Source organism: Sphingomonas horti, assembly GCF_009753715.1.
Taxonomy (GTDB): domain Bacteria; phylum Pseudomonadota; class Alphaproteobacteria; order Sphingomonadales; family Sphingomonadaceae; genus Sphingomonas_B; species Sphingomonas_B horti.
In genome coordinates this window covers 10,001-230,744 of the sequence record NZ_WQMS01000007.1, presented here as the reverse complement: position 1 = coordinate 230,744, position 220,744 = coordinate 10,001, and the positions used below count along the sequence as shown (strand labels likewise).

Genomic DNA, 220,744 nt, shown 5'->3' with positions numbered 1-220,744 from the left:
CCTCGACCGCTTCCCGCCAGCCGAATGCGCAAACTATCTCCGCAACTGTGGCTATGCCGCTACCTAAGCTGAAAACGCTCTAGCCCAGCCGCGCTTCCACGATCGTCTTGATGTCGGCCTGCGGGCGCGGGCCGACATGGCTGATCACTTCGGCCGCGCAGATCGCGCCGATGGTCAGGCTGTCCTTCAGCGAGCGGCCGCGCGCCTGGCCGGCGAGGAAGCCGGCCGCGAACAGATCGCCGGCGCCGGTCGTGTCGACCACGGCTTCCACCGGCTCGGCGCCGACTTCAGCCCGCTCGCCGCCCTTGACCGCGATCGCGCCATGCTCGCTGCGCGTGACCACCAGCAGCGGCACGCGGGCCGAGACTGAGGCGACGGCGGCTTCGAAATCGTCGCTTTCCTCCAGCGACAGCAGCTCATTCTCGTTCGCGAACAGGATATCGATCGCGCCGTCGGCAATCAGCTTCAGGAAATCGGTGCGGTGCCGCTCGATGCAGAACACGTCGGACAACGTGAAGGCGACGCGCCGCCCGGCCTGCTTCGCCGCCGCGATCGCGCGCCGCATCGCCGCTCGCGGCTCCTCGGGGTCCCACAGATATCCTTCCAGATACAGGATTGCCGCGTCCGCGATCAGGTCGAGGCTGAGGGCGTCCGCGGGCAGGAACTGCGAGGCGCCCAGGAAGGTGTTCATCGTACGCTGCCCATCGGGCGTGACGACGATCAGGCAGCGCGCCGTCGGCGGCTCGCCCGGGCGCGGCGCGGTGTCGAACCGGACGCCCTGCGACCGCATGTCGTGCGTGAAGACGGTGCCGAGCTGGTCGTCGGCGACCTGGCCGATGAAGCCGCAGTTCAGCCCCAGCGCGGCCAGGCCTGCAAGCGTGTTCGCGGCCGACCCGCCGCTGGTTTCGATACCCGGCCCCATCCGCTCGTACAGCGCTTCGGCTTCTTCGGTCGAGAACAGCAGCTGCATCGATCCCTTGCGCAGGGAGTTTTCGGCAATGAAGGAATCCTCGGCGCGGGCAATCACGTCGACGATGGCATTGCCGATCGCGACGACGTCGTAGGTGGCGGCGGTCACTCGGGTCTCCGGGACAAATGGTCGGGCGTGCGCATAGTGCAGATTGGCGGCGCGTCAAACCGCTTGACCCTTCAAGCCCTTGCGCAAGCGGCCGTGGCGTGGTGAGCGGGGGGCGATGCGTATCGGGATCGTCCTTGCAACGTCGGCGCTGCTGCTCGCGGGCTGCGTCGGCCCGCCGGCCGCGCGCGAGCTGCCGTCGACGCCGCCGGTCATCTCGACCGCCGGGCTGGAGCGCGTGCTGGGCCACGACGCCCATGGCCTCGTCGCCCTGTTCGGGGAGCCGGAGCTCGACGTTCGCGAGGGCGAGGGGCGCAAGCTGCAATTCGCCGGCCCGATCTGCGTGCTGGACGCCTATCTATACCCCAAAGGCCGGCACGAGCCGATCGTCACCTATGTCGACGCTCGCCAGCCCGACGGCCGCGACATCGATCGTGCCAGCTGCGTGGCGGCCCTGATCGCGAACAGGAAGCGCTAAGTCCTAGCCGGACGCGTGTCGCTTCAGCTCGTCGCCGACGATCCGCGCGACGTGGAGCACGTTGGTCGAGCCCGGCACCCCGAACGGCACGCCGGCCATCACGATCACCCGGTCGCCGGCCTTCGCCATGTTGTGGCGCAGCGCCATGCGCTTCGACTTGGCAATCATGTCCTCGAAGGAGACGACGTCCTTGGTGCGGACCGCGTGCACGCCCCAGAGGATGCCGAGCCGCCGCGCCGTCTCCAGCTTGGGGGTCAGCACCAGCAGCGGCACCGACGGCCGCTCGCGCGCCACCCGCCGTGCGGTCGAGCCCGATGAAGTGAAGCAGATGATCGCTGCGGCGGATACGGTTTTCGCGATCGCGCCGGCCGCCTCCGCCAGCGCATCGGCGGTCGTGGGGTCGGGCCGCGTCTCGGTGAAGTGGACGCGCGCGAAATAACCGGGGTCGCGCTCGACGGCATTGGCGATGGAGTCCATCATCGCGACCGATTCCTCGGGCCAGTCGCCCGCCGCGCTTTCCGCCGACAGCATCACGGCATCGGCGCCGTCATAGATGGCCGTAGCCACGTCCGACACTTCGGCGCGCGTCGGCGTCGGCGACTTGATCATCGATTCGAGCATCTGAGTCGCGACCACTACCGGCCGACCCATCCGCCGGGCGCATTCCACGATCCGCTTCTGCATCGGCGGCACGTCCTGCGGCGGCAGCTCCACGCCCAGGTCGCCGCGTGCGACCATGACCGCGTCGGCGAGCTCCAGGATCGGCTCCAGCCGCTCCAGCGCCGCCGGCTTCTCGATCTTGGCGAGCAGGGCCGCGCGGCCCTGGATCATCCGCCGCGCCTCCGCCACATCCTCGGGCCGCTGGACGAAGCTCAGCGCCACCCAGTCGATGTCGTGGTCCAGCGCGAAGGCGAGGTCGGACCGGTCCTTCTCTGTCAGCGCCGCCAGCGGCACCACCACATCCGGCACGTTCAGCCCCTTGTTGTTGCTGAGCGCGCCGCCGACCTCCACGATCGTCTCGATCCGGTCGTGCGAGGCGCTGGTAACGCGCAGCACCAGCTTGCCATCGTCGAGCAGCAGCCGCGATCCTTCCTCCAGCGCGATGAACAGCTCGCGATGCGGCAGGCAGACGCGGTTCGCATCGCCGGGCGCGGTGTCGCGGTCGAGCACGAAGGGCGCGCCGGTTTTCAGCATCGCCATGCCGTCGGCAAAGGTCCCGACCCGCAGCTTCGGCCCCTGCAGGTCGACCAGGATCGTCGTCGGGCGGCCGACCGTCTTTTCCAGCGCGCGGATGTTGGCAATTGTCTGCGCGTGATCGGCCTGCGCGCCGTGGCTCATATTGACCCGGAACGCGTCGGCTCCGGCGCGGAACAGCCGCTCGATCATCTCCGGGCTTCGGCTGGCCGGCCCCAGCGTCGCGAGGATGCGGACCTTGCGGGACCGGGGTTCGACGCTTGTCGCCATGTGTTTTCGCTTCCCGTTGGACAGCGGCGTCCTACCGGCTATCCGGTCAGGATCAACCCATAGGGAGGATCGGATGGCCGAATATAGCGACGCGGCGGCGGCCGCCGCCTTCCGCCGGCTGGTTCATCACATGCAGCAGCGCAGCGACGCGCAGAATGTCGACCTGATGGGCCTGGCCGGCTTCTGCCGCAATTGCCTGGGCGACTGGCTCGCCGAAGCAAGCGGTGGGGCACTGACGAAGGATCAAGGCCGCGAGGCGGTGTACGGCATGCCCTATTCCGACTGGAAAGCGGCGCACCAGCAGCCCGCGACGCCGGAGCAGCTGGCGCGGATGGAATCGAGCGTCGCGCGAAATCGGGAGCTGGGCCTTTAGAAGCGGTTGAGGCGGCCGCGCGCTTCGCCTAGAGCCGCGCCTTCACCTTAACCCCAAGGATTCGTAGATGAGTGACAACGTCGCCGCCGATCAATTGCGCCTGTTCATCGAGCGCATCGAGCGGCTGGAGGAAGAGAAGAAAGGCATCGCCGACGACGTGAAGGACGTCTATCTGGAGGCGAAGGCCAACGGCTACGACGTGAAAACGATGCGGGCGATCGTCCGGTTGCGGCGCATGGAGAAGAATGCGCGGCAGGAGGCCGAGGCCCTGCTTGACACCTACAAGGCCGCCCTGGGCCTCGACTGAGGGGGAGCGACATGAAGGTCTATGGCTCGGTCGCATCGCCGTTCGTCCAGCGCGTGCTGATGGCGGCGCGCATCAAGGGCCATGACTTGGCCGTCGAGCCGCCGCCGGGCGGATCAATGCAGTCGCCGGAATTCCGTGCGATCAGCCCGATGGGCCGTATCCCGGTGCTGGAGGACGACGGCTGGACGCTCGCTGAATCGTCGGCGATCGTCGGCTATCTGGACGAGGTGCTGGACGGGCCCTCGCTGTTGCCGGGCAATCCACGCGAGCGCGCCCACGCCCGGCTTGTCGAGACGCTCGCGAGCCACGAGCTCGCCGGCCTGCGCCCGATCATGGTGTGCAAGGTCTTCGGGATGCGCGACGAGCCGGTGCTGGTCGATGAGGCCCGGACGACGATCGTCGCCGGCCTCGAGGCGCTGGAAAAGGGGCGCAACCCCGGCCATGTCTGGGCTGCCGGCGACAGCCCGAGCGTTGCGGACTGCATCCTGGTCCCGCTCTTCTCGCTGATGGAGGTCATCGATCCCATCGCCGGGACCAGTGCGCTCGTTGCCGAGCAGCCGGGACTCGCCGCCTATCGCGACCGCGCCTTCGCCAGCGAGCTGGGCGGCCGCACGGTGCGCGAGATGAAACAGTCGTTCGCCGCAATCCTGGAACGTCGCCAGCAGGCGCAGCAATCAACCTAGAGGAACCGACAGGCCATGGCCGGCCATTCCAAATTCAAGAACATCATGCACCGCAAAGGTGCGCAGGATAAAAAGCGGTCCGCCGCCTTCTCGAAGCTCAGCCGCGAAATCACCGTAGCGGCGAAAATGGGCACGCCCGATCCTGACATGAACCCGCGCCTGCGCGCCGCCGTCAACGCGGCCAAGGCTGCGTCCATGCCCAAGGACAATATCCAGCGCTCGATCGACAAGGCGAGCCGGGGCGATGCCGAGAACTACGAGGAAGTCCGCTATGAGGCGTTCGGCCCCGGCGGCACCTCGCTGATCATCGAGGCGCTGACGGACAACCGCAACCGTACGGCCACCAACGTCCGCACCGCCGTCACCAAGAACGGCGGCAACATGGCGACGGTAGCGCACGGTTTCGACCGGCTGGGGCTGATCACCTATCCCGCCAAGGCGGGCGACGCCGAAAAAGTGTTCGAGGCGGCGCTGGAAGCGGGCGCGGAGGATGTGGAGTCCGACGAGGAGGAACACCGCATCTGGACCGCGATCGATTCGCTTCACGAAGTCGCGCGCGCGCTGGAACCGGCGCTGGGCGAGGCCGAAGGCGCGAAGCTCGCCTGGCGTCCGCACATGCAGGTCGGCGTGGCTGAGGACGATGCGCGCCTGTTGCTCAAGATGATCGATACCCTCGACGACGACGACGACGTGCAGCAGGTCTGGGGCAATTACGACGTGCCCGACGAGGTTGCGGAGAAGATCGCCTGATCCTCCCCTGCTCTGCAGGGGAGGGGGACCGCTCGGCGAAGCCGAGTGGTGGAGGGGCTGAGCGCCTAGCGCGAAGGCAGACCCTCCGCTTCGCTCCGGGCCCCTCCACCACGCTTCGCGTGGTCCCCCTCCCCTCGCAAAGCGAGGGGAGGATCTGATGATCATCCTCGGCCTCGACCCCGGGCTCGGCACGACTGGCTGGGGCGTGATCCGGGCGGGGGGCAACCGGCTGGCGCATGTGGCCAACGGCCGGATCGCGACCGACGCGAAGACGGAGCTCGGCGCACGCCTGGTGGCGTTGGATGACGCCCTGACGTCACTCTTGGCCCAATACCGCCCCGAGGCGGCGGCGGTCGAGGAAGTGTTCGTCAACAAGAACCCGCAATCGACGCTGAAGCTGGGTCAGGCGCGCGGCGTGGTGCTGCTCGGCGCGGCAAAAGCGGGGCTGATCGTCGGCGAGTACGCGCCGACTCTGGTCAAGAAGGCGGTGGTCGGCACCGGGACGGCCGAGAAGGCGCAGGTGCACGCGATGGTCGCGCGCCTGCTGCCGGGGGCGAAGATCGATGGCCCGGATGCGGCGGACGCGCTGGCGGTGGCGATCTGCCATGCGCATCATCTCGGCTCCGCTCGGCGTATCCCCTAACCCGTTCGCTTCGATCGAAGTCGAGAAGCGTATCTCGACTTCGCTCGATACGAACGGATATAGAACGAGCGATGATTGCGCGATTGAGCGGAGCATTGGCGGAAGCGGGGGCGGATCACGCGGTGATCGACGTCGCCGGCATCGGCTATCTGGTGCAGGCCTCCAGCCGCACGCTCTCTGCGATCGGTCCGATCGGCGGGCAGGTGATGCTGTTCACCGAAATGCAGGTCCGCGAGGATTCGATGACCCTGTTCGCCTTCGGCTCGGCGGCGGAGCGGGACTGGTTCCGGCTGTTGACCGGCGTGCAGGGCGTCGGCGGCCGCGTCGCGCTCGCGATCCTGTCGGCGCTGTCGGCCGACGAGCTGCAGCGCAGCGTCGCGAGCGGCGACAAGGCGATGGTCGCCCGCGCGCAGGGAGTCGGCCCCAAGCTTGCCGAACGTATTGTCCGCGAGCTGAAGGACAAGGTCGGCGGCATTGCGCTGGGCCCCGGCGCCCCCGCCGCGATGCCGGCCAGCGGCGCGGCCAACGACGCCGTCTCCGCTCTTACGAACCTCGGCTTCCGCCCGGCAGAAGCGAATGCGGCCGTCGCAGCGGCGAATGACGAGCTTGGGGACAGTGCGACGCTTGACGCGCTAGTGCGTCTCGCGCTGAAAAAGGCCGCGCGGTGAAACAGGATTTTCCCAACTTTCGTCGCGCGCAAAAGGAACGGGGGCCCTATTTCCGAGGACCCGCGCAGATCGTCCGTTTCAAGAGGCAAGTGGGTTTTGGTTTGCTTCTGGTCAGCGCCATTCTGATCGGCCTTTGTATTGGGTTTAGCATCTGACGTGAGCGACACCGATCGCCTTCTCGCCGCCGCGCGCAAGCCGGAAGATATCGACGCGGCACTTCGTCCGAAGCGGCTCGACGAATTTGTCGGGCAGAAGGCGGCGCGTGAGAATCTGCGGGTGTTCATCGAGGCGGCGAAAACCCGCGGCGACGCGCTCGACCATGTCCTGTTCTTCGGGCCGCCGGGGCTGGGCAAAACGACGCTGGCACAGATTGTCGCGCGGGAGATGGGCGTCGGCTTTCGAGCCACGTCCGGGCCGGTCATCGCCAAGTCGGGCGATCTTGCCGCTTTGCTCACCAATCTGGAGGACGGCGACGTCCTGTTCATCGACGAGATTCACCGCCTCGCCCCCGCGGTCGAGGAAGTGCTGTATCCGGCGATGGAGGACCGCGCACTCGACCTGATGATCGGCGAGGGGCCGTCGGCCCGCTCGGTCCGGATCGAGCTGCCGCGCTTCACTTTGGTCGGCGCAACGACACGGCAGGGGCTGCTGACCACCCCCTTGCGCGACCGGTTCGGCATTCCGATCCGCCTCAATTTCTACACGGTCGACGAGCTGGAGAAGGTGGTGCGCCGGGCGGCGAGCCTGCTCGACCTCGGCATTGCCGAAGACGGCGCGCATGAGATTGCCAAGCGCTCGCGTGGCACGCCGCGGATCGCCGGGCGGCTGCTGCGACGCGTGCGCGACTTTGCCAATGTCGCGGGCGAAGCGGTCGTTCACGCCGATGTCGCGGACAAGGCGCTCAACCGGCTGGAGGTCGATCATCTCGGCCTCGACGCGATGGATCGGCGTTACCTCCATATGATCGCCGACATCTACAAGGGCGGTCCGGTCGGCGTGGAGACGCTTGCCGCTGGCCTCAGCGAGCCGCGCGACACGATCGAGGAAGTGATCGAGCCTTATCTGATCCAGCTGGGCCTGATCGCCCGCACCGCGCGCGGCCGATGCCTGAACGGGCGCGGATGGAAGCATCTGGGCCTCAACCCGCCCTCAAATGGGCAGGACGGGTTGTTCGATTAGCCGGTCCAAACGAGTTGGAGCCCATGTCTCCATCCGTTAGGGCCGTTCATATGACGCTGGACCTGCCCCAGCGCGGCCGGCTGGTCGGCCGCGAGCATCGGTTCCCGGTGCGAGTGTTCTTCGAGGACACCGACCTGTCGGGCGTCGTCTATCACGCCAATTACCTGCGCTACATGGAGCGGGCGCGGTCGGACATGCTGAGCGTCGCCGGCATCGACCAGCGCGCCGCCTTTGATGCGGGCGAGGGCTATTATGTCGTGGCCGATCTTCGCATCCGCTATCGCCGGGCCGCCAGGCTCGACGACGCCCTGGTGGTGGTCACCACGATCAAGGCTTTCACCGCCGCCAGTGCAACCATTCATCAGCGAGTCATGTTGGAGCGGGAAGTTCTGACCGAGGCGGAGGTGCTCGCGGCGTTCGTGGCGCCGGGCAGCGGCAAGCCGCGCCGCCAGCCCCGCGCCTGGCTGACCATTTTCGAACGATTGTTGGAGGACGTTTAGACTTGGATCAGCTTTTCGTGAATGCGGACGCGACGACGCTGTCGCCGATCGGCCTGTTCCTCCAGGCCGACTGGGTGGTGAAGGCGGTGATGCTGGGCCTGCTGCTCGCCAGCATCTGGACCTGGGCGATCATCATCGGCTTCGGCTTCCGCCTGAAGCGCCAGGTCACGCAGTCCGAGGCGTTCGAGCGCGACTTCTGGACCGCGCAGGACATCGACCGCTTTCATGACAAGCGCGGCAACGAGGACGTGCCCGCCGCGCGCATCCTCGATGCCGGGCTGAAGGAATGGCGCCGCTCGACATCGGCCAAGAAAGTCGACGCCGAGGGCGTGCGCTCCCGCCTCGCGACACTGATGGCGAGCGCCAGCGCGGCCGAGATCGACGCGCTCTCCGGCCGGATCAACGTCTTGGCGACGATCGGCAGCGTCGCCCCCTTTGTCGGACTGTTCGGCACGGTTTGGGGCATCATGCGCAGCTTCACCTCGATCGCCGCGGAGCAGAATTCGTCGCTGGCGGTGGTCGCACCGGGCATCGCCGAGGCGTTGTTCGCGACGGCGATCGGCCTGTTCGCAGCAATCCCGGCGGTGATCGCGTACAACCGCTTCAGCCATGGCCTGAACAGGCTGGAGGCACGGCTGCTGCGCTTCGCCGATAAGTTCCACGCGACCTTGTCGCGCGAGCTGGATGCCGAGGCCTGATGGCAGTCAAGCTCCCTTCCGCCAGCCGCGGTCGCAGCCGCGCGCCGATGGCCGACATCAACGTGACGCCGCTGGTGGACGTCATGCTGGTGCTGCTGATCATCTTCATGGTCACGGCGCCGCTGTTGACCGCCGGTGTGCCGGTGAACCTGCCGCAGTCGAAAGCGGGCGCGCTGAAGCAGGACAAGGAGCCCGTCACCGTCTCGATCGAGCGGTCAGGTCAGATATTCATCGGCGAAGATGAAGTGAGCGAGGATGCGCTCGGCGATCGCTTCGCGACGCTCGCCGCTGGCGAGCCGCCGCAGGTCTATCTGCGCGCCGACCGCTCGCTCGATTACGGCGCGGTGATGCGCGTGCTGGGCGAGCTTAACCGGGCCGGCCTGAACAAGGTCGCGCTGGTGAGCGTTGGCGACAAGGACTGAGATGGACCGGGCGGAGAAATTCGGGCTGGGGGCTGCGACCGCAGGGCATGTCGTCCTGTTCGGGCTGCTCTCGGTCGGCTTTCTCGCCACGCCCAATCCGCTGCGAATCGAGCGGCCGCCGGTCGAAGTCACCTTTGCCGACGATGTCGGCCTGGAAGCGACGGCGGCGCGTAGTGCCGAGCAGCCGCCCGCGACCAGCGTCGCGCCCGAACTCGGTCGGCCGGAAGAGGCTGCGCCGGCCTACGCCCAGAATCAGCCGGAGCCCGCGCCGGCACCCGCCGAGCCGGCTCCCGCGCCCGTGCCCACCCCGACGCCGAAGCCGAACAAGCCGCCGGTGCGCGAACGGGCGGAGGCATCGAAGGCAGCGCCCGCCAAGCCCGCCCAATCCAAGGCGCGCGGCGCGCGGCTCGGCCCCGATTTCCTGAAGGGTATCACCGAAGCGGCGAGCGTCAGCCGCGCGGCGGAGGCGTCGGCCGCCAATGTCGGGCCGCGCGTGCAGGCGTCGCTCGCGTCTGAGTTGAAGCGCCAGCTGAAGCCCCACTGGCGCCCGCCCAGCGGCGCCGATGTCGAGAAACTGCGCGTCACGATCGTCGCCAATCTCGCGCTCGACGGCACCATTGTCGGCCAGCCGCGCGTGATCGGGCCGACCGGCGTCACGCCCAGCAACCGTGCCCAGGCGAACCTGTTCGTCGAACGCGCGCTCGCGGCGGTGAGGCTTGCCGCGCCCTATCATTTCCCGAAGGAATATTACGCGGTCTGGAAACGCATCGAACCGCAGCTTTACGAGGGTCTTTGATGAAGTATCTCGCGCTCCCCCTCACTGCCATCGCCTCTGCCGCCCTGGCGCAGGCGCCCGCCGTCGCGCCGCCGCTGGTGGGGCAACCTTCCGGCCTCAGTGTCGACGTGACTGCCGAAGCGGGCGACGATCTCCGCATCGCGGTGCCGAAGCTTGCGACCGATGATGTGCGCGAGACAGTCGCCGGAACCACCGACGCGCTCGGCCGCCAGATCGCCGACGTGATCGCGGCGGACCTGCGCGGCAGCGGGCTATTCCGGCCGCTCGGGCCATCGGGAATTCCGACGGTCAGCTTCGCCGAGGCGAACGCGCCCAATTTCGCCATCTGGCCGCAGACAGGGGCCGAAGCGCTGGTCAGCGGCTTCGTCCGCGCGGGCGGCGACGGCAACCTGACCGTCGGCTGCTATCTCTACGACGTGAACCTGAAGTCGGAGTTGAAGCGCACCGGCTTCGTCGTCGCTCCGCGCGATTGGCGGCGCGCGGCGCACAAATGTGCGGACATGATCTATTCGCGCCTGTCCGGCGAAAGCCCGTTCTTCGACAGCCGCATCGCCTATATCGCCGAGACCGGGCCCAAGGATCACCGCGTCAAGCGGCTCGCGATCATGGATTCGGACGGCGCCAACCACCGCTTCCTGACCAACGGCCAGAATCTGGTGCTGACGCCGCGCTTCTCGCCCGACTACAAGTCGATCGTCTATGTGAGTTACCAGCAGCGCCGGCCGCACGTGTTCGTGTACGATGTCGGCACCGGCCGGCAGCGGCTGGTGCTCTCGACGCCGAACCAGGTGATCGCGCCGCGCTTCTCACCGGACGGGCGCACGCTGCTCTTCTCGATGAGCCAGGGGGGGAACACCGACATCTACAAGATGCCGGCGGCGGGCGGCACGCCGGTGCGGCTGACCAACTCGCCTGGCATCGACGTCGGCGGCAGCTTCTCGCCCGATGGCAGCAGGATAGTGTTTGAGAGCGACCGCTCGGGCAAGCAGCAACTCTATGTGATGAACGCCGACGGCTCGAACCAGCAGCGGATCAGCTTTGGCGGCGGTTCCTACGCAACGCCCGAATGGAGCCCGCGCGGCGACCTGATCGCCTATACGCGCCTCGGCAGCTTCAGCATTGGCGTGATGTCGCCGTCGGGAGGCGGCGAGCGCATCCTGACCCATGGCTGGCAGGACGAAAGCCCGACCTGGTCGCCCAATGGCCGCGTGATCCAATTCTTCCGCTCCACGCCCGGCCGTTCCGGAACGTCCAGCGTCTGGCAGGTCGACCTGACCGGCCGCAACCTTCGCAAGATTCCAACGCCGGTCGATGGATCGGATCCGACCTGGGGACCGTTGCTCCCCTGAAACGACGATAAAGGAGAATGAGATGAAATTTGGCCATACGCTGATGGTTGCCACCGCAATGATCGCCGTCGCGGGCTGCTCCAAGAAGCCGCCGGCGGAACTGCCGCCCGCGCCGCAGGAGACGCCGACGCCGGAAGCGCCGCCGCCGGCCGAAATGGGTCCGGTCCCCGGCAGCCAGGCGCATTTCATCGCAAATGTCGCGTCCGACCGCGTCTTCTTCGACACCGACGAATATAATATCGATGCCGCGGACCAGGCGACGCTACAGAGCCAGGCCGCCTATTTGAAACAATATCCGAACGTCCGCGTCACGATCGAAGGCCATGCCGACGAGCGCGGCACGCGCGAATATAACCTCGCGCTGGGCGAACGCCGCGCCAATGCGGCGAAGAACTATCTCGCCTCGCTGGGCATCGATCCGAGCCGGATCAGCACGATCAGCTATGGCAAGGAACGCCCCGAAGCGCTCGGCTCCGACGAAGCCAGCTGGGCGAAGAACCGGCGCGCTGTCACCGTGACGGTGCAGTAGGGATCGGCAACGCGTCCGTACGGGGAGGTTCATTCCTCCCCGTACAGCGCCACCACCGGCTCATGGTCGCTAGAGACCTTGCCTCGGTACATGCCCTTCGAATTGAACGCCCAGCCGCCGCGGCCGTCGGGGCCGACGACAATCACACCGCCGGTGCCGCCGAGCGCGCCCATGTCGGCGATCGTCGCGCGGGCAGCGCTCAGCACGTCCTGTCCCGCCAGTCGCGCCCGCGCGCAGATTTCGTGCGCCACGACCGCGCGGATGAAGAATTCGCCCGACCCCGTGGCAGAGACGGCGCCGGCCCGGTCGTCGGCATAGGTGCCGGCGCCGATCAGCGGTGAATCGCCGATCCGGCCCCAGCGCTTGCCGGTGATGCCGCCGGTCGAGGTCGCCGCGGCGACGTGCCCCGCCTTGTCGCGGGCGACCGCGCCGACCGTGCCATACTTCATGTCTATATCGAAATGGTCGGCACCGCGTGCCTTCAGCTCCTCGAGCTGGCGCCGGCGCTCGGCGACTTCGAACCAGTCGGCCCCGGCCTGCTCGATCCCCTGTTCCCGTGAAAAACCGTCGGCGCCCTCGCGAGAGAGCAGCACGTGCGGGCTGTCCTCCATCACTCGCCGTGCCAGGCTGACCGGGTTGCGCGTCGCGGTCACGCCGGTGACGGCGCCGGCGTCGCGATTGCGGCCGTCCATTACCGCCGCATCCATCTCGATCCGGCCTTCATAGGTGAAGACCGACCCTCGGCCGGCGTTGAAATGCTCGTCATCCTCCAGCACGCGCACGGCGGCTTCCGCCGCGTCGAGCGCTTGCCCGCCGGCGCGCAGGATCGCGCCGCCCGCATCCAGCGCGCGCAAAAGAGCGTCGCGGATCGCGGCTTCCTGCTCCGGCGTCAGAATCCCCTGCTCGATGATCCCGGCGCCGCCATGGACGACCAGGGTCCAGTCCGCACTGCTCACCATGGGAGCTCCTGCCCGTCATGGTTCAGGAAGCTGCCGCTGCGGTCGCGGCTCAGGCCGGCGATCGTCTTTCGCATGCCGGAAACGCTGGTTTCCGGCTCGATCGTCGCGCCGGGCCCGCCCATGTCGGTCTGCACCCAACCGGGGTGCAGCATCGCGAGCGTGACGTCGTCGCCGCGCCAGTCGATCGAAAGCGACCGCCACGCCGCGTTCAACGCGGCCTTGGTCGAGCGGTAGGCGATCGCGCCGCCCGAATCATTGTCGGCGATGCTGCCCATCCGGCTGGTGATCGCGATCATCTTCCCGCCTGCCGCCATGTTCGCCTTCAGCCCCTTGGCGAGCAGCGTCGGGCCGATGCAGTTGGTCGCAAAGCCGTTCAGCCACCCTTGGGCATTCAACCCGCGCGGCAGCACGCCGGCATTGGCGATCAGCACGTCGATCGTGCGGCCGCAAAGGCGTCCCGCCAGTGCGCCGATGCTGGCCGGATCGGCGGCGTCGAGCGGCAGGATCTCAACGCCGAGCCGCTTCAACTCGTCGGCAGCATCGGGATTGCGCGCGGCGGCGATCACGGTCCAGCCGTCCGCCGCATATTGGCGGGCGAACTCCAGGCCGATGCCGCGGTTCGCGCCGGTGATCAGGACTGTGGGCATTGTTCCTCCTCAAGCTCGCGCGCGGCTTAGCTGTTCCGATTCAGGGCCGCCATCGCTATATGGACGCAAGCACCAACGCAGAGATCCCACATGTCGGTTCGTCCCTGGCGCGATATCGTGCGCCGAAAGTCACGTCAGATCATGGTCGGCAACGTGCCCGTCGGCGGCGATGCGCCGGTGACGGTGCAGACGATGACCAACACGCCGACCGCGGACGCGAAAGCGACGATCGACCAGATCCGCCGCTGCGAGGAGGCCGGCGCCGATATCATCCGCGTTTCCTGCCCCGACGTGGAAAGCACCGCGGCGTTCCGCCAGATCGCCCGCGCCGCGCGCGTACCGCTCGTCGCCGACATCCATTTCCACTACAAGCGCGCGCTGGAAGCTGCCGATGCCGGTGCGGCCTGCCTGCGTATCAACCCGGGCAATATCGGCTCGTCCGAGCGGGTGGCGGAGGTCGTGCGCGCGGCCAAGGCGAATGGCTGCGCGATCCGCATCGGCGTCAATGCCGGCAGCCTCGAAAAGGACCTGCTCGAAAAATATGGCGAGCCCTGCCCCGAGGCGCTGGTCGAGAGCGCGCTCGATCATATCAAGCTGCTGCAGGATCATAATTTCCACGATTATAAGGTCGCGGTGAAGGCGTCGGACGTGTTTCTGGCGGTGGCGGCGTACCAGCAGCTGGCGGATGCCGTCGATTGCCCGCTGCACCTGGGCATCACCGAGGCCGGCGGGCTGATCGGCGGCACGGTCAAGAGCGCGATCGGCATCGGCTCGCTGCTCTGGTACGGCATCGGCGACACCATTCGCGTCAGCCTCTCGGCCGAACCGGAGGAGGAAGTGCGCGTCGGCTTCGAGATTCTGAAGGCACTGGGCATCCGCAACCGCGGCGTGCGCATCGTTTCCTGTCCATCCTGCGCGCGCCAGGGCTTCGACGTGATCCGCACCGTCGAGAAGCTTGAGGAGCGGCTGCAGCATATCCGCACGCCGATGTCGCTGTCCGTGCTCGGCTGCGTCGTCAACGGCCCCGGCGAAGCGCGCGAGACCGATATCGGCCTGACCGGCGGCGGCGCCGGCAAGCACATGGTCTATCTGTCCGGCGTCACCGACCATCATGTGAATGACGCTGATATGATCGACCACATCGTGAAGCTGGTCGAAGCAAAGGCGGCGGAGATCGAAGCCGCCGAACAGGCACAGGCCGCCTAAACCAGCGCCTCGACGCTCTCCACGAACCGCATCACGGAAATGGGCTTCGACACATAGGCCTCCGCGCCTGCCGCGCGGATGCGTTCCTCGTCGCCCTTTGCCGCATAGGCAGTGACGGCCATGATCGGGATCGGCTTCAGCTGCTCGTCGGCCTTCAGCGTCTCGATCAGCTCGATGCCGCTGACGTTGGGCAGCTGGATGTCCATGATCACCAGGTCGGGTTCGAAGGCGCGCGCGCGTTCGACCGCCTCGCGCCCGTCGCGCACCGGCTCGGCGACATAGTCGTGCGCGCGCAGCAGGTCGCAGAAGAGCTTGAGGTTGAGTTCGTTGTCCTCGACAACGAGCACTTTCTTACTCACAAGCGACACATCCTCGCTGCCCCCAGGCTTATCCACAATAGAACATGCACGGTCCCGAAACAAATCACGACGCTCCCACCCTGGCGCTGCTTGCGCTCGCCTGGTCTCTGGAAGACTCGCGGCGCGCCGAGAGGTTGCTTGCGCTGACCGGGTTAACCACCAATGACCTCCGCGCGCGTGCGACGGACCCGGCCCTGCAGGCGGCCGTGCTCTCCTTTCTGGAAGCGCACGAACTCGACCTCGTCGCTTGCGCCGATCACCTTGGGGTCAAGCCAGAGCTTCTGATCAGGGCGCGCACGGAGCTGGACGCGTGACGCGCCCGCTCCTGATCACAGACTGCGACGAAGTTCTGCTGCACATGGTCAGCCATTTTCGCGACTGGCTGGGCGAGGCGCACGGCGTCGACTTCGACCTGTCCGAAGGCGATTATTCGCGCGCCGTCCGGCATCGGGAGACCGGCGAGCCGCTGCCGCGCGAGGAGACCTGGCCACTGCTGAACGGCTTTTTCGAAACCGAGATGTACCGCCAGACCTTGGTCCCGCACGCCCGCGAGGCGCTGACGGAACTGGCCGGGATCGCGGACGTGGTCGTGCTCACCAACCTGCTCGACACGCATCAGGAGCGACGGATCGCGCAGCTGGAGGCGGTCGGCATCCAGCACCGCGTGCTCTGCAACCAGGGCGGCAAGGGCACTCCGGTCGCGCAGCTGCTCGACGAATATGGCCCAAGCGCGGCGGTGTTCGTCGACGACTTGGCGCTGCATCACCTCTCGGTTGAAAAGGCGGCGCCGCAGGTCTTCCGGCTCCACATGGTCGCCGAGCCCGAATTGGCGGCGATGATGCCGCCCGCACCGTGCGCCCATGCCCGGATCGACGATTGGGCGGAGGCGACGGGCTGGATCCGCGATCGGCTGACCTCCGGGCTTGACGCGCGGACCATGCCGATGATTGGAGAAATCTCATGAGCATCGAACAACGCCTCGCCGAGCTCGGCATCGAGCTGCCCGCCCCCGCCGCTCCCGTCGCTGCCTATGTCCCGGCGGTCGAAGCCGGCGGGCTGCTCTTTATCTCGGGGCAGGTCAGCCAGAAGGACGGCCAGCGCATCACCGGCCGGCTAGGCGAGGACATGGACCTGGAGGCCGGACGCGATGCCGCGCGCAGCTGCGGCATCATGCTGCTCGCCCAGATGAAGGCAGCGTTGGGCTCGCTGGACCGGGTGGCCCGGATCGTGAAGCTGGGCGCGTTCGTGAACTCGACCGCTGACTTCACCGACCAGCCCAAGGTCGCCGACGGCTGCTCGACGCTGATGGCCGAGGTGTTCGGCAACGCCGGCAAGCACGCGCGGAGCGCGGTGGGCGTGCCGTCGCTCCCGCTCGGCGTCGCGGTCGAGGTGGATGCCGTGGTGGCAATCAAAGCCTAGCCGCATCCCGGGCCTCACCCGGGTCATGCCCGGGATGACGAGGTTACTTCTTCGCCTTCCACTTCTTCACGGCATCGAGCGTGCCGGCGACGTGGCCTTCCGGCTTCATCGCAGTGTAGGCGAAGACGATCTTGCCGTTGGGCGCGATCACATAGGAAGTGCGGTTGGATCGGCTCGCCATCACCGGCAGCGTCACGTCATAGGCCTTGATCACTTCCGGGCTGGCGGCGGCGACCGCGAATTTGTCGCGGCACTCCTCGGTCGAGAAGCGCTTCAGCGTGTCGATATCGTCGCCTGACATGCCGATCACCGTCGCACCGAGCTTGTTGAACTCGGGCGTCGCCTCGGCGAACTCGTGCGCCTCGATCGTGCAGCCGGTCGTGAAGGACTTCGGATAGAAATAAAGGACTACCGGTCCCTTTTTCAGCGCCTGTTTCAGCGAAAAGCTGAACGCCTTGCCGGCGAGGGCGCCCTGGGTCGCGAAATCGGGCGCGGTGGCGCCGGGTGCGAGGGCGGCAAAAGCGGGAGCGGGGGAAAGCAGCAGCGACAGGGCGAGGGCAGTGCGGATCATCGAAAGGCCTCCTGAGCTTCGGGGCGCCACTGTCTTAAGCGCCCCTTGCTCGGTGTGCCAGCGTCAGTTCGCGGCCCAGGCCGTGACGAAATAGCCGAGGATCATCACCGGTCCCAGCATCAGCGTCAGGACGAACAGCGCGATGCGGATCAGCAGCGGGTCGATACCGGTTGCATTGCCCACTCCCGCGCACACGCCCATCAGCTTGGCGTTGCCGCGATCGAGACGGAATGCAGACATTGGACTTATTCCTGGATGCGGGATGCGGTTACGCGAACGGCAGCGCGGCGGGGCCGACGGCGGCAACCACGAACATCGTGGCGACGGCAACAGCGGCGACGACCGAAGCAACGGTGTCGAACATCGAAGTGAAGCGGGTCATTTCTCATCTCCCTGACTGGCCGGCCGGACCATCCGTCGGCGTCATCAGGGGCAATGCATCGCTCGTGCCAACTCGCGCCCAAGGAGGGATGCGGGCCAAATGATTTGCCACATGTGGTAATCCGCGCCAAGAGGCGCGCATTTGCGCCAAGGTCAGGCGACGTTTGCTACCATCGCTAGCGGATAGAGTTCGGCTTCCTCCGCGTCCATGCGGGCGCGCAACACCGCGATCAGACTCTTGGCGGAGCGGCAATAGCCCGGCCAGTCGTCGGTGATCGCGCTGACTGTCCATTCCCGGACATGGGCCTGAAGGCGCGCGCCCAACCCGGTCATCTCGGCGGCCATCTTGCGGCCCGTCTCCATCGGCCGGCCGCCGGTGCGGGCCAGGGCAGGGTAAAGATGGGCGCCTTCATAGGCGAGATGCGCGCTGATCAGCCGCGCCAGCGTCCAGCGACACTTGGACAGCGCCATCGTGTCGGGCTGCGCACGGCTCAGCTCTTTCTCGTAATCGTCCGCCAGCGCCCGCAATTCCTCATGCTGGCGGCAGAGCGTCTCGACATGCTGTTTCATTGGAGCGACCTCTTTGCCGTCCTCGATGGCGGCAAAGAGTCAGCAAAGCCTTAAGATGCGGCCACGCGGTCGATCGCTTCCGCCATCCGCACGTCGCGCGCCGAAAGGCCGCCGGCATCGTGCGTGGTGAGCAGGATATCGACACGGTTCCACACGTTCGACCATTCGGGATGATGGTCCGCCTTCTCGGCGAGCAGCGCGACTCGCGTCATGAACGCGAACGCCTCCGGGAAGTCGGCGAACAGGAAGCTGCGGGTCAGCGCGTCGCGCGCCTCGTCATAGTCCCACTCGCCCAGCCGATCGAGCGCGGCCGCGCGCTCGCCCTCGTTCAACTGTTCGACCATTGTCCGCCTCCTCGACTTGGTCCTATGTCATCGCCATGGCCGACCAGGCAACCTATGCTCCGGACCTGGAGACGATCGAGCGGCTCGCACGCGCGGCGCTGGAGCGGCTGCCGAGCGAATTCCGCGCGCATCTGGGCGACGTGGTGTTGCGCATCGAGGATTTCGCCGACGACGCGACTCTCGACCAGATGGGCATCCAAGACCCGTTCGAGTTGACCGGCCTCTATTCCGGGCGCCCGGTCGGCGACAAATCCTCGACGGACAGCGGCGCCCTGCCCGACATGATCCATCTCTATCGCCGGCCGATCCTCGACGAATGGGCCGAGACCGGTGTGTCGCTGGAAGCGCTCGTCACCCATGTGCTGGTGCACGAGGTGGGGCATCATTTCGGGCTGTCCGACGACGACATGCACGCGCTCGAAGACCTCGCCGGGTGACGACGTTGCGATTCGACGACGTCGCCTGCGTGCGCGGCGGCCGGCTGCTGTTCGAGGGTGTCTCGCTTGCGCTTGGCGCCAGGGAAGCGGCGATCGTCACCGGCCCCAACGGCGCCGGCAAGTCGAGCCTGCTCCGCATCGCGGCAGGACTGCTGGAGGCCGCTGCCGGCCGGGTGACGCGCAATGGCGCGGCCGCGCTCGCCGACGAGAATGCGGCGCTGGACCGCGAGCTGCCGCTGGGGAGCGCGCTGCGCTTCTGGGCACGGCTGGACGGGCGAGAAGACGCGCTGCCCGAGGCGATGGCTGCCATGGGTCTAGTCCACCTGGCGCCGGTGCCGGTGCGGATGCTCTCGACCGGCCAGCGCAAGCGTGCTGCCCTTGCGCGCGTGATCGCTAGCGATGCCCCAGTCTGGCTGCTCGACGAGCCGACCAACGGCCTAGACAGCGAGGCGATCGGCCGGCTGGAACGGGCCTGCGCCACGCATCAGGCAGCCGGCGGGATCGTGCTGGCCGCGACCCACCAGGGCCTGCGTTTGAGCAAGGTTCAAATCCTTCCGCTTGCCCCGACCCGAGATGCCGGTGCTTAGCCTGATCCGCCGCGATGTTGCTCAGGCCTGGCGCGCGGGCGGGGCGATGCTGCCGGTCATGTTCTTCCTGCTGGTCGCGACTCTGTTCGCCTTCGCGGTGGGGCCCGACGCGCAATTGCTCGCCCGCACCGGCGGCGGCGTGCTGTGGATGGCAGCCCTGCTCGCGGCGCTGCTGCCGGTGGACCGGCTGATCGAGCCGGACCGGCTGAACGGCGTGCTCGACCAGCTCGCGGTGCGCGGGCATTCGGACGAGAGCGTCGCCGCTGCCAAGCTGGTCGCGCACTGGCTCAGCTTCGGGCCGACGCTGATGCTGTCGGCATTGCCTGCCGCCGCGCTGCTGCGGATCGATGCCGGCACGCTCGTCCGGATCGAAGCAGGGCTGGCGATCGGTTCCCCCGCGCTCGCGGCTTTGGGGGTGACGGTCAGCGCGCTGACGGCGGGCCTGCGTGGTGCCGGCGCGCTCGGCGGGCTGCTGATGCTCCCGATCGCGGTGCCGGTGTTGATCTTCGGCGCCGGAGCGCTGGGCGACGGCAGCGGCTCCGCGCTGAAGCTGCTCGGCGCCGTGTCGCTGCTACTGGTCGCCGGCGCCCCGTTCGCCGCGGGCGCGGCGCTCCGGGCGGCACGCACCTAGTCGTTGCGCCAGCGCGCCCAGATCGCGGTCGGCAGCAGCAGCCCCCGTGCTTCCTCGCGCACGGCGAGTTCGCCCATCTCGACGCGGCCGGGCAAGTCGGCAAAGGCCTGCGCGATCAACTCGCCGATGGCCAGCGCCGACATCCGCACCGCATAAACGGTCAGGAACAGGAAGCGGCCGTCGCGGTCGAGCAGCTTGCGGCAGTCGGCGACCAGCGGCGCGAGGCCTTCCTCGAGCTTCCACACCTCGCCTTCGGGCCCGCGGCCGTATTTGGGCGGATCGAGGATGATCCCGTCATAGCGTCGCCCGCGACGGACTTCGCGCGCAACGAACTTGGCGGCGTCGTCGACGATCCAGCGCACCGGCCGGTCGGCCATGCCCGACAGGGCAGCATTGGCGCGCGCGGCATCGACAGACTTCTTGGAGGCGTCGACATGCACCATCTCCGCGCCGGCGGCCGATAGGGCGAGCGTGCCGACGCCGGTATAGCCGAACAGATTCAGCGCCGATTTCGGCCGCATGCCGCGCATCCAGCTCCACACCGGCGCCATGTCCGGAAAGAAGCCGAGGTGACGGAAAGGCGTGCACGAGGCGGTGAAGCGGAGCTCTTCCCACCCGAGCGGCCAGCCCTCGCGCGGCACCTGCCCGCCGAAGCGCCAACGGCCGCCGCCTTCCTCGTCCGATCCGGGCATGAACTCCGCGTCCGCGCGCCAGTCGCCCGCGGCCGGCGCCCACATCGCCTGCGGCTCGGGGCGCACGAAGCGGAACCGGCCGTAGCGCTCCAGCTTGCGGCCGTGGCCCGAATCGAGCAGCCCGTAATCGGCCCAAGGCTCGGCGATCAATGTTTCGAGATTTCGCTCCATAAACTCCGTTCGGCCTGAGCCTGTCGAAGGCCTCCCTTCCTTCTTTCAACGGGCAAAGAAAAGGGAGGGTTTCGAGAAGCTCAGCCCGAACGGGCGGAGGTGGCCCGGGCGGAGATAAAGTCTTTGATGGCTTCCAGCTCCGCCGGCAGCACGTCGTACCGCTCCTCGCGCTCGAACAGCGCGCCGACGCGGGACGGCAGGCCGGGCCTGACGCCGGTCGCGCGTTCGACCGCGTCGCGGAATTTGCCCGGATGCGCGGTCGCCAGCGTCACCACCGGCACGTTGGCCGGCAGCTCGGTCGCCCGCGCGGCGGCGAGCCCGATCGATGTGTGCGGGTCCAGCACCTGGCCCGATCCCTCGCAGGCCCAGCGCATCGCCAGCGCCATCTCGTCCGCGTCGATGCGGACTCCGGTGAACAGCGCCGCCGCGCCGGCGCGCTGGCGCGCCGTCAGCCGCATCGCCCGCTCGTTCGCAAATGCCGCCATCTGCCCCGGCACCGCGTCCGCGTCGAGGTCGAACAGCAGACGCTCGAAATTGGAGCTGACCTGGATGTCCATCGATGGCGCGGCCGTGGGCGTGACTTCGCCCGCCGAATAGTCGCCGTCGCGCAGCGCGCGCGCGACGATATCATTGACATTGGTCGCGACGATTAGCCGTGCGATCGGCAGCCCCATCTTCGCCGCCGCGTAGCCCGCGAACACGTCGCCGAAATTGCCGGTCGGGACTGAGAAGGCGACCGGCCGCTGCGGCGCCCCCAGCCGCACCGCTGCGTAGAAATAATAGACGATCTGGGCCATCAGCCGCGCCCAGTTGATCGAGTTGACCGCGGACAGGCTGAACCGCCGGGCAAAGGCCGGCTCCGCGAACATCGCCTTCACCAGCGCCTGGGCGTCGTCGAACGTCCCTTCGACTGCGATATTGTGGACATTGGGTGCCTTGACGGTCGTCATCTGCCGCCGCTGGACGTCCGACACGCGGCCCTGCGGGTGGAGCATGAAAATGTCGACCTTGGCGCGCCCGGCGAGCGCGTCGATCGCCGCGGATCCGGTATCCCCGGACGTCGCGCCGATCACCGTCAGGTGGGTGTCGCGGTCGCTGAGGAAGCGCTCGAAGAACAGCCCCAGCAGCTGCAGCGCCACGTCCTTGAAGGCGAGGGTCGGCCCATGGAACAGCTCCAGCACCCAGTGCCGCTCGTCGAGCTGCGCCAGCGGCGTCACGGCCCGATGGGCGAAGCGGCCATAGGCCTGGGTACAGAGAGCGCGGAGCTCGTCGTCCGAAAGCGCGTCGCCGACGAACGGCCGCATCACGCGGACCGCTGTCTCGGCATAGGACAGGCCGGCGAGCGCCGCGATCGCGTCATGCGAGAAGTGCGGCCATTCCTCCGGCACGTAAAGGCCGCCGTCCGGCGCCAATCCGGCCAGCGTCACCTGTTCGAAGTCGAGCGTCGCGCCCGTTCCCCGCGTGCTCCGATAGCGCATCGCGGGCGGCCTTAGCGGCTGCGCTTGCGAAGGGCCAGCCAGTAGATCAGGGCCGCCGCGGCGGCAAAGAAGAACCACTGGATCGCGTAGAACAGGTGGTTGTTGGGCACGTCATCGATCGACGGCGGCTTGGCCGGAAGCAGCCCGGCCGCCGGCCGGTCTGCGACCAGCCTGATGACGTGCGTGCGGTCGGAACCGATCACGCCGGTGACGGGGCCGCCTGTCCAGGCCGGATTGCCGGGCTCGGCCGACCAGCCCACGACTGCCTGGAAGCCGGGCCCCTCCGCGCCGCTGCGGCAGGCGGCGATATGCACCCAGCCGGGCTCGCTCTTCAGATTGCGGCCGCTCTCGGCGCGCCAGCCGGTCACGGTCTCGCACATCGCCGAAGCGCGGCGGAACAGCGGCGGGTTCCTGGGATCCGGCGCGGCGGGAAAGGCGATCGGCGGCAAGCCCTGCGCCGCCGCGTAGCGCGCGAGCAGCGCTTGCTTCCAGTGCAGCCGCTCGATCTGCCAGACGCCAAGGGCGATCATCACCGCGACCGCGGCGGCGACGAGCAAGGTGGGGACGAGCGGGATTTTCCTCACGCGCGCCCCCTTGCGGCGATCGTCCTCAGCCGTGGACCGGCGCCCCCCAGCTTCCCCACACATAGATGGAGATGAACAGGAACAGCCACACCACGTCGACGAAGTGCCAGTACCAGGCGGCGGCCTCGAAGCCGAAATGCTGGCGCGGGGTGAAATCGCCGCGATAGGCGCGGATCAGGCACACGATCAGGAAGATCGTGCCGATGATCACGTGGAAGCCGTGAAAGCCGGTCGCCATGAAGAAGGCGGCGCCATAGTTCAGGCCTTTGAACGGGAACGGCGCGTGGACGTATTCGTATGCCTGGATCGATGTGAACACCAGGCCCAGGATCACGGTCAGCCACAGGCCCTTCTTCAGCCCGTCGCGATCGCCGTGGATCAGCGAATGGTGCGCCCAGGTGACGGTCGTGCCCGAGCAGAGCAGGATCATCGTGTTCAGCAGCGGCAAGGCGAAGGGGTCGATGACCTCCAGCCCCTTGGGGGGCCATTGCGCCACGCCCTCGGTAATCGTGGCGACGCCGTCCTGCACCACCATCGGCACCGGGAACAGCGAGAAATCGAACCAGGCCCAGAACCAGCCCACGAAGAACATCACTTCGGACGCGATGAACAGGATCATGCCGTAGCGCAGATGCAGCGACACCACCGGGGTGTGATCGCCGGCATGCGCTTCGCGGATCACGTTCGACCACCATTGGTACATGGTGAAGAGGACGCAGGCGACGCCCAGGAAGAACACCCAGCCGCCATAGGCATAGCTGTGCATCCACATGATGCCGCCGGCGGCCATGATCAGCGCCGAAAAGGCGCCGATGATCGGCATCGGATCGGGCGGAAGGATATGATAGTCGTGGTTCTTGGCGCCGGCCATGAATCTGTCCCTGATTGGTCCCTGTGGTGCGCTCTAGCCGCCCTTCGCCGGCGAATCCACCGGGTAGAAGGTGTAGCTGAGCGTGATCTGCTGAATGTCCTTGGCGTCCGCGTCCTCGCGCATGCCCGGCTCGACGAAGAAGATCACCGGCATCCGCACTTCCTCGCCCGGCTGCAGCGTCTGCTCGGTGAAGCAGAAGCACTGGATCTTCTTGAACCAGCTGCCTGCCTGGTCGGGCTGGACGTTGAAGGTCGCGCGGCCGGTGATCGGGCGGCTGCTCAGGTTCTTGGCGACGAAGAACGCCATGTTGCGCTCGCCGATATGGACCTGCTGCAGCGGCTTTTCGGGCCGGAACGACCAAGGCAGGTCGGGATGAACATTGGCGTCGAAGCGCACCATCACCGTTGCCGCGGAAGCCAGTTTGGGCACGTCCGCCTCGCTCACCCGGCTGGTGGTGCCGTTCAGCCCGGTCGCCTGGCAGAAGATGCGGTAGAGCGGCACCGACGCGAACCCGAGCGCCACCATGCCCAGCGCGATCAGCACCGCGATGGCCGCGGCGCGGCGGTTGCGGACGGCAAGCTCGGTCATGCTCCGTGCATCCCCTTGATCCTGGCGATGGTGATGAAGAAGAACAGGACGGCCAGCGCGGCCAGGATGAGCGCCATGATCCGCGCACGCGCGCGCTGGCGGGACCGGATCAGCTCCTGTTCCTCGGGGTCGATCATGCGATCAACAGGCGGTCGGCGACCAGCGCGCCGAACAAGATGAAAAGATAGAGGATCGAAAAGGCGAACAGCCGCTTTTCGGGGCGCATGTGCGCGGGCTCGGTCGCCCGGTTCCGCCACACGCGCGCGGCGAGCACGATGAAGGCGCCATTGAGCACGACCGCCGCCAGCCCGTAGATCGCTCCGGTCAGGCCGAGCGCCCAGGGCGCGACGGCCGCAGCCGCGAGCGCCAGGCTGTAGCCCATGATCTGCGCCCGGGTCGCCCGCAGCCCGGCGGTGACCGGCAGCATCGGGATGCCCGCGGCCGCATAGTCGGTGCGCACGAACATGGCGAGCGCCCAGAAATGCGGCGGCGTCCACAGGAAGATGATGGCGAACAGCAGCGCCGGCAGGGTGCTGACGTCGCCGCTCGCCGCCGCCCAGCCGAGCAGCGGCGGAAAGGCACCGGCCGCGCCGCCGATCACGATATTCTGCGGCGTGTTCGGCTTCAGCCAGATCGTATAGACGACGGCGTAGAAGAAGATCGAGAAGGCGAGGATCGCCGCGGCCAGCCAGTTGGTGGCAAGCCCCAGCATCAGAACCGAGAACACGGCGAGGCCGACGCCGAAATGCAGTGCCGCCTGCCGGTCGACGCGGCCCGACGGAAGCGGGCGCTTGGCGGTGCGCTTCATCTTCGCGTCGAGGTCCGCCTCGTACCATTGATTGAGCGCGCCCGATGCCCCCGCGCCCAGCGCGATGCACAGGATTGCGGTGAAGCCCAGCACGGGATCGATATGTGCTGGCGATGCAAGCAGGCCGCATAGCGCCGTGAAGACGACGAGCGACATCACTCGCGGCTTGGTCAGCGCGAACAGGTCCCGCCAATCGGCGGGCAGCGGAACGGAAGTCTCGGCCACGATCATGGAGTTGGGGGCCGTATAGGCCGGCTCGCGGCGAAGGGGAAGCTCTCCCGCGATTCAGTGGGTCGCGCGGGCCTGTGGATTCAACGGCCGGTAGGTGAAATCATAGTTGGGCTGCCAGCTCTTGCCCGCATCGCTGGTTTTCCAGCCCAGCTGGCGCACGGTTCCGTCGCTCTGCGGGGCGATCGACATGCGGCTGCCGAGCGCGCCGGCGCGCGCGGTGAGCATCAGCGCCGGGCCCTCGAAGCCGCCGTCATAGGCGAAGGCGGCGCCCGACGTATCGACATAGAGCTGCCGCCAGCGCTGGTCCCCGCTGTTGAAGGCGGTGAAGCTTTGGCCGTGATAGTCGATCGGCTTGGCGCCCGGCCCGACCGTCTGCCGGTAATCCTCCGTGATCGAGCAGCCGCCGGGCCCGCGCGCGATCCGGCTCCGCGCTACGTCGGCGCCGGAGGCCGTGTCGATGACGGCCCATTCGCCGACCCAGAAGTCGAGCGCCCGATGGTCGGCGTCATTACAGTCGATTCGTGGCGGGGGCGCGGCGGCTGCGGTCTGGGCGAGAAGCAGCAGGGGCAAGATCGACATGGCCTCAGGCTGGCGCCGCGCCGTCGAACGGCAAGCGGGCTTCTGCGACTGGCGGCCATGGGCCGGCGAATGGCTGCTTCGAACAAAAAAGCGCCCCGGCCGCGGCCGGGGCGCTCATTCTCTCGCTTCAGGATGTGATCAGTGGCGTGAGCCGCTGTCGATCACGGGCAGCGTCTCGAACTGGTGGAACGGCGGCGGGCTGCTGAGCGTCCATTCCAGCGTCGTCGCGCCTTCGCCCCACGGATTGGCTTCCGCCTTCCTGCCGGCGAACAGCGACCAGAACAGGTTCACGAAGAACACCGCCATGCTGAATGCCATGATCGCGTAGCCGATCGAGGCCAGGTGGTTGTAGTAGGTGTACGCGTCCGGATAGTCCGGATAGCGGCGCGGCATGCCCTGCATCCCCAGGAAATGCATCGGGAAGAACAGGATGTTCACGCCGACGAAGAAGATCCAGAAATGGAGCTGGCCGAGCAGCTCGTTGTAGGTGCGGCCGCTCATCTTCGGGAACCAGTAGTAGAAGCCGGCGAACAGGCTGAACACGGCGCCCAGCGACAGCACATAATGGAAGTGGGCGACGACGTAATAGGTGTCGTGCATATAGTCGTCGACGCCGCCGTTCGCGAGCAGCACGCCGGTGACGCCGCCGATCGTGAACATGAAGATGAAGCCCAGGGCCCACAGCATCGGCGTCTTGAAGGTAATCGAGCCGCCCCACATTGTCGCGATCCAGGAGAAGATCTTGATGCCGGTCGGCACCGCGATCACCATCGTCGCCGCGGTGAAGTACATCTTCACGTTGACGCTGAGGCCGGTCGTGAACATGTGGTGCGCCCACACGATGAAGCCGATCACGCCGATCGCGACCATCGCATAGGCCATGCCCAGGTAGCCGAACACCGGCTTGCGGCTGAACGTCGCGATCACCTGGCTGACGATGCCGAAACCCGGCAGGATCATGATGTACACTTCGGGGTGACCGAAGAACCAGAACAGGTGCTGGTAGAGCACCGGATCGCCGCCGCCCGACGCATCGTAGAAGGCGGTGCCGAAGTTGCGGTCCGTCAGCAGCATCGTGATCGCCGCGGCGAGCACCGGCAACGCGAGCAGCAGCAGGAAAGCGGTCACCAGCACTGACCAGACGAACAGCGGCATCTTGTGCAGCGTCATGCCCGGTGCGCGCATGTTGAAGATGGTGGTGATGAAGTTGATCGCGCCCAGGATCGAGCTCGCGCCGGCAAGATGCATCGACAGGATGGTCATGTCGACCGCCGGGCCCTGGCTGCCGGTCGTCGACAGCGTCGGGTACATCGTCCAGCCGGTGCCGGCGCCGTTGCCGGTGCCGCCCGGGACGAAGGACGAGCCGAGGAGCAGGATGAAGGCCGGGACCAGCAGCCAGAACGAGATGTTGTTCATCCGCGGGAAGGCCATGTCCGGCGCGCCGATCATGATCGGCACGAACCAGTTGCCGAACCCGCCGATCATCGCCGGCATCACCATGAAGAAGATCATGATCAGGCCGTGCGAGGTGATCAGCACGTTCCACAGGTGATAGGCCTGGTCCATGGTCGCGTTGGTCTCGCCCATGAACTGAGCCCAGCCCTGCAGATACTGGACGCCCGGCTCGGCGAGCTCGAGCCGCATCAGGCCGGAAATCGAGCCGCCGATGATCCCCGCGAAGATCGCGAAGATCAGGTAGAGCGTGCCGATGTCCTTGTGGTTCGTCGACATGAACCAGCGGGCGAAGAAGCCCGGCTTGTGATCCGCGTCGTGATGATGCGCATGCGCATCATGAAACTCGGACGGGGTGGCTGCGATATCGGTCATTATCAGTTGTTCCCGTTGGGCTGACCGCCCTGGCTGGTCACTGGAGGCGTGGCGGTGCCGGGCGTCGGCTGGTCGGTGCCGGTCGTCGCATCGACCGGCTTCTCCGGGGCCGGCGTGGCGAGCGGCTGCGACGGCGTCCCCGGCATCGTGCCGCCTTTGGACTTGATCCAGGCGACGAACTTCTCGGGCGAAACCGCTTCGACGGCGATCGGCATGAAGCCGTGGCGCGCGCCGCAGAGCTCAGAGCACTGGCCGTAATACACGCCTTCCTTTTCGACCGTGAAGCTGATCTCGTTGATCCGGCCGGGCACCGCGTCGATCTTCGCCCAGAAGGCGGGGACGGCGAAGCTGTGGATCACGTCATTGGACGTGGTCAGCAGCCGGATCTGGCGACCCACGGGGATTACCATGCGGTTGTCGACCGCCAGCAGCCGGGGCCCGTCGGCCGCCTGCCGCGTGCGCTTGCCCGGCTCCGGCTTGTCCTGCAGCATGTTCGAGATGACCTCGAACCCGCCATTGTCCGGATAGCTGTACACCCAGTACCACTGGTTCCCGGTCGCCTTGACCGTCAGCGCGTCCTTGCCGGCGGGCTTGAATTGGGCCGCGAGCAGGCTGATCGACGGGACCGCGATCGCGATCAGGATCAGCACCGGAACCAGCGTCCAGATCACCTCGATCACCGTGTTGTGAGAGGTGCGCGACGGCACCGGATTGGCGGCGCGGCGGAAGCGGACGATCACGTACATCAGCAACAGCATGACGAGCACGGAAATGCCGACCATCATCGGCACCAGCACGTAATCGTGCATCCACTCCGCCTTGCGGCCATTGGGCGTGTACTGGTCCTGAAGCACGATATGTTTGTTGGTCGGCATGCCGACGCCGAGGACCGGAGCGGTTTCCGGCAGGGCCGCGGCCTCGGCGGCGGGCGCGGCGGGTGCCTGCGTGGCGCTGTCCGCGGCCGGCGCCGCCGCCTGGGTGGTCGTGTCCTGCTTGGGCGCGTCCTGCGCGTGCGCGGCTGCCGGCGCGAGCGCCAGCCCCACAGCAAGCAAGAGGGTTTTCGCGAGCTTCATAGGCGTCCTGTTCTTTCCCCGGGTGCAGGCTGCGCGCGTTCCCGAACGGGCGCGCGAGTGCGAGTTTGGCGCGGCTTATAGGCCGGGATTGCCGGTCCCTCAAGCGGGTCGGGAGAGATTCGGGCGCGGCGAATGGAGAGGCGCAGCGGCGGCGCCGGCGGTTGCCATATCGCCGTCCGCCGCCTATCGCACGCGGCCATGACCGACGATGAGGTTCTGGCGGAGTTCCGGGCCGCGGAAGCCCTGCTGGAAGGCCATTTCATCCTCTCCTCCGGCCTCAGAAGCCCCCGTTACCTGCAATGCGCGCGCGTGCTGATGAATCCCGCGCGCGGGGCGCGGCTGGCCGAGGCCTTGGCCGCCAGGCTGCCTGTCGAGGTCCGGACGCGGATCGACGTCGTCGTCTCGCCGGCGATGGGCGGCGTGATCGCCGGCCAGGAAGTCGCGCGCGCGCTCGGCGTCGACGCGATGTTCCTGGAGCGGCCGACGGGCACCTTCGAGCTGCGGCGCGGCTTCCGGCTCTCGGCCGGCCAGAACGTGCTGATGATGGAGGATGTCGTCACCACCGGTCTTTCCTCGCGCGAGGCAATCGCCGCGATTCGTGCGGCCGGTGGCGAGGTGATCGCGGCGGCGGCGTTGGTCGATCGCTCCAACGGATCGGTCGATCTGGGCGTGCCATTCTACCCGCTGATCCGCATCGACGTGCCCAGCTATGAACCCAACGCCCTGCCGCCCGAGCTGGCGGCGATCCCTCCGATGAAGCCCGGGAGCCGCGCCGCCTGATGCTTCGCCTGGGCGTCAACATCGATCACGTGGCCACGATTCGCAACGCCCGCGGTGGCACGCATCCCGATCCGGTCGCGGCGGCGATGCTGGCGGCCAAGGCCGGCGCGGACGGGATCACGGCGCATCTGCGCGAGGATCGGCGGCACATCAACGACGCCGATATCGACCGCTTGATGGCGTCGATCGCGCTGCCGCTGAACCTGGAAATGGCGGCGACACCCGAAATGCTCGACATCGCGCTGCGCCACCGCCCGCACGCGGCCTGCATCGTGCCGGAAAAGCGCGAGGAGCGGACGACCGAGGGCGGGCTCGACGCCGACGGGCATCGCGAGACGCTCGGGCCGATGATCGCGCGGCTGACCGAGGCGGGCGTGCGCGTCAGCCTCTTCATCGAGCCCGACCCGCGCCAGGTCGATGCCGCGATCCGGCTGAAGGCGCCGGTGGTCGAGTTCCATACCGGCCGCTATGCCGACCGCGAGGGCTCCGCGCGCGCCGAGGAGTTGAAGCGTATCGCCGATTCCGCGGCGCTGGCGGCCAAGAACGGGATCGAGCCGCATGCTGGCCACGGCCTCACCTTCGACAATGTCGTGCCGGTAGCGGCGATCCCGCAGATCGCCGAACTCAACATCGGCCATTTTCTGATCGGCGAGGCGATCTTCATCGGGCTGGAGGAGTCGGTACGCCGGATGAAGGCGCTGATGGAAAGCGCGCGGTGATCGTCGGCCTCGGTTCCGACCTGTGTTCGATCGAGCGCATCCAGTCCTCGCTGGACCGGTTCGGCGAGCGGTTCGAGAAGCGCGTGTTCACCGCAGTCGAGCGCGCCAAGGCGGCACGCCGCCCGTTCACCCGCGCCGGCACCTACGCCAAGCGATTCGCTGCCAAGGAAGCCTTTTCCAAGGCGGTCGGCACCGGGTTCAAGCGCGGCGTGTTCATGAAGGACATCGGGGTCGTCAACGCGCCGTCGGGGGCGCCGACGCTGAGGCTGGAGGGCGGCGCGCAGGCGGCGCTCGACGCGCTTGTGCCGCCGGGGCACAAGGCCCAGATACATTTGACATTGACCGACGATCATCCCTGGGCACAGGCGTTCGTCATCATCGAGGCGGTGCCGCTGTGAGAGGGATCGAAGTGAACGAAAGCGACAAGGTCGAGAGCGCGGCGCCCGCGACTCCGCCGGCGGCGAAGAAGAAAGGCACCGACTGGGCCGCCGAGGCCAAGGGTATCTTCTGGCTGATCCTCGCCGTGCTCGGCTTCCACAGCTTCATCGCCAAGCCCTTCTACATCCCGTCCGAATCTATGATGCCGGGCCTGCTCGTCGGCGACCGGCTGGTCGTCACCAAATATCCCTATGGCTGGTCCTTCGTCTCGCCGACCTTCCACCTGCTGCCCTATATTCATGGCCGGCTGTTCGGCCGCCTGCCGGAGCGGGGTGATGTCGTGATCGTCTCGCCTCCGGGCGAGAAGCAGGATTATATCAAGCGCGTGATCGGCCTGCCCGGCGACCGGATCGAGATGCGCAACGGCACCGTTATCCTGAACGGCGTGCCGGTGAAGCGCTCGCAGCCGATGCCGCGGCTGATCCCGGTCGACGAGAACGCGCCGTGCAGCGATCTCCAATTTCCGGGCCGGCTGGTGACGGGCCCCGACGGCAAGCCCTATTGCGAGCTGCCGATCGTGCACGAGACGCTGCCGAACGGTCGCAGCTACGACACCATCGAGCTGGGCGCGAGCCGGGCCGACGACTTCCCGCCGCTGACGATCCCGGCCAACCAGGTGTTCCTGATGGGCGATAATCGCGACCGCTCGGCCGACAGCCGCGTGCCGCTGATCGAAGGCGGGCTGGGCGGGCCGGTGCCGTGGGAGAATATCGGCGGCCGGGCCGAGTTCATCACTTTCTCGCTGGACGGCAGCGCCGAGTGGTACAACCCGATCAGCTGGATCGAGGCGCTGCGTCCGGGCCGCGCCGGAACCTCGCTGCATCCGCAGGAAGCGGACGCCAAATGAGCGCGGAGCCGGCGACTGTCAGGGCCGCCGCTCCCAACGAGATGCGTGACCCGCTGGTCCGCGCGGAGCTGAAGCGGGCGAGCGTGTGGTTCGGGCTCGCGATCGGACTGGCGCTGCTCGTGCTGCTGATCCAGCCGCTGACGCTGATCTTCGCCGGCCTGGTCTTCGCGGCGATGCTCGATGGCGGGGCGCGGCTGCTCGGGCGGGTGCTGTCGATTCCGCGCGGCTTGCGGGTGACCATCGTGCTGCTGAGCGCGATCGCGTTCGTGGCCGGCGTCTTCTACATGACCGGCGTCCAGATTTCGGCGCAGTGGTCGCAGCTGCAGGTGACCTTGGAGGCGCAAGGCACGCGCTTCGTCCATTGGCTGTCGGGCATGGGCTTCATGCCGGCCCAGGCCGATCTGATGAGCTTCGGGCGGCAGCTGGTCGGCTCGGTCGGAAAGCTGACCGGCTATGTCGGCACGGTCTTCGGGGTGGTCTCGAGCGTGGTGCTGGTGGTCGCATTCGGCCTGTTCATCGCGCTGGAGCCGCGGCTGTATCAGCGTGGACTCGCCTGGCTGGTGCCGAGCCGCAACCGCGGGCAGGCGGAGATCACGCTCGACCGGATGGCGCACACGCTGCGGCGGCTGATGGCCGGCCGTCTCGCCGGCATGTTGTTCGAAGGCGTGCTGACCTGGATCGCGCTCAGCATCGGCAACGTGCCGATGGCGCTGCTGCTCGGCATCCTGACCGGCCTGCTCGCCTTCATTCCCAATATCGGCGCGTTCGTCAGCGGCGTGCTGATGGTTGCGGTCGGCTTCAGCGCGGGCGTCGACACCGGCCTCTGGGCGATCGGCACCTATTTCGCCGTCCAGACCTTCGACGGCTATGTGATGCTCCCCTATGTGGCGCGAAAGACGGTCGACATGCCGCCAGCGATCACGCTCGGCGCCCAGATCCTGCTCGGGACGCTGCTCGGCTTCATGGGACTGCTGCTCGCCGATTCGATCACCGCGATGATCAAGGTCGCGCTGGAGCGTGGCTCGGAGCGCGAGGAGGAGAAAGCGGCGGAAGCGGGGTAGGGACCGGAGCTGGGAAGCCCGTTCGGGCGGAGCTTGGCGAAGCCCTCCCTTTTCTTTCCCCGAGTCGCCGAAGAAGAAGGAAGGCTTTCGACAAGCGCAGGCCGAACGGTGTTTAGAGCATCGGCTGGAAGGTGTTACCGCCCGCCCGGCGCTCCCGGGGCGCCCTGGCCGCGCATCATCTGCTGCATCTGCATCTGCTGCAGCACGGCCATCGGGATGAATTCGAGCAGCTCGACGTCGAACGTCAGCACGGAATTGGGCGGGATCGTGCCGCCGGTGTCGCGGTCGCCATAGCCGAGCTCGGGCTTGATCCAGAGGCGGTATTTGCCGCCCTTCTGCATCAGCTTCAGGCCTTCCGAAAAGCCGGGGACGACCTGCGCGACCGGCAGCGGCGCGCGCTCATTCTCGTCGAACACGGTGCCGTCGCGCAAGCTGCCCTTGTACTTGATCAGCGCGACATCGGCGTCGGTCGGGTGCGCGCCTTCGCCGGCCTTCAGCACCTTGTACTGCAGCCCGGAGGCGGTGGTCTGCACGCCCGGCTGACGGGCGTTCCAGGCGAGGAATTGCTCGTTGGTGCCGGTCTGCGCGACCGCGGCCGAGGTGCCGAACCAGGCCAGCGCGATCGCCGCGGCGAGCACGACGGCAACGCCCGCCCATAATATGCCGAGCACGCGGCGCGAGGTCGGCGGAATCAGCACGGCGGTCACGGACATGGGCGGGTTCCCCTAGATTGAGGCCGCCCCTTTACGTCATTCCCGCGAAAGCGGGAATCCCGCTTCTTCAAGGCAGCAAGGCAGGTGGGTCCCGGGTCGAGCCCGGGATGACGGCCGGCTTACTTGACGCCGTCGCGCTCGGCGCGCTTGCGCTCGAGCTTGCGCGCGCGACGGATCGCGGCGGCGCGCTCGCGGGCGCGCTTCTCGGACGGCTTCTCGTAATGACGGCGCAGCTTCATCTCGCGATAGACGCCTTCGCGCTGCAGCTTCTTCTTGAGCGCGCGCAGCGCCTGGTCGACATTGTTGTCGCGGACGAGAATTTGCATAAGGCCGTCAGTCTCCGTGTCTTCAAGCAGCGCTTGTCGGGCGATGCATCAACCCGGAAACGCCGAACAATAGCTAATGGTTCGTCGCAGACAGGGCCTGCGCCGTTGCGCGCCCTCTACACTTCGTCTGCCGAGTCGACAAGCAAAAAGCCCCGCCGGTGGGGCGGGGCTGTTTGGCTGATGCCCGCTTTCGCGGGGGCGGCGCGCCCGTCAATATTTCTGCTGGCGCTCGTACAGCGATTTATAGTGCTGGATGCGGGTGACCCGCAGGCCCGGCATCCCCGAACGATCGACCGCGCGCTGCCAGGCGGCGAATTCCTCGACCGTCAGGTTGTAGCGCTCGCACACCTCGTCGACGGTCAGCAATCCGCCATTGACCGCGGCGACCACTTCCGCCTTGCGGCGCACCACCCAGCGGCTGGTGTTCGGCGGCGGCAGTGTGTCCAGCGTCAGCAGCTCGCCGAGCGGGCCGATCACCTGGGCGGGGCGGATTTTCTGGTTTTCGATCATTCTTTCCTCAAGCAACAACGGCTCCTCGGGAGAGCCTCGATACGCGACACCGGTGCTAGCGATTCCTGGTTCAGAAACCCTGAACCCGATCGGTAAACATCCGCCTCATGTTCCCTTCTCCGGCGTTAGCAGGGCCGCCACGCCGCTGTTGAAGCTGGCTCCGGAGACGCCGCCCTTGCGGCGTCGTTCCCCGAACAGCTCGACAAGAGATACGGCCGAAATCGGCCCGGCTTCAGCGCCGGCGATCACCTGGGCCGTCTGGCTGGCGGCCTGGCGAGCGACCGCAACCGCGACCAGGGTCGCGAAATTGGGGCGCACCGGCTGCGCGCTCGGCGTCCAGTCTGCCAGTTGACGGTCGTGGTACAAAGCCTTCCCCCGGAATGTCTTGCACCTCGTCTAGCGGCAGGTGTTGAACCGCCGGTAAAGGCGGGTGCGGTATTTTCGCCACAGGGAGGCAAAGGCTTGCCGCCCGTGACGCGGCGGCCCGCGGCCCCTATATGGCCGCGCAATGCACGCGGATTTCCAGCTCGGGGCCGACCTTTGGGGCAAGCGGATCGTCGTCGCCATGTCGGGCGGCGTCGACTCGTCCGTCGTGGCTGCATTGGCCGCCCGCTCGGGCGCGGAGACGATCGGAGTCACGCTGCAGCTTTACGATCACGGCGCCGCCGTCGGGCGGACGGGAAGCTGCTGCGCCGGGCAGGACATTCGCGACGCCCGCGCCGTCTGCGACAAGCTCGGCATCGCCCATTACGTTTTCGACCACGAAAGCCGGTTCCGCGACAGCGTCATCGCCCAGTTCGCCGACGAGTATCTGGCCGGCCGCACGCCGATCCCGTGCGTGCGCTGCAACATGGGCGTGAAGTTCACCGATCTGTTCGCGCTCGCGAGGGATTTGGGCGCCGATGCGCTGGCGACCGGCCATTATGTCCGTCGCATGGAAGGGCCGGAAGGGCCGGAGCTCCACCGCGCCGCCGATCCCGCGCGCGACCAGAGCTATTTCCTGTTCGCGACCACGCGCGATCAGCTCGACTTCCTGCGTTTCCCGCTGGGGGGCATGCCGAAGCCCGAGGTGCGGGCGATCGCGGCAGAGCTGGGATTGGGCGTCGCTGCCAAGCCGGACAGCCAGGACATCTGCTTCGTGCCCGATGGAGACTATGCCCGACTGGTGAAAAAGCTGCGGCCGGAAGCGGAGACGGAAGGCGAGATCGTCGACCTCACCGGCCGTGTGCTCGGGCGGCATAAGGGGCTGATCCACTTCACCGTCGGCCAGCGGAAAGGCCTGGAGCTGGGCGGCCAGCCCGAGCCGCTGTACGTGATCCGTCTGGACGCGGCCGCGCAGCGCGTGATCGTCGGCCCCAGACGCGCCCTCGCCGTCGGGGCGGCGCGCCTGAGCGAGATCAACTGGATCGGCGGCAGCTATGCAGGGCCGATCGCCGCCAAGGTACGCTCCCTCGCCAAGCCCATCCCCGCCGTGCTCGACGGCGACCGCTTGGCCTTCCCGCAGGGCGAATACGGCGTCAGCCCTGGCCAGGCGGCCGTGCTCTACGCGGGCGACCGCGTGCTCGGCGGCGGCTGGATCGAGGAAACGGAGGCGGCGGACGTCGCGGTGGCGGCCTGATCAGCAGAATTTTCGAGCGTCCGAATGCGACCCGTTGCGGACGTTCAGAGTCGAGCTAGTCTTCAGCGCATGACTCATCAGCTGGACGAGGGAGATGAATGGCAGACGCAGCTATACGAAGCTGCCTACCGCTTCAGCGTGTCGCTGCGCGAGTTGAACGACACGAACCCATGGCCCGAAAATCCCGTCCTTGGACAAGCAATCAACACCTTGGCGACGGAGCTATGGGATCGGCGCTTCGGCCTTACGGAAATCAGAACGGCATTGGCCGAAGCGGCCACGGATTTGCCCCGCTACGCTGCGGGCGAAGAGTATCGACCTTAAGTCCAGTTTCCAGCCCTTGCGGACATAGCCGTGCCGCGCCAACCTGCTCGTATGAATGATGTTGATGCCAATCTGCTGCGGAGCATCCCACTATCCGACATTCAGCAGGTCACCTTCTACAAACGTGACGAACTCACTACTGATCTGATCTGCTGCGACGTGGAAGCTAGCGGGCAGGTTTGGACCTTCAATGAGGAAATGATGGGCTGGGACGCCCTCCTTTCCCATCTGGAGCAACTCTCCGGCTTCCAGGCTGATTGGTTCTCCCGCGTCGGACAGCCGCCTTTCGAGGCTAGCGAAACCATCGCGTTCAGCCGCTTATAAATGTCCGCAACCCACCCGCACGTGACGATCGGCCTGGGGCCGCTGGGAATGCCGGCTTCTTACTCGCAAAGCGGACATCGTTAAGGCGCCGGCGCCGAGGTCAGATCGCGACCCATAGCGGCCCCTCTCCCATGGGGAGAGGGCGACTCGCGGCATCGCCGCGAGCGGGGTGAGGGGATCAGGACTTCGTGGAGAGGTCCAACCCCTCACCCGGTCAGCGCAAGCGCTGACTCGACCTCTCCCTAGGGGAGAGGTGATTGGTCCGCAAACCACCCTCAGCCGACATCCGGTCAGCGCCTGATCTGATACTCCCGCCCTTGAAGCGGCTCCGGTTGGCAGCCCAGCAGCGGATCGAAGCGCGCGGTGCGGCGGGCGAGCAGCGGGACGTTGGCGGTGACGCTCTTCTTCGCCGGGTCTTCGCTCAGGCGGATCATCTCCATGCCGGGTTCGAAATCCTTGTAGCATTGGGCAAGCGGCCGGTTGCCGATATAGCGGCACGCGCAGGCGACGCGGGCAGCATAGCCGGTGCCGAGCTCCAGCTGCGGACGCATCGCGCCGGCGTAGAGTGCGGCAGCGATGAACAGGGCGGCGAGGATGATGGTGGCCGACCACACCATTCGTCGTTTGCCGCTACGCATCGGTCACCCCCCGCTCCATTCGGGCTGAGCCTGTCGAAGCCCTCCCTTCCTTCCCGTTGGCTTTTAGTGAACAGAAAGGGAGGACTTCGACAAGCTCAACCCGAACGGTTTTTGGGGTTTCGGCTCCGCTGTGCTGCGATAGGCTGGCGGGTATGAAAATCTACCCGCTTCTTGCTTCCGCCCTGGCACTCGCCGTGCCGGGCTCGGCGGCCGCGCCGCCAGACCCGATCGCGCCGCTGTTCGCGCCCGACATGGGAGACACGCGCGCGGTGCTGCTGCTCGTGGACGGACGGCCCGTCGCGAAGCGTTATGCGGCCGGCTATTCCGACGCGAACCGGTTCATCAGCTGGTCGATGGCGAAGAGCGTCACGGCCCTGCTGGTCGGTGCGCTGGTCGCCGACGGCAAGCTGCAGCTCGACGCGCCTGCGCCGATCGCGGAATGGCGGAACGACGGGCGGGCGCGGATCACGCTCAGGCAGCTGCTGCGCATGTCCTCGGGCCTCAGGCACATCGAGGTCGGGCAGCCGATCGAGAACAGCGACACCAACCAGGTGCTGTTCGTGTCCGGCACGGGCGGCATGGCGGCCCGGGCGATCGCGCGGCCGCTGGCGTTCAAGCCCGGCACGCATTTCAATTATGATTCGCTGACCAGCATCATCCTGGCCGAGATCGTCACCCGCACCCTGACCGACAGCCGCGATCCGCGCATACGCGCGCGAGCCTATCGCGATTTTGCCGAGGAACGGCTGTTCCGGCCCGCGGGCGTCGCGTCAGCCTTTCTGGAGTTCGACGGATCGGGCACGCAGATCGGCGGCTCGATCATCCATATGAGCCTCGACGATTGGGGACGGCTGGGGCGGCTGCTGGTCGACGGCAAGGGCCCGAACGGCAAGCAGATCGTCGCGCCGGACTGGCTCGCCTTTCTGAAGACGCCCGCGCCGACCAACCCGCGCTATGGCGGCCATGTCTGGCTGTCGCCGAACGGCCTGGTCTCGATGCGCGGGCATCTGGGACAGTTCGTGTTCACCGGTGCCAAGGACGGCCATTCGGTCGTGCTCGTCCGCCTCGGCAACACACGCGAGGACCGGCTGGAGGCGATCACGCCCAGCTTCGAGCGGATCGCCCAGGCGGCATTGACGGCAGGCTAGCGCACGGTCAGCCGCCCTTCGCCGGCTCGGCAGGGCATTCGCCGATCCGCGTGCCGTTCGCCTGCATCGTCATCTTCATGCTCTGGCCCGCAGTCGGCATCTGCATGTCCATCGTCGCGAGCACGTTATAGGATTGCGGCGTGTAGGCGCCGTCCAGCGTCATCCCCATCTCGCCGCCCGACTGGCCGGGGCAGTGCATCGTCGCCTTGATCTTGCCGCCCTTCATGTCGAACTCGTCATACTTACAGCGGCTGTTCTCGCGGCCCGCGAAGACGTTCGGCTTCTGCAAGTCCTCCGGGGTCAGGCATTTCAGGTTGGTCGCGGTGCGGGCGAGCGCGCCCTTCATCTGCGCCGCGGCGGCTTCGGGAACGCCTTCGACCTCCAGCAGCTTCATCGTCGTCACGACTTTCCACTGGCCCGGCTCCGGCCGCATCTCGCCTGCGCCCGCTGCCTTTGCCTTGGCGGCGACTTCTTCCGCCGTCGCGTTCTTGAGCTTCAGCTCCGGCTCCTTGTTGCACGCGGCGAGCGCCAGCAGCGCGAGCGCGATCGTCATCCTCATCAGGCAATCCCCCTTGTCCCGCCTGTCGTTGCGATGGCGGCTCGCCGGGACCATATCGACAAGCCATGGCGATTCAAATCCGCACCACGCTCGCCGAGCCGGAGACGGGCGAAACCTTTGTTCCCCACAAGCCCAACCGTCCGGACAAGTCCGAAGGCGGAAAGCGGTTCAAATTGGTCTCCGACTACGAGCCTGCGGGCGATCAGCCCGGCGCGATCGCAGAACTGGTCGAGGCGGCGCAGCAGGGGGAACGCGACCAGGTGCTGCTGGGCGTCACCGGCTCCGGCAAGACCTTCACGATGGCGAAAGTGGTCGAGACGCTGCAGCGCCCCGCCCTTGTGCTGGCGCCGAACAAGATCCTCGCGGCGCAGCTGTACGGTGAGTTCAAGAGCTTCTTTCCCGACAACGCGGTCGAGTATTTCGTCAGCTACTACGACTATTATCAGCCCGAGGCCTACGTGCCCCGGTCCGACACCTACATCGAGAAGGAAAGCTCGGTGAACGAGGCGATCGACCGGATGCGCCATTCGGCCACCCGCGCGCTCCTCGAACGCGACGACGTGCTGATCGTCGCCTCGGTTTCGTGCCTCTACGGCATCGGCTCGGTCGAAACCTATTCGGCGATGATCTTCGACCTGAAGAAGGGGCAGGCGGTCGACCAGTCGGAGATCGTGCGCAAGCTCGTCGCGCTGCAATACAAGCGCAACGATGCTGCCTTCGCGCGCGGTAATTTCCGGGTGCGCGGCGACAATTTGGAGATTTTCCCGTCGCATTATGAGGACAGCGCCTGGCGGGTCAGCTTCTTCGGCGACGAGATCGAGGAGATCGTCGAGTTCGATCCGCTGACCGGCAAGAAGGCGGCGAGCCTCGACTATGTCCGCGTTTATGCGAACTCGCACTATGTGACGCCGGGCCCAACCTTGAAGCAGGCGACGGAGGCGATCCGCCACGAGCTCGCCGAGCGGCTGAAGGAATTGGTCGCGGAAGGCAGGCTGCTCGAGGCGCAGCGGCTGGAGCAGCGCACAAATTTCGACCTGGAGATGATCGCCGCGACCGGCTCCTGCGCCGGCATCGAGAATTACTCACGCTTCCTGACCGGCCGCCTTCCCGGCGAGCCGCCGCCCACGCTGTTCGAATATCTGCCCGAAAACGCATTGCTGTTCGTCGACGAGAGCCATGTCACGATCGGGCAGGTGAACGGAATGAGCCGCGGCGACCATCGGCGTAAGCTGACGCTGGCCGAATACGGCTTCCGCCTGCCGAGCGCGATCGACAACCGGCCGTTGCGCTTCAACGAATGGGACGTGATGCGGCCGCAGACCGTCTATGTCTCGGCGACGCCTGGCGGCTGGGAAATGGAACAGACCGGCGGCGTCTTCTCCGAACAGGTGATCCGTCCGACCGGCCTGATCGACCCGCCGGTCGAGGTGCGGCCGATCGAGGATCAGGTCGACGATCTCGTCAACGAATGCCGGATCACGGCGAAGAACGGCTACCGCACGCTCGTCACGACGCTCACCAAGCGGATGGCGGAGGATCTGACCGAGTATCTGCATGAGGCCGGGCTGAAGGTCCGCTACATGCATTCGGATACCGAGACGCTGGAGCGGATCGAGTTGATCCGCGACCTCAGGCTCGGCGTCTATGACGTGCTGGTCGGCATCAACCTGCTGCGCGAAGGCCTCGACATTCCCGAATGCGGGCTGGTCGCGATCCTGGACGCCGACAAGGAAGGCTTCCTGCGCTCCGAGACTTCGCTGATCCAGACGATCGGCCGCGCCGCGCGCAACGTGGAGGGGCGGGTCATCCTCTACGCCGACACCATCACCGGCTCGATGGAGCGGGCGATGCGCGAGACAGAGCGCCGGCGCGAGAAGCAGCGAGCCTATAACGAGGCGCATGGCATCACGCCGACCACGATCAAGCGCAATATCGGTGACATCATCCAGCACGTCGCGTCGAAGGACCAGGTCACGGTCGAGATCGACGAAGACCGGCCGCACATGGTCGGCCACAATCTGCGCACCTACATCGAGGACCTCGAAAAGAAGATGCGCGACGCCGCCGCCAACCTGGAGTTCGAGGAAGCCGCCCGCATCCGCGACGAAATCCGCACGCTGGAGCAGCAGGAACTCGGCCTGCCGGTCGAGGAGCACAAGGCCCCGCTGATGGGCCGCAGCAACGAAGGCAAGCCCGGCACCCGCAAGACGCGCTACGGCAAGACCCAGCGGAAGTTCGGAGGGCGGCGCTCCTGAGCAGCTATCTAGCGCAATGCTCAGAGCTTGCGCCGGCGTCGCCCGCGTGCTGATCTGCCGCCCAAGGAAAGATGCTCGATCTGAACGGCTTCCTCGCGCGCCACGAGCTGGACGAGTGGCGTGACGAGCAGGCTCTGATCGCCACGCGAAGTCCAGGCAAATAGAAGGCGTGCCCCAATCTTGCGACCAAATTTGTCGCTCGCCTCGTCTACCACGTCGCGATAAGACATCGCCCGGGAGGCAAACACATGAGACGGCGGGGCTTTTTGGCGTCCATCCGCTTGCGGACGCGTATTCGGCGAGGCCTGCGATGAGTAGCGCCTTCTTCGACTCGCCGATCCTCAACTCGCCTTACGAGGAGCCGACGCAGCATTGGGAGCTGGACGCAAGCGGGCAGCCAACCGCGGTCGTCAAGCCGAACCGTCGTCCCAGCGCGCTTGTGTCGCCCATTCCGAAGCCGAAGAAGATCAAGGGCAAGGCGGCGGCGCAACCGGACTTCCTCGCCGACGAGCTGGGTCAGGAATATAACCCGACCGAAGTCATCAACGGCATCCGCTCCGCGGTCGAGAGCTGGCGACACCTGCCTGAGAGCCAGTGGCAGGTGACGCCCTCCACCGCTCGGTTGTTGCGCCACTGGCGCAATCATCCCTTCGCGAACCAACGCCCGTTCTTCTGCCAGGTGGAGGCGGTCGAGACGGTCATCTGGCTGACCGAAGTCGCGCCCAAATCCTCGGCCCAAGGCCGGCGCTTCTGGACACACCTGGAAGCAGCCAACGCCGCCTCGAACCTGGAGCTGCTGCGCATGGCGCTGAAGCTCGCGACGGGCGCGGGCAAGACGACCGTCATGGCGATGCTGATCGCGTGGCAGACGGTTAATGCGGTCCGCCATCCGAACGCGAAGCGGTTCTCGCGCGGGTTCCTGATCGTGACCCCCGGCATTACGATCAGTGGGCAATGACCGGACAGCCAGGCTGTTCACGTGACGCCAACCCGGCCGGGTACAGACGCGGGAACCAGCGCTCGACCACGTCGATCGGAAAGCCGAGCCGGACGGCCGACTTGTGGCTGGCGTCGGTTGCGACGAGCAGGCCGTGCTTGAGGAGTGTGGACACCACTTCGCGACCTTTGCGCTCCTGATAACCGCTGAGCCGGCCCGCTTCGCCACGCGACAGCTCGCCTGCCAGCAGGGCTTCGCGCAGGATCGGATACGCGCCCTTGGGCAGGCGTCCGGCCCGCGCTTCGTCCTCGGTGTAGATCTCGATGCGGCGCAGGAGCTGCTGCGGCTCCAACACCGACGTCATGTAACGAACCTGGTCAAGGCAGGCCTCGAGGAAGAAGCCGCAGAATGCGACCAGCCCGGCCTGGGTCAGGTTACCGCGGCCGTCGCGGTCGCCCCGCCTCGGCCCATCGGCCGCTTGCAGCAGCGCCTTGTAGCGTTCGGCATTGCGCGCGAGGCCGCGCGAGACCGACCACAGGCTGGAGCCGATCCCGACACGCTTGAACAAGGCGTGGCTCATCAGCCGGGCGACGCGGCCATTGCCGTCGAGGAACGGATGAATCCACAGCAGCCGATGGTGAACCGCCCCCACCGATTGGACCTGCCGGACCTGGTTGAGCCGTTTCGGATCATAGGCTTGATCAAAGCGGGCCATGAAGCGCGGCAGCTCGTCCGCGTCGGGCGGGATGTGACGGCCGACAGCGACACCGCGCCTGCGGAGTTCGCCCGGCACGACCCGAAGCCGCTCCGCGGTGTCGGGGTTCTCGACCCATAGCAATTCTTCGGGAAGCCGCGCGCAGAAGCTGCGGTGCAGCCATTGCGCATAGGCGCCGCTCGCCGGCCAGTCAGGCGGGTCGCCCCCCTCGTCGATCCGGCGCTGCACCTCGATATGCGCGACGGCCTCGAGCTGTAGCGCGCGCTTCGTCGGCTCGGCCGAAAAATCCTGCGCCAGCGCCCGGTCGATATCGCGCGGATGCGTGTCATGGCCTTCGATCAGGTTCGAATAATAGCAGTTCATCGACCGCACGAGCGCGCCTATACCGCCTTGAACGGTCGGGTTGAGGCGACCCGCAAGCATGCTCGCTTCCCGGATCAGCTCGAACGTCAGATCATCCAGGCTGCGCTCCGCCTCCTCGGGCAGCATCGGCTCCATCGCGCTGACATCCATGCCGGTTCTTGTGCCGGTTTCCGTGCCGGTTGAAAAGGACGGATTTTCAGGCCCTATAGCACGTAGCGAGATTTGCGCATGCCGGTTAGTTCGGCCAGTTTTAGTAGCACAAACGAAGACTTTGCGGCCACGCAAAAGCCCCCACCGGTCTCCCGATGGGGGCCTATGAACAGAGAAACCTCTGTATCAGTGGACTTCTTTTCAGGAATCTCCCGTAAGGGATTCAGGCCCGAAGGCATCCTTCTCAGCGAAGTCAAACTGTTACCGTGGCTTCCCTACCGATTTGCCACAGCCACGCTCGCCGATTGACGTACGCCGGTCAAGGCGCTTTTTTGCACGCAAGGGGGAAACGATGAGCGGGCTCGTCTTTGGTATCGATCTTGGCATCGCGTCTTGCGGATGGGCGGTGCTGCGCCATCCCCTGCGCGAAGGTGACGCCGGAGAAGTCGTCGCGTTGGGCAGTTGGATGTTCGATGTTCCGGAGACGGACAAGGAACGCACGCCAACCAACCAGATTCGACGCGGCAACCGCCTGCTGCGTCGCGTCATCCGACGCCGCGCCAAGCGAATGGCCGACGTGCGCCGCCTATTCCACCAGCATGGATTGTTGGCTGGGCACGAGCCCGACGCACTGAAACGGGCCGGTCTCGATCCCTGGGATCTCCGCGCGCGCGGGCTCGACAAGCTTTTGGTCCCTGCGGAGTTCGCCGTCGCCCTCGGCCATATCGCAAAGCGCCGCGGCTTCAAATCCGGGGCTACGCCCAGCTCTACCGCGTCGACCGGCTGATGCTGCTCTACCCGCATCACCGTGCCCTTGCCGCCCCGGGCTCGCTCGGGCTGCATCGTATCGCCGTACCCAGCGGCGCGCGGCTGGAGGTGGCGACGGTGGACATCAGCGCTTCCCGCAGAGACTGCACAGCGGCGCTTGGCAATCTCCTCCGCCCGCTCTGTCCGGCGATGACCGCGAGCGCGGCGTGAGCAGCTGAAAGGAGACGGCATGCAGATCTGGCAAATGACCATCGCTAAGACCGATCTGATCGAAGCGATCGATGGCGCGCGCAAAATCTCCACCTGGCGAAAGCGACGCAGTGACCTGAAGGCATTTCCGCTGATCATCACGGCCGGTCCGGATGGCCTGGCGTTCCGTTCCGCCGATGCCGCCTACGACGTGTCGGCCAGAGGGAGCTGGCCATCCCCGATCCGCGTTCCCGGCGCCGTGCTGCACGCATTGGCGCCCCGGCTCGACGGCCCGGAAGTGACGATGGTGTACGCGGACGGCAAGCTCGTCCTCGGACGGACAGTGCTAGACGCGGTGGAGGTGTGAAGCCCGGCCCCAACTTGACTCGACACCGTGAAAGATATACATTGATCATGTATATCAGGAGCCGTTTCATGCAGGTCGCGCGATGGGGAAACAGCCTTGCGATCCGCCTTCCCGCCGCTGTCGTTGAGGCACTAGCGCTGAAGGAAGGCGACGACATACAGGTGCGCGTCGCCGGCGATGGTTCGTTCGTGGTTGATCGCGACCAGGTGCGGCTGCGCGCGCTGGAGACGATCCGGAAGCTGCGGCGGCCGCTCCCTCCCGGGTGGAGCTTCGATCGCGACGAGGCGAACGAGCGCCGCTGAATGGCGCGGGCGTTCCTCGATACCAACGTCCTCGTTTATGCGTTCGCCGACGATCCGCGCGCCACGGTTGCCGAACGGCTGCTGGCCGAGGGCAACGACGTCAGCGTGCAGGTCCTGAACGAGTTTGCCAATGTGGCGCGGCGCAAGCTCGGCTTCGACTGGCGGCAGGTCAGGGATGGGCTGGCCTCCATCCGCGCTCTGGCGCGCGCGATCCACCCGGTCGACCTGAAAACCCACACACATGCGCTGTGGCTGGCGGAGCGGTACGGCCTTTCCGTCTATGACGCCTTGATCGTCGCCGCGGCGCTGCAAGCGCGGTGCGACCTGCTCTATTCAGAAGATATGCAGAACGGGATGGAGATTGAGGGTGGGCTCTGCATCCGAAACCCCTTCACAAACCAGGCCTGATTGTCCGACTAAGCGGCAAGGGGGATTGCCGCATGACGCGAATGGCCAAGCTGGATCGGCTGCTGTCGCTGGTGCACGCGCTCAGCGAGAGCGCGGAGGGGCTGACGCTTGACGACATGGCTGAGGCAGTCGGCGTCAATCGCCGCACGGCCGAGCGGATGCGCGACGTGATCGCGCTGCATTTTGACCTCGATGAGCAGGCGGACGGGGCACGCAAGCGCTTCCGGATCCTGGGTTCCCTGCGCCGCGTTTATACCCGACCGACGCCCGAGGAGCTGGCCGCTCTGCAGGCCGAGGCGGATGCGCGGCTGATCGAGGACTCGCCTCGCGCGGCCTTGCTCGCCAGCCTGCTCGCCAAAGTGAAGGGCGCGCTGGATGACCGCGAGAAGCGGCGGCTCGACCCGGACCTGGAGTTGCTGGCACGCGCCAACCGCAAGATGGTGGCCGCCGGCCCTGCCGCGGAAGCCGATCCGGCGACGCTCACCACCATCCAGCACGCAATTCTGGCGGGCGCCTGCGTCGAGTTCGACTATGCGCGCGAGGACGGCGAGCCGCAGTGGCGGCGCGTTATCCCGTACGGCGTCGCCTTCGGCCCCCTGACCTATCTGGTCGGCAAGCTGCCGCCGCGCGACGGCAAGCCAGAGCTGGACCCAGTGCTGTTCCGCCTTGACCGGATGCTGGACGTGCGGCTGAGCGACACGCCCGGCTGCGCGCCCGATGACTTCGACCTGGACGCGTGGCTGTCGCAGAGTTTCGGCGTCTGGCGCGACGGCACCCACGAGGTCACGCTGCGCATCCTCCCCCACGCCACGCCGCGCGCCCGCGCCTGGCGCTTCCATCGGAGCCAGACGGTCGAGCCGCTCGAGGACGGCTCCCTGCGCATCCGCTTCGCCGCCGGCGGACTGCGCGAAATGGCCGAGCACCTCTTCACCTGGGCGGGCGATCTGGTGATCGAGGAACCCGGAGCGCTGAAGGCGGCGATGCGGGAACGGCTGGAACTGGCAAACGGGCTCGTCGCGGCGCGGCGCTAGGCTGAACCGACGGCAGCAGCGACTGGCGGTGCGATCAACGCATGGCCGTTATAATTCATCGCCGGCTGGCGGCGCCTCGCGCTTCGCCCCGTCGAGAAACGGCAGCATGTCCGCAGCGCCTGCCTTGCCCGCGCGCCGCTTCAGGAAATCGGATGCCGTTTCGACCACGCCGATCTTCTGGGCGATGGCAACCGCAATCCACTGATTTAGGGACACGCCGTCTTCCTTGGCCAGCCGCGCGGCCGCTTGCTTGACCGATGCCGGCAGCTTGAGCGGATAGGAGGCCTTGCTCATGACGGTAACTCCTTCAACAATTCACCCGGTTTCAGCACTCTCAGACCGAACCGCTCCGCGCCTCTGGCGAAATCGCGCACATTGTGCGTGATCAGAGCATCGGCCCGGCCATTGACCGCCGCTTCCAGGACCATCTCATCATTCGGGTCCGAGAGCTGCGGCCGCCATTGAAAACTCACCTCCACCGGCTCGCAGGCGCTCGCCAAGGCGGCCAGGAACCGATCTATTTCCGTCAGTCCCAGTGCATGGGCGAGCCGCTGTTCGGGCCGCTTCAGCACCGCCTCATATTCGAGGAACAATGCCGGGGTAACCAGCGGCGTCACGCGTCCAAGCGCCGCCTCACGCAGGACAGCGTTGCTGCCGCCGGTCGCGCTCCTGAGCGCCGTGACAATGATATCCGTATCAAGGACGATCTTCAGCATATCCCATAAGATATCACTTCCTAAGGGATATTCAATCTACACGTCGTCATGATGCACGACCATTCCTGTCGCAAGCGTCGATCATGGCGGGTGCATGCCAATATTCGTCCTGCTCGGCCTCTTCCTCCTCTACTGCATGGCTGTCGCTGGTCCGGCCGACATCGAGCAGGGACGGCGCTTCTGGAAGCGTTGGGAGAAGGTGCTGCTGATCCTCAGCGTCGCGCTCTGGGGCGCGATCATCTTCCTGTGAGTGCCAACCGATCTTGCGCCGGCGTTGCCCGCGTGCTGATATGCCGCCCAAGGGGGAAAGATGCTCAATCTGAACGGCTTCCTCGCGCGCCACGAGCTGGACGAGTGGCGTGACGAGCAGGTTCTGATCGCCGCGCGGGTACTTAACCAGGCCGCGGCCGACCTGATCGCCGGCCTTGCCGACACGCTGAAGGGTGCGTCCTGGAAGGACGGGCTGATCGGGCAAGGATCGTACATCCGACGCGTGGTTGAGCCGAAGGTCATCGAGGTCGCGGAGCCGATCGCGAACCAGCTGGTCGAGGAAGCGAACCGCGCACTTGCAGACATCGTCGATCATCAGGCGATCTGGAGTCGCGATCCAGGCGCGTCTGCGGGCGCGGCGGACGGCTTCGAAGGTTGGCAGGACGTGGCGAGCGGCGTGGCACCGATCGTCGGCGGGGCGGCGATTGCAGCCGCCATCCCATCTTTCGCGGTGACTACCACAGGCGGACTGCTCGGCACCGGCTTGTTCGCGACCACAGTGGTCCATTGGCCGGTGATCGTGGTCGGTGGAACCGCCGCCGCCGTCGCCGTCTCCACCGGCCTGATCAACTCGGCGCGGATCTGGGATAAGACCGAGGCGCGGCTGTGGCGCAAGGTCGCGGATCACGTTGGCGTGATGCTGATCCGCGGCACGCCCAAGCACCCGTCGATCCTCGACCAACTCGCCGCCCGCTACACCGAAGCCGCGGACAATGCGCGGAGGCTCTGGTGATCACGACCCTGTTTTTGCGCCAAATACCCGAGTTGCTGACCGCTGGCGTCGGTTCCGGCGAGTACAAAGTCTATGGCTCGATCATCCGCTCGGTCGCGAAGGGCGGATCGTTGGGCATCTCCAGGAGACTTCCGGGCTGGCCAACCTGGCCGGCAAAGTCCTGTCCGGCGGTGCCCCGGGCTTCGGCACCGCCGTCGACCTGGTCGGCCACACGGTCAGCTATGTGCAGAACGAGCAGATCAAGGCGGCGGTGAACGTCGTCCAGAACCTGCAGATCGCCAATCTGGCGGTCTACGCCGCCGGGATCGGCGTGTCGGTGGCCGGCTTCGCCGTGCTGGCGGCGAAGATCGGCAGGGTGGAGGCCAAGGTCGATGCGCTGGGCGATCGGCTCGACGCGATCGCGCGCGGCGTTGAATTCCTGAAGCGCGACCGCATCGCCGAGGATTTCACGCGACTGCGGACTACCGCGCAGATGCTGGACGAAGCCTGGCTGCTCACCGACCCGCTCCCGCAGTGGCGACATGTGGCAGAGGAGGCGATCTTCCTATCCAACCAGTTCGAGCGGCGCGCGCTCGAGCTGCTGGACGGCAATCCCGACCCGATCGCGGCCGAGCCGTTTCTGGAGGCCCTCGCCTTTGCTTCGTCGGCGCGGGTGCAGGCGCGGCTCGCCAGTGGCGAAGACGCGGTCGCGCGCAAGGCGGCCGAGGACGGCGCTCTGGCGTTGGTGCGTGCCGGGGACCGGCTGCGTCTCGGACAGGCAGCCGTGGCGGACGCTTTGCAGGCTGACGCGCCTGTCGGCACGCAGGACTGGTCCAATGCACTCGATGCACGGGCCAAGGCGCTTCGGGACAGCGTTGCCGGGACGCGAGCACGGGAAGCCGCCGCGGTTGGGTCCGCGCTCACGCTCGAAGAGCTAGGACGGCAGGGAATCAGCGGCCGCGCCTGGCTCGAAGAGGTGCGGGCCGAGACGGAGGCTCCGCTGCTCTTTTTGCCGACATCGGCGGTCGCGCCGGTTTGAAGGCAAGTCACGGGACGTTCGGTTGCACCTGGAGTTCTACTCGCCAGCAATGGATGCGACCGGACCTTCTCTGGAAACCGAACTGAACGCGCAGGGCTGCGCGGTTCTGCCGGAGCTTCTTTCGCGCGAAGCCTGTGCCGAAGCGCGGAAATGGTGGACCGAAGAGAGCCTGTTCCGCAGCCGCGTCGACATGGCGCGGCATGGCTTCGGGCAGGGGGAGTATCGCTACTTCGCCTATCCATTGCCCGATCGGGTCGCCAAGCTGCGTGAGCAGCTTTATCCCTCGCTGGCCGCGATCGCGAACCGCTGGGCGGAGCGGCTGGGGCAGGACCGGCGGTTTCCGGAGTCGCATGCCGCGTTTCTGACGGAATGCCATGCGGCGGGGCAGGGGCGGCCGACGCCGTTGATCCTGCGCTACCAGGCAGGCGACTGGAACGCGCTCCACCAGGATGTTTACGGCGACCATGTGTTTCCGCTGCAGGTCGCGGTGCTGTTGTCGGCCCCGGGACGAGATTTCGAGGGCGGGGAGTTCGTGCTGACCGAGCAGCGGCCGCGGATGCAGTCGCGTGCCGAGGTGGTGCCGCTCGCCCATGGCGACGCGGTCGTGTTTCCCGTCCGCGAACGGCCGGTCCGAGGAAGCCGCGGCGACTATCGCGTGCAGATGCGGCACGGCGTCAGCCGCGTCCGCAGCGGATTGCGCTTCACGCTGGGCATCATTTTCCACGACGCGACATGAGGTCGCTTCCATGCTATCGGCCGCGCACGGCTTCGCTATGAAGGCCGCACGGGTCGCCTGATCTCATTCCTTCAGCGGGAGCGAGTCGATGGCCACGATTGTCGCGCCTGTCCGCCCGGCCTGGACTGCCGATCGGATCTTCTTCGGATCGATCGCGGTGGCGCTTGGCCTCGCCACCTTCATCGGCTTCGCGCCCACTTATTACCTCCACGATTATTTCGCCCGTCCCGCCGTGCCGCCGATCCTGCACGTCCACGGCCTCGTCTTCACGGCCTGGGTGTTGACCTATATCGGCCAGACCGCGCTGATCGGCGCCGGCCAGATCAGGCTGCACCGCACGGTCGGCGGCTTCGCGGTCGTGTTGGCACTGGTCGTCTTCCTGCTGGGCGTGGTGGTCGCGATCGAGCGCGGCCGCAACGGCACGCCTCCGCCGGGTCGCGACCCGGCCGCGTTCCTGATCTTCCCGTTCGTCAGCATCGGCATGTTCGCCTGGTTGTTCAGTCTCGCGCTTTTGCGGCGGAACATGGCGCAGCATCACAAGAGACTGATGCTGCTCGCGACCCTGTCGCTGTGCGTGACGCCGATGGCCCGGCTTTCCAGGATGCTGCACTGGCCGGTGATCCCGCCGGTCGGCGGCATGCTGATCGCCAACCTGTTCCTGATCGCGCTGGTCGCGTTCGACCTGAGACGGCGGGGCAGGCTGCATCCGGCCACGATGCTGGGCGGCGGCCTGTTCCTGGCATCGGAGCCGCTGCGCGTGCTCGTCAGCCAGAGCGCCGCCTGGCAGCACTTCGCGCACATGCTCATCGGCTGAGCCGCTCGCACCGTCGTGCCGGCGGGTTGCAACGCGCGGCCGCTCCGGCCATGCGCTGATCCAGGCAACGGCAGGAGAGCGCATGCGGCGGGCGATCGGCTTTTCACTTCTGATGCTTTCCGCGTGCGTGGCGCCGAACCGTCCGGCGCCACCGCCCGAGCCGGTTCCGACGCCTCCGCGCACGCCCGCTCCGGCGCCGCCGCCCGTTCCGCAGGGCGATGCCTGGCGCGACGCGCCGCTGACGCCGGGTGACTGGAGCTATCGCCGGGCGGGCACCCACACCGAAGCGGCTTATGGCGAGGCCGGCATGAAGCCGGTGCTGGTCATGCGTTGCGACCATGCGGCGCAGCGCGTGCGCCTGATCTGGGCGACCGCCGCCGCCGGGCCGCTCACGATCCGCACCACCGATGCCGCCACGCCGCGCGCGGCGGGGCGCAGCGAGGCGGGGCTGGAGGTCGATTTCGCGACGCGCGACCCGCTGCTCGACCAGATGGCCTTCAGCCGCGGGCGCTTCATGCTGGTGGCGGGCGGGCAGTGGGCGATCGTGCCGGCCTGGCCCGAAGTCTCGCGCGTGATCGAGGATTGCCGTTGATGCTTCGGCGGCGAAGCAGCGCAACCCAACCAGACTCGCGCAATTAATTTTTCTTTTCAAGTCTTGATCGGCGATTCGCCGCGATTCACATTCCTCTCGTGCACCAGCCGGTGCACATTGGCTTCAACAGCGAAAGGAGGTGATCCGATGTCTCATGGTTCAGCAGAGAGGTCGGTCAAGTCCGTTCGGGAGCTGCGCGCCTGAAGGGCTGCAGCCTATAGGCTTCCGGGCGGCCTTCCGGCCGCTGACCATGTAAGGGGTTGCCGGGTCTTTCAGGCCCGGCAACCTTTTTCATTTGGGGTGCGTGCGCCGCCAGTTCCGTTCCTCGCGCTCCAGCAGCTCTTCGCGGACGTAGAGGTAGCTGAGCGCCAGATTGATCTCGATCAGGAACAGCACCAACCCGGCGACCAGCAGCACCATGCCGAGCACGAACGCGACCGCCACCGCCACGCGGAAGGCGAGGCCGGCGAGCTGGGTGATGAACAGCAAGGCGACCAGCGAGCAGACGACGATCGCGCTCGCGACGATCAGTGCGATCGCGGCATTGGCGAGGCGCATGCGCCGGTCGACGATCCGGAGCTCGCGCACATAGCGCTGATGCTCCTCGCCTTCGCTGTTCGCGTGCAATTGCTCCAGCACGCGCGAGCGGTCGACCACTCGCGACAGCCGGCCGGCGAGCACGTTCAGGATCGCCCCGATCCCCGCCAGCAGGAAGACCGGCGCGATCGCCAGCTGGATTGTCTGCGCGATCGTGGAGACGGCGGGCAGGTCGAACATGCGGACCGGATTGGCGCGAGGACGCCGATCCGGTCAAGCGTGCAGGGTCAGGCCGCCGGTTTCTTGAACCGCATTACAAAGCGGTCGGTCTTCCCACGCACGGCCGGATCGAACACGTTCTTGGTATGATCGTCCGTGCTGACGCGCAGCATGTCGCTCTGGCCGTCGAGCACGAAGCCGGCGCGCTGGAAATCGGCCTTGACCGTGTCCGGATCGATCCGGTGAAGCTTGTCGACGATCGCGCGCGTGTCGCCCGCGGGACCGACATGATCGACGACGGCGACTATGCCACCCGGCTTCATCGCCGCATAGAGCGCGGCGAGCACCTGGTTGGGATCGGTGCGGGGCACCTTGTACTTCTCGCTCTCCCAATAGAAATCGTGATAATTCAGGTGGATCATCGCGAAGTCATAGGTGTTGGGCGTCATCGCGGCGCGGAAGCCGGTGACCAGCTTCACATTGGGCTCGCGCGCGGTCATCGCGTCGATCTTGGCCTTGCCCATTTCATAGAAATTGGCCGGCTCGAACGCGACCACGCTGCCGTTCGGCCCGACGGCCTGCGCCATGATCTCGGCATAATAGCCGGTGCCGGTCAGCACATCGATCGTGGCCATGCCTTTTTTCAGGCCCATGAAGTCGAGCACTTCGGCGGGGTGCCGTCCGGCATCCATCGCGCGGGCGTCGGCGGGGCGGCCGCTGAAGTCGATGGCGGGCTGGTAGTCGGCGGGCTTGGCGCTCGCGGCCGAAGCGGCAGCAAGCGCGATCGAGGCGAGGAGAAGAGGCAGGCGCATGGGTTCGTCCCCCAAGATGTGGAGCGCGGACATTCTGCCTGTTTCGGATTCGGCTCAAGTCCGGTCTATCGACACGGATCGGCCGTTCGTCGATGCCTTTCAGAGCACCAGTTTCGCGCCGACCAAAGCCAGCGTGACCGCCAGCATCGGCGTCAGCACGCGGTCCGGCATGCGGCTCGCGATCAGGCTGCCGACAACGATGCCGGGGATGGAGCCGATCAGCAGCGACAATAGCAGCCCGACATCGACCGATCCCATCGCGAAATGGCCAAGCCCCGCGATCAGCGTCAGCGGCACCGCGTGCGCGATGTCCGATCCGATCAGCCGCGCGACCGGGGCACGGGGATAGAGCACCAGCAGCGCGGTCATGCCGAGCGCGCCGGCGCCGACCGACGTCAGCGTCACCAGCGAGCCGAGCAGGGCGCCGAGGCCGATCGTCAGCCACATGATGCGCCGGTCCTCCAGCCGCCCGAAGGCACCGCTCAGGCGCTCGACGATGCGCTTGCGATAGAGCGTCGCGATGCCGGTCAGGATCAGCGCGACGCCCAGAATGTCGGTGATAACGCGCCCGGTGTCCTCGGCGCGCATCCGGGCGATGCTCAAGGCGGCGAGCGTCAGCAGCGTCGCGGGCACGCTGCCGGTCGCCAGCCGCCGTACGACCCGCCAGTCGACCGTGCCGCGCAGGCCGTGCACGCCAGTGCCGGCCAGCTTGGTCGCAGAGGCATAGAGCAGGTCGGTGCCGACCGCGGTCGCCGGATGGAAAGCGAACACCAGCACCAGGATCGGCGTCATCAGCGACCCGCCGCCGACACCGGTCATGCCGACCAGCAGCCCGACCAGCACGCCCGCGACCGAATAGAGCGGCTCGATCATGGGCGCGCCGCCGCCCGTTGCTCAGGCGGTGGTCTGCGCGGGCGTGTTCACGCCCATGCTGGCAAGGTATCGCTTCACGTTGCGCGCCGCCTGGCGGATGCGTTGCTCATTCTCCACCATGGCGATGCGGACGAACCCTTCCCCTTCCTCGCCATAGCCGACGCCGGGCGCGACGGCGACACCGGCATGGGTCAGCAATTGCTTGGAGAACTCAAGGCTGCCCAGGTGCGCGAGCGCCGACGGCAGCGGCGCCCAGGCGAACATCGACGCGCGCGGCGGCGGAATGTCCCAGCCGGCGCGGCCGAAGCTTTCGACCAGCACGTCGCGCCGGCGCTTGTAGAGCTGGCGGTTGGACTCGACGATGTCCTGCGGCCCGTTGATCGCGGCGCAGGCGGCCGCCTGGATCGGCGTGAACGCGCCATAGTCGAGATAGGATTTCACGCGCGTCAGCGCCGCGATCAGCACCGGGTTGCCGACTGCGAAGCCCATCCGCCAGCCGGCCATCGAATAGGTCTTCGACATCGACGTGAACTCGACCGCCACGTCCTTGGCTCCGGGGGCCTGCAGGATCGAGGGCGTCGGGCAATCGTCGAAGTAGATCTCGGAATAGGCGAGGTCCGACAGGATCCAGAGCCCATGCTCCTTCGCGAAGGCAACGACACGCTCGTAGAAGGCGAGGTCGACCACTTCGGCGGTGGGGTTGGACGGATAGCCCATCACCAGCACCGAGGGCTTGGGCACGGTGAATTTTACCGCGCGCTCCAGGCTCTCGAAATAGCGCTCGTTGGGCGTGGTCGGGACGGACCGGATCGTCGCGCCGGCGATGATGAACCCGAACGTATGGATCGGATAGGACGGGTTCGGCGCCAGCACCACGTCGCCGGGCGCGGTGATCGCCTGGGCGAGGTTCGCCAGCCCTTCCTTGGAACCCAACGTCACCACGACCTCGCGCTCGGGATCGAGCTCGACGCCGAAGCGGCGGGCATAATAGCCGGCCTGGGCCTTGCGCAGGCCAGGAATTCCTTTCGAGGCGGAATAGCCGTGCGCATCGGGCTTCTTCGCGACCTCGCAGAGTTTCTCGATCACGTGCGGCGGCGGCGGCAGGTCCGGGTTGCCCATGCCCAGGTCGATAATGTCTTCGCCCGCCGCGCGTGCTGCCGCGCGCATCGCATTCACTTCGGCGATGACATAGGGCGGCAGCCGGCGGATGCGGTAGAAGTCGGTATCCATGCGCCTGCTTTATCCGTTGCAGCGCCGATCAGAAAGGCTCGATCCGAATGGCCCGTCCGCGGCGGCGTGCCAGCTCGGCGGTCCAGTCCGGGCGCGAGGCGATCAGGCGAGCAACGGCGGCCGGCGCGGTCACGCGGTCCGGGCCGGGAAGCGGCTCGCGTTCCAGCCGGCGCAGCAGGGCCAGCGCGGACGCCCGGACGGGATCCGATTGCAGCAATTCCATCAGCGACGGCCGCACCCGGCGGCGGACGATCTGGAGAAGGCCGAAGCCATTGACCGCCGTCCGCTCGAACGGCTGGGGCAACGCGGCATCGAGGGCCTCGGCTGCGGCCTGCCGCGCGCGTTTGTCGGGAAGGGTCGGCAGGTCGATACCGATCGAGCCGCCGATATCGCACCGCCGGATCGCCTGCGCTGCCGCCGCCGCGCCGCGCAGCGCCAGCTCGGGCGGCGCCACCTCCCCGTCGACGTCGATCACCGTCATCGCCGGCGTCAGCGCGATTCGCAGCAGCCCGCCCGGAAACGGCACGAGTCCTGTTTCAGCCTGCTCCAGCAGCTCCGACCAGCCGGCCTCCTCGAGCAGGTCGGGGCCTTGCGGCGGCACGGCCCGGATCGGGATGCCGCTCTCCTCAAGTACGTCCAGCAGCGTCGGCGCGGCCTGGGGCGGCGCATCCGTCGGGCGGGCGAGCGGAAGCTTGGGGTTGCGGCGCTCCGGGATCGCTTCGCGCACGATCTCGACCGTGAGCGGCGCGCCTTCGGTGAGCCCGGGCGGGATCGGCGCCAGCAGCGCAACCGTGCCGCTCGCCAGCTCGACTTCGCCGCGACCGGCAGGCCCGGCCTTGCGCTTCAGTCTTGCCGCGAGAACATCGCCGGCTCTGGGCCGGTGGTCGGCGCGGTCGATCCGCGCTTCGATGATCACGCCGCCCTCGACCAGCACGGCCCGGTCCTCGCCGATGCCGGCCTCGTAAAGCCATTCAGCCAAGCGAGTGTCCCGCCGCCACCAGCAGCGCGCGCGTCTCGAACAGGGGGAGACCGACGACACCGGAATGGCTGCCGGACAGGAAGCGCACGAATGCCTCGGCATGCCCCTGGATCGCATAGCCCCCGGCCTTGCCGTGCCATTCGCCGCTGGCGAGGTAGGCATCGATCTCGTCGCGGGTCAGCCGCTTGAATGTGACGATGCTGGTCGAAAGCCGGTGCCGCGCCTTGCCCTCGGCATCGACCAGCGTGACGGCGCTGTGCACGCGGTGACGGCGGCCGGACAGGAGCTCAAGGCAGCGGCGCGCGGTCGACTCGTCCTCGACCTTGGGCAGGATACGCCGGCCCGCGGCCACAACGGTATCCGCGGCCAGCACCAGCGCGCCCGGCTTCGCGACCGCCGCCGCTTTCTCCGCGGCCAGCCGCGCGGCATGATGCGCGGGCAGCTCGCCTTTCAGCACCGATTCGTCGATATCGGCCGGCATCACCGCGTCCGGCACCACGCCGATGCGCACCAGCAGGTCGAGCCGCCTGGGGCTTGCGGACGCCAGGATCAGCGGCACGCGCGCGCCGCCTGCGGTCAGGACGGCCCGGGGCCGCCGCGGCCGGGCATGAAGCGATAGGTGATGCGGCCCTTGGTCAGGTCGTAGGGCGTCAGTTCGACGAGCACTTCGTCGCCGACCAGCACGCGGATGCGGTTCTTGCGCATCTTGCCGGCGGTGTGGCCGAGAATCTCGTGGTCATTCTCCAGGCGCACGCGGAACATTGCGTTGGGGAGCAGTTCGACGACCTGCCCCCGCATTTCGAGAAGTTCTTCCTTGGCCAAGCAGCTGCCTTCGGTTCGGGGTGAAAAAATCGCGCCGCCATAACGAACGGCGGGCAAAAAGGGAAGCGACCGGTTGGAAGCGGCTAACGGGCTGGCAACCATTGGCGGCTAGCCTGGCGCGCTCAAGGGAGCCCATCGATGATCAAGGCCATACCCGTGCAGGACAGCAGGCGCGCGTTCAAGCGCCAGAATTTCATGATCCGCGCCACCATCGGTCCGGAGTCCGGCGCAAGCCATGCGGGCCGGCTGCGTGACCTTTCGGCCGAAGGCATGAAGATCGAGCTGGATGCGGTGCCGCAGCCGCCGATGCGGCGCGGCGATATCGTCTATGCGGAGCTGCGTGGCGTCGGGCGGGTGAAGGGTGAGGTCGTCTGGCGCCGAACCCATTGGTACGGCATCCACTTCGCGCGGCCGATCAGGCCGGAACAGGCGATCAAGCCGGTCGGAACGGGCGAGACGACGCCCGACTATGTGAAGCCGGTGCTGGTCCCCGGCCGGTCGCTCAAATACGTCGAAGGTCTCTGACGAAAAAGGCCCGCCCGGATCAGCTCCGGGCGGGCCATTTGCATTCAAGATGGCCGAAGATCAGCCGGCCATGTGTCCGGCTAGCGCCGCGAGCAGCAGCAACGCGACGATGTTTGTGATCTTGATCATCGGGTTCACGGCCGGGCCGGCGGTGTCCTTGTAGGGATCGCCGACCGTGTCGCCGGTCACCGCGGCCTTGTGGGCTTCGGAACCCTTGCCGCCGTAATTGCCGTCCTCGATATATTTTTTCGCATTGTCCCAGGCGCCGCCGCCCGAGGTCATCGAGATGGCGACGAACAGGCCCGACACGATCACGCCGAGCAGCAGGGCACCGAGCGCGGCAAAGCCGTTCTCGCGGCCGGCCACCCAGCTGATCACGAAATAGACGACGATCGGCGCCAGCACCGGCAACAGGCTGGGGACGATCATCTCCTTGATCGCCGCCTTGGTGACTAGGTCGACGGTGCGGGCGTAATTCGGCCGGCTGGTGCCTTCCATGATGCCCTTGTTGTCGCGGAACTGGCTGCGCACTTCCTCGACCACCGATCCGGCAGCCCTGCCGACCGCGGTCATGCCCATCGCGCCGAACAGATAGGGAAGCAGCGCCCCCAGCAGCAGGCCGACGATCACATACGGGTTGGACAGCGAGAAATCGACGGTCAGGCCGCCGAAGAACTCCTTCAGGTCGGTCGTATAGGCGCCGAACAGCACCAGCGCCGCAAGCCCCGCCGATCCGATCGCATAGCCTTTGGTGACAGCCTTGGTGGTGTTGCCGACCGCATCGAGCGCATCGGTGCGGTTGCGGACTTCGCCCTCAAGGCCGGCCATCTCGGCGATGCCGCCGGCATTGTCGGTGACCGGGCCATAGGCGTCGAGCGCGACGACCATGCCAGCCAGCGCCAGCATCGAGGTCGCCCCGAACGCGATCCCGATCACGCCCGCCAGCTGGTAGGCAAGGATGACGGCGATGACGATCACAAGAGTGGGGAGCGCCGTCGATTCAAGACTGATCGCGAGGCCCTGGATCACGTTGGTGCCGTGCCCTGTCTCCGATGCGCGCGCGATTGACTTCACCGGACGGTAGTTGGTGCCCGTATAATATTCGGTGATCCAGACCAGCAGCCCGGTGACGGCGAGGCCGATCATCATGCACCAGAACAAGTCCATGCCGGTAAAGCTTTGGCCCATCGCAGAATCGACCGGCAAGGCGCCCATCGGGTCGGTAGAAGCATCGAACATGCCCGCGGCGCCGATCGTCGCGTGCATGTCGCCGAGCGTCCACGCGGTCACGCCGTAGATCGCCGGTATCGACAGTATGACCGTGGCCCAGAAGCCCTTGTAGAGCGCGCCCATGATCGACTGTTTCGCCCCGAGCCGAACGAAATAGGTGCCGATGATGGAGGTGATGATGCAAACGCCGCCGACGATCAGCGGCAACGACATCAATTTGACCAGTTCTTCGGTCGACGCCTGGATGAGCAGCGCGACCGACACCATCGTCACGCCCAAGGTCACGACATAGGTTTCGAACAGGTCGGCGGCCATGCCCGCGCAGTCGCCGACATTGTCGCCCACATTGTCGGCGATCACGGCCGGGTTGCGGGGATCGTCTTCCGGGATTCCCGCCTCGACCTTGCCGACCAGGTCGGCGCCGACGTCGGCAGCCTTGGTGAAGATGCCGCCGCCCAAGCGCGCAAAGATCGAGATCAGCGACGCGCCGAACGCAAGCGCGGTCAAGGCCGTGATGATGGTACGGTCTTCACCCTTGGGGGTATAGTCGCCGGGTCCCGTCAGGTACCAGAACAGCACCGCCAACGAGAGCAGCCCCAGGCCGGCCACGAGCATGCCCGTGATCGCGCCGGAGCGGAAAGCGGTCGTCAAGCCACCCTGCAGACTGTGGCGTGCCGCCTCCGCAGTGCGCACATTCGCCCGTACCGAGATGTTCATGCCGATATAGCCGGCAACGCCCGACAGCACTGCGCCGATAACGAAGGAGACCGCGGGGATCAGCCCCAGGAATACCGCGACCAGCACGGCGACCACGACGCCGACGATCGCGATCGTCGTGTATTGGCGGCCGAGATAGGCTTGCGCCCCTTCCTGGATCGCGCCGGCGATTTCCTGCATGCGCGCGTTGCCGGCCGATTGCTTCAGCACCTGCGCGCTCGTGAAAAAGCCATAGACCACGGCCAGAAGGCCGCAGGCGATGGCGATCAGAACAACGTTCATCGAAACCCTTTCCCCATCTGTTTGCGGCTCTTGTCACCCCGGCCGCTCGTTCGCGGCGGAGGTATGAAGCGGGATTGGGGGGAGAGCAAGCGAAACAGCTAGCCGTGCAGCCAGCCCAGCGAGGGGGGCAGCGGGACGGCAATCCCCGCCTTTGTGAGGCTCAGTCCCAGCCCCTCCTCGAAATGACCGATCCGGGTGGAGGGCACCGGCAGCGTCGCATCCGTGGGTACCGCGAAAAGCAGCTCATAGTCGTCGCCCGCGACGACGGCATCGAGCGGATCGCCGGAAACCGGAACCGCGGCAAGGTCGATGCTGACCGCGAGCCCGCTCGCATCGGCCATGCGCTTCGCATCGATCAGCAACCCGTCGGAGACGTCCATCATCGCGTGGACGAGCGGCGCCAGCGCACGGCCCTCGGCCAGCCGCGGCTGCGGGCGGCGATAGGCGTCGATCTCGGGCCCGGCGTTCCCGTCCTTCAAAAGCTGCAGGCCGATGCCGGCACGACCGATGGTGCCGGTGACGTAGAGCGCATCGCCGGCGCGCGCGCCGTCACGCGATGGCGCGCGGGCGGCGCGGCCGATCGCGGTCAGGCCAAAGCTGCGCGGGCCGTTCGCTCGCACCGTGTCGCCGCCGAGCAGCGGCATCGCATGGCGCGCCAGCACCTCCCTCAGGCCGGCGACGAAGCGCGCATTCCACGCCGCCGCGCCCAGCGTGTAGCCGAGCAGGCAGCCGACCGGTTCCGCGCCCTTCGCGGCAAGGTCCGACAGGTTCACGGCGGCCAGCTTCCAGGCCACGTCCTCGGGCGGATCGTCCGGCAGGAAATGCACGCCCTCGACAATCATGTCGTGAGTGAGCACGAGATCGCCCAGCACCGCCGCATCGTCTGCGAACCCGCGCGCCGCCGGGTCGGTCGCGAGGCACCGGATCGCGGCGAGGAACTCGGTCTCGTTCAATCGTCCTCGTCCTCATAGCCGGTGAGGTCGAGCGCGCGGGCCTTGATCTGGCGGGTCATGCACCAATGCACCAGCGCGTCCTCGCGGCCGTGCGTCACCCACACTTCCTTCGGCGCGATCTCCAGGATCGTCTCGGTCAGCTCGTCCCAGTCGGCATGGTCGGAGAGGATCAGCGGCAGCTCGACGTTGCGCTGCACCGCGCGCTGGCGGATGCGCATCCAGCCGGAGGCCATCGCGGTGATCGGGTCGGGCAGGCGCCGGCTCCAGCGGTCGTTGAGCGCGCCGGGCGGGGCAAGGACGATGCGGCCGGCGATCTCGGCCTTGGGCACGCCGGTCGCGAGGCGGAGCTCGCCAAGCGTCACGCCATGCTCGACATAGAGGTCGCAGAGGCGCTGCATCGCGCCGTGGAGATAGATCGGGTCGTCATGGCCGCGCTGCCTGAGCTCGGCGATCACCCGCTGCGCCTTGCCCAGCGGATAGGCGCCGACAAGCACGCAGCGATCGGGATTGGCGTGCAGCGCCGCCAGCAATTTGTCGATCTCGTCCCCCGTCTTCGGATGGCGGAACACCGGCAGGCCGAACGTCGCCTCGGTGATGAAGATGTCGCACGCCTGCGGCTCGAACGGCGGGCAGGTCGGGTCCGGCCGGCGCTTATAGTCGCCGGAGACGACGCCCCGCTCGCCCGCATGCTCCAGCACGATCTGCGCGGAGCCGAGCACATGGCCGGCGGGCACGAACGTCACCTGCACCTCGCCCATCCGCAACGTCTCGCCATAGGCGACGGGATGCGCCGCCTGCGCGCCGTAGCGCGCGTCCATGATCGCCAGCGTCTCCGGCGTCGCCCAGACGGCGCCGTGTCCGCCCCGCGCATGGTCGCTATGGCCGTGGGTGACGAGCGCGCGCGGCTTTGGCTGCGATGGGTCGATCCAGGCATCGGCGGCGGGCACATAGATGCCTTCGGGGTACGGCTCGATCCAGGCGCCGAGCGGCGTCATTCCGGGTCGAGCGGAACCGGATCGGGCGCCGCCGGCCCGCCCGCCAGCCACCCGCCGGCCAGCGCGGCCACGATCTTCACGGTAAAGGAGATCAGCGTCGGCTGCCAGTCGATCGCGACCAGGCCTGAGCGAAGCACGGCGATCGCCACTTCGACGGCGATATAGCCGAGGCCGACGGCCAGGCCGGCACGGAGGGCCAGCGGGCGGGCGAAGGGCCGCCCGGCCCACCACCCGCACGCAAGCAGGACGAGCCCGCCGATGATCAGATCGACTTGCGGCGTAAACGGCGCCGCGCGCATCTGGAACGTGGCAAGCTTCGCGGGATCGCTCGGAAAGCCGACGAGCGCGACGATGACGACAAGGCTCATGATCGAGACGCCCAACAGGGCCAGCAGAATGGCGACGAGGGCGCGTGGAAGAAGCTGGGTCATGGTGCGTGGCTAGCGCAACTGCTCCGGATCGCAAACCGTTCCGCTTCGTTGGCCAACGGCACGGTCGGAGGAGTGACATATGAACATCGCTTCGATGATCCTTCTGCTGCTCGGCATCATCGCGTTCGTGGCTGTCCTGCTCGACAACCCGCCGGAGAACCGGGTGCAGCGGTAAATCCTCGTCATCGCGGCCGTGAGCCGGGACCGATCTTGCCTTTTCAGTGCCCGACGCAAGAAGAAGGTGGGCCCCGGATCAAGTCCGGGGTGACGAGGTGCTGTTGAATCCCATTCCCGCCCAACTTGCCGACTGGTTCGCCGCGAAAGGCTGGCAGCCCCGCCGGCACCAGCTGGAGATGCTGGGCGCCGCCCGGCGCGGGGAGCATGCGCTGCTGGTCGCACCGACCGGGTCGGGAAAGACACTGGCCGGCTTCCTCCCCAGCCTTGTCGAACTGATCGAGAAGCCGACCGGCACGCTCCACACGCTGTACGTCTCGCCGCTGAAGGCGCTCGCGGTCGACGTGCAGCGCAACCTGCTCGGGCCGATCGCGGAAATGGGCCTCGATATCCGGGTCGAGACGCGCAGCGGCGACACGCCCTCGGACCGCAAGGCGCGGCAGCGGATGCGCCCGCCGCAGATGCTGCTGACCACGCCTGAGTCGCTCAGCCTGCTTTTGTCATACCCTGAGAGTTTCACGCTGTTCGCGGAGCTGAAGACGATCGTCGTCGATGAGGTGCACGCCTTCGCCACAGGCAAGCGCGGCGACCTGCTCGCGCTGTCGATGGCGCGGCTGCAACGGATCGCGCCGCAGCTCCGCCGCGTCTCTCTTTCGGCGACCATCGCCGATCCCGACGGCTATCGCGCCTGGCTAGCGCCCGATGGCGACATCGATACGGTCACGCTGGTGCGCGGCGATCCGGGCGCGGAGCCCCAAATCTCGATCCTGATCCCGGAGGGCGTCATCCCCTGGGCGGGCCATTCGGGGCGCTATGCGGCGCCGCAGGTGATGGCGGAGATCGAGACGCACCGCACGACGATTGTCTTCTGCAACACGCGCAGCCTGGCCGAACTGATCTTCCAGGATCTGTGGGCGGTCAATGAGCTGAAGCTACCGATCGGCATCCATCACGGCAGCCTCAGCCGGGAAGCGCGGCGCAAGGTGGAGCTGGCCATGGCGGAGGGACGGCTGCGCGCGCTGGTCGCGACCGCATCGCTCGATCTGGGCGTCGACTGGGGCGATGTCGATTGCGTGATCCAGATGGGCGCGCCGAAGGGCGCGTCGCGGCTGCTGCAACGGGTCGGTCGCGCCAATCACCGGCTCGACGAACCATCCGAGGCGATCCTCGTCCCCGGCAACCGTTTCGAATATCTGGAGGCCCGGGCCGCCCTCGACGCAGTGACCGACGGCGAGTTGGACGCCGACATGTTCCGGCGGGGCGGGCTCGACGTGCTCGCGCAGCACATCATGGCCTGCGCCTGCGCGGCACCGTTCGACGAAGCGGACATGCTCGACGAGGTGCGCGGCGCGCTCCCTTATTCGGCGCTGGCCGACGCGCTGTTCGCGCAGGTGCTGAGCTACATCGAATCGGGCGGCTATGCCTTGAAGGCCTATGACCGGTTCAAGCGGCTGACGCGCGATCCCGATGGCCGCTGGCGCGTCAGCCATCCGAATTTCGTCACCCAGCACCGCCTCAACGCCGGCATCATCGTCGAGGCGACGATGCTCAACGTCAGGTTCAGGAACGGCCGCTCGATCGGCCGGATCGAAGAAAGCTTCGCCGCCACCCTCAGCCCCCGTGACACTTTCTTCTTTGCCGGCTTGGTGCTGGAAGTGGAGCGGATCGACATCGAGGACGTGATCGTTCGCGCGACGTCGAAACCGGCGCGCATCCCGACCTATGGCGGTGCGCGGATGCCGATCTCGACCCATCTGGCCGACCGGGTGCGCGCGTTCCTCGCCTCGCCCGGGGAATGGCCGCGCTTTCCCGATGACGTGCGCGACTGGCTGGCCATGCAGGCGCGGCGATCGGCCTTGCCCGGCCCCGAGCAATTACTGGTCGAGACGTTCCCGCGCGAAGGCCGGCACTATATGGTCGTGTACAGCTTCGAAGGCTGGAACGCGCACCAGTCTCTGGGGATGCTGGTCACCCGGCGGATGGAGACGCTGGGGCTGAAACCCCTGGGGTTCGTCGCTAGCGACTATGCGATCGCGACCTACAGCCTGGAGCCGGTCGCGGACCCGCGGCCGCTGTTTTCGCCGGACATACTGGAGCACGAGTTCGTCGACTGGGTGCAGCAATCCAGCCTGCTGAAGCGCGCCTTTCGTGAAGTCGCCGTGATCGGCGGTCTGGTCGAGCGCCAGCATCCCGGCAAGCGCAAGACCGGCAAGCAGGTCAGCTTTTCGACCGACCTGATCTACGACGTGCTGCGCCGCTACGAGCCCGATCATCTGCTGCTCCGCGCCGCCTGGGACGATGCGCGGGCGAAGATGACCGATGTCGGGCGACTCGCGCATCTGCTCGACCGCGCGAACGACACGATGCTGCACGTCGACCTGCCGCGCGTCAGCCCGCTCGCGGTCCCGGTGCTGGTGCTGATCGGCCGCGAGCGGGTGGCGCAGGGCACGGTGGATGACTTGCTGTTGATCGAAGCGGAAGCGCTCGTCGCCGAAGCGATGGCGACCGACTGACCGATTACGTCCACAGGCCTGAAAGCGACGTTCGCCCGCGCGAGCGTTCCCGAACGTGCGTTCAGGGTGTAGGCTCGCTTCGGTGGTTGGGAGAATGACATGGTTGCGATGCTGCTCGTCCTCGCCACGGTTCCGGCAACCGACGCGCCGGCGCCGCCCGAAATCGCCTCTGTCGCGCTGGGGGCGGATCGCTCGGATCGGATGACCGTGCCGGTCCGGATCGGCGAATCGGAAGCAATGCCGTTCGTGATCGACACCGGCGCCGAGCGCACGGTGATTTCGCGGCAGCTTGCGACGCGGCTGAATCTCGAGGCCGGCCCAACGCTGAACCTGATCACCGTGACCGGTTCCGGCCTGGTCAAGACGGTCCTGGTCCCGTCGCTCGAGCTGTCGGGCACCAGAGTCAAGGACATCGAGGCGCCCGCCCTCGATCAGGCACATATCGGCGCGCAGGGCATGCTGGGCCTCGACAGCCTGCAAAGCCGGCGGGTCACGCTCGATTTCAAGAAGAACGAGATGAAGGTCACGGCCGCGCGCCACGTCGAGGACACCGATCCCGACACGATCGTCGTCACCGCGCGCAATCGCTACGGCCAGTTGATCCTCGTCAACTCGCGGCTGCTCGGCGAACGCGTGCAGGTGATCGTCGATACCGGCGCGGAAACCAGCATCGGCAATCTCGCGCTGCTCAGGAAGCTTGAGCGGCACAAGAAGCTGCCGTCGCTCGTCCCGGTCATGATCACCAGCGTGACCGGCGGGCAGATGCCGGCCCAATTCGCGCAGATCGACCGGATGCAGATCGGCGGCGTCGACATGAACAACATCCCGGTCGCGTTCGCCGATGCCGAGCCGTTCAAGCGGTTCGGCCTCGCCAACAAGCCCGCGCTGCTGCTGGGCATGGATGCGCTCAGGCTGTTCGACCGCGTGTCGGTGGACTTCGCCAACAAGCAGGTCCGCTTCATCCTGCCCGACCAGTCCGCCGTCGAACGGCGGATGCTGGTGGCGCTTCGCTGAGCTGATTTCGTCATCCCGGGCTTGACCCGGGACCCACCTTCCATTTTGAACCAAGTTAAAGAAGAATGTGGGCCCCGGCCTTTGCCGGGGTGAGGGGAGAGCGAGACTTGATCAAATCATTCCTGAGCGCCGCAAGCGCTGCGGTCTTGCTCGCCCAGCCCTTGGCCGCGCAGACCCTGAGGCCGGACCAGGCCAAGTTCCGGGAACTCTATCAGGAGCTGGTCGAGACCAACACCACCCTGTCCGCCGGCAGCTGCACCGCGGCCGCGGAGAAGATGGCGGCGCGGCTGAAGGCGGCCGGCTATTCCGACCAGGAACTGACCCTGTTCTCGGTGCCGGAGCATCCGAAGGAAGGCGGGCTCGTCGCGGTGCTGAAAGGCAGCGACGCGAAGGCGAAGCCGATGCTGCTGCTCGCCCATCTCGATGTGGTCGAGGCGAAGCCCGAGGATTGGAGCCGCGATCCATTCAAGCTGGTCGAGGAGAACGGCTTTTTCTACGCGCGCGGCTCGGCCGACGACAAGTCGATGGCGGCGATCTGGACCGATTCGCTGATCCGCTACAACCAGGAAGGCTTCCGGCCGAAGCGCACGATCAAGATGGCGCTGACCTGCGGCGAGGAGACCACCTACGCGTTCAACGGCGCCGACTGGCTGGCGAAGAACAGGCCGGAGCTGGTGGCAGCCGAGTTCGCGCTGAATGAAGGCGGCGGAGGCCGGCTTGATGCGCAGGGCAATCGCCAGGTGCTTGCGATCCAGGTCGGCGAAAAGGCCGCGCAGAATTACACGCTGGAGACGACCAACCCCGGCGGCCACAGCTCGCAGCCGGTTCCCGACAATGCGATCTACGAGCTTGCGGACGCGATCGAGGCGATCCGCGGCTACGAATTCCCGGTCCGGTTCAACGAGACGACGCGCGCTTTCTTCACCGGAACCTCGGCTGCGGTCGGCGGCGAAATGGGCGCGGCGATCAAAGCCCTGCTCGCCGATCCGGGGGATAAAGCTGCCGACGCGATCGTGTCGAGGGACAAGACCTTCCATTCGACGCTTCGTACCACCTGCGTGGCGACGCTGCTCAAGGCCGGCCATGCGGAGAACGCGTTGCCGCAGCGGGCAACCGCGAACGTCAATTGCCGCATCTTCCCCGGCGAGACCGTGCAAGGAACGCTGGCGCAGCTAAGGACGCTTGCCGGCCCGAAAGTGAAGGTCAGCGCCAACGCGCCGATCCGGCCGACCGCCATCTCGCCGGCGCTCGACCCGAAAATCCTGGGCCCGATCAAGACGGTCGCGGCAAAGCACTTCCCGGGCGTGCCGTTGCTGCCGATCATGTCCACTGGCGCGACCGACGGCATCTTCCTGGAGGCGATCGGCATCCCGGTCTATGGCGTGCCCGGCATCTTCTTCGAATCCGACCTGAACGGCGCGCATGGCTTGAACGAGCGGATGCGGGTGCGGTCGCTCTATGAGGGGCGCGACTATCTGTACGACCTGGTCAAGGTTTACGCGAACCAGGGCTGAGGCGGCTCGTCGGCATTGCGACTCGGCTGCCGGCCGCCTAAGCGGCCCGCATGGTTCCCTTTTCGTTCGCCGGGCATGAGCTGGCCGCGCTGCCGCAGGGTGCGCTGTACTGGCCGGCGCGCCGGGCGCTGATCGTCGCCGACCTGCATCTGGAAAAGGCGAGCTGGTTCGCGAAGGGCGGCCAGATGCTGCCGCCTTATGATTCTCAGGCGACGCTGGCCGATCTGGCGGCGCTCGTCCGCAGCACCGGCGCCGGCGAGCTCTGGTGCCTGGGCGACAGCTTCCATGACAGCGCGGGCTGCGAACGATTGCCTGACGAAGCGCGGCGACTGCTGATGGCGCTAACGGGGTCGCTGCGCTGGGTCTGGATCACCGGCAATCACGATTCCGCGCTGATCGATCACTGCGGCGGCACGATCATGCTCGAGGCAGAGGTGGACGGGCTGGTGCTGCGCCACGAAGCCGAAGCGGGCGAGACGCGGCCCGAACTCTCCGGCCATTTTCATCCCAAGCTGCGGATCACGCAGCGCGGGCGCAATGTCGCGCGGCGCTGTTTCGTGGTGACGGGGAGCAAGCTGATCCTGCCCGCCTTCGGCGCACTGACCGGCGGGCTCGACGCCCGTCATCCGGAGATCGCCCGCGCCGTTGGCCCGCGCGCCGAGGCGCTGGTGCCGCTGGCGGACCGGCTGTTGCGCTTTCCGCTGGTCGCCTGAGGCCTATTCGGCGGGCGCGAGCCGTGGCGTGTCGGACGCGTCCGCCGGTTCCGGCCGAGCCTGGACCGCGGCGCGCCTGGGCAGGCCGACCAGCCGCGCGTAAACGGCGATGGCGGTTCCCCAGACCATGAAGATCAGCGGGAGATTGTCTCCCTGGCTCAGCACCATGCGGACGATGAACAGCACCGCGATCGCGCACGCGATCGGCAGCGCGATGTCGGTCTCCTCGCTGTCCGACGACAGATAGGCCGTTCCCATCAGGTAGAAGGTGTACAGGAACATGCCGAAGAAGCAGATCAGGCCGATCACGCCGTAATCGATGCCGGTGGTGATGAAATAGCTGTCGACCGACAGCTTTCCGCCCGGCTGGTGATAGTCGAGGATGACGCCGCTCTGGCCGCTGCCATGGCCGATCGGGTTACTTATGAATTTAGGCCAGAACAGCTCGAATTGGTCCCGTCGGGCCATGTCGCTTAGTCCGGTCGAGCCGCCGGCGATCGTGCGGTTGCGGACGGCCGGCACGGTGAACATCGCCACCAGCAAGGCGCTTGCCCCAAGCGGGAAAGCGAGGCTGACCGCGGGTCCGACCAGGTCGCGCGCCTTGCCCGACCACCGCTTCCAGCCCCACAGCAGGACGAACACGGCGTGGCTGACCAGCCAGCCGATGATGCCGAGCCGGGACCGGGTCAGCGCGATCGCCCCCAGCAGGATCAGGTCGACGGCGATCCAGAGCGCGATCGAGGCGAGGCGGTTCGTCGCAAGCGCGCGCCCGAGCGCGAAGGGCGCGGCGACGGACAGGAACTCGGCCAGGCACAACGAGACGGTGAAGACCGAGGCGGCCCGGTATTTGCCGTCGCGCACATTGCCTGCCAAAATCCCCTGAAGCGTCTCCGCGTCCACGGACAGGAAGCTCGGGATGTGATTGGCCCAGGGCACCTCTCCGTTGCGGACCTCGATCGCTGCGATGAGGCAATTGCCGAGCGCGGCGAGCAGGATCAGAATCTCCCATCGCCGCAGGGATTTGGCACTATCGCACAGATAGGTCGCCGCCAGCAGCGGAATGCCGCACACGAAAAACAGGTTCAGCGAGATATTGATCGACGCGAACGGCGCGGTGCTGAACGGCACCGTGAGCCACTGCCCGGCGAAATACAGCCCTGCCATGATCCAGAACGGCCGGGTCACCGCCATCCGGTCGCGCAGCCGGTTGCGCACCGCGCTCGACATGGAAAGGCACAGGAGCAGGCATGCCGCCAGCTCCCAGGACCAGAGCCGCCGGAACGAAATTCGAGCGAAGTCCGGCACCTGCATCGCCACATAGTCCGGCCACAGCAGAACCGTGAGGCTGAAGCCGAAAAAGCCCAACGTCACCAGCGCCAACGGGCCCTCGCCGCTGTCCGGCATCGCCCACAGGATCAGGGCGATCAGCAGCAGGACCGGAAAGCTGATGTAGAGCAGCAGGATCGGAGGGAGCACAACCACGCTGAGGCCGTAGAACAGCCCGACGGCAACGACAAAGACGTAGAACATCGCCTTGGTAACGAACCGCCTCAGCGGCGACGGGTCCTGGCGATAGCTTGGCAGCGCGGCCGCAGGCGTAGCGATCCTCGTGGCCCAGGTAGCCAAATCCATTAACTCACACTCCCGATCCAAAGGGGCCGAGTGTGCAACTCGCCGCGCTCATGCCGTATTTATTGCACGTGGTTCGCCTGTGTCCACTCAGCGATGACCGCGTTGATGCGCTGTGCTGATAGGGGGCCGAGCGTGCGGTTGCCGTGGTTGCGAACCGATTGCGCAATCTTGAACTCGCTCGCTTCATTGTCCTCAAGAATGACTTCGCGACCAGCCGCAGTGATACGATTCCCACGCACATCCCGGCCGGATTGTCTGATCGCTCGATTTCCGACTATAGTTAAGCTGTCGACGGGCGCAGCCGTAATGCCATGCCATACGGCTCCGACAATTATATTTCTGCGAATTGCTATCCTTTTGTATCCACGTCCCGAGGATTGGAGACTATTTTGGTCAGCCAGGAAGATTCCTTGAGATTGGTCGGCAGCAATAATCAGATTGCCGGAAATGAGAACATCATGGGAGGCCAAGTCGGTTGGATTCGTTAAGCCTGCTGTGAAAAATTGGATCGCGTCCGGGTGGTCGCCTAAAAATGGCTGAAAATTATCGAATCGGTTGCTCTCAATTAGAATATTGCCTCCGCCCTTAAATTGAACGCCCTCCCGAACCCTCGTCATTCTGTTTGCAATAAATTGTACGCCATTAGAGAGAATGAAGCTGTTTGAGCCTGCCATGATTTCAAACGTAGAATGGCGAACCGATATGTTCAGCCCACCTCGTATCAGAAGCCCTCTCGTTCGAAGCTCTCCCCCCTCCCCCTCGTACCCGACAAAATAGCAGTTACTAAGTTCCAGATTTTGGGGTTGGAACGCGTCGACAAGAGCCTGATGAGCGGGGGCGCCAACAGGCGCTTTGAACCTAGACCCCTCAAATGTGACATTCGACCATTGGTCCAAGATGATCGGACCAAACACCCCGCCTCGAATGACAACGTGACCCGCCGGCCGAAACTTGTGCCTCACGAAAGCGACCGGCCTCTTATCAAGCTCGATTACTCCACCCGCATTTGCGGCGGCGAGCATTGAGAGCCATTCCGATTGCGAAACAGGCAGTGGTTTGGTGGCAGCGACAGACGAGCTAGAAAGGACCAGACCCAATAAGCATAGGGCTGCAGACAATCTGGTTGATATGGACACGGCTTGAGCTTCTAGCCCGACGGATTGATAACCGCGTTGGCCCAGCCTAACGCGACCATCCGTGTGCCGAAATCATCGAGGTGGCACCCTCGAACCCGGTGTTCAGGACCAACCAAGTCCATGTCTGGGCCTGCAAATGTGCCCGTCTCCAAGCGAGCGCTTTCTTGCGCGAATCTGATCCGATTGTTCTGAGCTCCGCTGCACTGTCCGGTGGTGGCAAAATAGACTTCCGCCCCCGTCGCTCTGAGCGCGAGCAAGAGCCTGACCGCATGCTGCTTGTACACGACGCCATCCTCGCCGCTATTAGCCTCTCGTTCGCCCTGTCCTATAAGGAAGTGGGTTACCTTTAGGCCAGCTCGCCGCAAACCTGATATCCGGCTTACGACTCGGTCCCAATATATGCCCCCCGGAGCCCAACTGACCAACGGAGTGCCGCCTATAGCTGCCGGGACTAACACGACTTGGTCAAATTTTCCGGATTTCACTATTGTTTTGGCGAACGTAGGCCAAACGGATCCTCGAAAGCCGGTAGCTCCTAGCAGCGGGTCGCGAGCCTCGTAGCACTTGCCATGGTAGAAGACCGAGATTCGCGGATCAACCGCAGCGGACCTGTGTTCGGCATAGTTCGCTGCGTTCGATTGACCGAGGAGGGCCACGACCATCGTCCGGGACGTCTGATTCGGGCACGGGACAACGCGAGCGGAATCTTGAAAATCATCGCGAGCCGCGGCTCGCTCGTCCTTCGCGATTTCTGCGAACTCGCCAATAGGAAGGCGGGCCATCGCCTTCTGCGCGATATGGTACCGATCTCCCGCGAAGGCCGCCGCCGTAGTGGCAAGTATGAACGTCAATGATTTCGAAAGGGTTGCGCGCCAGCCCGCGCCGCCCCCAACTTTGAATCTCATCTGTCCCCCCGTTACGGGGACTCCTTAGCTTGTGTTAATTCAAAATTGCAATCTGCGTTTAGATTTTACGAACCCCGCTGACATTTGGCGCAGGCTCTGCATAAGAAGGGAACTCTAGGGGGTGCGGGTGATCGATCGTGTTGTCTTTATCGTCCGGGAACGCGACGCCGCGTGCGCGGTGGCTGTGGTGAAGGCCGGCCATGGCAATGGCGCGGAAGGGCGGGCCCGGTGAACCGGCTCGAACGGGCGATCCGGCTGCGCCTGTCCCGGCTGCGCGGCACCGAGCCGCCGCTCAACTACACCGCCGAGGCCTATCCGGACTATGAGATCGGCCGCGGCACCTACGGCGTGCCCCGCATCTTCCGCTATCCGCACGATGCGCGGCTGAAGATCGGCGCGTTCACCTCGATCGCGTCCGACGTCGGCATCTTCCTGGGCGGCAACCATCACCCGGAATGGGTGTCGACCTATCCGTTCGGCGCGATGTGGCGCGAGCACGACCATCCCGAGCAGCCGGCCAGCCGCGGCGACGTGGTGATCGGCAACGACGTATGGATCGGCCGCGGCGCGATGATCATGTCGGGCGTGACGATCGGAGACGGCGCCGTGATCGGCGCCGGCTCCGTGATCGCGCGCGACGTGCCCGCCTATACGATCGCGGTCGGCAATCCGGCACGCAACGTCCGCCAGCGCTTCGCGCCGGAAATCGTCGGCAAGCTGCTTGCGATCCGCTGGTGGGACTGGCCGGACGAGCGCATCCGGCGCGCCGCGGGCCTGATGCAGAGCCCCGACATCGAGCGCTTCATCGCGGCGGTCGAAGCCGGCGAGATCTGATGCTGCTGACGGTTGCGATCCCGACCTTCCGGCGGCCGGAGATGCTGGCCGAATGCCTCGATTCGCTGCTGCCGCAGCTGGAGGACAGCGTCGAGCTGCTGGTGATCGACAACGATCCGGCAGCGAGCGCGCGGGCGTTGGTCGAGGGCTACGCCGACCCGCGCCTGCGTTATGCCCACGAATCACGGCCGGGCGTCGTTCAGGCGCGCAACCGCGCGGTGGCGGATTCGGCCGGACGCTATCTGGGCTTCATCGACGACGACGAAGTCGCGCGGCCGGGCTGGATCGCGGCGCTGGTGCGCCATGCCGGACTGGGGCTGCCGGCGAGCTTCGGCATGGTCGTGCCGCGCTATCTGGGGCCGGTGGCGCCGGGGCTGCGCGCGCTGCTCGACGACCTCTACACGCGGGACCTGGCGCGGCCCGCGGACGCCGACGTTTCGGACAAGTGGATTCATGTCGGCACCGGCAATTCGCTGTTCGACAAGCAGGCCTGCTTCACCGGTCCGGACCCCTTCTCGGCGCATCTGAACGGCACCGGCGGCGAGGATGTGTGGCTGGTCCGCTCGCTGGTCGAGCGCGGCATCCCCATTCACTGGAACCCGGCGGCCGTGGTCGAGGAGCAGATCCCGCCCGACCGTTCGACGCTCGACTATGTCCGCGAGCGCAAATTCCGCCATGGCCAGCAGCGGATCGTGATGATGCGCGGCGCCGGCGGCGCCAGGGGCTGGGCCAAGGCGGGGCTCTGGATGGGCGTCGGCGCCGCGCAGGTGGCGCTGCATGGCGGCAAGGCGCTGGCGCTGAGGGCGATCGGCAAGCCGGGCTGGCGCGGTGCTGCTGTGCGCGCGAGCGGCGGCTTGGGCAAATTGCTCTGGTGGAGGCTCTGGCAGCACCGGCCGTACGGCGGATGAGGCGGGCCGGATAGATTTCGGGCGAAGCCGGAAGCTCGGTCCGGCTTCGCCCGAAAGAAACGGTGCCCCTACTTCTCGACCGGGGCCGCGGGCTTCTTGGCCGGCCCGAAGCCGGCCTGATATTTCACTTCGCTCTCGGCCTTCTTCACCTTGGGCTCGAGATCCCGCTTCAGCAGGTCCTGGAACTTGCGCTGCTGAAGCATCGCCGTCGCCAGCTGATTGGCCTGGTCGCCGGTCAGCGGCTGGACCTCGGTGCCGGTGATCTTGTTGGCGACCATCACGCGGCCGGCCGGGATCAGGAAGATGTCGTCCTTCGGCATCTTCAGCACCTGCTCGACCAGCTGCGGGTTGGCGGTCGCAACGTCGAGCTTGCTGGGCGCGCGCTTATATTCCAGCCCGTCCTGCTTCAGCATGGCCTCGACCTGGTCCATCGTGGTCAGCGGCTGGTATTTGCGCAGCACGGCCGGGTCGCGCGGCGCCTGGAACTGGATCTGGTCGATCGTGAAGATCTTCCGCTCGGCGAACAGGTCCGGATTCTGCGCGATGAAGGTGTCGATCTCGGTCTGGGTCGGCTGCTTGATCGCGCCGCTCATCTGGCGCTGCAGCATCTGGACGAGGATATTCTCTTCCGCGCGGCGCTCCTGGAGCAGGAACATCGGGGTCTTGTCGAGACCGCGCTCGCGCGCGATGTCGGAGAGGATGCGGCGGTTGACGACCTGCTGCAGCGCCGCCTGCTCGAGCTGCTTCTTCTGCTCGGGCGAAATGTTCGGCGGAATCTGCGCGCCCTGAAGCTCCGCGTTCAGCTCGTGGATGGTGATGTCCTTGCCGTCGACGGTCGCGACGACCTGGCCCTTCTCCAGCTCCCCCTCGCCCTTTTTGCCGCATCCGGCAAGCAGCAGCGCGGTCCCCAGCAGCAACGCCGCCGAAACTTTCCTCGTCATAATTCACTCCCACGCGCCGCCCCCGGGCGGTCGTTCCGTTGCGGTGCGTTCTTAGCAGGCAATTGGGCGCGCGGAACCGAAAATGTCGCTAGGACGGGGCCGGTAACTAGTTTTCGGAGGCGGCGTGACGCGGAAACGACTGAAATTGTGCCTGGCGGCATCGGGGGGCGGTCATATCCGTCAGTTGTTGGACTTGCAGCCGCTCTGGGAATCCGAGGACTATTTCTTCGTTACCGAAGACACCGCGCTCGGCCGCAGCCTGGCCAGGGACCATCCCGTCCGGTTTGTTTCCCATTATGCGCTGGGGCAGGCGCGGCTGGGACGCACGGCCGCGATGCTGAAGGGCGCGGCCGCCAATCTCGTCCAGTCGTTGCGGATCGTGCGGCAGGAGCGGCCGGACGTCGTGATCACCACCGGGGCGGGCGCGGTCTATTGGACCGCGATGAGCGCGCGGGCGCTGGGCGCCAAGGTGGTGCTGATCGATTCCTTCGCCCGCTTCGATGCGCCGTCCAAATTCGCGCGCGGCCTGAAGCCGTTCGCGACCGAAACGATCGTGCAGTCGGCCGCGCTGAAGCAGCATTGGCCGGAAGCGAAGCTGTTCGATCCGCTCAAAATCATTGACGGCACGCCGCCGCCCAAGAAGCCGTTGTTCTTCGCGACGGTCGGCGCCACGCTGGGTTTTCCGCGGCTCGTCGACACCGTCCTCGAGCTGAAGGCAAGCGGCCGGCTTCCCGAGCGCGTGATCCTGCAGATCGGCGATGTCGGTCCGCCGCGCGACGTGCCCGAAGGCGTCGAGGTGCGACAGGCGATTCCGTTCGACGAGGTGCAGGCAATCCTGCGCGATGCCGCCTTCGTCGTCTGCCACGGCGGCACCGGATCGCTGATCACCGCGCTCCGCGCCGGCTGCCGCACGGTGGCGATGCCGCGACGGTTCTCGCTCGGCGAGCATTATGACGACCATCAGGAGGAGATCACCGCCGCATTCGCCGCGCGCGGACTGGTCGAGGTTGCGCTGGAGACCGACGACCTGGGCGCCTGCATCGAGCGCGCCCGCGCGCGCGCTCCGGTGATGGCGACCACCGACCCGCAGGCGCTGATCGACTATCTCAGGACGCGACTGAGCGACTGGTCGCGCTGATCGGGCTGGCGTCGAGCCGGTCGCGTGCCACCCGCATCCACAGATAGGTCGGCAGCGGTTCCTCGCGAAACCGGTAGCGTGCGGCTTCGCCGTCGGCGGCACGCTCCAGCACGCCGGCCAGGGTCAGCTCGTTCAGGTCCTTGATCATGCGGTCAGGCGGGCAATTCTCGCACAGCGAGATCGCATCCTCGGGCGTGAACCAGCCGTCCGGCGTGCTCGCCGCGCGTGCCGCCGCATAGACCATCGGCCCGTGCTGGAGATCCAGATAGGGCTCGACGGCCGCGATCAGGCGCGGATCGATCCGGCCCGCCGCTTCCTCGACGACCTTGTCGAGCGCGCCCCAGACGTCGCCCAACTCGATGCGCAGCCGCTCCGCGTCGAGCGCGATCATCGAGCTGTGATGGCTGACCAGCCGCACCAGATAGGGCGAGCCGTTGGAGAGCTGCTCGATCGCCTTTGCCGCATCTTCGTCGAACTCGACGCCGGCTGTCTTCTCGCCGATGCGGATCAGCGCACGCACTTCGTCGCTCGACAGGCGCGGCATCGGCAAGCCGATGATGTTGCGCCGGATCGAGGGAATATAGCCGATCAGCTGCTGCAGGTTGGACGCGACGCCGGCCAGCACCAACTGCACACGCGCGGCGCGGTCCGACAGGTTCTTGATCAGCTCGGCCACGCTCTGCCGGAACTGGTCGCTTTCGGCGCGGTCATATTCGTCGAGCACGATGATGACGCGGGTGCCCGTCACCTGCGCCAGCAGCTCGCCCAGCTGGCGCGCGTCGAAGCTGTCGGGCAGCCGGTCGGCGAGCGTGCCCTGGTGCTCGCCGACCGCGGTCGGATCGATGTCGCGCAGGTAGAGCTGCGGGATGTCGCGAAGCACCGCTCGGAAGATGTCCTCGAAATTGGAGAAGGCGCCGCAGGAGGCATAGACGACATTGTAGCGTGACTCGCGGGCGATGTCGGCGAGGATGTGGACCAGCGAGGTCTTGCCGATGCCGCGTTCGCCATAGATGACGACATGGCTGCGCTGTTCCTCGAGGATTTCGATCAGGCGCGCGAGCACGCCCAGGCGGCCGGCGAATTTGCTGCGCTCCGTCACCGGCTGCGCCGGCGTGAAGACGTCGCGCAGCGTCATGCGCGCCTTGGTCAGGCGCGATGCTTCGCCTCTGGCGGCGGTACGGTCGATCGCGGAGGAGCGGAACGCGGGAAAGTCAGAACGCGCGGCCGGTGCTTCCTCAGCCTCGCGCGTGGCGTCGAGCGCCGCCTGGCGCGCGCGCCGCCGCTCAAGCAGGTCTGCCCGGCTCGGACGGCTCTGCTCCGCCGCGGATGGCCTGCCGCGGAACCAGCCGAAAATCCTGTTCCAAAACGCCACTGTCCAACCTCACAACTTTTCCGAACGGCGCCGCGCCGCCCTCACCCGTGCTTCTGGAACGGCTTGATGACGTAGTAGGTGTAGGCCAGCACGGCCAGGATGCCCAACGCCGCAATGGCCTGATAGACCATGTCGCCTTCTTCGACCCCCTTGTTGCCGAACCAGTTCGAGACCGCGCACCCGATCGCCGGCGGCAGATAGCTCAGGATCGAATCCTGCGGCTCGCCTTCTCCGACCGAGCGTTGCAGGAAAACGACGATCAGCCCGGCAAAAATCGCGACCGTCACCCAATCATAAATCGTCTGCATGCCACCACCCGTGCGAACAAGCCGCTCCGCTAACATCGAACGGCGCCGATGACAAAGCGTCCGCTGTCCGTCTTTTCGGCGCAGACACCTGCGCCCGACAAGGTTTAGATGATATAAACGGCTTCGTACTTAGCAGAACAGTGTCGCTGAATCGCCACAGGCACCGATAATCCGCTCGTGCGTTCAGGGGGAAACATTGCGGCTGCGCCAGCCGGGGGATAGCCGAGAGCTCCAAACCGAGTCTCGAAGCGCAGAACGAGAGGGAAAAGGGTTTGAACAAGAACGGCTGGGCGACGCTGCTCCTGATCGGGTGCGCAGAAGCAGCAATCGCGCAAACCACGGCTCCCAGGCCGCCGGTCGTGGGCTCCGCGGGGCGACCTGCGACCCCGACGCGGCACATCACCATCCGCGCTGCCATGGACGCAAGCTATGACAGCAACGTGTTCGGCCTCAGCGATCCGCTGATCGAGCGCGGCGCCTTGGGCAACCGGTCAAAGGACGATTTCTCGCTCTCGCCGTCGCTCAGCACGGACCTGTTCCTGCCGTTCGGGCGCCAATCCGTCTATGCGCGCGGAACGGTCGCGTACGACCTCTACGCCAGCAACAGCCGGCTGAACCGCCTCAATATCAGCCTCGGCATGGGTGGCAATGTCCAGGTGACGAACAGCTGCACGGCCGGAACGGACCTCAACTACACGCGGTCGCGATCCAATGCCGGGGACGTTTTCGCGGTCTTGGACGGCGCGCTTGTCCGTCTTGGCAACACCGTGGAATTCAGGTCGGTTGGCGTGCGGGGGCAATGCGCCGGTGCGATCGGCATCTCGCCAAGCATTGGCTACACCCATTCCGAAACCCGCAACAGCTCTGCCTTCTACGCGTTCAACGATTCCAACCAGGACACGGTCGACGCCAGCATCGGCTACCAGCGCCCGTCGCTCGGCCGGGTGTCCATCTACGGCAATTACAGCAAGGGCGAATATCCGAACCGCAATGTGCTGGGCCTGCCTGCGACGATCCCGGGCATCCCTGCCGATGGCGTGACCAGCTATTCGGCAGGGGCTCGGTTCGAGCGCAGCATCGGTACGCGGCTCTCAGGCTCGGCCTCGTTCGGTTTCAGCTGGGTCGATCCCAAGAACATCTTCTCGCAGAAATTCCGCGGCACGACCTATTCTCTCCAGGTCAATATCATCCCGACAAATCGGATGAGCCTCGACCTGGTCGCTTCGCGTTCCGCTCAGCTTTCGAATACCGTCTTCGCATCCTATTCAGTGACGAATCTTTACGCGCTGAACGGCACCTACAAAGTCAACGACCGGCTGAGCGCGAATTTCGGCGTGTCGCAGCAGAAGCGCAATTATCGCCAAAGCGCCTCCACCGTGGACCAGGCTGCATTCCTGACCGAAGACAAGTTTACCCGCGCCTATGGCGGCTTCGCCTATAATCTTAATCGACGGATAAGGCTGAACGGGTTAGTCAGTCAGCAAAGGCGGCAGGCGGACAACCCGCTGTTCCGCTATAACAATACCACGGCGACGCTGGGCGTGAGCCTGTCGCTGGGCCGCTGAGCGGGATGAGGTGATATGAAGTTCGTGAAGACTTTGCTTGGCTCGATTCTTGTCCTTGCCGCTGCCGCGGCGGGTGCGCAGCCGCCGGCCGGCGCTCCGCCCGCTGCAACAGCGGCGCAGACGCAGGCGCAGCCGACCCGTCCGGCGGCCGGCCAGACCCAGGCTGAAAAGGATCTGGCCGCGGGCTATGTCCTGGGCCCCGACGACGTCGTCGAAGTCACCGTGCTCGGCCAGCCCGAGTTCGCGACCCGCGCCCGGATCAAGGCGAACGGAACGATCCAGTTGCCGTTCATCGGCGAGCAGAAGGTCGAGGGCGAGACCGCCCTCACCCTCGCCGCCAAGCTGTCCGAGTTGCTGCGCGCCGGCGGCTATTACGCGAAGCCGGTCGTCAACGTCGAGATATCGAGCTTCGCCAGCCGCTACGTGACCCTGCTCGGCGCGGTTGGCCAGACCGGCCTTCAGCCGGTCGATCGCGACTATCACCTTTCGGAAGTGATCGCCCGCGCCGGCGGCATCCGCGCCGATGGCGCCGACTATGTGACGCTGACCCGTGCCAATGGCGAGCAGCACGACTATGATTTCGAAAAGCTCGCCGCGGGCGGCCCCGAGGACGATCCGCTCGTCCACCCGGGCGACAAGATCTACGTGCCGGAGGCCGACCTTTATTATATCTACGGCGCGATCAACCAGCCGGGCCAGTTCCCGATCAAGGGCGAGATGACCGTGCGCAACGTGATCGCCCGCAGCGGCGGCGTGTCGCCATCGGGTTCGATCAAGCGCATCAAGCTGTATCGCAACGGGCAGGAACAGAAGGTCGATCTCGACATGAAGGTGCAGGCCGGCGACGTGTTCACGGTCGGCGAGCGGTTCTTCTAGGAAGGCGCGACATGAGTCTCGTTCAGTTTCTTCGCATTCTCGCGGCGCGCAAGGCGATCATCCTCGTCACCCTGCTTGCCTGCTTCTTCGCGGCGACGGTCACGGTTTTCCTGCTGCCGCCGCGCTATGAAGCTCACAACCGCGTTCGGGTGGACATCACCAAGCCCGATCCCCTGACCGGCCAGATGTCGCAGCAGATGATGAATGCCTATCTGGGCACTCAGATGAATCTGATCACCGACGTCCAGACCGCCGGTCTGGTCGTCGACGATCTGGGCTGGGCGGTCGATCCGGCCAACCAGGCCGCCTTCGAGGCGGCGGGCCGGCCCGGCGGCGATATCCGCGACTGGCTGGCCCAGCGCATCGTCGACAATACAAAGGCGCGGTTCGCCGATTCGCCGAACATCATGGAGATCAGCTATCGCGGCACCGATCCGGCGCAGGCGCAGGGCCTTGCCCAGGCGATCCGCGAAGCATTCCTGAAGCTCAATCGTGAACAGCGCATCACCACGGCGCAGCGCAGCTTCGCGATGTTTCAGGAGCAGGCGCAGCGCGCGCAGGCGACGCTTTCGACCGCCGAGGAGCAGCGCACCCAGTTCGCGAAGGAAAACGGCATCGTCTATCAGCCGGGCGCGGTCGACCTGGAAAGCGCAAAGCTGAGCGCATTGTCGAGCGCCTCCACCGTTCCGACCCCGGGGCAAGTGGTCGGGGCGCAGGGCAACTCGCCGGTGGCGATGCTGAAGCAGCAGATCGCGCAGGCCCAGGAGACGCTTGGCCCCAATCACCCGACGATGCAGGCGCTCAAGCGGCAGCTCGCGGCGATGGAGGCCCAGGGCGGCAGCCGCGGCAGCACCGTGATCGGCGGCACGTCCCGCGCCGAGATCGAAAGCGCGTACCAGGCGCAGAAGGCGCGCGTCATGGCGCAGGCCGACAAGATGGACCGGCTGAACCAGATGGAGGCAGACATCGCCGTCAAGCGCGACCAGTATCAGAAGCTGGCGGCCAAGGCGGCAGAGATGAAATCGATCGCGCAGGCGAGCGACACCAACATGGAGCCGCTGGGCAACACCAACCTGCCGGACGAGCCGGTCTGGCCGAACAAGCCGATGATCATCGCCGCCTCGATCGCGCTCGGGCTCGTGCTCGGCGTGCTGCTGGCGCTGCTGGTCGAGCTGTTCGCACGGCGGGTCAGGAGCGAGGACGATCTCGAGTTCGCGACCGGCGCGCCGGTGCTGGCCGTTGTCGGCCAGCCGCGACCCGAAACCGGCCTGACGTCGCGCATTTTGCGACTGATCGACCGCAGGGGCGCGCGCCCCGACGGTTCTTTGGCGGAGGCCTGAGAGCAATGAGCATGAAGTCGGCGCTCCAGGAAATGGAGCAGCAGGATGCCGGGCCAGCCCTGGCGCGCAACCGCCACGAACTGAGCACGATCGAGCCGACGCCGATCGAATCGGTGATGGTCAACGATCCCCATTCGATCGAGGCGGAGGCGATCCGCGCGCTCAGGACCCGACTGGCGGCGCAGCATCTGCGCGAAGGCCGCCGCTCGATTGCGGTCTGCGCGGCCGCCGCGGAATCGGGTTGCACCTATATCGCCCTTAACCTGGCGGTCGCGATGGCCCAGGCGGGAGTCAGGACCGCGCTGGTGGACGCCAATCTGCGCGACCCGATGATCGCCGATCTATGCGGGCTGCCGCTGTCGATGCCGGGCCTGTCGGAATATCTGGCCGGCGATTCGATCGCGATGGCGGACGTCGTCGATACCGAGCTGATGCCGAACCTGGCCGTGATCGGCGGCGGAGAGGCGCCGCCCAATCCTCAGGAGCTCCTCTCGGGCGCGCGGTTCCGCGGCCTGGTCGACCAGTTGCTGCGCGAATATGACCTGACGATCTTCGATACGGCGCCGGCCAAGATCTGTTCCGACGGCCTGCGCGTCGCGACGATGGCCGGCTTCAGCCTGATCGTGTCGCGCAAGCACCAGACCTATTTCGAGGACATGAAGACGCTTGCCAAGCAACTGCGCGCCGACCGCTCCGTGGTCGTCGGCTCGATCTTGAACAGCTTCTAGGATGAACATGGCCACTCGCCCGGTTCGGGCGCACCCGCCCGCGTCCCAGCTGCTCGCCCGGCACTGGCCGCTGCTGCTGGGCCTTGCGGTCCTGGCCTTTCCGACGCTGTACGCGGTCGCGACCGGATCCTGGACCGGAGAGGCCGGCGTGCACGGGCCGATCGTGCTGGCCACGGGCATCTGGCTGTTCGCGCGTCGGTGGAAGGAATTGCTGGGTATCCAGCATCCCGGCCGGACCGGCATCATGCTGGCGGTCCTGGTTCCGTCGCTGCTGCTTTACATCTTCGGGCGCGCCTTCGATTTCCTGGTTTTCCAGGCGCTCGCGTTCCTGGGCGTATGCATCGCGGTCTTCTACGCGTCGTTCGGCGCGGAGGCCCTGCGGCGCATGTGGTTCCCGATCCTCTATCTGGGCTTCGTCGTACCGCTGCCCAATTGGGTGATCACCACGCTGACTGCGCCGATGAAGGAATATGTCTCCTACACGGCGACCTGGCTGCTGTCGCACGCCGGCTATCCGATCGTGCGCGAAGGCGTGACTCTCTATGTCGCGCAATATCAGCTGCTGGTGGAGGACGCCTGCGCGGGCCTCAACTCACTGATCAGCCTGACCGCGATCAGCCTGTTCTACATCTACATCCTCCACAATGCCTCGTGGCGCTACGCGCTGTTCCTGATGCTGTGGATCGTGCCCGTCGCGCTGCTCGCCAACCTGGTCCGCGTGATCATCCTCGTGCTGATCACCTATCATTTCGGGAATGCGGCGGCGCAGGGCTTCCTTCATTCCACCGCGGGACTGGTGATGTTCGCAACGGCGCTGCTGGGCATCTTCCTGGTCGACGGGCTGATGAGCCCGATCCGCCGGATGCTGACAAGGACTGCGGCATGATCAATCGACGCGACCTGCTGATCGGCGGCGCATGCCTCGCCACCGCCGCCGCCGCCGAGGGGCTGCGGCCGCATCGGCGTGTGACGCTCCTCGGCGACCGGCAGCTCGAGACGCTGATCCCGAAATCCTTCGGCCGCTGGCAGGCGCGCGAGGCGGACGGAATCGTCACGCCGGAGAGCGAGGACAGCCTGGCCGCCCGCCTCTACAATCAGTCGGTGGGCCGCATTTATGCGGGGCCGGACAACGGCCTGGTGATGCTGTTGATCGCCTATGGGAACACCCAGAGCGACACGCTTCAGCTGCATCGGCCGGAAGTATGCTACCCCGCCTTCGGCTTCACGATCGCGGAAAACCGGCCGGCCGAGTTCGATCTCGGGCACGGAGCGGTCGTGCCCGGACGGAATCTGGTCGCAACTTCGCCGGGCCGCGAGGAACGGATCAGCTACTGGACGCGAATCGGTGAGTATCTGCCGACCAGCAACAGCGAGCAGCGCCAAATGAAATTCCGGATCGCCTTGTCCGGAGTCATTCCGGATGGAGTGCTCGTGCGAATCTCGAACATGCGCACCGAGGATGCGGAAGGCTTCGGCTTGAACGAGCGTTTCGCGGCGGACCTGCTCAAGGCGGTCACGCCGGCGGTGCGACCGGCGCTGATCACGAGCGATCTCGCGCGGCGGATGTCGGCCACGGCGGTCTGATGGACGTCGCGGCGAGAGACGATCGGCCGGGCACCGGATCCGGCGGTTCCGACAGGAACGCGCTGCTGCAGGAAACCACCGCCAGGGCCGACACGCCGGTCAGCGCACACGCCGCCGCCGCGCATGGGGGAGCCTCACGCTCGCCCGTCCTGCTTGACGTGGGCATCCTGCTGCTGCGCGGGCTGGAGATGATCAGCGTCGCCGTGACCGCCTGGATATCGGCCGCGGTGGCGCTCGACTACATGCCCGCCGGCCTTGCCCGCGCGTACAGCAATGCAGCTCTGATCGCCTGCCTGTTCTACGCCGCGCTGGCCGAGGTGACGGGGTGCTACGATATCGATACCCGCTTCTCGGTCCGCACCGGCTGGGCGCGTGTCATGACCGCCTGGCTGTCGACCGGCATGTTCCTGATGACGCTGGGCTTCCTGCTCAAGGTCTCGGGCGACTTCTCACGCGGCTGGGCGCTGGCCTGGTTCGCGATGGGCGGCTGCGTCCTGCTCGCCATTCGCGCCGGCGGCACGGCCTGGATGCGGCGACTGAAGAAGCGCGGCGTGTTCAATCACCGCGTCGCGATCTTCGGCGCCGGTTCACAGGGCGACCGCCTCGCCAAATATATTCTGGGCAACGAGAAGCTGACCATCGACCTGGTCGGCTTCTTCGACGATCGCCTGCCCGAGCGCCTGCCGGACCGCGAGGTGCTGCTGCCGCTCTACGGTAATCTCGGTGACCTGATCGGCCGGATTCGCGAGGGGCTGGTCGATCAGGTGATCGTGGCGCTGCCCTGGTCGGCCGAGAAGCGGCTGCAGGAAGTAGTGGCCGAACTGGCGATCACGCCGGTACGTATTCGCCTCGCGCCCGATCTTGCCACGTTTGCGTTCTCGCAGCGGCCGGTGGTGCTGCTCGGCGATCTGCCCGTCATGACTCTGTTCGAGCGGCCGATCTCCGGCTTCGACCAGATCATCAAGCGGATCGAGGATATCGTCGTCGGGGCGCTGGCGACTATCTTGCTCTCGCCCCTGCTCCTCGTCGTCGCGATCGCGGTCAAGCTCGACAGCCCCGGCCCCGTCTTCTTCCGGCAGGAACGCGAGGGCTTCAACAACCAGCGGTTCCGGATCTGGAAGTTCCGTTCGATGCGCAGCGATCGCTGCGAGCCGGACGGCATCACCCAGGCCCGCAAGGACGACGACCGGATTACCCGCGTCGGCCGGATCCTGCGCCGCACCAGCATCGACGAGCTGCCGCAGCTGTTCAATGTTCTGGCGGGAGAGATGTCGCTGGTCGGGCCGCGCCCGCACGCACCCTCGACCAAGGCCGGCGATCGCCTGTTCTCCGACGTGGTCTCGCATTATGCCGCGCGCCACAAGGTCAAGCCCGGCATGACGGGTTGGGCCCAGGTTCATGGCTGGCGTGGCGAAACCGACACCGAAGAGAAGCTGCTCAAGCGGCTGGAGCACGACCTCTATTATATCGAGAATTGGTCGGTGCTGCTCGACGTCTACATCCTCTCGCGCACCGCGATCACGCTGGTTCTCCAGAAAACGGCCTATTGAGCTCGTCGCCTCGCCGGCGGCGGGACCCGCGAGATCACAACTCATCGCGCGAAGTAAGCGCCCTGTCGATACGCCTCTAACCCTGTGTCCCTCTTGTCTCTAATCGGGACGGCGAACGCTGTGCGGGGCAGCGTAGAACAAGATCGAAAGCACTGGTCAAATCTGTGGTGGACCTCGCGTCCGCCGCCGACTTCGCTTGGCCTTCGTCTGGGGAAATCTTTTTAGGGACTTCATCGAGCGGGTGTCGCTGGAGCCGTCTGGCACAGCGACGATGCTTTTCTTCCAATCATCAATGCGGGGTTGGACCGATCTGGACGCGGCTGGGGGCGGTCGCGGTGTGGTCCGGCCTTCCGGGGATCAACATGACCATCATCAATGTTTCGAATTCGGCCCAGTTCCAGGCGGCGCTCGGCCGCGCGGTCGGCGGCGACACGATCGTGCTTGCCGGCGGCAATTATGGCTCGGGCTGGATCAGCAACAAGGACTTCAGCGCGAACGTCACCATCAAGTCGGCCTCGCTCAACAATCGCGCCCATTTCGACAACCTGCAGGTCACCGGCTCCAGCAACCTGCGGTTCGAAGGGCTGGACATCGGCCACTCGGCGAGCAGCCGCGACTCCGCGTCGACGATCTATGCGCGCGTGGGCGCATCCGACAACATCAAGATGGTGGGCATCACCTTCCACGGGTCGGCGGACCACAACCCGCGCAACGACGGCATGGGCCTGGTCGTCAGCGGCGCCGACAATTTTCAGCTGATCGGCTCGTCCTTCCGGGACCTCAACCGCGGCGCCTCGATCGAGAAAGTGACGGACGTCACCGTCGCGTCGAACAGCTTCCAGGACATCCGCAGCGACGGTCTCAACTTCGGCGCGGTGACAGGCGCGGTCATCGACAAGAACAGCTTCACGAATTTCCACCCGCAGGCTGGCGACCACGCCGACGCCATTCAGTTCTGGCTGGTCAACCAGTCGCAGGGATCGTCCAACATCAAGATCACGAACAACGTGATCATGCAGGGCACCGGCGGCGGGATGCAGGGCATCTTCCTGTCGGACCAGAGGGCCTTCGAGTACAAGGACGTGCTGATCCAGAACAACCTGGTCTACGTCAACGACGCCTATCACGGCATCTTCGTGAACGGCGGCCGCAACGTGCAGGTGATCGGCAACACGCTGTTGTCGAAATCGACCGATCACAAGATGCTGTGGATCGACCTGAACAGCGGCACCAACTTCACCGTGAAGGACAATCTGGCCGACACGATCCTGGTGCAGCCGGAAGCAACCGGCGTGACGATGAGCCACAATGCGAGCCTGGCGCAGATGGCCGGGATCCGCGCGTTGATCCCGAACCTCAATGCGCCGAAATCGGCGCACGACCTGATCATCGCCGACTATGGCTACCATGTGCCGGGAACGGGCCAGCCCGGTCCGGCGCCGGTGGCGACCGTGCTGGGGCAGAGCATCGGCAGCATGGTCGATTCCGGCAGCGCAAACGCCACCAGCGCGCAGGTGACGAAGACTGCGATCGCGTCGCCGACCAGCGTGTTGCCGGCCATGGAGGAAGTGTTCCTTGTGGCCGCGCACCACGGCCTGGCGCCGGCGACCGCTACGGCCGCGCACTTCGCACCCAGCCTGCCGCTGTACCAGGTGCACATGGATCATTTCGTCGCATTGCCCTGACCGTCAGGTCGCCAGCCGTTTCAATGTCGCGAGCCGGTCCGCTTCGGCGGCCGGCTTGTCGGTCCGGATGCGGGCGATGCGCGGGAAGCGCATCGCCACGCCCGATTTGTGCCGCCCCGACGCGTGGATCGAATCGAACGCGACTTCGAACACCAGGCTTTTCTCGACCTCGCGGACCGGCCCGAAGCGCTGCACCGTGTGGTTGCGGACCCAGCGGTCGAGCCATTTCAGCTCCTCGTCGGTGATCCCGGAATAGGCCTTGCCGACCGGCAGCAATTCGCCGTCCTCGGTCCAGCAGCCGAAGGTGAAGTCGGAATAATAGGATGAGCGGCGGCCGTTGCCGCGCTGGGCGTACATGACGACGCAATCGGCCGTCAGCGGATCGCGTTTCCACTTGTACCAAAGGCCGACGCGCCGCCCCGCGACATAGGGACTGTCGCGGCGCTTCAGCATCACGCCTTCGATCGCGGCGTCACGGGCGCCGGCACGGATCGACTCGAGCGTGGTAAAGTCGACCGCCTCGATCAGGGCCGAAACATCGAACCGGCCGGGGTCGAGCGACCGCGCGAACACCTCGAGCCGCGGGCGCCGCGCGTCCCAGGGCAGCTCGCGCAGATCCTCCTTGCCGTCGAACAGTATGTCGTACAGCCGAACGAAGGCGGGGTAGTCCGCCAGCATCTTCGCGGTCACCGCCTTGCGATTGAGCCGCTGCTGCAGCGCGTTGAAGCTGGCCGCCGCCCCGCCATGCTCCTCCGCGCCCTGCGCCTCGCCCTTCACCATCAGCTCGCCGTCGAGCACGCCCGGCGTGCGGAACGCGTCGGCGATCTCGGGGAAGCCGCGGGTGATGTCGTCGCCGGCGCGGCTGTACAGTCGGGTCTCGCCGCCGGCATGGACGAGCTGGACGCGGATGCCGTCCCATTTCCATTCGGCCGCGAATTCGGCCATGTCGACGCGCAGGTCTTCGAGCGCATGGGCGAGCATGAACGGCCGGAACACGGGTAGCTCGGCCGCGACTGGCTGCCCGGCAGCGCCCTCGGCCCAGGCGAACAGCGTCGGGTAGGGCGGGCGGATGCCGTGCCAGACTTCCTCGACCGCGGCGAGATCGAGATCGAACGCCTGTGCCAGCGCGGTCTTGGCCAGTCGCGCGGTGACGCCGATCCTGAGCGCGCCGGTCGCCATCTTCAGCAGCGCGAAGCGTTCCTCCGGCTCCATCGCGTCGAGGTGCGCGGCGAGGACGGCCGGCGCCTCCGAACGGGACAGGGTACGGAAACGCTCGACCACCGCGCCAAGCGACAGGTCAGGCGGCGCCTCCGGCACATGGTCGGGGCGGGGCCAGATCAGCGACACGGTCTCTGCCGTGTCGCCGACATAGTCGCGGCTGAGGTGGAACAGCACCGGATCGACCCGTTGCTCGACCAAGGCGCGGATCAGCGCGGGCTTGACTGCCGGCAGGTCGAGATCGCCGGTCAGCGCGGCCAGCGCCCAGCCGCGATCCGGATCCCGCGTGGCGACCAGATAGTCGCCGATCAGCTTCAGCTTCGCGTTGCGCGAGCGGGTATAGACCAGCCGCTCCAGCAGGGCCGCGAAGGCGCGCATCAGCCCTCCAGCAACCGCAGCACCTGCGGCAGCAGCGCCGGGTCGCCGACCGCGACCACGCGCCCGTCGCTGCCCTTGCGTAAGGCGTGTCCGTCCCAATCCGTCATCCGCCCGCCCGCGCCTTCGACGACGGGCAGCAGCGCCGCCCAGTCGTGGAGCTTCAGGCCTTCCTCCACCACCAGATCGGCATGCCCTGAGGCGAGCAGGGCGTAATTGTAGCAATCTCCGCCTAGCAGCGTGTCGCCCGCCGCACCCCTCAAGACGTCGAAGCCGCCGCAGAACCAGGGAGCTGTGGTCGCGAACAGAGCGTTCGACAGGTCGGAGCAGGCGCGGGTGTGCGCCGGCTCGCCATTGAAGAGAGTCGGCCGGCCCGTGGCGCCGACCCAACGCTCGCCGGCGACCGGCTGATCGATGATCCCGAGCTGCGGCCGGCCGTCGACCATCAGCGCGATCAGCGTCCCGAAGATCGGCCGTCCGCCGATAAAGGCGCGCGTGCCGTCGATCGGATCGAGCACCCAGACCCGTTCGGCATCGGCGCGCGCGGCGCCATATTCCTCGCCGATGATGCCGTCGCCGGGCCGGTGCTGCTCGATCAGCGCCCGGATCGCCGCTTCCGCTTCGCGGTCCGCCTGGGTTACGGGCGAGGCATCCGCCTTGGTCTCGTGTGCGAAGCGAGCGCGGAAATAGGGACGGATCACGGCGCCGGCGGCGTCGGCCAGGGCGTGGGCAAGGGCGATGTCGTCGTCGAGAGTCATCGGATCCTGCCTAGGTCGGGAAGCATGGGACTGGAAACACGATTTCGTCAGCGAAGGTTCAACCGATCCGCGGCAAAGAGCGACGGCGATGAACAGGCGGACATTCCTCTCAGGCTGCGCGGCGGCGGCCTTGTTCGGCACGGCCGGCCGGGCGCTCGCCTTCAGCTCCGGTCGCGTGTCGGTGCAGGTGCGCGGCGAAGGCCCTGACGTGATCCTGATCCCGGGCCTGACCAACGGACGCGACGTGTGGGACGGCACGGTGCGCGCGGTGCCCGGCTATCGCTACCACCTGGTGCAGGTGGCCGGGTTCGCCGGAGAGCCGGCGCGGGGCAATGCCGATGGAGCGATCGTGTCCGGCGTGGCCGGCGAGATCGCCCGCTACATCGTCGAGGCGGGGCTGAGGCGTCCCGCGCTGATCGGCCATTCGATGGGCGGCATCGTCGCGATGATGGTGGCGGCGCGCTATCCGGCGCGGGTGGGCAAGGTCATGGCCGTGGACATTCTGCCGTCGCCGGCCAGCGGTTTCGGCTTTGCCGGCACGCAGGTCGCTCCGCTCGCCGACGCGCTGTTCAACGGGCTGATGGGCTCGCCGCAGGGGCGCAGCGTACTGGACGCGCTGATCGGCGGCTTCGGCGGGTCGGGCGTGGCGAGCAGCCGCAGCGATTCCGCCGTGGTCGCGCGCGCGACGCACGAACTGGCGCGGACGGACCTGACGCCCGAGCTGCCCAGGATCACCGCGCCGCTGACGGTGGTCTATGCAGTGCCGGACATCCCGGCGGACGCCGTCGCCGTCGATCGCCTGTACCGGATCGGCTACGCCCCGGCGCACGGCGCGAAGCTGCGGCGTGTGGCGGGCAGCGGCCACATGATCATGTACGACCGGCCCCAGCGATTCTACGCGGAGGTGCGCGATTTCCTCAAAGGTTAGGAAGGTTCCGCGCGGGGAAAAAATCCCCTCGATTAATGCAAGGACAATGATCGATTCCGTCGATGAGAAAGAGCCGTGCGCTAATCACGCATAAGGCATGTCACAGACCGGTCCGTGTAGGACAGGAATTTATTGCGGCGTGAGAATGGTATCCCGCGCCTCGGGCAGCAGGTCGGGATAATCGAGCGTGTAGTGGAGGCCGCGGCTTTCGTGCCGCGACAGGGCTGAGCGGACGATCAGGTCGGCGGTCTCGACAAGGTTGCGGAGCTCGACCAGGTCGGGGGTGACGCGGAAATTGCCGTAATAGTCGGCGACTTCCTGGCGCAGCAGCGCGATGCGGTGCTGGGCGCGTTCGAGACGCTTGGTCGTCCGCACGATGCCGACATAGTCCCACATGAAGCGCCGGATCTCGCGCCAATTATGCTGGACAATGACCTCTTCGTCCGAATCGGTGACGCGGCTTTCGTCCCAGGGGCGGATCGGCGGCGCCTCGGCGAACCCCTCCCAATTGGCGGCGATGTGCTTCGCGGCCGCCTCGCCGAACACGAAGCATTCGAGCAGGGAATTTGAGGCGAGGCGATTGGCCCCGTGCAGGCCGGACTGGGTGACTTCGCCGGCCGCATAGAGGCCGGGCAGGTCGGTGCAGCCGTGCAGGTCGATCATCACGCCGCCGCAGGTATAGTGCTGGGCGGGCACCACCGGGATCGGCTGTTTCGTGATGTCGATGCCGAGGTCGAGCAGCTTTGCGTGAATGGTCGGGAAGTGACCCTTCACGAAGTCGGCGGGCTGGTGGCTGATGTCGAGATGGACATAGTCCAGGCCGAGCCGCTTGATCTCATGATCGATCGCCCGAGCGACGATATCGCGCGGGGCGAGCTCCGCCCGCTCGTCGAAATCGGGCATGAAGCGGTGGCCGTCCCCCGCAACTCCGCCCGGCAGCTTCAGTATGCCGCCTTCGCCGCGCACCGCCTCGGTGATCAGGAAGTTCTTGACCTCGCGATTGTAGAGGCAGGTCGGGTGGAACTGCATGAACTCCATGTTGGAAATGCGGCAGCCGGCCCGCCATGCCATCGCGATGCCGTCGCCGGTCGCACCGGCCGGCGCGGTCGAATAGAGATAGGTGCGGCCCGCGCCGCCGGTCGCGAGGATGGTCGCGCGGCCGGCGAACAGCTCGACATGGCCGCTCTGCCGGTTGATCGCATAGACGCCCCAGACATGGCCGTCGCCCGAATATCTGACGCCATGGCGTCCGGTCGCCAGGTCGATCGCGACCCGGTCCGGCACGAGCGTGATGTTCGGATGCGCGTGCGCGGCACGCTCCAGCGCCTGCTGCACGGCCCAACCGGTCGCGTCGTCGACATGGACGATGCGGCGGTGGCTGTGGCCGCCTTCGCGGGTCAGGTGCCACGCGCCCGCATCCTCGTTGAACGGTACGCCCAGCTCGGCGAGCCGGGCAATCGCAGCGGGCGCGTTCTCGACGACGAACTCGACCGTCTCGCGGTCATTGAGGCCCCCGCCGGCGATCATCGTGTCTTCGATATGGTTCTCGAACGTGTCGCCTTCGTCGAGCACCGCGGCGATCCCGCCCTGCGCCCAGGCCGTGGAGCCTTCGGAAAGCCCGCCTTTGGCGAGGACGACGACCTTGAAGCGATCGGCGAGGTTCAGCGCCGCGGTCAGGCCCGCGGCGCCGGAGCCGAGGATGACGATGTCATAGGAATGTACGTCAGCCGTCACCGCGTCCTCTGATTTCGTCATTCCCGCGAAAGCGGGAACCCACCTTCTTGAACAGCAGGGTCGAAAAGGAAAGGTGGGTCCCCGCTTTCGCGGGGATGACGCGGTCGTTCAAGCGGCCCGCGTGAGCGACAGGAACACGTCCTCCAGGTCCGCTTCCTTGGTCGACACGTCGACGATGCCGAGGCCGGCGCCGCTGACGGCGGCCAGCACTTCGCCCGCGTTCACCTTGGCCTTGGAATAGGTGATCTCAAGCACCCGCTCGCCCTTCAGCACGATCTTCTCGAAGCAGGGGGCGGCCGGCGGCGCGTCGAGGTCGCGGTCGACCGTCACCTGGACCAGCTTCTCCTGCGCCTTGTTGACCAGGTCACGCGTCGGCTCGTTCGCGATCAGCCGCCCGTGATTGATGATCGCGATCCGGTCGCACAGCTCTTCCGCTTCTTCGAGATAATGGGTGGTCAGCACCACCGTCACGCCTTGAGCATTGAGCTCGCGGACATAGGCCCAGAGCTGCTGGCGAAGCTCGATATCGACGCCGGCGGTCGGCTCGTCGAGCACCAGCACGGGCGGCGAGTGGACCATCGCCTTGGCAACCAGCAGCCGCCGCTTCATGCCGCCCGAAAGCGTGCGCGAATAGGCGTTGGCCTTGTCCTCCAGATGCACCGCGCGCAGCAGCTCCATCGATTTCCGCTGCGCCTTGGGCACGCCGTACAAGCCGGCGAACAGCTCCAGCGTCTCATAGGGCGTGAAGAAGGGATCGAACAAGATCTCCTGCGGGACGATGCCGATCGAGGCCTTGGCGTTCCTCGGGCGTTCGTCGATGTCGAAGCCCCAGATCGACGCGGTGCCGCTGGTCTTCATGACCATGCCGGAGAGGATGTTGATCAAGGTCGACTTGCCGGCGCCGTTCGGGCCGAGCAGGCCGAATATCTGGCCGCGCGGCACGTCGAACGTCACGCCGTCCAATGCGCGCTTGCCGCCCTTGTAGGTCTTGGCGAGCGCCCGGATTGAAATCGCGGCTTCCGTCATGGACCCGCGTTAGCCGGAGAGGGCTGGAAAGGGCAACGCACCATTGCTATTCGCGCGGCCATGATCCCGCCGCCCGAGACCTTCCGCGTATCCTCCCGCCGTGTCGCCTGCGACGGCTCCGGGCACGGCATCGATCCTGCCCTCGGCCATCCGCGCATCTATATCGAGATCGACGAGCGCGGCTTCGGCGAATGCGGCTATTGCGACCGGCGCTTCGTGCTGTCGGGCGGGCCGGCGGACAGCGACCCTTCCGTCGCCGCATACTAGCTCTATATCGGAGGGGATGACTCTCCCCGCCGATCCGCGCGCCTGGCTGTACCGGGCGGACCTCGACCCCGATACCGCGCTCCGCTTGACCTCGGAGGTCCTGAAGGGCTGTGACGATGGCGAGCTCTATCTCCAATATTCGACGTCGGAGAGCTTCGGCTTCGACGACGGGCGGCTGAAGACCGCCGATTACAACACCAATGCCGGGTTCGGGCTGCGCGGCGTGTCGGGCGAGATGACCGGCTTTGCGCATGCGAACGAGCTCAGCGCGGCCGCGATCCGGCGCGCGGCGCAGACGATGACGCTGCTCGATCCGGCCAAGGGCCAGCCCGCGCCGCCACCCCAGCGCAGCAACCGCCATCTCTACACCGCCGACGATCCGCTGACCCTGGTGCCGTTCGCCGAGAAAGTGGCGCTCTGCCAGCGGATCGACGCCGCCGCCCGCGCCCGCGATTCGCGCGTAGCGCAGGTCTCGGTCGGGTTGTCGGGGTCGTGGAGCGTGGTCGAGATCGTCCGGCCGGACGGCTTCGTCGCGCAGGATGTGCGGCCGCTGGTGCGGCTCAACATCTCCATTGTCGTAGAGCAGAACGGGCGGCGCGAGACCGGCTCCTACGGAATGGGCGGGCGCTATCTTTACGGCCGGCTGTTCGAGGAATCGGCCTGGCAGCGCGGTATCGACATCGCGCTGGGCCAGGCACTGGTGAACCTCGATTCGGTCGCGGCGCCGGCGGGCGAGATGACGGTCGTGCTCGGCCCAGGCTGGCCCGGCGTGCTGCTGCACGAAGCGATCGGCCACGGCCTGGAAGGCGATTTCAACCGCAAGGGCACCTCGGCCTTCTCGGGGCGGATCGGCGAGCGCGTCGCCGCGCCGGGCGTGACGGTGGTCGACGACGGCGCGATCCAGGACCGGCGCGGGTCGCTCAGCATCGACGACGAAGGCACGCCGACGCGCGAGACGGTGCTGATCGAGGACGGCATCCTGAAGGGCTATATGCAGGACCGGCTGAACGCGCGGCTGATGGGCGTCGCGCCGACGGGCAACGGCCGCCGCCAATCCTATGCCCATGCGCCGATGCCGCGCATGACCAACACCTTCATGAAGGCGGGCAACGACGATCCCGACGAGATGATCGCGCGCGCCGGTAACGGCATCTACGCCAAGAGCTTCGGCGGCGGGCAGGTCGATATCGTGTCGGGCAAATTCGTGTTCAGCTGCACCGAGGCCTATCGGATCGAGAACGGCAGGCTGGGCACGCCGATCAAGGGCGCGACGCTGATCGGCGACGGCCCCAGCGTGCTGACCAAGGTTCGCGCGATCGGCAACGATTTCGCGCTGGACGAAGGCGTCGGCATGTGCGGCAAGGGCGGGCAGTCGGTCCCGGCGGGCGTCGGCCAGCCGAGCCTGCTGATCGAGGGGCTGACGGTCGGCGGGACGGCGACGGCGTAAGAGTCCCCCGAAGGGGAGGGGCTTATCTCCGCCTAGGACGCGCTGACGCGGCCGCTACGTTCCAGCTTGCCCCAGCCGACGCGCGGGCCGCGGATCGCGGCGGCGAGGGCTTTCAGCACGACATAATACATGATTTGGCGATAGCCGATCCGCTGCGGGATCAGCAGCCACATCAGCCGCCAGCGCTCGCGCGTCGACAGCGCGAACGCGATCGAGGCGGCGAGCAGATCGATCGCGGTAAACGCGATCCAGTAGGTCGCCATCATCACCAGGTCGGTGTGGGTCTGCGCCCAGCCATGTTCCTGCACGCGCATCGCCGTCCCGACGATGCTGAAGATCAGCGCCAGATCGATCACAGGCGAGATCGCCGCGAAGCCGACCTGAAACAGCATCGCCTGGGGCAGCCCGACCAGCGCCAGGCCGCGCGGGCGGCCGGTCCTGAGCACCGCGCCGTGCTTCCACAGGCATTGCAGCGTGCCGAACGCCCAGCGGAAACGCTGCTTGGCAAGGGCGCGGAAGGTCTCCGGCGCCTCGGTGAAGGCGACCGCGTCCTGGTCGTAGCGGACTTTCCAGCCCTGGCGCTGGATCGCGATCGTCAAGTCCTGGTCTTCGGCGAGCGTATCGGGCGGATAGCCGCCGGCCTGCTTGAGCGCCTCAGCGCGCCAGGCGCCGACGGCTCCGGGCACGACGGTCATCGCATCGAGCCGGGCCAGCGCGCGGCGCTCGAGATTCTGCGCGGTGATATATTCGAGCGCCTGCCAGCGCGTGACGAGGTTCACCCGGTTGCCGACCTTGGCATTGCCCGCGACCGCGCCGATCGTCGGGTCGGCGAACCAGCGGGCCAGCCGCGCAATCGTCTTTTTCGGGAATTGCGTGTCGGCATCCAGCGCGACGATGAACTCGCCCCGGGCGATCGCGAGGCCGCGGTTCAGCGCCCGCGCCTTGCCGCCATTTTCCAGCCGCAGCAGCTTGACGCGCGGCTCGCCCCCGAAGGCATGCTCGACGATGTCGCCGGTGGCATCCTTCGACCCGTCGTCGATGACGATCACCTCGAGCTGGACGGCGGTGCTGGCGAGCACGCGCCGCACCGAGGATTCGATCACCCGCGCTTCGTTGAAGGCCGGGATCAGCACGGAAACGAAGCGGTCCGGGCGGATGACCGGCGGCGTTTCCTTCTGCTCGCGCCGCGCCTGCCACAGCGCCAGGCCGGACAGGATCAGCGCGCGGGCAATGCCGAGCGTGATCGCGATCGCGAACAGCCATTTGAGCGCGGTCTGCAGCGCGCCCAGCGCAGTGAACAGCGCAAGGTCCGTGCGCGCCGCGCGCTGCTCCTCCGGCGTCAGCTCGGGCATCACCTGGGCGCGGCTGAGGCCGACCAGCTCCGAGACGGGAACGAAGCGGTAGCCGCGCGCGCGCAGCCGGTCGATGATGATGGGCAGCGCGGCGACCGTCTCGGCGCGGTTGCCGCCGGCGTCGTGGAGCAGCACGACATTGCCGCTCCGCTCCGGGTTGGAAGCGAGCACGCCGGCGATGGTGCGGTCGATGATCGCCTGCACGCCAGGGCGGGTCCAGTCGCCCGGATCGACGTGCAGGCCGACGGACAGATAGCCGAGCCGCTGCCCGACCTCGACCGGCACGATCTCGTCGGCCGTGGTCGGCTCCGCGTCGCCGAAGAAAGGCGCACGGAACAGCCGGATCGCGTGGCCGGTAAAGGCCTGGACGAGCCGCTGCACCGCGTTGAGCTCGATGCGCGTGACGGCATCGCTGGTCCGCCCGAGATTGGGATGGGTGTAGGTGTGGTTGCCGACTTCGTGGCCTTCCCGCACCTCCCGCTCCAGCAGGTCGCGCCAGGTGAGCGCGTTCTCGCCGACGATGAAGAAGGTGGCGGGGACGTGCTTCGCCTTCAGGATGTCGAGAATCTTGGGCGTCCAGTCCGGGTCGGGGCCGTCGTCGAACGTCAGCGCGACCAGGCCGGGGCGATAGCCGGCGCGCTGGATCGAAAAGGGCAGGGGCAGCTGGACGAACGTCTCACCGGTGACGAGGCCGCTCGGGTCCAGCGTCAGCCGGCGCAGGCCCTGCACCGGAGTGGACCCGACCCGCAGCACTTCGCCGGTTCCTTCAATGTCGACATCGGTGCCCGCCGGAATGCGCTCGATCGCGCGCACGTCGGTGGCCGCGCGGTGGCGGCGGCCGAAGATCTGCCAGACCGACGGATCCTCGGTGCCGAGCCGCCACAGCGCGATGCCGCTGACGCCTTGCGCGTGCGCCGCCATCATCTGGTTGTGGAACGAGGCGGCGTCGAGCATCCACAGCTCGTGGTCCTCGCCTTCGTCACGGTAGGAGAAGGTCAGGTTGCCGCTGGCCGCATCGAAACGGGGCACGGTGCCCGAATCGTGTGCGGTCAGCATGGCCTCTTCGATCGACGGCGTGTCGGCCGGGCGGTCCGGCGTCCAGTCATAGGCATAGGACCCGATCGCGACGACGACCCTGTCGAGCGGCAGGCCTTTCAGCGCGTGGGCGAGCGTCGCCGCGAACCAGGCCTGCGACGCGATCGGCCCCGGATCGCCGTCCGGATCATGCTCGTCATAGGCCATCAGGAACAGCCGATCGACCTGCCGCGCATAGACCGGCAGGCGCCAGTTCGGGTCTCCGACCGGCGCCGCCATCGCGATCAGCCAGCCATGCGGCCGGAAGCGGGCGCGCGCTTCCTGAAGGAAGGCGTGATAATCGCGCTGCGACGGCGGCGGCAGGTTCTCGATGTCGAAGAACGCGCCATCGGCCTTGTTCGCGATCAGAAAGGCCTCGAGCCGGTCGAGCAACTGCTTGCGCGCAGCCGGCGACCGCAGCATCGCCGTTGCGCCTGCGGCGTCCCACTCGCCGTTCAGGGCATTCTGCACCATCGGCAGGACCTTGGGCCGATGAATGGCGTGGTCGACGATCTGCCGGCCGGCCCGGTCGGGAAACACGGTCCAGCGATGATCCGGGCCGGTGACCGAAATCCAGCCCGGCACCAGCCAGTCGATCTCGTCGACATGGCGCTGAAGCGATGCCGCGCTGGAACTGTCCCAGGGCGCGTGGAAGGCGACGGTGAGCGTGGTCAGGCGCGCGGGGCGGCCGTTCAGCAGCCATTTGCCGCGCCGGACGATCGCGCGCCCGAACCGCTTCGCGCCGCGCTCGATCGCATTCGGGGGCGCCGCGCCGCCGGGCCGTTCGGCCTGGAACGGCAGCGCGGGTTCCGGCGTGGTCGAGACGATGGTCGCGGCGAACAGTCCGCCGGCGAGCAGCAGCAGCAGCGCGAATGCGATTACCGCGAGCGTGAACTGGCGCCGCCTGCGGCCGCTCGCATCGTAGAAGACCGGATTGGCGTCCATCGGACTCCTTGACGTCGAACCCCGGTTAGACCCGCAGGGCGCCGCGCTCAACGGATCCGCGCGTCCAGCCAGGCGGCGGCCTGATCGGGGCTGCGCTTGTCGCGATCGCGATCGACGCTGTAGTTGGCGGCGCGCATCGCCTCGACACCGATCCGCCCGACCAGTGGCTTCAGCGCGGCGGCGAAGCGGGCATCGTGCGCGCGATCCGGCGAAACCAGCAGCAGCGCATCATAGCTCGGGATCGCGTGGCGCGGATCGGCAAGCACGACCAGCCTTTGCGCCGCAATGCGGCCGTCCGACGAGAAAGCAGAGATCGCGTCGACCGCGCCGCTTTCGATCGCGCGGTACATGAAAGTGGGGCTGTAGGCGCGCGTCGCGGCGAAGCGGAGTGAATAGGCGTCGCGCACCGCTGCCCATTCCGGCCGCTCCAGGAATTCGAGGTCGCTGCCCAGCACCATGCGCGGCGCGACGCGGGCGAGATCGTCGAGCGTCGCGAGGCCGAGCCGGCGCGCGTCCGCGCCGCGCACGGCGATCGCATAGGCATTCTCGAAGCCCAGCGCACCGATCAGGCCGACCCCATGCTCACGGCCTGCCCATCGCCCGATCTGCGCGACCATGCGCTTCGGGTCCGGCACGTCGCGGCGCTTCATCTCGTTGGTCCACAAAGTGCCGGCATAGTCGACATAGACATCGATATCGCCCGCCACGAGCGCCCGGAAAATGACGGCAGAACCCAGCCCTTCCCGATAGCGGACGCGGTAGCCGGCCGACTCCAGATGCCGTCCGATCAGCCGGGCGAGAATATATTGCTCGGAGAAATTCTTGGCGCCGATGGTCACTACCGGCTGTTGCGGCAGCAGCTTTGGCGCGAGCGCGGCGGCGGTGCCACCGACCAGCAGCGCGAAACCGAGCCACACCCGGGTGCGCCGCCGGAACCTGATGCCGCGCTCGATCAGCCCGAGCAGCGCGTCGGCCACCAGCGCGAGAGCCGCGGCAGCGACGCAGCCGGTCGTGACCAGCGCCCAATCCTGCGTCTGAAGGCCCGCGAAGATCAGGTCGCCGAGGCTCGGATAACCGACCGTGGTCGACAATGTCGCAGCGCCGATCGTCCAAACCGCGGCAGTGCGGATGCCGGCCATCACCACCGGCGCGGCCAGCGGCGCCTCGACGATCCGGAGCTTCTGCCCCGACGTCATGCCGACGCCGTCAGCCGCCTCGCGCACGGCCGGATCGATGCCGGTCAGCCCGGCGACGCCGTTCCTGAGGATCGGCAGCAGCGCGTACAGGCCGAGCGCAAGCAGCGAGGGAAGGAAACCCAGCGCCGGCACGCCGCCGCCAACCAGGGACGATATTGCCAGCAGCACCGGATAGAACAGCGCGAGCAGCGCCAGCGCCGGGATCGTCTGCACCAGGCTCGCAAAGCCGAGCGCAACGCGCGCGACATGCCGGTTCCGCGCCGCCCAGATCGAGAGCGGCAGGCTGACCGCCAGCCCGAGCGCCAGCGCGGCGGCGGCGAGCAGCACATGGCTGGCGAGCAGCTCGGGCAAGCGGGACCAGCCGCTCAAGCGCCAAGTTCCTTCAGCCGCTCGGCCTGGGCGCGTGGGACGTCGACCAAAGCCGCCGCCTCGGGCCCGGCGCGGCCGGCGAGCAGGTCGGCGGGCGTGCCGTCGCCGACGATGCGGCCGGCCGCCATCACCAGCACCCGGTCGGCCAGCAGCAGCGCTTCCGCCATGTCGTGCGTGACCATGATCGTGGTCAGCCCCAGCCGCTGGTGCAGCGCGCGATAGGCGCAGCCGAGCGCGTCGCGCGTCACCGGGTCAAGCGCGCCGAACGGCTCGTCCATCAGCATCAGCTTCGAGCCGGGCGCCAGCGCGCGGGCGACGCCGACCCGTTGCTGCTGCCCGCCCGACAGCTGATCCGGCATGCGGCCGGCGCAGGCGATCGGCAGGCCGACCAGGTCGAGCAGCTCGGCGACGCGGCCATCGGCGGGCTTTCCCTCAAGGCGCAGCCCGATCGCGATGTTCTCCGCAACGGTCAGGTGCGGGAACAGGCCGATGTTCTGGAACACATAGCCGATCCGCCGCCTGAGCGCGTGCGGATCTTCATCCGCCACGTCGGCGCCGTCTAGCAGCACGCGGCCGCTGTCGGGCACGACCAGCCGGTTGACCATCTTCAGCAGCGTCGACTTGCCGGAGCCGGAGCTGCCGACCAGCGCGACGAAGCTGCGGGAGGCGACGGTGCAGGATACATTGTCGACGGCGGCAGTGGCGCCGAATGTCTTGCGGACATGCTGGAACTCGACCCCGCTCACCGGCCCACATTAACCCGTTCGGGCTGAGCTTGTCGAAGCCCAGCTTTTTCCTTTACCTCCGCCCAGAAAGCAGAAGGGAGGGCTTCGACAAGCTCAGCCCGGACGGAGGGTGGGATGAAGAAGGCCATTTTCATCACCGGCGCGGGCTCCGGCATCGGCCGCGCGACCGCCGAGTTGTTCGCGACGCGCGGCTGGTTCGTCGGGCTGGCGGACGTGAACCAGGCCGGCATCGAGGAAACGGCGCGGCTGATCGGCCCGGAGAATGCGAGCCTGCACCGGATGGACGTGCGCGACCGCGCGCAATGGCGCGCGGCGCTAGCCGATTTCGTGACGGCGAGCGGCGGCCGGCTCGACGTGCTGTTCAACAACGCCGGCGTCGGCCATGGCGGGCCGCTGGAGATGATGGACCCGGACAAGAGCGACCTGGTCGTCGACGTGAACCTGAAAGGCGTGATCCATGGGGCGGAAGCCGGCCTGCCGCACCTGGCCGCGACGCCGGGCGCGCGCATGCTCAACACCTGCTCCGCCGCCGGCCTGTACGCGGCCGCCAACATGTCGGTCTATGCCGCGACCAAATTCGGCGTGCGCGCGCTGACGGACTCGCTGGACGTCGAATGGGAGGAGCACGGCATCAAGGTCCGCTCGATCATGCCGAGCTTCATCGACACGCCCTTGCTCGACAATGTCGCCGCCGGTTCGAACCTGTCGGGCCGCGACCATGTGAAGGCGATGGGGCTGGAGATCACGCCGGTCGAGCAGGTCGCGGAAGCGGCGTGGCGCGCTGTCCATGGCACGAAGCGCCATGTGGTGGTGGGCAAGACGGCGAAGCGCCTCGCCTTCATGTTGCGCTGGGCGCCGGGCCTGGTCGCGCGGATGCGGCCGAAGCGGGGGGAGTAGCTAACTCACCGCTTCGGAAAGGCGGGTCCCGGCTCAAGGCCGGGATGACGAGTCGGCGAACAGCTCCCGCAGCTCCCGCTTCAATATCTTGCCGTTGGCGTTGCGCGGCAGCATCTCGGGCGCGAAGGCGATCCGCACCGGCACCTTGAACGGAGCCAGGCGGGCGCGCACCCAGTCCTGCAGCTCGGCCTCGCTTGCCCGGGTGCCCGGGGCGAGGTGAACGACCGCGGCGGGTTCCTCGCCCAGAATCTTGTGCGGCAGGCCGATCAGGGCGGCGTCGGTGACGGCCGGGTGCTCGTACAGCGCGTTCTCGACCTCGATCGAATAGATGTTCTCGCCGCCGCGAATGATGATGTCCTTGGCGCGGTCGACGATGAACAGGAACCCCTCCTCGTCCAGGCGCGCGAGGTCGCCGGTGCGGACCCAGCCGTCGACGAAGGTGGCCACCGTCGCCTCGGGCTTGTTCCAATAGCAGCGCACGTTCATCGGCCCGCGCGACCAGAGCTCGCCGACCGTGTCCGGCGGCAGCACCGTCACCCCGTCCTCGGCGCGGATTTCGAGATCGGCGACCGGAACCGGCGGGCCGGCGCTGTCGGGGCGGTTCAGATAATCCTCCGCTGAATGGCCGGTGACGGTCGCCATCGTCTCGGTCATGCCCCAGCCATTGCCGGGCAGCGCGCCAAATTCCTGCTTGATGCGCCGCACCAGCTCGGGCGCGGACGGCGCGCCGCCATAGGCGATCGCTTCCAGGCTGGAGAGATCGTACTTCGCGCGGTCCGGATGCTCGAGCAGCTGCCAGGCAATGGTCGGCACGCCGCCGGTCATGTTGACGCGCTCGCGCTCGATCAGCCGCAGCGCCTCGGCCGCGTCCCATTTGCGCATGAAGACGAGCGTGTTCCCGGCCGCCATCGCGCCCATCAGGGTCGCCGAGCAGGCGGTGACGTGGAACAGGGGAATGACGGTCAGGAACACCTTGGGCTGCGGCTCGGGCGGCGCTTCGCCGCGGCGCAGGCAGGCGCGGGCGGCATTGTAGCCGCTCGACAGGATGTTGGTGACGAGGTTGCGATGCGTGCCCAGCGCGCCCTTGGGGGCGCCGGTGGTGCCGCTGGTGTAGAAGATCGTCGCGTCGTCGTCGGGGCCAAGCGGCGCGCCGGGGAGCGGCTTGTCGGGCAGCGTCGCCCAGTCGTTCGGGCGGCCGATCAGCGCCTCCAGCGCTTCGGTGCCGTCCACGGAAGCCTCGGCACGCGTGACGATCACGTTCTCAAGGTCCGGCAGAGCCTCACGGGACGCCGCGATCCGTGCCCAGCGCTGCGCGTCGGCGACCAGCAGCTTCGCGCCTGAATCCTTCAGGCCGTATTCGAGCTCCGGTCCCGTCCACCACGCATTGAGCGGCACGGCGATCGCGCCGAGGCTCGTAATCGCGAAGAAGGCGACGACGAACTCGGGCAGGTTGCGCATCGCCATGGCGACCCGGTCGCCCTTGCCGGCGCCGCGCTCCGCGAGCGCGTGAGCGAGCGAAGCGATCGCGCGGTATTGCGCCTCGAAGCTGACCCGGTCGTCCTCCAGGATCGTGGCCGCGCGATCGGCGTGCATTCGGCTGATCTCGACCAGCGCGCGCAGGTCCGGCGGGGCGTTTTTCCATACCCGAGTCGGGATGCCGCGGATCAAAACCGTCTCAATCTCGAATCGCTGGCCGGGCGCACACAGCAGGGCCTCGGCCTGCTTCAGCGTCAGACGCGGCCATGCCGTAGCGTCGGGCGATCCCATCCCACTCTCCTTGCCGTCGGCGGCCCTGAAAAACCGCACTTTTCTGCGGGATATTGTTGATTTGGGGGGACCTCAAGGCGATAAACCCGGCCGCCAGAACAGGAGTGCCCATGCAGATCGCCGATCCCGCCACACTCGGCCTTGATGCCGGACGGCTGCAACGGATCGATCGCTTCCTGGACGAGCGCTACCTTCAGAGCGGCCGCTTCAAGGGCACGCAATTGCTGGTCAGCCGCGAAGGCCAGCCGGTGCACTTCTCAAGCGCCGGCACGATGCGCGAAGGCCGCGCGGTCGGGCCGGACACGCTGTTCCGCATCGCCTCCATGACCAAGCCGGTGACCAGCGTCGCCTTCATGCAATTGGTCGAGGAAGGAAAGGTCGCGCTGGACGATCCGGTCCACCGCATCATCCCGGAGTGGAAGGGGATCGGCGTCTATGACGGCGGCGGCGGCTCGGCGCCGTTCCTGACCAGGCCGACTTCGGCGCCGATGCGGATGGTCGACCTGCTGCGCCACACCGCAGGCCTGACCTACAGCTTCCAGAATCGCGGCAATATCGACGCTGCCTATCGCGCGACGAAGATCGAGGACTGGTATGGCGAGCACGATCTCGACAGCGTCGTGCGGACGCTTGCCGGCATCCCGCTCGAATTCTCGCCCGGCGAGGCGTGGAATTACTCGGTCGCGACCGACATCCTGGGTCTCATCATCGAGCGGATCGAGGGCAAAAGGCTCGACCAGGTGTTCCGCGAGCGCATCTTCGCTCCGTTGGGGATGGGGGACACCTTCTTCCAGGTGCCGGCGGACAAGATCGACCGTCTGGCCGACTGCTACACCATGCACCCGGACAAGGGCGTGGTGATGTACGACCGCGGCGACGAGAGCGCCTGGGGTCGCGCGCCGACCCAATTCTCGGGCGGCGGCGGGCTGGTGTCGAGCGCGGCCGACTATCACCGTTTCTGCACCATGCTGCTGAACAAGGGCGCGCTGGACGGGGTGCGCATTCTCGCGCCCAAGACGGTCGAGCTGATGACGATCAACCACCTGCCGGGCGGTGCCGACCTCGCCAGCATGTCGCGGTCGCTGTTCAGCGAGGCGACCAATGCCGGGGTCGGCTTCGGGCTGGGCTTCGCCGTCACGATCAACGTCGCGCCGACCCTGGTGCCGGGATCGGTCGGCGAATTCTACTGGGGCGGCATGTTCTCGACCGCCTTCCACATCGATCCCGTCGAGCGGCTGATCTTCATCTTCATGACCCAGCTGAGCCCGTCCAGCACCTGGCCGGTGCGGCGCGAGCTGAAGACGATGATCTATTCGGCCATCGCGAGGAGCGCGGCGTGAAGGTGCGTCCGCCTCTGCTGTGCTCCGGCCTGCGCCGGAGCACAGGGGGTTGCTTGTGAGATCAGCGCTCGAGACCGCGGCCGCCATTCGTGCCGGCGAAACGACTGCCGTTGCCGAGACAGAAGCGGCGATCGCGCGGATCGAGGCGGGCAACGCGGCGATCAACGCAGTCGTCGTCAAGGATTACGACCGAGCGCGCGAGCAGGCGCGGGCGATCGATGCCGGCGCCGTGGCGAAGGACGCGCCGCTGCTCGGCGTGCCGATGACGGTCAAGGAAAGCTATGGAGTCGCCGGATTGCCCGCGACCTGGGGCTATGCCGAGCATGCGGGCGCCATCTCCCATGCCGACGCCGTCGCAATCCAGCGGCTGAAGGCGGCGGGCGCGGTGATCCTGGGCAAGACCAACGTGCCGACCGGCCTGATCGACCTGCAGAGCAACAATCCGGTCTATGGCCGCACGCTCAATCCGCTGAACCATGAGCGCAGCCCCGGCGGCTCGTCGGGCGGCGCGGCGGCATCGCTCGCGGCCGGGTTCGTGCCGGCTGAGATCGGGTCGGACATCGGCGGCTCGATCCGCACCCCGGCCGCATTCTGCGGCGTCTGGGGCCACAAGCCGACCTATGGCGTGATCGCGGCCGACGGGCATAATTTCCCGGGCACCGATTCCGCACGCGTCGCGCTGGGCGTGATGGGGCCATTGGCGCGCGATGCCGATGATCTCGCGGCGCTGCTCGACGTGCTCACCGATTTCCCGCTGCCGCGCGCGCGGGTGGGCGATCCCGGCGCGCTCAGTATTCTTATCCGGCCCGAGCATCCGGTCGCGCGCGCAAGCGCGGAGGTGAAGCGAACCGTCGAGCTGGTCGGCCAGGCGTTCGAGCGCGCGGGCGCCGAGGTCGAGCGCACGCTCGATCCGTTCCCCGATCTCGCCGCGCAGCACGCCAATTACATCAGGATGCTGCTGACCGCGCTTTCGCGCGGCGCGCCCGCACCCAACGGGCAGGCGATGAGCCTGGCCGACTGGTTCGCGCTGCAGGACGAGCAGGCGCGCTGCATCCGCGCCTGGCAGCTCTTGTTCCGGGACTATGACGCTGTGATCGCGCCGGTATTCGGCGCCACCGCCTTTCCGCATGACGACACGCCCACGGACAAGCGCGTGCTGACGATCGACGGCGAGCCGACGCCGTTCGGTCCGCAATTCGCCTATGCTGGGCTCGCCACCTTCCCGAACCTGCCGTCGACCAGCGTGCCGGTCGCGACCGGCGCCGACGGCATGCCGATCGGGCTGCAGGTGATCGGCGACCTGTACCAGGACCAGAAGACGATCGCGATCGCGCGCATCGCGCATGCGCTGATGAGGAGCTGAAATGAGCGACCCGGAAGCTTTCCGCGCCGAAACGCGCGCCTGGCTGGAGGCGAACTGCCCGCCGGCGATGCGCCAGCCGGTGCGCGGCGAAGGCGATATCGTGTGGGGCGGCCGCAAGGCGCAGCTCTCGGCTGACCAGAAGGCCTGGCTCGACGCGATGGCGTCGCGCGGCTGGACGGTGCCGGACTGGCCCAAGGACTATGGCGGCGGCGGGCTTTCGCCTGAAGAAACCAAGATCCTGCGGCAGGAAATGGCCCGGCTCGGCTGCCGCAACCCACTGAACAGCTTCGGCATCTCGATGCTCGGGCCGGCGCTGCTGAAATACGGGACGGAGGCGCAGAAGAAGCGGTTCCTGCCGGAAATCGCCCGCGGCGAAATCCGCTGGTGCCAGGGCTATTCGGAGCCCAATGCCGGCTCGGATCTCGCCGGGTTGCAGACGTCCGCCGAGGACAAGGGCGATCATTTCCTCGTCAATGGCCAGAAGGTCTGGACCTCCTATGCCGACAAGGCGGACTGGATCTTCTGCCTGGTGCGGACCAGCAGGGAGTCGAAGCACAACGGCATCAGCTTCCTGCTGTTCGACATGGAAAGCCCCGGCGTCTCGACCAAGCCGATTCTGCTGATTTCCGGCTATTCGCCTTTCTGCGAAACCTTTTTCGACAATGTCGAGGTTCCGAAGGACCAATTGGTCGGCGAGCTGAACAAGGGCTGGGACGTGGCCAAATACCTGCTCGGCCACGAGCGCGAGATGATCTCCGGCATGGGGCTGGGCGGCGGCGGGCTGGGCTCGGGCGGCCCTGCGGCGCTGGCCGAGGATGCGAAGCGGACGATCGGCGTCGATGCGGAAGGCCGGCTCGCCGACCCGCTGCTCCGCGCGCAGATGGCGCTGTTCGAAGTGCGCGAGCGGGCGTTCCGCGCGATGTCCGAGAAATTCATGGACGAGCTGAAGAACGGCAGGGCGCACCCCGCCCAGCCGTCGATGATGAAATATTACGGCACCGAGCTGAACAAGGCGCGCTACGAGCTGGTGATGGCCGCCGGCGGTTCCGACGCGCTGGAATGGGAAAGCGCGGGCTCAGCCAATGGTGCCAAGGCGCGGGCGTGGCTGCGCACCAAGGCCAACTCGATCGAGGGCGGCACCAGCGAAATCCAGCTGAACATCATCGCCAAGCGGATACTTGAGCTGCCGGGGACTTGAATCAACCAGCCCCTCTCCCGCGTGCGGGAGAGGGACGGCCGCGAAGCGGCCAGGGTGAGGGGAGAGCAGCCCCTCACCCGGTCTCGCTTCGCTCGACCACCCTCTCCCGCAAGCGGGAGAGGGTTTAAGGAGAAACGATGCCTCTTTTCCTGACCGACGAACAATCCATGCTGCGCGACACCGCGCGCCAGTTCGTCGCCGTGACCGCGCCCATTTCGCACATGCGGTCCCTGCGCGACGCCCGGGATCCGGCCGGCTTCGACCGCGACCTGTGGAAGCAGTTCGCGGAGATGGGCTTCACCGCGATCCTGATCCCCGAAGGCGAGGGCGGGCTCGGCCTCGGCCATGTCGAGGCGGGCGTGGTGCTGGAGGAGATCGGGCGCAACCTGACCCCGTCGCCGTTCCTGTCGACTGCCGTGACGGCAGTGACGGCGCTGAAGCCCGGCAGCGCGGACCTGCGCCAGATATGGTTTTCGCGCATTGCCGCCGGCGAGGCAGTGGCGGCGCTCGCGGTGGACGAGGGCGCGAAGCACCGGCCGGCGCAGATCGCGCTGAAGGCCGAGCGTTCGGGCAACGGCTTCCGGCTGACGGGTGCCAAGAGCTTCGTGCCTCTCGGTCATGTCGCGGACCTGATCGTCGTCGCGGCGCGCACGGCCGGCAGCCCGGGCGATACGGACGGGATAACGCTGTTCGCGGTCGACAAGGGTGCCGCCGGCCTGACCGCGACCCCCGAGCGGCTGGCCGATGCGAGCGTCGCGGCGCAGCTGCGCCTCGAAGGCGTCGAGCTGGATGCCGATGCGGTGATCGGGGAAGTCGACCAGGGCTGGCCCGGCCTTTCCCGCATCCTCTCCGCCGGCCGGGTGGGCGCATCGTCGGAAATGCTCGGCGTCGGCGGCGGGGCGATGGACATGACCATCGGCTATCTGAAGGAGCGCAGGCAGTTCGGCGTGCCGATCGGCAGCTTCCAGGCGCTGCAGCACCGGGCAGCCCATCTCTATTCCGAAATGGAAGTCGCGCGCGCGGCGGTGCTGAAGGCGCAGCAATTGCTTGACGCCGATGATCCGGGCGCGGACCGGGCCGCGCTGGTCGCCAAGGCGATGACCGGCCTTGCCGCGACGCTCGCGGTGCAGGAAGGGGTGCAGATGCACGGCGGCATCGGCATGACCGACGAATACGATATCGGCTTCTACATGAAGCGCGGCCGCCTGCTCGCCGAGCTGTTCGGCGACACGAATTGGGCGGCGGACCAGCTTGCGCGGATGAGCGGGTATTGAGCTCTGATGGGCTCACCCGCTCCGTTCGGCCTGAGCTTGTCGAAGGCCTTCCATTCTTTCTAACGGCTGCGGTCAGGAACAGGGGAGGGCTTGGACAAGCTCAGCCCGAACGGAGTTTCAGGTGCTAGAGAACCAACCGAGAGCCACCGATCCCGCCGGCATGATCGCGCAACTGGAGGCGCTGCTGACGGTCGAGGAACTGGACCGCGACCTGTATCGCGGCGCGCGCCAGCCCGAGGGTCGCGGCCGCGTGTTCGGCGGGCAAGTGATCGCGCAGGCGCTGATGGCGGCGGCGCGCTCCGCCGATCCGGACCGGCTGCCGCATTCGCTTCACGCCTATTTCATGCGCGCGGGCGACGAGCAGATCCCGATCATCTACCGCGTCAATCGCGACCATGATGGCGGCAGCTTCTCGACCCGGCGCGCCGTCGCCTTCCAGCGCGGCGAGCCGATCCTGAACATGGCTGCGTCGTTCCAGCGGCTGGAGCAGGGCCTGGCGCACCAGTTCCCGATGCCCGACGTGCCCGGGCCCGAGGACCTGCCGAGCGAGGCCGAGGAGCGGCTGAAGATCGCCGACCAGGTGCCCGAGGCGTTCCGCGAATTCTTCGTGCGGCCGCGCCCGTTCGAGATCCGCCACGCATCCCCCTGGTCGCCGCTGGAGGGGGAGCCGTACGAGCCGGTCCAGCATGTCTGGTTCAAGGCAGTGGCACCGGTTGCGGGTGGTCTCGCGATGCACCGCGCGATGCTCGCCTGGGCCAGCGACATGCACCTGCTGGGCACGACGATGCGCCCCCACGGGCTCAGCTGGACCCAGCCGGGCGTGCAGACCGCCAGCCTCGACCATGCGCTCTGGTTCCACGACGATGTCCGCGTCGACGAATGGCTGCTCTATTCGACCGACGCGCCCTGGAGCGGCCGCGGCCGCGGCTTCAATCGCGGCATGATCTTTACTCGCGACGGCCGGCTGGTGGCGAGCGTCGCGCAGGAAGGGCTGATGCGGAAGCGGTGAGCCGTCACACCGGGCTTGAGCCGGGGCCGACCTTTCGCTGGAAGGCAGGTTGGTCCCGGGTCAAGCCCGGGATGACGACCTCAACGCCACGCCCAATCCGCGTCGTCCGCGCCGAGCGGCGGCGGCGCGCGATCGGCGACCATCGGCTCCCCGTCGATCACGATCGGGCTGCGCACCTGCGGCAGCGTGCCGCCCGCGACATGCGGCGCGTCCAGCTCCACGCGCATGCCGCGCGCCTGCACGTGAGGATCGGCGAGCGCCTGGGCGATGTCGTTGATCGGCCCCCCCGGCACGCCCTCGCGCTCCAGCGCGGCGAGCAAGTCGGCGCGCGTCATCTTCGCCGTGCGTTCCGACAGGATCGGGATCAGCCGCGCGCGGTTCACGATCCGCGCGGCGTTGGTCTTGTAGTCGGAATCGTCCGCCAGCTCCGGCACGCCCAGGATTGCGGCAAAGCGCGCGAACTGGCCGTCATTGCCGACGGCGACGATCGCGCGCCCGTCGCTGGTCTCGAACGGCTGGTAGGGCACGACGTTCGGATGCGCATTGCCCATCAGGCCCGGCGCCGTGCCCGAGACGAGATAGTTCATCGCCTGGTTGGCGAGCACCGAGGTCTGCACGTCGAGCAGCGCCATGTCGATCCACGCGCCTTCGCTGGTTTCGTGCCGCCGGTTCACGGCCGCCAGGATCGCGCCCGCCGCATAGATGCCGGTGAACAGGTCGGCGACGGCGACGCCGGCCCGCGTCGGCTCGTCGATGCCGGTGATGCTCATCAGCCCGCCCATCGCCTGGATCAGATAGTCGTAGCCGGCGCGCAAGGCATAGGGCCCGGTCTGGCCGAAGCCGGTGATCGAGCAATAGATGATCCGCGGGTTGAGCGCCTTCAGGCTGTCATAATCGAGGCCGTAGCGCTTCAGCCCGCCGGTCTTGAAATTCTCGATCACGATGTCGGCATCGCGGGCGAGGGTGCGCACCCGCTCCATGTCCGCCGGATCGTCGAAATCGGCGGTGATCGAGCGCTTGCCGCGGTTGCAGCTGTGATAATAGGCAGCGCCGAGGCTCTGCCCGTCCGCGCCTTCGACGAACGGCGGACCCCAGCCGCGGGTGTCGTCGCCGTGCCCGCGCCGCTCCACCTTGATCACGTCCGCGCCCATGTCGGCCAGCATCTGCCCCGCCCAGGGCCCGGCCAGGATGCGCGCGAGTTCGAGCACGCGGAGGTTCGCGAGGGGTTTCATTGTTCCTGTGCCCCAGCGCAGGCCGGAGCCTTGGACGCACCGCTCCGGTCTGCGCCGGAGCACGAGTGGTTAAAAGAATGCATTCAGGCCCGTCTGCGCTCTTCCCAGGATCAGCGCGTGGACGTCGTGCGCGCCTTCATAGGTGTTGACCGTCTCCAGGTTCATCAGGTGACGCATCACATGATATTCCTCGGAAATGCCGTTGCCGCCGTGCATGTCGCGGGCGGTGCGGGCGATCTCCAGCGCCTTGCCGCAATTGTTGCGCTTCACCAGGCTGACCATTTCCGGCGCCATGCGCCCTTCGTCGAACAGCCGGCCGACGCGCAACGAGGCCTGCAGGCCGAGCGCGATCTCGGTCTGCATATCGGCGAGCTTCTTCTGGACCAGCTGGGTCGCGGCCAGCGGGCGGCCGAATTGCTTGCGATCAAGCGTATAGGCGCGGGCGCGGTGCCAGCAATCCTCGGCCGCGCCCATCGCGCCCCAGCTGATGCCGTAGCGGGCGCGATTGAGGCAGCCGAACGGACCTTTCAGCCCCTGTACTTCAGGCAGCAGCGCGTCCTCGCCGACCTCAACCCCGTCCATCATCACCATGCCCGTGACGGACGCGCGGAGCGAAAGCTTGCCTCCGATCTTGGGCGCGGAGAGGCCCTTAGCGCCCTTTTCGATCACGAAGCCGCGAATGCCGCCGCCATGCGCATCGGACTTGGCCCAGATCACGAATACGTCAGCGAACGGCGCGTTCGAGATCCAGGTCTTTGAGCCCGAGATGCGGTAGCCGCCGTCGATCTTCTCGGCGCGGGTGCGCATGCCGCCGGGGTCGGAGCCGGCGTCAGGCTCGGTCAGGCCGAAGCAGCCGACCCATTCGCCGGTCGCGAGCTTCGGCAGGTATTTCCGCCGCTGCTCCTCCGAGCCGTATGCATAGATCGGGTACATGACGAGCGACGACTGGACGCTCATCATCGATCGATAGCCCGAATCGACGCGCTCGACCTCGCGCGCGACCAGGCCATAGGCGACATAGGACGCGCCCGCGCAGCCATAATCCTCCGGCAGGGTGACGCCGAGCAGCCCCAGCGCGCCCATCTCGTCGAAGATCGCGCGATCGGTCTTTTCCTCGCGGAACGCCTCGATCACGCGGGGTAGCAGCCTGTCCTGCGCGTAATCGTGGGCGACGTCGCGGATCGCCCGCTCCTCGTCGGTCAGCTGGTCTTCCAGCAACAGCGGATCGTCCCAGCGCAGGGCGGCAATCGGTGGCGCGTTCATGATCTGACTCCTTGGGAGCCCCTCTACCCGTTCGTGTCGAGCGAAGTCGAGACACGCTTCTCGACTTCGCTCGAAGCAAACGGTTACCTTCTAGCCTGAAAGAATTCCCGCAGCAGCGCCCCGGCCTCGGCTTCGCCGATCCCCGCATAGACCTCCGGCCGATGGTGGCAGGTCGGTTGCGCGAATACGCGGGCGCCATGCTCGACCCCACCGCCTTTCGGGTCGGGCGCGCCGTAATAGACGCGGGCGATGCGGGCGAGCGCGATCGCGCCGGCGCACATCGCGCAGGGCTCCAGCGTCACCCAAAGCTCGCAATCCTGGAGGCGGTCGCCGCCGATCCGCTCGGCCGCCGCCCGAATCGCGAGCATTTCGGCATGGGCGGTGGGATCGCTGAGCCGGCGCGGCGAATTCGCGCCTTCGCCCAATATCGCTCCGTCGCGGACGATTACCGCGCCGACCGGAACTTCGCCCTCCGCCGCCGCGCGCTCGGCAAGCGCAAGCGCGTGGCGCATCGGGTCGGGAAGCGGGAAGGCCATGCGGCCGCGCTTAGGTCAGCGTGCCAGCACCGTCCACAGCGCGAATGCGACGCCGGGTGCCCAAGCGAGGCAGGTCAGGCCGGCCGCGATCCAGAAATCGCGGCCGAGTCCCCGGTCGAGGAACACGCCCAGGGGCGGCAGCAGCACCGCCGCCACCCCGGCGCCCAGTTTAGTGGTTGCTGGTCTCATTGGCCGTCTTCACGTCCACGGTCGGAACCTTGATCGTCTCGTTCTTGGTGCCGACATCGACGGCGCCGACATTGGCGTCGAACGCGGGAGCCTGGCCGCCCTTCACCTCGACCTTGGGGAGGCTGGCTTCCTTGGTCTGGTTGATGTTGAGGAACCCCGTCGCCACGCCGATGATCAGCAGCAGCACGATGATCGCGATGATGGCCAGCAGTGCACGCATTCCGTTTCTCCCTTGATCCTGTTCGCCAGGCTGAACGAACCGGACCCGTTACGGTTTCATCGGCGCGGCCTGACATTGACGCGGCGGCTGCCAGCCGCTATGCGCGCCACCTTTCCGGGCAACCCGATTTAGTTGAGAGACAAGCGATGTCGCGCATTTGCGAGCTGACCGGCAAGGGCCGGCAGGTGGGCCACAATGTTTCCCACGCCAACAACAAGACCAAGCGCACGTTCCTGCCGAACCTGCAGAACGTGACGTTGATCAGCGACTCGCTCGGCAAGAGCGTGAAGCTGCGCGTGTCGACGCACGGCCTGCGCTCGGTCGAGCATGTCGGCGGCCTCGACAATTGGCTGCTGAAGACCAGCGAAGACAAGCTCGGCCCAACCGCCCGCAAGCTGAAGCGCGAGATCGCGAAGAAGCAGGCCGCCTAAGCGGCAGTTCCCAAACAATTCAAAGGCCGGCCGGACGCGATTCGGCCGGTCTTTTGCTGTTCAGCGAATCGCCTGGATCACGCGCTCGGTCAGCGTCTCGCATTCGCTGCCGAGGAACGGGAAGGTGCCGACCAGCGCCGTCCTCAGCTCCGGCGCCAGCTCGTGCTGCAGCCGCCGGCGGGCGCGCAGGTGACGCGTCTTGACCGTGGCAGGTGCGATGCCGAGCGCGTCCGCGGCTTCGTCGACGCTCAAGCCCTCCACCTCGCGCAGCATGAACACCAGCCGGAACGGCGCCGGCAGCCGCGCGATCGCATCCTCCAGCATCCGCCTCACCTGCTGGCGCGCGACGGCGGCGTCGGGCGGCAGCGCGCTGGTCGATCCCTGCATCAGCTTCTCCCGATATTCGTCGAGCAGTACGACCGAGTCGCCGTCCAGCCGGGCCTGGCGCCGCTTTGCCGCGCGCACCCGCATCAGCGCCTCGTTGATGACGATCCGCGTCAGCCAAGTGGACAATGACGACCGGCCTTCGAACCCGCCGACCCCGGCCAGAGCGCGCAGATAGGCGCTCTGCACCGCGTCCTCGGCCTCCGCGCGGTTGCGAAGGATCGCCCAGGCGGCGCGAAACAGCCGCTGGTTGTTGCGCCGGGCGATCAGCCGCACGGCGACCGGATCGCGCGCGCCGAGCCGCTCCGCGAGCGCCGCATCGTCCAGTGTTTCGTAGTCGAGCTTCGCCTGCGCCGTCATCCATGCTTCCCCTTGCCGTGATTGGATGCCGCGGATGCGACGCGGTTCCCACGGCTGCCCCACACATGTTAAGCTGAGTCGAGTCCTTGCGGGAACCGAAAACCAGCCGCGGCATCAAAGACCGGCGGCGGACGGGCCGCTCCGCCCACAAGGGCTCGGGGAAAGCAGAGGAGCACGATCATGATCAAGGCATTCGCATGGGCCGGCGCGGCGGCGTTGCTGGCGGCCGGGGCCGTCACAAGCCAGGCGGCGGACATCAACGACGCGCAGATCGCCCATATCGCCTACACGGCCGGCAATATCGACATCGCCGCCGCCAAGCAGGCGCTGGCCAAGTCGAAGAACCCGAAGGTCCGCGAGTTCGCGCAGGAAATGGTGCGCGACCATGAGGCGGTGAACCAGAAGGCGCTGGCGCTGGTGAAGAAGCTCGGCGTGACTCCCGAGGACAATGCAACCAGCAAGTCGCTGTCCGACGCCGCCGCGGCCGAGCACAAGAAGCTCGCCGCCATGAGCGGCGCCGCGTTCGACAAGGCCTATGCCGCGAACGAGGTCGCCTACCACAAGACGGTCAACGGCGCGCTCGATTCGACGCTGATCCCCGGTGCGCATAACGCAGAGCTCAAGTCGCTGCTGCAGACCGGCCGCACCTTGTTCGGCGAGCACCAGATGCACGCCGAGCATCTCGCGAGCGCGCTGAAGTAAGGGGGCAGGGCAAGTGGCACGGTACCCGACCGCTTTCGCCGCAAGCGCCGCGCTGCTGCTGTCGCTTGCCCTCGCTTCTCCGGCGATCGCCGCGCCGAAGGTGCACGTCGTCGTCATGGACAAGCTGAAGTTCGGGCCGGTTCCGGCCGGGCTGCATGTCGGCGACACGATCCGCTGGGTGAACAAGGATCTGTTCCGCCACACCGCTACCGCCAGGGACGGCAGCTTCAATGTCGATCTCCAGCCCGGCGCCAGTGGCACGACCAAGCTCACCAAGGCGGGCATGATCGCCTTTTTCTGCCGCTATCATCCCGGCATGACCGGGAAATTGGCGGTCGCGAAATAGCGGCGCGCTTGCCGGCCTGAGCCCGCGCCCCTAGTCTCTGCCCGGTGGAGCGGGGATGAAGGCGATGCTGGCAATGATCGTATCGGCCGGCCTGCTCGCCGCCGCGACGCCGGGCGTCGTCGCGCAGGCCGGGCCGCACGTGCTCGTCCCCGGCCCGGTCGTCTCGCGCGACCTCCGTTATGGGCCCGCGCCGCGCCAGGTCGCGCAGCTGTTCGTGCGGAAAAAGGCCGGCACCGCGCCGCTGATCGTCTATCTGCATGGTGGCGGCTGGAGCGCAGGTACGCCCAGGGCCGGATCGGCCGGCGTGCAGCCCGATCATTTCACCGGCGCCGGCTATGCCTATGCGACGCTCGGCTATCGCTTCGTGCCGGAGGTGACGCTGGAAGCGCAGCTTGCCGACGTCGCGCGCGGTATTGCGCTGCTCCGGCACCAGAAGGGCGTCGATCCCGACCGGGTCGTGCTGCTGGGCCACAGTTCGGGCGGGCATCTGGCCGCGCTGCTCGGCGCCGACCCGGCATGGCTCGAGGCGGCCCGCGTGCCGTTCGATGCCGTGAAAGCCGTGATCCTGCTCGATCCGGCCGCGATCGACATACCCCCGATCATGGCGGCCGGCCGCGGCGCCGGGACGGTCAAGCAATTCTACCAGCCGGCGTTCGGCGACGATGCCGAGCGCCAGGCGGCCCTCTCCCCATTGCACCACGCCGCGCCGCCCAATGCGCCGGCCTGGCTGATGCTGCACGACGTCAACAATCCGCTCGCCGGCCTGCAGAGCCAGCAGCTTTCGGTCGCCCTGGTCGCGGCCGGCGCGCGCGAAGCCACGGTGCTGCCGGTCGGCAACACCACCCATGTCCGCCTGAACGACGAGATCGGCCGGCCGAACGACACCGCGACGGCCGAGATCGACGCGTTCCTGATGCGAGTATTTCCCGATACCCGGCGCACACGCATGCGCTGAGTGTCGCGACTACTTGTCAGCGGCTTCGGTCCGCCCTTACACCCGTCTGGGCACAGGGGGGATCATGATCGTTACGGAAGCTCAGCGCGATATTCGGCGCGCATATGTGGGCGGCGGGCCCGGCGTGCTCGTGTCCGGCACGATATGGCTGGCGGCGGCTTTTGCGCAGCAATGGCGCGGTACCGGCGTCGGCTTCGCCGTGCTTTTCCTGGGCGGGATGCTGATTTTCCCCGCGTCCACGTTCGCGTCGCGCATGATCTTCCGGCGCGAACGGGAGTCTGCGGCCAACCCGCTTGGGATGACCGCGCTGGAAAGCACGATCGCGATGATCGGCGGCCTGTTCGCCGCCTGGCTGCTGCTGCCGCTGAAGCCGGCGCTGGTCTTTCCGCTGGCCGCCATTGCGGTCGGGACGCACTATGCCGCGTTCAAGACCGTCTACGGGGATCGCCTTTACTGGATGCTCGCTGCGATCATTACGACGATCGGCGTGTTCGATATCCTGGTCGCGCCGGTTTTCGGAGGCGTCCCATTCGCCGTCGCGCTGGTCGAGTTCGCGTTCGGCTTCGGCCTCACGCTGCGCACGTCGCGCATAGAATAGCCGGATCACCTACCCGATCCGAGTGGCTTCCTTCCCTTCCAGCACATGCGTGCAGCCGGCGGGCGCGCAATCCCGGTCCAGCGCGGCCACCGTGATCCAGCCTTCGGCGCGCAGCCGGTTTGCCGCGGCGGGATCGTGGCCGAGCGGCAGGAACAGGCGGCGCGGCGGTTGCTCGTCCGCACGCGTGTCGAGCAGCGGGTCGGGGTAGATCGAGAAGCCGACTGCCGGCTCCTCGCGCCCTTCCTCGTGCAGGATCGCATAGCTGCCGCCGCGGCCGACTTCGCCGGTCAGGCCGTCGGCGAACAGGGAGAAGCCGAGCCAGCTTTGATACTCGAAGCCGTGGCGCTCGGCCGGGTCGAGCGTGACCCTCGCGATTCCCTCCAGCCGGGCAGCGATTGCCTCCAGTGCGGCGATACGGGATGCGAGCGCGCCGGTGGCGTCGAACGCGCGCAGCCGCGCGATCGCTTCGGCGAACGGGCCGGCCGCCTCGGCCAGCGGCAGGTACGCGGTCGCGCCGAATGCGGCGAGTCCGCCGGCATCCTTGGCGTCCAGCAACGCGCGAACCTGTGCCGCTTCCCTCGGCCCCAGCGGCAGCGGGCCGGCGGCGAGCGTGTCGACCAGGTTCGGCAGCGTCAGGTCGACAGTGATTCCGGTGGCGCCCGCCGCCGCGAGCGCCTCCACCGCCAGCGCCACGATCTCAGCGCAGGCGGGGGCCGTGTCGCGCCCGATCAGCTCGGCACCGATCTGCGTCATCTCGCGCTCGGGGCGGAGCTGGGTCGCACGCAGCTTGACGACCGGCCCGCCATAGCTGAGCCGGAGCGGCCGGGGGCGGTGGGCGAGCCGGGTCGCGGCGATCCGCCCGACCTGGGTGGTGATGTCGGGCCGCAGCGCCAGCGTGCGCTGCGACAGCGGATCGGCGACCCGCAGCAGGTCGCGCGCGGCGCCGGCCTTGAGCCGCCCGACCAGCGACTCCTCATATTCGGCGAGCGGCGGCGCCACCCGCTCATAGCCGTGCGCCCGGATCGCATCGAGCGCGGCGCGCAGGATTGCGGCGGCCGCATCCGCCTGCGGCGGCAAGCGGTCGCGCAGGCCTTCGGGCAAGAGGGAGCTGGTCATGACAGCCGCCCCTTACTCACTTGTTGATCCAGCGCAACGCGGCTGGCGGCGATGCCGGCGATCAAGGCAGGATGGACCATGACATCATCATCGTTGGGGCGGGGCCGGCGGGCCTGGCGCTGGCCCGCTCCCTGCGCGGCGCCGGATTCGATATCGCGCTGATCGAGCGCCAGCCGCGCGAGGCGCTCGCCGATCCCGCCTATGACGGGCGCGAGATCGCGCTGACGCACCGGTCGATCCGCATCCTGCAGATGCTCGGCGCCTGGGCGCGGATCCCGGACATGCATCCGCTTGCCTCGGCGCAAGTGCTGAACGGCGGGTCCCCGCTCGCGCTCGGCTTCGCGCCGCGCGAGCGCGACGACCGACCGCTCGGCATGCTGGTCTCGAACCACCTGATCCGGCGCGCGCTGTGGGACGCGGCGGCGGACCAGCCGGGGCTGAGCGTGCTCGCCGGCCGCCAGGTGCTGGGCGCAAGCGCGGGACCGCAGGGCTGCGCCGTCGCGCTCGACGGCGGCGATCGGCTGACGGGACGGCTGTTGGTCGCCGCCGATTCGCGCTTCTCGGCGACGCGCGACCAGCTCGGCATAGGCGCCGCGATGCACCGGCTGGGCAAGGCGATGCTGGTCTGCCGCGTCGCGCATGAGGCGCCGCACGGCGACACCGCGACCGAATGGTTCGAGCACGGCCACACGATCGCTTTGCTGCCGCTCGGGCCGGGCCAGTCCTCGGCGGTGCTGACGGTCGGACTGGACGATGCGGAGCGGCTGCGCCGGCTCGACGACAATGCGTTCGCGGCGGAGATCGCGGCGCGCTGCCGCCATCGTCTGGGGGCGATGCGGGTCGCGAGCAGCCGCCATGTCTATCCGCTGGTGACCAGCTTCTCGGACCGGCTCACGGTACCGGGCGCGGCCCTGATCGGCGACGCGGCGGTCGGCATGCACCCGGTGACCGCGCACGGCTTCAACCTCGGCCTGAGCGGACAGGCGCGGCTGGCGCGCGAGATCCTGCTTGCCCGCCGGCGCGGCGAAGACTGGGCCGGTCAGGCGGCGCTGGCCCGCTTCGAGACCGCCCATCGCCGCGCCTGCCGCCCGATCTTCGAGGCGACCAACGCGATCGTGCGGCTGTTCACCGACGAGCGGCCGCCGGCACGACTGGCGCGGCACGCGGTGCTGCGCGCCGGCCGCCGCGTGCCACTGGCACGCCGGGCGATCAGCGCGATGCTGATGCGCGCCTAAGCCGCGGCGCTCGCTTCAGCCGAAGCGCAGCGCCTTGACCTTCTTCACGCCAGGCAATTTGCGAAGCGTCTTCAGCAGCGGCTCCTCGACCGGCGTGTCGACCGACAGCAGCAGCACCGCTTCGCCGCCGGCCGCTCGGCGGCCGAGATGGAAGGTGCCGATGTTGACGCCGGCGTTGCCCAGCGCGGTGCCGATGCGGCCGATGAAGCCCGGCGCGTCCTCGTTCACGACATAGAGCATCGGGCCGGTCAGGTCGGCCTCCACCTTGATCCCGAACAGCTCGACCAGCCGCGGATTGGCCTCGCCGAACAAGGTGCCGGCGACCGAGCGCTCGCCTTCGGACGTGGCGACCGAGACGCGCACCAGCGTGTGGTAGTCGCCCTCGCGATCATGGCGGACCTCGCGCACGTCGAGCCCACGCTCCCGCGCCAGGAAAGGCGCGTTGACCATGTTCACCGTGTCCGAGAACACGCGCATCAGCCCGGCCAGCACCGCGCCGGTGATCGGCTTCTGGTTGAGCTCGGCGGCGGCGCCTTCCACCTCGATGTCGATCTGCCCGAGCCCGCCATGGGCGAGCTGGCCGACCAGGCTGCCGAGCTTTTCCGCCAGCGCCATGTACGGCCGCAGCCGCGGCGCGTCCTCGGCCGAGACCGAGGGCATGTTGAGCGCGTTGGTGACGGCGCCGGTCAGCAGGAAGTCCGACATCTGCTCCGCCACCTGGATCGCGACATTGACCTGCGCCTCGCTGGTCGAGGCGCCCAGATGCGGCGTGGAGACGAAGCCGGGCGTGCCGAACAGCGGCGAGGCGGTCGCCGGCTCCTCAACGAACACGTCCAGCGCGGCGCCGGCGACCTGGCCGGATTCGAGCGCATCCTTCAGCGCCGCTTCGTCGACAAGGCCGCCGCGCGCGCAGTTGATGATGCGCACGCCCTTCTTCGCCTTGGCGAGGTTGTCGCGGCTGAGGATGTTCCGCGTCTGGTCGGTCAGCGGCGTGTGCAGCGTGATGAAGTCGGCGCGCGCCAGCAGCTCGTCGAGCGTGACCTTCTCGACGCCCAGTTCGCGGGCCCGCTCTGCCGAGAGGAAGGGATCGTAGGCGGCGACCTTCATCTTCAGGCCCAGCGCGCGGTCGGCGACGATCGAGCCGATATTGCCGGCGCCGATCAGCCCCAGCGTCTTGCCGGTCAGCTCGACGCCCATGAACCGGTTCTTCTCCCATTTGCCGGCCTGGGTGGAACGGTCGGCCTCGGGAATGTCGCGGGCGAGCGCGAACATCAGCGCGATCGCGTGCTCGGCAGTGGTGATCGAGTTGCCGAACGGTGTGTTCATCACGACCACGCCCTTGGCCGAGGCGGCGGGGATGTCGACATTGTCGACGCCGATGCCGGCGCGCCCGACCACCTTCAGGTTCACGGCCGCGTTCAGCACGTCACGGCCGACCTTGGTCGCCGAACGGATCGCGAGGCCGTCATAGTCGCCGATGACCGCGACCAGCTCTTCCTTGGAGAGGCCGGGCTTCTCGTCGACTTCGATGCCGCGATCGCGGAAGATCGCCGCGGCGCGGGGATCCATTTTGTCGGAAATGAGGACTTTGGGCACGTAGGATTCCTGTCTGCATGTGCTCCGGCGAAGGCCGGAGCTTTGGGACGCAGAGCTCCGGCCTTCGCCGGAGCGCGCTCAGTTGCGGATGCTATGCCAACCCCAGTCGAGCCAGGGGCCGAGCTTCTCGATGTCCGCCGCGTCGACCGTGGCGCCGCACCAGATGCGCAGGCCTGCCGGCGCGTCGCGGTGGCCGGCGATGTCGTAGGCGGCGTCTTCCGCCTCCAGCTTCGCGGCGAGCTTCTTGACGAGCGCCAGCCGGCCTTCCTCGTCGAGCCCGGCAACGGCCGATTCGGCGAATTTCAGGCACACGCTGGTGGTGGACCGGATCGCAGGGTCCGCGACCAGATGGTCGAGCCAGGGCAGGTCCGCGACGACCCCGTCCAGCGCTTCGGCATTGGCCTGCGACCGCTCGATCAGCGCGTCTCGCCCGCCGATCTCCTTCGCCCATTCCAGCGCGAAGATGTAATCCTCGATCACCAGCATCGACGGGGTGTTGATCGTCTCCCCCTGGAAAATGCCTTCGATCAGCTTGCCGCCCTTCGTCATGCGGAAGATCTTGGGCAGCGGCCAGGCGGGGGTATAGCTTTCCAGCCGCTCGACCGCACGGGGCCCCAGGATCAGCACGCCGTGCGCCGCCTCGCCGCCCAGCACCTTCTGGAAGCTGAAGGTGGTTACGTCCAATTTGTCGAACGGCAGCGGCATCGCGAAAGCGGCGCTGGTCGAATCGGCGAAGGTCACGCCTTCGCGGCCGTCCGGAATCCAGTCGCCGTCCGGCACGCGTACGCCCGAGGTGGTGCCGTTCCAGGTGAAGATCACGTCGTTCGTGAAATCGACCGCGGACAGATCCGGCAGCGCGCCATAGGGCGCCTTCATCACCGTGGGATCGATCTTCAGCTGCTTGACTGCGTCGGTGACCCAACCTTCACCGAAGCTTTCCCAGGCGAGCAAAGTGACCGGCCGCGCGCCCAGCATCGACCACATCGCCATCTCGACCGCGCCGGTGTCGGACGCGGGGACGATGCCGATGCGGTGGGTGTCGGGCACCTGCAGCACGTCGCGGGTGAGGTCGATCGCGTGCTGAAGCCGGCTCTTGCCGAGCTTCGAGCGATGCGAGCGACCCAGCGAGCCGTGCGGCAGCCGCTCGAGCGCCCAGCCCGGGGGCTTGGCGCAGGGGCCGGATGAGAAATAGGGGCGCGCCGGCTTTTCGGCGGGGCGGTCCGGACGCACTTCGGGCGCCGGGTCGGCAACAAGTCCAGTCATGTAACTCTCCTCGCAGAGAGCACGCGCCGCGTTGGGACGGCGTGGCCCGCCGACGGGGATAATGGCCGGCGAGCGCGTGTCAATGGCCGCGAGGGAGGCCGGTCCTGGCGAATCCTGCTCCAGGTGGGTGCGATTCGAGTCCCCTTCCGCGTCGAAGCCGTGTATGATCCGCCGCAAACCAGAAAAATGGGAGTCGCGAACTCGAGCCAAGGGGGTTTCGATGAGATTTTCGCTTCTCTACGCCGCAGCGGCGCTCGCTGCCCTGGCGCCGGCCGGCATCGGCCACGCCGCCACGATCGTCCTGAACAACGGCTCGCCCTATACCTACAAGGTGCACGCCAATAGCGCCGGTTCGGGCACGTCGCTGACCCTGCACACCAAGCAGATCCAGAGCCTGGTCAAGGTCTCGTCGAGCGACATGATCGACGTCGGAAACGGCGACGGCGAAGCGCAGGTCACCGGCATCGGGCATTTCGACTTCTCGGATGTGACCATCGATCCGGCGCTCGGCTTCACGATCATGCAGTTCAAGATCGACGGCCCGAACGGCAACACGCCGGGGCATGATTTCGATCTTCTGGTCACGTTCGTCGGCGGCGCGACGCAGACCTTCTCCAACGTCCTGCTGCCCGCCAATGACAAGCTCGATATCGTCGCGGGCATGAACGAAGTGATCGACAAGATCACGTTCTCCGACATGCGCAGCGCGGCCGGTGCGGCGCAGCAGTTCCGCGCCCTGAAGCAGATTTCGTTCGAGGCGGCGGCCCCGGCCGTGCCGGAGCCGGCGACCTGGGCGATGATGATCGGCGGCCTGGGCCTGGTCGGCGCGGCAGCGCGCCGTCGGCGGGTCGCCTTCCGCACCGCCTGAGCGGCCGGAACCAAACGGATTCCAAACGGATTGGGGGCGGCCGACCAGCCGCCCCTTTTTGTTGCCGTCCCAAAGCGGGACAGTTCGCGCCGGCTTCGGGCTCGAAACGCGCGCGGAATTTGCTAAGCCCAATCCGTGTGAAGCTGCCTCGCAGCGAGTCGAGTTGGGGGTATTCATGGTTCGTCGTTTTGCATGTTCCGTCGCGGCCGCGGCATGCCTTGCCGGCGTCGGGGCGCCGGCCGTCGCCAAGCCGAGCCAGCCGGCACCGCCGGTCTGCAGCATGGCCGATATCGGCCTGGCCAGCGGCTCGTGCAGCGGCTTCTTCAAGGGCAATCTGCTGGCCGGCAATCCCGCCAACCTCACGGCCCAGTTCAATGCGCTCGGCGCGTTCAGCTTTGCGTGGGACAAGGATTGGCAGGCGGTCGGCGCCACCAAGGTTTCGCCGGGCGATATCAAGACGCTGACCTACATGCAGCCGCTCTATGGTGACACGATCATCGGCATCCATTTCGGCGCGGCGAAGGGCGCCGGCGCGAATGGGATCGGCGTGCCGGGCGGCGGCACCGCCTTTTACCGCTTCGACGCGGGCATGGCCGGTATCGAGAAGCTGGTGCTGAAATATCAGGGCCTGTCGTCGGCGGTCATCTACAAGACCGGCAGTTTCGTTCAGCCCCCGCCGCCGGTGCCGGAGCCCGCCACCTGGGCGATGATGATCGGCGGATTCGGATTGCTGGGCGTCGTTGCCCGCCACCGCCGCGCCGCGATTTCGTTCGCCTGATCTATTGACACCGAAGGGGGTGGGGAAAGGGCGGCGCCGGCCGCCCTTTCTTCGTCACGGCCGGGCGTTGCGGACCCGTTCGACTCACGCCGGGCACGGTTGGCCGCGCCGCCGATTCTCCGGCGCGCCCGATTGCGTCATGGTTCCCGGATGGGGCGGGCGCGGGCGATCGTGGCGATATGTCTGGGGCTGGCGGCCTGCACCGGCGGCGTCTCGGAGCGCCGCGCGCCTGCGCCGCAACCGCCCAACCGGCTGACCATCGACGCGCCGCAGACCCGCGTCTGCCTCGCCAATCTGGGCCAACTCGCCCGGTTCGAGCCGCTGCCCGATCGCGACTATGGCGAGGGCTGTTACACCTTTGCGAGCGTCAGGCTGACAGGCACGGGGATTCCGGTCAGCAATCTCGGGCCGATGACCTGCCCGCTTGCCGCGACGTTCGCCGGCTGGATCAGAAACGCCGTGATACCGGCCGCGCGGCTCTATCTTGGCGCGGATCTGGCGCGGGTCGACACGTTCGGCAGCTATTCGTGCCGCAACATCAACGGCCGGCAGAGCGGCAACCGCTCCGAGCACGCGACCGCCAACGCGGTCGACATCAGCGGCTTCGTGCTGGCCGATGGGCGGCGGATCACGATCAAGCAGGACTGGGATTCGCCCGATCCGGCAGTGAAAAGCTTCCTTGCCGCGATCCACACCTCCGCCTGCCGCAGGTTCAAGACAGTGCTCAGCCCCGACTATAACGCGCTCCACGCCGATCACTTCCATCTCGATATGGGCCGCGGCCCGTTCTGCCGGTGATTGCTCCTTAACCATGATCGGCCTAAGCCCGGCCGCTTATGACTGACACCAGAGTACCGGCCCGCGTCTTCCCCAATGCGCAAGACGAAGCGGAAGCCGCCAAGAACCTGATCCAGACGCCGCAGACCATGCACCCGGCCTACCGGCTGGCGTTCCAGGATAATGATTTCCTGCTGCGCGAGGATTTGCGGCCGGTCCGCTTCCAGCTGGAGCTGCTGAAGCCGGAGCTGCTGCTGGACGAGGCGCAGATCGCCTCCACCTTCGTTTTCTACGGATCGGCGCGCATCCCGGAGCCGGCCAAGGCCGAGGCGCTGCGCGAGGCCGCGACAGACGATTTCGGGCGGCTTGTCGCGGAGCGGCTGATCGCCAAGTCCAAATATTACGACGTCGCGCGCGAGCTGGCGCAGCTGGCCAGCAATTGCCCGCGCGACCTGGAGGGCAAGCGGCATTTCGTGGTCTGCTCGGGCGGCGGACCATCGATCATGGAAGCGGCGAATCGCGGCGCCGAGGATGTCGGCGCCGAATCGATCGGCCTCAACATCATGCTGCCGCACGAGCAGACGCCCAATGCCTATGTGACGCCGTCGCTCAGCATGCAGTTCCACTATTTCGCGCTAAGGAAGATGCACTTCCTGCTGCGCGCCCGCGCGGTCGCCGTGTTTCCGGGCGGCTTCGGCACGTTCGACGAGACGTTCGAGCTGCTGACGCTGATCCAGACCGGCAAGGTCTCGCCCATCCCGGTGCTGATGTATGGCCGCGAGTTCTGGGAGCGTGTCGTCAATTTCGAGGCGCTGGCAGAGGAGGGCGTGATCGCGCGCAAGGACCTCGACCTGTTCCGATTCGTCGAGACGGCGCAGGAAGGCTGGGATTATGTCCGCAAATGGTGGCGCGACCGTCCGCTCGCGGCCTGAAGGTCAGCGCTTAGGGGGCTGATCGTCGCGGGTGTCCGCGGCGCTGTTGTCCGGATTCTCCGGCGGCCGCTGGGCGGCGTGGTCGGGATCCATGATCGTTGCCGGATCGGGCGCGGGCGGGCGCGCCGATGGAATCGGCGTGGCGCTCGGCGCAGGGCTGGGCCGCACCGTAGGCGTGGGACTCGGCGTCGGACTGGGCGATGGGGCAGGCGTCTGACACGCCGCGCTGCCTGCCAGCGCCGCAGCCAGCACGGCCCCACCCCCGAACATCGGCATACGCATCGGATCGCTCCTTCAGGCGAAGGAAACGCCAGGCGCCGTGAATCTCTCCGTCAGCCGCACTGGGCGCGATGGAGGAGCTTCTGGTCGGCCAGCACCAGTGCCATCATCGCCTCCACTACCGGCGCGCCGCGAATGCCGACGCAGGGATCGTGGCGGCCCTTGGTCGCGATCTCGGTCGCTTCGCCATCGCGGGTGATCGTGTCCACCGGCGTCAGGATCGAGCTGGTCGGCTTAAACGCGACGCGTAGGCGCACCGGCTGGCCAGTCGCGATGCCGCCGGCGATCCCGCCCGCATGGTTGCTGTCGAACGCGGGCGCGCCGTCGCCGGGGCGCATCCGGTCGGCATTCTCCTCGCCGCTCAGGCGCGCGGCGGCGAAGCCGTCGCCGATCTCGACGCCCTTGACCGCGTTGATCGACATCGCCGCGGCGGCAAGCTCCGCATCGAGCTTGGCATAGAGCGGCGCGCCCCAGCCCGCTGCTACGCCGGTCGCTTCGCAAGCGACGATCGCGCCCAGCGACGAGCCTGCCTTGCGCGCGCCGTCGATCAGCGTCTCCCAGCGCGCCGCGGCGGCAGCATCGGGGCAGAAGAACGGGTTGCGGTCGATCTCTCCCGCATCGAAGCTCTGGACAGCGTCGCCGCCGATCTCGGCGACCCAGGCACGGATCGTCACTTCCGGGATCACCAGCCGCGCGACCGCGCCGGCCGCGACCCGCGCCGCCGTCTCGCGGGCCGAGGAGCGCCCGCCGCCGCGATAGTCGCGAAGGCGGTATTTCGCGTCATAGGCATAATCGGCATGACCGGGGCGGTAGGCCTGCGCCACCTCGGAATAGTCCTTCGATCGCTGATCGACATTGTCGATGACGAGGCTGATCGGCGTGCCGGTCGTCCGGCCCTCGAACACGCCGGAGAGGATGCGGACCTGGTCCGGCTCCTGTCGCTGCGTCGTGAAGCGCGACTGGCCCGGCCGGCGCTTGTCGAGCCAGGGCTGGATATCGGCTTCGGACAGCGCGAGCCCCGGCGGGCAGCCGTCGACGACCACGCCGATCGCCGGCCCGTGGCTTTCCCCCCAGGTGGTGAAGCGGAAGACGCGGCCGAAGCTGTTCCAGCTCATCCCTGCGCCAGCGCGATATCCGGTGCGTCTTTCTGCTTCATGCCGACGACGTGGTAGCCGGCATCGACATGGTGCGTCTCACCGGTGACGCCGGCGGCGAGATCGCTCAGCAGGTAGAGCGCCGACCCGCCGACATCCTCGATCGTCACGTTGCGGCGCAGCGGGGAATTCAGCTCGTTCCATTTCAGGATGTAGCGGAAATCGCCGATGCCGGACGCCGCCAGCGTCTTGATCGGACCCGCGGAAATCGCGTTCACGCGAATGCCGTCGGGGCCGAAATCGTTGGCGAGATACTTGACGCTGGTCTCCAGCGCCGCCTTGGCGATGCCCATCACGTTATAGTGCGGGACCACCTTCTCCGCGCCGTAATAGGACAAGGTCAGCAGCGCGCCGCCGCTCGGCATCAGCCTGGCCGCGCGCTGCGCGACCGCAGTGAAGCTGAAGACGCTGATGTTCATCGTCAGCAGGAAGTCGTCCAGCCCGATATCGGCGTAGCGGCCGCGCAGCGTTTCCTTGTTGGTGTAGCCGATCGCATGGACGACGAAGTCGATCGTCGGCCAGCGTGCCGCCAGCTCGTCGAAGGTCCGGTCGAGCGCCGCCATGTCGGACACGTCGCAGTCGAGCAGGAAATCGGACCCGAGCTCGGCAGCCAGTGGCCGGACGCGCTTTTCCAGCGCTTCGCCCTGATAGCTGAAGGCGAGCTCGGCGCCTGCCTCGCTGAGTTTCTGGGAGATGCCCCAGGCCAGGGACCGCTCGTTGGCGAGACCCATGATCAGCCCGCGCTTGCCCTTCATCAATCCGTTCACGTGACCCCTTCCTCCGGGCTTGGATCGCGCCCCTTTAGCGCGCTCTCGGGAACCACCGCTAGTGCCGCGTTCAGATGCGCGCCGAACACGAGGCCGAGGCCGATCGTGAAGAAATAGATGAGCGTGATCATGACCCCGGCCAGGCTGCCATAGGTCAGGTCGTAATTGCTGAACAGCGCCAGCACCCGGGGCAGCAGCGACGTGACCGCCAGCCACCAGCCCGCGACGAACAGCGGCCCCGGCCATTTGCGGCAATCGGTTCCGCGGTAGCGGCGCGGCGTCATCACCAGGAACAGCAGGTAAAGCGCGCCGAAGATGAACAGCCCCGGAATCAGCTTCGATGCGCTGATGATCAGCAGCAGCGTCTCGTCCGCGAAGGGGAACAGCCGGGTGATCGCCTGCTCGGCCACGGTCAGCACCGCCTGCAGCACGAACGAGACGAGGATCAGCACGACCGACGCGATGACGGTCGCGGTATAGCGCAGCCGCGCGCGCCAGAACGGGGCCTGGCTGCGCACGCCATAAGCGCGGTAGATGATGTCCTTGATCGTCGCGATGAACCCGCCGGCGCTCCACAGCCCGCCGAGCGCGCCGAGCCACAGCAAGGTGCCCGATCGGGCGACCAGCACGTCGTTGATCGGCTTGCGCAGCACTTCGGCAACGTTGCGCGGCACCTGGCCCAGAAACTCGCGCACCGCCTGCGCCGTCGCCTCGCCCTGCCCGAACGCGTGGGCGAGCGCGGCGACGACGATGAAAAAGGGAAAGATCGTCAGCAGCGTCAGATAGGCGATGTTGCCGGCATGGACGAAGCCGTCGTTCCAGACGCCCGACAGCGCGCGGCTGACGATCTTGCGGAAGCGGGATCCGGGCCCGAGCCGCTTCAGCGTTTCGTCGACCCGGGCATGGGCCTTCAGCAGCCGCCGCCGTCGCGCTTCCGGAGTTTGCGGGGCCGGCCCCTCCGCCTGGTATTCGGTTTCGGCGTCGATCACGCCGACCTAGACGCCCAGCCCCGCGCGCGGGTTGCGATTGCCGGCATCCCAGCCTTCGACGAACGCGCGCAGCGCGGCATCGTCGGCGGGAATGTCGATCATCAGCGTCACCAACTGGTCGCCGCGATCGCCGCCCTTGCGGTGGAATCCCTTGCCCTTCAGCCGCAGCGCCTTGCCGGAGCTGGAGCCGGCGGGCACGTTCAGCATCACCGGCCCGTCCACGGTCGGCACCTTCACCTTGCCGCCCTCCACCGCTTCCTTCAGCGTGACCGGCAGGTCGAGCAGCACATTGTCGCCCTCGCGCTTGAAGAAGCGATGCGGCTGGATGTCGATGGTGACAATCGCGTCGCCCGGGCCGCCGGGCCCCGGTTCGCCCTTGCCGGCGAGCCTCATCTGGGTGCCGGTCTCGATCCCGGCGCGCAGCTTCAGGTCGATCGTCTTGCCGTCGCTGAGCGTGATCCGCTGCGGCTTCAGGCCCGCCGCGTCTTCGAACGACACGCGCAGCCGGTAGGCCGCGTCCGCCCCGCGCGGCGGCGGCGCCGACCGGCGGCCGAACCCCGATGTGAAGCCACCGCCACCCGAGCGCCCGAACAACCCCTCGAAGATGTCGCCGAAATCGGATGCCTCAGTGCCGAAATCGAAGCCGGACGTGCCGCCCGCGCTCCGATAGCTGCCGCCCGCGCCGCGCCCGGCGCCGAAGCCGAACGGCGCGGTCGGGTTGCCGTCGGCATCGATCTCGCCGCGATCGAACTGGGCGCGCTTGTCCTTGTCGGTCAGCAGATCATAGGCGGCGGTCACCTGCGAGAAACGTTCGGCCGCCTTGGGATTGTCCTTGTTGCGATCGGGGTGCAGCTCCTTGGCGAGCTTGCGATACGCCTTCTTGATGTCGGCCTCGCTTGCGCCGCGAGCCACGCCCAGCACGGAATAGGGATCGGCGGCCATCGCTTGTCCTGTTTACCTTCCTCGGTCCTGCATAGTCGGATGTTGCATTTCTGCAACACGCGATTTGGGGAGGGCGGGGAGGTGGGGCAAGGCGTTTGTGCTTCGTGTTCGCGCTGTGCTGCTCTAGATTATCCGCGAAGAGGAGAGCCATGTGCCATCCATCGTCCGCCGCGCCGCCCTGCTTGGCTTCGTCGTGGCCCTGACCGGAAACACGGGACCCGCGCTGACCGGCCAATGGGGTGCACCCGGCGCCAACCTCATCGTCGGCGCGGATGGTGCGCGGATCGAGCAGGAATGCGCCGGCGGCAGCTTCGCCTCGGCAACGCCAGGCGCCGATGGCCGGTTCACCGCGAAGGGACGGTACGAGAGCTATGGGCCGGGTCCGCAGCGCGCCGATGAGACGGCGGCGGCCAACGCGACATTCGAAGGGCGGCTCCAGGGTGACACGCTGCGGCTGACGATCCGCCCCGCCAACGGGACGCCGCAACAACTGACGTTGCTGAGGGGCAAGCGCGCGAAGCTGATCCGCTGCTACTAAAAAAGGGGCGGAGCCAAGGCCCCGCCCCGAAGCGAGCTTCCTTCACCTGCGATCAGGCGAAGCTGACCTTCACCTTCTGCGAGCGCCGCATCGCGAAGCCGACCATGCCGAAGCCTGCGATCATCATCGCCCAGGTTGCCGGTTCGGGAACCGCAAGCACGTTGATCCCGGCGACCCATGTGCTCCAGCGCGAACCGCCCGTGCCACCGGGGTGTCCGTCCGCGGGCGTGTTGTATTCACGGGCGAACTCGCCGATCAGCCAGAAGCTGTTCGGGTCGTTGGGATCGACAGAGACCTGCGAATAGTCGCCCCAGCGCTGACGACCTGCCGCCGGCTGACCCTTGAGACTGCCATTATGGTAGTCGTTGGTCAGGCTTTCCTTCAGCAGATATTCGCCGCCTCTTTGGTACAGAGTGCCGTCGGCCGCCGTCCCGAAGATGCGGGCATAGAACCTGATCTTGCCCGTCGCCGGATCGAGACCGGAGCGATTATAGCCCACCACGACCTGCCCGGCGGCGTTCACCGCGATCGAGCCCTGATAGTAATCATAGCCGGCAGAACCGATGTCCATCTGGTCGAGGATCGCGTTCGTCGCTGAATCCAGCACCACCAGCCGCAGGCGCGCCTCATCCTGCCCGTCGAGGAGCGAGTCGACGGTGTGCAGCATGTAGATGCGTCCATTGGCCTCATAGACGCTGCTGCTGATCCGCTCGTCGAGCGCATCGATCACGCGCCGGTTCGCGGCGATGTCCGCCGGTTGCCGCGCAGGACCCTGGGTCTGGAACGGATCCTCGCCGATATAGGTGACCGGACCTTCGCTGGCGCCGGCCGCCGAGTTCGGATTGAGCCCGTTCACATTGTAGACGATCGAATCGTAGAAGAAGAGCGAGGCCGCCATCGCCTTGCCCGACGAGCCCGAATCGGTGCTGTTCACGCCCTGGATCGCAAAGCCGCGATCCTGCGTCTGGCCGCCGGCCGGGTTGTAGGGCGTTGTGAACTGCTTCATGCCCGCCGTGGTCGGCGCTCCGGCGTTGAACAGGCTGTTGAGCGGGATGACGTTCAGCGTCGTCCCGCGGAAGCTGTTCGATCCGCCCGACTGTATCGGCGCGAAGTTGTTCGTGCCGATATAGACCGCGTTCTTGTCCAGCGCGAGCGTCGGGTAATCGGCGGTCGCGCCGAAGCCGAAGCCGGCAAAGCCTTCGAACTTGGTCGATTTCCAGGTGCCGAGCGCATTGTCGCTGTCGGACACGGCGATCTGCAGGTCCTTGGTGTTGGCGCCGAACGCGACCATGATGTAGCGATGCGCATCCGCATTATACATGATGCGGGTGTCGCCGTTGGCGCCGGTCTGGCCGGCCGCTGCCCAGAAGGCGGTGTCGGACATGATCCCGAGCCGGTTGCCAGTCGCCTTGTCATAAACGCTGTACGAGCCGTTCGTGGTGACGACATATTGCGTGCCGCCGACCGTGCCCATCGTATCAGGCGGGATGAAGTTCCGGGCGAGCAGCGCGTTGTCGAACTGCGTGCTGCCTTCGAACCCGATGAACACCGGCGATCCCGGCCCGAAGCCGCCCAGCTGCGGCGACAGGCGCGTGCCCGCATCGGTGATGTCTCCTGGAATCTGGAGCGTCGGACCCTGGACGCCCTTGGTTTCCCACCAGGCATGCTTGATCTGCTGCGCCGATGCAGCGGTGCCGCAGAGCAAAGCGGCCAAGGCCACGCCGAACGTGGTCATACCCATTTTGGACATGATTTCCCCTTCCCATAAAGGGGAGTGAAATCTCGACGGCACGGGAGCCGCACCCCCTCACCCCCCTGAACGCGACTCGCGCGGAGCCGCAGCGTCAGTCGATACGCCAGCGAGATGGTTGTCAATGATGGTTAACCGTGGCGAGGCGAAATATTCGCCCCGTTTCGAAACACTTATTGATCGAGGTTATAGTCCGACCGATGCGCGCCTGCCTCAGGCGGCCGCGCGTTCGCCGGCGGTGCCGAACAGCCCGGTCAGCCAGTCGCGGAACAGCTGCACCGCTCTGAGTTCCAGCGCGCGCGGGCGGCAGGCGAACCAGTAGCTGTAGGGGCTGTCCACCTCCGCATCGAACAGCCGCACCAGCCGGTCGTCGCGCGCGTTCACGAAATGACTTTCGTGCATGAAGGCGACGCCGAGACCCTGCGCGGCGGCCTCGAGCATCAGCTGGCCCGAATCGAAATGATCGATCGCGAGCGGCTCGATGCCGTCGATGCCGAGCGCATGGCAGAAGGCGTCGAACGTATCCGGCATGTCGCGGTGCAGGAACACGGTGGTGCGGGCGAGATCGGCGGGGCGTGCGATCGCGCCCGGGCCTTTGCCGAGGCTTTTCGCGCCGATCGCAAGGATGCGGTTGCGGTCCAGCCGACAGGCATAGAGGGCGGGATCGATGTCGCGCGCCAGCACGATCGCGGCGTCCAGCCCGTCGCCCAGCCGCGCGAGCGCGTGGCCACCGGTGTCGATGTCCAGGTGCAGCTCTGGATGTAGCGCGCGCAACTCCGCGATGTGGGGGAAAATCTGCTGCGACGCGAAAAGCGGCAGCACCCCCAGGCGCAGGCGCAACACCGTGCCTTCGGTGATGAAGGCCTCGATCGCGTCGCTGAGGCCGTTCAGGTGCGGCGCGATCGCCTGCAGCAGCTTCTCGCCGTCGCCGTTCGGACGCATCGCGCCGGGCGCCCGATCGAACAGCGCGCGGCCCAGGAACCGTTCGAGCGCCTGGATGCGCCGGCTAAGTGCCGGCGACGACAGCGCCAGCTCCTCGGCGGCGGCCTTGAGCGAGCCAAGGCGGGCAGTCTGGACGAACGCCTCAACGGCGGTCAGGGGCGGCAAGCGGCGCAACGATCAGGCTCCTCAATTGTGCACTGCAACAGCCTCTGGCGGGCGTGTGTCCGGCACATCTCGTGAAGGCCCTTAGAGCAGACCGGTTGCGTTTCATGCAACAACCTTTTTGTTGTTCGCACTTGCAACATAACGTGTTGCGGCGCACATCAGCCGGGCCTTTCAGGCATCCTCTCCTATAAACTTTTTCGGGCCGGTCTTTTGGGATCGGCCCTTTTTTTGCGCCCGCCCTCGCAACGATCCGGCCCGCCACCTAGTTAACGCCTCAACCGGAGGTCAGGATGGCGGACAGCGAAGAACAGGGACGGCGCGTACAGGTCGCCAATGCACGGCCGGAGGACAGCGGCCGCGGGCTGGCGCGGATCCCGCGCGCGCTGATGACGGCGCTGGGCCTCCAGGAAGGCGATGTCGTCGAGATCGTCGGCAAGAGGGCGACGCCGGCGCGCGCCGTGCTGCCCTATCCGGAGGACGAGGGGCTGGAGATCATCCGGCTCGACGGCCTGCAGCGTGCCAATGCCGAGATCGGCTCGGGCGACTTCGTCGAGCTGCGCAAGGTCGAGTCGCGGCCCGCCACGCGCGTGGTGTTCGCGCCTGCGCAGCAGAATCTGCGCCTCCAGGGCAGCAGCCAGGCCTTGAAGCGAAGCTTCTACGGCCGGCCACTGACTGCGGGCGACGTCGTCGCGACCGCAGGGCAGCAGCGCGTGCAGGCGGGCGACATGCCGCCCCAGCTGCGCCAGATGCTCGCCGCGCCGGCCTATGCGCTGCAGGAGATCCGCCTCGTCGTGGTGTCGTCGAGCCCCAAGGGCGTCGTCCATATCGACGAGAACAGCGAGGTGGAGCTGCGCCCTGAATATGAGGAGCCGCAGAACCGCCGTGCCGACGTCACCTATGATGATATCGGCGGGCTTGCCGGCGCGATCGACCAGCTTCGCGAGATGGTCGAGCTGCCGCTTCGCTATCCCGAGCTGTTCCAGCGGCTTGGCGTCGATCCGCCGAAGGGCGTGCTGCTCCACGGCCCGCCCGGAACCGGCAAGACCCGGCTGGCGCGGGCGGTCGCGAACGAAAGCGAAGCCGAGTTTTTCCTGGTCAACGGCCCCGAAATCATGGGCTCCGCCTATGGCGAGAGCGAAAAGGCGCTGCGGGAAATCTTCGAGCAGGCGACGCAGAACGCGCCCTCGATCATCTTCATCGACGAGATCGATTCGATCGCGCCCAAGCGCGGGCAAGTGACCGGCGAGGCGGAGAAGCGGCTGGTCGCTCAGCTGTTGACCCTGATGGACGGGCTGGAGCCGCGCGCGAACCTTGTCGTGATCGCCGCCACCAACCGGCCCGAGGCGGTCGACGAAGCGCTCCGACGCCCTGGCCGCTTCGACCGGGAGATCGTGATCGGCGTTCCCGACGAGCGGGGACGGCGCGAGATTCTGGGCATCCATACCCGCGGCATGCCGCTGGACGGCGGCGTCGATCTCGACGAGCTCGCCCGCACCACCTACGGCTTTGTCGGCGCCGACCTGGCCGCGCTTGCCCGCGAGGCGGCGATCGAGGCTGTGCGCCGGATCATGCCCCGGCTGAACCTCGAGGAGCGGACGATCCCGCCCGAGGTGCTCGACACGCTGTCGGTGACGCGTGACGACTTCCTGGAAGCGCTGAAGCGCGTGCAGCCCTCCGCGATGCGCGAGGTGATGGTGCAGAAGCCCAACGTCCGCTGGGCCGACGTCGGCGGGCTCGACGAGGCCCGCGAGCGGCTGCGCGAAGGCGTCGAGTTGCCGCTGAAGAACCCGGACGCGTTCCGCCGGCTCGGCATCCGCCCGGCCAAGGGGTTCCTGCTCTACGGCCCGCCGGGCACCGGCAAGACGCTGCTGGCGAAAGCGGTCGCCCGCGAGGCGGAAGCGAACTTCATCGCCACCAAATCGTCGGACCTGCTGTCAAAATGGTATGGCGAGAGCGAGCAGCAGATCGCCCGCCTGTTCGCGCGCGCGCGGCAGGTGGCGCCGACCGTCATCTTCTTCGACGAGCTCGACAGTCTGGTGCCCGCGCGCGGCGGCGGCCTGGGCGAGCCGCAGGTGACGGAGCGGGTCGTCAACACGATTCTCGCCGAAATGGACGGGCTGGAGGAGCTGCAGTCGGTGGTCGTAATCGGCGCGACCAACCGTCCCAACCTGATCGATCCGGCGCTGCTACGGCCCGGGCGGTTCGACGAGCTCATCTACGTCTCGGTGCCGGACCAGGCCGGGCGGCGACGCATCCTGGAAGTGCACACCAAGAAGATGCCGCTGGCGAGCGACGTCGACCTGGGGTCGATCGCGGCGCGGACCGACCGCTTCACCGGCGCCGACCTGGAGGACCTGGTAAGGCGCGCCGGTCTCTCGGCGCTGCGGGAATCGCTCGGCAACGAGGCGGTGACGATGGCGCATTTCGAAACCGCGCTGGCCGATACGCGCGCGTCGGTCACGCCAGAGATGGAGCGCGACTACGAGCAGATCGCCGCGAACATCAAGCAGGACGCGATGGCGTTGCAGCCGATCGGCTTCATCTCGCCCGGCATGCTGCAGCCGCGCGGGCCGAAGGGCGGGGAGTAGCTCCCCGCCCGAACCGGCCTAGACGCGCCGGCCGGTGAAGAGCTGGATCAGGCCGACGATGATCGCGAGCACCAGCAGGATGTGAATCAGCCCGCCGGCGATGTGGAAGGCGAAGAAGCCGAGCAGCCACAGGACCAGCAGGATGACGGCGATCGTCCAAAGCATGTCTTTTCTCCCGTACAGCCGCATGGTTTCGCGGCCGGCGGAAGCAGAACGCTCACGAAACGATTGGCGTTCCGGCGCGGCCGAGCAGATCGAGCGTAAGAGCGTCGCGGGCGCCCAGGTAGAAGGCATCCAGCACGGCGGCGAAAGACGAGCGATCGTCGGCAATTGCCTCGAACAGCGTCATCGATGACTTGAGCTTCAGCGCGTCCACGCTGCCCATGATCGCCTCGGCGCTGCGGCTCCGGTGACGGAGGAGCGCGACGCAGCATTGCCGGAGCCGGGACCCGAGCAGCGGGTGCGCCAGGTATGCCTGCGCTTCATCGGCCGAACGGATGCCGAAGAACCGCGCCGTCTCGCTGCGCCCCAGTTCGGCGAGCTGCGGAAAGATAAACCACATCCAGTGGGTCCGCTTCTGTCCCGCCCCAAGCTCCGCCAGCGCATCGGCGAACGCCCATTCCTGCGCGTCGACGAAGCGCTGCAGATGGTGAGGGTCCGTCGAATCGGGCATCTGCGCGCCAGTGCAAACGCAAAAACGCGCGCCCGGCAAGCTCCGAGCGCGCGGCAGGAAGATCGGAAGGCCGCTGAGCGCGGTTACTTGATCTTGGCTTCCTTGAACTCGACATGCTTGCGCGCGACCGGGTCGTACTTGCGGAAGCTCAGCTTTTCGGTCTGCGTGCGCGGGTTCTTCTTGGTCACGTAGAAGAAGCCCGTGTCGGCGGAGCTGACGAGCTTGATCTTGACGGTGGTCGGCTTGGCCATGGCTGGGCTCTCTTCGATATCTGGAAACAATAAAAGCGGCGTCGCCGCCGCTCTGTCAGCCGCGCCCCATGCGCGCTCGCGCGTTTCGAGTCAAGATGGCTGCGCTTAACCGGGCCTTCACCAACGCCGGATAGCCTCGCCTCCCATAACAGTCTGGAGAGGCAGACATGCAGCAGGACGGGATGATCAAGGTCCGCGCGGAGCTGTGCGAGCAGATCGACGGGCTGAGGGCGGCGGTCGCCCATGGCTCGGTCGCCGGGCTCTGCGATAAAGCGTCAAGCGTGCGCCATCTGGCCCAGCAATATCAGCTGGCGCCGGTCGCCGATCTTGCCTGGAAGCTTGAGGGACGGTTGGCGCGCGGCGAGCGTGGGCCGAGCGTGATCAACGTCCTGTCGCTGATGCGCGAGGCGACCGAGAGCGGGCGCACCGACCCTGCCGCGGCAAGCGCCTGGGCGGCAGCGGCTTCGGTCCGGGTGATGTAGGCCGCCGATCAGACCGATCGGGATTCTTCAGGGACCCAGTCCCTTGCCGATCCGTTGTCCGGGTATCATTTCCCCCGCGCAACGAAGGAGACCGGCATGGCGAGCGCCCCCACCGATTTGAAGACCCCGACCGACCTTTCCAGCAACGAGACGAAGAGCGCCGCCGACGCGCTGAACGGCCTGCTCGCCGATGCGTTCGCTCTGTTCCTGAAGACCAAGAATTTCCACTGGCACGTCTCTGGCCCGCACTTCCGTGACTATCATCTGATGCTCGACGAGCAGGCGGCGGAGATCATCGGGATCACCGATGCGATCGCCGAGCGGGTCCGCAAGATCGGCAACACGACGCTGCGGTCGATCGGCGATATCGCGCGCCGGCAGACGCTGATCGACAACGACCGCGAGTATGTCGCCCCGGCCGCCATGCTGGCGGAGTTGCGCGACGACAATAGCAAGCTGGTCCAGCGCATCCGCGAGGCGCGCGAGGCGGCGGAAGCCGCCGGCGATACCGCGACCAGCTCGATGGCCGACGACTGGATCGACCAGGCGGAGAAGCGCGCATGGTTCCTGTTCGAAGCGAGCCGCAACGCCTGATCTAGCATCGTCCGCCGCACGTCGTTAGGAGCGGCCCGATGGCGTCGGGACTGTTCGCCCTGCTGGACGATGTGGCCGCGATCGCCAAGCTCGCTGCGGCGTCGATCGACGATGTCGGCGCCGCGGCTGGCAAGGCTGGCGCCAAGGCGGCCGGTGTCGTCGTCGACGACACGGCGGTCACGCCGCGTTACGTCAGCGGCGTCACGCCCGACCGCGAGCTGCCGATCATCGCCCGGATCGCGCGCGGCTCGCTGTTCAACAAGCTGGTGATCCTGCTTCCGGCGGCATTGCTGCTGACGGCGTTCCTGCCCTGGGCCATCACGCCGCTGCTGATGCTGGGCGGCGCCTATCTGAGTTTCGAGGGCGTCGAGAAGCTGATCGAGGCGGTCGGCGGGCACGAAGCGCCGGACGAGCCTGCCGAGACCGCGCAAGGATCGGCCGCGGTTGAAAAGGCGATGGTCAGCGGCGCGGTGCGCACCGATTTCATCCTATCGGCGGAGATCATGGCGATCGCGCTCGGCGAAGTGACCGGGCAACCGCTGCTGACCCAGTCCGGCGCCCTCGCCATCGTCGCGCTCGCGATCACCGTCGCCGTCTATGGCGTGGTCGGGCTGATCGTGAAGATGGACGATATCGGGCTGCACCTGGCCCAGCGGCAGGCAAGCGGGGTCCGTGCGATCGGGCGCGGGCTGGTCCACGCAATGCCGCGGGTGATGAGCGGACTGTCGGCGATCGGCGTCGCGGCGATGATCTGGGTCGGCGGCGGCATCCTCGTCCATGGGATCGAGGCGCTCGGCCTCGGCGCCATTCCGCACGCCCTGCACAGCATGGCTGAAAGCGCGGCGGAGGCAGTGCCGTTTGCGCACGGCCTGGTCGGCTGGACGGTGACCGCGCTCGGCTCCGGCCTTGGGGGACTTGTGGTGGGAGGCGTGATCGCGGGCGTGCTGCATCTGCTCCCGGCCAGGAGCGCTAGCGCCTGAGGCTGCGGAACGTGACGGACCAGCGCGTCTCCTGGATGGGGGCGATGCTGTGCTCCCATCCGTGCCGCGCTTCTTCGGACAGGTGGTAGGCGGCGCGCGGCGGCAGCGGCAGCGATCGGCGCTCGAAGCCGCCATCGCGGCGTCTGCGAAATCGCATCCCGGCCTCGGCCCCCAGCGACACGCCGACGACATGCTCGAAGACCGGACGATCCCGGTGCCAGCCGATGCCGGCACCGGGATCGTAGCGGATCAGCAGCACATGGGCGAGCTCCGCGGGTTCCAGCCCCGCGAACGCGGCGGCACGGGCCTGTAACGGCCGCAGCCATTCCGGGATCGGCTCGCTTTCGGCGAAGCGCGCCCGGTCGAAGTCGTAGGTCCAGCCATAGGAATGGGTGAGCCGTTTGCCGGTCCAGCCCTGGAAGCGGAAAGGGGCCAGCGGCGCGGCGTCGATCGCCGCGATCAGCGTCCCTTCTTCATCAGGTGAAATGAAGTCCCCGGCCGTCGCGAGGCCCGGCAGCACCGGTGCCCCGAACAGATCGGCAGGCACGGCCTACAGGCGGAACTCGACCCCGTCGCGGAGCCGCCGTTCCAGCGCCTTCTTCATCGGCTCGACATCGGCCGTGGCAACCGGAGCCGCCCGCGACAGCAGGACCGCGCAGGTGAGCGCCAGCGCGACGAACACGACGAGAACGAGCGAGATCCAGAGCATGTGCTTCTCCCGGCCGCACCATCGCATGATACGCGCGTTGGTTCCGCCGGCTGTGCTAAACGGCACAGGCAGAGCGACAAGGCTGATAGGTGGTTAACCGAAGCCCGCCGCAGGACAATCGCCAGGCGAGCCTAGGTTTTGGCCCTTCGCGCCCCCATCTATGCGCCTTCATGCCTTTTCCAGACCTTCCCCAGCAGCTCGCCGAAGCGCTCGCCGCGCGCGGCTATGAAAATCCCACCCCGGTCCAGACGGCCGTGCTCGAAGAGGGCGCGGGCGGACGAGACCTGATCGTCTCGGCCCAGACCGGCTCCGGCAAGACGGTCGCGTTCGGCCTCGCCATGGCGCCGGAGCTGCTGGACGCGGAAGGAGGCGCCGGCCGACCCGGCGCGCCGCTCGCTCTGATCATCGCGCCGACTCGCGAGCTGGCGCTGCAGGTCAGCCGCGAGCTGGTCTGGCTCTACGGCAAGACGGGCGCGCGCGTCGCCACCTGCGTCGGCGGCATGGATGCGTCGAAGGAGCGCCGCGCGCTATCATACGGGGCGCATATCGTTGTCGGCACGCCGGGCAGGCTGCGAGACCATCTCGAACGCGGCGCGCTGGAGCTCTCCACCTTGCGGGTAGCGGTGCTCGACGAGGCCGACGAGATGCTCGACATGGGCTTTCGCGAGGATCTCGAGCAGATCCTCGACGCGACCCCGGCCGAGCGCCGGACGCTCCTGTTCTCGGCGACGATGCCCCGGCCGATCGTCGCCCTCGCCAAACGCTACCAGCGCGATGCGCTGCGCATCTCGACGGTCGGCGAGGATCGCGGTCATGGCGACATCGAATACCAGGCGCTGGCGGTCGCGCCGCCGGACATCGAGCACGCCGTCGTGAACCTGCTGCGCCTGCATGAGGCTGAGACCGCGATGCTGTTCTGCGCGACCCGCGAGAATGTGCGGCACCTGCACGCGACATTGGTCGAGCGCGGCTTCGCGGCGGTGGCGCTGTCGGGCGAGCACAGCCAGAACGAGCGCAACGCCGCGCTCCAGGCGCTTCGCGACCGGCGGGCGCGGGTCTGCGTCGCGACCGACGTCGCCGCGCGCGGCATCGACCTGCCGACGCTGAGCCTCGTCATCCATGTCGAGCTGCCGCGCGACGCCGAGACGTTGCAGCATCGATCGGGCCGCACCGGGCGCGCCGGCAAGAAGGGCACCGCGGTGCTGGTGGTCCCGTTCCAGCGCCGCCGCCGGGTCGAGATGATGCTGCGCGGCGCCCGCATCCAGGCGCGCTGGATCGACCCGCCGACGCCGGAGGCGATCCGGCGCCAGGATCGCGAACGGCTGGTCGCTGCGCTGCTGGAGCCGGTCGAGATCGACGAGGAGGATCGCGCCATCGCCGCCCGTCTGATCGCAGAGCGCAGCCCGGAGGACATTGCCGCGGCGCTTGTCCGCGCGCATCGCGCTGCGCTGCCGGAGCCGGAGGAATTGCTGGGCACCGGCGCGCCGGCCGAACGTCGCGACGATCGCGGTCACCGCGCCGGATTTGATGATACGGTCTGGTTCCGGATCGATGTCGGCCGGCGCCAGAATGCCGACCCGCGCTGGATCCTGCCCCTGCTCTGCCGTCGAGGGCACATCACCAAGGCGGAGGTCGGTGCGATCCGCATCGGTCCGGCCGAGACCCAGTTCGACGTACCGCGCGCCGCCGCCGACCGCTTCGTCGCGTCCTGGAAGCGCACCGCCGGCAAGGGCGACGACGAAAGCAATATCGGGCTCGCGCTGGCCCAGGGGGCCCCGGCCAGGCATCAGCCGCCGCGTAAAACCTACAAGCCAAAACCCTTCGCGCATGGCAGGAAGCCGGCGCGGAGGGAAAAGGCATGAGCGAACGGTTCGAGCGGCACCGGCAGCCCTGGCGCCCGGACGAAATCCAGAAGCTTCACACGTTGGCGAAGAAGGGCATGGCGCTGAAGGCGATCGCCAAGGCACTGACCCGCAGCGAGGAATCGGTCAAGGACCGCGCCAAGCTCGACGGCCTGTCGATCGCGAAGCTGCGTTAGTCGAGCAGGCCGCGGACTTTCTCAAGCACGCTCCTGATACGACCCGCCGCTTCCTCGAATGTCGCGACTTCGGCGCGGCGGTTATTGCCGCGGGCCTCCTTCGCGGATTCGAGATAGCCTTCCAGGTCCGCCTCCAGCGCGTCGACGATGATCTCGGCTTCGTCCTCGGTCAGCTTCAGGTCGATCGATGTGGGCATGTGATCCTCTGCAAATCCGGTTTCAGCGGCTCATAACGCATGGGGTTGGGCCTGTGACCCCCTGATGCTAATGGCGCGCGTTCATGCTCAACCTGTCCGACATCACCGTTCGCCTGGGCGGGCGCACGATCCTCGACGGCGCCACCGCCGCGCTGCCGCCGAAAAGCCGCGTCGGGCTGATCGGCCGCAACGGCGCTGGCAAAACGACGCTGGTGCGCGTGATCGCCGGCATGCTGGAGCCGGACATGGGCGCGGCCGAAATGCCGCGGGGTGCCCGCCTCGGCTATATCGCGCAGGACGCGCCGGCCGGAAGCGCGACCCCGCTGGAGACGGTGCTCGCCGCCGATACCGAACGCGCGCGGCTGCTGGCGGAGGCCGAGACCAGCCACGATCCCGACCGGCTCGGCGAGGTCCATGAGCGGCTGAACGCGATCTCCGCCCATTCCGCGCCGGCTCGTGCCGCGCGAATCCTGGTCGGGCTCGGCTTCGACGAAGAGGCGCAGCAGCGTCCGCTCGACAGCTTTTCGGGCGGCTGGCGGATGCGCGTCGCGCTCGCCTCGCTGCTGTTCTCCGCGCCGGATCTGCTGCTGCTCGACGAGCCGTCGAACCACCTCGACCTCGAGGCCGTGCTGTGGCTCGAAGACTTTCTGAAATCCTATCCGGCGACGATCCTGATCGTCAGCCATGAGCGGGATTTCCTGAACAAGGTCGTCGACCACATCCTGCACCTCGATCGCGGCAAGCTGACGCTCTACCCGGGCGGTTACGACGCGTTCGAGCGGCAGCGGGCGGAACGCCAGGCGCAGCTCGCCTCCGCGCGCGCGAAGCAGCAGGCGGAACGCGAGAAATTGCAGGACTACATCGCCCGCAACTCCGCGCGCGCCTCGACCGCCAAGCAGGCCCAGTCGCGGGTGAAGGCGCTCGCCCGGATGCAGCCGATCGCAGAGCTGCTTGACGATGCCAGCCTCAGCTTCGACTTCCCGAGCCCGGCGGCGCTGCGGCCGCCGCTGATCACGCTCGACATGGCCGAGGTCGGCTATGGCGATACGGCCGTGCTGAAGCGGCTGAACCTGCGCATAGATCCGGACGACCGGGTCGCGCTGCTCGGCCGCAACGGCAACGGCAAGACCACGCTCGCGCGCCTGCTCGCCGCCCAGCTCGCGCCGATGGCGGGCGCGATGAACGCGTCGGGCAAGATGCGGGTCGGCTATTTCACCCAGTATCAGGTCGAGGAACTCGACTCCGCCGATACGCCGCTCGCGCATATGACGCGCGCGATGGGCGGAGCGACGCCGTCGGCCGTGCGCGCGCAGCTCGGACGGTTCGGCTTTTCAGGACCGAAGGCGACGACCGAAGTCGGCAAGCTGTCGGGCGGCGAGCGGGCGCGGCTGGCGCTGGCGCTGATCACCCGCGACGCGCCGCATCTGCTGATCCTCGACGAGCCGACCAACCATCTGGATGTCGACGCGCGCGAGGCGCTGATCCAGGCGCTGAACGGCTATTCGGGCGCGGTTCTGATCGTCAGCCACGACCGTCACATGCTGGAAATGACCGCCGATCGCCTCGTGCTGGTCGACCAGGGCATGGCGCGCGAATTCGACGGATCGCTCGACGACTATGTCGCGCTGATCCTGGCCGGCGATGCGGAGGAAAGCGGCAGGGCCGAAGCAAAGGCGAGCCGCAAGGACGCCCGCCGCGCCGCCGCCGAAGCGCGCGAGCAGACCAAGGCACTTCGGAGCCGGGTCAGGCAGGCCGAGGCCGAACTCGCCCGCCTCACCGCCGAGCGCAGCGCGATCGACCTCGCCATGTTCGATCCCAAGGCGGCCGACCCGAAGCTCGCAAACCGCTCGATGACCGAGTTGATGAAGCACCGCGCCGGGATCGAAGCGCAGATCGAGGCGGCGGAAGCCGCCTGGCTCGAAGCCAGCGGATCGCTGGAGGACTTGGCTGCCTAGATTGTCTGGTGCGGTCGAGAAACACAAAACACAGTATTCGCTAAGTACCAAGACGTACTAGTAACGCACTAAATTCCTGAAGCGTAAGAAGCATCGTCCAAGTGCGTTCCGCAGCGTACCGCTGCAACGCATGCGTGAGGGTGGACTACAATGATAAATCAATAGTTCGATTCCGTTTGCGTTCGCTAGACGCAAATTGGGCTTGGATTCCCAAACGGCTCATCTTAAAAACTAGTCGGCAAGAACAGTTGAGCTGGGCATGTACATCAATCAACTCTCCCATCTTCGCTGCCGATCGCTCGATGCTGGCAGGTATGCCGACGGCCAGGGTCTGTGGCTTGTCAAGCGCTCCAACGAGCGCGGAAAATGGGTGCTTCGGCTCTCAGTCTGGGGCACGCGCCGCGAAATGGGATTGGGCCGCTTCCCGGATGTCGGACTCGCCGAAGCGCGAGAGCGAGCGCAGGTTCAAAGGCGAGTGCTTCGCGACGGGAAGGATCCAATCGAAGAGCGGAGGGCGCAGCGGCGTGCCCGTCAGGTCGCTCGAGCGCCACTGACTGTGAAAGCGGCGGTTAGCGGCTGTTTTGAGGCCAGGAAGGCCCAGCTGAAGGGAGATGGCGACGCCGGGAGGTGGCTGTCGCCGCTCACAACGCACATCCTGCCGAAGATCGGCTCGTATCCAGTCGAAGAGATCGACCAACACGTGCTGCGGGAAGTCCTCGCGCCAATCTGGCACCAAAAGCCCGAGACGGCGCAAAAGGCTCTCAACCGCCTCTCGATAACGCTACAGCACGCGGCGGCGCTCGGCTTGAACGTAGACCTACAAGCAGCGATGAAGGCGCGGGCCCTCCTGGGCGCACAGCGGCACGTGACCAAGCATATCCCCTCGATGCCATATGCAGACGCGCCAAAGTTCTATCGATCGCTCGTGAAACAAGAAGGGGTCAGCGCTCGCGCGCTGCGTTTCCTCATCCTGACAGTGTGTCGGACCAGCGAGGTCCGCCTTGCGGTATTGAGGGAGATTGCAGGCGACGTGTGGACGCTTCCTGCGGAACGCACGAAGACTGGCCGATCTCGCCGCGTTCCGTTGGTGGCCGAAGCTAGGGCAGTACTCGCCAACTGCCCCACCCAGGGTCCTCTGTTTCCCGCATATAGGGGCAAGCCGCTCTCTGATATGGCCATGGCCAAGCTGATGACCGCGCGCGGGCTCGAAGCCAGGCCGCACGGATTTCGTGCAACTTTCCGGACCTGGGTCGAAGAGCAGACCGACGCTCCATTCGAGGTGAAGGAAGCCTGCTTGGGACATGCCGTCGATCTCGGCGTGGTCGGCGCCTACCAGCGGAGCGATCGCTTGGAGAAGAGGCGCACGCTTCTTCAGAGTTGGGAACGTCACTTGCTCACCGGATGAGCCTGCCCGCAATGCCTTGCGAGGATCGTCAGGCCTCACATTGAAATGCTGGCGCTCGGACGACCTCCTCCAGGTCGGCCGGTGAGCGCCTCCGGACGGACTTCGCACCGCACGGGAGCCGTTCAGTCGAAGCGGCTGCGGACGGCATTCCGTGGCCGCCCGCCAGTCCGCCGACTTTAGTATGCGATCTGGCCAATACCATGGTAGCAATAGCGCCCGCCGTCGCGGAAGCGCATGATAAGCTCCGGATTTGCGCAGCTTCCGTGGCTCCGATGGGAGTCGTTATATGAGCAGTAACAGCGCGGTGCGGCTGGGAAATTCGGAAATGGGCGAGGTCAGACATGCTTGCGCCTTTTTCAGCGGCTTCGAGGAAGCCTATCGCGTCCTGCTCCCATTTATCGAGGAAGGCTTCGACCGAGGCGACAGGGCCATTCACATCGTCTCGCCGGAAGACGAGGCGGAGCATCTTCAACGCCTCGCAGCGGTGGGTATCGATCCGGTCGCTTCCCGGGCGACCGGTCAGCTAGAGCTTCTTCACACAACGGATGTGTATCACCGTGGTGACTGCTTCGACAAAGATCGTATGCTGGAGACCTTCGAAGCCATCGCGTCCGCCAGCGCTGCGAGCGAATTTCCGATGAGTCGAATTGTCTGCAACATGGACTGGACCGGAGAAGATCGCCCCGAACACGAAGACTTGATCGAGTTCGAGGCAAGAGTGAACGACGTCTGGCGCCGTCATCCAGACGTGGTGATCTGTGCCTACGACCTCAGGACACTCACCGGAGACATGCTCATCGACATCATGCGCACTCACCCAATGGTGTTGATCGGCAATTCCCTGCAGCAAAACCCATTCTTCATCGAACCCGAGCAGTTCCTGCGCGAGCGAACTGATCGCTAGGGAGCGGGGCAGAGATGCTCGGAGAGATGGCGGGAACGCCTGACGAACGGGATGTTGGAGTCTCGCGCCTGCGGCGCACTCTGGGCGATCTCGTTGGGCTGACCGCTCTTTCCGCCGCTTGGAGTGCGGCAAGCGTCAATGAGACGGGCCGCATACTTTCTGAGGCCCTTCTGTCCACGCTCGGGCTCGACTTTGTGATAGTTCACTTCGAGGAGGTCGAGGACGAACGCCCGGAGCCGTTCGTGCTCGTTGGCGAAGGCCTTGCGGCCAGTCCCCGAAAGGTGCTCGACCAAGCGCGGGTCGCACTTGGCGCCACGTTCGACAGGCGTGCTTCGCTTCAAGCAGACTTTCTCGGAACCAACGTGTCTATCCTGGCGATGCCGCTCGGCCTTGAGAGCCGGCTGGGCACGATCGTGGTAGGAAGCACTCGCCCTCGATTTCCGGAACAAACAGAGCGCCTGCTGCTGAGCGTCGCTGCGAACCAGGCGCTTGTAAAGTTGCAGGACATATCGCTGCAATATGAGCAGCGCCGTCTTGCCCAGGAACTCGACCTCCGCGTGGCGCGCAGGACAGAGGAGTTAGCCGAGGCCAATGCCGCTCTGAGGATAGAAATCGGCCAACGACGGCAAGCCGAAGAGGCTCTGCGCGCAAGCGAACTCAGCGCGAATTCCTTGATCGAGAATATCCCAGGCCTGGTCGCTGTCCTTACGCCTGATGGACGGGTCGAGCGCGTCAACCGCCAAATCATGGACTATTGCGGGCAATCGCTAGAAGAGCTGCGTGACTGGGGCACGAACGGCACGGTGCATCCGGAGGATATGCCGCATGTCGCCCAGATATTCGGCGGGTCGATCGCGTCCGGTATCCCCTACGATATCGAACAGCGGCTGCGTCGCTTCGATGGCGAGTATCGCTGGTTCGCCAACCGCGGCCGCCCTTTGCGAGACGAGGCTGGCCGGATCGTCGCCTGGCACGTCTTGCTCAGCGACATTGATGATCGCAGGCGCGCCGAGCAGGCTTTGGCGACAAGTGAACGAAACCTGCGGGTCACGATCGACAGCATCCCGGCACTGGCCTGGTCGGCTCGTGCCGATGGAACTGCGGATTTCTTCAATCAGCACTACCTCAACTATGTCGGCCTGTCGGAAGAGGACGTCCGCGACTGGCAGTGGACGCGCGTCATCCACCCCGATGACCTCGACACCCTTGCGCGCGCTTGGGAGAGCTTCAGGGCAGTCGGCCGGGGCGGCGTGACTGAGGCCCGGGTGCGGCGGTACGATGGCGAGTATCGCTGGTTTTCATTTCGCACGAACCCTCTGCTTGAGGACGGGAAGGTCGTGAAGTGGTACGGCGTCAACACCGAGATCGAGGACAGGAAGCGGACTGAAGATGAGCTTGCCGCGCGCGAGCGCAAGCTTCGGGAAGCACACGATCATCTCAGCCAGGCGCAGCGCCTCAGCCATACTGGCAGCTTCACCACGCACGTGAACGCTGACAGGCACGTATGGTCGGACGAACTCTATCGGATTTTGGAACACAACCCGGAGGAGCCGCCTACTTTTCGTGTCTTCCGTGATCGAATCCATGGCGACGATCGGCCGCGGTTTGACGCGAGCTTCAGACAATCGCTCGATACACAGACCAACTTCGACGAGGTGTTCAGGATCATCACACCTAGAGGCAACACGAAGTTTCTGCACGCCGTTGCCCACTTCGCGCGCGAAGATGGCGATGGTCCGATTGTTATCGGCTCCATTCAGGACATTACGGAGACGAAGCATGTCGAAGAGGAGCTACGCCGTAGCGAATATCTCCTCGCGGCCTCAGAGCGGATCAGCCAAACCGGATCCTTCATTTGGGACCTCGTGAACGACACGGTCGTTTTTTCCGAGCAGATGCGGCGAGTCTGCGAGATTGATGGCAACTTGGAGGTAGTCCGGCCGGACCTTCGGTCGCTGTATCACCCGGACGACCTGCGGTTGGTCGATGATAAGATCGCCCGTGTCTCTCGAGGAGAGCAATGCCCGGAGAATGAAGAGCGATTGCTCATGGCCGACGGGCGTATCAAATACGTCAGCACCGCATTTCGTGTCGTACATCACGATGATGGTCGCCGAGAGTGCTTTGGCGTCGCGCAGGATGTCACTCGTCGCCGCATAGCCGAAGACGCACTCGACAAGGTTCGATCGGAACTCGCGCATGTCACAAGAGTGACCAGCCTTGGCGAATTGGCTGCATCGATCGCGCACGAGGTCAACCAGCCGCTCTCTGGCATAATCACCAACGCCAACACCTGCGTGCGGCTGCTGGCCATGGACCCCCCGGACGTTGAGGGAGCGATCAGGACGGCCCGACGAACGATCCGCGACGGCAACCGCGCTTCGGAAGTGCTCAGCCGGCTAAGAGGTCTGTTCCGGAAGCAGGATTACTTGCCAGAGTCGCTCAATCTGAACGACGCCGCGCAGGAAGTTATCAACATCTGCCGCCACGATCTTCAACGACGCGGCATAACGATGCAGTTCGAGCTCGATCCCGGGTTGCCGCCCATCAAGGGTGATCGCGTCCAGCTCCAGCAGGTCATCCTCAACCTTGTCCTGAACGCCGCGGATGCGCTGGAGGGGGTGGAGGACAGGCCCCGCCAGATCGCCATCCGGACTGAGTACTCGAACAAGTGCGCTGTGCAACTCGCCGTGGCCGATACCGGAATAGGCTTGCAGAGGGAGGATCTCGCTAGCATCTTCGATGCGTTCTACACGACCAAGCCGAATGGGATGGGCATCGGATTGTCCGTGAGCAGATCTATCGTGGAACGTCACGGAGGAACGCTCCAGGCAAGTTCGAATGCAGACGCCGGCAGCACCTTTGCCTTTTCCATTCCTTTTCCCTCCGCTGCCGCGGCCTAGGCCCACCCGTCCTAGCCAAGCGGGCGACCAGGCCTCACTCTCGGTGGAAAGCAAAGCTTGGGTGCGACGGCGTGCCGGGGACCCACTCCTGTCCGTGAGCAACCTAAGGGGAGAACTCTCCAGGTCTGACACGCGGGGCGGGCACCCGAGAGCTGCAGTATCAGGCGGAAAAGCTCCCGGATCGAACATCCAGAATGGACGCAGCGAAGGCCTGCGGAGCCTCCTGCGGCAGGTTATGTCCTATGCCGCCCCGGACCAGGCGATGCGCGTACAAGCCGGTGAACCTGGTTGCATAGCTCGACGGGTCCGGGTGCGGCGCTCCATTGGCATCGCCTTCCAGCGTGATCGTTGGGACCGAGATCGTGGGCGACGATGAAAGCCGCTGCTCGAGATCGTCATACTGACGTTCGCCGCCCGCCAAGCCTTGGCGCCACCTGTAGTTATGGATAACAATGTCGACGTGGTCCGGGTTGTCCAAAGCGGCTGCCGACCGCGCGAACGTCTCATCATCAAAGGCCCATCTAGGCGACGCCAGCTGCCAGATCAGGCGTGCAAAGTCGCGCCGATAGCGAGCATAGCCTTCGCGGCCTCGCTCCGTCGCAAAGTAGAACTGATACCACCATTGAAGCTCCGCAGCTGGCGGCAGAGGCATTTTCCCTGCAGCCTGGCTGCCGATCAGGTAGCCGCTCACAGATACCAAGCCGCGACACCGTCCAGGCCACAGCGCGGCGATAATGTCGGCGCTGCGCGCGCCCCAGTCGAACCCCGCGAGAATGGCCGACGGAATGGCGAGCGCGTCCATCATCGCAAGCGTGTCAGACGCAACCGCCGCAGGCTGGCCATTTCTCATCGTTGCGCTGGATAGGAAACGGGTTGGACCGAACCCGCGCAGGTAAGGGATGAGAACGCGACATCCGGCTGCCGCAAGCTCGGGAGCGACCTCGTCGAAGCTGTGAATGTCATACGGCCAGCCGTGAAGAAGGATGACCGGATCGCCGTCGGGCGGACCCGCCTCGGCGTAGGCGATGTCCAGCCCCCCAGCCTTGACGCTTTTCACCACAAAAGGCGGTGCCACCATGCTCTTCGCACCGTTCTCGATCGTCTTCGGGGACGAGGAGAATGCGGGGGAACTGGCCATGGCGGCACCAATCGCTACGGCACCTAACAAGTCGCGGCGGGTCGGATCGCCTTTCATCCCGTTTTCTCCCTAAAGCACCAGTCGGCTCTGCCCGGCGGCCGTTCTTGGCTGTCCATTCGAGACGCATTTGCCGAAAGATCGGACACGCAATGGCCCGCTACCATTATACGATGGTCTAGGTGCCGAGCAGCATGGGGCGGGCATTGCTCGGTCTCGCGATGAACCAATACCAAAGTAGCGATAGACCGGCACTCGCTTTAGACGCATCCTGTCCGGGCGTTCTGCAAGGCTGGAGGTGAAAAACTTCAAACCGCACTGACGCGATATGCGTCCGTCCACCGCATTTGGGCTGTCCATTCAGTCAGAGAGGTCGCGAGCCAAATGCCCGGTTCTCAAGCAGATGAGGACCATGAGGAACTGGAATGGACAATCGTAAGGTGATCGCGGTCATTGATGACGACGAGTCGGTGAGGGAGTCGCTTCCCGATCTCCTCCGCTCGTTCGGTTTCGACGCACGACCGTTTGCTTCCGCGGAGGCATTCCTGGAGTCCGTCGAGCTGGAGATCGCCGATTGTCTGGTGCTCGACGTGACGATGCCCGGGATGACGGGGCCTGGTCTGCAACAGGAGTTGGAGCGCCGCAGGCACGACATTCCCATTGTTTTCATCACCGCCCACTCGGACGAGAATGCGTGGCACTCGCTTCTCAGCAGCGGAGCTGCAGCATGCCTAATCAAGCCGTTCAGCGAAAGCGCCATCCTTGATGCTATCAGGGTCGCGCTGCGATCCGAATGAGGATTTGCCGATGTATGCACTTGCCGCCCATAGCAGGAGTATCGCTCACGCTTTCAGGACCGGTACGATGAGCACGCCCGATCCGAAGCCGACCGTCATCATTGTCGACGACGATGTGTCGATACGCGAGTCGCTGGAGCCGATGCTTGAACTTGCCGGCTGGACGATCCGGAGCTTCGATTCCGCGACTGCTTTTCTTGACTGGGTGGTGCCGGACGGCCCCAAATGTCTGCTGCTCGACGTGAGCCTGCCCGACCTTAGCGGTCTTGATCTGCAAGCCCTGATCGCGGATCGGCGGAGGGAGATGCCGATAATCTTCATGACCGGCTACGGCGACGTGCCGATGACGGTGCGCGCGATGAAGGCCGGCGCCGCCGAGTTCCTGACCAAACCGTTGGACGAGGAGGTGCTCCTGACGGCAATCGAGCGTGCTCTCGAGGCAAGCAGGATCGCGACCGACGAGCTGGCCCGCATCAAGGCACTCCAGGCTCGCTACGATACGTTGAGCCGGCGCGAAAAGGAGGTGCTGCACCTGATCGCGGCCGGCCTGCTCAACAAGCAGGTGGGCGGAGAACTCGGCATCAGCGAAATCACGGTCAAAGCCCATCGTGGGCGCGTCATGGAGAAGATGAAGGCAAGGTCCTTCGCGGATCTCGTCCGCATGACTGAGCAGCTCGGCGGGGCAACACACACGCCAAGCTAGCGAACGGCGGGCCAATTCTAAGGGTTGTCCTACACCAAGGTCCAATAGCGAGACGGACCTCGTTCGCAGAAGAAACGTGCACCGCCCGCCTTGAGGGGCAGAGGTCAGGAGGCACGAATGTTGGAGTCTCGCTCGGTCGCGAAAGCGACGGTTTCACTCGTTTCGCTGGCGCTGGTCGAAGAGCTGAACCATCGCGTCGTCAACGAATATGCCGAGGCGATCTCAAGCCTGTCATTGGCGGCGTCGAGCACCGGTGACCCCATTGCCAAGGCCGCCATCGACCGTGCCGCCAGCCGACTTCGCGATCACGCAGCCGCCCACCGCACGCTGATGCCGCCCGCGGTTCCGGACGATGCAGACCTCGGCGCGCATGTTTCCAGAATCTGCGAGGCTTTTACGCGGGCAACGCTGGCCCAGCGGCGCGTGCGTCTCGTCCTGACTACCGCTGAGGTAAGGCTTCCCGCCGACCAATGCTGGCGAATCGGGCTAATCTTGGTTGAGTTGATCCGAAACGCGGCGCGCCATGGCTTGGGAGGCAGCGAAGGGCAGATCTCGGTCTCGATTGAGGAACGAATCGGGATTCTGGTCTGCGAAGTGCGGGATAACGGAAGACCTTCGGTTCGCACGGTTCCTGGCAGGGGCCAAGGCCTGATCCGAGGCTTGGTCAATGAACTCGGCGGCCGCGTCGACTGGAGCTTCACGGTCGAGGGAGCGGTCGCGACCATGCGCATACCGGTCGAAGCTCCCACGATGCTCGGCGATTTCAGCGCGAAGTGGAGCGAAGTCGCATGAACAAGGCACCTGAGACAGCCCTGATCACGGGCGCTTCCGCCGGCATCGGCGCGATCTACGCCGATCGACTGGCACAGCGAGGCTGGAACCTAATCCTGGTTGCGCGGAACAGGGACCGCCTCAATCAAGTGGCAGCCAGCATCAGGCTGAAGAGCGGGGTCTCGGTTGAGACGATGTCCGTCGATCTGACGGGAAGGGCCGGTCAGCAGGAGATTGCCGACCGCCTGATCGCGGATCCCCGAATAGGAATGCTGGTCAACAACGCCGGCTTCGGGTCGACGGCGCCGATCGCGCAGGCAGATCCGGACGTGATGGCCGATATGATCGCGCTGAACGTGGGCGCGGTCGCCCGACTCGCCGGGGCGGCGGCATCGGTCTTTTTGTCACGCGGCCAGGGCGCAATCATCAACATCGCCTCGATCGTCGCAATTGCACCCGAAACGTTGAACGGCGTCTATGGCGGCACGAAGGCCTTTGTCCTCGCGCTAAGCCAGGCCCTGCGCCACGAACTCGCGCCAAAAGGCATACGGGTGCAGGTCGTCCTTCCCGGCGCCACCGCTACCGACTTCTGGCGCCTGTCCGGAACGCCCGTCGATGCCCTGCCAAAGGCGATCGTCATGTCGGCCGATGATGTCGTCGATTCCGCGCTGGCCGGCTTTGACCAGGGGGAGTTCGTGACCATCCCTTCACTGCCCGACGAGGGCGACTGGGAAGCATTCGAGTCCGCTCGGCAGGCCCTTGTTCCGAACCTGTCGCATGCCTCGCCTGCCGCACGCTACGCCCGCGTGTAATCGGGAGCGGCACTGAAGAGGCGCACGCGATGCCCGCACTGCGTCCCGTGCCGAGCCGGCCAGCGGATAGGACGAAAGTATAGGCGATACCATCGTGCAATTCTGCCCGGCCCGCCAGCCGCTCATCTTGCTCCCCAGATGATCATGGGAGCAAGCGATGTCCTTCCCGTCTTTCCCTGCCGACCCGCAGGTTCGTCTGCCCATTTCTCGGACCAAGCGCGCGACCGCCGCGGCGTTTTGCGCAGCAGCCGCGCTCGGCGGCTTCACCTCCGCTCCCGGCGGCGCTGAGGTGCCGGTTGGGGCGGCAGGCGTTCCGTACACGAATATGCCGGCACTCGCGCCGATCGGCGTCCGGCCCGATCGCTACCTCCCGATTATGGAGAGCGCGAAAGCGCCGCCGATCGATCCGGCGAAAGGCTATCGCCTGCAGCAACTGGGCCGGGGCCTCTTCTTGGTCACCGAGAACGCCTACCAATCGATGTTCCTGGTCTATGAAACGGGCGTCGTCGTCGTCGATGCACCGCCGACCTATGCCAAGCATCTCCGGGCAGCGATCGCGGAGGTCACGAGCCTTCCGGTCACCCACGTCGTCTACAGCCACTCGCACATCGATCACATCGGCGGTGTGAAAGAGCTTGGCGGGCAACCAATCCTGATCGCACAGGAGGAGACCGCGCGCCTGCTGACGCGAGCCAGGGATCCGAACCGGCCGGTCCCGTCGGTCACGTTCAAGGATCGATATAAGCTGCAGGTCGGCACTCAGCGCCTCGAACTCAGCTATCATGGCGTCGCCCACGAGCCGGGCAACATCTTCATCTACGCGCCGGAGCAGCGCGTTCTGATGGTGGTCGACGTCGTGTTTCCAGGCTGGATGCCCTGGCGTCGGTTGGCGCTGGCGCAGGACGTCCCCGGCTATTTCGATCAGGTTGCGGAAATCGACCGCGTGCCGTTCGAGACCCTGATCGGCGGCCACGTCAGTCGGGTGGGGACCCACGCCGACGTCCGCCTTCAACTCGAGTTTATGGCAGACCTCAAGTCCGCGGCTGCGACGGCATTGAAGACGACCGAAATCGGCCGTGAAATCGACCCGGCGGACAAGGCAAACCCCTGGGCGGTCTTCGACAACTATATCGATCGCGTGGTCGTCCAGTGCGTCAACACATTGACGCCGAAGTGGCAGTCCCGGCTCGCGGCCTACGACGTCTACATTTGGGACCAGTGTTACGCGATGGAGCAGAGCCTGCGCATCGACTGACGGGCGTTGCCCCACTCTCACTTCTCAACATCCAAAGGCACGAGCATGACTGAACGCAAAGTCGCCATCATTACCGGCGGATCACAAGGCATCGGCGCGGCACTCGTGCGCGCCTATCTGGATCTCGACTATCGCGTTGCCACGACTTCGCGATCAATCGCCTCCGCCGATACCACCGACCTGCTGTCGATCCCGGCGGATATCGGTGATCCGCGCACCGGCTCCGATGTGGTGGCGCGGGCGCTGGACCGGTTCGGGCGCGTCGATACGCTGATCAACAATGCGGGCATCTTCGTCGCCCGGCCATTCACGGCCTACACGCCGGAAGACTATGCCGATGTCGTCGCGACCAATCTCGGCGGCTTCTTCTTCATCACGCAAGCCGCGGTGGCGGCAATGGAGACGCAGGGAGGCGGCCACGTCGTCAGCATCACGACTGCGCTCGTCGAGCATCCTTTGTCGGCGGTACCTTCGGTGCTTGCCTCCCTGACAAAGGGCGGCGTGGCCGCCGCCACCCGGAGCCTCGCAGTCGAATATGCGACGCGCGGGATTCGGGTGAATGCGGTTGCTCCAGGCGTGATCAAGACGCCGATGCATCCGCCCGAGACACACCCGGGCCTCGCCGCCCTCCATCCGGTCGGTCGCATGGGCGAGATTCCGGAGATCGTCAGCGCCGTGCTCTTTCTCGAGAACGCCGGCTTCGTGACGGGCGAGACCATCCACGTCGATGGCGGACAATCCGCCGGTCATTGAGGGTTGCGGGATGCAGAACCAGATTTCGATCACGCGCCCTCAGGCCGGGTACTGGCGCGCGACCTTTTCCAACCCACCGATCAACCTCATCGATCCGGACACCATTGCAGAGCTTTCGGACCTGGTGGCGGAGCTCGAACGCGACCCGGATGTGAAGGTGATCGTGTTCCAAAGCAGCGACCCGGATTTCTTCCTGGCTCACTATGACGTCCTTGCTGACAAGGCGCGCACGGCCGCTATGGCACCTGGGCCGACGGGCATGCACCCCTGGCTCGATGTCCTCTCGCGGCTCAGCCGCGCACCGGTCGTGTCCATTGCTGCGATCCGCGGCCGCGCACGAGGCGCCGGCAGCGAGTTCGCGCTCGCCTGCGACATCCGCTTCGCGAGCGAGAAGGCGGTGCTTGGCCAGTTCGAAGTCGGGGTAGGGGCTGTTCCAGGCGCGAATCCTATGGCGCGCCTCGGCGGGCTGGTTGGTCGCGGCCGGGCGATCGAAATCGTCCTCGGTGCCGATGATTTTTCCGGCGCGCTGGCGGAGCGCTATGGCTACGTCAATCGCACCCTCCCTGATGGCGATCTCGATGTCTTCGTTGATGGTTTCGCGCGCCGCGTTGCCGGTTTTGAAAAGGAAGCACTGGCTGAAGCGAAGCGGTTCTTGGATCAGGTCTCGCTGCCTGACGACGCGCTGTTCCCCGCTGCACTCGAGACTTTTTTCCGGTCAGTCGCACGGCCGGCGACCCGGGCGCGGATGGCTGCGCTATTGGAAGCCGGACTGCAGACCCGGTCGGCCGTGGAGCTTGAGCTCGGACGTCATGTGGTGCTGACGCGGACTTAAGGCGGTCCGCCTGCCGACAGGATTTCCTGAGGCCGGCGGGCCTCCCCGGGGTGACCCGCAGAGGGACAGTCATCCGGCTTCAGCTTCCGCTTGCGACGTTGCCGTAGCGCGCGTTGGCCACCCGCCCAGCTGCCGGCGCAAGGATTCGCCGCGACTGTCATCGGCGCGATCGATCTCGGGAAGAGCATCAACACCATGGTCTATATGCACCATGGTCCTATGGGTAATGGCGTCACAATATCCGATCGTCCGGCTCTTCGTTGCCACTGAACTTGCAAAGAGGAGCCTGCCATGTCGATGAGTCTAGCCCTGCTCGAACGGCGTCATTTCGTCGGTTCTGCTTTCGCCGGATTTGCCGGCCTGTTGATGCCCCCTTTGGCGCAGGCATCTATGGCAAGTTCTGCCGGCTCTGCCGCTTCCACGGCGGCCGACGGCAGCGCCCTCGCCGAAGGGGTGACAGGGTCGGCCATCCGGCCGTTCAGGTTCCGGGCCCCCGACGACGCGCTGCAGGATCTGAAGCGCCGTATCGCCGCGACCAACTGGCCGGACCGGGAGCTCGTCGGGGACGCGTCTCAAGGGGTCAAGCTGGCGACTATGCGCAAGCTCGCCGACTATTGGCAGAACAGCCACGACTGGAGAAAGGTCGAGGCGCGGCTCAACGCCTACCCCCAGTTCATTTCCAATATCGATGGTGTGGACATCCACTTCATCCATGTGAAATCGAAGCATCCCAAGGCGCTGCCCGTCATCATCACACACGGCTGGCCTGGGTCGGTCATCGAGCAGATGAAGGTCATCGGTCCGCTCACCGATCCGACCGCGCACGGCGGAACAGCGGCGGATGCGTTCGACGTGGTGATCCCGTCGCTCCCGGGACACGGCTTTTCGGGCAAGCCGACCGAGCTCGGCTGGGATCCGATCCGCATCGCACGGGCCTGGATCACGCTGATGCAACGGCTTGGCTATACCCGCTACGTGGCGCAAGGCGGCGACTGGGGCAACGCCGTCACGGAACAGATGGCCCTGATTGCTCCGCCGGGGTTGATTGGCGTCCACACCAATATGCCGGCGACGGTTCCGGCCGATATCGCCGCCGCGCTGGCCGCCGGCGGCGCCGCGCCCGCCGGCCTGTCAGGGGATGAGAAATACGCTTACGACCAGCTCGACAGCTTCTACAAACATGGCCTCGGCTATGCCCAGGAAATGGCGAACCGGCCTCAGACGCTTTACGCGCTGGCCGACTCTCCGATCGGGCTTGCGGCCTGGATGCTCGACCATGATGCCCGCAGCCAGGACCTGATCACGCGGGTTTTCGACGGCCAGGCGGAAGGGCTGACCCGGGATGACGTGCTGGACAATGTCACGCTCTACTGGCTCACCAACACCGCGGTTTCGTCGGCGCGGCTCTACTGGGAAAGCAAGCTCGCCTTCTTCGCTCCTAAAGGAGTGAAGATCCCAATGGGCGTCAGCGCTTTCCCCGACGAGATCTACACGGCGCCGCGTAGCTGGGCGGAAAAGGCCTATCCCAAGCTTGTCCACTATGGTCGCTTGCCGAAGGGCGGACATTTTGCCGCATGGGAGCAGCCGCGCGCATTCACCGAGGAGCTGCGCGCGACCTTCCGCTCCTTGCGCTAAAGACGCAAAAGGGGAGGAGGCTGGGCCTCCTCCCGCGCCGATCGACTATCTGTTGGTTGTGCTCAGCCGGCGGTCAAGGAAGCGCAGCACCAGATTTGCGACCTCCTGCGCCTTCTCATCGAGCGCGAAATGACCGGCATCGAGCAGGTGAATCTCTGCTTGAGGCAAGTCGTGGGCATAGGCCAGCGCGCCCGGCACGATGAACGACGGATCATAGCGTCCCCAAAGCACAAGCGTCGGCGGCTGGCGCTCGCGCAGCCACGCCTGCCACACCGGGTAGGCGGCGACGTTGGTGCGGTAATCGTAGAGGAGCGCGCCCTGGATCGCGCGCGCGCCAGCACGCGACAGCATCGCATATTCATCGGTCCAGCTGTCCGGGTTGTAGCGCTCGGCATTCGGACTGTTACCGACGTGGCGCTGCCTCGCGCCTTCGAGAGACATGAACTTGTCGAGCTCCTCGGCATGTCCAGCGGGGTCCGCCCAGTAGCGAGTGATACCTGACCATTTCGCGCCGAGACCTTCCTCATAGGCGTTTGCGTTCTGGACGATAATGGCCTGAACGGCTCCCGGTTCGCGCATCATCATCCGGAAGCCCACCGGACCACCATAGTCTTGCATGAACAGTACATAGCGCTGGATGCCGAGCGTGCTGAGGAGCGCGCTCGTCGATTCCGCCAGGTGATCGAACGTGTAGGCATAGTCGTCCGGCGAGGGTGCATCGCTGTGCCCGAACCCGGGATAGTCGGGCGCGATCAGATGATAACGGCCGGACAGCAGCGGAATGACCGGCTCATACATCCGCGACGAAGACGGGTAGCCATGCAGCAGCACGATCGTCGGCGCATCTCTCGGGCCCGCTTCCCGATAGAAGAGATTAAGGCCACCGACGCGCACCCAATGATAGCTGGTGGGCGTCCTCGTCGCCGCTTCCGCTGCCTTGCCGGACCCACCCGCGACGGACAGAGCCGACACGAGCGCGAGCAAAGCCTTGCATTTCATCGCCACGTCCTTTCGAGCGGCACAGCGGTAAGTTTGTCACGCAATCTCGTGCACGAGATAGACGGGCCCTTCCGGCAGGCGATGTCCGATCCCGACGGCAATGATGCTGTTGAGCCATTGGTAGCGCGGATCGGAGGTCGAAAATCGCGCGACGATCCTGAAATAATATTCCGAAGGAGCGACCGCCTCCCCGCGTCCAAGCCTGGCCATAACCTCGGGAGCGCCGTGGCGCAGTCCGACATAGGTCATCCCGATCAGCGCATCGTCGTCCGTCTGCAGCACGATGCGGGCATCGAGCTCGATCGCGCCGTCGCTGCGCTCGATCTGCCAATCGGCACCTCCGGGCAGCACGACGCCGCGGAGCTTCTCGCCATCAAAGCGTCCGCCCGGGATTCCGCCGACCCGCCGTCCGGCACCGGCCGGGCCGCCGATTGTCTGGAGGGGGCCGACCAGCAGCCGCATCATAAACAGGGGGCGCGCGGCGAGAGGCGTCATATTCCCGCTGGATTCGCTGCTCATGAAAAAGCCTCCTCAAGCTCCTGGGCGAGGGTCGCGACGAGAGCGGCCGCGCCCATTCGCCTGGCAAGCGGTGCACCTTGGCCGGCCCATTGGGCGCCGAACCCGAACTCGCCATGGGCTGAAGCGGCGGAATGCAGGGCTTTCCCGATGTCGTATGCAATCGGATAATCCGGCACTGCAGACTCTGGAACGCCGCGTCCCAACGCGGTGAAGCGATTGGCGAGACAGCGAGCCGGCCGCCCCGAGATGACGCGGGTCATTACGGTGTGCCAGGCACCCACGCCGGCAAGAGCTTTCCGATAGCCCTCGTCCGCAAGGCTTTCGTTGCAGGCGACGAAGACGGTGCCCAGTTGAACCGCGGCCGCGCCGAGCTTGAGCATCGCCGCTATCCCCGCACCATCCATAATCCCGCCGGCGGCAATCACCGGCAGGCGGACTTCGCGCACGAGGAGCCGCGTCAGCGCAACCGTGCCGAGTTCATCGTCCAGAGCGTCCGGATCGAAGCTGCCGCGATGGCCGCCCGCTTCCCATCCCTGCGCGACGATCGCGTCCAGTCCCGCCGCTTCGATCTGGCGGGCCTCGTCAATATTGGTGGCAGTGGCCAGAGTCCTGATGCCGGCGCTGCGGAGCGCCTCGATCGCGGCTGGCGTAGGCAGCCCGAAATGAAAGCTGAGGATCGGTGGTCGCAGCTGCAGCAGCATCGCGAGCATTTCCTGATCGGCGGTGAAGCTGCGATAGATTTCCGAAAGAACCGGTGGGGGAGCGGCCCCGAACGCCGCAAAGCTTGGCTGCAGCCGCGCGATCCATGTCCGCTCGACCGCGGGGTCACTCTCGGCCGGCGCGTGGCAGAACAGGTTGACGTTGAACGGCGCATCCGTCCGGGCGCGCACCGCCGCGATCATTGCGCCGGCGCGCTCGGCGGCGACGGATCCGATGCCGATCGAGCCAAGCGCGCCGGCGTCGCTCACAGCGGCAGCCATTTCTGGCGAGGAGATCCCGGCCATGGGAGCCTGGATGATCGGCAGCCTCATGCCGAGACGCGAAAGCAGCGGTGATCGCGGCGGCATCGGATCGCGCTCGCGCGTGGATCGTCAGTCGGTGGTGGCCGCGCGAGCAGCGCCCAGCCGCTTGCGAAACTCGAGCACGGGCAGTCCGCCCCAGCCCCAATCCTCCGGGTCGACTTCCTGGATGACCACCCAGGTCCAGTCGTGGGGCTTTCCGAGCACGTCGAGGAGCACCTGGCTGATGCCCTGGAAGATCGCCGCCTTCTGAGCGGCCGTGACGTGATCGACACCCTCGTCGGTGCCTTCACGCGTGAGCTGGACGGTAACGAACGGCACGGCTGTTCTCCTGCTCCAGCCTCAATGACGGGCAGGCTGCGCCGGAGGAATTGGACCTTGGTATCTATACACCAAAGCGCAATTCGGCCGATCGTAAACCAATCCTACCTCGATCACCGGTGGGTGAGCGCGTCGCTCCTCCATCCCACGCGAGGAGATCGAGCATGAGCAATCCGGAGATCGTCGACTCCAGCTTTACCGCCGTCATCAATGCACCTCTCGCCGCCATTGATCTGCCGGCTTGGGCATTCACTTTGCCCGATAGGGAATATCAGGGATGCTCGCCGGCGCACGTGGCCGCTGGCTACACCACCGGCCCGGACGGCAAGCGGATGTCGATCAACGTCGAAGTGATCGGCGGCAGCCTGATGGTACAGCATTATGTCGAGCGGCTCGGCGAGAAAGACCATCTGATCCTGGAATCGGTGTCCGATGTCTTCACCCCCAACGGACGCACGACGATCAACGTGCTTTGGGAACTGACGGTCCGCGCGCTCGACGACGGCCGCTGCGAATTCACGAACCATGTTCGTTCGACAGCAACCGACGCGTTGCTCGACCTGCTGGACCGCCAGGGCATCCCGTTCGAGGTGTTTCGCACGCAGCGCCAGCCCATGTCGATCGCGCACAACCAGGGCGAAACGCCGCTTTTTGCGGCGAGCATCGAGCGCGCTGCACTCCGCGGCCAAGCGGACGAGCCCATCGCGGCGCGAGCCGTCGCATGACACCGCCGCGCTACGATAAGGAGTCGACGGCATTGGTGCTGGTCGACCCCTATAACGACTTCCTCTCCGAGGGCGGCAAGGTCTGGCCGCGCGTCAAGCCCGTTGCCGAGGCAGTGCGTCTGATCGACAATCTGCGAGCGCTCCATGCCGCCGCGCGTAAGGCCGGCATTCAGGTCGCGATCGCACCTCACCGGCGGTGGGAGCCCGGCGATTATGAGGACTGGCAGCACCCCAACCCGACCCAAATCGCGATCATGCGCCGCCATTCGTTTGCGCGGGGCGAATGGGGCGGAGACTGGCACCCGGACTTCGCTCCTAGGCCAGGGGATATCATCGCGACGGAGCACTGGGCGCAAAGCGGCTTTGCCAACACCGACCTTGACCAGCAGCTAAGGCAGCGTGGCATCACCCACCTGATCATTGTTGGCCTCCTCGCCAATACCTGCGTTGAATCGACCGCCCGCTACGCGATGGAGATCGGCTACCACGTGACCTTGGTCCGGGATGCGACCGCGGCCTATTCTGAAGAGCTGATGCGAGCCGCCCATGACCTGAACGGCCCAACCTACGCCCATGCGATCCTGACCACGGCCCAGCTTCTGGCTGCGTTGCCGGGACCGGTCATCGCGGAGTGAACGACGAGGGCCGCGGGCTCGGCTTGCTGTAGAGTCGAGCCCGCGTCGGTCTCCAATGGTTCAATCAGAGCTCGCCCGCGCCGCTGCGAGCGCCTTCGTCCACCACATCAGCTCATCCAGCATCGTGACAGCATTCTCGCCGATGTACGGAAGCGTCTCGATATCTCTGCCCTGAAGCAGGGCTTCATAGAAGTCCCCGCCCTGGATGTGGACGCCGGTCCGTGTCGGCGCCATCTGCAGCTCGACGCACATCAGGCGCAGTTGTTCGACCGCGCGAGCTCCGCCGACGCTCCCGTAGCCCAGGCATGCGGCAGGCTTCCGGTTCCACTCCGGATAAGCATAGTCGAGTGCGTTCTTGAGCACCGCCGGGATGCTGCGATTATATTCTGCGGTCACGAAAATATATCCGTCGAACTCCGCCACTTTCTTCTGCCAGCGCACCGCGACCTCGTTCTGCGTAGGAACCCACGCATTAGACGCCGCTTCGTCGAAGAAGGGCATCGGATAATCGCGCAGGTCGATCAGTTCGACATCCATGTCGCCCCGGGCCACGGCAAAATCATGGATCCACCTCGCTGGCTTGTCTGCGAACCGGGTTGCGCGGGTCGTGCTCATAATCACGGCGATGTTCGGTCTGGCCATGTCAGTGGCGCCTTTCTGCTTCCAGGAGGTTGCCCCCTGCGTTTTTGGATGCGTCTGCGACGCCAGGTCGCATTGCCGCCCGAATTGCTTTCGTGGGCGCGCCCGATCGATTGGACATAGGTGTCGGCGATACCTAGGTGTCGAGGCTCCGGCAGGGTGGAGGCCTGAGACCATCGTCCTATTGCGGCGGGCCTTGGCCGGGCCGAAGATTTCGGGGACGATCTGGCTGCGATCGCGCAGGGATCGGGAGGAAAGCCCGGTCTTCGGCCGCCAGCTGAACGCAAATGCCAGGAGGAGCATCCGATGGCCGACTACGCCAAAAGCGACAAAGCCCTTGCCGGACTGACGCCGGAGCAGTTCCGCGTCACGCAAGAGAGCGGAACCGAGCGCCCAGGCACCGGAGAATATCTGAACAACAAGGCGTCGGGCATCTACGTCGACGTCGTCTCCGGCGAGCCGCTGTTCGCGTCATCGGACAAATATGATTCAGGCTGCGGATGGCCGAGCTTTACCAAACCGATCGAGCCTCTCAACGTGCTCGAGTCCCTCGACACCAGCCACGGCATGACCCGCACGGAAGTGCGCTCGGCGCATGGCGACAGCCACCTCGGGCATGTCTTTACAGACGGTCCACCCGACCGAGGAGGCCTGCGTTATTGCATCAACTCCGCGTCATTGCGCTTCGTGCCGCGGGCCGAAATGGAAGCCCAGGGCTATGGCGCCTATCTTGACCAGGTAGAGGACCTGCTATGACGACTGAGCGGGCCATCCTCGCCGGCGGCTGCTTCTGGGGAATGCAGGACCTCATCCGAAAGCTCCCGGGCGTCGTCTCGACCAGGGTCGGCTATACCGGCGGCGATGTTCCCAACGCGACCTATCGCAATCACGGGACGCATGCCGAAGCGATTGCGATCGACTTCGATCCGGAGCGGACAAGCTACCGCCGCATCCTGGAGTTCTTCTTCCAGATTCACGACCCGACCACGCTCAACCGCCAGGGCAATGACGTGGGGAGCAGCTATCGCTCCGCGATCTATTACACGACCGAGGCCCAGAGGCGGGTAGCCGACGAGACAATCGCCGATGTGAATGCTTCCGGACTTTGGCCGGGAAAGGTTGTCACCGAGGTCGCTGAAGCCGGGCCGTTCTGGGAAGCTGAGCCCGAGCATCAGGATTATCTGGAACGATTGCCGAATGGCTACACCTGCCATTTTCCGCGGCCGGGCTGGGTGTTACCCAGTCGGTCGGCTGACGCCGCCTGAACGGTGCCGCTGAGCGGCGTTGCGGAGGTCCGAGTTTCGGGGCCGTAGACGCCGCTTGGCGGTCTATCGCCCCTCCTCCGCCGAATAGAACATCGGGTTCCTCAGCCACGCTTCCACTTCCGATTCATACCAGCCTGCGCACCGGTCCGAGATCTTGACCTGCCTCGGGAACGTACCCTGGTCGATCTTTCTGTACATGGTCGAGCGGCTCAACCCGGTCTTGGCCAGCACTGTACTAATCCTGAGAATGCGATCGTTCGCGATCGGTCGGGCCATCTTGGCTGTCCTCACTTGGAATGGAATGCCAACAGCATGACCAGCGGCTTGGCCGCGCGGGAGGGTCGGAATCGCCCATATGCGATTCCGACCCTCCCCCCTGACGACCCTGCGAACTGGGACCAGCGCGGCTGATCTCGTAACGCAAGCGGCCGCGCCAAAACCGGAAGTCATGGCGCGAATTGCGACTGTTGATCGTGACATGCTCGCTCGCACAACGGGTGGTCGAAATGCCGCCGAGTCGCGCGGCTCGGCTTGGCGGTCGCCGCGCCTGATTGGCGCGGCGGCGTTTGCCTCCGGCTTGGTCTGGCGGGGTGGGCGTCGCTGCCGGTGGGCCCGCCGCGGCGTGCCGCAAGCCGGCTGCGCCGGCTGCTCCATTTCATTGCGCCCCTACGGGTGCGGCCCGCCTCTGCCGGCGGGCCTCTGGGGCCGCTCCTGCCGCCCACCCCGCCATTCCGGCGCCGGGTGCGGTGGTTTTTGAGAAGGAGCAGGAGCAATGGAACTGCGTCATATCGAGTTGGGCCAGCTTTGCGTCTCGGCCGCCAACATGCGCGCCAAGGCAAAGCCCGACATTTCCAATATTCTTCCTTCTGTTCGCGCGCGGGGCGTGCTCGTGCCGTTGATCGTGCGCCCCAGAGCCTGTCCCGTCACTCGCCAGAGTGACGACGAGGGAGCGGTCACGGACGGGTCGGCAGACAGCTTCGAGATCGTGGCGGGCAAGCGGCGTTACTTCGCGGCGGTCACCGTGGCGGAGGAGGCGGGCGAAATCGAGCCGCTGCCGTGCGCAGTCATGGAAGCCGGAGACGACGCGGCGGCGCTTGAGGCTTCGCTGATCGAGAACGTCGCCCGGCTGGACCCGGACGAAGTCACCCGCTGGGAAAGCTTCACCCGGCTTGTCCGTGAAGGCCGCACTCCGGAGCAGATCGCGCTCACCTTCGGGCTGGCCGAGCTTCAGGTGAAGCGCACCCTCGCGCTCGGCAACCTCCTGCCGCGCATCCGCCAGCTCTATCGGCGCGAGGAGATCAATGCAGCGAGCATCCGGCACCTGACGCTGGCCAGCAAGGAGCGGCAGCGCGAATGGCTCGCCCTGTTTGAGGCCGATCCGCTGCGCTGTCCGATGGGCCACAGCCTCAAGGCATGGTTGTTCGGCGGCGAGAGCATCCCGACCAAGGCAGCGCTCTTCGACCTTACGAGCTATGACGGCGCGACCGTCTCTGACCTGTTTGGCGAGGACAACTACTTCGCCTGCGCCGACACCTTCTGGGCCGCCCAAAATGCGGCGATTGAGGCACGTGCAGCCGAGTATCGCGAGGCCGGCTGGAGCGAAGTCATCGTGCTTCCCGCCGGAACGCATTTCCATAGCTGGGAGCATGAGCGTTGCCCCAAACGCAAAGGCGGCAAGGTGTTCATCGCCGTGTCGTCGCGCGGCGATGTCGCGATCCACGAGGGCTACGTCAGTCTGAAGGAAGCGCGGCAGCGCGCGAAGCAGGCGAGCGGCGAAGCCCCGGCCAAACCGGTCCGCCCCGAGGTCAGCGCGCCCTTGCAGAACTATATCGACCTGCATCGGCATGCGGCGGTGCGCGCAAAACTTGCGTCCGCACCGTCTATCGCGCTGCGGCTCATGGTCGCGCATGCGATCGCGGGCTCGTGTCTCTGGACCGTTCGCGTGGAGCCGCAGCGGGGACACAGCGATGCAATCGCCGAGAGCGTCGAGACCTGTCCGTCCGAGGCGGCTTTCGACGAGAAGCGGCGCGGGGTGCTGGCGCTGCTCGGCTTCGATCCGGAAACGCCAAAGGTGACCGGCGGCTATGAGGGCCCGGCTGGCGTGGCGGGGCTGTTTGCGAAGCTGCTGGCGCTGCCGGACGAGGCGATGCTCGATATCCTCGCCATTGTCATGGGCGAGACGCTAGCGGCGGGATCGGCGCTGATCGAGCTTCTCGGGCGCGAGCTTGGCGTCAGCATGGCCGAGGTCTGGCAGTCCGACGACGCGCTGCTGGACTGGCTCCGGGATCGCGAAGTGCTGGACGCCGTGCTGGGCGAAGTCGCGGGCGAGACTGTCGCGAACGCCAACGCAAGCGCGACCGGCAAGGTCAAGCGCCGGATCATCCGCGACTGCCTGACCGGCGAAAATGGCCGCGCCAAGGTCGATGGCTGGGTGCCGAAATGGATGGCCTTCCCGCCTGCCGCCTACACCGGGCGCGGCGGCGGCGGCACCGTCGCCCGCGCGGCGCAGCTGGTAGAACTGACCGCACCCGAGCCGCAGGCCGAGACGAACCAACCTTCCGCCCCCGGTCTGGCGCACGCCGCCTGAACCCCATGCTGGCGGCGCACCAAGCGCCGCCAGCCTTTTTCCGATGGAGTGTCCCATGACGCCCCAAGCAGATGAGGCCGATGAGCTGCGGCGGCTGGAAAGGGCGGTCGCCAATCTTCCCGCCATGCAGCGCTACATCTTCCTGGCCAAATGCCGCGACGGCCGACCCTATGCCGAGATCGCAGCGCGCACGCGCCTAAGCCGGAAGGGCGTGCAGAAGCGGCTGGCGCGGGCGCTGTACAACATCCGCCGCCAGATGGACGGCGAACACCTGCGCTGGTGGCAGCGCTGGTTCTGACGCAGAAAATCCGGCCGGTGCACGGGGAGTCCGCGCACCGGCCGGACTGGCAAAATCCCGACCAGACTCTAGGATCAGTCCGGATGCGCACCGACCTTGATCATCTCCCCGAGCGCCAGCAGCACGAGCTGGAACGCGTGCGCGACATCCTGCTCGAAGAGTTCGACAAGGCAATCGCGCGCTGCACACAGCCGCACAAGCGGAACGGCAAGGTCTATAAGATCATCCTGTTCGGCTCCTACGCCCGGAGCGACTGGGTCGATGAGCCCGAGAACGGATATCAATCCGACTTCGACCTGCTGATCGTCGTCAGCCACGAAGACCTGACCGACATTGCCGACTATTGGTATATCGCCGAGGACCGGATCGCGCGAGACCCGGCCATCGGCCGCCCCGTCAACATAATCGTGCACTCGCTCGACGACGTGAACCGCGCGCTCACGCGCGGCGAGTATTTCTGGGTCGACATCGCCCGCGACGGCATCGCGCTCTACGAGCTGCCGTGTCACCCGCTCGCTACGCCAAAGCCGCTCACTGCGGCCGATGCCCGCCGGATGGCGACGGAATATTTCGAGCGCTGGCTGCCCAGCGCCGAAACCTTCTTCCAAAACGCAGCCGACAATGTCGAGAGAGGGCGACCCGTCGAGGCCGCATTCCTGCTCCACCAAGCAGCCGAGCGCCTTTACATCTGCTTCCTGCTGGTCCGGACCCTGTATTTCCCGCGTTCGCACAACATCAAGTTCCTGCGTTCGCTTGCCGAGGACAAGGAGCCGCGTCTGGTCGAGGCGTGGCCGCGTGCGACACGGCAGGATCGCGCGCGGTTCGAACGGCTGAAGCGCGCGTACGTCGAGGCGCGCTACTCAGCGAGCTACCAGATCACCGCCGACGATCTCGCCTGGATCGGCGAGCGCATCTCTGCGCTGCAGGACCTTGTCCGTGCCGCGTGCGAAGAGCGCCTCGCGACCCTTGAACGGAGCACCGCCGCCTGATCGCGGGGCGGCTCATGAAGCAGCCGGCTCGTTGGCATCTCTGATGCGCTGCGCAATCCGCGTCAGCCATTCCGCGACGCGCTCCGAATCTCCGTCCTGACTCGCCGCCACTTCGACCGCTGCCAGCATCAAGGCTTCCGGCACTAGGCCGCCGGCGATCGCGCCATCCAACACCGCATCGGCGACGAAGCCGATGACGCGTTCGGCAAAGGCTTCGATATCCTTGGTCGCATCGATAAGCGGGCCTTGGCAGGGCTCAGTCGTCACGTGCACGTCTCGTCGTCTGGTGGGGCATGAGCATGGGATCACCCTCTCCGCATCGGGTCCGATCCCGTCTGTTCACGCTTGACCTATGGCCGGACGGAGCCGCCCGCAACCGTCGCTGCCGCCATTCTTCCCCGCCGCTTCGCGGCTCCTCGCGGGACCATGTGTGGACACCCCTTCGTCAAGGCCTGACTGATAATGATGAACTCCGGTTGAGTGCTCTCATGTGTCCGGCCTTGACGAAGGGGTGTCCACACCATCAAGAATAGTGGCAGCTCAGGTCCTCCGCTCACGCTTCGGCCGCAAGCGATGCAAGCGCCGCCTTCTGCCCGGCCAACTCCGGTCCGCGTCGACGGGAACGGTTCCCGATCGCGAGAAGGAGTAAGATCAATGCCTGCCATCGGTTATGTCGCCAAGGACGAGAACGGCAGCTTCAAAGGCCAGCTCAAGACGCTCAGCATCCGCGCCGAAATCAGCATCGTCCCCAACGCCCGCAAGCGCAACGACGTGCAGCCCGACTACCGCGTCGTCTCCGGTGACGTCGAGATCGGCGCCGGCTGGATGCGCCGCTCGGAAGCCAGCGGTCGCGACTATGTATCGCTGAGCCTTGCCGCGCCGGAGTTCGGGCCGCGTCGGCTCTATGCGAACCTCGCCCAAGCCGCCGACGAGCGCGACGATCGCTTCGTCATCCTCTGGAATCCGGCGGATTGATGAAACCCGTCCCGCAGCTCGCCGGAGCTGCGGGACATCTCCAAATTTATCACGGGCCGGCAGGTTGCCTTATCGGCACGCCAAGGCAAACTTCGTCTCCAACCGACTGGGGAGGATGAATATGCCAGAGGGAGCCTGGGCAATTCTGGGAGCGCTTGTTGGGACTGGAGGTTCGATGGCAACGACTTGGCTATCGGCACATCTCGGCCGCAAGAGCCAACATCCCAAATTCGACAAAGCAATCGAGCGACTGTTGACTGAAATGCTCAACAAGGGGCCGAAATGGAGAAAGCTTGACACGCTCATCCATGTCACGGGGCTAAGCGCGGAGCACACCAAAGAGTATCTGATCGAGATTGGAGCAAGAGGTTCGGAAACCGGTGGTGATCGTTGGGGACTGATTTCGCGCAATCCATTGTCGGAAATCGCAACTGCCGACTAGCATTCCTCGATGTTGAACGCGCGCTTGCCCCGCCGACGCCAGAGCAGCAGTTGCTGCTCACGATCGGAACCACTGAGCTTCGCAGCCGCTTCGACGAGCAGCCCGAAGACCACGGCACGGTCATCATCTGTGGCTTCGATCAGCCCGGCCTTTGCCACCAAGCCGCCAAGCTCGATCAGCTGTCGCGTGCGTTCGCGCCGCTTCACTTGCCACTCTCGCGTGTCATGACGCGCTCTGGTGACGATCAGTCGATTGCGCTGCGCCGCTGCCCGATGCAGCCGGACTGCGTCCTGGAGCAGCGCTGTTCGAAGCGCGCGCCGGACGTTGAAAGAAGGCCGCGCCCGCCTTGCGCCAGCCCTCCCGGACAGAAGTGTCCTTTTCCTTGGCCGCCGCTACCAGCGCGCCGGCGAGCAGTTCGATCGCGAGCGCGTCCGCACCCGTTGCGATCACGAGTTCGCCCAGCTGCTGTACCTTGCGCTGCTTAAGCTGGGCCCCGCGTTCGTTCAGCGCCTTCAGCTCGGCGTCATAGTCGCGGGGCTTGCGCATCATCCTGTCCTCAGTTGCACGATGAGGACAGGCCAGTTATCGCTTGGCCCGATCAGTCGCAATGCGCTGGAATGACTTGGGATTTCGGCGTCCCGAGAAAGATGAAATCTTTTGAGGGCGCGCTTATACGTCGTGCCGACGTGCTTGCTAAAGTGTAGAAGGTGTGATCGCGATGGCGATCTACCACTTCTCCGCCAAGGTCATTTCCCGCGCCAACGGCTCCAGCGCGCTGGCGGCCGCGGCTTACCGCTCCGCCTCGCGGCTTCACGATCAGCGGCTGGACCGGCATCACGACTTCTCGAACAAGGCCTGCGTCGTCCATTCCGAAGTGATGCTGCCGGACGGCGCGCCGGAGAAGTGGCGCGACCGCGAGCAGCTGTGGAATGCGGCCGAGGCGGCAGAGAAGCGCATCGACGCGCAACTCGCGCGCGAGATCGAGTTCGCGATCCCGCGCGAGATGACGAGAGAGCAAGGGATCGCGCTCGCCCGAGACTTCATCGAACGGGAGTTCGTCGGCCGCGGCATGATCGCCGACCTCAACGTTCATTGGGATGTCGGCGCAGACGGGCTCGCGAAGCCGCACGCACATGTGATGCTGACGACGCGCGAACTGGGCGAGGACTGCTTCGGCGCCAAGGTCCGCGACTGGAACCGCACCGAACTTCTCAACCACTGGCGCGAAGCCTGGGCCGACCACGTCAATGAGCGCCTCGCTGAACTCGATATCGACGCGCGCATCGATCACCGCTCATTGGAAGCGCAAGGCATCGACCTCGAACCGCAGAACAAGATCGGCCCAGCCGCTTCACGCATGGCGGAGCAGGGGCTCGCATCCGAGCGCCTCGTCGAACACCACGCCATCGCCCGCGCCAATGGCGAGAAGATCATCGCGCGTCCGCAAATCGCGCTCGACGCAATCACGCACCAACAGGCGACGTTCACGACCCGCGACCTGGCGATGTTCGTTCACCGACACAGCGATGGGAAACAGCAATTCGACGACGTCATGGCGGCAGTGCGCAGTTCGCCAGAGCTGGTGCGGCTCGGCCAGGACGGGAGAGGGCAGGAGCGCTTCACCAGCCGGGCGATGCTGCAAGCGGAGCAGAGCCTGGAGCGCGCGACGATCGCGATGGCCGAGCGCAACGGACATGCTCCCCACCGCGGCATGGTCGAACTAGCGCAGGCCATGGCCGAGAAGCGCGGCCTGGAGCTTGGCTGGGAGCAGCAGATAGCGCTTCATCATGTGACGCGGCCCGGCGATCTGAAGACGATCATCGGCTATGCCGGCACGGGTAAATCGGCGCTGCTGGGCATCGCGCGCGAAGCCTGGGAAGAGAGCGGCTACCGCGTCCACGGCCTCGCTCTGTCTGGCATTGCGGCCGAAAATCTGGAGCACGGCTCCGGCATTGCGTCCCGCACGATTGCGAGCCTCGAGCATCAATGGAGCCAGGGCCGTGAGCTGCTGACCAGCAACGACGTGCTGGTGATCGACGAAGCCGGCATGATCGGCACGCGGCAAATGGAGCGCATCGTCCGCGAAGCCGAAAGGCGCGGCGCCAAGCTTGTCCTGGTCGGCGATCCCGAACAGCTCCAGGCGATCGAAGCCGGCGCGGCGTTCCGCTCGATCGCCGAGCGGCATGGCGCAATCGAGATCACTGAAGTTCGACGTCAGCAAAAGGACTGGCAGCGTGACGCTACGCGCCAGCTCGCCACCGGACGGACGGAAGAGGCGATCGACGCTTATGCGGACCGCGGTCACGTGAAGGCGGCGCCTACTCGCGAAGCGGCGCGCGGCGAGCTCGTCGAGCGCTGGGACGCCGGGCGGGTCAAGCGGCCGAGCGCGTCGCGACTGATGCTTGCACATACGCGTGAGGAGGTGCGGCTGCTGAACCAGGCCGCCCGCGAGAAGGTGCGCGCGAGCGGCCAACTCAGCAACGATGTCGCAGTCGCGACTGAACGCGGTGAGCGCAAGTTCGCGGCCGGCGACCGGGTCATGTTCCTGCGCAACGAGCGGGAACTCGGCGTCAAGAACGGCACCTTGGGCCAAGTGCAGAGTGTCACGCGTGCCCGCATGGTCGTGATGCTGGACGGCGGGCGATCGGTTGCCTTCGACTTCAAAGACTATGCGCATATCGACCATGGCTACGCCGCCACGATCCACAAGGCGCAGGGCGTCACCGTCGACCGCGTGCATATGCTGGCGACGCCCGGGCTCGACCGGCACGCCGCTTACGTCGCGCTGACGCGGCATCGCGAGCATGTCGCGCTCTATTATGGCGAGGACGACTTCGCCGATCATGGGCGGCTGGTCGCGGCGCTCTCGCGCGAGCGGGCTAAGGACATGGCGTCCGACTACGCGCGCGCCTTTGCCGACCGGCGCGAGATTCGGGTCGCGCGCGACGTGGTCGAACAGGCCAAGCCGGCTCCCGTGCGCAGCATCTTCGCTGGACTGAAGCTGACGCCGAGCGTGGTGTCCCGGCTCGCACCCGAGCGCACGGCGCTCGAAAGCTCTGTCGAGCGATATGCACGCGCGCAGGCTGACATTCTTCGCATGCGAAAACTGGGGCTCCAGCCATTGCCCCACCAGCAGGCGGAGTTGGACCAGGCGGCCCACGCTCTCAACGCCGCGCAACCCGAGGCTTCGCGCGATTTGCGGCGTGCCTTCATCGCCAATCTTTCGCTTGTCGATGAGGCGGCGAAAGGTCGGACCGGGGCAGCGATTCGTGCGATGCGGATGGAAACCGAGCTTCGCCTGGACATCACTCGGCGCGCCGATGATTTCGTCCAGAAGTGGCGCCAGCTTGACCGCGTTCGCGCTCATTCAGAACATGATGGAGATTATGCGCGCGCGGAGCACGCACGCGAGCGCATGGTCAGCCTGATCGACGGCCTGCACCGCGATCCGCAGCTTGAGTCGCTGCTCCGGACTCGAAGGAAAGACTTCGGAATTTCAGGGTCGGGCGGAGCAAGTTTGTCCCACGAACTCCAGGACTGGCTCGGCCGCTCGCGTTCGCGCGGACTGGAGATCTAAGCGTCGGACATGCAGCACGAAGCTCCCCCTGACCCTGCCGCCGAAGCGTTCAAGATGATGGAAGCGCGCCTCGCCCTTCTCCAGCGGGCCATCGAGGGCTTGGCTGCAGAGCGCAATGCGCTACCCGATTATCGACCTGCCATCGAGAGCATGGCCGCCCAACAGCAGGGCTTGACACAGGCATTGAAGAAGATCGACGCGAGTCCGGGAATGCAGGTCACACATGAGATGTATTCCGCAGGAGTCGAGCGCGCGACGGAGCGCTTGAGGCGGTATGACCGCGCCACGATCGAAACCGCCGCTCGGGCGATGACCGACTCCGCTGCAGAGTTCACGAACCAAGTACGGAGCGCCCGGAATCGCGCCGCTCAGAACGATGCGCTGATCTGGGCCTGGGTACTTGGCATGGGCGCAGCAGGCGGCTTGCTTGCTCTCGCCCGAGCGATCACCGGATAGCATCTTATAATTGGCCGCTCAGTACCAAATCGGCCCTGCTCGGTTCGCGATACTCGTCCTCAATTCGAACGGGTCTTGGGTCCGAGGTCCGCTTTGGCGACTCAAACAGACCGATTATCAATCGCGCTTGGCCTGGGCGAGCACGCCTTTGGTCCTGAGCAGCCGAACTCACTCCATCGAGACGGCAAGGTAGAGATCAGGGCCCTCGGCTTCTCGCGAGACTTCCCCAAACGTGCGAAGTGATCGTCTCGCTATGACTTTAATCCGGTAGCCACCCAGCGCCTTTCCATTGAGCCGGTCCTCAAGCCGTTGGCCGTAGCGTGAGGTGATGTCCGGTTCCTCGACCAACCATCCATTCTGTCGCGCAGGAGATCACCAAGGACCTCACCCAAAACGTCGGCGATAATTCTGCGTGCCGTCCTGGTCTCAAACCACGGCCTCTCCCATTCAAATTGCGGCGCCGACATGCCCGAGGACGTGCAAGTATGGCGAAAAGGTCCTTTCCATCACCGGAACGGACAACCTCGCCAATGCGCTCGCTTTTCTTGAGGCACGCCATAGCTTGACTGAGTGATCTGTCCGATCTCGCCAGATTAGGACGAAAGCGCACGCGCCTCCGAGAGGTGAGAACCTCTGTCTCCCAGCGGGCATGGCTGTGTCGCCGCGGCGCCGCGAATGCAGACCCAGCAAAGATAATATCCCATGGGAGATTTATTCGTTGACAGATAATCTCCCATGGGCTTATTTCGCGTCGTGGAGGGCGGTTAACCGGCAAGTCAGCACGCCCGCCACGACAGAAACAAGGAGAACGATATGTACCCTAAGTCCGGCGAGCTGCCCATCCCCCTCCAGAGCGCCCGCGAGCTCGATACGCTCGACATCCTCGCGGATTCTGGCGACGTGAACGAAACGCCATTCAACGTCTTCATCGGCCACAATCTCGGTCATCGCGTCTTCACGATGTCCGTCCCCTTCCGCAAATTCTACGACATTTCCGATGTTGCGAACGATCGTGAGAGCGGCCCCGTCGCACAGCGCCCGCTCGACGAAGGGCACGCACGCAAGCTCGCGGTGTATATGGTGAAGGGCCTTGTGTCCGCGGCGAAGATGCGCCGCATCGCGCTGGGCAAGGACGTCCCCGACGCGTTCGACGGGGTGCTCCGCGCCCTGGGGGAACAGCCCTATTTCTCGTTGCAGCCGTTAGTCTGCAACATCCGTAACGTGCCGCCCGGCGGCACGGGCGCGGGCGGTATCCGCGGCGTTCGTCTTGAAACCAAGCAGGACGAAACCGCCGGCTTCAAGGTATTCCTCTCCGAGCGGCACATCCTGTGGGTGATCGACGGTCAGCACCGCCGCCACGCGGCGGAGTTGGCGATGAACTTTCTCGACACCGTCCGCCAGACCGGGCGCTACCCCGGCAAAGGTGCCGTGCTGTTCGCCGAGAAAGGCAAGCCGGTGGCTGATGCCGACATGCAGGTCTGGAACGAGGCTTATGAGGCGGCCCGCGCCTATGCGACTCTCACGGTGGAGGTCCATCTCGGCCTGGACATCGACCAGGAGCGTCAGCTGTTCCACGACCTCAATCGACTGGGCAAGAAGGTTGATGCCTCGCTCGCCTTCCAGTTCGACGGCTCGAACCCGATCACTCACTTCATCAAGCGGCGGCTCAGCGAAGACCTGGGGCTGCGGATCATCGACTCCGAGGTGAAGGACTGGTCGCAGGATACCGGCGCGCTCGTGCTCAAGGACGTGGTCGCGATCAATGCCACGGCCTTCCTCAACAAGGGCAATATCGCCGGCGCCACACCTGCGATCGTGGAGCCGCGCGAGAATGCGATCCTCGAGCTTTGGGGTCAAATCGCGCAGATCCCGGGCTTCGGCGACGACCGGGCGAAGGAGAAGACGGTCGCGGCTCAGCCGGTCGTCCTGAAGGCGCTCGCCAAGATCGCCTATGATCTCAACTGGAACAACCGCCGGCCCGACAACGCGGAGGAGCTCTATGCGCAGTTCCTCGCGGGCATTCCGGAGATCGAATTCAGTCACGAGAACCCGATGTGGCGCTATTACGAGATGTCGGAAGGCGAGCGGCTGGACGCGGGTCTCAACGGACTGTCTAGTTACCTGCCGGACGACGGCGGCACCGCCAATCGCGATATCGGCGCGATGCAGGGCGGCTTCTTCCGCTTCGGCGCGAAGCACAACGACATTTTCCCGATCCTCGCGGATATGATCCGCTGGAAAATGGGGCTGCCGAGCCGCCGCGAAGGCTGAGAACGTTGCACTCCCTGCAATTCGGGCGAGCGGACACCCAGTCCGCTCGCCCCTTTGGGGCCGCCACGGCAAGTCAGCCCGTGGGCTCGGCGCCCCACGCTCCGGCGATCTCTGCCGCATTCTGCCGCTCGACGATCCACCGGTGAACCTGCGCCAGCAGGATTTCCTCGGGAAGACGGGCGCGGCCGCGCATCGCACACTCCCAGATGATCAGCGGACGCCACCCTTGATCGATGACAGCGGCGAGAGCGTCACGATCACGCTCACGATTGCGGCTGATCTTGGCTGTCCAGAATTCCGTCCTGGTCGCTGGAACGCGGAACAGGGGGCAATCATGTCCGTGCCAGAAGCAGCCGTGGACGAAGATTACGGCGCGATAAACGGGGAACACGAGATCCGGCGTTCCGGGCAACTGCCGGTCGTGGAGCCGGTAGCGCAGGCCCAATGCATGAAGTCCGCGCCGGACGATCATCTCAGGCCGCGTATCGGCAGCGCGGATACGCGACATGCACAAACGGCGCTGCGCGGGCGTGAGCGGATCGGCACGGGATGCTTTGGCATCCCCGAGCATCATGCTTCGTCTCCGTCCTCGCCGGGCAGCAGGATTGTTTCCGGCTCGGACCAGGCGAACACGGCCTCCTCAACAAGGAAGTCCTGCGGAATGATCCCGGGCGGCAGCGCGGCTAAGGCGGCCAGTAGCTGCTGCGCCCAGCCCGCGATATTTTCCGAGCGGCGAAGAACGCCGCTGCCGTCGTTGAGCGCGCTCACGCGATAAAGATCGTAGTGCGCCACGGTGGCCGCGGCGGCTACCTCCGCGAGCGAGATGTGAAAGGGCCGCGGCACCTTCGCGGTCGTCGTCTTCACCTCGATATGAATATCGCGCCCCAGCAGGTCTTGGGCCGAAAAGTCGAACGGGCTGAGCGCGTTTTCCTCCGAGGCCCATCGCCAGCGGGCCAGACCACCTGCTTCCTGTTGCTGGGCCAGCCAGTGCGCCACGAGCGTCTCGCCTTCGGCGCCGGTTTCGCTGGCTCGTTCGCGCGCGGCCGCGACATCCTCGCGGCTGAGGTTACGCCGCGTCATCGTCCTTGCAGTCGCCGCGGGATCACCTGCGGCGGCGTCTTGAATATCGGCTAGTTCGGCGTCGGTCGTCACGAGCAGACGCGCAGGGTGATCGGGGTCGATGCCCTCCAGCGCCTCCAGAAGCGATTCAGCATCAATGACCCGCATGCTGTTGCCGGCGAGCGGCACGAGCCGGCTGTGAAGCAGGCTTTCGGCGGGGGCGCCGGCGGAGATCAGCACGAGGCTGACGGCGTGTGGCGCAGCTGCCCCGTCAAAGCGCAGCAGAGCGATATCATCGGGTGCGAGCGCATCAAACCGGCTTGGCTCTACATCCGGGTTGTGAACGAATTCGCCGTTGAGGCGCCAGTTTTTCGCCTCCTTGGTGATGCTCCGGGAGAGGCGCAAGCGGCCCGCCGCAGCGGGACCCCAGATGTTAAGCGTGACAGGCAGAAGCGCCTTGTGCCGGTTGTCGGCAAGCGCGGGATAGAACTGGTCAATCAGCACCGAACGATTGAGGTTCAGGGATTTCTGATTGCCGGCGTTGACGAGCCGGTACCGCGGCTCGAAGAAAGTCAGGTCGGATCGCTTCAACAATTTGACGGCCAGTTTCATTCAGTCGCTCCGACGAATGGTGGCGTCCTCTGTCATTGCGTCGAACGCCGCCTCGATCACCGTCATTGGCATACCGGGCTGCAAAGTCACAGCACCGAAGCGGAAGGTGCGGCGGTAGTCCGGGTGGAACAGGCGCGCCGGGAGGCGCGTGTCGCGCCACGGTCCCGCGACAAGCGGAGCGTCGGGCGTCACGAGATAGGCCGCATCGACCGTGCCCTTAATTCCCCCGGCGGCGCCATGCACGATCGCATCGCGGTACATGTGGGCGCTGCCAAGCGCGTCATTGAGCCCAGGTCCAATCCGATATTTTGCGTCGATGACGATCAGGCGTAGCGGCTGATCCGCGGCAGCGTCGCGGCGCTCGAAGACGATGTCTGGCTGCATGTCGCGACTGAAGCTGCCCACGCCTTCCTGCTCTCGCCAGAATTCGCGATAGCGGCGCTGGAAGCAGAGCGTCAGGCCGAGGCCGGGCAGCGGCACGGTGACGGCACCCGCGGCGAGCGTTAGCCCCGCAGCGTCAGCGAGGAACAGCGACCCAAGCTCAAGTGGTGGGCCAGTATTGCGCGCGGCAGCGACGCGCAGCAGCCGCAGAAAGCACCAGAGCTCGTAAAGATCGAAGGTGCGCGCCAGCGGCATGTCCAGAAAGTCGCCGAACAGGTTGGTGATGCCGAGCGACATGTCGCGCCAGAGCTGGTGGAAGCGCCGGTAACGCGGGTCGGCTCGCCAGATCGCTGAGGCGGTGACGCGTGGCGGAGCCGTGCCGACATCCGCAAACAACGGCAGTCGGAGCAGCTTGTCGAGCGTGTGCGCGAGACGGCGCAGGCGGCGGCTCCAGGTGGATGCGGTCTGCGCGACTTCGCCATCGCCCGGCGCTGAGGCGAGCAGCACCGCCGCACCCGTCAGCCAAGCCGACCACAGACGCAGGCTCGCCTTGATCTCGCGATGTTCAAGACGATCGAAGGTCGAGCGGCGGGTGCGCTTCAGGATTTGAGCGGGCAGGTGCCCTGCCAGTCCCGGCGGGAGCCGGGCCGAATGTTGCGCAACGAGGACGCGGCCCGAACGGAAAGACTTAAGGATTTCCGCGCCGGTCGCACCGGCGGCGCGGTGAAAGGGTAGCGCGACGTCTTCGCCGCGGAGGAGTTTGCGGGGCGACGCGGCAATCGCCTCGACCGTCCGCGCGATCTCGCCGATCCGGCTGCGCAGGAACTGCAGTCGGGCCAGCGGCGGCGGCTTGTGGCCGTTGCCGCGCGAAAGCCCCTTATGAAAGGATGAGAGCGAGAAAAGCGCGAAACTGTCTTCGAGAATCTCGCGCACCATGGTGTCGAAGGCGTCGCGCGTGAGTTTGCGTTCGGCCGGATCAAGAATCACGTCGAAAGTATGCGACCGACCCGCGAGGCGAAGCCGGCACTCCGCGGTGCCGGCGTGGAAGCCCGGACTCCACCGCCAGCGCGCAGATGACGCGTTGCGGGTTCGAAGCGCCTCCAGAGCAAGATCGTCGATAAAAAGGTCGGCATCCGGCGCGCCTTCGGCGCCGCTCAATTCAAAAAAATAATCATTCGCCTCAGCTATGGCGCCGGGCGGGATTGGCTGCGCGTCCGGCCAAACCCGCCATCCCGGACCCGGCGAGCCCGCCGGACGGACGCACAGCTCGGTCATCGGGCATTCTGGAAGGTGCCGAGCTCCTCGAGTTCAGCGATCAACCGGGCAATGACTTCGAGGGCGCGCGGATAGCCGTTCAGCGTCGCGGCGAGACCCGACAGCATCAGCCGCTGCGCCTCGCCGCCACGTAGCCGCACCAGCGCCTTCTGCACCAACAGGTCATCGATGACGGCACCCGATTCCGAACCGAGCCGCGAAACGGCAAAGGCGTGATACCGCACGAACTCCTCGGCCAGACGATAGCCGAACCCAAGTCCATGGGGTGCAAGCAGTGCGTTCAGAGGTTCGAGAACGGCAGCGCAGACCTGGACCGAGGGAGCAAGGCTCGCCTCGCGTCCGGTGAGGACCTCGAAGAAGCGGGTCAGATTGACGTGCGACATGTCGACCACGACCGAGCGGTCGAGCACCTTGTCGCTGAGCGTATTGGTGGTCTCGTCGATGTTGATCGTGCCGATCAGAAAGAGATTGGCCGGAAGGGCAAGCCGAGGCGGGATTTCGCCGCCCGTGCTGCCCTCGAGCGGCACGCTGTTTGAATGTAGCACGACGGGGTGCTGGCTTTCGATGCTGCTCAGGATGTCGGCCAGATAATATTCGACCCGGGCTAGATTCATCTCGTCGAGAACGACGAACACCGGCGCATCAGGATAGGCGGTGGCGACCAGCATCGCCTCAAGGAAGGGCGGGACGACATAGCGGTTTTGCAGCACGTCAAAATAGCCGGTGAGACCGGTAGGATCGGTCCATTCCGGGCGCACGGGGCAGATGAAAAGCAGTGGGTCGGGTGCGTCCAGAGAAGGAATGCCATGAACGGCGCGCGCATATTGCCGCGCAAGCAGTGTCTTTCCGGTTCCCGAAATACCGGGGAGGATGACGAAATGCTTATGCGCGAGATGGTTGAGGCCGACGTGGAACCGGTCAATCAGCGCGTCAGGATAGACACCGCCTAGGGCTGCGATCGCCGTGCGGATCTCGTCGATCGGGACGCTGTCCGGCATGCGACGCATAGCGGCGCTGACGGCGGAGGCGTCCTCCCAGACTCGGATTTCATGGACCTTCTCGCGCCCTGTGAACCGCGCAAGATAGCCGATGAACTCGCGCGCCAGCAGGCTGCGCTGGGCGGACGCGGCGGGCGGCCAGAGGGCGACATTGATACGGTCGACCGGAATGGGCGGGCCGAACGCCGCGCGATTGGTGGGCAGCGTGTCCCAGAAGCCCTGGTTGCGAAGATAGAAATGTCCGTCGTCCGCGAGCACCACCACCGTGTTGTTATTGCGAGCGGCATAGCCGAGCCCGTCTTCCTCCTCCGCCTCATCCTCGACGGTCGCCGCCACGGCCGCATCCGCGCCGCGCCGCTTCATGTCGGTGAGCCGAGAGATCATCGCCTGCGTACCGGACCGCACATAGGCGGTGAAATAGACCTCGTCTGCCGGCGGGAACACCATGGTGCAGGCGAAAGCGAACGCATCGACATCATCCACGACATTGTCGAGGTTGACGACACCGAGTTGCAGACCGCCCGGGATAACTTTGGCGCTGTTGGAGACACCGAACAGTTTGTGAAACTTGGTCTTCGGCGTAACCAGGGGATCGGCGCGCGATGCGCGCTCAAATTGCCGCCGCCGCTCCGAAAGGCTCATTCAGCTTGTCCTTCACTGCCGTCTGGAGGGTTGCGTACATCGCCTGCGCCACTGCCTGGGCCAGCAGCGGCGGCACGGCATTGCCGATCTGCCGGAATGCCGGATTCATCGTTCCGGAAAAAACGAAGCCGTCCGGAAAGGACTGAAGGCGCGCGGCCTCGCGGACCGAGATGGTGCGCGCCTGAGCGCTGTCGTAATGGATGTGGCTGTAGCTGTCCTTGCCGAGATGCGCCATGAGCGTGCGCGCAGGCAGATCAGGCTCCATCTTGCGCCATTTGTTCGGAAACTTGCCGACGTCGTACGGCGGCACGATGGACGACCGCAGTGTCTCCCATTCCTTGCTGCCGGTACGGATCGGCCGGCCGGTCGCGGCACGTTGCGCGGCGAGCGCCTCCTCGAACATGGCGACCGCATGGGCATGAGCCTCGGGATATTGATCGCCGGGATTCATGCGCGCGAACAGCTTCCAGTCGCGGGGCAGGTAGCGGATGACGTGATCGTTGACGCCCGCTTCGCTCTCGAAGCCCGGCCATGTCCGCATGAGCTTGCCATAACCGGCCGGCTTGCCGGGACGATACGCGCTGAAGCCGTCGAACCGGCGCGCGCCGCGCTTCAGCCTGCCTTCGAGATGCTCGGTGATGGCGGGAAGATCAGCGAGCGCCTCCGCTGCGCTCACCGCAGGTGGGAGTGAGCGATCCGCCTCGGGGGGGTCGATATAGCTGTGAGCCTCGTCAGCGAGGCTGGAGCGGTTGAGCAGCTTGAGCGCCACCTGACGGCTGCCCGCATACCCAGGCGGGAGCTGCATGAAGTGTGTGGGCGCTGGGAAGTGTACCGACGCACCGAGCTCCTCGCGATAGGCAAGGAGGATCATGCGCTCGCGCATCTGCGGCACGCCATAGAAGGACGCGTTGAGCAGGGTGTATCCGGCTACATAGCCCTTGTCGCGTAGCACCTCACAGGTTTCCTCCGCGATGTTCTGCCCGCCATGGTTGAGCGCGTCCGGCACATTTTCCATCAGCAGGGCCAACGGCCGGAATGCTTCGACATAACGCAGATATTCTAGGTAGAGCTGCGCGCGTGGATCGTGCTTGAACGCTTCGGGATGCTCGTCGATCTCGCGCAGCTTGGATCGGCCGACCCGTGCGAAGGCTTGGCATGGTGGTCCGCCCACGATCACATCGACGCACGTATTGACCGGTCCGAGGCCGAGCGCGTCGGCAAATCGCTCCGGACGCAGCTGAATAATGTCGCGCGGCTCGGAATGCAGCGGATCGCCGCGATGGAAATTCAGGCCATGAGAGCGCGCGGCATCGGCATCGATCTCGAGCGCGCCGGCGATATCGAACCCTGCCGCTTGAAACCCAAGGGACAGGCCGCCGCACCCTGCAAAAAGATCGAGGACGCGGGGCGCCCCGCCGGCGCGCAGCCGCGCGATCTTACTCAGCACGGCTTGCTGGTCGGCAGCATTCATTTTCTGGCACTTTCGTTGAAGAATTCGCGCTGCATTGCGAAGCCTTCGCGATCAAGATGGTCGCGGACCAGCCGCGCGATCAGCGTCGACTTCTTGTGACCGTGCAGCTCACAGAAGCGCTCGAACCGCTCCGCGTCGGGACGACTCAACAGAACCTGGACACGGACGGGGTGAGCCAACGGACATGCTCCTGAAGCATCCAATGATCGGCCGAATCCTCACGACTCACAAGTGCGTATTTGTGTGGAGGAGTGAGTCGCCCACAGCCTTTTGAGCAGGCGTCATCCACGACACCCTGTTTGGCGCGCACCGTCGCCAATCGACCCGGATGAGCGCATCAGCTGGAGATGCCAACGCTCGGTTCCATCACTTCGATCTCGTGCGGCTCGAACCAGCCATTGGCGATGACGTTGCGCCGAACAGCTTCGGGATCGGCGCTATAGGTTACGAGCGCGAGGCTCTCCTCGGCGCGGCTGCAGGTGACATAGAACAGGCGCTGGGTGGCCTCGTTAGCCTCGCCTTTGCTGCCGAGCAGCTTCTCGTAGCTAAACGTGAACCCGCCAGACTCCAAATCGTCCATGATCACCATTACGCGCGGAAACTCCAGCCCCTTTACGCCTTGGTGGGTGTCGAACGCCGCGCGCCCAGAGACATAGTCATCGTATCGGATCACTTGCGAGAACGGGGCCTCGAGGAACCGGTCGATCGCGGCCGTGCGCTCGTCGTCGGCCTCCTCGTCGTTACCGTGGGCGGCTTCAGGCGCGATCTTTCGAAGGGCGCTGGGTTGCAGGCTTTCCGGAATCGACAGGAGCCGACTGCCCATTATATTGCGAAGCACGTTAACGAGCGCTGGGTCCGCGCCGCTCTCGAACAGGCCCATCAACTCGCCCAAGGCGTTTCTCACCGCCGCCAGCGCCGCAGGCATGTCAGTGGCGTCCCCATCCTGGGTCAGCGCAAGCAGGGGCGAGCTGTCCCTCAGCAAGCGCCCCACTGCAAAGCGATCGTCCGCGCGCTGCGCCCTGACCAGCGGCGCGACCTCATGGGTGAAGAAGCGCACGACCGGCAAGCTGCCCTCGCGCAAACCTGTCTTGAAACCGTCCACGGCGTAAAGCGGTGCGTAGAGTTCCAAGAAGTCGAGTCGTCGGGCGGCCATCTTGTGCTCGAGGATCAGGCGCTTGGACCCGGATGCCTCGTGCCAGGCCGAATCCTTGGTCAGCTCGGCCATGCACGCCGCGACCGCCGCTTCGGCCCCCGCCTTGTCGGCGGTCGTCGCCGGCAGCACGAACAACCGCACCAGACCCTCGACCGCCCGCGTGCGAGGCGTCTGGACCTGCGCGTCAACCGGACCGCGGATCTTGTTGAGCAAGGCGATGACCCGCTTGGGACAGCGATGGTTCAGCTGCTTTTTGGGCTTGGCCCAGTCTTCGGGAAGGTCCTCCCCAAGACCCTTGCGTCCGTCGCTGTATATCCGCTGCATCATGTCGCCGAACAGGCCTAGGGCAAACGCGTCCCGGTGCGCGGCTTGGACGGCGAAGAGCGCGTCGAGCAGGGGACCGTTGGTGTCCTGGCTCTCGTCGATCAGTAGGATCGGATGTTCGCCGACCAGAATCTGACGCATGGCCGGCTTGGCCAGAAATTCCGTCGCGATCTTCAGCACTTCAGTGTGGCTGAGCGCGGCTTGCCCGCGATTTTCGCCGGTCGGGCTGTAGGTGAAACGACGCACCTCATCCAAACGCTCCAGCCGCCGCGTCTTGCTGGCGATCTTCACCTTTCTGGTTTCTGAGGCCTTGCCCGCCCGGCCCTTCGCCTCTGCCGTCCTGAGATCCGCGATCTCCAACGCGAGGTTGCCGCGAAGCCATTCCCGAATGTCGCGATCTAGCCCGCCGATCAGCTGCCAGGCAAAGCTGTGGATGGTGCTTACCTGGATGATTGGGTCAAATTCCAGGCGCCGCTCGATCTCGTCACGGGCCTTGTTGGTATAGGTGATCACCGCCACCCGGCGGCCTGACAAGCGAAGCTCCCGGCTAAAACGCGCCTGGACAGACTTCAGGGCTCGAACCAGAGAGCCGGTCTTGCCCGACCCCGCGCCGGCGAACAGAAAGAAGCTCTGCGGCGCGTCTAGGTCCAGGCACTTGGCAATAAGCTCGTCGGCGCCGCTATCCAGATCGATGTTGTCGGACGCAATCACCGCTTCAGTCACGCCGCAGCCGCCGCCGGCAGTTCCAGTTCGCGCTGCTTCAGTTCTCCCGACAGCCACATAAGCCCTTCATGAATGTAGGCCGGGACCACCAAGTCGTCGATCACGTCCGCCTCCGTCTGGGTGCCGTCGACGGTCTTCTTGTAGGTCGCGTAAAGAAGGTTCAGAGCGAACTCGGCCTTGCCCTTTACCAGGAACTTCTGGACGTCCGCGGCGAGCGCGGGCAGGTCTGCTGCCGCAGCGATGGCATCCCGGAACTTGGCGATGAGGCCGGTTCCCTCGAGGCGCTCGAAGATGCCGAGGTTCTCATAGACCAGGGCGTCCTCGAAAGTATTGGCGAGCGCCTCGGCCAGCGTCCCGCTCTTCAGACTGACTTGGCACGGCTGCTGGTAGGCGACCCGGACGGCGTAACCGGTGTCATCGGTATGGACTTTATCCTCGAACTTTGCGTCCAGCAGGACATCGAGCTTCTCTTCCTTCGGAACCCAGGTCTTCAAGGTTTCGTTCCGCGCCAAGAGGCCCACGCCGCGCTGCGGCGGCGCGGCAGCCTGACTTTTGGGGTCCTTGGCGTCGAGATCGGTAACGATCAGGGTCGGAAGTGCCAGGGCATGGAGGAGCGGCCGAAGCCGGTGGGCATGACTGCCACCCACCTCCAACCAGCTGACGTAGCAGCGCCGAAGATGGTCATAGGCCGCTCGGGTCTGAACGAAATGCGGAGCCAGGATACGTTCAGCCGGTCCTTCGAGCAGGATCGCGCCGTCGGCGAAGAAGAGGTCGCAGTGGGTAGCCTTCAGATAACGGGTCACGAACCGCGCGGTGGCGTCGCCGGCGCCGAATACGCTCGACAGGTTGATCACGCTGGCCAACGGCACCGCGCCGGTTGCGGCGTCGGCCGGCCGGCGGCGGAAGTACCGCAGGCACTCGAACTCACAAGCATGAGCAATGTGGCTGGAATGAGTGCTGACCACCAATTGGGTGCGATGCGTTCTGGCCTCGCCCAGCCGGTCGTGCCGACGCAGGACGTTGTAGGCCTCCTTGATAAAGACCTGCTGAACTTGGGCGTGAAGGTGCGCCTCCGGCTCTTCGACTAGAACCAAGTGGAGAGGCGCGATAAAGCTGTCCTCGTCGCGTACCGCGGCGCCGGCCTTGCCGACCCGCATCCAGCGATCGCGGAAACTCATTAGGCCAAAAACCATAGAGACGAGGTTCTGGTAGCCCAGTCCGTTGGACTCCTCTGGCAGGCGATGCGCCGACTTGGCGTCGGCGCCCGTCGTAGGCACCTCGTACTGTACCGCCGAGGCATGGTTAAGGCCCTCGATCGGGCGGATGACGCTGCTCAGCTTCAGCCGCGGGTCGGTGACGCCCGGATAGTTGAGCGCCTGCAGCTCGGCCAGGGCGGCCGTGAAGCAGTCTTCAAGCCGTTCCTCAAACGCCAGCCGTGCCTCCTCCAGAGATCGCAAAGCCTCGAAGTCTTTCGGCTCGGGCTTGTCGAAAGGGTCGAGGTGATTGGAATAATATGTGCGAAGCTGGCTAGACAGGCGTCGACCGCTCGGCTCGGGCCGGTCCTCGTCCTCCGTCCGCGCCTTTGTGAATCCCAAACCGCGCTGCGCGCCGATCTCGTCTACCCGTATCAGCTGGCGAAGGGGGTCGCTTTCCAGCGCTAAGTTCAAGGGATCGAGCGCTTGGGGATGGGCCTCGCCGTTGGTCGGCACCGTAAGCAGGTCGGGGTCGAGCAGGTACGCTTTGATGCCGAAGGCACCGCGCATCCGTCGCTGCAGGTATTCAGTGATGGTTTGGGGCCAGAGCGGCACCTCCACGGCTGGCCTTTTACCGCCCCCGCTCGGTGCCGGGGCAGCCAACACGCCTAACTCATCTCCCGCCGGCGCGGCCTGGGCAGCGCCCTGAGCGACGGTTAGCGGCGCCTCGGCGCCACTCCCAATAGGAGGGCTATCAGCGAGCTTTGCCTTGAGCAGCGTGTCGATCGCCTCCTTGCGGCACGCCAGATAGTCGCGGCGGAGTGTCTCCGGCTCCTTCGGCTCATAGCGCAGACGAACGCCCAGCAGGCCGCCGGCCCATTCGATGGTTGGAAGGAATTTCTTGACGTAGCGCAGCTCGGTGGCCTCGACATGGAGCCAGACATCGAGGCTGGGCATCAGATCGTCCCAAGCGATCTCCGGAAGCGGCTGGCCGTCCAAATAAGCCTCTTCCCAGGCCACGGCGCGGTCATCGAGCTTGCGCCAGTGCGGGAGAGTGAAGTCGTTCAGCGAAAAGTCGCCCGTGTCGACCAGGAATTTGCGCAAGGCGACCATGGCTGAGGTCTTGCCGCTGTTGTTGGCGCCGACGAAGACAGTCTTCTCCTCTGCCAAGTCGATCCGTACGGCGCGCAACTTGCGAAAATTGCTGATCTCGATGTGCTTGATGTGCATCGGTTTTCCCCCGAACCGAGCTTTAGGACGACGCAGGCGAGGGGACAACCAACTAAACCCGCTTTAATCGAGGCAATGGCGATGGGATCCTACACGCCAGCAACGTCACTGAGAAGCCTCGGCCGGCCGACTTAGTCGGGGGGATCGAATGGTGGGCTAGCAGGGCGCTGTTGATTTTTTGGTGTATTTTCAGCCGTTTAGCTGAAGAAATGGTGCGGTCGAGAAGACTCGAACTTCCACGTCCTTTCGGACACAACGACCTCAACGTTGCGCGTCTACCAGTTCCGCCACGACCGCACTCGAGACACTTCACCGGACGGGTCCGGCGCTGGCAAGGCGGTGCCCCTAGCAGAGGGTTCCGGCGCTCGCAACAACCCTTTAGGACGCCTCGCCGACGAAGCTCAGCTTCAGCTCGCGCGCGCCTTTCGGTACGTCGTACACCGCCGCGTCGAACTGGGCAGAGGCGCCCGGCCCCAGCGTGCGCGACGGCGGGGTGATGATCCAGTTGTACACGACGCGGCCCTGCGCGTCCTGCAGCTCGGCCTGAATGTCGGGCACGTGCTGGCGCTCGCGCGTCGGATTGACGATGCGGCCGGTGAGCGCGAACAGTTCATTGCCGCTGGCGAGCGCGCGCCGCTCGGGCTTGCGGGGCACTTCGAGCAGCAGCGCCGCCGCCGATCCGCGCTCGGCAAGGCCCAATTGGGTACGCACCCGGTCGAGGCCGATGAACTGCAGCGCGGCGACCGCGGCCAGCAGCAAGATGCCGATCGCGGCCGCGATGATCGTCCAGCGCAGTGCGGGATTGCGGCGCCTGGGCGTATCGTCCTCATAATCGCGATAGACCGCGTCGTCGGCGTAGCCGGGCACCGGAACGTCGGCATCGGGCGGGGGCGCCGAGACTTCCGGCTGCGGCGCGTCGGACAATTGGCCCGACGGCACTGCCTCCGGCTCGTGCCCCGGCGGCCATTGATGCCAGCTATGCCCGCATTTGGCGCATCGCACCGCGCGGCCGTTCACGCCCACGGCATCGTCGGGGACGGTATAGCGCGTGCGGCACGCTGGACATTCGAGGATCATCTGGCGCGGCCCCTTCCCTAACGTCTTCTAAACGTCTCGCGACTCGCCGCGCAAGCACGGTGCTTTACGCGGGCCGCGACGGCGTGCGATGGCGTCATGAAAGGGGTGGAAGCGAGGGCGGTGGCAAGCATCGTGAAGTTCGAGAATGTCGGTCTGCGCTACGGCATGGGCGCGGAAACCCTTTCGGACATCAGCTTCAGCCTGGCGCCCGGCGCCTTCTATTTCCTGACCGGCGCCTCGGGGGCCGGCAAGACGTCGCTGCTGAAATTGCTCTATCTCGCGCAGCGGCCGAGCCGCGGCCTGATCCGGCTGTTCGACGAGGACGTGGTGACGATGCCGCGCGAGCGGCTGCCGGCGCTCAGGCGGCGCATCGGCGTCGTCTTCCAGGACTTCAGGCTCGTGCCTCACCTGTCAGCGTTCGACAATGTCGCACTGCCGTTACGCGTCGCCGGCGTGGACGAAGGCGAGATCGCCGAGCGGGTGGGCGAGATGATCGCCTGGGTCGGCCTGGCGGGACGGGCGAGCGCAAGGCCGGCGACCTTGTCGGGCGGCGAGCAGCAGCGGGTCGCGATCGCGCGTGCGGTGATCGGCCAGCCGGAGATGCTGGTCGCGGACGAGCCGACCGGCAACGTCGACCCGGAGATGGCGACCCGGCTGCTCCACCTGTTCGATGCCCTGAACAAATTCGGCACGACGGTAGTTGTCGCGACCCACGATATGCACCTCGTCTCGCGCGTCCCCAATGCTTCGATCATGCGGCTCGAACGCGGCCGGCTCGATGACCCGACCGGAGCGCTGCGCTATCCGCCGCGCGTGCCCGCGTGACGCTGCCCTTTGCCTTCACTGCCGCCGACCGGCGGCTGCTGCCGGAAGGGCGGGCGGCAGGCCCGATGCCGTGGGTGATCGCGATCATGGTCTTCCTGACGGTGCTCGCCGCCGCGGCCGGCCTCGCGCTCGCCAGCTCCGCGCGCGCGCTCGGCGACCAGATCGCCGGCCGCGTCACGATCCAGATCGTCGAAGCCGACCGGGTGGCGCGCGATCAGCAAGCGGAAGCGGCGGCAAGGACGGCTCGCGCGCTGCCGGACGTTCGCGACGTGACGCGGGTCAGCGACGCGGAGATCGCCCAGCTGCTCGAGCCGTGGCTGGGCCCCGGCGGTCTCGAACTGCCCGCGCCCGCCCTGGTCGATGTCGACCTGGCCGTTCCGGCGGCCTTGCCGCGGCTCAAGACGGCGGTCGCCCGCGTCGCTCCCTCTGCCCGTGTCGACGCGCATGCGCAGGCGCTGGCGCCGCTCCGCGACCTGGTTGGTGCGTTGCGCTGGCTTGCCGGACTGCTGGTGCTGCTGATGGGCGTGGCGACCGCGGCCTGTGTCGTGCTCGCCGCGCGCGCGGCGCTCAACACCCACCGCGAGACGATCGACGTGCTCCATCTGCTCGGCGCGACCGATATCCAGATCGCGCGGCTGTTCCAGCGCCGGATCGCGCTCGACGCGCTGTTCGGCGGCGGCCTGGGCTTTGCGGCGGGCGCGCTGGTGCTGATCCTGCTGGCGGGGAGGATCGGTGCCGTCGGATCGGAGCTGGTCGGCTCGGTCCGGCTGGAGCCGGCCGGCTGGCTCGCCTTGGTCGCCGTGCCGATGGCGGGCGCGCTGCTGGCGACGGCGGCGGCACGGCTGACCGTCGAGCGAGCCTTGAGGCGCAGCCTGTGATCCGGCGCCTGCTCTCCGCGTTGATCCTCGCCTGGGTGATCGGCTTCGTCGTGTTCGTCGGGCTGCTGCCGCGGCCGGCCGGCGACCAGCGTACCGACGGGATCATCGTGCTGACCGGAGGTCCAAAACGCATTGAGCGCGGGCTGACGCTGATGCAGGCGGGGAAGGCCAAGCGCATGCTCGTCTCCGGCGTGAACATGGAGGTGGCGCGGCGCGATTTCCTGAAGATTTACCGTCCGCCTTTGCCGCTGTTCGATTGCTGCATCGACCTCGGCCACGAAGCGGTCGACACGCGCTCGAACGCCGCCGAATCGGCCGACTGGATCGAGACGCACCATTATCGCAGCATCCGGCTGGTCACGACCGACTGGCATATGCGCCGTGCGCGGTTCGAGCTGCGCCAGGCACTGCCGGAACAGGTGGCGATCGTCACTGACGCGGTGCACAGCGAGCCCGACCTGAAGGTGCTGCTGACCGAATATCACAAATATCTGCTGCGGCGCGCCGCCGCGCTGGCCGGCTATTGAGCGCGATGCGCGGGCTTCTGTTCAAGGTGCTGTTCTATCCCGGGAGCGCGGCTTTCGTGCTGCTGGCGCCGCTGTTCGCCCTGGCGGGGCGGGAGACGCTGACCCGCCACATCTATCGCTGGGTGAGGTTCCACGATTGGTGCGCGCGCGTGCTGCTGGGCGTCCGCTGGCGGATCGAAGGGGAAGTGCCGCGCGGCCCCGCGCTCATCGCGATGAAGCACGAGGCGATGTACGAGACGCTGGAGGCGCTGCTGTTCCTCGACCGGCCGGCGCCCGTCTTCAAGCGCGAGCTGATGGACATTCCGCTATGGGGGCGGGCCTGCCGCCGCTATGGCGGCATCGTCGTCGAACGCGAGGCCGGGGCCAAGTCGCTTCGCGCCATGCTTGCCGAAGCGAAGGAATTGATCGCCGAGGGGCGTCCGATCCTGATCTTTCCGGAAGGAACGCGGGTGCCGCACGGGCAAAGACCGCCGCTGAAATCGGGCATGTCGGGGCTTTATCGGATGTTGGGCCTGCCGCTGGTCCCGATCGCCTGCGACAGCGGACGGCTGCTGCCGAAGCATGGCCCGAAGCGGCCCGGGATCGTCACCTTCCGCATCGGCGAGATGATCCCGCCGGGCCTGCCGCGCGAGGAAGTCGAAGCGCGCGTCCACGCCGCGATCAACGCGCTGAACGACTGAGCAAAAAAAAGGCCGGCCCTTGCGAGCCGGCCCTTTGGTCGGGCGATCCGCTTAGCGGTCGCTGCGGTTCTGGCCGCCGCGCTGGCCGCTGCTGCCGCCGTGCTGGCGCTTGTCGCCGCCGCCCTGCTGTTGCTGCTGGCGGCTGCGATCGTTGCCGGAGCCGCTCTGCTGGCGGTTGCGGTCACGGTCGTTGTTCTTGTTCTGCATGGTCGGGCTCCTTACCCACTGCGCCTTGGGGACGCGGGGTAGGAACGCTTTGCCGACGGCGTCGGTTTCGAGGAAATCGGCCAGCGGAGGACTATCGCGGATGACCTACTGCCTGGGCATGTTGCTCGAATCCGGCCTGATCCTGATGGCCGACACGCGCACCAATGCCGGAGTCGACAATTTCTCGACCTTCCGGAAGCTGCACGTGCTCGCAGATGGCCCGGACCGGCAGATCTATGCGGCGACGGCCGGGAGCCTGTCGGTCAGCCAATCGGTGATCAGCCTGTTGCAGGAAGATCAGCTCGCGTCCGAAACCGGCGAGCATCGGCGGTGCCTGAGCGAAGCGCCGACGATGTTCCGGGTCGCCCAATTGGTAGGCGAAGCGGTGGAGCGGGTCGGCGCGACCGTCGGCGAGGCGCTGGAGCGCGCGCACGTCGATGCGAGCGTCGAGCTGCTGGTCGGCGGCCGGGTGGGCGAGGGGCCAATCAAGCTGTTCCTGGTGTACAGCATCGGCAATTTCATCGAATGCACGGCCGACGTGCCATTCCTGCAGATCGGCGAGACAAAATATGGCCGCCCGATCCTCGACCGCGCCCTGCGCCACGACACGCCGATCCCGGAAGCGGTGAAGATCGCCTGCCTGTCGTTCGACAGCACGATGAAGTCGAACCTGGGCGTCGCCATGCCGATCGACCTGCTGGTGATGCCGGCGGCTGTGGGCCACGCGGTGCTGAGCCGCCGGATCGAGCGCGACGACGGCTATTTCCAGGACCTGGCCGACCGCTGGGCCGACCTGATCTACGACGCCGCCTCAGGCCTGCCGGCCCCGCCCTGGATGGACTGACTATTCGTGCGAACGGCCGAAATCGGGGCGGGCTTCGTCCTGGCCCTGCTCGATGATCGAACGGCGGATCGCGCGGGTGCGGGTGAACAGGTCGAACAGCGTGTCGCCGTCGCCCCAGCGGATCGCGCGTTGCAGCGCGGTCAGGTCCTCGCTGAAGCGCTGCAGCATTTCCAGCACCGCGTCCCTGTTGGCCAGGAACACGTCGCGCCACATGGTCGGATCGGAGGCGGCGATGCGGGTGAAGTCGCGAAAGCCGCCGGCCGAATATTTGATCACTTCGGACCGGGTGACCTGCTCCAGGTCGGACGCCGTGCCGACGATCGTATAGGCGATCAGGTGCGGCAGATGGCTGGTGACGGCGAGCACCAGATCGTGATGCTCGGGCGTCATCGTCTCGACGTTCGCGCCCAGCGCCTGCCAGAAGGCCTCCACCCGCGCGACTGCGGCGGGATCAGTGCCTTCCACCGGCGTCAGGATGCACCAGCGGCCGTGGAACAGGCTCGCGAATCCGGCCTCCGGTCCGCTGTTCTCGGTGCCGGCGACGGGATGGGCGGGCACGATCTGCGCGGCCGGAAGCGCGCTGCGCAGCGCCTCCGCCACCCCGGCCTTGGAGGAGCCGACGTCGCTGACGATCGCGTCGGGCGGCAGGTCGGCGGCGATCTCGCTCGCGGCGGCGCCGATCGCGCCGACCGGCACGCAGAGCAGCACCAGGTCGGCGTCCGTGACGGCGGCTCCCGCGCTGTCGGCGATGTCGTCGCTCAGCTGCAGCCGATCGGCGACGCTCCGCACCTGCGGATCGGCGTCATATCCCGTCAGCCGCACGGTCGGCATGTGCTGCCGCACCGCGCGCGCAACCGACGAGCCGATCAGCCCCAGCCCGATGATCGAGACCCGCGCGAAAGGCAGCATCAGCCGGCCTGCCCGGCCAGGCGGCGCAGCGCCTCGGCGACGCCGCGCATATCGGCTTCGGTGCCGATCGTGATGCGGAGGCCATGGCCGAGCTGCTGGCCCGGCAGCCAGCGGGTGATGTAGCCGGCCTCCATCAGCCCCTTGTACGCGGCTTCCGCGGTCAGCCGGCCCTCGAACAGCACCAGCAGGAAATTGGCCCTGCTCGGGATCGCGCGGATGCCGGTGTTTCCCAGGCTGGCGATCTGCTCGGCCAGCCAGGTGCGCCACTTCGCGTTATGCGCGCGAGACCGATCGACGAAAGCGCTATCGCCCAGCGCGGCGACGGCGGCGCGCTGTCCGGCGATCGTGATGTTGAACGGCAGGCGGATGCGGTGCAGCGCCTCGACGATCGCGGCCGAAGCATAGCCCCAGCCGATCCGCTCGGCGGCAAGGCCGTGGATTTTGGAGAAGGTGCGCGTCACGAGCACGTTGGCTGCGGCCTTCGCCAGCTCCAGCCCGCCATCGTCCTCGCCGATATCCAGATACTCGGCATAGGCGTGGTCGAGCACCAGCAGCACAGTGCCGGGCAGGTTCGCGTGCAGCCGCGCGATCTCTGCGCGCGGCGTATAGGTGCCGGTCGGGTTGTTCGGGTTGGCGAGATAGACGATCCGGGTCCGCTCGGTGACGTGCCCAAGGATCGCGTCGACATCGGTCGCATAGTCCTTGTCCGGCGCGACCACCGGCACCGCGCCGACCCGTCGGGCGGCGATTTCATAGACCGAAAAGCCGTAGCGGACGAAGATCACTTCGTCGCCGGGGCCGGCGAACGCGCCGGCCGCGAGATGCAGGATCTCGTCCGATCCGTTGCCGTAGATCACGCGCGCCGGATCGAGGCCGTATTTCGCGGCGGTCGCCTCCCGCACCATCGTTCCGCTCGCGTCGGGATAGCGCTCCAGATTGTCCGCGGCCGAGGCGAAGGCCGCGCGCGCCGCTTCGCTGGTGCCGAGCGCATTCTCGTTCGAGGAAAGCTTCACCACCCGTCGGCCATCGTCGGTGGTCGCGCGGCCCGGCACATAGGGCGCGATCTCCATGATCCACGGCTTCGGCGCGGGCGCGAGCATGGCCGGGCGTCTAAAGGAGATTGCCGCCGACGCAAGCGGACCGATAAGGACACGCATGCGCCTCGCCGATCTTGAAACGCCTGCCCTGCTGCTCGATGCCGCGAAAATGCGCGCCAATATCGCGCGGATGAACGCGACGATGAGGCGGCATGGCGTCACATTGCGCCCGCATCTGAAGACCGCCAAGTCGGTCGAGGTCGCGTGCGCGATGGTCGAGGGCTGGCCCGGCGGCGTAACGGTATCGACGTTGAGGGAAGCGGATCAGTTCTTCGCCGCCGGCTTTCGCGACATCCTCTACGCGGTCGGCATCGCGCCGAACAAGCTGGCGCACGTCGCGGAGCTGACCCGGCGCGGCGCCACGCTCTCGCTGATCCTGGACAGCATCGCGGCGGCAGAAGCCGTGGCGGCGTTCGGGCGCGCGGAGGGGCTGAAGCTGCCTGTCCTGATCGAGATCGACAGCGATCGTCACCGCGCCGGGGTCGCGCCCGACGATGCGGCCTTGCTCGCCGCCATTGCGGGCCGGCTCGCGGACGGGGCCGAGCTCCGCGGCGTGATGACTCATGGCGGCGGGTCCTACGACGCGCCGGGCGAAGAGCGGATCGCAGCCCATGCCGAGCTGGAACGATCGGGCACGGTCCGCGCGGCCGAGGCGTTGCGCAGCGCCGGGTTCCCGTGCCCTGTCGTCAGCGTCGGTTCGACTCCGACCGCCACTTTCGCGCGCGACTTGTCCGGTGTCGCCGAAGTGCGGGTCGGGGTCTATGTCTTCCAGGATCTGGTGATGGCGGGGCTCGGCGTCTGCGCGGTCGACGACATTGCGATCTCGGTCGCGGCGACGGTGATCGGACATCAGGCCGAGCGCGGCTGGCTGATCACCGATGCGGGCTGGATGGCGCTTTCCCGCGATCGCGGGACGCAGGCGCAGCCGGTCGACCAGGGCTATGGACTGGTGAGCGGGACGGAGGACCTGATCGTCATTTCCGCCAACCAGGAGCATGGCATCGTGGCCGACCGGCACGGCCGGCCGCTCGACCTGGCGCGGTTCCCGATCGGCACGATGCTCCGCATCCTGCCCAACCACGCCTGCGCGACCGCGGCGCAGCACGACCGCTATCACGTGCTGGACGGCGACGACGCGATCGCCGCCCTGTGGCCGCGCTTCGGGGGCTGGGCGTGACGGTCGATGCCCGCTTCGGCCTCGACCGCCACGTCCGGCTGCCGGGCCCGTTGCCATTGGACGGCGGCGCATCGCTTCCCGAAATCGAGATCGCGTACGAGACTTATGGCGCGCCGGGCGCCGCCGCCTCGAACGCGGTCCTGGTCTGCCATGCCCTGACCGGCGACCAGCATCTCGCCTCGCCCCATCCCCGCACCGGCAAGCCTGGCTGGTGGCAGCGCGTGGTCGGTCCGGGCAAGCCGATCGACACCGACCGGAATCTGGTGATCTGCGCGAACGTGCTGGGATCCTGCATGGGGTCGAGCGGTCCGGCGAGCGTCGATCCCGCGAGCGGCAGACCCTACGCGATGCGCTTTCCGGTGATCACGATCCGCGACATGGTGCGCGCCCAGGCGGCCTTGCTCGATCATCTCGGCATCGCGCGGCTGAAGGCAGTGGTGGGCGGGTCGATGGGCGGCATGCAGGCGCTCGAATGGGCGGCCACCTATCCCGACCGGGTCGAGGCGGCGCTGGTCATCGCATCCTCGGCGCGCCATTCTGCCCAGAACATCGCCTTTCATGAGGTCGGGCGACAGGCGATCATGGCCGACCCGAACTGGCGGAACGGCGACTATTACGATGGCACGCCGCCCGCCGCGGGTCTCGCCGTGGCCCGGATGGCGGCGCACATCACCTATCTGTCGGAGGCCGGCCTCACCGAGAAATTCGGGCGCCGTCTTCAGGCGCGTGACGCGAAGAGCTTCGGCTTCGACGCCGATTTCCAGGTCGAAAGCTATCTGCGCCACCAGGGGCTGAGCTTCACTGATCGGTTCGACGCGAACTCCTACCTCTATATCACGCGGGCGATGGACTATCTCGACATCGCCGAGGAACATGGCGGATCGCTTGCCAATGCCTTCATGGGCATGGCTACGCGCTTCTGCCTGATCAGCTTCGACAGCGACTGGCTGTACCCAACCGCCGAAAGCCGCGCGATCGTCCAGGCGCTTAACGCCGCCGGCGCGCGGACCAGCTTCGTCGAGCTTTCCAGCCCGTTCGGCCATGACGCCTTCCTGCTGGAGAATACGGAGATGGACCGGGTGATTGCAGGGTTCCTGGCGTCCAGATGACGCTTCGCCCCGACCTTGCGATCATCGCCGCGAACGTCGCCCCGGGCACGCGGGTGCTTGATGTCGGCTGCGGCGACGGCGCGCTGATGGCGGCGCTGAGCGGCCTGCGACAGGTCGACGCGCGCGGGCTGGAACTCGATTCGGCCAATGTCGCCGCCGCGGTCGCGCGTGGACTCTCGGTGATCCAGGGCGATGCCGATACCGACCTGGCCGATTATCCGGCCGACGCGTTCGACTATGCGATCCTCAGCCAGACGCTGCAGACCACACGCCGGCCCGATCAGGTGCTCGACCAGCTGCTCAGGATCGGCTGCAAGGCGTTCGTGTCCTTCCCGAACTTCGCCCATTGGCGGGTGCGGCTGTCGCTGCTCTGGGGTGGACGTATGCCGGTCACGCGGCTGCTGCCGCTGGAGTGGTACGAGACGCCGAACATCCACCACACGACGATCGATGATTTCCGAGCCTTCGTTCGCGAGCGGGGGCTGACGGTCGAAGGGGCCTGGTTCCTGTCCGGCGACAGGCTGACCAGCGCCGCAGCCGCGAACTTCCGCGCCGAGCACGCGGTGTTCCTACTTCGGCGCTAGCCCGTTGGCGACGAAGTCGTTGGCGATGCGGGCGATCTCCGACAGGTCCTCCTTGTCGCTCCACACGCCGTAGCGCAGGCCCAGGAACACGTTCATCCCGCCGATCGCCCAGGCGTGGATTTCGCCGACGTCCGCACGGACCTCGCCGCGCGCGGCCGCGGCCTCCAGGCGCTTGCGGATCCGGCCGACCGTCGTCTCATAGTGGAAGCGGAAGCTGTCCTGGTCGACGAACTCGGCCTGGTCAATGATCCGGTAGATTTCCTTGTGCTGGCGCGCGAAGTGCAGGAACCAGTCGAGGCCGCGCCGCTCCGCGTCGATCTGGTCGGTCGCATCGGCGAGCGCGCGGCCGGCGCCCTCGCGCACCTTGTCGGAGAAGTCGCGGACCAGCGCCCGGAACACGTCCTCCTTGGAATCGAAATAGGTGTAGAAAGTGCCGAGCGCGACGCCGGCGCGCTGGGTGATCTGGATGATCCCGGTTTCGTGAAAGCCCCGGTCGCCGAATTCCACGGCCGCCGCGTCGAGGATCGCGCGCAGCGTCCGCCGGCCGCGTTCGGTGCGCGGCTGCTTCGCCCCAGGTGTTGCAGCGCTGCTACTGTCCCCCGTCTTTTGCATCCCCGCTCCGACCGAAGTTGAAACCCGGTTCAGGTTTCAGTATAGCCGCCCCGACGACGGGCACAAGCCGCAGGGAGGGCTGCCCCGTGGGGAGGGAAAGAATGATCAGGATTTCGACGCGCGCGCTGTTCAATCTGGGTGTTGCCGCTGCGGCACTGACGGCGGCTCCGGCACTTGCTCAGGACGCGCCGCCGCCCGCGCAGACGACAGCCGAGGATTCCGCGGCCGGCGACCTCGACATCGTCGTGACCGCGCGCCGGCGCGAGGAAAATCTGCTCGACGTGCCGGTCGCGATCACCGCCTTCACCGGCGACGGGCTGCAGCGCCAGGGCGCGATCGACATCACCGACATCGCCGACACGACGCCGAACATCACGGTCGAGACCAGTCGCGGCACCAACTCGACGCTGACCGCCTTCATTCGCGGCGTCGGCCAGCAGGACCCGGTCGCCGGCTTCGAGGCGGGCGTCGGCCTCTATCTCGACGATGTCTATCTGAACCGCCCGCAGGCGGCGGTGCTCGACATTTACGACCTGCAGCGCATCGAGGTGCTGCGCGGGCCGCAGGGGACGCTTTACGGCCGCAACACGATCGGCGGCGCGATCAAATACGTCACCAAGAACCTCAACCCGGACGATGCCGAGCTGAGCCTGCGCGGCAATCTCGGCGAATATGAGCAGGCCGATCTGGTCGCGACCGGCAGCGTCCCGCTGACTCAGGATTTCCGCATCGGCGGCTCGGTCGCCCGGCTGAGCCGCGGCGGCTTCGGCAAGAACCTGACCAACGGGCTGGAAAACTACAACAAGGACGTGTGGGCCGCCCGCTTCACCGCCGAGGCCGGCAGTCAGGACAGCCTCTTCTTCCGGCTGAGCGGCGACTATACTCACGACAAGTCCAACCCGCGCAACGGCCACCGGCTGATTCCCGGTCTGCAGAGCGGCGCGCCGGCGCTGGACGACGTCTATGACACCCGCGCCGGGCTCAACACGCCGCACCAGGACGTGAAGGCCTATGGCGTCGCCGGGCGGCTCGAATGGGCGGCGACCGACACGCTGACGTTCAAGAACATCCTTGCTTGGCGCAAGGACCGCAGCGCCACGCCGATCGACTTCGACGCGCTGCCCGCGGCGGATGTCGACGTGCCGGCGATCTACCAGAACCGCCAATGGTCGGAGGAATTCCAGGCGGTCTATGAAAGCGACAAGCTGCAGGGCGTCGCCGGCTTCTACTATCTGGATGCTCGCGCGCGGAACATCTTCGACGTGATCCTGGACACGACCGGGGTTCCGCTGGGCCTGCCCGGCTTCACTGCCTCGACCTTCGGCGACGTGCGCACCAAGACCTGGGCAGTGTTCGGCGATTTCACCTATAATATCACCGACCAGTTCGCGGTCTCGCTGGGCGGCCGCTACACCGAGGACAAGCGCCACGCGGTCGTGATCCGCAAGAACCTCGTCGGCGGCGCCTCGCCGGCACTCGGCGGCGCCGGCGTCCAGCTCGGCGCGCTCACGTCCAACTTCACTGGCGAGAAGACCTTCAAGGAGTTCACGCCGCGCGCCTCGATCAGCTTCAAGCCGACCGAGGATCACACGCTCTACGCCAGCTATTCGAAGGGCTTCAAAGGCGGCGGCTTCGACCCGCGCGGTCTCTCGACGGCCGCGCCCGACACCAACGGCGACGGCACGCGCAGCGCGTCCGAAATCTTCGATTATTTCCTATTCGATCCGGAGAAGGTCGACAGCTACGAGATCGGCTGGAAGGCGTCGGTGCTCGACAACCGGGTGCGCTTCGCTCTTGCCGGCTTCTATGCCGACTATAAGGACGTGCAGGTGCCGGGTTCGGTGGGCGCCGTGATCAACGGCGTGCCGACCTTTGTCGGCGTCACCACCAATGCCGGCAAGGCGACCTTCAAGGGCGTCGAGTTTGAGACGCAGGCGGTCCTCGCCCGCGACTTCGGCGTCGACGGCGACCGGCTGAATTTCTCCGGCACGCTCGGCTATATCGATGCGAAGTACGACCAGTTCGTCACCAACGTGCCGGGCCGGGGCCCGGTCGACGTCGCCGATTTCCGGCGCATCCAGAACACGCCGAAATGGACGCTGTCGGGCACGCTCGACTATGACGTGCCGATCGGCTCCGGCTCGATCGACGCGCTGACGACGGTCTCCTACCGCAGCAAGACCTTCCAGTTCGAATCTCCGAGTCCGTTTCTCGACCAGCCTGGCTATGCGATCTGGGATGCCTCGATCGTCTGGACCAGCGAGGACCAGCGCTATTCGATCGGGCTGCATGCGAAGAACATCCTCGACAAGCAGTATATCTCGTCGGGCTACCAGTTCCTGGCGGTCGATCCGGTCACGGCCGTCCCGCTCCGGACCGCGCAAGGACAGGTGATCCCGAGCCTCGGCAAGGAAGGCGTGGTGACCACCTTCTACGGCAATCCGCGCCAGGTCTTCGCCAGCTTCGGCGTGAAGTTCTGATTGGATTCCCCTCCCGCCTCTCCTGCGGGAGGGGCGGGTGGGCCCTTTCCTCTCCCCTTCTCCCGGGAAGGGCCCATCCACTACCGGCTCTTGTCGGTCTCGCCCTGCGCCTTTCGGGCCGCCCGCTGCCAGGGCCAGCAGCCCTCGATCTCGGTCTCCAGCGAGAAGCTGAGGAAGGTCCGGATCATCACGATGATCGCCAGCAACCCGACGCTTTCGAACGTCAGCGGCGCCGTGATCGTGCCGATGATGTCTGCGCCCACCAGCAGCTCCAGCCCGAGCAGGATGCCGCGGCCCAGGTTCGCGCGATATTGCTCGTAACTCAGCCGCCATTATGCGACGCGAGACCCGCCCGCACGAAGATCGCAGACGCGAGCACCACGCCGCCCAGGATGATGGCGACGCCAGCGATTTCCAGCAGCTTGGCCAACTGCTCGATAATGGCATGGGCATCCGACACGGCCGGACAACAGGCGTTCGCGCTTTGGGGTTCCGGAACCCGATCGGCGGCTGCCGGTTGGCGCGGGGATGGAGCTGTTCGGCGTCCACCTGATCGGCGCGGATGCCGCGACCGGGCACAAATTGCTGCTGACGCTCGCCTTCGTGCTGGGCATCTGGGCGATCGGCGCGCTGCTGCGCGCATTGCTCGGCTGGATCGGCCACTCGGTCGACAGCCCCCGCTTCCGCTTCTGGAGCCGTCAGGGCGTGGCCCTGCTGCTGGCGATTGCGCTGCTGCTCGGGCTGATCTCGATCTGGTTCGACAATCCGGCGCATCTGAGCACGGTGTTCGGGCTGGTAACCGCCGGCATCGCGTTCGCGCTGCAACGCGTGATCACCGCGGTCGCCGGCTATTTTGTGATCCTGCGCGGCAAGACCTTCAACGTCGGTGACCGGATCGTGATGGGCGGCGTGCGCGGCGACGTGATTGCGCTATCGTTCATGCAGACTAAGATCATGGAAATGGGTGAGCCGCCACCGGTTCAGGACGCGGCTCCCGCCGTCTGGGTACACAGCCGCCAGTTCACCGGCCGGATCGTGACCGTCACCAACGACAAGATCTTCGACGAGCCGGTGTATAACTACACCCATCATTTCCCCTATCTGTGGGACGAGATCCGGCTGCCCGTCCGCTATGCCGACGATCGCGCGGCGGCCGAGCGCATCCTGCTCGACGCCGCCAGGGCCCACGCATTGACGCCGGAGCGGATCGATCCGGACCGGCTCGACGAGCTCGAGCGGCGTTACAATCTGAAAGGCCTCGACATCGCCCCGCGCGTTTACTGGCGCATCACCGACAATTGGCTGGAGCTCGCGCTGCGCTTTCTGACGCCGGACCACGGTACCCGCGCGATCAAGGACGCGATGAGCCGCGACATACTGGTCGCGCTGGACGCCGCCGGGATCGGCATCGCGTCCGCAACCTACGAGATCACCGCCGTGCCGCCGCTCAAGCTCGAACCGGCGAGCCCGCCCCGTGGCTGATCCGGCGGAAAAGCTGTCGCCCAAGGAGCGCGAGCAGGTCGAGGAGAACAGCCCCGCGCCGGCCAAGGTCGTCCATGCCTCGATTTCGAAGCAGGGCGAGGAGGAACTGGAGCGGCCGGCCTCGTCGCTGTTCTGGTCGGCTGTCGCCGCGGGCATCGCGATCATGGCCTCGGTTTCGGTCAGTGGCGCGCTGCATCGCTACCTGCCGGACGCGCCGTGGCGCGACGCCGTGGTCGCCTTCGGCTATCCCGTCGGCTTCCTGATCGTCGTGCTCGGCCGCATGCAATTGTTCACTGAGCAGACGGTCGTGGCGATCCTGCCGTTCGCGCGCGAGACGAGCTGGCGCAACGCGGGTCGCGTCGCGCGGCTCTGGGCGATCGTGCTCGGTGGGAACCTAGCCGGCACGGCGGCCGTCACCGCGCTGGCGGCGCAGGGGCATGTGCAGTCCGCGCCGATGCTGGACGGGATGGTCGCCGTATCCGCCAAGCTGCTGGCGCGCGACAGTTTCGACACGATGATGCAGGCGATCCCGGCCGGGTTCATCATGGCGTCGGTCGCCTGGATCCGGTCGGCCCACAACGAGACCGGTTTCTGGGTCGTGCTGGTGCTGACGCTGGCGATCAGCCTGGGCGGCTTCGCGCACGTGATCGCCGGGGCGGCCGAGGCGTTCCTGCTGATGTGGACGGGACAGGCGGACGCGGGCTGGGTCATCACGGGCTTCCTGCTGCCGGCGCTCGCGGGCAATATCATCGGCAGCACCGGCCTGTTCGCAGTGCTTGCCCACGCCCAGGTCAGCCAGGAGATCTGAGCGCAAGAACTTGCCGATAGGCCTGGAGCACGCTCTCCGACGCTGCGTCCCAGCTATACGCCGCGCTCGCTTTGCGGGCGGCGGCGCCCATTGTTCGGCGCCGATCGGGGTCTGAAGCGAGCGCTGCAACCGCATCGGCATAGGCTTGCACGTCAAGGGGCGAACAGAGAAGGCCGGTGTGGCCGCCCTCGACCAACGCGCGGGCGCTGGGCGCATCGGCGCTGACCACCGGCAGACCTGACGCCATTGCCTCCAGCACCACGTTGCCGAACGTCTCCGTGAGGCTCGGCGTCAGCATCAGGTCGGCGCTCGCGACTGCGCGGGCGAGAGCTTGCTTCTCCAGATGTCCGGTCAGAACCGCGCCCGGCAATGCTGCGAACGCGCTCTCCGCAGGTCCGGCGCCGACGACCAGCGGCCGCACGCGGACGCCACGCTCCAGCAGGGCTCGGAGCGCCGCGACATAAATGTCGACGCCCTTTTCCAGCACGAGACGCCCGAAGAACAGCACGGCCACGTCATCGTCTGCGACGCCGTACTCACGCCGCCAATCCATGTCGCGCCGGGCCGGATCGAATAGCGCGCGGTCGACGCCCCGGCTCCAGACGCTGGCGCGATCGTCGCCGCGCAGCCGCTTCATGTCTTCGACCAGCGCCGGGGTCGGCGCAAGCACATGATCGGCGCGGCGGTAGAAGCGGCGCAGGTGCGCCTCGACCAGCGGCCGCGCCCAGCCAAGGGCGTAATAGGCGAGATAGGTCTCGAAAAGGGTATGCTGGCTCGCCACCACCGGGACGCGGAGGCGCTTCGCGAAGGTCTGGGCGCGCGTGTCGAGGATGTCGGGCGTCGACACATGCACGATGTCGGGCGCGAACCGCTCGATATCGGACCGGATATGGCGCGGCAGACCGAGCGCCAGCCGGAATTCGCCGCGCACCGGCAGCCGGATCGAAGGCACCGGGATCAGGGTTCCCGCCGGCTCGAACGCGGGCGTGTCGGTCACGGGCGAATAGGCGCGCACCTGGTGTCCATGCGCCTCAAGATGTGCGGCGAGCCGGTCCAGCGCCTGGTTCGCGCCTTCCTTCAGATAGTTGTAGTTGCCGGAAAACAGCGCGATCCGCATCAGAGCCGGCGAAAGTTCAGCACCGCGTTCAGCACGAACACGATCAGGCCGGCGAACACGGACACGATCACGCGCGCGACCAGATAGTCGATCGCGGTGAAGCGCAGGAAGGCTGCGTAAAGGACCATCGTCACTGCCAGCCCGACCAGCGCGTTGACGAGGAAATAGGCATAGCCGCTGGCGACGCCGCGATCGGTGCCGCGAAAGATCCAGCTGCGCCCCAGTGCATAATGCAGCGTATTCGCGGCGATGAAGCCGATCGCGGCGGCGGCGAGCTTGTCGATGCCCGCCCAGCGCACCAGCGCCCAGAGCAGCGCCAGGTCGAACGCGAAGGCAAGGCAGCTGACCGCGGTGTTGCGCATCAGCATCGCACCGGCCTTGCGCGAGAGCAGGCGCGCGGCGAGACCGGCCGGTGGCGCCGCTGCGTCCGGCACGGTCAGTGACTGACCGCCAGCGGCGCCGCGGTCGCCGGCCGCGGATCGTGCGCGTCCACCCAGTCGCTCCGGCGCCGGAGCCAGGGGTTGAGGAACAGAATCGGCAGCTTCAGCAGCAGCAGCTCCGAATGGATGAAGCCGTCGATTGCCTGCTCCCACCATCGCGGTTGCCGTTTGCCGTGGGTACGCAGCCACCCATCATAGGGCGCCCAGTGGCTCGGCTCGTCCTTCTCGATCACCTGGAAGATGCGAATCAGCGCCTTGTCGCGCCGCACGATCGGGTGGTTCAGCAGAATCTCGACCTGGCGGTAGCCGCGCTGCTCGGTCAGGGAGATGACCCGGCAGAGCCGTTCGAACAGCCGGTCGCTGTCGATCACCGCCTGCGTGTCGAGGCCGTCGATGGTCGATCGGAACATGATCTCGACGAAGCGGTCGATGTGGCCGATCGTGCGGTCGACCCCGAACGGCATCACGCCGCGCAGCTCGAACCAGCGGCGGAACATCGCGTAATGCTTGCGCTCGTCGGCGCGGTGCTTCTCGATCGCGGCGATCAGCGCGTGATCGTCGGGCGAGCGGACCCGCACCGCCTCCAGCACACGGTCGATCGCCGTATAGCCCCGATGCTCGTTGTAGATGTAGATCGACCCGAGCAGGTCGAGGTAGCGGCGGCGGAACCACGCGGACATCGATGCGCCTCATCGGCAGAGTGCGGCGGACTCAATCGTTTCGCAGCCGCTCCAGTTCCCTCGGCCGCGCTAGCAGGCGATCGTCTGTCCCATCGAGCGTGCCGCCGCGAACAGACGGTCGCGCGCGTCGCCGTCCAGCATCTCGCACAGCAATGCGTCGAAGACGGGCCGGCCGTGATGGTGCGCGGCCAGCACCATCCCGATCAGGGTCGCTTCGTCGTGCGTCAGCCGCGGACAGCAGGGCGGGGCGATCGCGACCGGTTCGGGCCAGCAGGCCCCGATGCCGGCCAGCAGCAGGTGCAGCGCCCGGGCTCCCGCCGGGCTGTCCAGATGGACGGCGGCGATGGCGAGCGGGCAGCAGCGGCCGTGGCGCTGCGCCGCCACCCAGGCGCGGCCCGCGCGTACGATCGCCGCCTGTTCCGGCGCAAGATCGGCAAGGAGGGGCGGGGCGGCGAACAGCTCTGCGAACATGCAACCCTTATGCATGCCCTCTTATTGCAATCAAGTCGCAATAGCAAAAAGATCAGAACAGTCCCGGCACTTCCCGTTGCGCCGCGCTCGGCCGGGCCGGGCGCAGCAGCTCGCGCCGGGCGGCGAGCCGCTGGCTCGTCTGACCGGTCGGGATCGGCGTGCAGACCTTGCCCGCGATGAAGTCGAGCGCCTGGCGCACCGAGGCTTCCTGCGGGTCGCCGAGCGGGTGACTGAGGTCGTCCCCGGCCTGGCAGGTGACCGGGATCGTGCCGGCAAGCCCGGTATAATAGTCGCCGCCGCCATTGGCGTTCTTCGTCGCGAAGGCGATCACGCGGAGCCGGTCGTCGCACTGGCTGCGGTCGATCGCGATCTGCCCGACCGGCTTGCCATAGGTGTTGGCGCCGACCAGCGCCATGTTCTGCTGAAAATAGGGCAGCTGCGAATTGATCGCGAGCTCGCTCGCGGATGCCGTGGCGCCGGTGCCGATGAACGCGATTCGCATCGCCGCGACCGACTGACCCTGCGCGCGGAAGAAGCGGGTTTCGTTCCTCGACGCCTTTTCCGGGCGGAAGACGGTGCGGTTCTGCACCTCCGTGGGAAAGCGCGCGCGGCCGAGCAGGTCGCCCAGCAACTGCGCGCTGTCGACCAGTCCGCCGCCATTGTAGCGCAGGTCGACGATCACGTCGGTGACGCCCGCCGCCTGGAATTGGCCGAACGCCGTCTTCAGCTGCGAATCGGCGGTGGTGATGAAGGTGCGCAGGTTCAGATAACCGATCCGGCGCCCGCCTTCGTCGATGATCTTGGCGCCATAGCGGCTCGAGACCGGCTGCAGCGAATAGTCGGCCTTGGTGATCGTGATCTCGCGCGTGCCCGCCGGGCCACTGAGGCGCAGCGTTCGCGTGACCCCGGCAGTGGCGGGACCGAGCGCGTCCGAGACGCCGCCGGTGCCGCTCGCCGCGATGATGTCGGACACCAGGCGCAGATTGCCCGTCTCGCCGATCGCGACGATCTCGTCGCCGCGGTCCATGCCGGCAGCGAAGGCCGGCGCGCCCTCGAAGCTCTCCGCGACAAACGCGCGCTGCTGCGCCGCGTCGGTTGAGAGCCGAAACCCGAACCCGGCGCTGGCGCCGGCATTGTAGAAGGCATCCTCCTCCTTGATCGAGGTCAGGTAGGTGAAGAAGCGGTCTCGCCCCTGGCCGCGCGCGGTCGCGGTCAGCGCGTCGATATAATCACCGACCGTCGCATAGGGGGTGGGATCGAGGCTAGCCGGCAGCGTCTCCGGGAACAGATACCATTCGTTGAGGACGCCGAACGCCCAGTTCTGGCGCGCCGACAGCGAGCATGCGCCGCTGGGCGAAGGGGCCGGCGAGGGGCCCCCGGCGATCGGCCCGCTCGCGGACCCGCCGCCACCACCGCCGCAACCGCTTAGGATTGCTGCCAAAGCAAGCAGCGCGCCGAAAGAACGCCAGCGCTTTACCACGCCAAAACTCCCCGCAAGTTCAGCGGGTTATACTGCGATTCGCGGCCGGGAACAAACGGAGTCTGGTCAGCCCCTCAGCGTTGCGCCCAGCTTGCCCGCTGCCGCTACGACCTTCGCCGAAAGCGCGGCCAGATCGTCGTCGGTCAGCGTCCGCTCGGCCGGTTGCAGCATCACTTCGACGGCCAGCGACTTGTGTCCGTCCGGCACGCCGGCGCCGGTGAAGACGTCGAACAGCCGCGCCGATGCGATCAGGCCCTTGTCGGCACCGCGGACCGCGCGGACCAGATCGGCCGCCGCCAGCGCGTCCGGCACCAGAAAAGCGAAATCGCGCGTGACCGGCTGCAGCGCCGGCGGCGTGTAGGCAGGGCGGATGCGCCCGCTCGCGCGCCTGGCCGGGATTGCGTCGAGGAAGATCTCGCCCGCCACCACCGCGCCCTCCAGGCCGAACGCCTTGACCAGCGACGGGTGAAGCGCGCCGAACTCGGCCAGCACCGCCTTGGGGCCGAGCCGGAGCGTGGCCGACTGGCCGGGATGATAGGCCGCCGAGGCATCGCCCATCACCTGCAGGTTCTCGACCGGGGCGCCCGCCGCCTCGAGCAGTGCCAGTGCTTGCGCCTTGCCGTCGAACGCGCCGAACGGCTGCGCCTTGCCGGCCTGCCAGTCGCGCGGAGTCTTGTCGCCAGCGAGCACGAAGCCGACCGTCGGTCGCTCGGCATCGCTGAGGTAGCGCCGGCCAAGCTCGAACAGCCGCACCGCCTTGGCGCCGCGATCCATGTTGCGCTGGGCCGAGCCGAGCAGGCCGGCGAGCAGCGACGGCCGCATCACCTTCATGTCCTCGCTGATCGGATTGGCGAGCGTCCAGGCGCCGCCGCCCAGCGCTTCCGCTTCCCTCTCGGAAATGAAGGTCCAGGTGATGGCCTCGTTCAGCCCGCGGGCGGCCGCCGTACGGCGCACGCGACGTTCGACCAGTTGCTCGGGCGTGGCGGTCGGGCGCGCAACGCCGTCCGCGCGCGGCAGCGGCGTCGACGGCACCTTGTCGATGCCGGCAATCCGCACGACTTCCTCGACCAGGTCGGCCGGTCCGTCCACGTCGCGCCGCCAGGTCGGCACGGTCACGGCCCATTCCGCGGAAACCTCGAAGCCCAGCCGCTCCAGGATCGCGCGCTGCTCGTCCGCGGGCACGTCGAGCCCGCCGAGCCGCAGGCACAGGGCGGGATCGTAGCTCACCACCTTGCGTTCAAGCGGCGGCTGGCCCGCGCGGGTCACCGCGCTTGGCGTGCCGCCGCAATGCTCGGTGACCAGCCAGGTCGCGATCGCGATTCCCTGATCGAGGAAAGCGGGATCGACGCCGCGCTCGAATCGCTGGCGCGCATCGCTGGTCAGGCCCAATTTCTGGCCGGTGCGCGCGATGTGTTCCGGGGTGAAATAGGCGCACTCGATCAGCACGTCGGTCGTCGTCTCCGACACGCCCGAATGCTCGCCGCCCATGATGCCGCCGATGTCGTGGACGGCGGCGTCGTCGGCGATCACCGTCATCGTCTCGTCGAGCGTGTAGGTCTTGCCGTTGAGGGCCAGCACCTGCTCGCCCGGCTCGGCCCGTCGGGCCACCAGGGGGCCGGACAGCTTTGCGCGATCATAGACGTGCAGCGGTCGCCCGAGATCGATCGACACGAAGTTGGTGATGTCGACCAGCACCGAAATCGGCTTCTGGCCGATCGCCTTCAGCTTCTTCTGCATCCAGGCCGGCGACGCGCCATTGGCGACGCCGGAGACGGCCTGGGCATAGAAGGCGGGGCAGCCTTCCGGATCGTCGGTGCGCACCGCCGGCGCGGGGTCGCTGCCCTCGACCGGGTCCAGCGAAGCCATGCGATAGACCTCGCCGAGCGGCTTCAGCGTGCCAAGGCCGGCCGCCGCCAGGTCGCGGGCGATGCCGCGCACGCCCATGCAGTCCTGCCGGTTGGGCGTGACCGAGACGTCGATCATCGGATCGTCCAGCCCCGCCCATTCCGCGAAGGCGGCGCCCACCGGCGCGTCGGCGGCAAGCTCGATGATCCCGTCATGCTCGTCGCCCAGCTCCAGCTCGCGCACCGAGCACATCATGCCGCGGCTCTCGACCCCGCGGATCGCCGCGACCTTCAGCGTGATGCCGCTGCCCGGCACATAGGCGCCGGGCGCGCCGAACACGCCGACCAGCCCCGCGCGCGCATTGGGCGCGCCGCAGACGACCTGCACCGGGCCCCCAGGGTAATCGGCGCCGGCATCGACCGAGAGCACCTGCAATTTGTCGGCCTGCGGATGGCGTTCGGCGGTGAGGACCTTCGCGATCCTGAACGGCGCCAGCGTTTCGGCCGGATTCTCGATGCCTTCGACCTCCAGCCCGATCCGCGTCAGCGTCTCGACGACCTGATCGAGTCCCGCCTTGGTCTCGAGATGCTCCTTCAGCCAGGAGAAAGTGAACTTCATGCGCCCACTCCTCCGCTCAAGGTGGGCACATCCAGCGCCGCGAACCCGTAGTGCCGCAGCCAGCGCAGATCGCCGTCGAAGAAAGCGCGCAGATCGTCCATTCCGTATTTGAGCATCGCGAGGCGGTCGACCCCGACGCCGAACGCGAAGCCGCTATATTCGTCGGGATCGAGACCGCAGGCCCGGATCACGCGCGGGTGGACCATGCCGGAGCCGAGCAGCTCCATCCAGCCCTCGCTGCCGCCCAGGATGCGCCGTCCGTTGGTCCAGGTGAAGCCGACGTCCACCTCGGCGGAAGGCTCGGTGAACGGGAAATAGCTGGGACGAAGGCGCAGCACGATGTCGTCCCGCTCGAAGAACGCCTTCAGGAACGTCTCCAGCGTCCATTTGAGATGGCCAAGATGGATGCCGCGGTCGATCACCAGCCCCTCGATCTGGTGGAACATCGGCGTGTGCGTCGCATCGCTGTCGGAGCGATAGACGCGGCCCGGCGCGATGATGCGGATCGGCGGCTGCTGGCTCTGCATGGTCCGGATCTGGACCGGCGAGGTGTGGGTGCGCAGCAGCTTGGAGCCTGCCGCGGACTCCGATCCGGGGTCCGGGAAATAGAAGGTGTCGTGCATCGCCCGCGCCGGATGCGTCTCCGGAATGTTGAGCGCGGTGAAATTGTGCCAGTCGTCCTCGATCTCGGGGCCGGTCGCGACGGCGAAGCCCATGTCAGCGAAGATTTCGGCGAGCTCGTCCATCACCTGGGAAACCGGATGCACCGATCCGCGCGGAGTGTCGGGGGCGGGAAGGCTGAGGTCGACGCGCTCGGCCGCGAGCCGCGCTTCCAGCGCCGCGCCTTCCAGGGCCGCCTTGCGCGCCGCGATCGCCGCCGAGACGGCCTCCCGCAGCCCGTTGATCCGAGGCCCTTCGCTCTGGCGCTGCTCCGGGGTCATGCCGCCCAAGGTCTTCAGCAGCGCCGTCACCTGACCCTGCTTGCCGAGCAGGCGCACGCGTTCCGCCTCCACGGTGTCCAGGCTTGCTGCCGCGCCGATCGCGCCCAGCGCCTCGGCTTGCAATTGTGCAATGTCGGTCATCGGCGGACCCCAAAGCAAATGGGAACCGGCGGCGCAAGCGGTGCGTCTCGCGGCTTGCTGTTTGCTGACGAACCGATTCGGGGCCGGTTCAGGGCGAATCGCACAAAACAGACCCGTCCAATAAGGAGGACAGTAATGCGTAAGTTGATTGTTTCTGCCCTGATGGCCGCGACGATCCTGCCGGCCGGCACGGCCCTCGCCCAGTCCCCGCGTGAGATCCGCAAGGATCAGCGCGACATCCGCCAGGAGCAGCGGGAGCTTCGCGACGCGCAGCGCTATGGCACGCGGGCGGACGTGCGCGAGCAGCGCCGCGATGTGCGCGAGGCCCGGCGCGAGCTGCGCGAGGACTGGCGCGACTATCGCCGCGACCACCGCGCCGTCTATACGCTGCCGCGCTATTACGCGCCGCGTGGCCATGTCTATCGCCCGGTCCGCGTCGGCGTGGCGATCGCGCCGGCCTTCTACAGCCAGCGTTACTGGATCGCCGATCCGTACCGCTATCGCCTGCCGCGCCCGGCCGCCAACCAGCGCTGGATCCGCTACGGCAACGACGTGCTGCTGATCAACGCGCGCAACGGCCGCGTGATTCAGGTGATCAACGGCTTCTTCTACTAAGCAGCCGTTCGCGGCCCGGAGCCCCTCGCTCCGGGCCGCATTTCCCTCTTTCCGTTTCCGCTTCCGCTGTTCTATAGGTGCAACACAGTCCTTCAGCGGAGACCTTGATGCGCCTTGCCCTTCTGATCGCTTCCGTCGCTCTCGCCCTGCCGGCGGTCGCGCCCGCTCAGCCGGCGGCATCCGCCGCCCAGCCCGTGGCCGACTACAACGCGCAGCTGCTGAAGCTCTTCCACGACAGCGACGAAGCCCAGCTGAAGCTCAATCCGCTGAGCGCAATCTTCCGCGGCGACATGCGCTATGCCGACCGGCTCGGCGATTACGGCAGCGACGCCTATTACAATGCCTCGCGCGCCGCCGCCGAAAGCGACCTGAAGAATCTGCACGCGATCCCGCGCGACAAGCTCACGCCGACCAACCAGATTGCCTATGACGTGTTCGAGTGGCAGACCAAGGACACGCTGAAGGGCCTGTCGCCGGACATGCTGGCGCTGACGGCGGTTCGCCCGATCGACCATTTCTTCGGCTTCCACGTCTTCTACCCGACCTTCGCGTCGGGCCAGGGCGCGGCGCCGTTCAAGACGGTTGCGGATTATGAGAACAACCTGAAGCGGCACCGCGACTATATCGCGCTGATCGACCGCGCGATCATGCGTTTCCGGGCGGGCATGAAATCAGGCGTTGTCCAGCCGAAGCTCGTGGTCAACAACGTGATCGAGCAGCTCGACACCCAGATCAAGCAGGGCGTCGAGGGATCGACCTTCTACGGGCCGGTGACGAAGTTTCCCGAAGGAATCTCGGCCGCCGACCAGGCGCGGCTGAAGACCGAATATGCGGCCATCATACGCGACGGCATCATCCCCGCCGACATCCGTCTGCGCGACTTCCTGAAGAACGAATATCTCCCGGTCGCGCGCGACGGCGAGGGGCTGAAATACATGCCCGGCGGCGACAAGCTCTACGCCTATCTGATCGAGACCAACACGACGCTGCCGCTGACGGCGGACTATGTGCACAATCTCGGCCTGTCCGAAGTGGCGCGCATCAAAGGCGAGATGGAGGCGATCAAGACCCAGGTCGGCTTCAAGGGGACGCTGAACGAGTTCTTCGAGTCGCTCCGGACCGATCCCAAATTCCAGCCGGCCAGCCGCGAGGCCTATACCCAGCTCTTCTACGACATCGGCAAGCGCGTCGACGCGCGCGTGCGCGAGCAATTCTCGACGATCCCGAAGACGCCGCTCGAAATCCGGCCCTATGAGGCCTATCGCGAAAAGACCCAGGCCGGCGGCTCCTACGAACCGGGATCGCCCGACGGCAAGCGCCCCGGCGTCTTCTATTTCAACGCCTATGACCTGCCATCGCGCCGGACATGGGGCGCGGAGACGCTGTTCCTGCACGAAGGCGTGCCGGGCCACCATTTCCAGATCGCGCTGGCGCAGGAGAATGCGGCGCTCCCCGCTTTCATGCGCTTCGGCGGCAACACCGCCTATGCCGAGGGCTGGGGGCTCTACGCCGAGACGCTGTGGAAGGAGCTCGGCATGGAAACCGATCCCTATCAGCGTTTCGGCGGGCTTAATGACGAGATGCTGCGCGCGATGCGGCTGGTCGTGGACACCGGCATCCACTCCAAGGGCTGGCACCGCGATCAGGCGATCGACTATATGCTCGCCAACTCCGGCATGAGCCGCACCGAGGCGACGGCCGAGGTCGAGCGCTACATTGCGATTCCCGGCCAGGCGCTCGCCTACAAGATCGGCGCGCTCACCATCCAGCGGCTGAAGGCGAAGGCGATGAAGGAGCTCGGGCCGAAGTTCGACCCGCGCGAATTCCACGCCCAGGTGCTGATGACCGGCGCGCTGCCGATGGAAGTGCTCGAAAAGAAGATCGACACCTGGATCGCCGCGAAGAAGGCGGCCTGATCGACTCCGCCGCCGACTCGCCGCCGTTCGCTCGAAACGAGCGGCGGTCGAGTCCCTAGGCCAGGGCCTCCGCGATCAGCTTGCGGGTATTGTCGATTCCGTAGAGCGCGATGAAGCTGCCCATGCGCGGGCCTTGGGCGGAGCCGAGCAGCGTTTCGTACAGCGCCTTGAACCAGTCGCGCAGTTGCTCGAACCCGCCCTCGTTGCCGATCGCATAGACGATGTTCTGGATCTCCTCCGCCTTCGCCTCGGCCGGCAGCGCCGCCAGCTCGCGGTCGAGCCGTTCCAGCGCCGCCACCTCGACGCCTTCCGGCTTGCGGCGCTTCAGCGTCGGCGCGACGAAATCGCGGTTATAGGCGAGCGCGCGGCCGATCAGCTTGCCGAGCTCCGGATAACGCTCCGGCGAGGCGTTCTCCACATAATTGCCGAGATAGCCCCAGACCTGCTCCTTGGTCGCATCCGCCCCCATCACGCCGACGAGGTTCAGCAGCAGCCCGAACGTCACCGGTAGCGGCTCCGATGGCACCTGGCCGTCATGGATATGATGGACCGGATTGCCCAACTGCTGCTCGACCGGCTGGGCCGGATAGTTGGCGCGGAACTGGAAATAATCGTCCACCGCGCGCGGGATCACGCCCATGTGCAGCTGCTTCGCCTTCTTCGGCTCGCGATAGGCGAAGAAGGCCAGGCTCTCCTCCGGCCCATAGGTCAGCCATTGTTCCAGGCTCAGGCCGTTGCCCTTCGACTTGGAGATCTTCTCGCCCTTCTCATCGAGGAACATTTCGTAGTTGAAGCCCTCGGGCGGGCGTCCGCCCAGCACGCGCGCGATCTTGCCGGACTGGATCGTCGAATCGATCAGGTCCTTGCCCGACATCTCGTAATCGACGTCCAGCGCGACCCAGCGCGCCGCCCAGTCGACCTTCCACTGCAGCTTGGCGCGGCCGCCGAACACTGACTGCTCGATCGTCTCGCCTTCGTCCTCGAAGCGGATCAGGCCCTGCGCCGGGTCGATCACTTCCACGGGCACCTGCAGCACCACGCCCGACTTGGGGCTGACCGGCAGCACCGGCGAATAGGTCGCCCGCCGCTCCGCGCGGAGCGTCGGCAGCATCACGTCCAGAATCGCCTGATACCGTTCCAGCACCGTCCGCAGGATCGGATCGAACCGGCCGGAGGCATAGTATTCGGTCGAGCTGGCGAATTCGTACTCGAAGCCGAACCGGTCGAGAAATTGGCGCAGCATCGCATTATTGTGATGCGCGAACGATTCGAACTTGCCGAACGGATCAGGGATGCGGGTCAGCGGCTTGCCAAGATACTCCCGCAGCATGTCCTGGTTCGGCACATTGTCGGGCACTTTCCTCAGGCCATCCATGTCGTCGGAAAAGGCGATCAGCCTGGTCGGCACGTCCGACAGCGCGTGAAAGGCGTTGCGCACCATCGTCGTGCGCAGCACTTCGTTGAACGTGCCGATGTGCGGCAGGCCCGAGGGGCCATAGCCGGTCTCGAACAGCACATAGCCTTTGGCGGGCGGGCCGTTCTCGACCCGTTTCAGCAGCTTGCGCGCTTCCTCGTAAGGCCAGGCCTTGGAAGTCATTGCGGCGGCGCGCACGTCACTCACTTGTGTTGCCCTTTCGTTCCGGCAAGCGATATGGAGGGGAGATGGCGCTCCCTTTGCCCTATCCCGCGCTGCACGCAAGCCATGCCGGCATCTGGATCGCGACTCCGGACGGCGAGGCGCGGGCGGTCGGGCGCGGGGAGGCGATCGGGCGAGCGTCGGACACGCCGATGATCCTGCTGAACGCGCCGCTCGTCGCCGCCCGACTCGGCTATCCGGAGCTGTCGGGGCTGGACCTGCTGGAGCTGTTCGCGTTCGTGCATCCGGCGCGCTTTACGGTGCCGACGGCGAAGGGCCTAGCCCGCGCCATCGGCCTCGCGCCGCCCGCCGACGATGCGAGCGCCGCCACTTTCCTGCTTCGCGCCGCCGGGACGCTGCTTTCGCGGATGGAGGCGCCGGACTGGCACGAGCGCGAAGGGGCATGGACCTCGGCCCAATCGCTCGGCCGGCTGCGCTGGCCCTGGGCGGCGGCGGTGTCGCGCGCCGTCGCGCGGCCGGAGCGGCAGGAGCGCTGGCTGTTCGCGCGGCTGCCCGAATGGGAGGAAAAGCCGCCGCGCTCACCGCCGCGCACGATTCATGTCCCGCCCGCCGCCGCCGCCGACCGCCTCGACGAGCTGACCGGCCACGGCGCGGAGGCGCGGCCCGGCCAGCGCGCCTATGCCGAAGCTGCCGCCGCCGCCTTTGGACCGCGCGCATCCAATGATTCGCCCACTTTGCTGCTGGCGGAGGCGGGCACCGGGATCGGCAAGACCCTTGGCTATCTCGCCCCGGCCTCGCTCTGGGCGCAGGAAGCGGACGGCGCGGTCTGGGTCTCCACCTTCACCAAAGCGCTGCAACGTCAATTGGATCGCGAAGGCGAGAAGCTGTTCCCCGACCCGCGCACGCGCCGCGACAAGATGGTCGTGCGCAAGGGGCGGGAGAATTACCTGTGCCTGCTGAACCTGGAGGACGCGCTGCAGGGCGGCTTCGGCGGCCGCGCGGCGATCCTGGCGCAGCTCGTCGCGCGCTGGGCCGCTTATTCCAAGGACGGCGACATGGTCGGAGGCGACCTGCCGGGCTGGCTGCCGACCCTGTTCCGCCGCAACGGCTCGACCGCACTGACCGACCGGCGCGGCGAATGCGTCTTCGCCGGCTGCCCGCATTACCGCAAGTGTTTCATCGAGCGTGCGTCGCGGGCCAGCGCCGACGCGGAGATCGTCGTCGCCAACCACGCGCTGGTGATGGTCAACGCCGCGCGCGGGCGGGAAGCGGCGAATCGCCCGACCCGGCTGATCTTCGATGAAGGCCATCATCTGTTCGAAGCCGCCGATTCGATGTTCTCGACCGCGCTGACGGGGCAGGAAGCGATCGAGCTGCGCCGTTGGGTGACTGGCCCGGAAGGCAGCGCGCGCGGCCGCCGGCGCGGGCTCGCCGCGCGGCTGTCGGACGTCGCCAGCTATGACGAGGAAGGCGCCCGCGCCATTGCCGCTGCGTCCAACGCAGCGCAGGCTTTGCCGTCGGACCAGTGGCTCCAGCGTTTGGGCGAAGGCCAGCCCTTCGGCGCGATCGAGGCCTTGCTGGCCGCGGTGCGCGGCACCGTTTACGCGCGCGCCGCCAGCGAAGATGCCGGCTATGGGCTGGAGACCGAGCTGGTCGATCCCGACGGCGCCCTTGTCGAGGCGGCGGGCAACGCCGCGGCGGCGCTGGAGGCGCTGCACCGGCCTTTGGTCCAGCTCGGCCGGCGGCTGGAGGCGGTTCTGACCGACGCGCCCGATTGGCTCGACGGCCAGGCGCGGGCGCGGATCGAAGGCGCGGTCATGAGCCTCGGCTGGCGGATCGACACGCTCGCCGGCTGGATCGCGCTGCTCGGGCGTGTCGGCGGGCCGGCGGACCCGGATTTCGTCGACTGGCTCGCGGTCGATCGCGCCGAGGGGCGTGAGTACGACGTCGGCCTTCACCGCCACTGGCTCGACCCGACCCGCCCGCTTGCCGAGTTGGTGCTGAAACCCGCGCACGGGGTGATCGTCACATCGGCGACACTGTCGAACGGCGACTGGGCCGCCGCCGAGGCGCGGTCGGGTGCTCTCCACCTGCCGCGCCCGCCGCTCCGCTTCGAAGCGCCGAGCCCGTTCGACTATGCCGGGCAGGCCGAGGTGCTGATCGTCACCGATGTGAAGAAGGGCGACATTCCCCAGCTGAGCGGTGCCTATGCGAGCCTGATCGCGGCGGCGGGCGGCGGCGCGCTCGGCCTGTTCACCGCGATCCGTCGCCTCCGCGCGGTCCATGCCCGCATCGCCGACCGGCTCGCGCGAGACGGGCTGCCGCTCTTTGCCCAGCATGTCGATCCGATCGACACCGGCACGCTGGTGGATATCTTCCGCGACGATCCCCATGCCAGCCTGCTCGGCACAGACGCGCTGCGCGACGGCGTCGACGTGCCCGGCCATTCGCTGCGGCTGGTGGTGATGGAAGGGGTGCCCTGGTCAAAACCCACCGTGCTCCACGCCGCGCGCAAGCTGGCCCAGGGCGGCAGCGCCTATGAGGACCGTATGGTGCGCGCGCGACTCGCCCAGGCATTCGGGCGGCTGATCCGTCGCGCCGACGATCGCGGCGCGTTCGTGCTGGTGTCGAGCGCGATGCCGTCCCGCCTGCTCACAGCCTTTCCCGCGGGCACCCCGATCCGCCGCGTCACGCTCGCCGAAGCGGTCGAGCGCGTGCAGACGCGGCTTTCCTCCGCCCCGGTTTCCGGGCATTCGGGCCGGGAGGATGTGCTGACGGGGGGATCATGAGAACACTCACCCTGCTGCGCCACGCGAAATCGGGCTGGGACGATCCGGTGCAGCGCGATTTCGATCGGCCGCTGAACCAGAAGGGCAAGCGCGCGGCGCGGACGATGGGCGAGCATTGCCGGCGCGAGGGGCTGGCCTGGGATCATGTCGTTTCCTCGCCCGCCGTGCGCTGCGTGGAGACGCTGGACGCGTTCTGGGAAGGTTACGGCCGCACGCTGAAGCCGGTCTGGGATCGCCGCGTCTATCTGGCCTCCTGCGTGCATCTGCTCGACGTGCTGAACGAAGCCCCGGCCCAGGCCCGGCACCTGCTGCTGTGCGGCCACAATCCGGGCATGGAAGACCTGGCCCTGATGCTCACGCCCGATGACGGCGACGCGATCCGCGATTCGGTCGAGGACAAATTCCCGACCGGCAGCATTGCGGTGCTGGCGTTTGGGGGAGAGTGGGGGGACCTAGCGGCGCGGGGTGCGCGGCTGGAGACATTCGTGCGGCCGCGAGACCTTGATCCGGCGCTGGGGCCGGATCAGAGCTGAAGCACAACGACTGTAATGGGTGGTTACCGGACCAATCACCTCTCCCATAGGGAGAGGTCGAGTCAGCGCTTGCGCTGACCGGGTGAGGGGTCTGGGCCTCTCCACGAAGTCCTGGTCCCCTCACCCCGCTCGCGGCGGAGCCGCGAGTCGCCCTCTCCCATGGGAGAGGGGCCGCAATGGGTCGAAAGCAGATGTGACCGCTATGCGGCGTCTTCTTCCAGAGCCTCCGCCAGCATCGCGCGGATTCGCTTCAGTTCGGCCAATGAGGGAGTGGTGGCGTCCTGCTCCGGCGATGCTTCAGGAGTTCGCTCCTCCAGCAGCTTCTGGACGCCTTTGATCGTATAGCCTTCGCGGTTCAGCAGCCGATCGATCCGCTTTGCCAGCGCGACGTCGGCGGGGCGGTAATAGCGGCGGTTGCCGGCCCGCTGCAGCGGGCGGAGCTGGGGAAAGCGGGTTTCCCAATAGCGTAGGATGTGCTGCGGAAGGCCCAATTCCTCGGCGAGTTCGCCGATGGTGCGGAACGCGTCTTCCGATTTTGTCATTTGCTGAGCCGAGCGCTCACCCCTCGACGATGCGGTCGCGCAGCATCTGGCTGGCGCGGAAGGTCAGCACGCGGCGCGGCGCGATCGGCACTTCGACGCCCGTCTTCGGGTTGCGGCCGATGCGCTCGCCCTTGTCGCGCAGCACGAAGCTGCCGAAGCCGGAGATCTTCACATTCTCTCCGTGCGACAGCGCCTCGCACATATGGGCGAGGATGCGCTCGACGATGCCGGCGGATTCCGCCCGCGACAGGCCGACCTGCCGGTGCAGCGATTCGGCCAGGTCGGCCCTGGTCAACGTCCCGGCGCCGGTGCGGATCATCGGATCGGCCTCAGCCATAAGAGTCCCCCTCTAACCTTATCCACAGGAAACCCGATTCCGGGTCCGAAATCAATGCGCACACGTTAATTATCAGAAGCGCAGCACCGACGCACCCCAGGTAAATCCGCCGCCCATCGCTTCCAGCACCAGCACGTCGCCGGGCTTGACCCGCCCATCCTTGACAGCGGTATCGAGCGCGAGCGGCACGGACGCCGCCGACGTGTTCGCATGCTGGTCGACGGTGATCACGACCTTGCCGGGCTCCATGCCCAGCTTCTTCGCGGTCGCGTCGAGGATGCGGGCATTGGCCTGGTGCGGCACCACCCAGTCGACGTCGGACGCCTCGAGCCCCGCGGCGGCAAGCGCCTCGTTCATCACCGCGGCCAGGTTCACGACCGCGTGGCGGAACACTTCGCGGCCTTTCATCCTGAGCTTGCCGACCGTCCCCGTGGTGGACGGCCCGCCATCGACATACAGCAGGTCGTTGTGCCGCCCGTCGGCGTGCAGCCGGGTCGCGAGCACGCCGCGCTCGCCCTCCTCGGCGCCCAGCACGATCGCGCCGGCGCCGTCGCCGAACAGCACGCAGGTCGCCCGGTCCTCCCAGTCGAGGATGCGGCTGAACGTCTCCGATCCGATCACCAGCGCCGTCTCGGCAGAGCCCGCGCGAATCATGCTTTCGGCGACTGACAGCGCGTAGAGGAAGCCGGAGCAGACCGCCGCCACGTCGAACGCGACGCAATCCGGGATGTTGAGTGCGGCCTGCACGCTGGTCGCGCTGGACGGGAAGGTCTGGTCCGGCGTCGCCGTCGCGAGCACGATCAGGTCGACGTCGCGCGGCTCCAGCCCGGCCGCGTCGAGCGCCGCGCGCGCGGCGTCGGTCGCCAGCGTGACGGTCGTCTCGCCCTCGCCGGCGATGTGGCGGAAGCGGATGCCGGTGCGCTCGACGATCCATTCGTCGCTGGTGTCGACCTGGGCCGCCAGCTCCTGGTTGGAGACGCACCGCTTCGGCAGGGCCGAGCCGGTGCCGAGGATGGCCGCGCGCCGGGTCACTTGGCCGCCGCCGCTTCGGGGTGGCGCGCGTGCAGCCGCTCCAGGTCCTCGGCGATCCGCCGCGCGATCGAGGCGCGCGCGAGCTTCGCCGCCACGCCGATCGCGTTGGCGATGCCGCCCATGTCGGCGCCGCCATGGCTTTTCACGACAATGCCGTTCAGACCCAGGAAGACGGCGCCGTTATGGTTGTTCGGGTCGAGATGCGTCTTCAGCATGTGAAAGGCGGGGCGCGACAGCACGAAGCCCGCCTTGGACCTGAGCGAGCTGGTGAAGGCGCGGCGCAGCAGGTCGGTGATGAAGCGGGCAGTGCCCTCGACCGACTTCAGCGCGATGTTGCCGGTGAAGCCGTCGGAGACGATCACGTCGGCCTCGCCGCGGCCGAGCCGGTCGGCCTCAATATTCCCCTCGAACGACAGCGGCAGGTGCGACGCGTCGCGCAGCATCGCCGCCGCTTCCTTCACTTCGTCGGTGCCCTTCAGCTCTTCCTCGCCGATGTTGAGCAGCCGCACGCGCGGGCGCTCCAGCCCCATCACGATGCGGGCATAGGCGGCGCCCATCACCGCGAACTCGACCAGGTTGTTGGCGTCGCACTCGGTGTTGGCGCCGAGGTCCAGCATCACGAGGTCGTTGTCGCCGAGCGTCGGCAGCAGCGCCGCCAGCGCCGGCCGGTCGATGCCGGGCAGCGTGCGCAGCGCCAGCTTCGACATCGCCATCAGCGCGCCGGTGTTGCCGCCCGACAGCGCGGCGTCGGCGCGGCCCTGCTTCACCGCGTCGATGGCCAGGCCCATCGACGTGGTTTTGGCGCGGCGGAGGGCCTGGCTCGGCTTGTCGGTGCCGGCGATGACTTCGGGGGCGTGGAGGATCTCCGACGCCGCTTTCAGCGCCGGGTGGGGCGCCAGCGCGGCGGCGATCGCCGCCTCGTTGCCGACCATCAGGAATTTGAGGCGCGGGTCCAGCGACAGGGCGCGCGCGGCGCCTTCGGCCGTGACCGCCACGCCCGCGTCGCCGCCCATCGCATCGATGGCGATTCGCGGCGTGTCAGTCATGCTGCTGGTCGTCCCGCGCTTGCGCTGCGCGGTCAGGCGTCGACCGAGACGATCTCGCGGCCATTATAGTGGCCGCACGCGCTGCACAGATTGTGCGGCAGCTTCAGCTCGCCGCAATTCGGGCATTCCTGAAACGCCGTGACCTTCAGCGCGTCGTGGCTGCGGCGCATGTTGCGCTTCGAGGGCGACGTTTTTCTCTTCGGCACTGCCATGACGGCACCTGTTCCAATCTTTCACAAACTGACAAACCCGACAGGCGGCCGTCATTCAGGAATGCGGCATCAAGCCGCGGACCACACAACTGTCGCGAGCGAGCGGGCGCATATATCGGATTCGCCCGCCGTTGCAAGCACTCGTGGCCCGTGGCAGCCTCCGGTCAAAGGGGAGGCAGGACGATGATATTGCCGATTACGCTCACCATCGCGGGCGCCGCCGCGCTGATCAACGTCTGGCTCGGCTGGCGCGTCGGCCAGCGGCGGATCTCCGAAAAGGTCTCGATCGGCGACGGCGGCAACGAGCGGCTGACTGCGCGGATGCGCGCGCACGCCAATTTCGCCGAATACACGCCATTCGTGCTGATCCTGATCGGCCTGATCGAGTTCGCCGCGGGCACCACGATCTGGCTGTGGGCGGTGGGTGCGATCTATCTCCTCGCCCGAATCGCGCACGCTTTCGGCATGGACCGCACCGGCCGCAATCCGCTGCGGGGGCTCGGCATCCTGGTCACAATGCTGACTCTCGCCGGCCTCGGCCTCTACGCCGTCGCGATCCCGCAACTCGCCCCGCAGGCCCACGGCGGCGGCGCGCGCGTGATCGACGCGGGCTAGCCGTCCCACTCGATCGCGCGCGGACGGTGGTTGTCGTCCAGCGCGACGAAGGTGAACAGGCCTTCGGTGACCTTGACCTGCTCGGCGCCGCGGGCGCGGTCGGCGATCACTTCGATGCGGATCCCCATCGAGGTGCGGCCGCGGCGCTCGACCTGCGCATAGACCGAGATGATGTCCTGCAGCAGGATCGGCGCGATGAAGGTCATCGCCTCGATCGCGACGGTCGCGACCGGCCCGTCCGCGGCGCGCGAGGCGACCACGCCGCCGGCGATGTCCATCTGGGAAAGCACCCAGCCGCCGAAGATGTGCCCGTTCGAGTTGATGTCGCCGGGTCGCGGCGCCACCCGCAGGGTCGGTTCAGGCGAGTCGGTCTTCATCATCGTCTTTCGAATAATCCTGGATCTGGTCGTCATGGCCGGTGCCCGAGCTCAGGAAGACGAGCCCCATCAGCGCCGCCGCCAGCAGCACCGACAGAAACACGCCGCCGGCGGTGAAGACCAGGAACGGCCAGGGCAGCGGCCCGCGCGTCACCGACAGCACCGTCAACGCGGCCGCCGTCGTCACCAGCGCCGCCAGCGCCATCCACATCATCAACCGCCGGTATCGGCTCCAGGCGAATCGCGCATAATCGGGATCGGACAGGTCGGGCTTGCGTTCGGCCATCGATGCCCCCTTGCGGCGGCGCCCGCGGAACATCAAGGTCCTGACCAGACCGTTAGCTGAGGAGTCCGGCCATGACGATCGCGGCGATTCTGAAAGGACGGGAGGGCCAGGTCATCAGTATCGGCGGCACCGCCAAGGTGTCCGATGCGATCGCGCTGCTGGCGGGCAGGCGAATCGGGGCGCTGCCGGTGGTCGAGGGCAACCGGGTGCTCGGCATCTTTTCCGAACGCGACGTGATCTACTGCCTGGCGAGCGCCGGCGCGGCCGCGCTCGACCGGCCGGTCGCCGAGGTGATGACCAGGCCCGCCCATACGGTGGCGCCGAATCACACCGTGCTCGGCGCGCTGTCGCTGATGACTCAGCGCCGATTCCGCCATTTGCCGGTGGTGGACGGCGATTCGCTGGTCGGAATCGTGTCGATCGGCGACCTGGTGAAGCACCGGATCGACAAGATCGAGGCCGAGGCCGAGGCGATGCGCGAATATATCCAGACCGCCTGATCCGGGGCCGGGAATCGGCGCCCAACGCGCGCATACGCGCACGCGTCTATAGAAGCCGGGGTTGCAGGCCGCCGCGAAAGCCCCATATCGGGCTTCGGACGGCGCCGGGAACGCCGATCCGCAACCCCGTCACAAAAAATGCAAAATCGCTGTTGACGGGGGGAAAAGCCCCACATATATGCCCGCTCACCGCAGCGACGCGGGCCACACGGCCCCCACTGATGCGGTCGCAAGAAAGCAGGACGCC

Annotated in this window: 240 protein-coding genes, 1 tRNA gene and 2 pseudogenes; 128 read left to right on the top strand and 115 right to left on the bottom strand. The window is 66.7% G+C overall.

Translation table 11 applies throughout. The features are described from left to right. Positions 1–79: 79 nt before the first annotated feature. On the bottom strand, positions 80–1,078 hold the full coding sequence (locus GON01_RS07415) for an adenosine kinase (protein ID WP_181600229.1): 999 nt from the start codon (positions 1,076–1,078) through the stop codon (positions 80–82). 115 nt (positions 1,079–1,193) lie between these two features. Here GON01_RS07415 and GON01_RS07410 point away from each other — a divergent pair, with 115 nt between their 5' ends. Next, positions 1,194–1,553, top strand: coding sequence for a hypothetical protein (locus GON01_RS07410; protein WP_157026716.1), 360 nt, complete (start codon positions 1,194–1,196; stop codon positions 1,551–1,553). Between the two features lie 3 nt (positions 1,554–1,556). Here the strand turns inward: GON01_RS07410 and pyk are convergent, their stop codons facing one another. Continuing rightward, on the bottom strand, positions 1,557–3,017 hold the full coding sequence (pyk, locus tag GON01_RS07405; RefSeq protein WP_157026715.1) for a pyruvate kinase: 1,461 nt from the start codon (positions 3,015–3,017) through the stop codon (positions 1,557–1,559). Positions 3,018–3,090: 73 nt separating this feature from the next. Between pyk and GON01_RS07400 the strand changes: the two genes are divergently transcribed. The 13 genes from GON01_RS07400 to pal all read left to right on the top strand — a co-directional run bounded on the left by GON01_RS07400 (position 3,091) and on the right by pal (position 11,914). Continuing rightward, positions 3,091–3,390: a DUF1244 domain-containing protein gene (locus tag GON01_RS07400; RefSeq protein WP_157026714.1), complete on the top strand. Its 300-nt coding sequence runs from the start codon at positions 3,091–3,093 to the stop codon at positions 3,388–3,390. A 67-nt stretch (positions 3,391–3,457) separates the two neighbouring features. Then, positions 3,458–3,697 (top strand): DUF2312 domain-containing protein, encoded by a 240-nt coding sequence (locus GON01_RS07395; RefSeq protein WP_157026713.1) that lies wholly within the window; start codon positions 3,458–3,460, stop codon positions 3,695–3,697. Positions 3,698–3,708: 11 nt separating this feature from the next. After that, a complete protein-coding gene (locus GON01_RS07390) occupies positions 3,709–4,380 on the top strand; it encodes a glutathione S-transferase family protein (protein ID WP_157026712.1) in 672 nt (223 codons plus the stop codon). Between the two features lie 15 nt (positions 4,381–4,395). Then, on the top strand, positions 4,396–5,130 hold the full coding sequence (locus tag GON01_RS07385; protein WP_157026711.1) for a YebC/PmpR family DNA-binding transcriptional regulator: 735 nt from the start codon (positions 4,396–4,398) through the stop codon (positions 5,128–5,130). A gap of 157 nt (positions 5,131–5,287) precedes the next feature. Further along, the gene (gene ruvC, locus GON01_RS07380; protein ID WP_157026710.1) at positions 5,288–5,773 is read left to right on the top strand and encodes a crossover junction endodeoxyribonuclease RuvC; all 486 of its coding nucleotides are present in this window, start codon (positions 5,288–5,290) and stop codon (positions 5,771–5,773) included. A 71-nt stretch (positions 5,774–5,844) separates the two neighbouring features. After that, positions 5,845–6,441: a Holliday junction branch migration protein RuvA gene (ruvA, locus tag GON01_RS07375; RefSeq protein WP_157026709.1), complete on the top strand. Its 597-nt coding sequence runs from the start codon at positions 5,845–5,847 to the stop codon at positions 6,439–6,441. Positions 6,442–6,597: 156 nt separating this feature from the next. After that, positions 6,598–7,620 carry a Holliday junction branch migration DNA helicase RuvB gene (ruvB, locus tag GON01_RS07370; protein ID WP_181600228.1) on the top strand — a complete coding sequence of 341 codons (1,023 nt, stop codon included), beginning with the start codon at positions 6,598–6,600 and terminating at the stop codon, positions 7,618–7,620. Positions 7,621–7,670: 50 nt separating this feature from the next. After that, complete coding sequence (locus tag GON01_RS07365) at positions 7,671–8,120, top strand: YbgC/FadM family acyl-CoA thioesterase (RefSeq protein ID WP_157026707.1); 450 nt, start codon at positions 7,671–7,673, stop codon at positions 8,118–8,120. Between the two features lie 2 nt (positions 8,121–8,122). Then, positions 8,123–8,818 carry a protein TolQ gene (gene tolQ, locus GON01_RS07360; protein ID WP_157026706.1) on the top strand — a complete coding sequence of 232 codons (696 nt, stop codon included), beginning with the start codon at positions 8,123–8,125 and terminating at the stop codon, positions 8,816–8,818. Then, positions 8,818–9,240 carry a protein TolR gene (gene tolR, locus GON01_RS07355; RefSeq protein WP_157026705.1) on the top strand — a complete coding sequence of 141 codons (423 nt, stop codon included), beginning with the start codon at positions 8,818–8,820 and terminating at the stop codon, positions 9,238–9,240. The genes tolQ and tolR overlap by 1 nt, the downstream gene beginning before the upstream one ends. A 1-nt stretch (position 9,241) precedes the next feature. Then, entirely contained in the window at positions 9,242–10,036 is a 795-nt protein-coding gene (locus GON01_RS07350; protein ID WP_157026704.1) for a cell envelope biogenesis protein TolA, read from the top strand. Continuing rightward, positions 10,036–11,385 (top strand): Tol-Pal system beta propeller repeat protein TolB, encoded by a 1,350-nt coding sequence (gene tolB, locus GON01_RS07345; protein WP_157026703.1) that lies wholly within the window; start codon positions 10,036–10,038, stop codon positions 11,383–11,385. The genes GON01_RS07350 and tolB overlap by 1 nt, the downstream gene beginning before the upstream one ends. Before the next feature lie 22 nt (positions 11,386–11,407). Next, positions 11,408–11,914, top strand: a complete 507-nt coding sequence (gene pal / locus GON01_RS07340; RefSeq protein WP_157026702.1) for a peptidoglycan-associated lipoprotein Pal — start codon at positions 11,408–11,410, stop codon at positions 11,912–11,914. Between the two features lie 29 nt (positions 11,915–11,943). Here pal and GON01_RS07335 read toward each other — a convergent pair whose 3' ends face one another. Together GON01_RS07335 and GON01_RS07330 are read right to left on the bottom strand one after the other, a co-directional pair. Continuing rightward, positions 11,944–12,873 (bottom strand): isoaspartyl peptidase/L-asparaginase family protein, encoded by a 930-nt coding sequence (locus tag GON01_RS07335; RefSeq protein ID WP_157026701.1) that lies wholly within the window; start codon positions 12,871–12,873, stop codon positions 11,944–11,946. Next, on the bottom strand, positions 12,867–13,520 hold the full coding sequence (locus tag GON01_RS07330; RefSeq protein ID WP_157026700.1) for an SDR family oxidoreductase: 654 nt from the start codon (positions 13,518–13,520) through the stop codon (positions 12,867–12,869). The genes GON01_RS07335 and GON01_RS07330 overlap by 7 nt, the downstream gene beginning before the upstream one ends. A 90-nt stretch (positions 13,521–13,610) precedes the next feature. Here GON01_RS07330 and ispG point away from each other — a divergent pair, with 90 nt between their 5' ends. Continuing rightward, entirely contained in the window at positions 13,611–14,726 is a 1,116-nt protein-coding gene (gene ispG, locus GON01_RS07325) for a flavodoxin-dependent (E)-4-hydroxy-3-methylbut-2-enyl-diphosphate synthase (protein WP_157026699.1), read from the top strand. Here the strand turns inward: ispG and GON01_RS07320 are convergent. Continuing rightward, positions 14,723–15,085 carry a response regulator gene (locus GON01_RS07320; protein ID WP_181600227.1) on the bottom strand — a complete coding sequence of 121 codons (363 nt, stop codon included), beginning with the start codon at positions 15,083–15,085 and terminating at the stop codon, positions 14,723–14,725. The genes ispG and GON01_RS07320 overlap by 4 nt on opposite strands. A gap of 44 nt (positions 15,086–15,129) precedes the next feature. Between GON01_RS07320 and GON01_RS07315 the strand changes: the two genes are divergently transcribed. Genes GON01_RS07315 through GON01_RS07305 form a run of 3 tightly spaced genes read left to right on the top strand, consistent with a single transcriptional unit; the run spans position 15,130 to position 16,504 of the window. Next, positions 15,130–15,399: a DUF3572 family protein gene (locus GON01_RS07315; RefSeq protein WP_157026697.1), complete on the top strand. Its 270-nt coding sequence runs from the start codon at positions 15,130–15,132 to the stop codon at positions 15,397–15,399. Continuing rightward, the gene (locus tag GON01_RS07310) at positions 15,396–16,049 is read left to right on the top strand and encodes an HAD family hydrolase (protein WP_309503829.1); all 654 of its coding nucleotides are present in this window, start codon (positions 15,396–15,398) and stop codon (positions 16,047–16,049) included. The genes GON01_RS07315 and GON01_RS07310 overlap by 4 nt, the downstream gene beginning before the upstream one ends. Further along, positions 16,046–16,504 carry a RidA family protein gene (locus tag GON01_RS07305; RefSeq protein ID WP_157026696.1) on the top strand — a complete coding sequence of 153 codons (459 nt, stop codon included), beginning with the start codon at positions 16,046–16,048 and terminating at the stop codon, positions 16,502–16,504. The genes GON01_RS07310 and GON01_RS07305 overlap by 4 nt, the downstream gene beginning before the upstream one ends. A gap of 43 nt (positions 16,505–16,547) precedes the next feature. Here GON01_RS07305 and GON01_RS07300 read toward each other — a convergent pair whose 3' ends face one another. From GON01_RS07300 to GON01_RS07285, 4 genes are all read right to left on the bottom strand, one after another. Further along, the gene (locus GON01_RS07300) at positions 16,548–17,075 is read right to left on the bottom strand and encodes a peroxiredoxin (RefSeq protein ID WP_157026695.1); all 528 of its coding nucleotides are present in this window, start codon (positions 17,073–17,075) and stop codon (positions 16,548–16,550) included. A 63-nt stretch (positions 17,076–17,138) separates the two neighbouring features. After that, positions 17,139–17,315, bottom strand: coding sequence for a PspC domain-containing protein (locus GON01_RS07295; protein ID WP_157026694.1), 177 nt, complete (start codon positions 17,313–17,315; stop codon positions 17,139–17,141). Between the two features lie 294 nt (positions 17,316–17,609). Next, the gene (locus tag GON01_RS07290; RefSeq protein WP_157026693.1) at positions 17,610–18,026 is read right to left on the bottom strand and encodes a hemerythrin domain-containing protein; all 417 of its coding nucleotides are present in this window, start codon (positions 18,024–18,026) and stop codon (positions 17,610–17,612) included. Positions 18,027–18,076: 50 nt separating this feature from the next. Next, positions 18,077–18,370, bottom strand: a complete 294-nt coding sequence (locus GON01_RS07285; RefSeq protein WP_157026692.1) for a 4a-hydroxytetrahydrobiopterin dehydratase — start codon at positions 18,368–18,370, stop codon at positions 18,077–18,079. Between the two features lie 35 nt (positions 18,371–18,405). On the opposite strand from GON01_RS07285, the gene GON01_RS07280 reads away from it, so the two are divergent. The 3 genes from GON01_RS07280 to GON01_RS07270 are packed head-to-tail and all read left to right on the top strand — an operon-like array spanning position 18,406 to position 20,025. Next, a complete protein-coding gene (locus tag GON01_RS07280) occupies positions 18,406–18,807 on the top strand; it encodes a metallopeptidase family protein (protein ID WP_157026691.1) in 402 nt (133 codons plus the stop codon). Next, positions 18,804–19,394, top strand: a complete 591-nt coding sequence (ccmA, locus tag GON01_RS07275) for a heme ABC exporter ATP-binding protein CcmA (protein ID WP_198159806.1) — start codon at positions 18,804–18,806, stop codon at positions 19,392–19,394. The genes GON01_RS07280 and ccmA overlap by 4 nt, the downstream gene beginning before the upstream one ends. Continuing rightward, on the top strand, positions 19,381–20,025 hold the full coding sequence (locus tag GON01_RS07270; protein ID WP_157026689.1) for a heme exporter protein CcmB: 645 nt from the start codon (positions 19,381–19,383) through the stop codon (positions 20,023–20,025). The genes ccmA and GON01_RS07270 overlap by 14 nt, the downstream gene beginning before the upstream one ends. Here the strand turns inward: GON01_RS07270 and GON01_RS07265 are convergent. From GON01_RS07265 to coxB, 10 genes are all read right to left on the bottom strand, one after another. Further along, positions 20,022–20,888 carry a class I SAM-dependent methyltransferase gene (locus tag GON01_RS07265; RefSeq protein WP_157026688.1) on the bottom strand — a complete coding sequence of 289 codons (867 nt, stop codon included), beginning with the start codon at positions 20,886–20,888 and terminating at the stop codon, positions 20,022–20,024. The two genes, GON01_RS07270 and GON01_RS07265, sit on opposite strands and share 4 nt — an antisense overlap. Before the next feature lie 80 nt (positions 20,889–20,968). Further along, a complete protein-coding gene (gene thrC / locus GON01_RS07260) occupies positions 20,969–22,366 on the bottom strand; it encodes a threonine synthase (protein WP_157026687.1) in 1,398 nt (465 codons plus the stop codon). Positions 22,367–22,377: 11 nt separating this feature from the next. Beyond that, positions 22,378–22,950, bottom strand: a complete 573-nt coding sequence (locus GON01_RS07255) for an SURF1 family cytochrome oxidase biogenesis protein (RefSeq protein WP_181600226.1) — start codon at positions 22,948–22,950, stop codon at positions 22,378–22,380. 25 nt (positions 22,951–22,975) lie between these two features. After that, positions 22,976–23,821, bottom strand: a complete 846-nt coding sequence (locus GON01_RS07250) for a cytochrome c oxidase subunit 3 (protein ID WP_157026685.1) — start codon at positions 23,819–23,821, stop codon at positions 22,976–22,978. 33 nt (positions 23,822–23,854) lie between these two features. Then, positions 23,855–24,409, bottom strand: coding sequence for a cytochrome c oxidase assembly protein (locus GON01_RS07245; RefSeq protein WP_157026684.1), 555 nt, complete (start codon positions 24,407–24,409; stop codon positions 23,855–23,857). Further along, a complete protein-coding gene (locus GON01_RS16635) occupies positions 24,406–24,546 on the bottom strand; it encodes a hypothetical protein (protein ID WP_181600236.1) in 141 nt (46 codons plus the stop codon). The genes GON01_RS07245 and GON01_RS16635 overlap by 4 nt, the downstream gene beginning before the upstream one ends. Further along, a complete protein-coding gene (locus GON01_RS07240; RefSeq protein ID WP_157026683.1) occupies positions 24,543–25,448 on the bottom strand; it encodes a heme o synthase in 906 nt (301 codons plus the stop codon). The genes GON01_RS16635 and GON01_RS07240 overlap by 4 nt, the downstream gene beginning before the upstream one ends. A gap of 54 nt (positions 25,449–25,502) precedes the next feature. After that, the gene (locus GON01_RS07235) at positions 25,503–26,027 is read right to left on the bottom strand and encodes a hypothetical protein (RefSeq protein ID WP_157026682.1); all 525 of its coding nucleotides are present in this window, start codon (positions 26,025–26,027) and stop codon (positions 25,503–25,505) included. 138 nt (positions 26,028–26,165) lie between these two features. Then, a complete protein-coding gene (gene ctaD, locus GON01_RS07230) occupies positions 26,166–27,854 on the bottom strand; it encodes a cytochrome c oxidase subunit I (protein ID WP_157026681.1) in 1,689 nt (562 codons plus the stop codon). Between the two features lie 2 nt (positions 27,855–27,856). Then, positions 27,857–28,927, bottom strand: coding sequence for a cytochrome c oxidase subunit II (gene coxB, locus GON01_RS07225; RefSeq protein ID WP_157026680.1), 1,071 nt, complete (start codon positions 28,925–28,927; stop codon positions 27,857–27,859). A gap of 198 nt (positions 28,928–29,125) precedes the next feature. Here coxB and pyrE point away from each other — a divergent pair, with 198 nt between their 5' ends. From pyrE to GON01_RS07200, 5 genes are read left to right on the top strand one after another with little or no spacing between them, the layout of a single operon-like run. Then, positions 29,126–29,707: an orotate phosphoribosyltransferase gene (pyrE, locus tag GON01_RS07220; protein ID WP_157026679.1), complete on the top strand. Its 582-nt coding sequence runs from the start codon at positions 29,126–29,128 to the stop codon at positions 29,705–29,707. Then, positions 29,707–30,426 (top strand): pyridoxine 5'-phosphate synthase, encoded by a 720-nt coding sequence (locus GON01_RS07215; RefSeq protein ID WP_157026678.1) that lies wholly within the window; start codon positions 29,707–29,709, stop codon positions 30,424–30,426. Before pyrE ends, GON01_RS07215 begins: the two co-directional genes overlap by 1 nt. After that, a complete protein-coding gene (gene acpS / locus GON01_RS07210) occupies positions 30,423–30,824 on the top strand; it encodes a holo-ACP synthase (RefSeq protein ID WP_181600225.1) in 402 nt (133 codons plus the stop codon). Before GON01_RS07215 ends, acpS begins: the two co-directional genes overlap by 4 nt. Then, complete coding sequence (gene lepB / locus GON01_RS07205) at positions 30,821–31,711, top strand: signal peptidase I (protein ID WP_181600224.1); 891 nt, start codon at positions 30,821–30,823, stop codon at positions 31,709–31,711. Before acpS ends, lepB begins: the two co-directional genes overlap by 4 nt. Then, on the top strand, positions 31,708–32,772 hold the full coding sequence (locus GON01_RS07200) for an AI-2E family transporter (RefSeq protein ID WP_157026677.1): 1,065 nt from the start codon (positions 31,708–31,710) through the stop codon (positions 32,770–32,772). Before lepB ends, GON01_RS07200 begins: the two co-directional genes overlap by 4 nt. A gap of 134 nt (positions 32,773–32,906) precedes the next feature. On the opposite strand, the gene GON01_RS07195 is transcribed toward GON01_RS07200, so the two are convergent. The 4 genes from GON01_RS07195 to GON01_RS07180 all read right to left on the bottom strand — a co-directional run bounded on the left by GON01_RS07195 (position 32,907) and on the right by GON01_RS07180 (position 34,687). Next, the gene (locus tag GON01_RS07195) at positions 32,907–33,485 is read right to left on the bottom strand and encodes an FKBP-type peptidyl-prolyl cis-trans isomerase (protein WP_157026676.1); all 579 of its coding nucleotides are present in this window, start codon (positions 33,483–33,485) and stop codon (positions 32,907–32,909) included. Positions 33,486–33,604: 119 nt separating this feature from the next. Next, the gene (gene rpsU / locus GON01_RS07190) at positions 33,605–33,811 is read right to left on the bottom strand and encodes a 30S ribosomal protein S21 (protein ID WP_046348761.1); all 207 of its coding nucleotides are present in this window, start codon (positions 33,809–33,811) and stop codon (positions 33,605–33,607) included. A 210-nt stretch (positions 33,812–34,021) separates the two neighbouring features. Next, complete coding sequence (gene sciP / locus GON01_RS07185) at positions 34,022–34,321, bottom strand: CtrA inhibitor SciP (protein ID WP_157026675.1); 300 nt, start codon at positions 34,319–34,321, stop codon at positions 34,022–34,024. Between the two features lie 105 nt (positions 34,322–34,426). Beyond that, entirely contained in the window at positions 34,427–34,687 is a 261-nt protein-coding gene (locus GON01_RS07180) for a hypothetical protein (RefSeq protein ID WP_157026674.1), read from the bottom strand. Positions 34,688–34,829: 142 nt separating this feature from the next. Between GON01_RS07180 and mnmA the strand changes: the two genes are divergently transcribed. From mnmA to GON01_RS07165, 3 genes are all read left to right on the top strand, one after another. Beyond that, the gene (mnmA, locus tag GON01_RS07175) at positions 34,830–35,939 is read left to right on the top strand and encodes a tRNA 2-thiouridine(34) synthase MnmA (RefSeq protein ID WP_157026673.1); all 1,110 of its coding nucleotides are present in this window, start codon (positions 34,830–34,832) and stop codon (positions 35,937–35,939) included. A 69-nt stretch (positions 35,940–36,008) separates the two neighbouring features. After that, positions 36,009–36,263, top strand: coding sequence for a hypothetical protein (locus GON01_RS07170; protein ID WP_157026672.1), 255 nt, complete (start codon positions 36,009–36,011; stop codon positions 36,261–36,263). A gap of 51 nt (positions 36,264–36,314) precedes the next feature. Then, positions 36,315–36,587, top strand: coding sequence for a hypothetical protein (locus tag GON01_RS07165; protein WP_157026671.1), 273 nt, complete (start codon positions 36,315–36,317; stop codon positions 36,585–36,587). Positions 36,588–36,877: 290 nt separating this feature from the next. On the opposite strand, the gene GON01_RS07160 is transcribed toward GON01_RS07165, so the two are convergent. Next, complete coding sequence (locus GON01_RS07160) at positions 36,878–37,225, bottom strand: hypothetical protein (protein ID WP_181600223.1); 348 nt, start codon at positions 37,223–37,225, stop codon at positions 36,878–36,880. A gap of 152 nt (positions 37,226–37,377) precedes the next feature. Between GON01_RS07160 and GON01_RS07155 the strand changes: the two genes are divergently transcribed. Continuing rightward, entirely contained in the window at positions 37,378–38,373 is a 996-nt protein-coding gene (locus tag GON01_RS07155) for a serine hydrolase domain-containing protein (RefSeq protein WP_157026670.1), read from the top strand. 7 nt (positions 38,374–38,380) lie between these two features. On the opposite strand, the gene GON01_RS07150 is transcribed toward GON01_RS07155, so the two are convergent. After that, entirely contained in the window at positions 38,381–38,932 is a 552-nt protein-coding gene (locus tag GON01_RS07150) for a DUF3617 domain-containing protein (protein ID WP_181600222.1), read from the bottom strand. A 65-nt stretch (positions 38,933–38,997) separates the two neighbouring features. Between GON01_RS07150 and uvrB the strand changes: the two genes are divergently transcribed. Continuing rightward, entirely contained in the window at positions 38,998–41,187 is a 2,190-nt protein-coding gene (gene uvrB, locus GON01_RS07145) for an excinuclease ABC subunit UvrB (RefSeq protein WP_157026668.1), read from the top strand. A 20-nt stretch (positions 41,188–41,207) separates the two neighbouring features. Here the strand turns inward: uvrB and GON01_RS07140 are convergent, their stop codons facing one another. Then, positions 41,208–41,417, bottom strand: a complete 210-nt coding sequence (locus GON01_RS07140; protein WP_157026667.1) for a hypothetical protein — start codon at positions 41,415–41,417, stop codon at positions 41,208–41,210. A gap of 80 nt (positions 41,418–41,497) precedes the next feature. Here GON01_RS07140 and GON01_RS07135 point away from each other — a divergent pair. After that, a pseudogene (locus GON01_RS07135) lies at positions 41,498–42,133 on the top strand (restriction endonuclease); the annotation flags it as partial. Here the strand turns inward: GON01_RS07135 and GON01_RS07130 are convergent. Continuing rightward, a complete protein-coding gene (locus GON01_RS07130; protein WP_408640904.1) occupies positions 42,132–43,202 on the bottom strand; it encodes a Fic family protein in 1,071 nt (356 codons plus the stop codon). The pseudogene GON01_RS07135 and the gene GON01_RS07130 overlap by 2 nt on opposite strands. 502 nt (positions 43,203–43,704) lie before the next feature. Here GON01_RS07130 and cas9 point away from each other — a divergent pair. The 6 genes from cas9 (at position 43,705) to GON01_RS07105 (ending at position 46,417) form a co-directional block, all read left to right on the top strand. Continuing rightward, positions 43,705–44,139: a type II CRISPR RNA-guided endonuclease Cas9 gene (gene cas9 / locus GON01_RS07125; RefSeq protein WP_198159801.1), complete on the top strand. Its 435-nt coding sequence runs from the start codon at positions 43,705–43,707 to the stop codon at positions 44,137–44,139. Then, a complete protein-coding gene (locus GON01_RS16630; RefSeq protein WP_198159800.1) occupies positions 44,139–44,330 on the top strand; it encodes a hypothetical protein in 192 nt (63 codons plus the stop codon). Before cas9 ends, GON01_RS16630 begins: the two co-directional genes overlap by 1 nt. 19 nt (positions 44,331–44,349) lie before the next feature. Next, positions 44,350–44,676, top strand: coding sequence for a hypothetical protein (locus GON01_RS07120; RefSeq protein WP_157026666.1), 327 nt, complete (start codon positions 44,350–44,352; stop codon positions 44,674–44,676). Positions 44,677–44,744: 68 nt separating this feature from the next. Continuing rightward, on the top strand, positions 44,745–44,978 hold the full coding sequence (locus GON01_RS07115) for an AbrB/MazE/SpoVT family DNA-binding domain-containing protein (protein WP_157026665.1): 234 nt from the start codon (positions 44,745–44,747) through the stop codon (positions 44,976–44,978). Then, the gene (locus GON01_RS07110) at positions 44,979–45,386 is read left to right on the top strand and encodes a PIN domain-containing protein (protein ID WP_157026664.1); all 408 of its coding nucleotides are present in this window, start codon (positions 44,979–44,981) and stop codon (positions 45,384–45,386) included. A gap of 32 nt (positions 45,387–45,418) precedes the next feature. Beyond that, the gene (locus tag GON01_RS07105) at positions 45,419–46,417 is read left to right on the top strand and encodes a helix-turn-helix transcriptional regulator (protein WP_157026663.1); all 999 of its coding nucleotides are present in this window, start codon (positions 45,419–45,421) and stop codon (positions 46,415–46,417) included. Positions 46,418–46,465: 48 nt separating this feature from the next. On the opposite strand, the gene GON01_RS07100 is transcribed toward GON01_RS07105, so the two are convergent. Together GON01_RS07100 and GON01_RS07095 are read right to left on the bottom strand one after the other, a co-directional pair. Next, complete coding sequence (locus tag GON01_RS07100) at positions 46,466–46,711, bottom strand: type II toxin-antitoxin system HicB family antitoxin (protein ID WP_157026662.1); 246 nt, start codon at positions 46,709–46,711, stop codon at positions 46,466–46,468. Beyond that, on the bottom strand, positions 46,708–47,133 hold the full coding sequence (locus GON01_RS07095) for a putative toxin-antitoxin system toxin component, PIN family (protein ID WP_157026661.1): 426 nt from the start codon (positions 47,131–47,133) through the stop codon (positions 46,708–46,710). Before GON01_RS07095 ends, GON01_RS07100 begins: the two co-directional genes overlap by 4 nt. 94 nt (positions 47,134–47,227) lie before the next feature. On the opposite strand from GON01_RS07095, the gene GON01_RS07090 reads away from it, so the two are divergent. The 6 genes from GON01_RS07090 (at position 47,228) to GON01_RS07065 (ending at position 51,296) form a co-directional block, all read left to right on the top strand. Continuing rightward, complete coding sequence (locus GON01_RS07090) at positions 47,228–47,383, top strand: hypothetical protein (protein ID WP_157026660.1); 156 nt, start codon at positions 47,228–47,230, stop codon at positions 47,381–47,383. A gap of 60 nt (positions 47,384–47,443) precedes the next feature. Continuing rightward, the gene (locus GON01_RS07085) at positions 47,444–48,136 is read left to right on the top strand and encodes a hypothetical protein (protein ID WP_157026659.1); all 693 of its coding nucleotides are present in this window, start codon (positions 47,444–47,446) and stop codon (positions 48,134–48,136) included. Further along, complete coding sequence (locus GON01_RS07080; protein WP_232328715.1) at positions 48,117–49,154, top strand: hypothetical protein; 1,038 nt, start codon at positions 48,117–48,119, stop codon at positions 49,152–49,154. The genes GON01_RS07085 and GON01_RS07080 overlap by 20 nt, the downstream gene beginning before the upstream one ends. A 49-nt stretch (positions 49,155–49,203) precedes the next feature. Continuing rightward, on the top strand, positions 49,204–49,890 hold the full coding sequence (locus tag GON01_RS07075; RefSeq protein WP_157026658.1) for a 2OG-Fe(II) oxygenase: 687 nt from the start codon (positions 49,204–49,206) through the stop codon (positions 49,888–49,890). Positions 49,891–49,978: 88 nt separating this feature from the next. Next, positions 49,979–50,704: a hypothetical protein gene (locus GON01_RS07070; protein ID WP_157026657.1), complete on the top strand. Its 726-nt coding sequence runs from the start codon at positions 49,979–49,981 to the stop codon at positions 50,702–50,704. A gap of 82 nt (positions 50,705–50,786) precedes the next feature. Further along, on the top strand, positions 50,787–51,296 hold the full coding sequence (locus tag GON01_RS07065; RefSeq protein WP_157026656.1) for a hypothetical protein: 510 nt from the start codon (positions 50,787–50,789) through the stop codon (positions 51,294–51,296). A gap of 291 nt (positions 51,297–51,587) precedes the next feature. Here GON01_RS07065 and GON01_RS07060 read toward each other — a convergent pair whose 3' ends face one another. The 7 genes from GON01_RS07060 to infA form a co-directional block, all read right to left on the bottom strand. Then, positions 51,588–52,073: a DUF2721 domain-containing protein gene (locus tag GON01_RS07060; protein ID WP_157026655.1), complete on the bottom strand. Its 486-nt coding sequence runs from the start codon at positions 52,071–52,073 to the stop codon at positions 51,588–51,590. A 47-nt stretch (positions 52,074–52,120) separates the two neighbouring features. Continuing rightward, a complete protein-coding gene (locus GON01_RS07055; protein ID WP_157026654.1) occupies positions 52,121–52,864 on the bottom strand; it encodes a class I SAM-dependent methyltransferase in 744 nt (247 codons plus the stop codon). A gap of 99 nt (positions 52,865–52,963) precedes the next feature. After that, positions 52,964–53,737 carry a sulfite exporter TauE/SafE family protein gene (locus tag GON01_RS07050; RefSeq protein ID WP_157026653.1) on the bottom strand — a complete coding sequence of 258 codons (774 nt, stop codon included), beginning with the start codon at positions 53,735–53,737 and terminating at the stop codon, positions 52,964–52,966. A 21-nt stretch (positions 53,738–53,758) separates the two neighbouring features. Then, positions 53,759–54,967, bottom strand: coding sequence for an LL-diaminopimelate aminotransferase (locus GON01_RS07045; RefSeq protein WP_157026652.1), 1,209 nt, complete (start codon positions 54,965–54,967; stop codon positions 53,759–53,761). 28 nt (positions 54,968–54,995) lie between these two features. Further along, positions 54,996–55,946, bottom strand: a complete 951-nt coding sequence (locus GON01_RS07040) for a ribonuclease (protein WP_157026651.1) — start codon at positions 55,944–55,946, stop codon at positions 54,996–54,998. Further along, the gene (locus GON01_RS07035; protein WP_181600220.1) at positions 55,939–56,505 is read right to left on the bottom strand and encodes a Maf family protein; all 567 of its coding nucleotides are present in this window, start codon (positions 56,503–56,505) and stop codon (positions 55,939–55,941) included. Before GON01_RS07035 ends, GON01_RS07040 begins: the two co-directional genes overlap by 8 nt. A gap of 17 nt (positions 56,506–56,522) precedes the next feature. Then, entirely contained in the window at positions 56,523–56,768 is a 246-nt protein-coding gene (gene infA / locus GON01_RS07030; protein ID WP_022685627.1) for a translation initiation factor IF-1, read from the bottom strand. A 138-nt stretch (positions 56,769–56,906) separates the two neighbouring features. On the opposite strand from infA, the gene GON01_RS07025 reads away from it, so the two are divergent. After that, positions 56,907–57,293, top strand: coding sequence for a PilZ domain-containing protein (locus tag GON01_RS07025; protein ID WP_157026649.1), 387 nt, complete (start codon positions 56,907–56,909; stop codon positions 57,291–57,293). Between the two features lie 60 nt (positions 57,294–57,353). On the opposite strand, the gene GON01_RS07020 is transcribed toward GON01_RS07025, so the two are convergent. The 4 genes from GON01_RS07020 to GON01_RS07005 form a co-directional block, all read right to left on the bottom strand. Further along, positions 57,354–59,522, bottom strand: a complete 2,169-nt coding sequence (locus GON01_RS07020; RefSeq protein ID WP_157026648.1) for a sodium-translocating pyrophosphatase — start codon at positions 59,520–59,522, stop codon at positions 57,354–57,356. A gap of 98 nt (positions 59,523–59,620) precedes the next feature. Further along, entirely contained in the window at positions 59,621–60,475 is an 855-nt protein-coding gene (gene thiL, locus GON01_RS07015; protein ID WP_157026647.1) for a thiamine-phosphate kinase, read from the bottom strand. After that, entirely contained in the window at positions 60,472–61,470 is a 999-nt protein-coding gene (locus GON01_RS07010; protein WP_157026646.1) for a ligase-associated DNA damage response exonuclease, read from the bottom strand. Before GON01_RS07010 ends, thiL begins: the two co-directional genes overlap by 4 nt. Continuing rightward, positions 61,467–61,901: a hypothetical protein gene (locus GON01_RS07005; RefSeq protein WP_157026645.1), complete on the bottom strand. Its 435-nt coding sequence runs from the start codon at positions 61,899–61,901 to the stop codon at positions 61,467–61,469. The genes GON01_RS07010 and GON01_RS07005 overlap by 4 nt, the downstream gene beginning before the upstream one ends. A gap of 278 nt (positions 61,902–62,179) precedes the next feature. Here GON01_RS07005 and GON01_RS07000 point away from each other — a divergent pair, with 278 nt between their 5' ends. The 4 genes from GON01_RS07000 to pdeM all read left to right on the top strand — a co-directional run bounded on the left by GON01_RS07000 (position 62,180) and on the right by pdeM (position 67,829). Beyond that, positions 62,180–64,588 (top strand): ligase-associated DNA damage response DEXH box helicase, encoded by a 2,409-nt coding sequence (locus GON01_RS07000; protein ID WP_157026744.1) that lies wholly within the window; start codon positions 62,180–62,182, stop codon positions 64,586–64,588. Positions 64,589–64,687: 99 nt separating this feature from the next. After that, positions 64,688–65,602, top strand: a complete 915-nt coding sequence (locus GON01_RS06995) for a retropepsin-like aspartic protease (protein WP_157026644.1) — start codon at positions 64,688–64,690, stop codon at positions 65,600–65,602. 110 nt (positions 65,603–65,712) lie between these two features. Next, complete coding sequence (locus tag GON01_RS06990) at positions 65,713–67,116, top strand: M20/M25/M40 family metallo-hydrolase (RefSeq protein WP_309503838.1); 1,404 nt, start codon at positions 65,713–65,715, stop codon at positions 67,114–67,116. A gap of 50 nt (positions 67,117–67,166) precedes the next feature. After that, positions 67,167–67,829: a ligase-associated DNA damage response endonuclease PdeM gene (gene pdeM / locus GON01_RS06985; RefSeq protein ID WP_157026642.1), complete on the top strand. Its 663-nt coding sequence runs from the start codon at positions 67,167–67,169 to the stop codon at positions 67,827–67,829. A 3-nt stretch (positions 67,830–67,832) separates the two neighbouring features. Here pdeM and GON01_RS06980 read toward each other — a convergent pair whose 3' ends face one another. The 3 genes from GON01_RS06980 to GON01_RS17425 form a co-directional block, all read right to left on the bottom strand. Next, complete coding sequence (locus GON01_RS06980) at positions 67,833–69,461, bottom strand: O-antigen ligase family protein (RefSeq protein WP_157026641.1); 1,629 nt, start codon at positions 69,459–69,461, stop codon at positions 67,833–67,835. A 59-nt stretch (positions 69,462–69,520) separates the two neighbouring features. Continuing rightward, positions 69,521–70,483, bottom strand: coding sequence for a right-handed parallel beta-helix repeat-containing protein (locus GON01_RS17430; RefSeq protein WP_157026640.1), 963 nt, complete (start codon positions 70,481–70,483; stop codon positions 69,521–69,523). Between the two features lie 125 nt (positions 70,484–70,608). Beyond that, a complete protein-coding gene (locus GON01_RS17425; protein WP_408640902.1) occupies positions 70,609–71,259 on the bottom strand; it encodes a sialate O-acetylesterase in 651 nt (216 codons plus the stop codon). A gap of 471 nt (positions 71,260–71,730) precedes the next feature. Here GON01_RS17425 and GON01_RS17185 point away from each other — a divergent pair, with 471 nt between their 5' ends. Both GON01_RS17185 and GON01_RS06960 read left to right on the top strand, forming a co-directional pair. Next, positions 71,731–72,336 (top strand): CatB-related O-acetyltransferase, encoded by a 606-nt coding sequence (locus GON01_RS17185; RefSeq protein ID WP_309503819.1) that lies wholly within the window; start codon positions 71,731–71,733, stop codon positions 72,334–72,336. After that, the gene (locus GON01_RS06960) at positions 72,336–73,244 is read left to right on the top strand and encodes a glycosyltransferase family 2 protein (RefSeq protein ID WP_157026638.1); all 909 of its coding nucleotides are present in this window, start codon (positions 72,336–72,338) and stop codon (positions 73,242–73,244) included. Before GON01_RS17185 ends, GON01_RS06960 begins: the two co-directional genes overlap by 1 nt. Before the next feature lie 68 nt (positions 73,245–73,312). On the opposite strand, the gene GON01_RS06955 is transcribed toward GON01_RS06960, so the two are convergent. Beyond that, positions 73,313–74,185, bottom strand: a complete 873-nt coding sequence (locus GON01_RS06955; protein ID WP_157026637.1) for a SurA N-terminal domain-containing protein — start codon at positions 74,183–74,185, stop codon at positions 73,313–73,315. A gap of 124 nt (positions 74,186–74,309) precedes the next feature. Here GON01_RS06955 and welK point away from each other — a divergent pair, with 124 nt between their 5' ends. After that, positions 74,310–75,323: a beta-1,4-glucuronosyltransferase WelK gene (gene welK, locus GON01_RS06950; RefSeq protein WP_309503816.1), complete on the top strand. Its 1,014-nt coding sequence runs from the start codon at positions 74,310–74,312 to the stop codon at positions 75,321–75,323. Here welK and GON01_RS06945 read toward each other — a convergent pair. Together GON01_RS06945 and GON01_RS06940 are read right to left on the bottom strand one after the other, a co-directional pair. Then, a complete protein-coding gene (locus GON01_RS06945; protein ID WP_309503814.1) occupies positions 75,292–76,695 on the bottom strand; it encodes an ATP-binding protein in 1,404 nt (467 codons plus the stop codon). The two genes, welK and GON01_RS06945, sit on opposite strands and share 32 nt — an antisense overlap. 41 nt (positions 76,696–76,736) lie before the next feature. Further along, complete coding sequence (locus tag GON01_RS06940) at positions 76,737–77,003, bottom strand: XrtV sorting system accessory protein (RefSeq protein WP_157026636.1); 267 nt, start codon at positions 77,001–77,003, stop codon at positions 76,737–76,739. A gap of 416 nt (positions 77,004–77,419) precedes the next feature. On the opposite strand from GON01_RS06940, the gene GON01_RS06935 reads away from it, so the two are divergent. The 8 genes from GON01_RS06935 to GON01_RS06900 all read left to right on the top strand — a co-directional run bounded on the left by GON01_RS06935 (position 77,420) and on the right by GON01_RS06900 (position 86,331). Then, entirely contained in the window at positions 77,420–78,568 is a 1,149-nt protein-coding gene (locus tag GON01_RS06935) for an outer membrane beta-barrel protein (protein WP_157026635.1), read from the top strand. Between the two features lie 24 nt (positions 78,569–78,592). Continuing rightward, on the top strand, positions 78,593–79,444 hold the full coding sequence (locus tag GON01_RS06930; protein WP_198159799.1) for a polysaccharide biosynthesis/export family protein: 852 nt from the start codon (positions 78,593–78,595) through the stop codon (positions 79,442–79,444). A gap of 11 nt (positions 79,445–79,455) precedes the next feature. Further along, a complete protein-coding gene (locus GON01_RS06925) occupies positions 79,456–80,784 on the top strand; it encodes a GumC family protein (RefSeq protein WP_157026633.1) in 1,329 nt (442 codons plus the stop codon). 5 nt (positions 80,785–80,789) lie between these two features. Next, complete coding sequence (locus GON01_RS06920; protein WP_198159798.1) at positions 80,790–81,512, top strand: CpsD/CapB family tyrosine-protein kinase; 723 nt, start codon at positions 80,790–80,792, stop codon at positions 81,510–81,512. 7 nt (positions 81,513–81,519) lie between these two features. Beyond that, entirely contained in the window at positions 81,520–82,398 is an 879-nt protein-coding gene (xrtV, locus tag GON01_RS06915) for an exosortase V (RefSeq protein ID WP_157026631.1), read from the top strand. Beyond that, the gene (gene epsI / locus GON01_RS06910) at positions 82,395–83,096 is read left to right on the top strand and encodes an exosortase-associated protein EpsI, V-type (RefSeq protein WP_157026630.1); all 702 of its coding nucleotides are present in this window, start codon (positions 82,395–82,397) and stop codon (positions 83,094–83,096) included. The genes xrtV and epsI overlap by 4 nt, the downstream gene beginning before the upstream one ends. Further along, on the top strand, positions 83,096–84,646 hold the full coding sequence (locus tag GON01_RS06905) for an undecaprenyl-phosphate glucose phosphotransferase (RefSeq protein ID WP_157026629.1): 1,551 nt from the start codon (positions 83,096–83,098) through the stop codon (positions 84,644–84,646). The genes epsI and GON01_RS06905 overlap by 1 nt, the downstream gene beginning before the upstream one ends. Before the next feature lie 362 nt (positions 84,647–85,008). Continuing rightward, positions 85,009–86,331 (top strand): right-handed parallel beta-helix repeat-containing protein, encoded by a 1,323-nt coding sequence (locus GON01_RS06900; RefSeq protein WP_157026628.1) that lies wholly within the window; start codon positions 85,009–85,011, stop codon positions 86,329–86,331. A gap of 3 nt (positions 86,332–86,334) precedes the next feature. Here the strand turns inward: GON01_RS06900 and GON01_RS06895 are convergent, their stop codons facing one another. Both GON01_RS06895 and hisN read right to left on the bottom strand, forming a co-directional pair. Continuing rightward, positions 86,335–87,927: a cisplatin damage response ATP-dependent DNA ligase gene (locus GON01_RS06895; RefSeq protein ID WP_157026627.1), complete on the bottom strand. Its 1,593-nt coding sequence runs from the start codon at positions 87,925–87,927 to the stop codon at positions 86,335–86,337. After that, positions 87,927–88,682 carry a histidinol-phosphatase gene (hisN, locus tag GON01_RS06890; protein WP_157026626.1) on the bottom strand — a complete coding sequence of 252 codons (756 nt, stop codon included), beginning with the start codon at positions 88,680–88,682 and terminating at the stop codon, positions 87,927–87,929. Before hisN ends, GON01_RS06895 begins: the two co-directional genes overlap by 1 nt. Positions 88,683–88,770: 88 nt before the next feature. Here hisN and GON01_RS06885 point away from each other — a divergent pair, with 88 nt between their 5' ends. Continuing rightward, on the top strand, positions 88,771–89,610 hold the full coding sequence (locus GON01_RS06885) for an alpha/beta fold hydrolase (RefSeq protein ID WP_181600219.1): 840 nt from the start codon (positions 88,771–88,773) through the stop codon (positions 89,608–89,610). Between the two features lie 129 nt (positions 89,611–89,739). On the opposite strand, the gene nadB is transcribed toward GON01_RS06885, so the two are convergent. Continuing rightward, complete coding sequence (gene nadB, locus GON01_RS06880; RefSeq protein ID WP_157026624.1) at positions 89,740–91,365, bottom strand: L-aspartate oxidase; 1,626 nt, start codon at positions 91,363–91,365, stop codon at positions 89,740–89,742. Positions 91,366–91,452: 87 nt separating this feature from the next. Then, on the bottom strand, positions 91,453–92,370 hold the full coding sequence (locus GON01_RS06875) for an ABC transporter ATP-binding protein (RefSeq protein WP_157026623.1): 918 nt from the start codon (positions 92,368–92,370) through the stop codon (positions 91,453–91,455). Positions 92,371–92,430: 60 nt separating this feature from the next. On the opposite strand from GON01_RS06875, the gene GON01_RS06870 reads away from it, so the two are divergent. Further along, positions 92,431–92,637, top strand: a complete 207-nt coding sequence (locus tag GON01_RS06870; protein ID WP_157026622.1) for a zinc-finger domain-containing protein — start codon at positions 92,431–92,433, stop codon at positions 92,635–92,637. Between the two features lie 16 nt (positions 92,638–92,653). Continuing rightward, positions 92,654–94,084 (top strand): metalloprotease TldD, encoded by a 1,431-nt coding sequence (tldD, locus tag GON01_RS06865; protein WP_157026621.1) that lies wholly within the window; start codon positions 92,654–92,656, stop codon positions 94,082–94,084. Positions 94,085–94,116: 32 nt separating this feature from the next. Here tldD and GON01_RS06860 read toward each other — a convergent pair whose 3' ends face one another. Genes GON01_RS06860 through GON01_RS06850 form a run of 3 tightly spaced genes read right to left on the bottom strand, consistent with a single transcriptional unit; the run spans position 94,117 to position 99,766 of the window. Next, positions 94,117–97,455, bottom strand: a complete 3,339-nt coding sequence (locus tag GON01_RS06860; protein ID WP_157026620.1) for a glycosyltransferase — start codon at positions 97,453–97,455, stop codon at positions 94,117–94,119. A 47-nt stretch (positions 97,456–97,502) separates the two neighbouring features. Further along, positions 97,503–99,020: an ABC transporter permease/substrate-binding protein gene (locus GON01_RS06855; RefSeq protein WP_157026619.1), complete on the bottom strand. Its 1,518-nt coding sequence runs from the start codon at positions 99,018–99,020 to the stop codon at positions 97,503–97,505. Then, positions 99,017–99,766, bottom strand: coding sequence for an ATP-binding cassette domain-containing protein (locus GON01_RS06850; RefSeq protein ID WP_181600218.1), 750 nt, complete (start codon positions 99,764–99,766; stop codon positions 99,017–99,019). The genes GON01_RS06855 and GON01_RS06850 overlap by 4 nt, the downstream gene beginning before the upstream one ends. Positions 99,767–99,880: 114 nt before the next feature. On the opposite strand from GON01_RS06850, the gene GON01_RS06845 reads away from it, so the two are divergent. Beyond that, the gene (locus GON01_RS06845) at positions 99,881–100,663 is read left to right on the top strand and encodes an SDR family oxidoreductase (protein WP_157026618.1); all 783 of its coding nucleotides are present in this window, start codon (positions 99,881–99,883) and stop codon (positions 100,661–100,663) included. 33 nt (positions 100,664–100,696) lie between these two features. Here the strand turns inward: GON01_RS06845 and GON01_RS06840 are convergent, their stop codons facing one another. After that, positions 100,697–102,430, bottom strand: a complete 1,734-nt coding sequence (locus GON01_RS06840; protein WP_157026617.1) for a class I adenylate-forming enzyme family protein — start codon at positions 102,428–102,430, stop codon at positions 100,697–100,699. Positions 102,431–102,540: 110 nt separating this feature from the next. Between GON01_RS06840 and GON01_RS06835 the strand changes: the two genes are divergently transcribed. The 5 genes from GON01_RS06835 (at position 102,541) to GON01_RS06815 (ending at position 108,614) form a co-directional block, all read left to right on the top strand. Beyond that, the gene (locus GON01_RS06835) at positions 102,541–103,770 is read left to right on the top strand and encodes a serine hydrolase domain-containing protein (protein ID WP_157026616.1); all 1,230 of its coding nucleotides are present in this window, start codon (positions 102,541–102,543) and stop codon (positions 103,768–103,770) included. Between the two features lie 55 nt (positions 103,771–103,825). Beyond that, positions 103,826–105,133 carry an amidase family protein gene (locus GON01_RS06830; protein WP_181600217.1) on the top strand — a complete coding sequence of 436 codons (1,308 nt, stop codon included), beginning with the start codon at positions 103,826–103,828 and terminating at the stop codon, positions 105,131–105,133. 1 nt (position 105,134) lies between these two features. Then, the gene (locus GON01_RS06825) at positions 105,135–106,331 is read left to right on the top strand and encodes an acyl-CoA dehydrogenase family protein (RefSeq protein ID WP_157026614.1); all 1,197 of its coding nucleotides are present in this window, start codon (positions 105,135–105,137) and stop codon (positions 106,329–106,331) included. 137 nt (positions 106,332–106,468) lie between these two features. Beyond that, a complete protein-coding gene (locus tag GON01_RS06820; RefSeq protein WP_157026613.1) occupies positions 106,469–107,605 on the top strand; it encodes an acyl-CoA dehydrogenase family protein in 1,137 nt (378 codons plus the stop codon). Positions 107,606–107,765: 160 nt separating this feature from the next. Continuing rightward, complete coding sequence (locus GON01_RS06815) at positions 107,766–108,614, top strand: acyl-CoA thioesterase (protein WP_157026612.1); 849 nt, start codon at positions 107,766–107,768, stop codon at positions 108,612–108,614. Positions 108,615–108,694: 80 nt separating this feature from the next. Here the strand turns inward: GON01_RS06815 and GON01_RS06810 are convergent, their stop codons facing one another. The 5 genes from GON01_RS06810 to GON01_RS06790 form a co-directional block, all read right to left on the bottom strand. Next, positions 108,695–109,846: a CaiB/BaiF CoA transferase family protein gene (locus GON01_RS06810; protein ID WP_157026611.1), complete on the bottom strand. Its 1,152-nt coding sequence runs from the start codon at positions 109,844–109,846 to the stop codon at positions 108,695–108,697. 69 nt (positions 109,847–109,915) lie between these two features. Continuing rightward, positions 109,916–111,109, bottom strand: coding sequence for an acyl-CoA dehydrogenase (locus tag GON01_RS06805; protein ID WP_157026610.1), 1,194 nt, complete (start codon positions 111,107–111,109; stop codon positions 109,916–109,918). Positions 111,110–111,192: 83 nt separating this feature from the next. After that, complete coding sequence (locus GON01_RS06800) at positions 111,193–111,645, bottom strand: nucleoside deaminase (protein ID WP_232328712.1); 453 nt, start codon at positions 111,643–111,645, stop codon at positions 111,193–111,195. Positions 111,646–111,660: 15 nt separating this feature from the next. After that, entirely contained in the window at positions 111,661–111,834 is a 174-nt protein-coding gene (locus GON01_RS06795) for a YqaE/Pmp3 family membrane protein (RefSeq protein ID WP_157026609.1), read from the bottom strand. Next, on the bottom strand, positions 111,815–112,054 hold the full coding sequence (locus GON01_RS06790; RefSeq protein WP_157026608.1) for a hypothetical protein: 240 nt from the start codon (positions 112,052–112,054) through the stop codon (positions 111,815–111,817). Before GON01_RS06790 ends, GON01_RS06795 begins: the two co-directional genes overlap by 20 nt. A gap of 146 nt (positions 112,055–112,200) precedes the next feature. Here GON01_RS06790 and rpmB point away from each other — a divergent pair, with 146 nt between their 5' ends. After that, on the top strand, positions 112,201–112,485 hold the full coding sequence (gene rpmB, locus GON01_RS06785; RefSeq protein ID WP_157026607.1) for a 50S ribosomal protein L28: 285 nt from the start codon (positions 112,201–112,203) through the stop codon (positions 112,483–112,485). Positions 112,486–112,545: 60 nt separating this feature from the next. On the opposite strand, the gene GON01_RS06780 is transcribed toward rpmB, so the two are convergent. Next, complete coding sequence (locus tag GON01_RS06780; RefSeq protein WP_157026606.1) at positions 112,546–113,229, bottom strand: RNA polymerase sigma factor; 684 nt, start codon at positions 113,227–113,229, stop codon at positions 112,546–112,548. A 180-nt stretch (positions 113,230–113,409) separates the two neighbouring features. Here GON01_RS06780 and GON01_RS06775 point away from each other — a divergent pair, with 180 nt between their 5' ends. The 4 genes from GON01_RS06775 to GON01_RS06760 all read left to right on the top strand — a co-directional run bounded on the left by GON01_RS06775 (position 113,410) and on the right by GON01_RS06760 (position 115,830). Beyond that, entirely contained in the window at positions 113,410–113,931 is a 522-nt protein-coding gene (locus GON01_RS06775; protein WP_157026605.1) for a DUF4142 domain-containing protein, read from the top strand. Positions 113,932–113,944: 13 nt separating this feature from the next. Then, positions 113,945–114,277: a cupredoxin domain-containing protein gene (locus tag GON01_RS06770; protein WP_181600216.1), complete on the top strand. Its 333-nt coding sequence runs from the start codon at positions 113,945–113,947 to the stop codon at positions 114,275–114,277. Between the two features lie 55 nt (positions 114,278–114,332). After that, on the top strand, positions 114,333–115,232 hold the full coding sequence (locus tag GON01_RS06765; protein ID WP_157026604.1) for an alpha/beta hydrolase: 900 nt from the start codon (positions 114,333–114,335) through the stop codon (positions 115,230–115,232). 64 nt (positions 115,233–115,296) lie between these two features. Beyond that, a complete protein-coding gene (locus tag GON01_RS06760) occupies positions 115,297–115,830 on the top strand; it encodes a DUF7010 family protein (protein WP_157026603.1) in 534 nt (177 codons plus the stop codon). Positions 115,831–115,839: 9 nt separating this feature from the next. Here the strand turns inward: GON01_RS06760 and GON01_RS06755 are convergent, their stop codons facing one another. Continuing rightward, positions 115,840–116,946, bottom strand: a complete 1,107-nt coding sequence (locus GON01_RS06755; protein WP_157026602.1) for an ATP phosphoribosyltransferase regulatory subunit — start codon at positions 116,944–116,946, stop codon at positions 115,840–115,842. A gap of 23 nt (positions 116,947–116,969) precedes the next feature. On the opposite strand from GON01_RS06755, the gene ubiM reads away from it, so the two are divergent. Continuing rightward, positions 116,970–118,181: a 5-demethoxyubiquinol-8 5-hydroxylase UbiM gene (gene ubiM, locus GON01_RS06750; RefSeq protein WP_232328711.1), complete on the top strand. Its 1,212-nt coding sequence runs from the start codon at positions 116,970–116,972 to the stop codon at positions 118,179–118,181. Positions 118,182–118,196: 15 nt separating this feature from the next. Here ubiM and serA read toward each other — a convergent pair whose 3' ends face one another. Together serA and GON01_RS06740 are read right to left on the bottom strand one after the other, a co-directional pair. Then, complete coding sequence (serA, locus tag GON01_RS06745) at positions 118,197–119,777, bottom strand: phosphoglycerate dehydrogenase (RefSeq protein WP_181600215.1); 1,581 nt, start codon at positions 119,775–119,777, stop codon at positions 118,197–118,199. 78 nt (positions 119,778–119,855) lie between these two features. Then, positions 119,856–121,040, bottom strand: a complete 1,185-nt coding sequence (locus tag GON01_RS06740) for a phosphoserine transaminase (protein WP_157026601.1) — start codon at positions 121,038–121,040, stop codon at positions 119,856–119,858. Positions 121,041–121,260: 220 nt separating this feature from the next. Here GON01_RS06740 and GON01_RS16915 point away from each other — a divergent pair, with 220 nt between their 5' ends. The 5 genes from GON01_RS16915 (at position 121,261) to GON01_RS17180 (ending at position 124,612) form a co-directional block, all read left to right on the top strand. Further along, positions 121,261–121,908: a PEPxxWA-CTERM sorting domain-containing protein gene (locus tag GON01_RS16915; RefSeq protein WP_232328710.1), complete on the top strand. Its 648-nt coding sequence runs from the start codon at positions 121,261–121,263 to the stop codon at positions 121,906–121,908. A 175-nt stretch (positions 121,909–122,083) separates the two neighbouring features. Continuing rightward, entirely contained in the window at positions 122,084–122,686 is a 603-nt protein-coding gene (locus GON01_RS06730; protein ID WP_157026600.1) for a PEPxxWA-CTERM sorting domain-containing protein, read from the top strand. Positions 122,687–122,836: 150 nt separating this feature from the next. After that, complete coding sequence (locus GON01_RS06725; RefSeq protein ID WP_157026599.1) at positions 122,837–123,484, top strand: extensin family protein; 648 nt, start codon at positions 122,837–122,839, stop codon at positions 123,482–123,484. A 38-nt stretch (positions 123,485–123,522) separates the two neighbouring features. Further along, positions 123,523–124,395, top strand: a complete 873-nt coding sequence (locus GON01_RS06720) for an LOG family protein (RefSeq protein WP_157026598.1) — start codon at positions 123,523–123,525, stop codon at positions 124,393–124,395. A 91-nt stretch (positions 124,396–124,486) separates the two neighbouring features. Next, positions 124,487–124,612 carry a hypothetical protein gene (locus GON01_RS17180; protein ID WP_258558459.1) on the top strand — a complete coding sequence of 42 codons (126 nt, stop codon included), beginning with the start codon at positions 124,487–124,489 and terminating at the stop codon, positions 124,610–124,612. A gap of 115 nt (positions 124,613–124,727) precedes the next feature. Here the strand turns inward: GON01_RS17180 and aroC are convergent, their stop codons facing one another. The 4 genes from aroC to GON01_RS06700 are packed head-to-tail and all read right to left on the bottom strand — an operon-like array spanning position 124,728 to position 128,526. Then, entirely contained in the window at positions 124,728–125,789 is a 1,062-nt protein-coding gene (gene aroC, locus GON01_RS06715; RefSeq protein ID WP_157026597.1) for a chorismate synthase, read from the bottom strand. Further along, positions 125,786–126,595, bottom strand: a complete 810-nt coding sequence (fabI, locus tag GON01_RS06710; RefSeq protein WP_309503805.1) for an enoyl-ACP reductase FabI — start codon at positions 126,593–126,595, stop codon at positions 125,786–125,788. Before fabI ends, aroC begins: the two co-directional genes overlap by 4 nt. Next, positions 126,592–127,584 carry a YihY/virulence factor BrkB family protein gene (locus GON01_RS06705; RefSeq protein WP_309503803.1) on the bottom strand — a complete coding sequence of 331 codons (993 nt, stop codon included), beginning with the start codon at positions 127,582–127,584 and terminating at the stop codon, positions 126,592–126,594. Before GON01_RS06705 ends, fabI begins: the two co-directional genes overlap by 4 nt. A gap of 6 nt (positions 127,585–127,590) precedes the next feature. Next, entirely contained in the window at positions 127,591–128,526 is a 936-nt protein-coding gene (locus GON01_RS06700; protein WP_157026596.1) for a DnaJ C-terminal domain-containing protein, read from the bottom strand. A gap of 151 nt (positions 128,527–128,677) precedes the next feature. Here GON01_RS06700 and GON01_RS06695 point away from each other — a divergent pair, with 151 nt between their 5' ends. Then, the gene (locus GON01_RS06695; RefSeq protein WP_157026595.1) at positions 128,678–129,064 is read left to right on the top strand and encodes a hypothetical protein; all 387 of its coding nucleotides are present in this window, start codon (positions 128,678–128,680) and stop codon (positions 129,062–129,064) included. A gap of 52 nt (positions 129,065–129,116) precedes the next feature. Here the strand turns inward: GON01_RS06695 and GON01_RS17420 are convergent. After that, positions 129,117–129,227 (bottom strand): annotated as a pseudogene (locus GON01_RS17420) (PEPxxWA-CTERM sorting domain-containing protein); the annotation flags it as partial. Positions 129,228–131,027: 1,800 nt separating this feature from the next. Next, positions 131,028–131,930 carry a LysR substrate-binding domain-containing protein gene (locus tag GON01_RS06685; protein WP_157026594.1) on the bottom strand — a complete coding sequence of 301 codons (903 nt, stop codon included), beginning with the start codon at positions 131,928–131,930 and terminating at the stop codon, positions 131,028–131,030. A 281-nt stretch (positions 131,931–132,211) separates the two neighbouring features. Here GON01_RS06685 and GON01_RS06680 point away from each other — a divergent pair, with 281 nt between their 5' ends. After that, on the top strand, positions 132,212–134,509 hold the full coding sequence (locus GON01_RS06680) for a CDC48 family AAA ATPase (RefSeq protein ID WP_157026593.1): 2,298 nt from the start codon (positions 132,212–132,214) through the stop codon (positions 134,507–134,509). A gap of 18 nt (positions 134,510–134,527) precedes the next feature. On the opposite strand, the gene GON01_RS06675 is transcribed toward GON01_RS06680, so the two are convergent. From GON01_RS06675 to rpmG, 3 genes are all read right to left on the bottom strand, one after another. Next, positions 134,528–134,674: a lmo0937 family membrane protein gene (locus GON01_RS06675; RefSeq protein WP_157026592.1), complete on the bottom strand. Its 147-nt coding sequence runs from the start codon at positions 134,672–134,674 to the stop codon at positions 134,528–134,530. A gap of 52 nt (positions 134,675–134,726) precedes the next feature. Beyond that, the gene (locus tag GON01_RS06670; protein ID WP_157026732.1) at positions 134,727–135,182 is read right to left on the bottom strand and encodes a DUF1810 domain-containing protein; all 456 of its coding nucleotides are present in this window, start codon (positions 135,180–135,182) and stop codon (positions 134,727–134,729) included. An 83-nt stretch (positions 135,183–135,265) separates the two neighbouring features. Continuing rightward, on the bottom strand, positions 135,266–135,433 hold the full coding sequence (gene rpmG, locus GON01_RS06665; RefSeq protein ID WP_046348982.1) for a 50S ribosomal protein L33: 168 nt from the start codon (positions 135,431–135,433) through the stop codon (positions 135,266–135,268). 167 nt (positions 135,434–135,600) lie between these two features. On the opposite strand from rpmG, the gene GON01_RS06660 reads away from it, so the two are divergent. The 3 genes from GON01_RS06660 to GON01_RS06650 all read left to right on the top strand — a co-directional run bounded on the left by GON01_RS06660 (position 135,601) and on the right by GON01_RS06650 (position 137,489). Beyond that, on the top strand, positions 135,601–135,915 hold the full coding sequence (locus tag GON01_RS06660; protein ID WP_157026591.1) for a hypothetical protein: 315 nt from the start codon (positions 135,601–135,603) through the stop codon (positions 135,913–135,915). 96 nt (positions 135,916–136,011) lie between these two features. Next, positions 136,012–136,509, top strand: coding sequence for a Dps family protein (locus GON01_RS06655; RefSeq protein ID WP_157026590.1), 498 nt, complete (start codon positions 136,012–136,014; stop codon positions 136,507–136,509). Positions 136,510–136,547: 38 nt separating this feature from the next. Then, a complete protein-coding gene (locus tag GON01_RS06650; protein WP_157026589.1) occupies positions 136,548–137,489 on the top strand; it encodes a DUF808 domain-containing protein in 942 nt (313 codons plus the stop codon). Here the strand turns inward: GON01_RS06650 and GON01_RS06645 are convergent. Then, positions 137,479–138,036 (bottom strand): alpha-ketoglutarate-dependent dioxygenase AlkB, encoded by a 558-nt coding sequence (locus tag GON01_RS06645; protein ID WP_181600214.1) that lies wholly within the window; start codon positions 138,034–138,036, stop codon positions 137,479–137,481. The two genes, GON01_RS06650 and GON01_RS06645, sit on opposite strands and share 11 nt — an antisense overlap. 3 nt (positions 138,037–138,039) lie before the next feature. After that, positions 138,040–138,198 carry a hypothetical protein gene (locus GON01_RS06640; protein ID WP_157026588.1) on the bottom strand — a complete coding sequence of 53 codons (159 nt, stop codon included), beginning with the start codon at positions 138,196–138,198 and terminating at the stop codon, positions 138,040–138,042. A 170-nt stretch (positions 138,199–138,368) separates the two neighbouring features. Between GON01_RS06640 and GON01_RS06635 the strand changes: the two genes are divergently transcribed. Next, on the top strand, positions 138,369–140,060 hold the full coding sequence (locus tag GON01_RS06635; protein ID WP_157026587.1) for a DEAD/DEAH box helicase: 1,692 nt from the start codon (positions 138,369–138,371) through the stop codon (positions 140,058–140,060). Beyond that, entirely contained in the window at positions 140,057–140,236 is a 180-nt protein-coding gene (locus GON01_RS06630; RefSeq protein WP_157026586.1) for a hypothetical protein, read from the top strand. The genes GON01_RS06635 and GON01_RS06630 overlap by 4 nt, the downstream gene beginning before the upstream one ends. Here GON01_RS06630 and GON01_RS06625 read toward each other — a convergent pair. Continuing rightward, a complete protein-coding gene (locus GON01_RS06625; protein WP_157026585.1) occupies positions 140,233–140,433 on the bottom strand; it encodes a hypothetical protein in 201 nt (66 codons plus the stop codon). The two genes, GON01_RS06630 and GON01_RS06625, sit on opposite strands and share 4 nt — an antisense overlap. Before the next feature lie 83 nt (positions 140,434–140,516). Here GON01_RS06625 and GON01_RS06620 point away from each other — a divergent pair, with 83 nt between their 5' ends. The 4 genes from GON01_RS06620 to GON01_RS06605 all read left to right on the top strand — a co-directional run bounded on the left by GON01_RS06620 (position 140,517) and on the right by GON01_RS06605 (position 147,600). Further along, a complete protein-coding gene (locus tag GON01_RS06620; RefSeq protein ID WP_157026584.1) occupies positions 140,517–142,388 on the top strand; it encodes an ABC-F family ATP-binding cassette domain-containing protein in 1,872 nt (623 codons plus the stop codon). 259 nt (positions 142,389–142,647) lie between these two features. Beyond that, positions 142,648–143,793: a tyrosine-type recombinase/integrase gene (locus GON01_RS06615; RefSeq protein WP_157026583.1), complete on the top strand. Its 1,146-nt coding sequence runs from the start codon at positions 142,648–142,650 to the stop codon at positions 143,791–143,793. A gap of 286 nt (positions 143,794–144,079) precedes the next feature. Continuing rightward, on the top strand, positions 144,080–144,697 hold the full coding sequence (locus GON01_RS06610) for an MEDS domain-containing protein (RefSeq protein ID WP_157026582.1): 618 nt from the start codon (positions 144,080–144,082) through the stop codon (positions 144,695–144,697). Positions 144,698–144,711: 14 nt separating this feature from the next. Next, the gene (locus tag GON01_RS06605; protein WP_157026581.1) at positions 144,712–147,600 is read left to right on the top strand and encodes a PAS domain-containing sensor histidine kinase; all 2,889 of its coding nucleotides are present in this window, start codon (positions 144,712–144,714) and stop codon (positions 147,598–147,600) included. A 160-nt stretch (positions 147,601–147,760) separates the two neighbouring features. On the opposite strand, the gene GON01_RS06600 is transcribed toward GON01_RS06605, so the two are convergent. After that, positions 147,761–148,795: an alpha/beta fold hydrolase gene (locus GON01_RS06600; protein WP_157026580.1), complete on the bottom strand. Its 1,035-nt coding sequence runs from the start codon at positions 148,793–148,795 to the stop codon at positions 147,761–147,763. 365 nt (positions 148,796–149,160) lie between these two features. Between GON01_RS06600 and GON01_RS06595 the strand changes: the two genes are divergently transcribed. The 8 genes from GON01_RS06595 (at position 149,161) to GON01_RS06560 (ending at position 156,293) form a co-directional block, all read left to right on the top strand. Then, positions 149,161–149,532: a response regulator gene (locus tag GON01_RS06595; RefSeq protein ID WP_157026579.1), complete on the top strand. Its 372-nt coding sequence runs from the start codon at positions 149,161–149,163 to the stop codon at positions 149,530–149,532. A gap of 67 nt (positions 149,533–149,599) precedes the next feature. Next, positions 149,600–150,235 (top strand): response regulator transcription factor, encoded by a 636-nt coding sequence (locus GON01_RS06590; RefSeq protein ID WP_198159797.1) that lies wholly within the window; start codon positions 149,600–149,602, stop codon positions 150,233–150,235. 117 nt (positions 150,236–150,352) lie between these two features. Next, on the top strand, positions 150,353–151,027 hold the full coding sequence (locus GON01_RS06585) for an ATP-binding protein (RefSeq protein WP_157026577.1): 675 nt from the start codon (positions 150,353–150,355) through the stop codon (positions 151,025–151,027). Further along, positions 151,024–151,818 carry an SDR family NAD(P)-dependent oxidoreductase gene (locus tag GON01_RS06580; RefSeq protein WP_157026576.1) on the top strand — a complete coding sequence of 265 codons (795 nt, stop codon included), beginning with the start codon at positions 151,024–151,026 and terminating at the stop codon, positions 151,816–151,818. Before GON01_RS06585 ends, GON01_RS06580 begins: the two co-directional genes overlap by 4 nt. Before the next feature lie 157 nt (positions 151,819–151,975). Continuing rightward, positions 151,976–153,073, top strand: a complete 1,098-nt coding sequence (locus GON01_RS06575; protein WP_232328708.1) for an MBL fold metallo-hydrolase — start codon at positions 151,976–151,978, stop codon at positions 153,071–153,073. A gap of 45 nt (positions 153,074–153,118) precedes the next feature. Then, complete coding sequence (locus tag GON01_RS06570) at positions 153,119–153,826, top strand: SDR family NAD(P)-dependent oxidoreductase (RefSeq protein WP_157026575.1); 708 nt, start codon at positions 153,119–153,121, stop codon at positions 153,824–153,826. Next, the gene (locus tag GON01_RS06565; protein WP_198159796.1) at positions 153,801–154,658 is read left to right on the top strand and encodes an enoyl-CoA hydratase/isomerase family protein; all 858 of its coding nucleotides are present in this window, start codon (positions 153,801–153,803) and stop codon (positions 154,656–154,658) included. The genes GON01_RS06570 and GON01_RS06565 overlap by 26 nt, the downstream gene beginning before the upstream one ends. Positions 154,659–155,048: 390 nt before the next feature. Further along, the gene (locus GON01_RS06560) at positions 155,049–156,293 is read left to right on the top strand and encodes an epoxide hydrolase family protein (RefSeq protein ID WP_232328707.1); all 1,245 of its coding nucleotides are present in this window, start codon (positions 155,049–155,051) and stop codon (positions 156,291–156,293) included. Between the two features lie 45 nt (positions 156,294–156,338). On the opposite strand, the gene GON01_RS06555 is transcribed toward GON01_RS06560, so the two are convergent. The 4 genes from GON01_RS06555 to GON01_RS06540 are packed head-to-tail and all read right to left on the bottom strand — an operon-like array spanning position 156,339 to position 159,151. After that, positions 156,339–157,292, bottom strand: a complete 954-nt coding sequence (locus tag GON01_RS06555; RefSeq protein WP_157026573.1) for an alpha/beta fold hydrolase — start codon at positions 157,290–157,292, stop codon at positions 156,339–156,341. Positions 157,293–157,328: 36 nt separating this feature from the next. Beyond that, entirely contained in the window at positions 157,329–157,811 is a 483-nt protein-coding gene (locus GON01_RS06550; protein WP_157026572.1) for a DUF3237 domain-containing protein, read from the bottom strand. Beyond that, a complete protein-coding gene (locus GON01_RS06545; RefSeq protein WP_332308475.1) occupies positions 157,808–158,842 on the bottom strand; it encodes an NAD(P)H-dependent flavin oxidoreductase in 1,035 nt (344 codons plus the stop codon). The genes GON01_RS06550 and GON01_RS06545 overlap by 4 nt, the downstream gene beginning before the upstream one ends. Positions 158,843–158,902: 60 nt before the next feature. Then, complete coding sequence (locus tag GON01_RS06540; RefSeq protein ID WP_181600213.1) at positions 158,903–159,151, bottom strand: tautomerase family protein; 249 nt, start codon at positions 159,149–159,151, stop codon at positions 158,903–158,905. Positions 159,152–159,315: 164 nt separating this feature from the next. Between GON01_RS06540 and GON01_RS06535 the strand changes: the two genes are divergently transcribed. Further along, positions 159,316–159,876, top strand: a complete 561-nt coding sequence (locus tag GON01_RS06535; RefSeq protein WP_157026570.1) for a hypothetical protein — start codon at positions 159,316–159,318, stop codon at positions 159,874–159,876. Positions 159,877–159,911: 35 nt separating this feature from the next. Then, on the top strand, positions 159,912–160,511 hold the full coding sequence (locus GON01_RS06530; protein ID WP_309503835.1) for a cysteine hydrolase family protein: 600 nt from the start codon (positions 159,912–159,914) through the stop codon (positions 160,509–160,511). 60 nt (positions 160,512–160,571) lie between these two features. Here the strand turns inward: GON01_RS06530 and GON01_RS06525 are convergent, their stop codons facing one another. Next, positions 160,572–161,153 carry an NADPH-dependent FMN reductase gene (locus GON01_RS06525; protein ID WP_157026568.1) on the bottom strand — a complete coding sequence of 194 codons (582 nt, stop codon included), beginning with the start codon at positions 161,151–161,153 and terminating at the stop codon, positions 160,572–160,574. Between the two features lie 303 nt (positions 161,154–161,456). Here GON01_RS06525 and msrB point away from each other — a divergent pair, with 303 nt between their 5' ends. Together msrB and msrA are read left to right on the top strand one after the other, a co-directional pair. Then, positions 161,457–161,906, top strand: coding sequence for a peptide-methionine (R)-S-oxide reductase MsrB (gene msrB / locus GON01_RS06520; protein WP_157026567.1), 450 nt, complete (start codon positions 161,457–161,459; stop codon positions 161,904–161,906). Further along, a complete protein-coding gene (gene msrA, locus GON01_RS06515) occupies positions 161,903–162,415 on the top strand; it encodes a peptide-methionine (S)-S-oxide reductase MsrA (protein WP_157026566.1) in 513 nt (170 codons plus the stop codon). Before msrB ends, msrA begins: the two co-directional genes overlap by 4 nt. A 63-nt stretch (positions 162,416–162,478) precedes the next feature. Here the strand turns inward: msrA and GON01_RS06510 are convergent, their stop codons facing one another. Then, complete coding sequence (locus tag GON01_RS06510; RefSeq protein WP_157026565.1) at positions 162,479–162,691, bottom strand: helix-turn-helix transcriptional regulator; 213 nt, start codon at positions 162,689–162,691, stop codon at positions 162,479–162,481. Between the two features lie 496 nt (positions 162,692–163,187). Here GON01_RS06510 and GON01_RS06505 point away from each other — a divergent pair, with 496 nt between their 5' ends. The 3 genes from GON01_RS06505 (at position 163,188) to GON01_RS06495 (ending at position 166,289) form a co-directional block, all read left to right on the top strand. After that, positions 163,188–165,002 carry a ParB/RepB/Spo0J family partition protein gene (locus GON01_RS06505; RefSeq protein ID WP_157026564.1) on the top strand — a complete coding sequence of 605 codons (1,815 nt, stop codon included), beginning with the start codon at positions 163,188–163,190 and terminating at the stop codon, positions 165,000–165,002. A 55-nt stretch (positions 165,003–165,057) separates the two neighbouring features. Beyond that, entirely contained in the window at positions 165,058–165,300 is a 243-nt protein-coding gene (locus GON01_RS06500) for an RNA polymerase sigma factor (RefSeq protein ID WP_181600212.1), read from the top strand. A gap of 83 nt (positions 165,301–165,383) precedes the next feature. After that, entirely contained in the window at positions 165,384–166,289 is a 906-nt protein-coding gene (locus GON01_RS06495) for a HEPN domain-containing protein (protein WP_157026562.1), read from the top strand. A 12-nt stretch (positions 166,290–166,301) separates the two neighbouring features. Here the strand turns inward: GON01_RS06495 and GON01_RS06490 are convergent, their stop codons facing one another. Further along, positions 166,302–166,556, bottom strand: coding sequence for a hypothetical protein (locus GON01_RS06490; protein ID WP_157026561.1), 255 nt, complete (start codon positions 166,554–166,556; stop codon positions 166,302–166,304). A 387-nt stretch (positions 166,557–166,943) separates the two neighbouring features. Here GON01_RS06490 and GON01_RS06485 point away from each other — a divergent pair, with 387 nt between their 5' ends. Next, positions 166,944–167,264 carry a DUF736 domain-containing protein gene (locus GON01_RS06485; protein ID WP_157026560.1) on the top strand — a complete coding sequence of 107 codons (321 nt, stop codon included), beginning with the start codon at positions 166,944–166,946 and terminating at the stop codon, positions 167,262–167,264. 175 nt (positions 167,265–167,439) lie between these two features. Continuing rightward, the gene (locus tag GON01_RS06480) at positions 167,440–167,706 is read left to right on the top strand and encodes a hypothetical protein (protein WP_157026559.1); all 267 of its coding nucleotides are present in this window, start codon (positions 167,440–167,442) and stop codon (positions 167,704–167,706) included. Here the strand turns inward: GON01_RS06480 and GON01_RS16905 are convergent. Both GON01_RS16905 and GON01_RS06470 read right to left on the bottom strand, forming a co-directional pair. Further along, a complete protein-coding gene (locus GON01_RS16905; RefSeq protein ID WP_181600211.1) occupies positions 167,703–167,912 on the bottom strand; it encodes a conjugal transfer protein TraD in 210 nt (69 codons plus the stop codon). The two genes, GON01_RS06480 and GON01_RS16905, sit on opposite strands and share 4 nt — an antisense overlap. A 16-nt stretch (positions 167,913–167,928) precedes the next feature. Next, complete coding sequence (locus GON01_RS06470; RefSeq protein WP_408640901.1) at positions 167,929–168,255, bottom strand: conjugal transfer protein TraD; 327 nt, start codon at positions 168,253–168,255, stop codon at positions 167,929–167,931. Positions 168,256–168,424: 169 nt separating this feature from the next. Between GON01_RS06470 and traA the strand changes: the two genes are divergently transcribed. The 3 genes from traA to GON01_RS06455 all read left to right on the top strand — a co-directional run bounded on the left by traA (position 168,425) and on the right by GON01_RS06455 (position 174,010). After that, positions 168,425–171,283, top strand: a complete 2,859-nt coding sequence (gene traA / locus GON01_RS06465) for a Ti-type conjugative transfer relaxase TraA (protein WP_157026556.1) — start codon at positions 168,425–168,427, stop codon at positions 171,281–171,283. Between the two features lie 9 nt (positions 171,284–171,292). Beyond that, a complete protein-coding gene (locus GON01_RS06460) occupies positions 171,293–171,739 on the top strand; it encodes a DUF6118 family protein (RefSeq protein WP_157026555.1) in 447 nt (148 codons plus the stop codon). 813 nt (positions 171,740–172,552) lie between these two features. Then, a complete protein-coding gene (locus tag GON01_RS06455) occupies positions 172,553–174,010 on the top strand; it encodes a DNA sulfur modification protein DndB (protein WP_157026554.1) in 1,458 nt (485 codons plus the stop codon). 73 nt (positions 174,011–174,083) lie between these two features. Here the strand turns inward: GON01_RS06455 and GON01_RS06450 are convergent, their stop codons facing one another. The 10 genes from GON01_RS06450 to GON01_RS06405 all read right to left on the bottom strand — a co-directional run bounded on the left by GON01_RS06450 (position 174,084) and on the right by GON01_RS06405 (position 186,148). Next, a complete protein-coding gene (locus GON01_RS06450) occupies positions 174,084–174,584 on the bottom strand; it encodes a very short patch repair endonuclease (protein ID WP_232328706.1) in 501 nt (166 codons plus the stop codon). After that, on the bottom strand, positions 174,581–175,681 hold the full coding sequence (locus tag GON01_RS06445; protein ID WP_157026553.1) for a protein NO VEIN domain-containing protein: 1,101 nt from the start codon (positions 175,679–175,681) through the stop codon (positions 174,581–174,583). Before GON01_RS06445 ends, GON01_RS06450 begins: the two co-directional genes overlap by 4 nt. Beyond that, positions 175,682–177,337 (bottom strand): DUF2357 domain-containing protein, encoded by a 1,656-nt coding sequence (locus GON01_RS06440; protein WP_157026552.1) that lies wholly within the window; start codon positions 177,335–177,337, stop codon positions 175,682–175,684. Next, a complete protein-coding gene (locus tag GON01_RS06435) occupies positions 177,334–178,977 on the bottom strand; it encodes an McrB family protein (protein ID WP_157026551.1) in 1,644 nt (547 codons plus the stop codon). The genes GON01_RS06440 and GON01_RS06435 overlap by 4 nt, the downstream gene beginning before the upstream one ends. Continuing rightward, entirely contained in the window at positions 178,946–180,448 is a 1,503-nt protein-coding gene (locus tag GON01_RS06430; RefSeq protein ID WP_157026550.1) for a DNA cytosine methyltransferase, read from the bottom strand. The genes GON01_RS06435 and GON01_RS06430 overlap by 32 nt, the downstream gene beginning before the upstream one ends. Further along, complete coding sequence (locus GON01_RS06425; RefSeq protein WP_157026549.1) at positions 180,445–180,597, bottom strand: hypothetical protein; 153 nt, start codon at positions 180,595–180,597, stop codon at positions 180,445–180,447. The genes GON01_RS06430 and GON01_RS06425 overlap by 4 nt, the downstream gene beginning before the upstream one ends. A 188-nt stretch (positions 180,598–180,785) precedes the next feature. Beyond that, complete coding sequence (locus GON01_RS06420; protein WP_198159794.1) at positions 180,786–182,648, bottom strand: UvrD-helicase domain-containing protein; 1,863 nt, start codon at positions 182,646–182,648, stop codon at positions 180,786–180,788. Continuing rightward, a complete protein-coding gene (locus GON01_RS06415; RefSeq protein ID WP_157026548.1) occupies positions 182,645–185,071 on the bottom strand; it encodes an AAA family ATPase in 2,427 nt (808 codons plus the stop codon). The genes GON01_RS06420 and GON01_RS06415 overlap by 4 nt, the downstream gene beginning before the upstream one ends. A 210-nt stretch (positions 185,072–185,281) precedes the next feature. Beyond that, positions 185,282–185,368, bottom strand: a tRNA-Leu gene (locus GON01_RS06410). Positions 185,369–185,449: 81 nt separating this feature from the next. Then, positions 185,450–186,148: an MJ0042-type zinc finger domain-containing protein gene (locus GON01_RS06405; RefSeq protein ID WP_157026547.1), complete on the bottom strand. Its 699-nt coding sequence runs from the start codon at positions 186,146–186,148 to the stop codon at positions 185,450–185,452. A 120-nt stretch (positions 186,149–186,268) separates the two neighbouring features. Here GON01_RS06405 and ftsE point away from each other — a divergent pair, with 120 nt between their 5' ends. The 4 genes from ftsE to GON01_RS06385 are packed head-to-tail and all read left to right on the top strand — an operon-like array spanning position 186,269 to position 189,058. Then, positions 186,269–186,973, top strand: a complete 705-nt coding sequence (gene ftsE / locus GON01_RS06400; RefSeq protein WP_181600232.1) for a cell division ATP-binding protein FtsE — start codon at positions 186,269–186,271, stop codon at positions 186,971–186,973. After that, positions 186,970–187,851, top strand: coding sequence for a cell division protein FtsX (locus GON01_RS06395; protein ID WP_181600210.1), 882 nt, complete (start codon positions 186,970–186,972; stop codon positions 187,849–187,851). Before ftsE ends, GON01_RS06395 begins: the two co-directional genes overlap by 4 nt. Beyond that, positions 187,848–188,378 carry a YdcF family protein gene (locus tag GON01_RS06390; RefSeq protein WP_181600209.1) on the top strand — a complete coding sequence of 177 codons (531 nt, stop codon included), beginning with the start codon at positions 187,848–187,850 and terminating at the stop codon, positions 188,376–188,378. Before GON01_RS06395 ends, GON01_RS06390 begins: the two co-directional genes overlap by 4 nt. A gap of 5 nt (positions 188,379–188,383) precedes the next feature. Next, a complete protein-coding gene (locus tag GON01_RS06385; RefSeq protein ID WP_181600208.1) occupies positions 188,384–189,058 on the top strand; it encodes a lysophospholipid acyltransferase family protein in 675 nt (224 codons plus the stop codon). A 51-nt stretch (positions 189,059–189,109) separates the two neighbouring features. Here the strand turns inward: GON01_RS06385 and GON01_RS06380 are convergent, their stop codons facing one another. Next, a complete protein-coding gene (locus tag GON01_RS06380) occupies positions 189,110–189,265 on the bottom strand; it encodes a hypothetical protein (protein ID WP_157026544.1) in 156 nt (51 codons plus the stop codon). Positions 189,266–189,365: 100 nt separating this feature from the next. Here GON01_RS06380 and GON01_RS06375 point away from each other — a divergent pair, with 100 nt between their 5' ends. After that, positions 189,366–190,109 carry a peptidase gene (locus tag GON01_RS06375; RefSeq protein ID WP_157026543.1) on the top strand — a complete coding sequence of 248 codons (744 nt, stop codon included), beginning with the start codon at positions 189,366–189,368 and terminating at the stop codon, positions 190,107–190,109. On the opposite strand, the gene GON01_RS06370 is transcribed toward GON01_RS06375, so the two are convergent. Both GON01_RS06370 and hisC read right to left on the bottom strand, forming a co-directional pair. Further along, on the bottom strand, positions 190,110–191,018 hold the full coding sequence (locus tag GON01_RS06370) for a prephenate/arogenate dehydrogenase family protein (protein ID WP_157026542.1): 909 nt from the start codon (positions 191,016–191,018) through the stop codon (positions 190,110–190,112). Next, positions 191,018–192,118 (bottom strand): histidinol-phosphate transaminase, encoded by a 1,101-nt coding sequence (gene hisC, locus GON01_RS06365; RefSeq protein WP_157026541.1) that lies wholly within the window; start codon positions 192,116–192,118, stop codon positions 191,018–191,020. The genes GON01_RS06370 and hisC overlap by 1 nt, the downstream gene beginning before the upstream one ends. 55 nt (positions 192,119–192,173) lie before the next feature. On the opposite strand from hisC, the gene GON01_RS06360 reads away from it, so the two are divergent. From GON01_RS06360 to metW, 3 genes are read left to right on the top strand one after another with little or no spacing between them, the layout of a single operon-like run. After that, a complete protein-coding gene (locus GON01_RS06360) occupies positions 192,174–193,292 on the top strand; it encodes an alanine racemase (protein WP_157026540.1) in 1,119 nt (372 codons plus the stop codon). Further along, positions 193,289–194,401 (top strand): homoserine O-acetyltransferase MetX, encoded by a 1,113-nt coding sequence (gene metX, locus GON01_RS06355; RefSeq protein WP_181600230.1) that lies wholly within the window; start codon positions 193,289–193,291, stop codon positions 194,399–194,401. The genes GON01_RS06360 and metX overlap by 4 nt, the downstream gene beginning before the upstream one ends. Continuing rightward, positions 194,398–194,985 carry a methionine biosynthesis protein MetW gene (gene metW / locus GON01_RS06350; protein WP_157026539.1) on the top strand — a complete coding sequence of 196 codons (588 nt, stop codon included), beginning with the start codon at positions 194,398–194,400 and terminating at the stop codon, positions 194,983–194,985. The genes metX and metW overlap by 4 nt, the downstream gene beginning before the upstream one ends. Here metW and GON01_RS06345 read toward each other — a convergent pair. After that, positions 194,971–195,597: a TetR/AcrR family transcriptional regulator gene (locus GON01_RS06345; protein ID WP_157026538.1), complete on the bottom strand. Its 627-nt coding sequence runs from the start codon at positions 195,595–195,597 to the stop codon at positions 194,971–194,973. The two genes, metW and GON01_RS06345, sit on opposite strands and share 15 nt — an antisense overlap. Before the next feature lie 101 nt (positions 195,598–195,698). On the opposite strand from GON01_RS06345, the gene GON01_RS06340 reads away from it, so the two are divergent. Continuing rightward, complete coding sequence (locus GON01_RS06340) at positions 195,699–198,077, top strand: TonB-dependent receptor (RefSeq protein ID WP_157026537.1); 2,379 nt, start codon at positions 195,699–195,701, stop codon at positions 198,075–198,077. A gap of 80 nt (positions 198,078–198,157) precedes the next feature. On the opposite strand, the gene GON01_RS16900 is transcribed toward GON01_RS06340, so the two are convergent. Further along, positions 198,158–198,340, bottom strand: a complete 183-nt coding sequence (locus tag GON01_RS16900) for a DUF1622 domain-containing protein (protein WP_309503788.1) — start codon at positions 198,338–198,340, stop codon at positions 198,158–198,160. A gap of 265 nt (positions 198,341–198,605) precedes the next feature. Between GON01_RS16900 and GON01_RS06330 the strand changes: the two genes are divergently transcribed. After that, positions 198,606–199,559, top strand: a complete 954-nt coding sequence (locus GON01_RS06330) for a mechanosensitive ion channel family protein (RefSeq protein WP_157026536.1) — start codon at positions 198,606–198,608, stop codon at positions 199,557–199,559. Next, a complete protein-coding gene (locus tag GON01_RS06325) occupies positions 199,552–200,367 on the top strand; it encodes a formate/nitrite transporter family protein (RefSeq protein ID WP_309503786.1) in 816 nt (271 codons plus the stop codon). The genes GON01_RS06330 and GON01_RS06325 overlap by 8 nt, the downstream gene beginning before the upstream one ends. On the opposite strand, the gene GON01_RS06320 is transcribed toward GON01_RS06325, so the two are convergent. From GON01_RS06320 to pheS, 7 genes are all read right to left on the bottom strand, one after another. Continuing rightward, on the bottom strand, positions 200,351–201,484 hold the full coding sequence (locus tag GON01_RS06320) for a glycosyltransferase family 4 protein (RefSeq protein WP_157026535.1): 1,134 nt from the start codon (positions 201,482–201,484) through the stop codon (positions 200,351–200,353). The two genes, GON01_RS06325 and GON01_RS06320, sit on opposite strands and share 17 nt — an antisense overlap. Further along, the gene (locus GON01_RS06315) at positions 201,484–201,918 is read right to left on the bottom strand and encodes a GtrA family protein (RefSeq protein ID WP_181600207.1); all 435 of its coding nucleotides are present in this window, start codon (positions 201,916–201,918) and stop codon (positions 201,484–201,486) included. Before GON01_RS06315 ends, GON01_RS06320 begins: the two co-directional genes overlap by 1 nt. A gap of 2 nt (positions 201,919–201,920) precedes the next feature. After that, the gene (locus tag GON01_RS06310) at positions 201,921–202,604 is read right to left on the bottom strand and encodes a ferritin-like domain-containing protein (protein ID WP_157026533.1); all 684 of its coding nucleotides are present in this window, start codon (positions 202,602–202,604) and stop codon (positions 201,921–201,923) included. Between the two features lie 69 nt (positions 202,605–202,673). After that, a complete protein-coding gene (locus tag GON01_RS06305) occupies positions 202,674–203,075 on the bottom strand; it encodes an addiction module antidote protein (RefSeq protein ID WP_157026532.1) in 402 nt (133 codons plus the stop codon). Between the two features lie 52 nt (positions 203,076–203,127). After that, the gene (locus GON01_RS06300; protein ID WP_309503784.1) at positions 203,128–204,555 is read right to left on the bottom strand and encodes a S41 family peptidase; all 1,428 of its coding nucleotides are present in this window, start codon (positions 204,553–204,555) and stop codon (positions 203,128–203,130) included. A 66-nt stretch (positions 204,556–204,621) separates the two neighbouring features. Next, on the bottom strand, positions 204,622–207,018 hold the full coding sequence (gene pheT, locus GON01_RS06295) for a phenylalanine--tRNA ligase subunit beta (protein ID WP_157026531.1): 2,397 nt from the start codon (positions 207,016–207,018) through the stop codon (positions 204,622–204,624). Further along, positions 207,015–208,100, bottom strand: a complete 1,086-nt coding sequence (gene pheS / locus GON01_RS06290) for a phenylalanine--tRNA ligase subunit alpha (protein ID WP_157026530.1) — start codon at positions 208,098–208,100, stop codon at positions 207,015–207,017. The genes pheT and pheS overlap by 4 nt, the downstream gene beginning before the upstream one ends. A 135-nt stretch (positions 208,101–208,235) precedes the next feature. On the opposite strand from pheS, the gene GON01_RS06285 reads away from it, so the two are divergent. Together GON01_RS06285 and GON01_RS06280 are read left to right on the top strand one after the other, a co-directional pair. Then, on the top strand, positions 208,236–208,715 hold the full coding sequence (locus tag GON01_RS06285) for an RcnB family protein (RefSeq protein ID WP_157026529.1): 480 nt from the start codon (positions 208,236–208,238) through the stop codon (positions 208,713–208,715). 107 nt (positions 208,716–208,822) lie between these two features. Further along, positions 208,823–210,631 (top strand): DUF885 domain-containing protein, encoded by a 1,809-nt coding sequence (locus GON01_RS06280; protein WP_157026528.1) that lies wholly within the window; start codon positions 208,823–208,825, stop codon positions 210,629–210,631. 55 nt (positions 210,632–210,686) lie between these two features. Here GON01_RS06280 and GON01_RS06275 read toward each other — a convergent pair whose 3' ends face one another. After that, on the bottom strand, positions 210,687–212,228 hold the full coding sequence (locus tag GON01_RS06275) for a lysine--tRNA ligase (protein WP_232328716.1): 1,542 nt from the start codon (positions 212,226–212,228) through the stop codon (positions 210,687–210,689). A 65-nt stretch (positions 212,229–212,293) separates the two neighbouring features. Between GON01_RS06275 and GON01_RS06270 the strand changes: the two genes are divergently transcribed. Then, complete coding sequence (locus GON01_RS06270) at positions 212,294–215,017, top strand: ATP-dependent DNA helicase (RefSeq protein WP_157026526.1); 2,724 nt, start codon at positions 212,294–212,296, stop codon at positions 215,015–215,017. Beyond that, a complete protein-coding gene (locus GON01_RS06265; RefSeq protein WP_157026525.1) occupies positions 215,014–215,550 on the top strand; it encodes a SixA phosphatase family protein in 537 nt (178 codons plus the stop codon). The genes GON01_RS06270 and GON01_RS06265 overlap by 4 nt, the downstream gene beginning before the upstream one ends. A 200-nt stretch (positions 215,551–215,750) precedes the next feature. Here the strand turns inward: GON01_RS06265 and GON01_RS06260 are convergent, their stop codons facing one another. The 5 genes from GON01_RS06260 to rpmF all read right to left on the bottom strand — a co-directional run bounded on the left by GON01_RS06260 (position 215,751) and on the right by rpmF (position 218,719). Beyond that, positions 215,751–216,092 (bottom strand): MerR family transcriptional regulator, encoded by a 342-nt coding sequence (locus GON01_RS06260; protein WP_157026524.1) that lies wholly within the window; start codon positions 216,090–216,092, stop codon positions 215,751–215,753. Positions 216,093–216,108: 16 nt separating this feature from the next. Next, positions 216,109–216,429, bottom strand: a complete 321-nt coding sequence (locus GON01_RS06255; RefSeq protein WP_232328705.1) for an integration host factor subunit alpha — start codon at positions 216,427–216,429, stop codon at positions 216,109–216,111. Positions 216,430–216,501: 72 nt separating this feature from the next. Then, positions 216,502–217,461 carry a beta-ketoacyl-ACP synthase III gene (locus GON01_RS06250; protein WP_181600206.1) on the bottom strand — a complete coding sequence of 320 codons (960 nt, stop codon included), beginning with the start codon at positions 217,459–217,461 and terminating at the stop codon, positions 216,502–216,504. After that, entirely contained in the window at positions 217,458–218,507 is a 1,050-nt protein-coding gene (gene plsX / locus GON01_RS06245) for a phosphate acyltransferase PlsX (protein ID WP_157026523.1), read from the bottom strand. The genes GON01_RS06250 and plsX overlap by 4 nt, the downstream gene beginning before the upstream one ends. 32 nt (positions 218,508–218,539) lie before the next feature. Further along, positions 218,540–218,719 carry a 50S ribosomal protein L32 gene (rpmF, locus tag GON01_RS06240; RefSeq protein WP_157026522.1) on the bottom strand — a complete coding sequence of 60 codons (180 nt, stop codon included), beginning with the start codon at positions 218,717–218,719 and terminating at the stop codon, positions 218,540–218,542. Between the two features lie 183 nt (positions 218,720–218,902). Here rpmF and GON01_RS06235 point away from each other — a divergent pair, with 183 nt between their 5' ends. Then, on the top strand, positions 218,903–219,334 hold the full coding sequence (locus GON01_RS06235; RefSeq protein ID WP_157026521.1) for an MAPEG family protein: 432 nt from the start codon (positions 218,903–218,905) through the stop codon (positions 219,332–219,334). Here GON01_RS06235 and GON01_RS06230 read toward each other — a convergent pair. Continuing rightward, entirely contained in the window at positions 219,331–219,711 is a 381-nt protein-coding gene (locus GON01_RS06230) for an acyl-CoA thioesterase (protein ID WP_157026719.1), read from the bottom strand. The genes GON01_RS06235 and GON01_RS06230 overlap by 4 nt on opposite strands. Then, on the bottom strand, positions 219,692–219,997 hold the full coding sequence (locus GON01_RS06225) for a hypothetical protein (RefSeq protein WP_157026520.1): 306 nt from the start codon (positions 219,995–219,997) through the stop codon (positions 219,692–219,694). Before GON01_RS06225 ends, GON01_RS06230 begins: the two co-directional genes overlap by 20 nt. Positions 219,998–220,068: 71 nt before the next feature. Between GON01_RS06225 and GON01_RS06220 the strand changes: the two genes are divergently transcribed. Continuing rightward, on the top strand, positions 220,069–220,497 hold the full coding sequence (locus GON01_RS06220; protein ID WP_157026519.1) for a CBS domain-containing protein: 429 nt from the start codon (positions 220,069–220,071) through the stop codon (positions 220,495–220,497). The last annotated feature ends 247 nt before the right edge of the window (positions 220,498–220,744 follow it).

Coding starts and splice junctions, on each gene's coding strand:
- GON01_RS06845 (WP_157026618.1), top strand. CDS start 99,881: ATGAAGAAGGCCATTTTCATCACCGGCGCGGGCTCCGGCATCGGCCGC.
- GON01_RS07160 (WP_181600223.1), bottom strand. CDS start 37,225: ATGCGTAGCGGCAAACGACGAATGGTGTGGTCGGCCACCATCATCCTC.
- GON01_RS07085 (WP_157026659.1), top strand. CDS start 47,444: ATGCTCAATCTGAACGGCTTCCTCGCGCGCCACGAGCTGGACGAGTGG.
- GON01_RS06835 (WP_157026616.1), top strand. CDS start 102,541: ATGCAGATCGCCGATCCCGCCACACTCGGCCTTGATGCCGGACGGCTG.
- GON01_RS07110 (WP_157026664.1), top strand. CDS start 44,979: ATGGCGCGGGCGTTCCTCGATACCAACGTCCTCGTTTATGCGTTCGCC.
- GON01_RS06510 (WP_157026565.1), bottom strand. CDS start 162,691: ATGGCCCGACCGATCGCGAACGATCGCATTCTCAGGATTAGTACAGTG.
- GON01_RS06655 (WP_157026590.1), top strand. CDS start 136,012: ATGGCGAGCGCCCCCACCGATTTGAAGACCCCGACCGACCTTTCCAGC.
- GON01_RS07115 (WP_157026665.1), top strand. CDS start 44,745: ATGCAGGTCGCGCGATGGGGAAACAGCCTTGCGATCCGCCTTCCCGCC.
- GON01_RS06525 (WP_157026568.1), bottom strand. CDS start 161,153: ATGGCCAGACCGAACATCGCCGTGATTATGAGCACGACCCGCGCAACC.
- GON01_RS06895 (WP_157026627.1), bottom strand. CDS start 87,927: ATGCGCGCCTTCGCGGCCCTGCTGGAGCGGCTGGTCTATACCCGCTCG.
- GON01_RS06330 (WP_157026536.1), top strand. CDS start 198,606: ATGGAGCTGTTCGGCGTCCACCTGATCGGCGCGGATGCCGCGACCGGG.
- GON01_RS06980 (WP_157026641.1), bottom strand. CDS start 69,461: ATGGATTTGGCTACCTGGGCCACGAGGATCGCTACGCCTGCGGCCGCG.
- GON01_RS06415 (WP_157026548.1), bottom strand. CDS start 185,071: ATGCACATCAAGCACATCGAGATCAGCAATTTTCGCAAGTTGCGCGCC.
- GON01_RS07245 (WP_157026684.1), bottom strand. CDS start 24,409: ATGACCGAGCTTGCCGTCCGCAACCGCCGCGCCGCGGCCATCGCGGTG.
- hisC (WP_157026541.1), bottom strand. CDS start 192,118: ATGCTCGCGCCCGCGCCGAAGCCGTGGATCATGGAGATCGCGCCCTAT.
- GON01_RS07105 (WP_157026663.1), top strand. CDS start 45,419: ATGACGCGAATGGCCAAGCTGGATCGGCTGCTGTCGCTGGTGCACGCG.
- GON01_RS06405 (WP_157026547.1), bottom strand. CDS start 186,148: ATGATCCTCGAATGTCCAGCGTGCCGCACGCGCTATACCGTCCCCGAC.
- GON01_RS07130 (WP_408640904.1), bottom strand. CDS start 43,202: ATGAACTGCTATTATTCGAACCTGATCGAAGGCCATGACACGCATCCG.
- GON01_RS06435 (WP_157026551.1), bottom strand. CDS start 178,977: ATGAGCCTTTCGGAGCGGCGGCGGCAATTTGAGCGCGCATCGCGCGCC.
- GON01_RS06635 (WP_157026587.1), top strand. CDS start 138,369: ATGCCTTTTCCAGACCTTCCCCAGCAGCTCGCCGAAGCGCTCGCCGCG.
- GON01_RS06740 (WP_157026601.1), bottom strand. CDS start 121,040: ATGACTGGACTTGTTGCCGACCCGGCGCCCGAAGTGCGTCCGGACCGC.
- sciP (WP_157026675.1), bottom strand. CDS start 34,321: ATGATCGAAAACCAGAAAATCCGCCCCGCCCAGGTGATCGGCCCGCTC.
- GON01_RS07070 (WP_157026657.1), top strand. CDS start 49,979: ATGGCCACGATTGTCGCGCCTGTCCGCCCGGCCTGGACTGCCGATCGG.
- GON01_RS07075 (WP_157026658.1), top strand. CDS start 49,204: ATGGATGCGACCGGACCTTCTCTGGAAACCGAACTGAACGCGCAGGGC.
- GON01_RS07215 (WP_157026678.1), top strand. CDS start 29,707: ATGCTTCGCCTGGGCGTCAACATCGATCACGTGGCCACGATTCGCAAC.
- pheT (WP_157026531.1), bottom strand. CDS start 207,018: ATGAAGTTCACTTTCTCCTGGCTGAAGGAGCATCTCGAGACCAAGGCG.
- GON01_RS07045 (WP_157026652.1), bottom strand. CDS start 54,967: ATGGATACCGACTTCTACCGCATCCGCCGGCTGCCGCCCTATGTCATC.
- GON01_RS06380 (WP_157026544.1), bottom strand. CDS start 189,265: ATGCAGAACAAGAACAACGACCGTGACCGCAACCGCCAGCAGAGCGGC.
- GON01_RS06535 (WP_157026570.1), top strand. CDS start 159,316: ATGAGCAATCCGGAGATCGTCGACTCCAGCTTTACCGCCGTCATCAAT.
- GON01_RS06900 (WP_157026628.1), top strand. CDS start 85,009: ATGACCATCATCAATGTTTCGAATTCGGCCCAGTTCCAGGCGGCGCTC.
- pheS (WP_157026530.1), bottom strand. CDS start 208,100: ATGACCGACATTGCACAATTGCAAGCCGAGGCGCTGGGCGCGATCGGC.
- GON01_RS06625 (WP_157026585.1), bottom strand. CDS start 140,433: ATGCCCACATCGATCGACCTGAAGCTGACCGAGGACGAAGCCGAGATC.
- GON01_RS07335 (WP_157026701.1), bottom strand. CDS start 12,873: ATGGTGAGCAGTGCGGACTGGACCCTGGTCGTCCATGGCGGCGCCGGG.
- GON01_RS06755 (WP_157026602.1), bottom strand. CDS start 116,946: ATGACCAGCTCCCTCTTGCCCGAAGGCCTGCGCGACCGCTTGCCGCCG.
- GON01_RS06605 (WP_157026581.1), top strand. CDS start 144,712: ATGCTCGGAGAGATGGCGGGAACGCCTGACGAACGGGATGTTGGAGTC.
- GON01_RS06310 (WP_157026533.1), bottom strand. CDS start 202,604: ATGTCCGCGTGGTTCCGCCGCCGCTACCTCGACCTGCTCGGGTCGATC.
- GON01_RS07285 (WP_157026692.1), bottom strand. CDS start 18,370: ATGGTCGAACAGTTGAACGAGGGCGAGCGCGCGGCCGCGCTCGATCGG.
- GON01_RS07195 (WP_157026676.1), bottom strand. CDS start 33,485: ATGTCCGTGACCGCCGTGCTGATTCCGCCGACCTCGCGCCGCGTGCTC.
- GON01_RS07315 (WP_157026697.1), top strand. CDS start 15,130: ATGCACGGTCCCGAAACAAATCACGACGCTCCCACCCTGGCGCTGCTT.
- GON01_RS06260 (WP_157026524.1), bottom strand. CDS start 216,092: ATGACAAAATCGGAAGACGCGTTCCGCACCATCGGCGAACTCGCCGAG.
- GON01_RS07155 (WP_157026670.1), top strand. CDS start 37,378: ATGAAAATCTACCCGCTTCTTGCTTCCGCCCTGGCACTCGCCGTGCCG.
- GON01_RS06860 (WP_157026620.1), bottom strand. CDS start 97,455: ATGGACGCCAATCCGGTCTTCTACGATGCGAGCGGCCGCAGGCGGCGC.
- GON01_RS06790 (WP_157026608.1), bottom strand. CDS start 112,054: ATGCGTGCACTGCTGGCCATCATCGCGATCATCGTGCTGCTGCTGATC.
- GON01_RS06815 (WP_157026612.1), top strand. CDS start 107,766: ATGATCGCGCAACTGGAGGCGCTGCTGACGGTCGAGGAACTGGACCGC.
- epsI (WP_157026630.1), top strand. CDS start 82,395: ATGATCAATCGACGCGACCTGCTGATCGGCGGCGCATGCCTCGCCACC.
- GON01_RS06630 (WP_157026586.1), top strand. CDS start 140,057: ATGAGCGAACGGTTCGAGCGGCACCGGCAGCCCTGGCGCCCGGACGAA.
- GON01_RS06955 (WP_157026637.1), bottom strand. CDS start 74,185: ATGACGAGGAAAGTTTCGGCGGCGTTGCTGCTGGGGACCGCGCTGCTG.
- nadB (WP_157026624.1), bottom strand. CDS start 91,365: ATGACGAAATCAGAGGACGCGGTGACGGCTGACGTACATTCCTATGAC.
- rpmG (WP_046348982.1), bottom strand. CDS start 135,433: ATGGCCAAGCCGACCACCGTCAAGATCAAGCTCGTCAGCTCCGCCGAC.
- GON01_RS06995 (WP_157026644.1), top strand. CDS start 64,688: ATGGTTGCGATGCTGCTCGTCCTCGCCACGGTTCCGGCAACCGACGCG.
- GON01_RS06920 (WP_198159798.1), top strand. CDS start 80,790: ATGAGCATGAAGTCGGCGCTCCAGGAAATGGAGCAGCAGGATGCCGGG.
- GON01_RS06320 (WP_157026535.1), bottom strand. CDS start 201,484: ATGCGGATCGCGCTGTTTTCCGGCAACTACAACTATCTGAAGGAAGGC.
- GON01_RS06940 (WP_157026636.1), bottom strand. CDS start 77,003: ATGCAGACGATTTATGATTGGGTGACGGTCGCGATTTTTGCCGGGCTG.
- GON01_RS06610 (WP_157026582.1), top strand. CDS start 144,080: ATGAGCAGTAACAGCGCGGTGCGGCTGGGAAATTCGGAAATGGGCGAG.
- GON01_RS06840 (WP_157026617.1), bottom strand. CDS start 102,430: ATGGGATCGCCCGACGCTACGGCATGGCCGCGTCTGACGCTGAAGCAG.
- GON01_RS06275 (WP_232328716.1), bottom strand. CDS start 212,228: ATGACTTCCAAGGCCTGGCCTTACGAGGAAGCGCGCAAGCTGCTGAAA.
- GON01_RS17425 (WP_408640902.1), bottom strand. CDS start 71,259: ATGGTCGTGGCCCTCCTCGGTCAATCGAACGCAGCGAACTATGCCGAA.
- rpmF (WP_157026522.1), bottom strand. CDS start 218,719: ATGGCAGTGCCGAAGAGAAAAACGTCGCCCTCGAAGCGCAACATGCGC.
- GON01_RS07365 (WP_157026707.1), top strand. CDS start 7,671: ATGACGCTGGACCTGCCCCAGCGCGGCCGGCTGGTCGGCCGCGAGCAT.
- GON01_RS06485 (WP_157026560.1), top strand. CDS start 166,944: ATGCCTGCCATCGGTTATGTCGCCAAGGACGAGAACGGCAGCTTCAAA.
- GON01_RS07270 (WP_157026689.1), top strand. CDS start 19,381: ATGCCGGTGCTTAGCCTGATCCGCCGCGATGTTGCTCAGGCCTGGCGC.
- GON01_RS06810 (WP_157026611.1), bottom strand. CDS start 109,846: ATGAAACCCCTCGCGAACCTCCGCGTGCTCGAACTCGCGCGCATCCTG.
- pal (WP_157026702.1), top strand. CDS start 11,408: ATGAAATTTGGCCATACGCTGATGGTTGCCACCGCAATGATCGCCGTC.
- GON01_RS07290 (WP_157026693.1), bottom strand. CDS start 18,026: ATGAAACAGCATGTCGAGACGCTCTGCCGCCAGCATGAGGAATTGCGG.
- GON01_RS06560 (WP_232328707.1), top strand. CDS start 155,049: ATGGCAAGTTCTGCCGGCTCTGCCGCTTCCACGGCGGCCGACGGCAGC.
- GON01_RS07400 (WP_157026714.1), top strand. CDS start 3,091: ATGGCCGAATATAGCGACGCGGCGGCGGCCGCCGCCTTCCGCCGGCTG.
- GON01_RS06460 (WP_157026555.1), top strand. CDS start 171,293: ATGCAGCACGAAGCTCCCCCTGACCCTGCCGCCGAAGCGTTCAAGATG.
- GON01_RS07165 (WP_157026671.1), top strand. CDS start 36,315: ATGAATGATGTTGATGCCAATCTGCTGCGGAGCATCCCACTATCCGAC.
- GON01_RS06660 (WP_157026591.1), top strand. CDS start 135,601: ATGCAGCAGGACGGGATGATCAAGGTCCGCGCGGAGCTGTGCGAGCAG.
- GON01_RS06595 (WP_157026579.1), top strand. CDS start 149,161: ATGGACAATCGTAAGGTGATCGCGGTCATTGATGACGACGAGTCGGTG.
- GON01_RS06960 (WP_157026638.1), top strand. CDS start 72,336: ATGCTGCTGACGGTTGCGATCCCGACCTTCCGGCGGCCGGAGATGCTG.
- rpmB (WP_157026607.1), top strand. CDS start 112,201: ATGTCGCGCATTTGCGAGCTGACCGGCAAGGGCCGGCAGGTGGGCCAC.
- ruvC (WP_157026710.1), top strand. CDS start 5,288: ATGATCATCCTCGGCCTCGACCCCGGGCTCGGCACGACTGGCTGGGGC.
- ispG (WP_157026699.1), top strand. CDS start 13,611: ATGTCGGTTCGTCCCTGGCGCGATATCGTGCGCCGAAAGTCACGTCAG.
- GON01_RS06255 (WP_232328705.1), bottom strand. CDS start 216,429: ATGGCTGAGGCCGATCCGATGATCCGCACCGGCGCCGGGACGTTGACC.
- GON01_RS07385 (WP_157026711.1), top strand. CDS start 4,396: ATGGCCGGCCATTCCAAATTCAAGAACATCATGCACCGCAAAGGTGCG.
- thrC (WP_157026687.1), bottom strand. CDS start 22,366: ATGCGCTATCGGAGCACGCGGGGAACGGGCGCGACGCTCGACTTCGAA.
- GON01_RS07300 (WP_157026695.1), bottom strand. CDS start 17,075: ATGATCCGCACTGCCCTCGCCCTGTCGCTGCTGCTTTCCCCCGCTCCC.
- GON01_RS17180 (WP_258558459.1), top strand. CDS start 124,487: ATGATCGTTGCCGGATCGGGCGCGGGCGGGCGCGCCGATGGAATCGGC.
- GON01_RS06455 (WP_157026554.1), top strand. CDS start 172,553: ATGTACCCTAAGTCCGGCGAGCTGCCCATCCCCCTCCAGAGCGCCCGC.
- GON01_RS07250 (WP_157026685.1), bottom strand. CDS start 23,821: ATGGCCGGCGCCAAGAACCACGACTATCATATCCTTCCGCCCGATCCG.
- GON01_RS06935 (WP_157026635.1), top strand. CDS start 77,420: ATGGACGCAAGCTATGACAGCAACGTGTTCGGCCTCAGCGATCCGCTG.
- GON01_RS06760 (WP_157026603.1), top strand. CDS start 115,297: ATGATCGTTACGGAAGCTCAGCGCGATATTCGGCGCGCATATGTGGGC.
- GON01_RS06220 (WP_157026519.1), top strand. CDS start 220,069: ATGACGATCGCGGCGATTCTGAAAGGACGGGAGGGCCAGGTCATCAGT.
- GON01_RS06795 (WP_157026609.1), bottom strand. CDS start 111,834: ATGAGACCAGCAACCACTAAACTGGGCGCCGGGGTGGCGGCGGTGCTG.
- GON01_RS07005 (WP_157026645.1), bottom strand. CDS start 61,901: ATGACCCAGCTTCTTCCACGCGCCCTCGTCGCCATTCTGCTGGCCCTG.
- GON01_RS07055 (WP_157026654.1), bottom strand. CDS start 52,864: ATGCGCCTGCCTCTTCTCCTCGCCTCGATCGCGCTTGCTGCCGCTTCG.
- GON01_RS16635 (WP_181600236.1), bottom strand. CDS start 24,546: ATGATCGACCCCGAGGAACAGGAGCTGATCCGGTCCCGCCAGCGCGCG.
- GON01_RS06500 (WP_181600212.1), top strand. CDS start 165,058: ATGACGCCCCAAGCAGATGAGGCCGATGAGCTGCGGCGGCTGGAAAGG.
- GON01_RS07265 (WP_157026688.1), bottom strand. CDS start 20,888: ATGGAGCGAAATCTCGAAACATTGATCGCCGAGCCTTGGGCCGATTAC.
- GON01_RS07140 (WP_157026667.1), bottom strand. CDS start 41,417: ATGTCTTATCGCGACGTGGTAGACGAGGCGAGCGACAAATTTGGTCGC.
- GON01_RS06590 (WP_198159797.1), top strand. CDS start 149,600: ATGAGCACGCCCGATCCGAAGCCGACCGTCATCATTGTCGACGACGAT.
- GON01_RS06775 (WP_157026605.1), top strand. CDS start 113,410: ATGATCAAGGCATTCGCATGGGCCGGCGCGGCGGCGTTGCTGGCGGCC.
- GON01_RS07150 (WP_181600222.1), bottom strand. CDS start 38,932: ATGAGGATGACGATCGCGCTCGCGCTGCTGGCGCTCGCCGCGTGCAAC.
- GON01_RS06370 (WP_157026542.1), bottom strand. CDS start 191,018: ATGCTGCCTTTCGCGCGGGTCTCGATCATCGGGCTGGGGCTGATCGGC.
- GON01_RS06675 (WP_157026592.1), bottom strand. CDS start 134,674: ATGCTTTGGACGATCGCCGTCATCCTGCTGGTCCTGTGGCTGCTCGGC.
- GON01_RS07200 (WP_157026677.1), top strand. CDS start 31,708: ATGAGCGCGGAGCCGGCGACTGTCAGGGCCGCCGCTCCCAACGAGATG.
- uvrB (WP_157026668.1), top strand. CDS start 38,998: ATGGCGATTCAAATCCGCACCACGCTCGCCGAGCCGGAGACGGGCGAA.
- GON01_RS06875 (WP_157026623.1), bottom strand. CDS start 92,370: ATGACGGAAGCCGCGATTTCAATCCGGGCGCTCGCCAAGACCTACAAG.
- GON01_RS07120 (WP_157026666.1), top strand. CDS start 44,350: ATGCAGATCTGGCAAATGACCATCGCTAAGACCGATCTGATCGAAGCG.
- GON01_RS06780 (WP_157026606.1), bottom strand. CDS start 113,229: ATGACGGCGCAGGCGAAGCTCGACTACGAAACACTGGACGATGCGGCG.
- GON01_RS06225 (WP_157026520.1), bottom strand. CDS start 219,997: ATGGCCGAACGCAAGCCCGACCTGTCCGATCCCGATTATGCGCGATTC.
- GON01_RS07350 (WP_157026704.1), top strand. CDS start 9,242: ATGGACCGGGCGGAGAAATTCGGGCTGGGGGCTGCGACCGCAGGGCAT.
- GON01_RS06725 (WP_157026599.1), top strand. CDS start 122,837: ATGGGGCGGGCGCGGGCGATCGTGGCGATATGTCTGGGGCTGGCGGCC.
- GON01_RS07295 (WP_157026694.1), bottom strand. CDS start 17,315: ATGTCTGCATTCCGTCTCGATCGCGGCAACGCCAAGCTGATGGGCGTG.
- GON01_RS07090 (WP_157026660.1), top strand. CDS start 47,228: ATGCCAATATTCGTCCTGCTCGGCCTCTTCCTCCTCTACTGCATGGCT.
- GON01_RS07050 (WP_157026653.1), bottom strand. CDS start 53,737: ATGATCGAGCCGCTCTATTCGGTCGCGGGCGTGCTGGTCGGGCTGCTG.
- mnmA (WP_157026673.1), top strand. CDS start 34,830: ATGCACGCGGATTTCCAGCTCGGGGCCGACCTTTGGGGCAAGCGGATC.
- pyk (WP_157026715.1), bottom strand. CDS start 3,017: ATGGCGACAAGCGTCGAACCCCGGTCCCGCAAGGTCCGCATCCTCGCG.
- tolB (WP_157026703.1), top strand. CDS start 10,036: ATGAAGTATCTCGCGCTCCCCCTCACTGCCATCGCCTCTGCCGCCCTG.
- GON01_RS06585 (WP_157026577.1), top strand. CDS start 150,353: ATGTTGGAGTCTCGCTCGGTCGCGAAAGCGACGGTTTCACTCGTTTCG.
- GON01_RS06505 (WP_157026564.1), top strand. CDS start 163,188: ATGGAACTGCGTCATATCGAGTTGGGCCAGCTTTGCGTCTCGGCCGCC.
- GON01_RS06730 (WP_157026600.1), top strand. CDS start 122,084: ATGGTTCGTCGTTTTGCATGTTCCGTCGCGGCCGCGGCATGCCTTGCC.
- GON01_RS06925 (WP_157026633.1), top strand. CDS start 79,456: ATGAGTCTCGTTCAGTTTCTTCGCATTCTCGCGGCGCGCAAGGCGATC.
- GON01_RS06640 (WP_157026588.1), bottom strand. CDS start 138,198: ATGCTCTGGATCTCGCTCGTTCTCGTCGTGTTCGTCGCGCTGGCGCTC.
- GON01_RS06285 (WP_157026529.1), top strand. CDS start 208,236: ATGCGTAAGTTGATTGTTTCTGCCCTGATGGCCGCGACGATCCTGCCG.
- msrA (WP_157026566.1), top strand. CDS start 161,903: ATGACGACTGAGCGGGCCATCCTCGCCGGCGGCTGCTTCTGGGGAATG.
- GON01_RS06470 (WP_408640901.1), bottom strand. CDS start 168,255: ATGATGCGCAAGCCCCGCGACTATGACGCCGAGCTGAAGGCGCTGAAC.
- GON01_RS06825 (WP_157026614.1), top strand. CDS start 105,135: ATGAGCGACCCGGAAGCTTTCCGCGCCGAAACGCGCGCCTGGCTGGAG.
- GON01_RS06430 (WP_157026550.1), bottom strand. CDS start 180,448: ATGAATGCTGCCGACCAGCAAGCCGTGCTGAGTAAGATCGCGCGGCTG.
- GON01_RS07080 (WP_232328715.1), top strand. CDS start 48,117: ATGCGCGGAGGCTCTGGTGATCACGACCCTGTTTTTGCGCCAAATACC.
- tolR (WP_157026705.1), top strand. CDS start 8,818: ATGGCAGTCAAGCTCCCTTCCGCCAGCCGCGGTCGCAGCCGCGCGCCG.
- GON01_RS07020 (WP_157026648.1), bottom strand. CDS start 59,522: ATGAACGTTGTTCTGATCGCCATCGCCTGCGGCCTTCTGGCCGTGGTC.
- GON01_RS06905 (WP_157026629.1), top strand. CDS start 83,096: ATGGACGTCGCGGCGAGAGACGATCGGCCGGGCACCGGATCCGGCGGT.
- GON01_RS06550 (WP_157026572.1), bottom strand. CDS start 157,811: ATGAGCAGCGAATCCAGCGGGAATATGACGCCTCTCGCCGCGCGCCCC.
- GON01_RS07280 (WP_157026691.1), top strand. CDS start 18,406: ATGGCCGACCAGGCAACCTATGCTCCGGACCTGGAGACGATCGAGCGG.
- GON01_RS06555 (WP_157026573.1), bottom strand. CDS start 157,292: ATGAAATGCAAGGCTTTGCTCGCGCTCGTGTCGGCTCTGTCCGTCGCG.
- GON01_RS07410 (WP_157026716.1), top strand. CDS start 1,194: ATGCGTATCGGGATCGTCCTTGCAACGTCGGCGCTGCTGCTCGCGGGC.
- aroC (WP_157026597.1), bottom strand. CDS start 125,789: ATGAGCTGGAACAGCTTCGGCCGCGTCTTCCGCTTCACCACCTGGGGG.
- GON01_RS06545 (WP_332308475.1), bottom strand. CDS start 158,842: ATGAGGCTGCCGATCATCCAGGCTCCCATGGCCGGGATCTCCTCGCCA.
- hisN (WP_157026626.1), bottom strand. CDS start 88,682: ATGACTCTCGACGACGACATCGCCCTTGCCCACGCCCTGGCCGACGCC.
- GON01_RS06280 (WP_157026528.1), top strand. CDS start 208,823: ATGCGCCTTGCCCTTCTGATCGCTTCCGTCGCTCTCGCCCTGCCGGCG.
- GON01_RS06265 (WP_157026525.1), top strand. CDS start 215,014: ATGAGAACACTCACCCTGCTGCGCCACGCGAAATCGGGCTGGGACGAT.
- xrtV (WP_157026631.1), top strand. CDS start 81,520: ATGGCCACTCGCCCGGTTCGGGCGCACCCGCCCGCGTCCCAGCTGCTC.
- pyrE (WP_157026679.1), top strand. CDS start 29,126: ATGACCGACGATGAGGTTCTGGCGGAGTTCCGGGCCGCGGAAGCCCTG.
- GON01_RS06450 (WP_232328706.1), bottom strand. CDS start 174,584: ATGATGCTCGGGGATGCCAAAGCATCCCGTGCCGATCCGCTCACGCCC.
- GON01_RS06720 (WP_157026598.1), top strand. CDS start 123,523: ATGACTGACACCAGAGTACCGGCCCGCGTCTTCCCCAATGCGCAAGAC.
- GON01_RS16915 (WP_232328710.1), top strand. CDS start 121,261: ATGAGATTTTCGCTTCTCTACGCCGCAGCGGCGCTCGCTGCCCTGGCG.
- GON01_RS06650 (WP_157026589.1), top strand. CDS start 136,548: ATGGCGTCGGGACTGTTCGCCCTGCTGGACGATGTGGCCGCGATCGCC.
- pdeM (WP_157026642.1), top strand. CDS start 67,167: ATGGTTCCCTTTTCGTTCGCCGGGCATGAGCTGGCCGCGCTGCCGCAG.
- GON01_RS06305 (WP_157026532.1), bottom strand. CDS start 203,075: ATGTTCGCAGAGCTGTTCGCCGCCCCGCCCCTCCTTGCCGATCTTGCG.
- GON01_RS06495 (WP_157026562.1), top strand. CDS start 165,384: ATGCGCACCGACCTTGATCATCTCCCCGAGCGCCAGCAGCACGAGCTG.
- ctaD (WP_157026681.1), bottom strand. CDS start 27,854: ATGACCGATATCGCAGCCACCCCGTCCGAGTTTCATGATGCGCATGCG.
- GON01_RS06360 (WP_157026540.1), top strand. CDS start 192,174: ATGCGCCTCGCCGATCTTGAAACGCCTGCCCTGCTGCTCGATGCCGCG.
- GON01_RS16630 (WP_198159800.1), top strand. CDS start 44,139: ATGCTGCTCTACCCGCATCACCGTGCCCTTGCCGCCCCGGGCTCGCTC.
- GON01_RS07235 (WP_157026682.1), bottom strand. CDS start 26,027: ATGTCGATCTTGCCCCTGCTGCTTCTCGCCCAGACCGCAGCCGCCGCG.
- GON01_RS07060 (WP_157026655.1), bottom strand. CDS start 52,073: ATGTTCGACCTGCCCGCCGTCTCCACGATCGCGCAGACAATCCAGCTG.
- GON01_RS06480 (WP_157026559.1), top strand. CDS start 167,440: ATGGCAACGACTTGGCTATCGGCACATCTCGGCCGCAAGAGCCAACAT.
- GON01_RS07395 (WP_157026713.1), top strand. CDS start 3,458: ATGAGTGACAACGTCGCCGCCGATCAATTGCGCCTGTTCATCGAGCGC.
- GON01_RS06340 (WP_157026537.1), top strand. CDS start 195,699: ATGATCAGGATTTCGACGCGCGCGCTGTTCAATCTGGGTGTTGCCGCT.
- GON01_RS06670 (WP_157026732.1), bottom strand. CDS start 135,182: ATGCCCGATTCGACGGACCCTCACCATCTGCAGCGCTTCGTCGACGCG.
- GON01_RS06620 (WP_157026584.1), top strand. CDS start 140,517: ATGCTCAACCTGTCCGACATCACCGTTCGCCTGGGCGGGCGCACGATC.
- GON01_RS07010 (WP_157026646.1), bottom strand. CDS start 61,470: ATGACGCCGCTCGGCGCCTGGATCGAGCCGTACCCCGAAGGCATCTAT.
- GON01_RS07100 (WP_157026662.1), bottom strand. CDS start 46,711: ATGAGCAAGGCCTCCTATCCGCTCAAGCTGCCGGCATCGGTCAAGCAA.
- GON01_RS06235 (WP_157026521.1), top strand. CDS start 218,903: ATGATATTGCCGATTACGCTCACCATCGCGGGCGCCGCCGCGCTGATC.
- GON01_RS06870 (WP_157026622.1), top strand. CDS start 92,431: ATGATCCCGCCGCCCGAGACCTTCCGCGTATCCTCCCGCCGTGTCGCC.
- GON01_RS06700 (WP_157026596.1), bottom strand. CDS start 128,526: ATGGCCGCCGATCCCTATTCCGTGCTGGGCGTGGCTCGCGGCGCAAGC.
- coxB (WP_157026680.1), bottom strand. CDS start 28,927: ATGAAGCTCGCGAAAACCCTCTTGCTTGCTGTGGGGCTGGCGCTCGCG.
- rpsU (WP_046348761.1), bottom strand. CDS start 33,811: ATGCAAATTCTCGTCCGCGACAACAATGTCGACCAGGCGCTGCGCGCG.
- tldD (WP_157026621.1), top strand. CDS start 92,654: ATGACTCTCCCCGCCGATCCGCGCGCCTGGCTGTACCGGGCGGACCTC.
- metW (WP_157026539.1), top strand. CDS start 194,398: ATGACGCTTCGCCCCGACCTTGCGATCATCGCCGCGAACGTCGCCCCG.
- cas9 (WP_198159801.1), top strand. CDS start 43,705: ATGAGCGGGCTCGTCTTTGGTATCGATCTTGGCATCGCGTCTTGCGGA.
- GON01_RS06230 (WP_157026719.1), bottom strand. CDS start 219,711: ATGAAGACCGACTCGCCTGAACCGACCCTGCGGGTGGCGCCGCGACCC.
- GON01_RS06800 (WP_232328712.1), bottom strand. CDS start 111,645: ATGGCCTTCCCGCTTCCCGACCCGATGCGCCACGCGCTTGCGCTTGCC.
- GON01_RS07095 (WP_157026661.1), bottom strand. CDS start 47,133: ATGCTGAAGATCGTCCTTGATACGGATATCATTGTCACGGCGCTCAGG.
- GON01_RS06565 (WP_198159796.1), top strand. CDS start 153,801: ATGGCGGACAATCCGCCGGTCATTGAGGGTTGCGGGATGCAGAACCAG.
- GON01_RS06580 (WP_157026576.1), top strand. CDS start 151,024: ATGAACAAGGCACCTGAGACAGCCCTGATCACGGGCGCTTCCGCCGGC.
- GON01_RS07240 (WP_157026683.1), bottom strand. CDS start 25,448: ATGATCGTGGCCGAGACTTCCGTTCCGCTGCCCGCCGATTGGCGGGAC.
- GON01_RS07025 (WP_157026649.1), top strand. CDS start 56,907: ATGATCAAGGCCATACCCGTGCAGGACAGCAGGCGCGCGTTCAAGCGC.
- GON01_RS06440 (WP_157026552.1), bottom strand. CDS start 177,337: ATGACCGAGCTGTGCGTCCGTCCGGCGGGCTCGCCGGGTCCGGGATGG.
- GON01_RS06615 (WP_157026583.1), top strand. CDS start 142,648: ATGTACATCAATCAACTCTCCCATCTTCGCTGCCGATCGCTCGATGCT.
- GON01_RS07065 (WP_157026656.1), top strand. CDS start 50,787: ATGCGGCGGGCGATCGGCTTTTCACTTCTGATGCTTTCCGCGTGCGTG.
- GON01_RS06270 (WP_157026526.1), top strand. CDS start 212,294: ATGGCGCTCCCTTTGCCCTATCCCGCGCTGCACGCAAGCCATGCCGGC.
- msrB (WP_157026567.1), top strand. CDS start 161,457: ATGGCCGACTACGCCAAAAGCGACAAAGCCCTTGCCGGACTGACGCCG.
- GON01_RS07170 (WP_157026672.1), top strand. CDS start 36,009: ATGACTCATCAGCTGGACGAGGGAGATGAATGGCAGACGCAGCTATAC.
- GON01_RS06575 (WP_232328708.1), top strand. CDS start 151,976: ATGTCCTTCCCGTCTTTCCCTGCCGACCCGCAGGTTCGTCTGCCCATT.
- GON01_RS06375 (WP_157026543.1), top strand. CDS start 189,366: ATGACCTACTGCCTGGGCATGTTGCTCGAATCCGGCCTGATCCTGATG.
- ruvA (WP_157026709.1), top strand. CDS start 5,845: ATGATTGCGCGATTGAGCGGAGCATTGGCGGAAGCGGGGGCGGATCAC.
- plsX (WP_157026523.1), bottom strand. CDS start 218,507: ATGACTGACACGCCGCGAATCGCCATCGATGCGATGGGCGGCGACGCG.
- GON01_RS06805 (WP_157026610.1), bottom strand. CDS start 111,109: ATGAACGCGCCACCGATTGCCGCCCTGCGCTGGGACGATCCGCTGTTG.
- GON01_RS07330 (WP_157026700.1), bottom strand. CDS start 13,520: ATGCCCACAGTCCTGATCACCGGCGCGAACCGCGGCATCGGCCTGGAG.
- traA (WP_157026556.1), top strand. CDS start 168,425: ATGGCGATCTACCACTTCTCCGCCAAGGTCATTTCCCGCGCCAACGGC.
- GON01_RS06680 (WP_157026593.1), top strand. CDS start 132,212: ATGGCGGACAGCGAAGAACAGGGACGGCGCGTACAGGTCGCCAATGCA.
- GON01_RS06345 (WP_157026538.1), bottom strand. CDS start 195,597: ATGCAAAAGACGGGGGACAGTAGCAGCGCTGCAACACCTGGGGCGAAG.
- GON01_RS06820 (WP_157026613.1), top strand. CDS start 106,469: ATGCCTCTTTTCCTGACCGACGAACAATCCATGCTGCGCGACACCGCG.
- GON01_RS06600 (WP_157026580.1), bottom strand. CDS start 148,795: ATGAAAGGCGATCCGACCCGCCGCGACTTGTTAGGTGCCGTAGCGATT.
- GON01_RS06385 (WP_181600208.1), top strand. CDS start 188,384: ATGCGCGGGCTTCTGTTCAAGGTGCTGTTCTATCCCGGGAGCGCGGCT.
- GON01_RS07390 (WP_157026712.1), top strand. CDS start 3,709: ATGAAGGTCTATGGCTCGGTCGCATCGCCGTTCGTCCAGCGCGTGCTG.
- GON01_RS06765 (WP_157026604.1), top strand. CDS start 114,333: ATGAAGGCGATGCTGGCAATGATCGTATCGGCCGGCCTGCTCGCCGCC.
- GON01_RS17430 (WP_157026640.1), bottom strand. CDS start 70,483: ATGCTCGCCGCCGCAAATGCGGGTGGAGTAATCGAGCTTGATAAGAGG.
- GON01_RS07305 (WP_157026696.1), top strand. CDS start 16,046: ATGAGCATCGAACAACGCCTCGCCGAGCTCGGCATCGAGCTGCCCGCC.
- GON01_RS06885 (WP_181600219.1), top strand. CDS start 88,771: ATGAACAGGCGGACATTCCTCTCAGGCTGCGCGGCGGCGGCCTTGTTC.
- GON01_RS06445 (WP_157026553.1), bottom strand. CDS start 175,681: ATGAAACTGGCCGTCAAATTGTTGAAGCGATCCGACCTGACTTTCTTC.
- GON01_RS06570 (WP_157026575.1), top strand. CDS start 153,119: ATGACTGAACGCAAAGTCGCCATCATTACCGGCGGATCACAAGGCATC.